The 230686-nt window shown below is 37.5% G+C and carries 221 protein-coding genes, 5 tRNA genes and 8 pseudogenes (1 of these 234 only partly in view); 135 read left to right on the top strand and 99 right to left on the bottom strand.

All coding sequences use genetic code 11. The features are described 5' to 3' along the window. Together AA650_RS24290 and AA650_RS24280 are read left to right on the top strand one after the other, a co-directional pair. Positions 1-276 carry the 3' portion of a DUF1823 family protein gene (locus AA650_RS24290; RefSeq protein WP_053540992.1) on the top strand. The gene continues 102 nt to the left of window position 1, outside the view, so only the last 276 of its 378 coding nucleotides appear in the window; its start codon lies beyond the left edge, outside the window; the stop codon is at positions 274-276. A gap of 1048 nt (positions 277-1324) precedes the next feature. Beyond that, positions 1325-2368, top strand: a complete 1044-nt coding sequence (locus AA650_RS24280) for a 3-deoxy-7-phosphoheptulonate synthase (protein WP_053540990.1) — start codon at positions 1325-1327, stop codon at positions 2366-2368. A 667-nt stretch (positions 2369-3035) separates the two neighbouring features. Here the strand turns inward: AA650_RS24280 and AA650_RS24275 are convergent. Next, positions 3036-3109: transfer RNA gene (locus AA650_RS24275), tRNA-Arg, on the bottom strand. A 33-nt stretch (positions 3110-3142) separates the two neighbouring features. After that, complete coding sequence (locus AA650_RS24270; protein ID WP_027402929.1) at positions 3143-4240, bottom strand: tocopherol cyclase family protein; 1098 nt, start codon at positions 4238-4240, stop codon at positions 3143-3145. A gap of 1285 nt (positions 4241-5525) precedes the next feature. Between AA650_RS24270 and AA650_RS24260 the strand changes: the two genes are divergently transcribed. From AA650_RS24260 to AA650_RS24250, 3 genes are all read left to right on the top strand, one after another. Continuing rightward, the gene (locus AA650_RS24260) at positions 5526-6944 is read left to right on the top strand and encodes a sugar transferase (RefSeq protein WP_081424323.1); all 1419 of its coding nucleotides are present in this window, start codon (positions 5526-5528) and stop codon (positions 6942-6944) included. Continuing rightward, positions 6941-7933: a UDP-glucose 4-epimerase GalE gene (gene galE, locus AA650_RS24255; protein WP_053540988.1), complete on the top strand. Its 993-nt coding sequence runs from the start codon at positions 6941-6943 to the stop codon at positions 7931-7933. Before AA650_RS24260 ends, galE begins: the two co-directional genes overlap by 4 nt. Before the next feature lie 298 nt (positions 7934-8231). After that, positions 8232-10439 (top strand): GumC family protein, encoded by a 2208-nt coding sequence (locus AA650_RS24250; RefSeq protein WP_053540987.1) that lies wholly within the window; start codon positions 8232-8234, stop codon positions 10437-10439. A gap of 343 nt (positions 10440-10782) precedes the next feature. Here the strand turns inward: AA650_RS24250 and AA650_RS28440 are convergent, their stop codons facing one another. Continuing rightward, the gene (locus tag AA650_RS28440; RefSeq protein ID WP_199924344.1) at positions 10783-10932 is read right to left on the bottom strand and encodes a hypothetical protein; all 150 of its coding nucleotides are present in this window, start codon (positions 10930-10932) and stop codon (positions 10783-10785) included. A 324-nt stretch (positions 10933-11256) separates the two neighbouring features. Between AA650_RS28440 and AA650_RS24245 the strand changes: the two genes are divergently transcribed. From AA650_RS24245 to AA650_RS24215, 7 genes are all read left to right on the top strand, one after another. Next, positions 11257-11829, top strand: coding sequence for a Uma2 family endonuclease (locus tag AA650_RS24245; RefSeq protein WP_053540986.1), 573 nt, complete (start codon positions 11257-11259; stop codon positions 11827-11829). A gap of 238 nt (positions 11830-12067) precedes the next feature. Then, a complete protein-coding gene (locus tag AA650_RS24240) occupies positions 12068-13534 on the top strand; it encodes an oligosaccharide flippase family protein (protein WP_053540985.1) in 1467 nt (488 codons plus the stop codon). Positions 13535-13600: 66 nt separating this feature from the next. Continuing rightward, on the top strand, positions 13601-14416 hold the full coding sequence (locus AA650_RS24235) for a DUF268 domain-containing protein (RefSeq protein ID WP_199924343.1): 816 nt from the start codon (positions 13601-13603) through the stop codon (positions 14414-14416). A 765-nt stretch (positions 14417-15181) separates the two neighbouring features. Further along, a complete protein-coding gene (locus AA650_RS24230) occupies positions 15182-16318 on the top strand; it encodes an EpsG family protein (RefSeq protein ID WP_053540984.1) in 1137 nt (378 codons plus the stop codon). 141 nt (positions 16319-16459) lie between these two features. Beyond that, positions 16460-17236 (top strand): hypothetical protein, encoded by a 777-nt coding sequence (locus AA650_RS24225; protein WP_234413253.1) that lies wholly within the window; start codon positions 16460-16462, stop codon positions 17234-17236. Between the two features lie 272 nt (positions 17237-17508). Next, positions 17509-18561, top strand: a complete 1053-nt coding sequence (locus AA650_RS24220) for a glycosyltransferase (protein ID WP_053540982.1) — start codon at positions 17509-17511, stop codon at positions 18559-18561. A gap of 49 nt (positions 18562-18610) precedes the next feature. Then, on the top strand, positions 18611-19669 hold the full coding sequence (locus AA650_RS24215; protein ID WP_053540981.1) for a glycosyltransferase family 2 protein: 1059 nt from the start codon (positions 18611-18613) through the stop codon (positions 19667-19669). Positions 19670-19708: 39 nt separating this feature from the next. Here the strand turns inward: AA650_RS24215 and AA650_RS28435 are convergent, their stop codons facing one another. Then, positions 19709-19861 (bottom strand): hypothetical protein, encoded by a 153-nt coding sequence (locus AA650_RS28435; RefSeq protein ID WP_168635923.1) that lies wholly within the window; start codon positions 19859-19861, stop codon positions 19709-19711. 273 nt (positions 19862-20134) lie between these two features. Here AA650_RS28435 and AA650_RS24210 point away from each other — a divergent pair, with 273 nt between their 5' ends. The 4 genes from AA650_RS24210 (at position 20135) to AA650_RS24195 (ending at position 21856) form a co-directional block, all read left to right on the top strand. Continuing rightward, positions 20135-20356: a hypothetical protein gene (locus AA650_RS24210; protein ID WP_053540980.1), complete on the top strand. Its 222-nt coding sequence runs from the start codon at positions 20135-20137 to the stop codon at positions 20354-20356. Then, entirely contained in the window at positions 20346-20780 is a 435-nt protein-coding gene (locus tag AA650_RS24205) for a putative toxin-antitoxin system toxin component, PIN family (protein ID WP_053540979.1), read from the top strand. The genes AA650_RS24210 and AA650_RS24205 overlap by 11 nt, the downstream gene beginning before the upstream one ends. Positions 20781-21129: 349 nt before the next feature. Then, positions 21130-21456: a nucleotidyltransferase domain-containing protein gene (locus AA650_RS24200; RefSeq protein WP_053540978.1), complete on the top strand. Its 327-nt coding sequence runs from the start codon at positions 21130-21132 to the stop codon at positions 21454-21456. After that, positions 21449-21856, top strand: coding sequence for a HEPN domain-containing protein (locus tag AA650_RS24195; protein WP_053540977.1), 408 nt, complete (start codon positions 21449-21451; stop codon positions 21854-21856). The genes AA650_RS24200 and AA650_RS24195 overlap by 8 nt, the downstream gene beginning before the upstream one ends. A 380-nt stretch (positions 21857-22236) precedes the next feature. Here the strand turns inward: AA650_RS24195 and AA650_RS24190 are convergent. Then, positions 22237-22309, bottom strand: a tRNA-Phe gene (locus tag AA650_RS24190). Positions 22310-22386: 77 nt separating this feature from the next. Next, positions 22387-23220 carry a metal ABC transporter permease gene (locus AA650_RS24185; RefSeq protein ID WP_053540976.1) on the bottom strand — a complete coding sequence of 278 codons (834 nt, stop codon included), beginning with the start codon at positions 23218-23220 and terminating at the stop codon, positions 22387-22389. Positions 23221-23309: 89 nt separating this feature from the next. On the opposite strand from AA650_RS24185, the gene AA650_RS28430 reads away from it, so the two are divergent. Continuing rightward, positions 23310-23561: a hypothetical protein gene (locus tag AA650_RS28430; protein WP_199924342.1), complete on the top strand. Its 252-nt coding sequence runs from the start codon at positions 23310-23312 to the stop codon at positions 23559-23561. Here the strand turns inward: AA650_RS28430 and AA650_RS24180 are convergent. After that, entirely contained in the window at positions 23536-24318 is a 783-nt protein-coding gene (locus tag AA650_RS24180) for a metal ABC transporter ATP-binding protein (RefSeq protein ID WP_053540975.1), read from the bottom strand. The two genes, AA650_RS28430 and AA650_RS24180, sit on opposite strands and share 26 nt — an antisense overlap. Before the next feature lie 483 nt (positions 24319-24801). After that, positions 24802-25791 (bottom strand): metal ABC transporter solute-binding protein, Zn/Mn family, encoded by a 990-nt coding sequence (locus AA650_RS24175; protein ID WP_053541399.1) that lies wholly within the window; start codon positions 25789-25791, stop codon positions 24802-24804. Positions 25792-26070: 279 nt separating this feature from the next. Between AA650_RS24175 and AA650_RS24170 the strand changes: the two genes are divergently transcribed. Further along, positions 26071-27645: an iron uptake porin gene (locus AA650_RS24170; RefSeq protein ID WP_053540974.1), complete on the top strand. Its 1575-nt coding sequence runs from the start codon at positions 26071-26073 to the stop codon at positions 27643-27645. A 985-nt stretch (positions 27646-28630) separates the two neighbouring features. On the opposite strand, the gene AA650_RS24160 is transcribed toward AA650_RS24170, so the two are convergent. The 6 genes from AA650_RS24160 to AA650_RS24135 form a co-directional block, all read right to left on the bottom strand. After that, positions 28631-30379, bottom strand: coding sequence for an Rqc2 family fibronectin-binding protein (locus tag AA650_RS24160; RefSeq protein WP_053540972.1), 1749 nt, complete (start codon positions 30377-30379; stop codon positions 28631-28633). Positions 30380-30794: 415 nt separating this feature from the next. Beyond that, complete coding sequence (locus AA650_RS28925; protein ID WP_039202622.1) at positions 30795-31070, bottom strand: hypothetical protein; 276 nt, start codon at positions 31068-31070, stop codon at positions 30795-30797. A 209-nt stretch (positions 31071-31279) separates the two neighbouring features. After that, complete coding sequence (locus AA650_RS24150; RefSeq protein ID WP_053540971.1) at positions 31280-32548, bottom strand: glycosyltransferase family 4 protein; 1269 nt, start codon at positions 32546-32548, stop codon at positions 31280-31282. 836 nt (positions 32549-33384) lie between these two features. Continuing rightward, entirely contained in the window at positions 33385-33897 is a 513-nt protein-coding gene (locus AA650_RS24145) for an RNA recognition motif domain-containing protein (RefSeq protein ID WP_027402959.1), read from the bottom strand. A gap of 606 nt (positions 33898-34503) precedes the next feature. Beyond that, positions 34504-36630, bottom strand: coding sequence for a zinc metalloprotease HtpX (locus tag AA650_RS24140; RefSeq protein ID WP_053540970.1), 2127 nt, complete (start codon positions 36628-36630; stop codon positions 34504-34506). 241 nt (positions 36631-36871) lie between these two features. Further along, complete coding sequence (locus tag AA650_RS24135; protein ID WP_053540969.1) at positions 36872-38500, bottom strand: peptide chain release factor 3; 1629 nt, start codon at positions 38498-38500, stop codon at positions 36872-36874. Between the two features lie 1629 nt (positions 38501-40129). Here AA650_RS24135 and AA650_RS24130 point away from each other — a divergent pair. From AA650_RS24130 to AA650_RS24110, 5 genes are all read left to right on the top strand, one after another. Continuing rightward, positions 40130-40786 carry a DUF1361 domain-containing protein gene (locus AA650_RS24130; protein ID WP_053540968.1) on the top strand — a complete coding sequence of 219 codons (657 nt, stop codon included), beginning with the start codon at positions 40130-40132 and terminating at the stop codon, positions 40784-40786. Between the two features lie 402 nt (positions 40787-41188). Next, positions 41189-42007: a TlyA family RNA methyltransferase gene (locus AA650_RS24125; RefSeq protein WP_053541398.1), complete on the top strand. Its 819-nt coding sequence runs from the start codon at positions 41189-41191 to the stop codon at positions 42005-42007. 63 nt (positions 42008-42070) lie between these two features. Continuing rightward, a complete protein-coding gene (locus AA650_RS24120; protein WP_053540967.1) occupies positions 42071-42307 on the top strand; it encodes an XRE family transcriptional regulator in 237 nt (78 codons plus the stop codon). 89 nt (positions 42308-42396) lie between these two features. Next, positions 42397-42669, top strand: coding sequence for an AbrB/MazE/SpoVT family DNA-binding domain-containing protein (locus tag AA650_RS24115; RefSeq protein ID WP_027402966.1), 273 nt, complete (start codon positions 42397-42399; stop codon positions 42667-42669). Next, positions 42662-43063, top strand: a complete 402-nt coding sequence (locus AA650_RS24110; protein ID WP_053540966.1) for a PIN domain-containing protein — start codon at positions 42662-42664, stop codon at positions 43061-43063. The genes AA650_RS24115 and AA650_RS24110 overlap by 8 nt, the downstream gene beginning before the upstream one ends. On the opposite strand, the gene AA650_RS24105 is transcribed toward AA650_RS24110, so the two are convergent. Then, entirely contained in the window at positions 43060-43263 is a 204-nt protein-coding gene (locus tag AA650_RS24105; protein ID WP_053540965.1) for a hypothetical protein, read from the bottom strand. The two genes, AA650_RS24110 and AA650_RS24105, sit on opposite strands and share 4 nt — an antisense overlap. Positions 43264-43491: 228 nt before the next feature. Here AA650_RS24105 and AA650_RS24100 point away from each other — a divergent pair, with 228 nt between their 5' ends. Together AA650_RS24100 and AA650_RS24095 are read left to right on the top strand one after the other, a co-directional pair. Then, positions 43492-43758, top strand: a complete 267-nt coding sequence (locus AA650_RS24100; RefSeq protein WP_205748504.1) for a hypothetical protein — start codon at positions 43492-43494, stop codon at positions 43756-43758. Further along, positions 43751-44173 carry a type II toxin-antitoxin system VapC family toxin gene (locus AA650_RS24095; RefSeq protein ID WP_053540963.1) on the top strand — a complete coding sequence of 141 codons (423 nt, stop codon included), beginning with the start codon at positions 43751-43753 and terminating at the stop codon, positions 44171-44173. Before AA650_RS24100 ends, AA650_RS24095 begins: the two co-directional genes overlap by 8 nt. Positions 44174-44306: 133 nt before the next feature. Here AA650_RS24095 and AA650_RS24090 read toward each other — a convergent pair whose 3' ends face one another. After that, positions 44307-44780 (bottom strand): hypothetical protein, encoded by a 474-nt coding sequence (locus AA650_RS24090; protein ID WP_199924341.1) that lies wholly within the window; start codon positions 44778-44780, stop codon positions 44307-44309. 47 nt (positions 44781-44827) lie between these two features. Between AA650_RS24090 and AA650_RS24085 the strand changes: the two genes are divergently transcribed. Continuing rightward, on the top strand, positions 44828-46045 hold the full coding sequence (locus tag AA650_RS24085; RefSeq protein ID WP_053540961.1) for an eIF2A-related protein: 1218 nt from the start codon (positions 44828-44830) through the stop codon (positions 46043-46045). 138 nt (positions 46046-46183) lie between these two features. On the opposite strand, the pseudogene AA650_RS27300 reads toward AA650_RS24085, so the two are convergent. Then, positions 46184-46300: pseudogene (locus tag AA650_RS27300) on the bottom strand (CP12 domain-containing protein); the annotation flags it as partial. Between the two features lie 97 nt (positions 46301-46397). Between AA650_RS27300 and AA650_RS24080 the strand changes: the two are divergent. After that, positions 46398-47597 (top strand): IS4 family transposase, encoded by a 1200-nt coding sequence (locus AA650_RS24080; RefSeq protein WP_053537530.1) that lies wholly within the window; start codon positions 46398-46400, stop codon positions 47595-47597. Positions 47598-47618: 21 nt separating this feature from the next. Here the strand turns inward: AA650_RS24080 and AA650_RS27295 are convergent. Continuing rightward, positions 47619-47765: pseudogene (locus AA650_RS27295) on the bottom strand (CP12 domain-containing protein); the annotation flags it as partial. 263 nt (positions 47766-48028) lie between these two features. On the opposite strand from AA650_RS27295, the gene AA650_RS24075 reads away from it, so the two are divergent. Next, positions 48029-48310, top strand: a complete 282-nt coding sequence (locus AA650_RS24075) for a hypothetical protein (RefSeq protein ID WP_027402973.1) — start codon at positions 48029-48031, stop codon at positions 48308-48310. A gap of 11 nt (positions 48311-48321) precedes the next feature. Next, positions 48322-48714, top strand: a complete 393-nt coding sequence (locus tag AA650_RS24070; protein ID WP_233455459.1) for a type II toxin-antitoxin system PemK/MazF family toxin — start codon at positions 48322-48324, stop codon at positions 48712-48714. A 196-nt stretch (positions 48715-48910) separates the two neighbouring features. Here the strand turns inward: AA650_RS24070 and AA650_RS24065 are convergent, their stop codons facing one another. The 5 genes from AA650_RS24065 to AA650_RS24045 all read right to left on the bottom strand — a co-directional run bounded on the left by AA650_RS24065 (position 48911) and on the right by AA650_RS24045 (position 53208). Beyond that, positions 48911-50269, bottom strand: a complete 1359-nt coding sequence (locus tag AA650_RS24065; protein ID WP_053540959.1) for a GTP-binding protein — start codon at positions 50267-50269, stop codon at positions 48911-48913. A gap of 58 nt (positions 50270-50327) precedes the next feature. Further along, positions 50328-50540, bottom strand: coding sequence for a type II toxin-antitoxin system HicB family antitoxin (locus AA650_RS24060; RefSeq protein ID WP_041458216.1), 213 nt, complete (start codon positions 50538-50540; stop codon positions 50328-50330). Positions 50541-50574: 34 nt separating this feature from the next. Next, a complete protein-coding gene (locus AA650_RS24055) occupies positions 50575-51360 on the bottom strand; it encodes an ABC transporter ATP-binding protein (RefSeq protein ID WP_053540958.1) in 786 nt (261 codons plus the stop codon). 88 nt (positions 51361-51448) lie between these two features. Next, positions 51449-52018: a Uma2 family endonuclease gene (locus AA650_RS24050; protein WP_053541397.1), complete on the bottom strand. Its 570-nt coding sequence runs from the start codon at positions 52016-52018 to the stop codon at positions 51449-51451. Between the two features lie 56 nt (positions 52019-52074). Beyond that, complete coding sequence (locus AA650_RS24045; RefSeq protein ID WP_053540957.1) at positions 52075-53208, bottom strand: branched-chain amino acid ABC transporter permease; 1134 nt, start codon at positions 53206-53208, stop codon at positions 52075-52077. Between the two features lie 182 nt (positions 53209-53390). Here AA650_RS24045 and AA650_RS24040 point away from each other — a divergent pair, with 182 nt between their 5' ends. Together AA650_RS24040 and AA650_RS24035 are read left to right on the top strand one after the other, a co-directional pair. Further along, the gene (locus tag AA650_RS24040) at positions 53391-54977 is read left to right on the top strand and encodes a glucose-6-phosphate isomerase (protein ID WP_053540956.1); all 1587 of its coding nucleotides are present in this window, start codon (positions 53391-53393) and stop codon (positions 54975-54977) included. A gap of 194 nt (positions 54978-55171) precedes the next feature. After that, a complete protein-coding gene (locus AA650_RS24035) occupies positions 55172-55960 on the top strand; it encodes a peptidylprolyl isomerase (RefSeq protein ID WP_053540955.1) in 789 nt (262 codons plus the stop codon). 45 nt (positions 55961-56005) lie between these two features. Here the strand turns inward: AA650_RS24035 and AA650_RS24030 are convergent, their stop codons facing one another. From AA650_RS24030 to AA650_RS23990, 9 genes are all read right to left on the bottom strand, one after another. After that, positions 56006-57088, bottom strand: coding sequence for a T3SS effector HopA1 family protein (locus AA650_RS24030; protein WP_053540954.1), 1083 nt, complete (start codon positions 57086-57088; stop codon positions 56006-56008). A 15-nt stretch (positions 57089-57103) separates the two neighbouring features. Next, positions 57104-58267 (bottom strand): aminoglycoside phosphotransferase family protein, encoded by a 1164-nt coding sequence (locus AA650_RS24025; RefSeq protein ID WP_053540953.1) that lies wholly within the window; start codon positions 58265-58267, stop codon positions 57104-57106. Positions 58268-58343: 76 nt separating this feature from the next. After that, complete coding sequence (locus AA650_RS24020; protein ID WP_053540952.1) at positions 58344-58559, bottom strand: hypothetical protein; 216 nt, start codon at positions 58557-58559, stop codon at positions 58344-58346. Between the two features lie 210 nt (positions 58560-58769). Beyond that, positions 58770-59015, bottom strand: a complete 246-nt coding sequence (locus AA650_RS24015; RefSeq protein WP_053540951.1) for a hypothetical protein — start codon at positions 59013-59015, stop codon at positions 58770-58772. Positions 59016-59201: 186 nt separating this feature from the next. Next, positions 59202-59447, bottom strand: coding sequence for a hypothetical protein (locus AA650_RS24010; RefSeq protein WP_053540951.1), 246 nt, complete (start codon positions 59445-59447; stop codon positions 59202-59204). 200 nt (positions 59448-59647) lie between these two features. Next, entirely contained in the window at positions 59648-59884 is a 237-nt protein-coding gene (locus tag AA650_RS24005; RefSeq protein WP_053540950.1) for a hypothetical protein, read from the bottom strand. A gap of 200 nt (positions 59885-60084) precedes the next feature. After that, positions 60085-60321 carry a hypothetical protein gene (locus AA650_RS24000; RefSeq protein WP_053540949.1) on the bottom strand — a complete coding sequence of 79 codons (237 nt, stop codon included), beginning with the start codon at positions 60319-60321 and terminating at the stop codon, positions 60085-60087. Positions 60322-60747: 426 nt separating this feature from the next. Further along, complete coding sequence (locus tag AA650_RS23995; protein ID WP_053540948.1) at positions 60748-60972, bottom strand: hypothetical protein; 225 nt, start codon at positions 60970-60972, stop codon at positions 60748-60750. A gap of 572 nt (positions 60973-61544) precedes the next feature. Further along, the gene (locus AA650_RS23990; RefSeq protein WP_053540947.1) at positions 61545-62117 is read right to left on the bottom strand and encodes a peroxiredoxin; all 573 of its coding nucleotides are present in this window, start codon (positions 62115-62117) and stop codon (positions 61545-61547) included. A gap of 214 nt (positions 62118-62331) precedes the next feature. Here AA650_RS23990 and AA650_RS23985 point away from each other — a divergent pair, with 214 nt between their 5' ends. From AA650_RS23985 to AA650_RS27290, 7 genes are all read left to right on the top strand, one after another. Next, positions 62332-62757, top strand: a complete 426-nt coding sequence (locus AA650_RS23985; RefSeq protein ID WP_027402988.1) for a Fur family transcriptional regulator — start codon at positions 62332-62334, stop codon at positions 62755-62757. Positions 62758-62792: 35 nt separating this feature from the next. Then, entirely contained in the window at positions 62793-63152 is a 360-nt protein-coding gene (locus tag AA650_RS23980) for a DUF4870 domain-containing protein (RefSeq protein ID WP_053540946.1), read from the top strand. A 406-nt stretch (positions 63153-63558) separates the two neighbouring features. Further along, the gene (hemB, locus tag AA650_RS23975) at positions 63559-64536 is read left to right on the top strand and encodes a porphobilinogen synthase (RefSeq protein WP_053540945.1); all 978 of its coding nucleotides are present in this window, start codon (positions 63559-63561) and stop codon (positions 64534-64536) included. A gap of 38 nt (positions 64537-64574) precedes the next feature. Further along, a complete protein-coding gene (locus AA650_RS23970) occupies positions 64575-65180 on the top strand; it encodes a helix-turn-helix domain-containing protein (protein WP_335337399.1) in 606 nt (201 codons plus the stop codon). 212 nt (positions 65181-65392) lie between these two features. Further along, positions 65393-66853, top strand: a complete 1461-nt coding sequence (locus AA650_RS23965) for an S-layer homology domain-containing protein (protein ID WP_053540944.1) — start codon at positions 65393-65395, stop codon at positions 66851-66853. Between the two features lie 223 nt (positions 66854-67076). Then, positions 67077-67295 carry a hypothetical protein gene (locus AA650_RS28425; RefSeq protein WP_199924340.1) on the top strand — a complete coding sequence of 73 codons (219 nt, stop codon included), beginning with the start codon at positions 67077-67079 and terminating at the stop codon, positions 67293-67295. Positions 67296-67332: 37 nt separating this feature from the next. Next, entirely contained in the window at positions 67333-68892 is a 1560-nt protein-coding gene (locus AA650_RS27290; RefSeq protein ID WP_234413252.1) for a GUN4 domain-containing protein, read from the top strand. A gap of 246 nt (positions 68893-69138) precedes the next feature. On the opposite strand, the pseudogene AA650_RS23955 reads toward AA650_RS27290, so the two are convergent. Continuing rightward, positions 69139-69366: pseudogene (locus AA650_RS23955) on the bottom strand (RtcB family protein); the annotation flags it as partial. A gap of 120 nt (positions 69367-69486) precedes the next feature. On the opposite strand from AA650_RS23955, the gene AA650_RS23950 reads away from it, so the two are divergent. Together AA650_RS23950 and AA650_RS23945 are read left to right on the top strand one after the other, a co-directional pair. Beyond that, complete coding sequence (locus AA650_RS23950) at positions 69487-70215, top strand: HAD family hydrolase (RefSeq protein ID WP_053540942.1); 729 nt, start codon at positions 69487-69489, stop codon at positions 70213-70215. 41 nt (positions 70216-70256) lie between these two features. Further along, positions 70257-70329, top strand: a tRNA-Ala gene (locus tag AA650_RS23945). A gap of 326 nt (positions 70330-70655) precedes the next feature. Here the strand turns inward: AA650_RS23945 and AA650_RS23940 are convergent. Further along, positions 70656-70988 (bottom strand): hypothetical protein, encoded by a 333-nt coding sequence (locus tag AA650_RS23940; protein ID WP_053540941.1) that lies wholly within the window; start codon positions 70986-70988, stop codon positions 70656-70658. A gap of 391 nt (positions 70989-71379) precedes the next feature. Here AA650_RS23940 and AA650_RS27285 point away from each other — a divergent pair, with 391 nt between their 5' ends. From AA650_RS27285 to AA650_RS23905, 9 genes are all read left to right on the top strand, one after another. Then, positions 71380-71544 carry a ribbon-helix-helix domain-containing protein gene (locus AA650_RS27285; protein ID WP_081424321.1) on the top strand — a complete coding sequence of 55 codons (165 nt, stop codon included), beginning with the start codon at positions 71380-71382 and terminating at the stop codon, positions 71542-71544. Positions 71545-71738: 194 nt separating this feature from the next. After that, entirely contained in the window at positions 71739-72284 is a 546-nt protein-coding gene (locus AA650_RS23935; protein ID WP_053540940.1) for a type I restriction-modification system subunit M N-terminal domain-containing protein, read from the top strand. A 7-nt stretch (positions 72285-72291) separates the two neighbouring features. Beyond that, on the top strand, positions 72292-74271 hold the full coding sequence (locus AA650_RS23930; protein WP_053540939.1) for an N-6 DNA methylase: 1980 nt from the start codon (positions 72292-72294) through the stop codon (positions 74269-74271). Between the two features lie 82 nt (positions 74272-74353). After that, the gene (locus AA650_RS27280) at positions 74354-75490 is read left to right on the top strand and encodes a restriction endonuclease subunit S (protein ID WP_081424320.1); all 1137 of its coding nucleotides are present in this window, start codon (positions 74354-74356) and stop codon (positions 75488-75490) included. A gap of 50 nt (positions 75491-75540) precedes the next feature. After that, complete coding sequence (locus tag AA650_RS23920; RefSeq protein ID WP_053540938.1) at positions 75541-75777, top strand: type II toxin-antitoxin system Phd/YefM family antitoxin; 237 nt, start codon at positions 75541-75543, stop codon at positions 75775-75777. After that, entirely contained in the window at positions 75774-76163 is a 390-nt protein-coding gene (locus tag AA650_RS23915; protein ID WP_053541394.1) for a type II toxin-antitoxin system VapC family toxin, read from the top strand. Before AA650_RS23920 ends, AA650_RS23915 begins: the two co-directional genes overlap by 4 nt. Before the next feature lie 55 nt (positions 76164-76218). Next, a complete protein-coding gene (locus AA650_RS28420; protein ID WP_234413441.1) occupies positions 76219-78000 on the top strand; it encodes a type I restriction endonuclease subunit R in 1782 nt (593 codons plus the stop codon). A gap of 3 nt (positions 78001-78003) precedes the next feature. Continuing rightward, a complete protein-coding gene (locus AA650_RS28415) occupies positions 78004-79302 on the top strand; it encodes a type I restriction endonuclease subunit R (RefSeq protein WP_199924338.1) in 1299 nt (432 codons plus the stop codon). A 1-nt stretch (position 79303) separates the two neighbouring features. Beyond that, on the top strand, positions 79304-80008 hold the full coding sequence (locus tag AA650_RS23905; RefSeq protein ID WP_053540937.1) for a M48 family metallopeptidase: 705 nt from the start codon (positions 79304-79306) through the stop codon (positions 80006-80008). 541 nt (positions 80009-80549) lie between these two features. Here the strand turns inward: AA650_RS23905 and AA650_RS23900 are convergent. From AA650_RS23900 to AA650_RS23885, 5 genes are all read right to left on the bottom strand, one after another. After that, positions 80550-81194: a hypothetical protein gene (locus tag AA650_RS23900; RefSeq protein ID WP_053540936.1), complete on the bottom strand. Its 645-nt coding sequence runs from the start codon at positions 81192-81194 to the stop codon at positions 80550-80552. Between the two features lie 279 nt (positions 81195-81473). Then, on the bottom strand, positions 81474-81986 hold the full coding sequence (locus AA650_RS23895) for a TniQ family protein (RefSeq protein ID WP_053540935.1): 513 nt from the start codon (positions 81984-81986) through the stop codon (positions 81474-81476). Positions 81987-82025: 39 nt separating this feature from the next. Further along, positions 82026-82379, bottom strand: coding sequence for a hypothetical protein (locus AA650_RS28410; RefSeq protein WP_168635897.1), 354 nt, complete (start codon positions 82377-82379; stop codon positions 82026-82028). A gap of 168 nt (positions 82380-82547) precedes the next feature. Beyond that, the gene (locus tag AA650_RS28405) at positions 82548-82970 is read right to left on the bottom strand and encodes a hypothetical protein (protein ID WP_168635896.1); all 423 of its coding nucleotides are present in this window, start codon (positions 82968-82970) and stop codon (positions 82548-82550) included. A gap of 5 nt (positions 82971-82975) precedes the next feature. Continuing rightward, entirely contained in the window at positions 82976-84784 is a 1809-nt protein-coding gene (locus AA650_RS23885) for a Mu transposase C-terminal domain-containing protein (protein WP_199924337.1), read from the bottom strand. Between the two features lie 743 nt (positions 84785-85527). Between AA650_RS23885 and AA650_RS23880 the strand changes: the two genes are divergently transcribed. Next, a complete protein-coding gene (locus AA650_RS23880) occupies positions 85528-85791 on the top strand; it encodes a hypothetical protein (RefSeq protein ID WP_053540933.1) in 264 nt (87 codons plus the stop codon). Between the two features lie 520 nt (positions 85792-86311). Here AA650_RS23880 and AA650_RS23875 read toward each other — a convergent pair. Next, entirely contained in the window at positions 86312-87694 is a 1383-nt protein-coding gene (locus AA650_RS23875) for a response regulator (RefSeq protein ID WP_053540932.1), read from the bottom strand. Positions 87695-88238: 544 nt separating this feature from the next. Here AA650_RS23875 and AA650_RS23870 point away from each other — a divergent pair. From AA650_RS23870 to AA650_RS23765, 22 genes and pseudogenes are all read left to right on the top strand, one after another. After that, positions 88239-88913, top strand: coding sequence for a vWA domain-containing protein (locus AA650_RS23870; RefSeq protein WP_039204101.1), 675 nt, complete (start codon positions 88239-88241; stop codon positions 88911-88913). A gap of 52 nt (positions 88914-88965) precedes the next feature. Further along, a complete protein-coding gene (locus tag AA650_RS23865) occupies positions 88966-89748 on the top strand; it encodes a PP2C family serine/threonine-protein phosphatase (protein WP_053540931.1) in 783 nt (260 codons plus the stop codon). 102 nt (positions 89749-89850) lie between these two features. Further along, positions 89851-92046, top strand: coding sequence for a tetratricopeptide repeat protein (locus tag AA650_RS23860; RefSeq protein WP_053540930.1), 2196 nt, complete (start codon positions 89851-89853; stop codon positions 92044-92046). A gap of 908 nt (positions 92047-92954) precedes the next feature. After that, positions 92955-93728: a glucose-1-phosphate cytidylyltransferase gene (gene rfbF / locus AA650_RS23850; RefSeq protein WP_053540928.1), complete on the top strand. Its 774-nt coding sequence runs from the start codon at positions 92955-92957 to the stop codon at positions 93726-93728. 64 nt (positions 93729-93792) lie between these two features. After that, complete coding sequence (gene lhgO / locus AA650_RS23845) at positions 93793-95004, top strand: L-2-hydroxyglutarate oxidase (RefSeq protein WP_053540927.1); 1212 nt, start codon at positions 93793-93795, stop codon at positions 95002-95004. Positions 95005-95135: 131 nt separating this feature from the next. Then, positions 95136-96173 carry an NAD-dependent epimerase/dehydratase family protein gene (locus AA650_RS23840; RefSeq protein WP_027403013.1) on the top strand — a complete coding sequence of 346 codons (1038 nt, stop codon included), beginning with the start codon at positions 95136-95138 and terminating at the stop codon, positions 96171-96173. Positions 96174-96388: 215 nt separating this feature from the next. Beyond that, positions 96389-97357: a glycosyltransferase family 2 protein gene (locus AA650_RS23835; protein WP_053540926.1), complete on the top strand. Its 969-nt coding sequence runs from the start codon at positions 96389-96391 to the stop codon at positions 97355-97357. Positions 97358-97396: 39 nt separating this feature from the next. Continuing rightward, positions 97397-98410 carry a glycosyltransferase family 2 protein gene (locus AA650_RS23830; protein WP_053540925.1) on the top strand — a complete coding sequence of 338 codons (1014 nt, stop codon included), beginning with the start codon at positions 97397-97399 and terminating at the stop codon, positions 98408-98410. A 50-nt stretch (positions 98411-98460) separates the two neighbouring features. Beyond that, a complete protein-coding gene (locus AA650_RS23825) occupies positions 98461-98646 on the top strand; it encodes a hypothetical protein (protein ID WP_039204092.1) in 186 nt (61 codons plus the stop codon). A gap of 167 nt (positions 98647-98813) precedes the next feature. Further along, positions 98814-98936 (top strand): annotated as a pseudogene (locus tag AA650_RS28920) (phytanoyl-CoA dioxygenase); the annotation flags it as partial. A gap of 26 nt (positions 98937-98962) precedes the next feature. After that, positions 98963-99787 (top strand): phytanoyl-CoA dioxygenase, encoded by an 825-nt coding sequence (locus AA650_RS23820; protein WP_053540924.1) that lies wholly within the window; start codon positions 98963-98965, stop codon positions 99785-99787. A gap of 279 nt (positions 99788-100066) precedes the next feature. Beyond that, complete coding sequence (gene rfbC, locus AA650_RS23815) at positions 100067-100612, top strand: dTDP-4-dehydrorhamnose 3,5-epimerase (RefSeq protein WP_039204310.1); 546 nt, start codon at positions 100067-100069, stop codon at positions 100610-100612. Between the two features lie 2 nt (positions 100613-100614). Continuing rightward, positions 100615-101928, top strand: coding sequence for an NAD(P)H-dependent oxidoreductase (locus AA650_RS23810; protein ID WP_053540923.1), 1314 nt, complete (start codon positions 100615-100617; stop codon positions 101926-101928). Between the two features lie 256 nt (positions 101929-102184). Further along, positions 102185-103282, top strand: a complete 1098-nt coding sequence (locus tag AA650_RS23805; RefSeq protein WP_053540922.1) for a glycosyltransferase — start codon at positions 102185-102187, stop codon at positions 103280-103282. A 388-nt stretch (positions 103283-103670) separates the two neighbouring features. Further along, positions 103671-105899, top strand: a complete 2229-nt coding sequence (locus tag AA650_RS23800) for a GumC family protein (RefSeq protein ID WP_053540921.1) — start codon at positions 103671-103673, stop codon at positions 105897-105899. Positions 105900-107067: 1168 nt separating this feature from the next. Continuing rightward, the gene (hepC, locus tag AA650_RS23795; RefSeq protein ID WP_053540920.1) at positions 107068-107787 is read left to right on the top strand and encodes a heterocyst development glycosyltransferase HepC; all 720 of its coding nucleotides are present in this window, start codon (positions 107068-107070) and stop codon (positions 107785-107787) included. A gap of 145 nt (positions 107788-107932) precedes the next feature. After that, positions 107933-108877: a hypothetical protein gene (locus tag AA650_RS23790; RefSeq protein ID WP_053540919.1), complete on the top strand. Its 945-nt coding sequence runs from the start codon at positions 107933-107935 to the stop codon at positions 108875-108877. Between the two features lie 66 nt (positions 108878-108943). Continuing rightward, positions 108944-110773 (top strand): heterocyst formation ABC transporter subunit HepA, encoded by a 1830-nt coding sequence (gene hepA, locus AA650_RS23785; protein ID WP_053540918.1) that lies wholly within the window; start codon positions 108944-108946, stop codon positions 110771-110773. Positions 110774-110819: 46 nt separating this feature from the next. Continuing rightward, positions 110820-111806 carry a glycosyltransferase family 2 protein gene (locus AA650_RS23780; RefSeq protein WP_053540917.1) on the top strand — a complete coding sequence of 329 codons (987 nt, stop codon included), beginning with the start codon at positions 110820-110822 and terminating at the stop codon, positions 111804-111806. Between the two features lie 192 nt (positions 111807-111998). Then, entirely contained in the window at positions 111999-113201 is a 1203-nt protein-coding gene (locus tag AA650_RS23775) for a glycosyltransferase family 4 protein (RefSeq protein WP_053540916.1), read from the top strand. Continuing rightward, positions 113119-114063, top strand: coding sequence for a glycosyltransferase family 2 protein (locus tag AA650_RS23770; RefSeq protein ID WP_053540915.1), 945 nt, complete (start codon positions 113119-113121; stop codon positions 114061-114063). The genes AA650_RS23775 and AA650_RS23770 overlap by 83 nt, the downstream gene beginning before the upstream one ends. A gap of 91 nt (positions 114064-114154) precedes the next feature. Further along, positions 114155-115579 (top strand): O-antigen ligase family protein, encoded by a 1425-nt coding sequence (locus AA650_RS23765; RefSeq protein WP_053540914.1) that lies wholly within the window; start codon positions 114155-114157, stop codon positions 115577-115579. A gap of 501 nt (positions 115580-116080) precedes the next feature. Here AA650_RS23765 and AA650_RS23760 read toward each other — a convergent pair. Continuing rightward, positions 116081-116614, bottom strand: a complete 534-nt coding sequence (locus AA650_RS23760) for a hypothetical protein (protein WP_053540913.1) — start codon at positions 116612-116614, stop codon at positions 116081-116083. A 315-nt stretch (positions 116615-116929) separates the two neighbouring features. On the opposite strand from AA650_RS23760, the gene AA650_RS23755 reads away from it, so the two are divergent. Continuing rightward, entirely contained in the window at positions 116930-117301 is a 372-nt protein-coding gene (locus tag AA650_RS23755; protein ID WP_053540912.1) for a zinc ribbon domain-containing protein, read from the top strand. Positions 117302-117324: 23 nt separating this feature from the next. Here the strand turns inward: AA650_RS23755 and nblS are convergent, their stop codons facing one another. Further along, positions 117325-119337, bottom strand: coding sequence for a two-component system sensor histidine kinase NblS (gene nblS / locus AA650_RS23750; protein ID WP_233455458.1), 2013 nt, complete (start codon positions 119335-119337; stop codon positions 117325-117327). Between the two features lie 320 nt (positions 119338-119657). Here nblS and AA650_RS23745 point away from each other — a divergent pair, with 320 nt between their 5' ends. Together AA650_RS23745 and AA650_RS23740 are read left to right on the top strand one after the other, a co-directional pair. Then, positions 119658-120251 carry a cytochrome b/b6 domain-containing protein gene (locus AA650_RS23745; protein ID WP_053540911.1) on the top strand — a complete coding sequence of 198 codons (594 nt, stop codon included), beginning with the start codon at positions 119658-119660 and terminating at the stop codon, positions 120249-120251. Positions 120252-120276: 25 nt separating this feature from the next. Then, positions 120277-120984 carry a molybdopterin-dependent oxidoreductase gene (locus AA650_RS23740; RefSeq protein WP_053540910.1) on the top strand — a complete coding sequence of 236 codons (708 nt, stop codon included), beginning with the start codon at positions 120277-120279 and terminating at the stop codon, positions 120982-120984. A gap of 47 nt (positions 120985-121031) precedes the next feature. Here the strand turns inward: AA650_RS23740 and AA650_RS23735 are convergent, their stop codons facing one another. Continuing rightward, positions 121032-122273, bottom strand: a complete 1242-nt coding sequence (locus AA650_RS23735) for a hypothetical protein (protein WP_053540909.1) — start codon at positions 122271-122273, stop codon at positions 121032-121034. An 84-nt stretch (positions 122274-122357) separates the two neighbouring features. Continuing rightward, a complete protein-coding gene (locus AA650_RS23730; RefSeq protein ID WP_053540908.1) occupies positions 122358-123206 on the bottom strand; it encodes a hypothetical protein in 849 nt (282 codons plus the stop codon). A gap of 295 nt (positions 123207-123501) precedes the next feature. On the opposite strand from AA650_RS23730, the gene AA650_RS23725 reads away from it, so the two are divergent. Further along, positions 123502-124245, top strand: coding sequence for a DUF561 domain-containing protein (locus tag AA650_RS23725; RefSeq protein WP_053540907.1), 744 nt, complete (start codon positions 123502-123504; stop codon positions 124243-124245). A 189-nt stretch (positions 124246-124434) separates the two neighbouring features. Here AA650_RS23725 and AA650_RS23720 read toward each other — a convergent pair whose 3' ends face one another. After that, positions 124435-125583 carry a DegT/DnrJ/EryC1/StrS family aminotransferase gene (locus tag AA650_RS23720; RefSeq protein WP_053540906.1) on the bottom strand — a complete coding sequence of 383 codons (1149 nt, stop codon included), beginning with the start codon at positions 125581-125583 and terminating at the stop codon, positions 124435-124437. Between the two features lie 149 nt (positions 125584-125732). Between AA650_RS23720 and AA650_RS23715 the strand changes: the two genes are divergently transcribed. The 4 genes from AA650_RS23715 to AA650_RS23700 all read left to right on the top strand — a co-directional run bounded on the left by AA650_RS23715 (position 125733) and on the right by AA650_RS23700 (position 128918). Then, complete coding sequence (locus AA650_RS23715; RefSeq protein ID WP_027403049.1) at positions 125733-126509, top strand: ABC transporter permease; 777 nt, start codon at positions 125733-125735, stop codon at positions 126507-126509. A 609-nt stretch (positions 126510-127118) separates the two neighbouring features. Next, positions 127119-127601: a hypothetical protein gene (locus AA650_RS23710; protein ID WP_053540905.1), complete on the top strand. Its 483-nt coding sequence runs from the start codon at positions 127119-127121 to the stop codon at positions 127599-127601. An 8-nt stretch (positions 127602-127609) separates the two neighbouring features. Next, entirely contained in the window at positions 127610-128011 is a 402-nt protein-coding gene (locus AA650_RS23705) for a DUF423 domain-containing protein (protein WP_053540904.1), read from the top strand. 166 nt (positions 128012-128177) lie between these two features. Next, positions 128178-128918, top strand: a complete 741-nt coding sequence (locus tag AA650_RS23700) for a 2-phosphosulfolactate phosphatase family protein (protein ID WP_053540903.1) — start codon at positions 128178-128180, stop codon at positions 128916-128918. A gap of 160 nt (positions 128919-129078) precedes the next feature. Here the strand turns inward: AA650_RS23700 and AA650_RS23695 are convergent, their stop codons facing one another. Then, the gene (locus AA650_RS23695; protein ID WP_053540902.1) at positions 129079-130845 is read right to left on the bottom strand and encodes a M61 family metallopeptidase; all 1767 of its coding nucleotides are present in this window, start codon (positions 130843-130845) and stop codon (positions 129079-129081) included. Positions 130846-130889: 44 nt separating this feature from the next. Between AA650_RS23695 and AA650_RS23690 the strand changes: the two genes are divergently transcribed. From AA650_RS23690 to AA650_RS23665, 6 genes are all read left to right on the top strand, one after another. Next, positions 130890-131420, top strand: coding sequence for a DUF29 domain-containing protein (locus AA650_RS23690; RefSeq protein WP_234413251.1), 531 nt, complete (start codon positions 130890-130892; stop codon positions 131418-131420). A gap of 382 nt (positions 131421-131802) precedes the next feature. Beyond that, the gene (locus AA650_RS23685) at positions 131803-132015 is read left to right on the top strand and encodes a hypothetical protein (RefSeq protein WP_039200714.1); all 213 of its coding nucleotides are present in this window, start codon (positions 131803-131805) and stop codon (positions 132013-132015) included. Between the two features lie 755 nt (positions 132016-132770). Beyond that, positions 132771-134018 (top strand): GNAT family N-acetyltransferase, encoded by a 1248-nt coding sequence (locus AA650_RS23680; RefSeq protein WP_053540901.1) that lies wholly within the window; start codon positions 132771-132773, stop codon positions 134016-134018. After that, entirely contained in the window at positions 134005-134496 is a 492-nt protein-coding gene (ruvX, locus tag AA650_RS23675) for a Holliday junction resolvase RuvX (RefSeq protein WP_053540900.1), read from the top strand. Before AA650_RS23680 ends, ruvX begins: the two co-directional genes overlap by 14 nt. Before the next feature lie 127 nt (positions 134497-134623). Then, the gene (locus tag AA650_RS23670) at positions 134624-135196 is read left to right on the top strand and encodes a DUF3727 domain-containing protein (protein ID WP_027403039.1); all 573 of its coding nucleotides are present in this window, start codon (positions 134624-134626) and stop codon (positions 135194-135196) included. Positions 135197-135369: 173 nt separating this feature from the next. Further along, positions 135370-135903 (top strand): YqeG family HAD IIIA-type phosphatase, encoded by a 534-nt coding sequence (locus tag AA650_RS23665; RefSeq protein ID WP_053540899.1) that lies wholly within the window; start codon positions 135370-135372, stop codon positions 135901-135903. A gap of 280 nt (positions 135904-136183) precedes the next feature. Here AA650_RS23665 and AA650_RS23660 read toward each other — a convergent pair whose 3' ends face one another. After that, positions 136184-137977: a WD40 repeat domain-containing protein gene (locus AA650_RS23660; RefSeq protein ID WP_053541391.1), complete on the bottom strand. Its 1794-nt coding sequence runs from the start codon at positions 137975-137977 to the stop codon at positions 136184-136186. Positions 137978-138867: 890 nt separating this feature from the next. Here AA650_RS23660 and AA650_RS23655 point away from each other — a divergent pair. Both AA650_RS23655 and AA650_RS23650 read left to right on the top strand, forming a co-directional pair. Beyond that, positions 138868-139650, top strand: a complete 783-nt coding sequence (locus tag AA650_RS23655) for a PIG-L deacetylase family protein (protein WP_053540898.1) — start codon at positions 138868-138870, stop codon at positions 139648-139650. Positions 139651-139713: 63 nt separating this feature from the next. Continuing rightward, positions 139714-140823 carry a glycosyltransferase family 4 protein gene (locus AA650_RS23650; RefSeq protein WP_053540897.1) on the top strand — a complete coding sequence of 370 codons (1110 nt, stop codon included), beginning with the start codon at positions 139714-139716 and terminating at the stop codon, positions 140821-140823. Here the strand turns inward: AA650_RS23650 and AA650_RS23645 are convergent. Together AA650_RS23645 and AA650_RS23640 are read right to left on the bottom strand one after the other, a co-directional pair. Further along, entirely contained in the window at positions 140806-141687 is an 882-nt protein-coding gene (locus AA650_RS23645; protein WP_053540896.1) for an aspartoacylase, read from the bottom strand. The two genes, AA650_RS23650 and AA650_RS23645, sit on opposite strands and share 18 nt — an antisense overlap. A 133-nt stretch (positions 141688-141820) precedes the next feature. Next, positions 141821-143167 (bottom strand): nSTAND1 domain-containing NTPase, encoded by a 1347-nt coding sequence (locus tag AA650_RS23640; RefSeq protein ID WP_053540895.1) that lies wholly within the window; start codon positions 143165-143167, stop codon positions 141821-141823. Between the two features lie 197 nt (positions 143168-143364). On the opposite strand from AA650_RS23640, the gene AA650_RS23635 reads away from it, so the two are divergent. Beyond that, positions 143365-144849, top strand: coding sequence for a DNA methyltransferase (locus AA650_RS23635; protein WP_053540894.1), 1485 nt, complete (start codon positions 143365-143367; stop codon positions 144847-144849). Positions 144850-145198: 349 nt separating this feature from the next. Here AA650_RS23635 and AA650_RS23630 read toward each other — a convergent pair whose 3' ends face one another. The 4 genes from AA650_RS23630 to AA650_RS23615 all read right to left on the bottom strand — a co-directional run bounded on the left by AA650_RS23630 (position 145199) and on the right by AA650_RS23615 (position 147519). Continuing rightward, entirely contained in the window at positions 145199-145408 is a 210-nt protein-coding gene (locus AA650_RS23630) for a hypothetical protein (RefSeq protein ID WP_199924336.1), read from the bottom strand. Further along, positions 145398-145646, bottom strand: a complete 249-nt coding sequence (locus tag AA650_RS23625) for a type II toxin-antitoxin system RelN family antitoxin (protein ID WP_053540893.1) — start codon at positions 145644-145646, stop codon at positions 145398-145400. The genes AA650_RS23630 and AA650_RS23625 overlap by 11 nt, the downstream gene beginning before the upstream one ends. A gap of 322 nt (positions 145647-145968) precedes the next feature. After that, positions 145969-146274, bottom strand: coding sequence for a hypothetical protein (locus AA650_RS23620; RefSeq protein WP_199924335.1), 306 nt, complete (start codon positions 146272-146274; stop codon positions 145969-145971). A 357-nt stretch (positions 146275-146631) separates the two neighbouring features. After that, positions 146632-147519 carry an alpha/beta fold hydrolase gene (locus AA650_RS23615; RefSeq protein WP_053540891.1) on the bottom strand — a complete coding sequence of 296 codons (888 nt, stop codon included), beginning with the start codon at positions 147517-147519 and terminating at the stop codon, positions 146632-146634. 143 nt (positions 147520-147662) lie between these two features. On the opposite strand from AA650_RS23615, the gene AA650_RS23610 reads away from it, so the two are divergent. From AA650_RS23610 to AA650_RS23565, 10 genes are all read left to right on the top strand, one after another. Beyond that, positions 147663-147974 (top strand): carbon dioxide-concentrating mechanism protein CcmK, encoded by a 312-nt coding sequence (locus tag AA650_RS23610; protein ID WP_053540890.1) that lies wholly within the window; start codon positions 147663-147665, stop codon positions 147972-147974. Positions 147975-148061: 87 nt separating this feature from the next. Then, on the top strand, positions 148062-148409 hold the full coding sequence (locus tag AA650_RS23605; RefSeq protein ID WP_039199651.1) for a carbon dioxide-concentrating mechanism protein CcmK: 348 nt from the start codon (positions 148062-148064) through the stop codon (positions 148407-148409). A 699-nt stretch (positions 148410-149108) separates the two neighbouring features. Beyond that, positions 149109-150242, top strand: coding sequence for a HetZ-related protein 2 (locus AA650_RS23600; protein ID WP_053540889.1), 1134 nt, complete (start codon positions 149109-149111; stop codon positions 150240-150242). 774 nt (positions 150243-151016) lie between these two features. After that, positions 151017-152312, top strand: coding sequence for an RNA-guided endonuclease IscB (gene iscB, locus AA650_RS23595; protein ID WP_053540888.1), 1296 nt, complete (start codon positions 151017-151019; stop codon positions 152310-152312). A 130-nt stretch (positions 152313-152442) separates the two neighbouring features. Continuing rightward, a complete protein-coding gene (locus AA650_RS23590) occupies positions 152443-153126 on the top strand; it encodes a Crp/Fnr family transcriptional regulator (protein WP_053540887.1) in 684 nt (227 codons plus the stop codon). Between the two features lie 111 nt (positions 153127-153237). Continuing rightward, positions 153238-154158, top strand: a complete 921-nt coding sequence (locus AA650_RS23585; RefSeq protein WP_053540886.1) for a class I SAM-dependent methyltransferase — start codon at positions 153238-153240, stop codon at positions 154156-154158. Beyond that, the gene (locus AA650_RS23580) at positions 154151-155128 is read left to right on the top strand and encodes a PrsW family intramembrane metalloprotease (RefSeq protein WP_053540885.1); all 978 of its coding nucleotides are present in this window, start codon (positions 154151-154153) and stop codon (positions 155126-155128) included. Before AA650_RS23585 ends, AA650_RS23580 begins: the two co-directional genes overlap by 8 nt. Before the next feature lie 32 nt (positions 155129-155160). Then, complete coding sequence (locus AA650_RS23575; protein WP_053540884.1) at positions 155161-155391, top strand: type II toxin-antitoxin system VapB family antitoxin; 231 nt, start codon at positions 155161-155163, stop codon at positions 155389-155391. Positions 155392-155527: 136 nt separating this feature from the next. After that, on the top strand, positions 155528-155755 hold the full coding sequence (locus AA650_RS23570; RefSeq protein WP_053540883.1) for a hypothetical protein: 228 nt from the start codon (positions 155528-155530) through the stop codon (positions 155753-155755). Between the two features lie 4 nt (positions 155756-155759). After that, positions 155760-156113, top strand: a complete 354-nt coding sequence (locus AA650_RS23565; protein WP_199924334.1) for a type II toxin-antitoxin system VapC family toxin — start codon at positions 155760-155762, stop codon at positions 156111-156113. A gap of 145 nt (positions 156114-156258) precedes the next feature. Here AA650_RS23565 and AA650_RS23560 read toward each other — a convergent pair whose 3' ends face one another. Together AA650_RS23560 and AA650_RS23555 are read right to left on the bottom strand one after the other, a co-directional pair. Continuing rightward, a complete protein-coding gene (locus AA650_RS23560) occupies positions 156259-157638 on the bottom strand; it encodes a hypothetical protein (protein WP_053540881.1) in 1380 nt (459 codons plus the stop codon). A gap of 100 nt (positions 157639-157738) precedes the next feature. Continuing rightward, positions 157739-159007: a 6-carboxytetrahydropterin synthase gene (locus AA650_RS23555; protein WP_053540880.1), complete on the bottom strand. Its 1269-nt coding sequence runs from the start codon at positions 159005-159007 to the stop codon at positions 157739-157741. 239 nt (positions 159008-159246) lie between these two features. On the opposite strand from AA650_RS23555, the gene AA650_RS23550 reads away from it, so the two are divergent. Next, the gene (locus tag AA650_RS23550) at positions 159247-160065 is read left to right on the top strand and encodes a TrmH family RNA methyltransferase (RefSeq protein ID WP_053540879.1); all 819 of its coding nucleotides are present in this window, start codon (positions 159247-159249) and stop codon (positions 160063-160065) included. 97 nt (positions 160066-160162) lie between these two features. Here AA650_RS23550 and AA650_RS23545 read toward each other — a convergent pair whose 3' ends face one another. Further along, complete coding sequence (locus AA650_RS23545) at positions 160163-160378, bottom strand: hypothetical protein (RefSeq protein ID WP_039199664.1); 216 nt, start codon at positions 160376-160378, stop codon at positions 160163-160165. A 74-nt stretch (positions 160379-160452) separates the two neighbouring features. On the opposite strand from AA650_RS23545, the gene AA650_RS23540 reads away from it, so the two are divergent. Then, positions 160453-161028 (top strand): thermonuclease family protein, encoded by a 576-nt coding sequence (locus AA650_RS23540; RefSeq protein WP_039199637.1) that lies wholly within the window; start codon positions 160453-160455, stop codon positions 161026-161028. Between the two features lie 300 nt (positions 161029-161328). Here the strand turns inward: AA650_RS23540 and AA650_RS23535 are convergent, their stop codons facing one another. The 9 genes and pseudogenes from AA650_RS23535 to AA650_RS23500 form a co-directional block, all read right to left on the bottom strand. Next, a complete protein-coding gene (locus AA650_RS23535; RefSeq protein ID WP_053540878.1) occupies positions 161329-162804 on the bottom strand; it encodes an ABC transporter permease subunit in 1476 nt (491 codons plus the stop codon). A 126-nt stretch (positions 162805-162930) separates the two neighbouring features. Next, a pseudogene (locus tag AA650_RS28910) lies at positions 162931-163120 on the bottom strand (hypothetical protein). A gap of 115 nt (positions 163121-163235) precedes the next feature. After that, entirely contained in the window at positions 163236-163787 is a 552-nt protein-coding gene (locus AA650_RS28400) for a hypothetical protein (RefSeq protein ID WP_051155249.1), read from the bottom strand. Then, complete coding sequence (locus tag AA650_RS23525) at positions 163784-165373, bottom strand: hypothetical protein (protein WP_053540877.1); 1590 nt, start codon at positions 165371-165373, stop codon at positions 163784-163786. Before AA650_RS23525 ends, AA650_RS28400 begins: the two co-directional genes overlap by 4 nt. A 156-nt stretch (positions 165374-165529) precedes the next feature. Beyond that, positions 165530-166126 (bottom strand): hypothetical protein, encoded by a 597-nt coding sequence (locus AA650_RS23520; RefSeq protein WP_199924333.1) that lies wholly within the window; start codon positions 166124-166126, stop codon positions 165530-165532. A gap of 226 nt (positions 166127-166352) precedes the next feature. Continuing rightward, a pseudogene (locus AA650_RS23515) lies at positions 166353-166808 on the bottom strand (transposase); the annotation flags it as partial. 73 nt (positions 166809-166881) lie between these two features. Next, complete coding sequence (locus AA650_RS23510; RefSeq protein ID WP_053537527.1) at positions 166882-167901, bottom strand: transposase; 1020 nt, start codon at positions 167899-167901, stop codon at positions 166882-166884. A 76-nt stretch (positions 167902-167977) separates the two neighbouring features. Beyond that, on the bottom strand, positions 167978-168556 hold the full coding sequence (locus AA650_RS23505) for a transposase (protein ID WP_199924331.1): 579 nt from the start codon (positions 168554-168556) through the stop codon (positions 167978-167980). A gap of 76 nt (positions 168557-168632) precedes the next feature. Next, positions 168633-168947, bottom strand: a complete 315-nt coding sequence (locus tag AA650_RS23500; RefSeq protein ID WP_053540876.1) for a hypothetical protein — start codon at positions 168945-168947, stop codon at positions 168633-168635. A 154-nt stretch (positions 168948-169101) separates the two neighbouring features. Here AA650_RS23500 and AA650_RS23495 point away from each other — a divergent pair, with 154 nt between their 5' ends. The 9 genes from AA650_RS23495 to AA650_RS23455 all read left to right on the top strand — a co-directional run bounded on the left by AA650_RS23495 (position 169102) and on the right by AA650_RS23455 (position 176889). After that, entirely contained in the window at positions 169102-170283 is a 1182-nt protein-coding gene (locus AA650_RS23495; RefSeq protein WP_053540875.1) for a class I SAM-dependent methyltransferase, read from the top strand. A gap of 125 nt (positions 170284-170408) precedes the next feature. Next, complete coding sequence (locus AA650_RS23490; RefSeq protein ID WP_172891155.1) at positions 170409-170894, top strand: ATP synthase subunit I; 486 nt, start codon at positions 170409-170411, stop codon at positions 170892-170894. Between the two features lie 97 nt (positions 170895-170991). Continuing rightward, positions 170992-171747, top strand: a complete 756-nt coding sequence (gene atpB, locus AA650_RS23485) for a F0F1 ATP synthase subunit A (RefSeq protein ID WP_027403078.1) — start codon at positions 170992-170994, stop codon at positions 171745-171747. Between the two features lie 145 nt (positions 171748-171892). After that, complete coding sequence (gene atpE / locus AA650_RS23480; RefSeq protein ID WP_013192016.1) at positions 171893-172138, top strand: ATP synthase F0 subunit C; 246 nt, start codon at positions 171893-171895, stop codon at positions 172136-172138. Between the two features lie 375 nt (positions 172139-172513). Then, complete coding sequence (locus AA650_RS23475) at positions 172514-172945, top strand: F0F1 ATP synthase subunit B' (RefSeq protein ID WP_053540874.1); 432 nt, start codon at positions 172514-172516, stop codon at positions 172943-172945. Positions 172946-173098: 153 nt separating this feature from the next. After that, positions 173099-173665 (top strand): F0F1 ATP synthase subunit B, encoded by a 567-nt coding sequence (locus AA650_RS23470; protein WP_053540873.1) that lies wholly within the window; start codon positions 173099-173101, stop codon positions 173663-173665. Beyond that, positions 173662-174216 (top strand): ATP synthase F1 subunit delta, encoded by a 555-nt coding sequence (gene atpH / locus AA650_RS23465; protein WP_053540872.1) that lies wholly within the window; start codon positions 173662-173664, stop codon positions 174214-174216. Before AA650_RS23470 ends, atpH begins: the two co-directional genes overlap by 4 nt. A gap of 101 nt (positions 174217-174317) precedes the next feature. After that, entirely contained in the window at positions 174318-175838 is a 1521-nt protein-coding gene (gene atpA, locus AA650_RS23460) for a F0F1 ATP synthase subunit alpha (protein WP_039200455.1), read from the top strand. 103 nt (positions 175839-175941) lie between these two features. Then, the gene (locus tag AA650_RS23455) at positions 175942-176889 is read left to right on the top strand and encodes a F0F1 ATP synthase subunit gamma (protein WP_053540871.1); all 948 of its coding nucleotides are present in this window, start codon (positions 175942-175944) and stop codon (positions 176887-176889) included. 148 nt (positions 176890-177037) lie between these two features. Here the strand turns inward: AA650_RS23455 and AA650_RS23450 are convergent, their stop codons facing one another. The 6 genes and pseudogenes from AA650_RS23450 to AA650_RS23430 form a co-directional block, all read right to left on the bottom strand. Further along, positions 177038-177388: a DUF5615 family PIN-like protein gene (locus AA650_RS23450; protein ID WP_053540870.1), complete on the bottom strand. Its 351-nt coding sequence runs from the start codon at positions 177386-177388 to the stop codon at positions 177038-177040. Beyond that, entirely contained in the window at positions 177389-177700 is a 312-nt protein-coding gene (locus AA650_RS23445) for a DUF433 domain-containing protein (protein ID WP_027403085.1), read from the bottom strand. Positions 177701-177767: 67 nt separating this feature from the next. Beyond that, a complete protein-coding gene (locus tag AA650_RS23440) occupies positions 177768-177974 on the bottom strand; it encodes a hypothetical protein (RefSeq protein ID WP_053540869.1) in 207 nt (68 codons plus the stop codon). A 6-nt stretch (positions 177975-177980) separates the two neighbouring features. After that, positions 177981-178336, bottom strand: a pseudogene (locus AA650_RS23435) (hypothetical protein). Positions 178337-178581: 245 nt separating this feature from the next. After that, positions 178582-178698, bottom strand: a pseudogene (locus tag AA650_RS27250) (type II toxin-antitoxin system HicA family toxin); the annotation flags it as partial. 33 nt (positions 178699-178731) lie between these two features. After that, the gene (locus tag AA650_RS23430; RefSeq protein ID WP_053540868.1) at positions 178732-179700 is read right to left on the bottom strand and encodes a lipase family protein; all 969 of its coding nucleotides are present in this window, start codon (positions 179698-179700) and stop codon (positions 178732-178734) included. A gap of 96 nt (positions 179701-179796) precedes the next feature. Between AA650_RS23430 and AA650_RS23425 the strand changes: the two genes are divergently transcribed. The 7 genes from AA650_RS23425 to AA650_RS23395 all read left to right on the top strand — a co-directional run bounded on the left by AA650_RS23425 (position 179797) and on the right by AA650_RS23395 (position 184327). Continuing rightward, a complete protein-coding gene (locus tag AA650_RS23425; protein WP_053540867.1) occupies positions 179797-180009 on the top strand; it encodes a hypothetical protein in 213 nt (70 codons plus the stop codon). A 58-nt stretch (positions 180010-180067) separates the two neighbouring features. After that, positions 180068-180553, top strand: a complete 486-nt coding sequence (locus tag AA650_RS23420) for a type II toxin-antitoxin system VapC family toxin (protein WP_053540866.1) — start codon at positions 180068-180070, stop codon at positions 180551-180553. Continuing rightward, complete coding sequence (locus AA650_RS23415; protein WP_053540865.1) at positions 180540-180734, top strand: hypothetical protein; 195 nt, start codon at positions 180540-180542, stop codon at positions 180732-180734. The genes AA650_RS23420 and AA650_RS23415 overlap by 14 nt, the downstream gene beginning before the upstream one ends. Before the next feature lie 321 nt (positions 180735-181055). Continuing rightward, positions 181056-181736, top strand: coding sequence for a molecular chaperone DnaJ (locus tag AA650_RS23410; protein WP_053541389.1), 681 nt, complete (start codon positions 181056-181058; stop codon positions 181734-181736). Beyond that, a complete protein-coding gene (locus AA650_RS23405; RefSeq protein WP_053540864.1) occupies positions 181733-182863 on the top strand; it encodes a tetratricopeptide repeat protein in 1131 nt (376 codons plus the stop codon). Before AA650_RS23410 ends, AA650_RS23405 begins: the two co-directional genes overlap by 4 nt. A gap of 12 nt (positions 182864-182875) precedes the next feature. Beyond that, a complete protein-coding gene (locus AA650_RS28905) occupies positions 182876-183691 on the top strand; it encodes a hypothetical protein (RefSeq protein ID WP_234413250.1) in 816 nt (271 codons plus the stop codon). 33 nt (positions 183692-183724) lie between these two features. Beyond that, positions 183725-184327, top strand: a complete 603-nt coding sequence (locus tag AA650_RS23395) for a Uma2 family endonuclease (RefSeq protein ID WP_053540863.1) — start codon at positions 183725-183727, stop codon at positions 184325-184327. A gap of 108 nt (positions 184328-184435) precedes the next feature. On the opposite strand, the gene AA650_RS23390 is transcribed toward AA650_RS23395, so the two are convergent. The 10 genes from AA650_RS23390 to AA650_RS23345 all read right to left on the bottom strand — a co-directional run bounded on the left by AA650_RS23390 (position 184436) and on the right by AA650_RS23345 (position 194312). Continuing rightward, positions 184436-184507 (bottom strand) — tRNA-Thr (locus AA650_RS23390). Between the two features lie 79 nt (positions 184508-184586). Beyond that, a tRNA-Tyr gene (locus tag AA650_RS23385) sits at positions 184587-184669 on the bottom strand. Between the two features lie 497 nt (positions 184670-185166). Next, positions 185167-185943, bottom strand: coding sequence for a DUF6816 family protein (locus AA650_RS23380; protein WP_053540862.1), 777 nt, complete (start codon positions 185941-185943; stop codon positions 185167-185169). Positions 185944-186191: 248 nt separating this feature from the next. Beyond that, entirely contained in the window at positions 186192-186599 is a 408-nt protein-coding gene (locus AA650_RS23375) for a ChuX/HutX family heme-like substrate-binding protein (RefSeq protein WP_053540861.1), read from the bottom strand. Positions 186600-186699: 100 nt separating this feature from the next. Next, entirely contained in the window at positions 186700-187653 is a 954-nt protein-coding gene (locus AA650_RS23370; RefSeq protein WP_053540860.1) for a PhoH family protein, read from the bottom strand. A 335-nt stretch (positions 187654-187988) separates the two neighbouring features. After that, the gene (locus AA650_RS23365) at positions 187989-188375 is read right to left on the bottom strand and encodes a KH domain-containing protein (protein WP_053541388.1); all 387 of its coding nucleotides are present in this window, start codon (positions 188373-188375) and stop codon (positions 187989-187991) included. Positions 188376-188382: 7 nt separating this feature from the next. Beyond that, entirely contained in the window at positions 188383-188643 is a 261-nt protein-coding gene (gene rpsP, locus AA650_RS23360; protein ID WP_027403099.1) for a 30S ribosomal protein S16, read from the bottom strand. A 467-nt stretch (positions 188644-189110) separates the two neighbouring features. Further along, positions 189111-189863 carry a Uma2 family endonuclease gene (locus AA650_RS23355; RefSeq protein ID WP_053540859.1) on the bottom strand — a complete coding sequence of 251 codons (753 nt, stop codon included), beginning with the start codon at positions 189861-189863 and terminating at the stop codon, positions 189111-189113. Between the two features lie 172 nt (positions 189864-190035). Beyond that, the gene (gene ffh, locus AA650_RS23350; RefSeq protein WP_053540858.1) at positions 190036-191484 is read right to left on the bottom strand and encodes a signal recognition particle protein; all 1449 of its coding nucleotides are present in this window, start codon (positions 191482-191484) and stop codon (positions 190036-190038) included. A 290-nt stretch (positions 191485-191774) separates the two neighbouring features. After that, complete coding sequence (locus tag AA650_RS23345; RefSeq protein ID WP_053540857.1) at positions 191775-194312, bottom strand: dynamin family protein; 2538 nt, start codon at positions 194310-194312, stop codon at positions 191775-191777. Between the two features lie 124 nt (positions 194313-194436). Between AA650_RS23345 and AA650_RS23340 the strand changes: the two genes are divergently transcribed. Then, entirely contained in the window at positions 194437-195834 is a 1398-nt protein-coding gene (locus AA650_RS23340) for a hypothetical protein (RefSeq protein ID WP_234413249.1), read from the top strand. Between the two features lie 23 nt (positions 195835-195857). Here the strand turns inward: AA650_RS23340 and AA650_RS23335 are convergent, their stop codons facing one another. Next, positions 195858-196877 (bottom strand): transposase, encoded by a 1020-nt coding sequence (locus tag AA650_RS23335; RefSeq protein WP_053537527.1) that lies wholly within the window; start codon positions 196875-196877, stop codon positions 195858-195860. A gap of 45 nt (positions 196878-196922) precedes the next feature. Here AA650_RS23335 and AA650_RS23330 point away from each other — a divergent pair, with 45 nt between their 5' ends. After that, the gene (locus AA650_RS23330) at positions 196923-197363 is read left to right on the top strand and encodes a hypothetical protein (RefSeq protein ID WP_053540856.1); all 441 of its coding nucleotides are present in this window, start codon (positions 196923-196925) and stop codon (positions 197361-197363) included. A 185-nt stretch (positions 197364-197548) separates the two neighbouring features. Here AA650_RS23330 and AA650_RS23325 read toward each other — a convergent pair whose 3' ends face one another. Continuing rightward, entirely contained in the window at positions 197549-199408 is a 1860-nt protein-coding gene (locus AA650_RS23325) for a protein kinase domain-containing protein (RefSeq protein WP_053540855.1), read from the bottom strand. A gap of 269 nt (positions 199409-199677) precedes the next feature. On the opposite strand from AA650_RS23325, the gene AA650_RS23320 reads away from it, so the two are divergent. Continuing rightward, positions 199678-200172 carry a hypothetical protein gene (locus AA650_RS23320; RefSeq protein ID WP_053540854.1) on the top strand — a complete coding sequence of 165 codons (495 nt, stop codon included), beginning with the start codon at positions 199678-199680 and terminating at the stop codon, positions 200170-200172. Between the two features lie 275 nt (positions 200173-200447). Then, positions 200448-202031 carry a metallophosphoesterase family protein gene (locus AA650_RS23315; RefSeq protein ID WP_053540853.1) on the top strand — a complete coding sequence of 528 codons (1584 nt, stop codon included), beginning with the start codon at positions 200448-200450 and terminating at the stop codon, positions 202029-202031. 99 nt (positions 202032-202130) lie between these two features. Here AA650_RS23315 and asnS read toward each other — a convergent pair whose 3' ends face one another. Together asnS and AA650_RS23305 are read right to left on the bottom strand one after the other, a co-directional pair. Then, positions 202131-203522, bottom strand: a complete 1392-nt coding sequence (gene asnS, locus AA650_RS23310) for an asparagine--tRNA ligase (RefSeq protein ID WP_053540852.1) — start codon at positions 203520-203522, stop codon at positions 202131-202133. 88 nt (positions 203523-203610) lie between these two features. Next, the gene (locus tag AA650_RS23305; protein WP_053540851.1) at positions 203611-203955 is read right to left on the bottom strand and encodes a hypothetical protein; all 345 of its coding nucleotides are present in this window, start codon (positions 203953-203955) and stop codon (positions 203611-203613) included. Between the two features lie 66 nt (positions 203956-204021). Between AA650_RS23305 and AA650_RS23300 the strand changes: the two genes are divergently transcribed. Then, positions 204022-204300, top strand: a complete 279-nt coding sequence (locus tag AA650_RS23300) for a DUF6439 family protein (RefSeq protein ID WP_039204523.1) — start codon at positions 204022-204024, stop codon at positions 204298-204300. Positions 204301-204406: 106 nt separating this feature from the next. Here AA650_RS23300 and AA650_RS23295 read toward each other — a convergent pair whose 3' ends face one another. Further along, positions 204407-204856 carry an ATP-binding protein gene (locus AA650_RS23295; protein ID WP_027403110.1) on the bottom strand — a complete coding sequence of 150 codons (450 nt, stop codon included), beginning with the start codon at positions 204854-204856 and terminating at the stop codon, positions 204407-204409. Between the two features lie 410 nt (positions 204857-205266). After that, on the bottom strand, positions 205267-206649 hold the full coding sequence (gene rlmD, locus AA650_RS23290) for a 23S rRNA (uracil(1939)-C(5))-methyltransferase RlmD (protein WP_053540850.1): 1383 nt from the start codon (positions 206647-206649) through the stop codon (positions 205267-205269). Positions 206650-207504: 855 nt separating this feature from the next. On the opposite strand from rlmD, the gene AA650_RS23285 reads away from it, so the two are divergent. From AA650_RS23285 to AA650_RS23270, 4 genes are all read left to right on the top strand, one after another. Further along, positions 207505-207990 carry an allophycocyanin subunit alpha-B gene (locus tag AA650_RS23285; protein ID WP_053540849.1) on the top strand — a complete coding sequence of 162 codons (486 nt, stop codon included), beginning with the start codon at positions 207505-207507 and terminating at the stop codon, positions 207988-207990. A gap of 703 nt (positions 207991-208693) precedes the next feature. Then, positions 208694-209677: an ABC transporter ATP-binding protein gene (locus AA650_RS23280; RefSeq protein ID WP_039202059.1), complete on the top strand. Its 984-nt coding sequence runs from the start codon at positions 208694-208696 to the stop codon at positions 209675-209677. Positions 209678-209682: 5 nt separating this feature from the next. After that, positions 209683-210471: an ABC transporter permease gene (locus AA650_RS23275; protein ID WP_053540848.1), complete on the top strand. Its 789-nt coding sequence runs from the start codon at positions 209683-209685 to the stop codon at positions 210469-210471. Between the two features lie 207 nt (positions 210472-210678). Beyond that, on the top strand, positions 210679-211596 hold the full coding sequence (locus AA650_RS23270; protein WP_081424317.1) for a M23 family metallopeptidase: 918 nt from the start codon (positions 210679-210681) through the stop codon (positions 211594-211596). Positions 211597-211964: 368 nt separating this feature from the next. Here AA650_RS23270 and ureC read toward each other — a convergent pair whose 3' ends face one another. Genes ureC through AA650_RS23240 form a run of 6 tightly spaced genes read right to left on the bottom strand, consistent with a single transcriptional unit; the run spans position 211965 to position 217111 of the window. Beyond that, complete coding sequence (gene ureC / locus AA650_RS23265; protein ID WP_053540847.1) at positions 211965-213671, bottom strand: urease subunit alpha; 1707 nt, start codon at positions 213669-213671, stop codon at positions 211965-211967. Between the two features lie 51 nt (positions 213672-213722). Beyond that, a complete protein-coding gene (locus AA650_RS23260; protein ID WP_199924330.1) occupies positions 213723-214028 on the bottom strand; it encodes an urease subunit beta in 306 nt (101 codons plus the stop codon). A 14-nt stretch (positions 214029-214042) separates the two neighbouring features. Next, the gene (locus tag AA650_RS23255; protein WP_053540845.1) at positions 214043-214699 is read right to left on the bottom strand and encodes a DUF4276 family protein; all 657 of its coding nucleotides are present in this window, start codon (positions 214697-214699) and stop codon (positions 214043-214045) included. After that, the gene (locus AA650_RS23250) at positions 214696-215886 is read right to left on the bottom strand and encodes an AAA family ATPase (RefSeq protein ID WP_053540844.1); all 1191 of its coding nucleotides are present in this window, start codon (positions 215884-215886) and stop codon (positions 214696-214698) included. Before AA650_RS23250 ends, AA650_RS23255 begins: the two co-directional genes overlap by 4 nt. A gap of 43 nt (positions 215887-215929) precedes the next feature. Next, positions 215930-216232 (bottom strand): urease subunit gamma, encoded by a 303-nt coding sequence (gene ureA / locus AA650_RS23245; protein ID WP_027403120.1) that lies wholly within the window; start codon positions 216230-216232, stop codon positions 215930-215932. A 39-nt stretch (positions 216233-216271) separates the two neighbouring features. Beyond that, the gene (locus AA650_RS23240; protein ID WP_053540843.1) at positions 216272-217111 is read right to left on the bottom strand and encodes an urease accessory protein UreD; all 840 of its coding nucleotides are present in this window, start codon (positions 217109-217111) and stop codon (positions 216272-216274) included. A 62-nt stretch (positions 217112-217173) separates the two neighbouring features. Between AA650_RS23240 and AA650_RS23235 the strand changes: the two genes are divergently transcribed. Next, on the top strand, positions 217174-217914 hold the full coding sequence (locus tag AA650_RS23235; protein WP_053540842.1) for a sulfite exporter TauE/SafE family protein: 741 nt from the start codon (positions 217174-217176) through the stop codon (positions 217912-217914). Between the two features lie 236 nt (positions 217915-218150). Then, the gene (locus tag AA650_RS23230) at positions 218151-218726 is read left to right on the top strand and encodes a Uma2 family endonuclease (protein ID WP_053540841.1); all 576 of its coding nucleotides are present in this window, start codon (positions 218151-218153) and stop codon (positions 218724-218726) included. Between the two features lie 84 nt (positions 218727-218810). Here AA650_RS23230 and AA650_RS23225 read toward each other — a convergent pair whose 3' ends face one another. Next, complete coding sequence (locus tag AA650_RS23225) at positions 218811-219488, bottom strand: response regulator transcription factor (protein ID WP_027403124.1); 678 nt, start codon at positions 219486-219488, stop codon at positions 218811-218813. Between the two features lie 1041 nt (positions 219489-220529). Between AA650_RS23225 and groES the strand changes: the two genes are divergently transcribed. Beyond that, positions 220530-220841, top strand: coding sequence for a co-chaperone GroES (groES, locus tag AA650_RS23220; RefSeq protein WP_027403125.1), 312 nt, complete (start codon positions 220530-220532; stop codon positions 220839-220841). Positions 220842-220943: 102 nt separating this feature from the next. Further along, a complete protein-coding gene (groL, locus tag AA650_RS23215; protein ID WP_053540840.1) occupies positions 220944-222578 on the top strand; it encodes a chaperonin GroEL in 1635 nt (544 codons plus the stop codon). Between the two features lie 111 nt (positions 222579-222689). Here groL and AA650_RS23210 read toward each other — a convergent pair whose 3' ends face one another. Both AA650_RS23210 and AA650_RS27245 read right to left on the bottom strand, forming a co-directional pair. Then, positions 222690-223211, bottom strand: a complete 522-nt coding sequence (locus tag AA650_RS23210; RefSeq protein WP_053540839.1) for a hypothetical protein — start codon at positions 223209-223211, stop codon at positions 222690-222692. Between the two features lie 19 nt (positions 223212-223230). Then, on the bottom strand, positions 223231-223680 hold the full coding sequence (locus tag AA650_RS27245) for a hypothetical protein (protein WP_081424316.1): 450 nt from the start codon (positions 223678-223680) through the stop codon (positions 223231-223233). A gap of 39 nt (positions 223681-223719) precedes the next feature. On the opposite strand from AA650_RS27245, the gene AA650_RS29200 reads away from it, so the two are divergent. Both AA650_RS29200 and AA650_RS23200 read left to right on the top strand, forming a co-directional pair. Next, positions 223720-223848: a hypothetical protein gene (locus AA650_RS29200; protein WP_257720886.1), complete on the top strand. Its 129-nt coding sequence runs from the start codon at positions 223720-223722 to the stop codon at positions 223846-223848. Next, positions 223835-224140 (top strand): helix-turn-helix domain-containing protein, encoded by a 306-nt coding sequence (locus tag AA650_RS23200; protein WP_053540838.1) that lies wholly within the window; start codon positions 223835-223837, stop codon positions 224138-224140. Before AA650_RS29200 ends, AA650_RS23200 begins: the two co-directional genes overlap by 14 nt. Before the next feature lie 147 nt (positions 224141-224287). On the opposite strand, the gene AA650_RS23195 is transcribed toward AA650_RS23200, so the two are convergent. The 3 genes from AA650_RS23195 to AA650_RS23185 form a co-directional block, all read right to left on the bottom strand. Further along, a complete protein-coding gene (locus tag AA650_RS23195) occupies positions 224288-224731 on the bottom strand; it encodes a putative toxin-antitoxin system toxin component, PIN family (RefSeq protein ID WP_053540837.1) in 444 nt (147 codons plus the stop codon). After that, positions 224731-225006 (bottom strand): hypothetical protein, encoded by a 276-nt coding sequence (locus AA650_RS23190; protein WP_053540836.1) that lies wholly within the window; start codon positions 225004-225006, stop codon positions 224731-224733. Before AA650_RS23190 ends, AA650_RS23195 begins: the two co-directional genes overlap by 1 nt. Before the next feature lie 119 nt (positions 225007-225125). Then, on the bottom strand, positions 225126-226358 hold the full coding sequence (locus tag AA650_RS23185) for a WG repeat-containing protein (protein ID WP_053540835.1): 1233 nt from the start codon (positions 226356-226358) through the stop codon (positions 225126-225128). A gap of 192 nt (positions 226359-226550) precedes the next feature. On the opposite strand from AA650_RS23185, the gene AA650_RS23180 reads away from it, so the two are divergent. From AA650_RS23180 to AA650_RS23170, 3 genes are all read left to right on the top strand, one after another. Next, entirely contained in the window at positions 226551-227915 is a 1365-nt protein-coding gene (locus tag AA650_RS23180) for an AAA family ATPase (protein WP_053540834.1), read from the top strand. 157 nt (positions 227916-228072) lie between these two features. Continuing rightward, on the top strand, positions 228073-228993 hold the full coding sequence (locus AA650_RS23175) for an SPL family radical SAM protein (RefSeq protein WP_053540833.1): 921 nt from the start codon (positions 228073-228075) through the stop codon (positions 228991-228993). Continuing rightward, positions 228986-230269: a photosystem II assembly protein gene (locus AA650_RS23170; RefSeq protein ID WP_053540832.1), complete on the top strand. Its 1284-nt coding sequence runs from the start codon at positions 228986-228988 to the stop codon at positions 230267-230269. The genes AA650_RS23175 and AA650_RS23170 overlap by 8 nt, the downstream gene beginning before the upstream one ends. Positions 230270-230686: the final 417 nt, after the last annotated feature.

Raw genomic sequence — 230686 nt, 5'->3', positions numbered from 1 at the left:
TATCGTTATGATGCGATTACAGAAACTTGGGATAATAGTCAAGTATCATCAACATGGCGAGATGAATATTCACAACCACCGGATTTTATTGCTTCTCGTCCAGCAATTATGAAATTAACTCGTTCTATTCCCCAGGAAAATAAACAGATACTCAAGGGAAGACTCGGTTTTAAAGGCTACAAAATTGGTGAATTTGGTCCTCGACAAACTCGCAGAGCCACATCAGCAAATTGGTTATTAAGTTATATGTTAATAACCACTGGTACAATTGAGTAAAATTACTATAAGTAGTGAGACAGAATTAATTACACAATGTCATTGCGTTAGCAAAGCGTGGCGTTAGCCATATGGAACGAAGTGAAATGAAGCAATTCCAAGGGTTGTGATTGCTTCCCTTCGCTCGCAATGACTGTAAATATTTTTGTCCAATTACTTATCTAGCAATTACTTAAAATATCCCCAACTTCTCTAAGTAGTTAGGGATATAAGCTTTGCGTCCGATTTGCAAAATTAAATTATTCTTTTATAAGGGATCACCAAAAAATAAATTACCCAATTTTGTGGGATGGGCATCCTGCCTGTCCTTGGTAATTAGCGGGCAAGACTTGTACTGAGCTTGCGATGCCCTGAGCCTGTCGAAGGGTCGAAGTATGCCCGCACCACAAGAAACTTTTGGGGATTTTTTTAATTGGAAGTCCCTAAGAGGTTGTTTGAAAAGTATTAGATGAAACCGATAATCTCCAAAAACCTAACCCCCCTGCCCCCTTCCCTCGTAGGGAAGGGGGGTTTCAAAGCCTCTCCCCGCTTCGGAGAGAGGTTTGGAGAGGGGTTTGTTTATACATTAAAAACTTTTCAAACATCCTCTAAGGAAAATGCCGAAAACCCTTGAAGATGTTGCTGACTCAGGAAGCCACATCTGTTCTTTAGACAAGGGATGAAGGCTAGTAGTCTGTCAACCCGAAAATGACGGGTGAAGGCAAGCAGGGGGAGAAGAGAGGCAGGGGGGCAGGGGGGTCAGGGGGGAGTGGGGGGAGTTGGGGGAGTTGGGGGAGTTGGGGGAACATTACCCGTCAAAATAAATTTGACGAACTACTAGAGGCAGGATTTATGTCTAAATGTTATGGAAATAACACGGACATATCTTGTATTTTTTTACAAAACTGTGTATATTAATATATTCTACCCTTGCATATAGTAATCTTAGCTAATTTGTGCAACTTGTTGTTCTAACTAACTACTTTAGGGCTAACAAGAATCAAAAACGGTTTCACAAATAATTTAGATAGGATTACTGCTGTATAACACAAATAAAGAGATTTCTGCTATGATCAACAAATTAATTAATACTAACATTAAGAGTTCTCATGTTTTACCAACTCCTAATGAGGTTAAGGCAAAATTACCTTTAACTAAAACTGCTGAAAATACAATTTTAAAATTCAGACAAGAAATAGAAAATATTTTAGATTTTCAAGATCGACGTAAATTCATTGTAGTCGGTCCTTGTTCAATTCATGATCCAAAAGCGGCGATAGAATATGGAGAAAAGTTGCTAGGCTTGGCAGAAAAAGTTCAGGATAAATTACTGTTAATCATGCGGGTTTATTTTGAAAAACCCAGAACTACTGTAGGCTGGAAAGGATTAATTAATGATCCGAAAATGGATGATTCTTTTCATGTAGAAGAAGGAATTTTAATTGCCAGAAACTTACTATTAAAGTTAACAGATTTAGGATTACCCACTGCTACAGAAGCACTTGATCCAATCATACCTCAATATATAAGTGAACTGGTTTCCTGGTCTGCAATTGGTGCAAGGACAACCGAATCGCAAACACACCGAGAAATGGCTAGTGGTTTATCTATGCCAGTAGGTTTTAAAAATGGTACTGACGGTAATATTCAAGTTGCTGTAAATGCCCTCAAATCAGCAAAGACTCCCCATAATTTCCTGGGTATTAATCAAAAGGGACAAGTGAGTGTATTTCAAACTAGGGGAAATGCTCATGGTCATGTAATTTTGCGTGGTGGAAATCAGCCTAATTTTGATGCCGAGAATATTCAGTTAGTAGAGGAACAATTAAAAGCAGCTAACTTATCACCAAGAATAGTTGTTGATTGTAGTCATGGTAATACTAATAAAGATTACAGATTACAATCTATGGTGTTTGAGAATATTATCCAGCAAGTATTAGATGGTACTAATTCCATTGTAGGAATGATGCTAGAATCGAATTTGTATGAAGGTAGTCAAGTAATTACAGGGAATCGTGAAGATTTAAAATATGGTGTTTCCGTAACTGATAAATGTATCAATTGGCAAGAAACCGAAAGAATTATTTTGGCTGCTTACAGTAAATTACAATAAACTTACAGCAGTTTTTATGTATTTACACCACATGAATTATGGTTCTACCGCTCCCCTTATGGAATAAAATATTAATTTAATTTTTGTAGGTTGGGTTGAACAAACTGAAACCCAACATTAGCGAGAAGATAGTAGGAGGTGTTGGGTTTCGTCCCTCAACCCAACCTACAATAAATATTGTTTTACATAAAGGGAACGGTAGAGCCTGAATTATTTTAATTCTTCTCTTTGTATGAGATTTAAAAATGTGGTTCATTTACCTGAAAAAAAGCTGTTTTGTAGTTGTGCTTTAGTCCAAAGTGCAATGCTTAGTTTCTGCTTCTTTTTCCACGATTCGACTTCACTCAGTCTCTCAAAGACTTTGGGTAATTTTCTCTTGGCTTCTTTTCATTGCTTCTAAATGTCAATTAGTCCAAACTCAAGTAAATAAGTAGTGAGACAGAATTAATTACACAATGTCATTGCGTAAGCGTTGCGTGGCGTTGGCCATATGGAACGAAGTGAAATGAAGCAATTCCAAGGGTTGTGATTGCTTCCCTTCGCTCGCAATGACTGTAAATATTTTTGTCCAAATATGGAACGAAGTGAAATGAAGCAATTCCAAGGGTTGTGATTGCTTCCCTTCCCTCGCAATGACTGTAAATATTTTTGTCCAATTACTTAAAAGTGGGATTGGTGCGGATCGAACGCACGGCCTAGCGCTTAGGAGGCGCTCGCTCTATCCAACTGAGCTACAACCCCAAGGATGACGTAAATATCATAATAGCAGCATTTTTATTGCGATCGCCAACAATAATCCCAATCATCACCACCGACTTCTAACCCGCAAAGATTACTACTTGCAGTCAGGATAACTTGAGATTTGCCGCTATTAAGTTCTCGCAATTCTAAAGTGATTTCCCCTTGCATGGTATCTCGACAACAAAAAGTTAAACCATTAGTTGTAGGTGCGCGGAGGGGTGTACCGGGAAGATGGGTAGTCCCTGTCAGTTCAATTTCGTAATTGAGGTTTTTGGCTTGCATTTGCCATCTACCCCAGGGTTGAATTTGCCATGTTACCTCTGAATTCCAGGGAACAAATTCATAAAATTTGCCTTGGTGGTGAATACCAATCATGGCGACTGATTCCATCCACCATAATACACCACGTTTGCCGCCACCGGCTGTTAAAGCTAAGTCTGGTTGATTGATAAAGGCATTACAATTTAGCCAAAACCATTTTTGGGGAAAAGCACCACCCCAATTTTTTTCTGCGTATGCTGGAGCATTTGTGAATTCATAAATTTTACCATGCCAATCTATCCAACCGCTGGCTAAACCATGAGCCATTAAAATTTGCCAACCAGGTTCAAATATCTGAGAAAATGATAACCAACCGGCGGTTGATTGCTGGGGACTATTTTGATTTCCCCATGCGTACATGGGTTGAATTGCATACTCCCATCGGCAATAATTACCAGTGGTAGGATCTGTAATTATGCCTTGGTTTAAGGTAGCTGTGGCTTGATAGCCTTCTTGAATATGGTGTGCAAATTCACGAGGAATAAGATACAGAGGTGAAACTTGTAAGTTGGTTTTTCCCCAATGTCCTAATCCCAAAATATCCCGACTTGCCCAAAATTTGTTGATATCAGGAAAAGTGCGACAAAGGTATTCATCATTTATACCCAGTATTTGGGCTGCTCCGCCGCTGTAGGGCTGATTGCCTCTTGGGTCTTCGATGGAGTACATGAAGGCGATAGTTTGCCGAATTTCGGTCAGTGTGACGCGGTAATACCAGCCCTCAAAAAAACGGCGATCGCTCCCATCCCAATGATAACCGCTATGGGGAGTTTGGGTGAAATCAAAGAAATTTTTGGGAATATTCAGCATGGATTGTGTTTTATTGTACTTCGTAAGGTTAAAATTTGAGCTTTTACTTAAAGGGAATATATGGATGTAAAAATGCAAGTTATTACCTTCTCAAGTATATTTATTTTTTGGTATTGGCAATGTGGAAACTTTGGACTAAAATGGGGTATCGGCTCAATAAATAGGGGCAACTGCCTAATTCGGGAAAAATTTTACGCCATTTGAGGGTTGTCATTGAACGATTTACCCCGGATTATTGAGCGGATACAAAATGGGGCATCCACTGAATTTCACTACATATTCCGTATTTTAAGCTTCATCATCTGTAATTATTGAACAAGAAATGTAAACCAAAAATAAAAGTTAGCTCTTCTTACACATCACAAAAAGACATTTTACCAACCATCAACAGTCCACATTCTCCGATGATAAGTAGGTTAGCATTGAAAATCGTCGTTATGGCAAGGCAAGAGGCACTCATGCAAGAGGCAAGAGTGAAGAGGGTTTGGGCGATTTTACTTTTCTTTACACAAATTGGTTTTATTGTGTTCACCTACTTACTTAATCCCATTTTCCAGACAGCGTTTAGGTTGATGCAGCATATTATAGATTAATGAGGTACAGGATCTTAATTCAAAGCCAAACAGCAATCTAGCTTTACAAAAGAAGGGAACAGGGAACAGATAAGAAACTAAAGTTTCACCAGTTTAGAGCTTCAGTCAAAAAAAGATGTTTTTAAAAGATGCGTAGCACGAAAAAACAGTGTCATTATTTCAATCTCATGTTTTTAAACATGAGTTTTTCCTGTTCCCTGTTGCTTCTTCCTCTGAATACTGACTCCTCAATTCTGATGTAAGTAGGTGAACAGAAAAAATTAAAGGTATATGAAGAAGAGCAAAGCAAACTCAAACTCTTTCCCCCTGCGCCCTGCCCCCTGCTCCCCTGCCTTCCCCCAACGACAATTTTTAACGCTCACCTACTTAAGTATCTGACTAACTCAATCTGATGCTGTTCCGCTTTCTATCACTGAGTCTAAACCCCAGTGGCTAGGAACTTGACAATTTGGTATGGGTTGTGATTAAGTAAGTATTTGATACCAATTAGATGTATTTAAGATTCACTTACTAGTTGTAAAATCTCGCAGTGTAGTAAAGTGTGTTCATTCGGGAAGATTTGTGAAGTACAGGGTTTGTTATTACACAATTGCATATCATCTGGATTAATCTCTTTTCTTACCTTAAATGCAAAAAAGGTATTGATTCACAAATTCATGTTTTTACAAGCCAAGCTCTAAAAAAAAATACTTATGCTAGAGATAGGATTTGAGACTAATAGGGGCAGTATTCAGTTAGTCAAACTCCCACGCTTTATCTCTCTATTTCTGATAATGGGAGACATTTTTGGCCTATTTGTCTGTTTAGGAATTAGTTCTTACGGGACTCTGGATCATCCATTGATAGGATTTGATCTATTTGTATATGGATTTATACTACTGACTTTAACAGGAATGTATTTGTTAAATACATACCATCCAGAGAAAGAAATTGCTGGGTTACAAGCTCCGACTCGCATCCTGATCAGCAGTCTAATAGTTGCCATCATAACTTCCGTGTTAATTAATCTGTCGGGAAACTGGGAAGGTAATTCAGTAGGGATGCGGGGTATATTATTAGTTAACCTGGGAATTTTTACTATCTGGGCAATGATCTTAAGAATATGGGCATTTAATTGGTGGCGATCGCAAGCTCAACAAAGTCGGTGGTTAATGCTAGGAGCCAACAATCATGCCATAAAATTTGCCCAAATGTTCTTAACCCAAAATCCATTGGGGCGATTAGTGATCCTGACGGAAACTGGTCAACATATCCCTGAGTTAGCAGAAATCGAACCCCAATTAAGTCATGAAGGATCTCTCAATGACTTATCTTATTGGAGTCATCAACCCTTATCGGGAGTAGTAGTAGGAACTCAAATAGGTCTCTCTGATCAACAAGTGCAGAGTCTCATGCAACTCCGACTGAAAGGGATTCCCGTTTACCGTCTACCTGATATTTGGGAAACCCTATGCTACAAACTTCCCTCATCTCTACTCGAAGATGAGTGGTTTGCTTTCAGTAGTGGTTTTAACTTGGTATTTTGTGGTGGCAGTCTCAAAATCAAAGAGATTATGGATATAATCGTCACTGGTCTGTTGTCTCTGCTGGTGTCGCCACTCATGATATTTGTAGGACTAATCATCAAATTAGATAGTCCAGGACCAATTTTTTATAGCCAATTACGAACAGGACTGTATGGTAAACCATTTCGGGTTTACAAATTCCGTTCCATGTATCAAGACGCGGAAAAGAGGGGCGCACAATGGGCAAGTCAACGTGACCCCCGCATTACCAGAGTAGGATATTGGCTACGAGTTCTGCGAATTGATGAACTCCCCCAAATTTGGAATGTGTTGTGTGGAGAAATGAGTCTGATTGGTCCACGTCCAGAAAGGCCAGAGTTTGATGTCAAGCTCAAAGAAGCAATTCCTTATTACGAAATGCGCTATTTAGTCAAACCAGGAATTACTGGTTGGGCGCAGGTGCTTTATCCCTACGGATCTTCTCTAGAAGATGCCTATGAAAAGCTATCTTACGACCTTTACTACATCAAAAACTATTCATTATGGTTGGACATAGTGATAGTCTTGAAAACCATCAGAGTTGTTTTATTAGGTAAAGGCAGATGAATCAGAAAGTCTTGGTGACAGGGGGTGCCGGCTATATTGGTTCTCATGTGGTGCGTCAACTAGGTGAGGCTGGCTATGATGTAGTTGTATATGATAATTGTTCTACAGGAGTAGCACAAGCTGTACTTTATGGTCAGCTAATTATTGGCGACTTAGGAGATATAGACCGCCTTTACCAAGTCTTTGGCAAACATCAATTTAGTGCGGTATTGCACTTCGCTGCCAGTCTAGTTGTACCAGAATCCGTTGCCCAGCCCCTTGATTACTACGCTAACAACACCCGGAATACCCTGAATTTACTGCGGTGCTGTAGTATCATGGGTGTTGACCAATTGATCTTTTCTAGCACAGCGGCAGTTTACGGCGAACCTAGAGAAAATCCCGTCACAGAGTTTACTCCGACTTTACCGATTAACCCCTACGGTCGCTCCAAACTGATGAGCGAATGGATGATTCAAGACTACGGACTGGCATCTCGTCTGCGGTATGTAATTCTCCGCTATTTCAACGTCGCAGGAGCCGACCCCGGTGGCAGAATTGGACAAAACTTAACCAGTGCAACTCATTTGATTGCCAATGCTTGTAATGCAGCCCTCAAACGCCAAGCAGAATTCAAGATATTTGGCAATGATTTCCCCACCCCAGATGGGACAGGAATTAGAGACTATATCCATGTCGAAGATCTAGCCACAGCCCATGTTGATGGGTTACGCTATCTAGAAAGGGGTGGAGAAAGTCAAATTCTCAACTGTGGTTATGGCAAAGGTTATAGTGTTAGACAAGTTGTGGAAAGGGTTAAAGACATTTCTGGGGTAGATTTTCCCGTAATTGAAGTGGCGCGTCGTCCCGGAGATCCAGCCTGTGTGACGGCTGATGCAGAAAAAATTCAGCAGGTATTGAATTGGCAGCCCAAGTATAATAACTTAGATAATATCATCTCCAGCTTTCTTGCTTGGGAAAAAGGTAAGCTGTTACAAAGCTATAAGTAGGTGGGCGTTAAAAATTGTCGTTGGGGCAAGGGAACAGGGAACTCTTAACAGGGAACAGGAAGAGAGTTTTGAGTGATTTTACTCTTGTAGGGTGCGTCAGACCCAATAATTTGGTAAAAAACAGATTTCCTCTGTCTGACGCACCCTACTCAATACGACAATCAAACTGCGTAACAAATAATCGCTATTTTACAAATGTTAAATGCCAAAAGCCGGGGATGAGTGATTTTTGTTCAAACAGATGATCTACAACTTGTACAGCGCTTCCTACACTTAGTATATTTTCTTAAATTAATTTATGTCCATTAACCAAGAAGACCAAGATTCCCCTATTGATATTCAACAGTACTGGTTAATATTCAAAAGACGTTGGCCTGTGGCATCAGTCGTATTTGCTTTTGTCTTCGGAGTCACAGCCCTTGTCACTTACTCAACAAAACCAGTTTACGAGTCAGAAGGGAAATTGGTTTTCACTAAAAAAAGTGGGGCTTCATCACTCTCAAGTCTCTCTCAACAGATGGGAGAATTGGGCGCACTGACAAACCTTAGCAACCCAGTAGATACTGAATCTGAGATCATCCGCTCCTATCCCATCGTTATAAAAACTATTACCACACTAAAGTTGACAGATAATCAAGGCAAACAGCTTTCTTTGGAAGTTTTTCTCAAAAAACTGAAGCTGAAGACTGTCCGAGGAACAGATGTGATGCAGCTTTCTTACAGAAGTACAAATCCCCAGGAAGCAGCAGATGTGGTGAATTCCCTGATGAAATATTACTTAGAGAGTAATGTTCGCACTAACCGTACCGAAGCTAGGTCAGCGCGAGAATTTTTATCCAAGGAATTACCAGAAGTTGAACACCGAGTTACGAAAGCAGAAATGAACTTACGCCGGTTTAAGGAGAACAACCGAGTGGTAGCTCTGGATGTAGAAGCGAAAACTGGTTTGGAATCTCTGGGAAAGCTGAATGAAGCAATTACCCAGAGCCAAGGGGAATTGGCGGCGGCCTTGACTCGTTCCGTAGCTTTACAGAATGAAATGAAACTGGGTACACAACAGGCTGTGGATCTCAGTACCTTAAGTCAATCACCCGGTGTACAACAAGTCCTCACAGAATACCAAAAAACCCAATCTGAACTAGCAGTGGCGCGAAGTCTTTATACTGGTGATAATCCAAAGGTCGTGGATTTAGTCATGAAAGAGGCATCTCTGAAAAACGTACTAGAACAGCGAGTCAGCCAGACCGTTGGTAGTTCCGAGTTCCTATCCAAACAGAATTTGCAGATAGGAGAACTTAAACAGGCATTAACTCAAGACCTTGTCAAATCAGAAGTAGAAAGGTTAGCATTAACAAAACAAATAGAGGAATTGCAAAGGGTATTTATAGTTAACAGAAGACGTTTGGATAGCTTACCTCGACTGGAACAACAACAACAACAGCTACAGCGACAGTTAACTGTTGCACAAATCACCTACCAAGAATTTCTGAAGCAATTCCAGTTGGTTCAGGTTTTAGAGAATCAGAATGTAGGTAATTCGCGGATCATTTCTGGAGCTTTAGTTCCTGAACGTCCCATTTCTCCTAAGATTCCCCTCAACCTCGCACTAGGCGGATTTTTGGGAGTTATTTTAGGCGCAGGAACGGCACTGGTGTTGGAATCCATGAATCAATCCCTCAAAAATATTGAAGAAGCCAATCGGCTGTTGGGCTTTCCTTTGCTGGGGACGATTCCCCAATATGGGGAAAAAAATCCGAAAAATCGGCAGGAAGGTCGGCAAGAGTTGCCATTATTGGATGACCCCTATTCACCAGTCAGTACGTCTTTTGAAATGCTCCAGACTAACCTGGGGTTCACTTGCTCTGACAAAGAATTGCGGGTGATTTTGGTGACTAGTGCAACCCCTGGAGAGGGTAAATCTTTTGTGGCGGCAAATCTGGCTCTAGCAGCAGCTTATGTAGGAAGACGAGTCCTGTTAGTGGATGCTGATATGCGTCTTCCCCGTCAGCACCGGGTTTGGGAAATACACAATTTGCTGGGATTAAGCAATATCTTAGCCGGTCAGGCGCAGTTAGAAAATGCTGTCCAGGAAGTATCCCCTCTGGTGAATATGTTACCAGCAGGAAAAATTCCGCCTAACCCAGTGGCACTGTTAGATTCCCAGCGCATGGCTGCCTTGGTTGAAGAGGCTAGTAAGGATTATGATTTCGTAATTATTGACACACCTCCCTTAACGGCTGTTACTGATCCCCTGATTGTTGGCAAGTATGTGGATGGGTTATTGCTGGTTGTCCGTCCCGGTGCAGTGGAGTATTCAGCGGTAACTGCGGCGAAGTCATTACTTGAGCAGGCGAGAGTGCCTATTTTGGGCATGGTTGTGAATGGTATTGGTAAGGAAAGTGGTTATGGTGGATATTACTATGCCAGTGGTTATTACGGAGGTAAAGAAGACAAGAAGAAGTCTTCGGAGGCTAATGTGCGGTCAGGGTTTTTTGGTCGGGTGTAATTTGTCTTCACACTCTGACGAGATTAATTAAATTGTCTGTGTTTTAGGAGTTGAGCTTTGATGGTCTTTTGATCTCGGTTCCTCCCTCGCAACCTGCTCGTAACTGAGAAGGCCGGAGCAGGGGAAAGCTATGTCTAATTAAGGTATAGACTCTCGAAACAATGTCTGCGATCCTGATGATTTAAGTATTCTAGTATTTTTGTGCGATCGCCAACCAATACTAATGGAAAAAACCGATATTCTGCCTGCATTGGCAGGAGTAGAGTTAAAATTAACTGTTGATAATGTATTTAGCTGGTTAAAAATGGCTTAACTAAGCAATACATTGGATAAGATAAGAGTCTTAGAGACTTCCAATAAAAAAATATCCCAAAATTCCTTGTGGTGCAGGCATCTTGCCTGCTAATAATACAAGCAGTTCATCTTTTTTGTGGAGTTCTCTTAGAGAATTCCAATTAAAAAAATACCCAAAAATCCCTTGTGGTGCAGGCATCTTGCCTGTTACCATCAAGGACAGGCAGGATGCCTATCCCACAAAATTGGGTAATTTATTTTTTGGTGTTCCCTAAGAGGAGAGGGTTAGTGAGAGGTGCGGAGAGAGGCTTTGACCCCCCATTCCCTCGTAGGGAAGAATTTATACGTTTCGCAAGTTCTGATCTATAGGATATAATTATCTCAGAGGATGTTTGAAAAGTTTCCGGCGATTATAAAGATGCCTCCGGCTCCCGTCAGGGATACGCGACTACACAAACCAAGTCCACCTATTCCTACATTCCCTTAAACGATTTCCACAGTCGGCTACCCCAATCATAAATATATGACCATCAGTGCCGTAAAAAATATTACAAAAGATATTACATTAGAAAAGTTCTTAATGATGCCGGAGACCAAGCCTGCGTCAGAGTTCTTGGATGGAGATATTATTCAAAAACCCATGCCTAAAGGAAGACACAGCCGACTGCAAGGGAAACTTAGCAGCGAAATTAATTTGGTGAGTGAATCTGAAAAAATTGCCTATGCTTTTCCTGAACTCAGGTGTAGCTTTGGTAGTAGGTCAATTGTTCCCGATATAGCAGTTTTTACATGGGAACATATTCCTTTCCTTAGCAGTGGAGAAGTCCCAGATAGATTTGAACAGTCTCCAGATTGGGTAATTGAGATTCTCTCTCCTGAACAGAAATCAAATAAAGTGATTGGCAATATCTTGTATTGTATGGAGCATGGATGTAAATTAGGATGGTTTCTTGATCCTGATGATTTAAGTATTCTAGTATTTTTATGCGATCGCCAACCAATACTGATGGAAAAAACCGATATTCTGCCTGTATTGGCAGGAGTAGATTTAAAATTAACTGTTGATGATGTATTTGGCTGGTTGAAAATGGCTTAACTAAGCAATACATTGGATAAGATAAGAGTCTTACTAACCCAGTCACACTGTTGGATTCCCAGGGCATGGCTGACTTGGTTGAAGAGGCTAGTCAGGATCATGAATGGTCGGAGTAGGGGACAGCTACGGCTAATTATGGGATAAAACAAAAGATTAGATTGGTTTTTAATCCACATTAATTGCGGCTCAGAAAATAAATAATCAACCGGAACTTTTCTATCAAATGGCAATGCTTTAGGTGAATAACAATTTTTTAAAGAATGGATTATATAATGCCGCTGGTGGAATTATCCGAATTGGATTGGCTATCCTGACAATTCCCTTACTAATTCGCCTGATTGGCGTTGAAGAATACGGTTTGTGGACACTTTCTTGCACTGTAATTACAATTGTTGCTTTAGCTGAGGCTGGTCTTGCTACAGCAACTACTGTGTTTGTTTCCCAGGACTTAAGAAAGGAAGATGTCAATGGGTTATCGCAAACTTTAACCATTACCATCGGGGGTATGCTTATACTAGCTACACTCGCGGCGATCGCTCTTTTCTTTGGTGCTGATGGTATTATTGATCTGTTTCCTAAAGTAGGAAAAATACAACATTCAGTAGTTGTACAAGCGTTACAGATTGGTGGACTCGTTATCTGGGCAAAATTATTTCAACAAGTTTTAATAGGTATAGAGCAAGCTTACCAGCGTTATAGTTTACTAAATATCTTGAATACGATGCAGCATTTTTTGCTGAGTTTTGGGCTGTTTGGTGTAGCCTGGTTTGGTGGTCGGACGGTAGCACTCATGCAGTGGCAAGCTTTGACTACAATAGTAACATTATTAAGTCATATTTGGGTGGTACTATCTCTAATTCGTGGTGTCAGCCTAAAGCCTATTTGGAAAACAGAAAAGGTTATGGCAATTGCTAACTACAGCTTAACTATCTGGTTAATGTCATTAGGGACTGCTGTATTCAGTAGGGGGGATCGGCTGATTGTTGGTTATTTTTTGGGTTCTGAAACCTTGGGAATGTATGCTGGAATTACTGATGCAACATCGGCAATTAATTCATTTTCAGCATTACCTGTTCAGCCTCTTGTCCCAGTTCTGAGTAATTACTCAGAAAACGATAGTATGGGTCATCCAGAGTTTACCCAAAAGATAAAACAGGCTCTGGAAGTGAACGCTCTCTTTGCCCTTGTTTCTGCTGGTTGGCTGTTTATGTTTGCCCCATTAGTCATGCATTTAATGTTTGCAGGTGCAGCTACTAAAAGCACTATAATAGCTTTTAGGATTGCGACATTAATTTATGGACTTTTTTCACTGAATGCTGTGGGATTCTTCATCCTCCTGAGTATTGCCCCCAGGCTAGTGATGAGCATTCAGTTGATAAGTGGGTGCTTTTCATTAACACTGATTGCTATTGGGGCAAGCAAATTCGGTTTTTTAGGCGCTGTGGCAGGTAATATTGGATTTCTTTTAACTTGGCTGATGATTTTCTCAGGACTTAAACTGTTAAATTTACCTAAATGGTTTTGGCTAAAATCTTTAATATTTCCTTTAATTTGGTTTCTGATATGTATACTAATTGGATTATTAGTTTCTCAACTTGAGTTTATGGTTATTATTTCTACAATCCATGTAATGATCTTAATTGGTTGGTTTATCAATATTTATAAGCAAACAATTATTGTTATGCTAAGTAAAATAAGTTTTTAGTAACTCACCAATAAAATAGAGATAATTGTCCTATTATTCATCTTCAAAACAAACATGAACAAAAATATGAGCCAATCATTGATACCTAGAATACGTTATAATCTTAAGATAGTTTATCATGTTATTTCTGAATTAGGATTTACTCCTCTTAATACGATTTCATTTTTCAGAGGAGTTCCTATTTATATTTCTCAATTCCTAAAATTTTATTTGGAAAGTCAGAAATCCAATCGAGCTATTGCTATAGGAAATCTATTTCCATGTATGATAGACAGATATGAAGGGGCTGGTCATATCACTAAACATTATTTTCACCAAGACCTATGGGCAGCACGCAAGATTTATCAAAATAATCCAGAGCATCACATAGATGTTGGCTCAAGAATTGATGGTTTTGTATCCCATGTGCTGACTTTCCGTGATATTGAAATTCTCGATGTTAGACCTATGGCTTCAAATGTTTCCGGTATGACTTTTCGTCAAGCTGATTTGATGCAATCGGAAAGCGTACCAGTCAACATTTGTGATTCTCTTTCTTGTTTACATGCATTAGAGCATTTTGGACTGGGGCGATATGGAGATCCAATTGATCCCGAAGGGCATATTAAAGGTTTGACTTCTTTAACAAAGTTATTAAAACCAGGTGGAACTTTATTGTTATCAGTTCCTATTGGTTTTGAGAGAGTTGAATTTAATGGACATCGTGTGTTCTCTGTTGAAACTATTCTCTCCCTTACTAAGGCAGATTATGATCTGATTTCTTTTTCTTACATTGATGATAAGGATGATTTTTACGAAAATGCTAACACCGCAAAAGTTCCAGATATAATTTATGGCTGTGGTTTATTTTATCTTAGAAAATTATCAACTGATAAATTGTGAAAATGTAGGCGTTGTTGAATGATAGCGTAATTTTAAAAGAAGTTTATCTAGTTTTAGTCTATATAGCAGTTTTTACTGTTAACAAGTACAGTAACAAGAAGAATAAACTAGTTTCTTAAATACGGAAGATTGATTAACTGTACCTCATAACATTTTTCTAAGTCTTAAAGTTCTTACTTAGCAGGGTTTGGGAGTGATTTATCCTATAGCTCAAATTCCATAAGAAATACCCAAAAGACAATTGGCAGCCCACTGTAGCATTTTTGAGTATTAAGTAGTGAGACAGAATTAATTACACAATGTCATTGCGTTAGCGCAGCGTGGCGTTAGCCATATAGAACAAAGTGAAATGAAGCAATTCCAAGGGTTGTGATTGCTTCCCTTCGCTCGCAATGACTGTAAATATTTTTGTCCAATTACTTAACAATTAACTGGAAAAAACCAAATCTAGACTAAATTTAGTTGGTTCTTCCGTACCTTTTATGCCAAATATGAGTTTATTTACCCCACAACCCATATAAATAAAGGATTTTATTGTTTTTGATACCAAATTTGTCAAAATAACCAATAAATTAATGTAAAATCCTTATATAACAAGGATCTTGGGATTTAAAAAAAATAATTTAGCATAACAAGTACCGAAGAGCCATTTAGTTTTAGTAGTGAGTTCGTGGATTGTCATGTTGTCTATTTTTTTGTATCCCTAAACGGTTAAACTTTCACTCACTTTTATCTCTAGTCAATTTTAGATACCTAAAATAAAAAATGGCAGACATTATTGGAATTTTTCCTACGTTATACTTTATAATTATTTTGTTTCTATACTTTTTAATTAATATTATCAAATTCAATAAAATACAAATTTTGTGGTCATTATTTTTCTTGTATTTTGGGTGGTCTTTGTTTCTTGGTTTTAGAAATATATATGATGATCCAAATCTAGACCCAAATATTTTTCATCAGCAAGCAAAGACTCTATCTCTAGAAGAACTATGGAGTATTAATTTTCCAAAAATTGATATTTTACTACAGCTAATAATGAAGTTTTATTTTGTAATCACTGGCAATGACACACTACTACTGGTTTTAACTGAATTTACAATAATAAGTCTAATTTTTATTGGTGTTTCATTCTTGACTAGCTTTAGCCCTAATTCACTCTTGCTCACTATATCATTCATGGTATTTACAAATACAGGGATACTAATGACAGCAAATTTTTTGAGGCAAGGACTAGCTATAGCAATTTTCTTGAATATTATTTCCATTTCACAATTTCTCTTTAGCAATGCCAATAAGATAAAATCAAATCTCTATAATAGATTCTATGTTATTTATTTCGTTATATTTCAGTTTTTTGCTCATATGTCAAGCTTATATCTATTAATATGCTTGTTTTTTGTTAATATTTTCCAAATCAGAAGATTATCGAAACCCTCATCTTTTCTTTCATTATTATTGTTTGTATCTATAATTTTTATCTTTGGTCAATCTTTTTTTAATACTTCTCAAGAAATATACTCAGGATATGACATAGTTAATGATGAAGGAGTAGAAAAATTAACTTATAAAATGATAATGGATGCTTTTTTAATTATTATGATAATTCTTTTAAAGAAAACCTTTTTTCAGTATCACAACATTACATTTAATTTACTCATAAAAATTTGTTTTATCCTATTTTGTTCTTGTTTGTTATACTCTTACTCTCCAATTATTGCATTGCGTTTGGAATATTATTTAAATTTTTTAATCATAATAGCGTTAGCTTTATTATTCTCAAATAAAGACATAGGTAGAAAAGTAGTTAACATAAGTATGTTTTTAGCAATTTCTTTAATGTATTTTTATTCATTTTTCGTTTATAATCATCCTTCAATAACCCGAGTATTAGTTTTTTAGGTTGATGGGTATTATAATTCAAGCTATTGATTTTCAATCAATTAATATTCATGATTGCAGTCTTTAAATTTTAGAACACCCTCTAACCAGCATATGCAAAAGCTCTCAATTCTTATTTGTTCATCAGATAAATACAAATCCTTGTGGACTCTAAACTTTGATTTTCTCGAAAAATATTGGTCTGATTGCCCATATCCAGTCTATTTAGGAACAGACTCTTTGCTTTCTGAAAGGAGTAAAACTCTTGTAAATAGAAAGGGTCAATATCTAAGTTGGTCTTCGTGCTTATTAGAATGGATTAATCAGATTGATACTGAGTACGTCCTGTTAACACTAGATGATTTTATTATCCGCAAAAAAATAAATCAACTGCAAATAGAGAATTGTCTAGAATTTATCATCAGGAAAAATATTGACTCTCTTAGACTTGTCCGTCGTCCAAAACCTTTTTATCCAGAAAATGAAGATAGTTTATTTGGTAGATACGATATGATGATGCCATATCTAGCATCTCTTCAAGCTTCTATATGGAAAAAATCTTCACTTTTATCTTTGATTAAAGAGGGTGAGAGTATATGGGAGTTTGAAAATTCTGGTAGTTCCAGAGCGCGTGAGCAAGGAGGACTGAGTTTTTATGGTGTCTATGAAACTGTATTTGATTATGGAGAACACATTATTGATGGTGGTAAATTGTTAAGAACATCAACTTACAATCTTCCTATTGATAAGTATAAATTAGATTTTACACCCAACTCATTTCCGTCAGAAATAAATATCTTATTAAAGAGATTGCTGCACTTTTGTATTCACAATACACCCACTTATTTAAGACTGAAATTGATCAATTTTTTATATTCAAAATACAAAAGTAATACAGTTGAGCAGAAAACCATAGCATCTCATAACAAAGAAATGTAATCTAATCACATTATCACTTTAGTTTAAATACAATAGACATCTCCGATAATGAATGTAAGGATATTCCAGAAAACATCCCTACAAGGTTTTTAGTCCACATATATTTAATTTTCGGAAATGTCTATTTGTTGTAGTGTGATTTAGTTATTTATCTCTTGCTTTGCTCATAATTATAGGATAATAATCATTTTTTATAGCAAGTAAAATTTGTTTTCCTATCTCAAATTACTACATCACTAAAAACCATTTGGATTATTATCATCAATAAACCCATGCAGTACATATATATTGTCAACCCCAAAAATCCTAACCTAAAGCCTTTTTCTGACTCATATTATGCAGTTTTAAAAAATAATAGATATGTTGATAGTAGTAATTATAATGTTAATTATCTATCTGTTTTTAAGAATAAAACAATTGTATCTGTGGGAAAAAAATTAGCAAGCTTAGAGGCAGATAATAGTATTGCACTGTTTTTGTTTGCACTTCAATTTGATTATTTAGTTTTATCAAGCATACTAAGAATCATAAGTAAATTATTTTCTAAAAATTTGAAAATAATTTATTTAATGCATGAACCTAAGTATGAACCAGGAAGAATTAATCCTATTAAAGCATTGCTAGTCTATTATTGTAATTTATTATTTGCCAAATTATCGGATAAGGTTTTAATACCAAGTGATGAAGCATTAACTAGAGCTAAAGAATTTGTTGAAATCCAAAAAATTATTAAGGTTAATTTGACATTTTCATCTGAGTTAGAGACAAACTTGCAAAAAAACTTATTACAGTTGAAGCTTACTTGGGATAATTACAAAGTTTTCTCATTGCTTGGTACGATAGCAAAAGATAAAAATCCTCAAGGTTTTATATCACTTGTCAATTCTATCAGTAAGAATTACCCAGGTAAGGCTCGATTTATTCGTGGCGGTCGTGACATAGGTATAGATGTAAATTACGACGAAGAATTAATAATTAAATTTCCTGGCTACATGACAAATTCTGGCAAGATTTTTTTGTTACATACAACACATTTTGTAGTAGTTCCTTACTTTTTTTCAACGCAAAGTGCTGTCATACCAGAAGCGTTAAAATTTGGGAAGATACTAATCGTAAATGATATTCCTGCCTTCGCTTATTTAAAAGAATTAAAATCTGTATTTATGGTTAACTTTAATGATGAGTCGGCACTGTTACAGTGCATTAACCATTTGTTTAGCATGAATGTAAGCGAATACGAATTTCTTTACTGGGAATCGGTAAAATATTTCCAAAAACATCACTCGGATGATTATCTCTCAAAGATTATGAACAAAATTGTATGATTCTCTTAAGATAATTACGAGTGCTTTCTCAAAGGAATAATAAGAAATTATGTTAGATAATTTACCCACCATTTCTCTTGCCATTCCCACCTACAACGAATCAGCTAATATAGAACGAGTAATCAAAGGTTTCTTAGCAACAGAATATCAGAATTTAATTGAAGTCATAATCGCTGATGGTGGGAGTAATGACAACACTCAAGAGATAGTAAAAAGATTATCTACACAAGATTCCCGAATTAAACTCATACATAACCCTTTAAAGGTTCAATCTGCTGGACTAAATCTCATATTACAGGAATGCACGGGTGATATTTTCCTTAGAGCCGATGCTCATTCAGACTACGCTCCTGACTATATAGAAAAATGTGTCGAAGCATTACTAGAATCCAAAGCTCTAAATGTTGGTGGAGCGCAACGTTTTGCGGCTAACACACTTTTTCAAGCGGGAATAGCTCTAAGTTCCAAGAGTATTTTAGGCAGTGGAGGAGCAAAATATAGAGACCCAAATTATAACGGTTATGCAGAAACTGTTTATTTAGGATGTTTTTGGAAGAAGGCTTTGACAGAAGTATCAGGTTATTCAACAGAAGCAACTGCTAATGAAGATGCGGAACTCAACCAAAAACTACTTAAAAAAGACCAAAATGCAATCTACATCAGTTCCAAAATCCGTGTTTGGTACTATCCCCGAAAAACATTCAAGTCTCTCTATATTCAATATTTTAAATACGGTCGAGGTCGTTATTTAACCAGCATTAAACACTCTATTAAGTCCCAAATAAGAGGCATAGTACCATTTTTGGTAATATCATCAATAACTTTATTGTTGTTAATTGATTTACTGTTTCCTCGACTGGGGCTACCTATGGTAATATTAGTTATCTTAGGGCTGTTATTACCATTTTTAGAAAGTCTGCGAGTCACATTAAAATCAAGAACTAGTTTCGAGTCAGAAATTTGGCGAGGTGATAAAGGTAAAATACCATCCTTTTTAAGTCGCTGGTTTTTATGTGGAATCGTTTTATTAACAATGCCGATTGCTCATTCTTTAGGTTATGCTTATCAATTAATTAGGCATAAGATTTTAAGAGTTAGTGCCTGGTAGAGTTCGCTTCTATTGTGATATTACGTTTGATAATCACCTCTAGGCGGGGAGCGGAAAATGTCTTTGGAAATTTACGCCGTATTGTACTAGAGCGATCGCTAAAACCAGCCATACTAATCTATACTTACCTTTTCTAAAAATACTACTCATAGCGATCGCGTCAGCAGTTCGCCATTGAAATCTCACTAACAACTGCTCACGAGATAAATTACCTTACCTATCCTCAAACTTTCTTTTCCTGTGCTAAAGTCAAAACCTGCACATACAGCCGGTCTGAAATTCTCATTTCCTATGCTTGCATCTCATCTAAAACATCCTTAACACTAGCCAACACACCCTATAGTGTACAAATTGTATAGGTTAACAGAAGAGGAGATTAAGATAATTCAGGATAGGTAATACTGTAAAACAGAAATAGCTGGCGATCGCTATAATAAAACTAGACTAATGAACTTGTAACTTATCATGGAAAACATTACCATTCAAGTTGAGCCAGAAATTGCCAAAGCGTACCGAGAAGCAGAACCAGAAAAACAGCAAAAAATCCAAATATTTCTCAACATAATGCTGCAAAAAGCAGTCAGTCAAAAACCACTCTTAGATATCATGGAAGAAGCGAGTCAACAAGCCATTGCTAACGGAATGACCCCAGAAATTTTAGAATCTATTCTCAACGATGAAAACTAACCGTATCGTAATTGATACAAATGTAATTGTCAGTGCATTAATCTTCTCTAAATCTACCACAATGCAAGCTCTTAGAGAAGCCAAACAAAACAGAGTAATCTTAATTTCTGTGGAGATTTTATCAGAATTAATTGATGTACTCAGTCGTCCAAAATTTGACCGCTATCTATCGAGAGAAATTCGTGAAGACTTTTTAGCCAGTTTAGCCAGAGAAACAGAATTAATCACAATTAATGAAACAATTGATATTTGTCGAGATCCTAAAGATAATAAATTCTTAGAATTAGCCATTTCTGGAAATGCCACTCATATTATCACAGGAGACAAAGACTTATTAGAACTGCATCCTTTTCGAGATATCTTGATTGTTACACCGAGTCAGTTTTTAGATAGTTTATCTTCAGACCCGCATCAGAGATTCTGACTTGTCACCGGCTGAAGGTACAGCAAGAGGTGTAACCACAATCCCTTGACTACTAAGGACAATAGTAGCGAACTGCTTGCAGCAGCGCTTACGCTATCCTCACAGAAATTATAGTAGATAAGCCAAGGGCGATCGCTAAAACCAGCCATACTAATCTATACTTACCTTTTCTAAAAATACTACTCATAGCGATCGCGTCAGCGCTGCTGCAAGGAATTCTCTAAAACCAGCCTAATCTATACTAATATTAATCATAGCGATCGCTTTGGTTGTTCAAAATTTTGCAAAAGTTCATTGCCCCATCGTGTTTAGTGTATTTTAAAGAAAGTATTAGAATAAGTTAAATTTTATGGCTGCCAAGCATTTAAGCACTCAGTTTCTAAATGAAATTACTAACCGACTGGTGAGCGCGCTCGAACCAGAACAGATTTTTTTGTTCGGCTCTTATGCTTACGGTGAACCGACCGAGGATAGCGATATTGACTTATTAGTGATTATCTCAAAATCAGATGAACCACGCTATCGTCGAGCGCGTCAGGCATACAAAGCTTTGCGTGGTATTGGTATTCCAAAAGATATTCTGGTGATGACCCGCTCAGAAGTTGAACTCAAGGCTAGTGTAGCCAACTCACTAGTCAATCAAGTAATAAGTCAGGGTAAACTCCTGTATGGATAACGCAAAATTTGCAGAAACTAGACAGTGGTTAATCAAGAGCCAGCGAGATTTAAAGGCTGCGTATGTGTTACTTAATAATGAAGAATCTCTGTTGGATGCTGTTGTTTACCATTGTCAACAGGCTGCCGAAAAAGCATTAAAGGCTTATTTGACATATCAAGAGCAGGTAGTCAAAAAAACCCATGATTTGGATGTTTTGTTAGATATCTGTTCATTGTTTGAACCTGGGTTTCATGATTTAAAAGATATAGCGGATACTTTGACCCCTTATGCAACGGAATTTCGATATCCAGGGGATGTAATTGAGCCGGAAAGATCCGAAGCTGAGGAGGCATTGGAGATGGCTACTTTAGTTCTAGACTTCGTTATTCAAAAATTGCCAAGTGAATTTGACCATTAGTAAGATACTTCTGCTATTATTATACAGATAGTATTTCACCCAAGTAGAATCACTACGTAACACGAAAATTGCTTGAGGTACGGGAGTTTGGTCAAAAGCGATCGCGTCAGTGCTGCTGCAAGGAATTCTCTAAAACCAGCCTAATCTATACTAATATTAATTATAGCGATCGCTAGTTCAGATCACAGCAATTCTCATCTTAAGGTTTCATGACATTTTAATCCTTACATTCTTATGGTTTTACAATTCTTAACGAATCCGGCGATGTGCCTCCGACAAAGTCAGAATCGCGGATTATAGGGATTAAAAGATTGGGCGGATTAGGTTGTTTGCTATGATAAAAGTTACTAAAATTATCAGTAGGTAATCCAGTTATATAATGCCAGGAACGAGACTTGAACTCGTGACACGAGGATTTTCAGTCCTCTGCTCTACCAACTGAGCTATCCCGGCGTGGGCTGTTTTATTCACCACCGCCACTAAATCTAGCATGATAAAAAAGATTAGTCAAGGGGTTATTCAAAAGAATTTTAGCCGACCTTCATTGTCAACTTCACCCAGCTAAACACAGTCACAAATACCAGAAATTGCACAAAAACAATACTTGGTCCAGATGCTAGGTTAAACAAACCAGAAACCATCATTCCCGCGATACTACTGCTACAGCCGACAACCACCGATAGAATCAGAAACCGGCTGAAATGGTGACTCATAAGTTTGGCTGTAGCAGCCGGAATTACCAAAAACGCATTTACTAATAAAACACCAACGGCTTTAATTGCTACAGCTACGGCAAGAGAAAGCAAAACAACGAATCCATAGCGATATAACTGTACAGGTATGCCTTGCACTTGAGCAACGTCGGGGTTAAGAGTTAACAAAATCTGTTGCGGCAGAGTTGATAATAAAAAAACGCTACTACCAACAAGTACCAATAGCGTCAAAATTAAATCTGTGTTATCTATAGCCAAAATATCGCCAAATAGTACCCCCATTAAGTTACCGCGATATCCTTTAATAAAACTGGTGAGAATTACACCAATTGCTAACGCCCCAGATAGCACTATACTGAGAACGCTATCACTAGCCAAATCAGTCTTATCAATTAGGTAGAGAACAACAACCCCAAAGATTAAGGTAAACGGGAGTAACATCCAAGTAGGATTAGTGTTGAGTAACACGCCTAATGCCACACCTACCAAGGCTGCATGACCAACGGCATGACTAAAAAAGGATAATTGTCGTAAGGTAACGAAACTGCCCAATAAACCACCTAAAATGCCCATTAACACAGCACCCATAATGGCACGCTGCATAAAGGGAAATTGTAATAAATTCACCAAGTCATGATAGTTAATGGTCATACTGAGAGGAGTTAGGAGTTCAGGAGTATGGCTAACGCCACGCTGCGCTATCAGGAGTATGGCTAACGCCACGCTGCGCTATCAGGAGTATGGCTAACGCCACGCTGCGCTATCAGGAGTTCAGGAGAAAGAAGTTCAGGAGAAAGAAGTTCAGGAGAAAGAAGTTCAGGAGAAAGAAGTTCAGGAGAAAGAAGTTCAGGAGAAAGAAGGAAGAAATTTCTCCCCTACTCCCCCTACTCCCCCTACTCCCCCTACTCCCCCTACTCCCCCTACTCCCCCTACTCCCCCTACTCCCTGCCCCCTGTTCCCTGTTCCCTAATGATGATGTTCATAGCGACTAAAACCAGGACCATAAGTAGCCAGCAGATTTTGTGGTGAAAGGGCTATTTCCGGTTTACCGGAACAGACAAGAGTTTGATTGAGACAGATGACGCGATCGCAATGACGGCTTACCATATCAATATCGTGAGAAACTTGCAACACCGTCCAATTCTCTTCTCGTTTTAATTCATTTAATAAAGCATAAAAATCCGTTGTTCCTTGGACATCTACCCCCGCAAAAGCTTCATCCAATACTAACAATTTTCGCGGTGTTACCAAACAATAAGCCAATAATACCCGCTTCAATTGACCACCGCTCAGAGTGCCAATAGCCTGATTTCGCAACCTATAAGCATCTGTACGGTGTAAAGCTGTGGTAACTGCTGCTGATATTTCCCGTTTTTGTTGCCAAAATTTCGAGAAAAATGAATGTTTTTTATTCCCTATTCCTAAAGCTACCAATTCACTAACCGAAATGGGAAAACTGCGATCAAAAATAAAGTTTTGTGGCATATATCCCAACTGATTCCGCAAATTTCCTAGTCTAGAAATTGGGCGACCAAAAACTTCAATTGTTCCGGCACTGCGGGGAATTAAATCTAAAATAGCTTTAATTAAGGTACTTTTCCCAGCCCCATTTGGACCAACTATGGCTGTATCTGTTCCTGCTAACAATTCAAAGGAAACATCTCGCACAGCTAGATAGCTGCTTTGGTAGACTGTTAACCCAGAAACTTTTAATATTGGTAATGTAAATTCTGCTTGTTTGTCAGTCATGGAAGTTAGGATTTGAGATGCCAATAATTTATAGTGATATAGCAAGAGTCAGAAGTCCGAAAAAAAGAAGGATTCAGGAGTCGTAGTATTGATAGGGGTAAAGCAAGAGCTTCATTGGTGTCAACTTAAGCTACGGATGGCTTATTTGTTTGGCTGGGCTGACAGACCCGCCTGAAAATGAATTTCCGGGCTAATAGCTAAAGTTTACTAAGTAGGTGGACGTGAAATAACCAAAATGTGTAACGATATGTAAATTCACCTCGATGGGTTATTGTCGTTGGGTTTTAGCCATTTCAAAAAACGAAATATATTTTGATTTTCCTCCGCCCACCTACTTAAAGTAAACTAAACAAGTTCAAAAATTTTCTAGTTCTTTTAGTCATCTTCAGATGACTTCTGCTATAAGACTGGGAATGAATTCCCAGTTGGGTTATGGGTTTTACGTTAGGTTGACACCAATGAAGCTCTTGCTTTACCCCTACGTCACTTGCACCCAGCGACTAAACTCTCCAAATTAGCTTTCATTGCTTTAAAATAATACTCTGGATTGGTATCACCCGTTTCTAAAGAATCCAAAGTCCGCACAGTTAACCCCAAATCTTGAGAAATACTTGTCAGTAATTTGTTATCTAACCCTGGTTCGCTAAATAAGGCTTTAACTTGGTATTTTTTGACTGTATTCACCACTTTTTGGACATCTGTTGGGGAAAGTTGCTTTTCAGGAATTTCTACTACCGCTAATTGTTTAATATTATAACGTTTGGCAAGATAGGGAAAAGCATCATGGAAGGTGACGAAGGTGCAGTTTGGAGTTTTTTTAATAGTCTGTTGAAATTCATTATTTAAATTATCTAATTTCTGAATATATGCCGCTGCATTGGTCTGATAGTTGGCTTTATTGACCGGATCTGCGATAATTAAACCATCTCGAATATTAATAATTTGCTGTTTTGCTAAAACTGGATCTAACCAAACATGAGGATTTCCCAATTGGTGTTCATGATTATGATCATGTTCTCCCGTTGCTGTTTTATCTATGGGGGAAGTTTTATTAATAGCTGGAATACCTTTACTAGCATCAATTTCCATTAGTTGGGAATTTCCAGCATTTTTAATTGTATCTGCTAAAAACTCCTCTAGGCCTAAACCATTTTTGACTAATACCTTAGCCGTAGCGATCGCTTTTATATTAGCTGGTGTCCCTTGATATTCGTGTATCTCTGTACCAGGCTTAACTAAAATCTCTACATCTGCAATATCCCCAGTTACCGCTTTAGTAAACAAATAAACTGGTAAAAATGTGGTAACTACTTTAGTCTTTGGTGATTTTTGGACTGGGGCTGGTTCTGTTTTTACAACCTCCCTACTGTTAGGATTGTTACATCCATAAACTATTGACAATATTATTAAGGTAATCAGAGGTAAGAAATTTCTGGTTTTTCTATCTATTTTAACTTCTCTAGAACTTCTCATGGTTTGAGGTTGACAATAAAACTTCATTGGCATTATATCTTATAATGAGATCCATTCTCATATAAGTCATCAAAAAATGCTACTGTATCAAGAATTACAGAATATTTGGAAATCTCAGGTAATACTGCTGTATACTGAGAATATTTCCAGTTCATAAAGATTTCTTAACTTTTTATTGTGAAAAAATTACTGAGAACTGTATTATATTGATAGTAATTATTAATAGCTTTACTAACTTCAGTATCGCATTATCAACTTTAAACACAGGTGTGAGGAAAAATGCAGAAATTTTGGACGTATTTAATTACCAGTTCTAGTGTGATCAGTTCCATGCTATGTATGAGTTCTGGTGCATGGGCAGAAACATTACCAACCAATAATTCAGAACAACAAGTTAATAATATCCAGGAACAGGAAGTATCTCAAGTTACCTCCGTATCTCAATTATCTGATGTTCAACCTAATGATTGGGCATTTCAGGCTTTACAATCATTGGTAGAACGCTATGGATGTATTGCAGGTTATCCCAACGGGACTTTTCGGGGTAATCGGGCGTTGTCAAGATACGAGTTTGCAGCCGGTTTGAATGCTTGTTTAGATCGAGTCAATGAACTAATTGCTACTGCTACCGCTGATTTGACGACAAAACAAGACTTAGCAACAATCCAAAAATTGCAAGAGCAATTTTCCACAGAATTAGCCACCCTCCGGGGGCGTGTAGACACAGTAGAAGCCAAAACTGCTGAATTGGAAGCTAATCAATTTTCTACCACCACTAAGCTACAAGGGCAAGTTGTAGCAGTTGTTAGTGATGTGTTGACAAACAAAACGGTTAATAATGCAGATATTCCTGGGAAAAATACCACTTTAGGTGCGAGAACAAGAGTAAAGTTTGTTAGCAGTTTTACAGGACAAGATACACTTCTTACTATACTGGAAAGTAATAATATTAATAGTCCCAATATTAATACTCCAGAAGGAAACTTGTTTTTTGCTAGTAGCGATCCTGGTAACAATTTTTCCATAGCAACTCTATCATATACCTTTCCTGTTAGCAAGAATACACAAGTAAAACTAATTGCTACTGGTGGTGCAGCAGACGATGTTACCAGTACAGTTAACCTCTTTGATGGTGATGGTGCTTTTGGGGCTGTGTCTACTTTTGGGACAAGAAACCCGATTTATGGACAACTGGGTGATAAAGGCATAGCAGTTAACCACCAGCTTGGCGATAAAATAGGCCTAAGTTTAGGCTACTTAAGTAGTACAGCTAATAACCCCACTCCTGGAAACGGGTTATTTGATGGGAATTATGGTGCTTTAGCGCAGTTAACCGTCAAGCCCAGCGATCGCATTTCCCTTGGTTTAACTTACATCAATTCCTATAACAAGTCACTGGCTACAGGTAGTAATAACGCCACATTTACCAATCCCAATTTTGCCTCTGGTACAAACTTTTCCAGTAATTCCTACGGTGTGGAAGCATCTTTAGGTATTACGAAGAAGCTTGTTTTAGGTGGTTGGGCTGGATATACCAATAGTCAAGTTTTGACTGGTACCAAAGGAAAAGCGGAAATTTGGAACTATGCTGTTACTTTAGGTTTACCAGATTTGGGTAAAAAAGGTAACTTAGCTGGTATTATATTTGGTATGGAACCAAAGGTCACGAATTCTACTGTTACTGGAATTACTAAAGATCCAAATACCTCTTATCACGTTGAGGGATTTTATCAATACAAGGTCAGCGACAATATCACCATTACCCCCGCTGTAATTTGGCTAACAGCCCCAAATCACGATGATAGCAGTAGTAATTTAGTGATTGGTGCTTTGAGAACTACTTTCAGTTTTTAATCATAGCAAGTTAGATAAAATTTCGCAAATCAGATTCCCGACTTCTCTAAGAAATCGGGAATTTTATTGTTTATAACCAATTTAGGATTGCTATGGTTCAGATCATTGGTGTCAACTTAAGGTAAAACCTCTATCCCGCAAAGAACTCAAGTCATCTCATTCCCAGTCTCTGACTGGGAATGAATTCTAGGAGGCTCTGCCTTCAATAATATTAGAGGCAGAGCCTCATCAACTGCATTCCTAGTCAGAGACTAGGAACGAGATGTGGTAGGGATTTGAGCTTAAGTTGACACCAATGGGTTCAGATGTTGTTTCTGTTTCCTGGGAAAGATGTCTGAGGATAACAAAAAGACCAACCCCTCCCACAGGGCTGGTCTATAAAAAAACGTTGTTCGAGTTGTCTTCTCAGTAGAGTCAAAACCAAATTGCGCGTTCCCAAAATTCAACGGGCAACTTTTCTTAACAAGATTGTAACAGCCAGTACAGTTTTTTCATGAAAATATCTCAAAAAATATCTGTCTTCGGGTGAGTAACTTTTCTATTTGAGGTAAGAGGCAAGAGGGAACAGGGAGTTGGGGGAGTTGGGGGAGTTGGGGGAGTTGGGGGAGTTGGGGGAGTTGGGGGAGTTGGGGGAGTTGGGGGAGTTGGGGGAGTTGGGGGAGTTGGGGGAGTTGGGGGAGTTGGGGGAGTTGGGGGAGTTGGGGGAGTTGGGGGAGTTGGGGGAGTTGGGGGAGTTGGGGGAGTTGGGGAGTTGGGGAGTTGGGGGAGTTGGGGGAGTTGGGGAAGTAGGGGAAGTAGGGGGGGAGAAAGAATTTTCCGGCGTTGCTGAATTGAGGTATGAAATTGAAAAATCAAAAAAATGAAACTCTTACTCTCTGCGCCTCTGCGTGTTCGCGCAGCGTGCCGTAGGCATAATAAAATCATACTCTTAATCAGCAACGCCAATTTTCCCAATGACAACTGACAACTGACCACTGACCACTGACTAATGACAACTGACAACTGACAACTGACCACTGACCAATTGCGGTTTTCCCCAAATAATCGTTTCTTGTTTATAAACCACAAGTCCTGGTTTAGTGCCTTTGGGTTTGTAGACGTGCTTGGGTTGGGTGTAAACTACTGGTACTTGGTCACTTTGACGGGCGCGACTGAAATAACCTGCTAGATTGGCTGTAAATTGTAAATCAGCTTCTTCTGCCACTGTACCCGGTTCTAGACGCAGGAGGACATGACTCCCCGGAATTTCTTGGGCGTGAAACCACAAATCATAGTCTCCAGCAACACGGAATGTCAGTTGATCATTTTGGATGTTATTACGACCAATGAGGACTTCAAAGCCACTCGGACTGCGGTAACGATGAAAATTAGTGCCGGGGGTGTCGTTGCTGCTACGGCTGCGATATTCTAGGTCTTCTAGATATTTTTGCCCAATTAGTTCATCCCGGATTTCCTCTAAGGCTTGTAAATCTTCTGGATTTTGGTATTTGTCTATTTGCGAAATTGCGGCTTCTACTTGTTCGAGATAGTCAATTTCTGCTTGAACTGCAAATAGTAGCGGTTCAACAGCCGCACGGGCGCGTTTGAGTTTTTGGTGCTGTTTATAAAGCTTTTGGGCATTTTGGACGGCGTTTTTATCGGGCAAAAGAGCGATCGCTATTGGCTGTTCGGTTTCAAAATCTGGTAGAATTATTTCCTGCATCCCTGGTTGCCAATGGTGCAGGTTGGCCATTAATAGGTCGGCTTTTTGACGATATTCTTCAGCCTGATCTGATTGTTGCAGGCGATCGCTAAAAGTTTTCGCTTTAGTGCGTAATTTCCCCAAAATATTCAACAATTTCTGACTTAACTGATGACGCAGTTGTCCAAATAACTGTTCATTCAGTTGATCAGAATAATAACGGTAAAGTAACTCTTGAATATTCTTTGTTGGTGCAATTCCACCCCAACCCATCACCGTATATCCGGTTTCTGTCCAAGCAGGTTGAAATTTACCTGAATCTAAAGCCTGTAACCATTCTTGCCAACGTTGAAATAAATTTTGCCAATCTTGGGGAGTAAGTTCGTCAGTATTCGTATCTGGGATGATATCTGCCGCTAACAGCATCGTGTCTAGCAAAGCCGAACTTAAACCACTATAACTTTTGAGTAACTGACGTTTAATACCTCCGGGGACTAAACTTACCCGTTCTTGCCAGCGTTCGATAGATTCGCTTAAATTGGGGACTTTTCCCGTCAGTTTCGGTGGTGTTTCGTAATTTTGTCCAGTTTGAATCGGACGAACACTAGATTGTTGGTGACTAACTTGATGGGCAGCAGTGATAATTTCATTACTAGCATCAGTTAAAATCACATTACTATATTTGCCCATCACTTCCGCATAAAGGTGATACAGGGCTGTTTCTTCAGGACGACGGGCAAATTGTAAATCAATTACCCGTTCCCAAGGGGAAATCGCTTCAATTCCTACTAAGGCCAACCCACCCAATTGGTGTTTTAACTGTTGACTAAAAGTAAAAGTATCTGGGGCGCGTGGTGGTGGTTCACTAATACAAATATGGGCGGCTTGAGGATGCCAGGAAATATCCAGCCAACCCCGTTGATTCAAGGTTCGTAAAGCAATGGCAATGGTAAAGCGATCGCGCTGATATACCTGTTCTATGCGTGCAGGCAACCAATTAGTGCGGATTTCGCCACAAGCGGCGGTTAAAGCGGTAAAGTCCAGGGGTTGCAAAACAATTACCCCTTTTTCACGACAAAATTACTTTTTTCTGGATTATTTTCTTGGTTCATCTTGTTTTCTGCGAGATACCCCATCCTCAGCGCAAGCAGGATGGGGAGGGATAGCGCGTTTAATTTAATGGCTCAACGCCGTCAGTTAAAACACAAAAATCTTGTCCTCTAAATTCAGGACGCGGTAGATGTTTAGTTGTTGATACCATCTATCTACCATTTTTATATGCTGACGGGTCAAATTGAATGGTTAGTTTTTGGTCACGGATACTTCGGAACTTAGCAATCCTTAGTCCTGCTTGAGGATGCGGTTTTTTGTCTTCAGGGTGGGGTTATTGACTAAATAAATATTTTTCAGTTTACGTAACACCCAGATCCCCGACTTCTCAAAGAAGTCAGGGATCTAATCTATTAAATCATCCTTGCCAGGGTGAAGGGATAGGTGTAGTGGAAACCACCTTTTCTGCCATCAGTCTTACGGCAGTTTTCCCACAACTTGGGCATTCTACCTCTAAATACTGTGAAGATGATACATCTACCTCACATAATATCCCTTGTTTGCAGTGCCAACATTCACAAATTACCCTGCATACTGGTTCGTTGCAGTCAAGGATCTTGACGTGCTGAAAATTTTGGGATTCGCTGTCTGGTTTCCTGGGCTTCGGGAATTTTTTGATTTCTTGAACTTCCATCATTTCACCGTCTAACTGCAACTATGTTTAGAGCTTACTTGATGCTTTCCTATCTTACAACTATGCAGGAATAGTCAGTGGTCAGTGGTCAGTTGTTAGTGGTCAGTGGTCAGTTGTCAGTTGTCAGTTGTCAGTTGTCAGTTGTCATTGGGAAAATTCTTTCCCCAACTTCCCCAACTTCCCCAACTCCCCCAACTCCCCCAACTTCCCTATTTAATCGCTAATGCGGGTTCTTTAACAGATTGTTGCAACAGTTGGGTATATAGTTCATCTAACTGAGCAGCTACACCATGCCAGCTAAATTTATTAATAACACGCTTTTTAGCAGCTTTTCCTAATTCTTGCTGCCATGCAGGATTGCCCAGAATCCGATCAATAGCGTGGTTAAAAGCTGGGACATTTTGTGGCGGTACTAATAAACCAGTTTCTTCATTGACAACAGTAAATTGCAGTCCACCGACATCACTAGCGACTACAGGTGTACCGCAGGCCATAGCCTCGATAGCTACCAATCCAAAGGGTTCATAGTGGCTAGGAACAACACAAATATCCGCAGCGGCGTAATAAGCTGGCAATATCTCCCGACTCAAACAACCGGGAAAAGAGGTACATTCATTCATCCCTAATTCGTTGACAATTCCGGTAAGGCGATCGCGTTCTTTTTCATCACTATTCCCCGGTGTACAGCCACCACCAATAATCAACTGCAATTGTTTGGATTCGTAAAACTTAGATTCCCGCATTGCCCTGATCAAGGTTTCTATGCCTTTGCGGGGGTCAAATCTACCTACATATAGCACCACTTTAGCTTCTGGATCAATTCCTAAAGTAGCTCTGGCAGCTTGTCTTTCCACTGAACCAAACTGCTGAATATCTGTTCCACAGGGAATAATATCAATTTTGCCTTTTTGGGAAACAAGCGATCGCATATGTTCCAGTTCTTGGGGACTGGTGGCAACAATTCTTTCCGCTGTTTCCAATACTTGTTTTTCTACTATTAAACGTTGACTTGCCACCAGAGGAATATTTTCTATGGTCTTGTATTTGATCACCCCTAAAGAATGGTAAGTATGAACCTGTTTAGTTCCTTGTCTTTTCTTGAGTTCCATTCCTACCCAGCTAGATAACCAATAATTAGTATGCACTAAATCATAATGAATCCCAGCTTCTTTTTGAAATTCTAGTAACTGAAAGACGAAATCTGGCAAATATTGAAAACCCTGATCTCTTGGCACAAATTCCACCGGACCTGCGGTTAACCGAATAGTCCGACAATTAGGGTTATGTTGCACTATCCTTTCTTGATCAGCACTGACCCTCCGGCTAAACATATCTACCTGCCATCCTAGCTGTGCCAGGGCTTCACCCACTTGGCGGACATAAACATTTTGTCCTCCTGCCTCTTCTCTGCCTATTTCAATCGCTGGATCACCATGAACTGAAATTAAAGCAATGTGTTTTTTAGTGGTAGCTTTCATAGATTTTTTCTGTTTCCGATTTCAACAATATGGGAGTGAATTTTCAACTTGCGCTTATTAAACTGAAATCTGTGTTTTTGCGGGGAATTTTGAATAATTAATATTTATTATATTTTAACTATTGCCCAAATGTTGGTTAATTTTCCCCACTTTCTATATTTATATTTAATACCCTTGATAGATATTGTTGCCTATCTTTTGATATAGACAAACAAATATTATCTATCATGATATATTAGTTAATCCATGATAAAACCTACCTGAAGTAGCAACGCCACATCATAAGTTAGATATTTACAGTTGATTATTTACAAGGTTCAAGCAATCAAAATAATTTTCCTTAAAGTCAATACATCAAAATCAAATCGCCGAAAATATCACCTTAATTACCATTACTTTCAAAACCCTTGATTTAATTAAGCTAATTGTATTAGCTTATACTATTCCTACATTGTGAAAATTTTTGTTAATTTAGATACAGTTTTCCTAAAAAATCACAAATTTTGTGTAATCATACCGTCACACGATTTTAGATTGACGTTAGCGCAGCGAGTATTTTTCCGTTTTTCAGGACGAGGCTTGTACCAAATTTTTTTCATCTATAGCAACGGTCAAGGTGGTTAGGACATAAATTAATCATGAAACTCCGACCACAACAGGTTTTTACTCCTAACTCCTGACTGGGCCTGCGCCCCTACCTCCTGACTCCTGCTATAAAATCTAAAATTTTTCGGTCAAACTACAAAAATCGCCAAAACAAGTAGTGCAGATAACCTGATATGGCTACCTGCACTGCTTGTTGATTAAATTCGGACTTTCGTGGCTAAACAGACAATTTAGTTGGTAGTTTGTGCTGACAGCATTTGTTTTAGCTTTTCTAAATCCGCTGCCCAACGGGGATCTGGACGAAAAGCTTCGTTATCAACGCTAGTAGCAGTCTCACGCGCACTACCACCACCGCTACCGCGCCGAGATTTCTTACTTCTATCCCGACGATTACCTTCTTTATTGCCGCTAGGACTAGGGGCGCTACTACCTTGGATAATTGGTTTGGGAACTTGTTGTTGTGGTTGTTGTTCTTCACCTTCCTCACCTTTAGTCCGTGGTAAAGCTTTTTCTAGCTTAATGGGTGTATCTTTGAACATTTGACCATTATATTTTTCAATAATTTGATCTGCTTGTTCGTCATTATTCACTGTTAAAAACCCGAAACCCCGGCATTTGCCTGTTTTCCGGTCTTTAATTAGTTTGGTGGTGACAGCATCGCCTTCTTCTGCAAATACAGCTTGCAAATCTTGACGATCTATTTCTTCTTTGGGCAAATTTCCTATATATAGGCGAATGGACATGGAACATACCTCCGAATTGGGATTAAACAGGGCAAGACAAAAACAATAAATTGGCTTTGGTTTTTGAATAGATACTATGGACTAAAACTGCCACAAACCAATTTCTGCAATCCGATATTGTAGCGTGGCGTGAGTCATGCTATCAACTTATAGAATACAGTTTTTTTGTTGGGATCAAGCTTATTCGCCACGAAAGCAATTATGCAATCGTGGGCTAATATCACTTTAATTTTAGGAATTGTTAATTTAATAGCCAACTATCCACCACAGTAAATTCATTCTTCTTAATTCTTGCCCGCAGAACAAAATACCATTCCTTAACATTATCATGGTATTTTCTACGTAGCTAGTTCAGCAGAAACTTTTCCGCCAATAGCCAATAGTATTGCTTCATCGTAACATAAAACACATTTTTAAGGCAAGGGGCAAAAGATAAGGGACTTCCAATTAAAAAAATACCCAAAAATTTCTTGTGGTGCGGTACGAATTGCCCGCTAATCATCAAGGACGGGCAGGATGCCCATCCCACAAAATTGGGCAATTTATTTTTTGGTGTTCCCTAAGAGGCAGGGGACAGGGGGAATATTTCTTCCCAATGACCAATGACTAAGACCCTGTAAGCATAATATAAGCACCCCAAGCTTGGGCAACGACTGCGACGACAGTAGACCAAGCAGGATGAGGGCTATGAATTTTTTTGCCACTTTGGGTTTCTAGGGTTTGGATATCAATCCAGGGAGTTGTCCCACGTCGTAACCAACCTGTGACAGTGATTTGTCTACCAATCAAGTCTTGAGGATTGAATGACTTTCCTAACCAGGGAATATGATGTAGTTTCATTAAACCTTGGCTAGTTTGGAGGATTAGGTCTTGTGCTAAACAATTACCAATTCCGGGACGGCCTAACAGCTTACCAGTAAAACGGATTTTAGTGCTATCAATTGGTAAAATTGCTGGATCTGCTAATAAGTTGATCAAGTTTTCGTCTTTTTGAACATTTGCAGGGATAATTTCGGGAAATAAAGCATTTATTCGCATGACTGTGCCAATGCTAAAACCAATTAACATACAACCTGTAACAAAAGACCAATTATCATAAATCCATTTTAAGTTTAACAAATGTAAGGTGTATGCCGTTTGCCAAACTAACCAAATCAGACAGGCGAAGAGAAGACCAAGGGGGATTCCCAACCAAGGGGCAATTTGTAAACAGAAGGTTTGGGGCTTAATGAGGATGGGTTGTGATGGGGTTGTTTGATATAATTCGGTGTCTAAATGCCAATGGCGGGCTATTTCACAAAGACGTTCGATGCGATCGCCTATTGCTGGATGACAACTGTTGATTGTTAACCATTGACGGTAGGGATGAAAATTTTCCCATTTTAAAAATGATTCAAAAGGTAGATGACCAGCGGTGCTACCCAAAACTATGCTGTGCTGGTATGCTATGGGTGAAAGCAGATTTAGGCTTTCTAACTGCCAGCAGGTCTGTTCTTTTAACCCGACATCATGGGCTACACCAATGGATATTTTCAATAGGGCGCGAATTAGTCCATTGGGATTACCAGTAATTTCTGCGGACAGGCGATCGCTATGGTAAAGTCGCAACCGAGAATTAAGTAAAGCTGTGCCTGTGAACAGACACCAAATTCCATAGTTAATGGCTGCTAAGGCTGTACCTAGCCAACGCCAAATTTTACTGTGATGTTGATTTTCCCAAACTGACACTTGCTGATATATGCCATAAAATGGCATAGTTACGAGTAACACTAGGGACATCACTGCAAAGTCCCAACGCCCAATTTGCCCCAGGGATAAAGCATAAATAGCAGCTATTTCATCATCTGCCAGTTGTTCTAATAAGCCTTGACTAACAGTTATTCTGGCTGTGCGGGGCAGATTGCCATAACTGATGATCATGGGGGCAGTAATTGGTAGTATCCTCAGTTGGGGGGTATTCCAGTGTCGCTGTTGACAAGCCCTTTGTAATACCCTTACTGTTTCCCGACTGTAGGAGTTTAATTTTTCTTTGGGCAACTCTTCTTGACCAGAAAATCTCGTTAGCGCCCAGTCGAGTAACCAAGGGGACGATACCATTAAGATTATAAATAACCCTAGAATCAAGTCGGTAGGATCACGATATAAAATCTGGATGGGTTCTAAGTATGGCAGTTGATATAGAATTTGATTAACTGAACCTAATACAAATTTCAGCGCTTCTCGGCACGTCCAGAATAGTGCCATGAATGTGAAGAGGGCAAGTAGTCGGGAGGGAATAATATTAGGCTTGCGTAGAGGTTGCCACACTTTAGCACGTCTAGCATTTCGCCAGTAAATGCTAACGGGTTGAATATTAGTATTACCATCAGCCCCAACATAAGCGGTTTTTAGCTGTTGTGGGGGGGTATTTAAACCGGAAATAATTCCAGTCTTCGGTTTGCGGGATTTTTTCTGCTGGTTTTTGCGTTTATGCAGGTGTTCAAGAGCAAGTTTTGACCACTCTTGAACTTGGGGACTACTATTAGCGATCAAATTTTGGCACAGGACGATCGCTTTGGAGATTTCGCCAGTGCGGGCATAGGACATAACTAACCCCACTTGTGCCTGTAAACAAATCTTTTCTTCGGTTTGATTTTTGGCTAGTGGTTCAAGGTTAGCGATCGCTGTATAGTAATTCCCCTGCTTGAGGGCAGCTAAACCAGCCTCTAAACATGATTCAGCATAGGAAGGCATACAAACTTTGGTACTCCAATCTGTTCTCGGTGACAAATAGCACGCTCGTTGATATACCCTGATAATTAGGAACAGGGAATAGGGAACAGGGAATAGGGAACAGGGAATAGGGAACAGGGAATAGGGAACAGGGAACAGGGAACAGGGAACAGGAAATTATTGCCTCTTGCCCCTTGCCTCTTGCCTCCTGCCTCTTGCCTCTTGCCTCTTGCCTCCTGCCTCTTGCCTTTTGCCTCTTCCTCTAACCTTCTACTGATTGTTGATGGGAAAAGACGGGTGCGATCGCACTTAACTTCAATCCTGGATGATCACCTTCTAACTGTTGACAGTTCCATTCATTGCGGAATAACAACACAGGTCGTCCCATGCTATCTTTAACAGTGGTGGTATTGAATAAACGTCCTACCTGTTTTAAGGCTTCCCAACCACCCAAAACCCAACGGGCAACACTGTAGGGTAATAAATCAAGAATGGTTTCTACACCATATTCATTTTGTAAGCGGAACTGGACTACCTCAAATTGCAACTGACCAACCGCTGCTAAAATTGGCTCACGCTTGGCTTCATCAGTTGAATACATAATTTGTACAGCACCTTCTTCTCGCAATTCAGAAACACCTTTTTGAAACTGCTTAAATTTCGACGGGTTGGGGTTTCTCAAAGTAGCAAAAAGTTCCGGTGAGAAATAAGGAATTCCCTCATATTCTAGTTTTTGTCCTGTATAAATAGTATCGCCAATTGCGAAAACACCCGGATTATTTAAACCAATCACGTCCCCTGGATAAGCGACATCAATAGATTCTCTTTCTTGGGCAAATAGTTTTTGCGGACGAGATAGACGGACAACTTTACCAGTTCGAGCATGATTTACTGTCATATCTTTTTCAAACTTGCCTGTGCAAACCCGGACAAAAGCTACTCTATCGCGGTGTTTCGGGTCCATGTTGGCTTGCAGTTTGAAAATAAATCCGGTAAATTCTGGATAAGTGGGGGGAATATCGCCGACGCTGCTGCTATGTGTACCTGGTTTGAGGGCAAAGTCGAGGAAGTTTTCCAGGAATAATTCCACCCCAAAGTTGGTCATGGCGCTACCAAAAAATACTGGGGTCATTTTGCCAGCGTGTACCAGGTCTAAATCTAGTTCTGGACAAACTCCTTCTAAGAGTTCTAATTCGTCTTTTAATTGGTGGTAAAGTTCTTTTTCTAGTAAGGTTTCTAGTTGGGGATCGCCTATATCAAGAACAGTTTCCCTTGCTTCCTTACTACCATGAAAACTCCGTTCAAATAAATGAATTTGCTGTTGTTGGCGGTCAAATACGCCTTTAAAGCGATCGCCCATGCCAATAGGCCAATTCACTGCATAGGTCTGTAATCCCAGTTCTTTCTCAATTTCATCCAACAAATCTATAGGTTCTCTACCTGGACGGTCAAGTTTATTCACAAAGGTGAAAATGGGAATCCCCCGCATTTTACAGACTTCAAACAATTTCCGAGTTTGCGGCTCTAAACCTTTAGCCGCATCAATCAGCATGACCGCATTATCTGCCGCTGCCAAAGTCCGATAGGTGTCTTCACTAAAATCTTGGTGTCCAGGAGTGTCAAGTAAATTAATTTGACAGTTGCGATAGGCAAATTGTAACACCGTTGAAGTGACGGAAATTCCCCGTTGTTGTTCCATTGCCATCCAGTCAGAAGTCACTTTTCGCTGGTCTCTACGGGCTTTGACTGCTCCAGCTTCGTGGATAGCACCTCCGTATAATAATAGTTTTTCGGTTAAGGTAGTTTTACCAGCATCAGGGTGAGAAATAATCGCAAAGTTGCGACGCTGTTCCACCGCTTGACCTAGTTCTGTTTGCAGTTCAATGGACATATTGGTTATTTGTTTTTAACTTCATTAAATGTAATCTTTTTTAGGAGCAGGGAACAGGGAATAGGGAATAGGGAACAGGGAACAGGGAACAGGGAACAGGGAACAGATAATTGGTGAAAACTATTCCTCTTTCTTCTTCCTCCTGAACTCCTGATAGCGAAGCGCTGCTGCAAGCAGTTCGCCACCTAAGATTTCGACAATTTTGTATCAAAATTATCATCAAAGGTATTCAAAAATCCGAAATTACCGATTGTGACACTGGGGGGTGCGGAATGTGGGGTAAAAAGAAAAATTATTTGCTGTCCAACTCAGGTTACTTAACATAAATGTAGCAAATTACACTTTTTATTAAGATTATAGTATATCAGATTTCGTGTATACTGAATAAAGTAAATGGTAATACTTAATATCCATAGATATAGCAGGAATCAGGAGTCACCGAGTCAGGAGTAAAACTGGCTTTTTGTACAGATTTGAATTTAGATTTTGTACCTCCTAACTACGCAACCTGATGTATGAATAAGAAAATTAATTATGGAGATACAGTGGCTCTAGGGGAAGTATTACATACAGGCTTAATTGTTTATTAACTGCGATCGCTATTATACTAAACACGGGTGAGATTTAAACTTTTGCCAAATGACAAAGAACCCAGATGTGTAGGGGTTTAGCTCATGCTTTACCCCCACGTTTAGAATCAAACAATCAAGCCGTTTTGAGTATATTTTGTTTTGGCAGTATATACTGATTTCATAAGAGACTTCATAAGTTAATATTCGACGGAATCCAAGTGGATCAAGTTAGGGGATAAGGAAAAAATTTTGGAAAAATTACCCAACTGCACGACAATTTTAGTAGTTGATGACAATCTTGTAAATTTAAAACTTCTAAATCATACCTTAGAGGATGTTTTAAAAGTTTTTAATGTATAAACCAACCCCTCTGGTAAAACTCTCCAGTATTAAATGTTATTCCTTTTCCCTCTCCCCTTGTGAAGGGGAGGGAACTAATTTTTCCGGTTTCCCCCCTTGATAAGGGGGGTAATTTAACTTGTGTGTACACCGTAGCCTATTAGGAGAGGGTTAGGAAGAGGCTTTGAAACGGGAGCATCCCCATTTTGCAGAAATAAACTGGCGATTAGAAAGATGCCTTCGCCTTTCGTCAGGGATACACGGCTATACAAACAGAATTTACCTAAGCGCAATACTTCTCGGTCAAGCCTGAAAAGTCATTATATGGTAGGTTAGGTTGTGGAACGTAAATGTTCGCGGAGCAATGGAACGTTTACGTATCCCTGACGGGAGGCGTTAGCCATAGTGTGGCGAAGCCATAACCCAACCTACATTTCCTTAACTAACAAGTATTGCCTGTAGATCTCAATTTATGGAAAGCCCTGAAAAAATCACCATAATTCCTCTAATCAACCTTGCCACATCAAGGTTTAGTTATGATAAATCCTCAATCACCGTAAAAAATACGTAAAAGCCAAAATTTTGAAAAACAACTATTTTATGCAACTGTGATCTAAAATAGAGTCTTACACACAATGTTTTTAGAGTTATCAAAACTCCACAACTGCAAATATTGTGTCAAGAAAAAAATAACATTTATTCTATACATTTCAATTCTATGAAAGCAGAAGTGATTGAATTAATAACAACGGTTTTCCATGTTTTACGAGTTAATCTGCGGTGGATGACTTGGAATCTATTTTTGGCTTTCATCCCTTTGGCTTTAAGTGTTTGGCTATTTCGCAAAAAACGCGGAGGTTCATGGATTTGGTGGCTAGGATTTCTGAGTTTCTATGCTTTTTTACCAAATGCGCCTTATTTATTAACTGATGTTATTCATTTAATAGATGATATCCGGCGAGTTCAGTCAGTATGGATGATTACATTAGTGTTAATGCCTGTGTATTTTGTGGTCATTTTTGGCGGATTTGAGGCTTATGTCATATCTTTGATAAATTTAGGTTACTATTTACACCGAACGGGTAAAAGCAAATGGATTTTTTCTGTTGAATTAATGACTCATGCTCTTTCTGCTGTTGGTATTTATTGGGGAAGATTTTTACGGTTTAACAGTTGGGACTTTATTACTCAACCAGATGCAATAATCACGAAAGGTGTAGAGGAAATACTTGGTAAACAGCCGTTGGTAATTATTACGATTACTTTTGTAATTCTTTGGGTTTTGTATTGGTTTATGAAACGAATTACTTTGGGTTTTGTTAACAATGGTGCTACTTCACAACTAAAGGATCATCATATTCACAATATTAACTAATGACATAAGTAGGTGAACACAATAAAACCCAGAAGTGTAAAGAAAAGTAAAATCGCCCAAACCCTCTTCACTCTTGCCTCTTGCCTTGCCATAACGACGATTTTCAATGCTAACCTACTTACAGCAGAATTCAGGAGTCAGGAGTGAAATTGGTTTGCTGTTCCAATACTTGTCAGTTAAGCTCAAAAAATAGAATTACGTAGGTTGGGTTGAGGAACGAAACCCAACATTTACCAGTATTTGTTGGGTTGCTGTCCGACTTTGGATTTAGATTCTGTAACTTATTAATCTACTGTAAATTTAATATCCCTGATTTCTTAAAGAAGTTGGGGATATCAACAAAAAAATTCCTATTTAGATTTAAAATAGAAAAGCAAATATAAAAAACTATAAAAAGTGAACTTGGTGAAACAGCGATTAGATACATTATTAGTAGATTTGGGATTATGTCCCTCCCGTCAGCAAGCACAACGGCTAATTCAAGCTGGAGAAGTGACTGTAAATCAACAAATGGTTGATAAAGTCGGGACTGAAGTTGATATTACCGCAGAAATTCAAGTTAAAGAACGTCCTCCTTTTGTTTCTCGTGGTGGTGAAAAACTGGTCAAAGCTTTAGAATGTTTTGGAATTTCTGTAACTGACAGAATTTGTTTAGACGGGGGAATTTCTACAGGTGGATTTACAGATTGTTTATTACAAGCCGGCGCAAAACAAGTTTATGGTGTAGATGTTGGTTATGGACAAGTGGATTGGAAAATTAGAACTGATGAACGAGTAATTTTAAAAGAACGGACGAATTTACGCCAACTACAACCAGCAGAATTATATGCTGAAAATGCCATATTTCCTGATTTGATAGTTGTGGATGTTTCCTTTATTTCTTTAACTAAAATTTTGCCGGCGGTATGGCAATTAACACAAGCCCCCAGAGAGGCTGTATTGCTGGTAAAACCACAATTTGAGGTTGGCAAGTCTCGCATCGGCAAAAAAGGCGTTGTCCGCGATTCTGATGATCAAGCTGAGGCAATTTTTAATGTGATGAAAGGGGCGTTAGAGTTAGGATGGAAATATAAAGGTTTAACTTGGTCGCCAATCACAGGACCTGCGGGAAATATTGAATATCTTTTATGGTTGGGAATGGAAAGGGAAATCATACCCCCAACATTAGCAGCAATTCAAGAAATTACTAAACAAGTCATGCAGGAGTTTGGGAAAAAATGATGAATAATCAAGATTTTAGTTGGTGTTTTGGGTTGGCACTTACTTCGCCTCTAATCTTGTCAAATAGCATTATGTGAATTACGCCAATCTTTAAAAATATCTCAAGCTCAATTAGCTGAGAAGTTGCAAATTAAACAACCTGCTATTTCTAGATTAGAAAATCGCACTGATATGTATGTTAGTCATCTGCGAGAAGTTATTGAAGCTATGGGAGGAGAATTGAAAATAACGACAAAATTCCCTGATGTTGAAGTAACAATTACTAATTTTGAAAATTTGGCAATGGATATTGATGAGTAGGAGTTGAAGATAGGGAAAAAATTGAGATTTTTTAATTTTTAGAGTTTTGCTAAAATGTAAATGGCTATAAACCAAGGAAATATTCAGCTATGACACTTGCTAATTTATCAATTCCTCAACAATATACACTTGATATTGAACCAGAAGGACGTTTAACTTTACCCCAAGAAATCCAAGAAATACTTAATTTAGAATCTGGAGACAGATTAATTTTAACTCTTGAAGATAATGGCAAAATCCAATTAGTCAGCCTCAAACAACAAGTTAAAAAATTAAGAGGTTTATTAAAAGATAAATCACCTGATAGAAATTTGGTAAATGAACTTATTACCGAACGCAGACAGGAGTATTTAAGTGAATAAATCTGTGTTAGATGCTTCTGCATTTTTAGCTTATCTTAGAGATGAACCAGGAGCAGAAATTGTAGAAAATGCGTTGATTGATGGGTGCTATATCAGTATTATTAATTGGGTAGAGGTATTGTCAAAAGTTGTTGATTTAGGAGAATCACCAGAGGAAATTATTAAACGATTGAGAGATGAAGGATTATTAGAAAATAGTCTAGAAATTATTGCTTGCAATGAGCAAGATGCTATAACTATAGCTAAATTTCGACCTTTAACCAAAAGTACAGGATTATCATTAGGAGATCGTGCTTGTCTTGCTTTAGGTAAACGCTTGAATTTACCTGTATTAACAGCAGATAAAGTCTGGACTAGTTTATCTCTGGGAATTACAATTAATTTGATTCGTTAAAGTTCAAACTCATTTATACTTTCGGTAAATTTCGCTAACGCTTCTGCTGCTAATGCTTCGAACTTACTATCTGCAATATCACGTTCTATCTGCTCATCCCAAAGTTCATAATCTAGGTTTAAAAACCATTGTCTCAGTTTCTCAAAATCATGAGATGGAAGTGAGAGAATTGCAGTTTCAATTTGTTCAAGCTGTGACATAAATAGTTTTACCTCTTTATTCTTGAGAAAATTATAGCTTTATTTTGTCCTAGAGTTTAATCCTTGATCTCAGTGTATTTATTTTACTATACTATTAATAATTCTATTTGCACATTTATGACAACTACTAAATTTCCTGAGTATCATTGTATGATTATCCCACCCCCCAATTCCCAAAGAGCGATACATTTGCTAAAATTGCAATCATCATAACACCAATTAATCACTATGTACTCCACCAATCCACACCAAGAACTCTTACAAGCGATCTCCAACCTTAGCGATCAACAAATCCCACTTGTCTTGCAATTTATCTCATCCCTAGAAACACCTGTTAACAATTATCCAACTTCAGCTAAAACAGTTTTAGAACGAATGGGTGGTTATCCCAAATTTTTACTAGAAGGATCAGGAGATTTTTCAGATAGAGATGTACGCAAAAAAGCGATCGCTGACAGAATTCAGGCAAAACATCAGACAAGAACTCATGAATAATTATCCCCTGATTTTAATTGATACTGGAATTCTTGTTGCCTTCTATGACCGTAAAGACAAGTATCACCAACAAGTTGTTAACTTTTTTAGCACCTGTACCAGTCAACTCATCACAACAATTGCCTGTGTTACAGAAGTGATGTGGTTACTTGCCCCAAATACAAAAGTGCAGAACGAATTCTTATCTGCCTTATCAATAAGAGTTTTCTTATGCGAACATTTACTACCATCAGACTATCAAAGAATCCAAGAACTTAACACAATTTATCAAGATTTACCCGCAGATTTTACCGATTTATCGCTTATTGCCATTTCCGAAAGATTAAACATTTCTGCTATTGCCACTCTAGATAAAGACTTTAATATTTATCGCCGCTATCGCAAGCAACCATTTAATCGCATATTTTTACCTTAATTAGACGAGCAAAATTAAACTTGTATTGCTTTGAGATAAAGGAGATAAAGGGCGATAGGGCGATCGCTGACTTGTCAATTCATTTTTTGATTTGTGATAACGGAGTGCGCCATTTCCAATTATTTTACCTCTACTATACCGAAATTATCTCAACCAAAATCTGATTCATAATTTGCTGTTTCAACGAATCCGCCGCAACTGAAGCAATCATTTCCCAATCGTTTTCTGTCAACATTACCCCAAGCAATTCGCGCAACACCTGATGATTAGAAATAAACTCCTCACCAAAAAGTTCATCCCTCTGCAACACAGCTTGAATATGTTCTTTAACAGTAGATGTAGGTAGCCTGAATCTTTCCAGCAACTTCTCTCTGGCGGTAGCAGATGCTATAGAAGTCGCAGTTCCTAAATTCCAATCTTTAAGCAACAAACGCACTTCTCGATTCAAAGAAATCCGCAAAGTTTTTAAACGATAAAACAATTCAGGATTAAGTAATAATTGATCAAAACTAGAACCCCAATCTAAACCAGCACCAATATTACCTCCTACTTCTTCCTCAGCTTGAATGCTTTTTCTCAACCATTCTTTGTTAAGTAATAAATCCATCGGGTTTGCTAATTCTTGGTTAGAGGTGAACGGAATATAATTGTCGGTTGGCTTTAGAAAAACAGGATTTGAGTGAGACAGTTATACCTGATGTAAATTTTGGTTTGGCTAGTTTGTCTAATGTCAACCTGACGGGAGCAAATTTAACAGATGCTTTTTTTGCTAAGGCATTAGGATCAGTTTATTCCCTTGCTTATAGTCCAGATGGGAAATACCTGGCTACAGGAGACAGTCATGGTAGAGTTCAAATTTGGAATGCTGTAACAGGACGGGAAATATTGGCACTTTTAGGTCATAGCGGTTCGGTTTACTCAGTAGCCTGGAGTGGAGATGGTCTGACCTTGGCTAGTGGTAGTCGTGATCATACGGTGAAACTGTGGAATGTCCAGACTGGGGACTGTGTGCGAACCCTAGAGGGTCATAGCGGTTCGGTTTACTCAGTAGCCTGGAGTGGAGATGGTCTGACCTTGGCTAGTGGTAGTCGTGATCATACGGTGAAACTGTGGAATGTCCAGACTGGGGACTGTGTGCGAACCCTAGAGGGTCATAGCGGTTCGGTTTACTCAGTAGCCTGGAGTGGAGATGGTCTGACCTTGGCTAGTGGTAGTCGTGATCATACGGTGAAACTGTGGAATGTCCAGACTGGGGACTGTGTGCGAACCCTAGAGGGTCATAGCGGTTCGGTTTACTCAGTAGCCTGGAGTGGAGATAGTCAGACCTTGGCTAGTGGTAGTGATGATAATACGGTGAAACTGTGGGATGTCCAGACTGGGGACTGTGTGCGAACCCTAGAGGGTCATAGCAGTGTGGTTATGTCAGTAGCCTGGAGTGGAGATGGTCAGACCTTGGCTAGTGGTAGTGATGATAATACGGTGAAACTGTGGGATGTCCAGACTGGGGACTGTGTGCGAACCCTAGAGGGTCATAGCAGTGTGGTTATGTCAGTAGCCTGGAGTGGAGATGGTCAGACCTTGGCTAGTGGTAGTGATGATAAAACGGTGAAACTGTGGGATGTCCAGACTGGGGACTGTGTGCGAACCCTAGAGGGTCATAGCAGTGTGGTTATGTCAGTAGCCTGGAGTGGAGATGGTCAGACCTTGGCTAGTGGTAGTGATGATAAAACGGTGAAACTGTGGGATGTCCAGACTGGGGACTGTATCGCTACCTTTAACCATCAGTTATATGCAGGGTTGAAGATTCAGGGGGTGAAGGGGTTAAGCCGGGCGGAAATCTTAACTTTGAAGGCGTTGGGGGCTGTAGAATAGGGGGTTTTATATATGTACTTGAATCTCTTACTTTTACTCTTGACTAAATATCTGGTGAAAATTAAATATGTGTGATCTCAAACCAATGTAGAGACGTTCCATGGAACATCTCTACATTCTTCTTGATCTCAATCTAAATCAAAGATCGTAAATCAAACACTCCAACGCATCTGGATACATTTCGCAATAGGTTTCTAAGGCTGTTTTGCGGTGTTTTGCTTGTTTTTGATGGGCTTTTTCTGCTTGCAATTCTTCTTAACGGGTGACAAGGCGGTTGAAGATGAGATGTGGCAATAATTTGAGAAAATAAGGGAGTAAAAAAATAGGGACAAAGAAGCCCCCGAAGCAAAAAATGTTACCACAATCATATCAAACAATTTTCCGAAAGCATTTGAGTGAACAGCAGTATTTGACACTAGAGATATTGTTGTTATTAATACAGGCTCATCGCCAAGTAAAACTGTCAAAATTGGCCAGCTTGTTTCCCCAACCAATTAAATATGAAAGCAGGAAACGTAATCTACAAAGATTTTTAGGAATAGGTAAACTCTGCGTAAAATTATTATGGTTTCCATTGATAAAATATTGGATTAGACAATCGTTAACACCAAAACAACTGAATCGAGAACAGCGCCGTTATTTTCATAAAAAACAGTATCAAAAATATGGTTATTGGATGGTAGCACTGGATAGAACACAGTGGAAGGGGCGAAATATATTTATGGTGACATTGGTATGGGGTACTCATGCCCTACCACTATATTGGGAAACATTAAATCATGTCGGAAATAGTAATTTACAAACACAGAAAAGATTAATAAAGACAGCAATAAAGTTGTTAAAAAAATGTCGAATTGTGGTGTTAGCAGACAGAGAATTTCATAGTCCAAAACTGGCTAAATGGCTTGATGAGCAAGGAGTTTACTTCGCTTTACGCCAGAAGAAAAACCTTTATTTTCAAGAAAAACCTGAACAAGAATATCAAGTTCTTAAAAATCAAGGATTTAAGCCAGGAATGTCGAGATTTTATGAAAAAGTTAAATGTGGTAAAGGGGATGAATTAGGCTTATTTAATATCGCTGTTTATTGGAAGAGAAAATATCGGAACTCTGGACCAAAAGAACCTTGGTATATCTTGACGAATCTACCAACTCTCCAACAAACTTTATGCCTCTATAGATGTCGATGGGGAATTGAGCAATTCTTTAAGGATTGTAAAACTGGTGGTTATAATTTAGAGGATACTAAAGTAAATGAAACTCGCTTTTTAGCTTTAGTATTATTGATTGTCATTGCTTATAGTTTAGCCACTATGCACGGTCAACGGATGAAAAAATTAGGTATAGAGACTTATGCCGGACGTATTCAACAACATCAGGACAAGTACCCACGTCAAAGTGATTTTAGCTTTGCTCTCTACGGACAACTATGGATTTATGGTATGGAATTATGGGCTGATTTAGCTCTGAATTTAATCAATCTCAAGCCTCATAAACGCCTCTTTTTTCAACGGGGCTTTCAGGCTCTATCCCTTATGAAACAAGCTCTTTAGCCGCCTTGTCACCCGTTAAGGCAATTCTTCGACAATATCCCATGCTACTGCACAATTAGCGGAATTATTGCCATTTTCTGTACAGGTTGTCCGCGCTTCTGTAATGGCTTCAAGAATTGCTTCTTCAATGGGTTTTTTACCATTGATAACTTCGTTTAGGGAGACCATAATAATGTTACCTTTTTTGAGGGAGATAAAGGTTAATTAGGAATTTTAAGGATTGCTAATGAAGAGAATTACTCATAATTGGTAAACTCTTTTTCAGACTAACAATTCAAATAATTATTTTTAGTTAATTTATATACTTTTTGATTCTATGATGGTATAATCATGACTTAATTATTCACTAATGGAGTTTTAGCAATGCTAAATTATTAAATAATCCAAGTATTTTAGTTATAATTTAAACAGAGTATCTGTAACTTATAATTATGCGTGAATTAGCACTTCAATCTCAATCTTTACGTGAAGCCTGGGAACAAGGGTTACAAGAAGGTTTAACTCAAGTTGCACTCAATATGCTACAAGAAGGTATTGATTTATCTCTAGTAGCTAAACTAACTAATCTACCACTTGAAAAGATTCAAAATTTGCAAGTTAGTAATGTAGATGATTTGGAAATTTTAGTAAAAGATTTTCTTGAGTTAAGTGAATCATCACTCAATAAAGTTTGGCTTGAACCAGAAGAAGACGAAGCTTGGAAGGATTTATAGAATTTATGCTTATGGAAAAATTTGCTAAAGGTGACGTTATCTCTGTACCTTTTCCATTTTCTGACGCATCTGCTACTAAAAGAAGACCTGCCTTGATTATAGCAGAATCAGATAGTAATAATATTATTCTCTGTCCTATTACCAGTAAACCAGGTAGAGAATATGAAATTAAGTTAGAAGACCAGGATTTTATGTTTGGTAAACTTAATTTAAGTCCCTGTTATATTCGTCCTAACATCATTGCAACAGTTGACAAAAGTAATGTTATTAGGAATATCGGAAAATTAAGGGATGAAAAAATAAATCAAGTTATTGCTACCATTATTGAAATTTTACAAAAGCCTTGTGAACCTACACTTCCAGCATCAAAAGCATGGAAAAGAGGTAAAAATCCCAAATCATAAAGTTTGTGATGTTTACTTAGAGGTTGTTTGAAAAGTATCAGATGAAACCCATAATCTCCAAAAACCTAACCCCCCTGCCCCCCTTCCCTACCAGGGAATGGGGTTTTCAAAGCCTCTCCCCGCGTCGGGGAGAGGTTTGGAGAGGGGTCAATTTATACATTCAAAACTTTTCAAACACCCCCTTAGATTCAATCTCTCAAAACTCACCAAAAGTACCGCCTAATTCTTGCTGTAAGCGATACAAAATAGTGTTTTTATCAACTTGTGACAAAATTTCCTGAATGACAGTATTAGCGCCCAATTGACCCCAGGTACAGCCTTTTTCTAGATATAACTGGGCGGCTTTACCGACTGTATAAGCACCATAACCAGCAATTCCACCTTGGGTAATGGCACTCCCGAAAAAAGTAGTAATATTAAAGGGATTATCACCACTAGCTATGGCTGCGGCACTTTTACCTAAACCTAATATAAAACTGCTGCCAATTTCACTTAATAATAAACCACCAGAACTAAATAAAATTGTTTTTAATAATTCACTAGCTTCATAGCCAGTCATGGGTAAACCATACAATTTAGCTAATGCCCGAATTAAAGCTAAATCGGTAATTAAACCACCTATTATATCTAAAAAAGCAATAGGATTTAAACCAATAGCCAAGGCTTTATATTGGCTAAACCTCCAAATTATATCTTCTGCTTCTTTCTCGCGGATATGAACGGTTTTTTGGGCGATATTTTCTTCGGATTCTCTAGCTTGAATGAGTGCATTTAAAGCTAAAAGAGATCGTCCTTCTCGATTTAATATATTTAAGATTGTTTGCTTTAATTCATCTACTTGCGGTGGCGGTGTTTCCCATTCAGAAGTAACGCTTCCATCTGCATATTCTACTCTCACTTCCATTGGTGCAGGTTCAGCCGCTATCATGACAATTTCATCGGGTAACAATGGCTGATTTTGGGTATTTCCTGCCCCTAATTGTTGAAGATTTTTATAAATTGCATTTTTATCTGTATCGGGATATAAATCAATTTTATTAAATACCAAAATTAAAGGTTTTTGTGCTTGACGTAATTCTAATAATCCCTGATATTCAGTTCTCGTAATATCCCCAGAAACCACAAACAAGATTAAATCAGCTTGACGCGCTACGTCTCGTGCCATTTGCGCCCGTGAATCTCCGGCAATTTCATCTAAACCGGGAGTATCAATTAATTCAACTAATACCTTATCTCCTGGTTTCCAAGGTACAGAACGTGGCGATTGAGTGACACCATTTAGGGGTCCGGTTTGCAGAATTTTTTCTCCTAATAAAGAGTTTAAGACTGCTGATTTTCCCCGACTGACTAAACCAAAAGCGGCAATTCTGATAACATTGGCATCTAATTTATTGAGTGTGGCATTTAAGGTTTCTATTTCTGGTTTTAGCAAACTTGCTAATTCTGGATTTGCTGCCATTTGTCCCGATTTACGGAGATATCCATACCAAGATAATGCTTGTCTAAGACTAGCACGGGCGCGGTTTAAATGAGTTTCTTGTAGGTTACGAGTCATAGGATTTTGGATTCTGTATTTTCAGATCCCCGACTTCTTTAAGAAGTCGGGGATCTAATTAATTAATGCCGATAATTTGCGGTTCGGGTATTGGTTGTCCGTCTTCTAAATAAGATGAAATCAGCATTTCTAAAACTTCTTGGGCATTTTTTAAAGCCTCTTCATAAGTGTCTCCATGAGTACAAGGCTGCATAATATCTGTAAAATCTGGTAATGAGACTACATAACATTTATCTTCATTTGACCATTGAATAACAATTGTATATTTCAGTTCTCTAATTTTTTTGGGCATATCTAATATAATATCATTGTCCTAAATATGCTTCTAAAACTTTGGTATTATTTTGGATTTCTGTAGGGCTACCAACGGCTAGATTTTGTCCTTCAGCTAATACCCAAACTCGATCACATAAGGACATAATTACGTCCATGTTATGTTCAATAATCAAAAATGTCATGCCGTCGTGACGATTCCAGGCTAAAATGCGATCGCATATGTCATCAATTAATCTGGGATTTACGCCAGCAGCAGGTTCATCTAGCAATATTAACTTAGGATTAGTCATCAATGCCCGACCGATTTCTAAAAGTTTCCGCTGTCCCCCAGATAAACCACCGGCATAATCAGCGGCTTTTTTTTCTAACCCTACTGACTCTAATAAAAACATTGCCCGTTCTTTTAGTTGCTTTTCTTCCTTAGCAACAATGTGGGGTTGAAATTGTACTTGCCAAAAGTTCTCACCAGTTTGTTTTTGCGCTCCCAAAAGCATATTTTCTAATACTGATAACTTTGATAAAGCCCGGGCAACTTGAAAGGTTCTCACTAATCCCTGTTGGGCAATTTGGTATGGTTGCAACTGATGAATAGGTTCACTATCAAAAATCACTCTACCTTTATCGGGACGAATAAAATTAGAGAGTAAATTAAATAAAGTAGTTTTCCCAGCCCCATTTGGACCAATTAACCCAGTAATGCTACCTTTGATAACTGCAATATTCGCTTCTTGAACTGCTTTAATGCCGCCAAAACTTTTACAAAGTCCGGTAGCGGCTAAAAGAGGTAATTGGGGTGATTCGATATTATTTACCATTATAATTTTCTTCTCAACTTCATTTTTAGGTTTTTTGTTGGTTTTTAATTATTGTTATGAAATAAAAATTGTCGGAGTTCATCAAATTTTATCCCTGGAAAACCTCAGCCACAGTTAACTTTACATCACTAAATAGAGGCGAACAAATCATATCATCTCCCCTATAAACCTGCTCCTCATAAAAACCCTCCACCCATTCTAAAACCGTCACTTTTTGCCCAATTGGATCAACAATCCAATACTCAGTAATTCCCCGCGCCGCATACTCAGAACGCTTATAACGATAATCACGATTTTCCTGATTTGGACTCACTACCTCAACCACCAGCAAAGGCAGCGGCATATCCATTAAAATCAGCGAGCGTGTAGCCCCCTGCATCACTTGAGCTAATTCTTCAGAAAACACCGTCAAATCAGGAACACGCACCCCCACCTGGCGACTATTCACAGCAATTTCTGTTTTCATACTCAAGCGGTAATAGGGAATACCCAATTGCAGAAAATAGGCAACTAAAAACATTGCTATGCGCCGATTTAGCTCACTTTCTAAAGGCATAGGAATTAATTCTCCGTTCTCAAATTCATATAAATTATCTGTCCCATCGTCATAATTAAGAAATTCCTCAAAAGTCATCTTGTTAGCAGTTGCAACTATCATGGCTATTCCTCCCATAAACGGCTTGTATCAACTATTTTAACATCACAAATTTCTAATTATTTACCAAGAGTCAGTTCCTCCTTTTTCCCTAAAATACCTTGAGGTCGCCAAATCATCAACACCATTAAAAGTAAGCCAATAAACATGATCCGAAATGCACCAATCCGTTCTACATCTAAAGGGACAATTTTGGGTAAAAATTCCCTAGTGAGGGCATCATAGGTAAAGAAAATGACTGCACCTAAAATAGTTCCCAGATTGTTGCCAGAACCACCTAAAATTACCATAATCCAGGCATCAAAGGTAAGTTGGGGTTGGAAGTTATCGGGGTAAATTGCGCCTAGTTGCCAGGCAAAAAATGCTCCAGCAATCCCCGCAATTCCCCCACCTAACATTAATGATTGTAGTTTATAGGAGAAAACGTTTTTGCCTAAGGCTTTGGGAATTTCTTCATCTTCACGAATAGATTTTAGCACTCTTCCCCAAGGCGATCGCACTAAAATTTCCAACCGCCAAAAAACAAAAGCTAAAATTAATAATATGAACAACATTAACCCGGCTTTGGGATTATAATTATACAGTCCAATAACACCAGAAATATAAATTGCAGCAGTTAATAACCCTAAAGCAATTCCGACTATTAACCGAGAGGTAAATTCTTGTTGAATACTACTATTTCTAACTATATTATTACTTGCAGAAATTTGAGCAGTTCGCACCCAACGCCATAGAGAAAATAATGTGATTCCTGCTAATAAAGTTAATACTCCAATCATTACCAACCGGAAAAATAAATTGGGAGTTGTTGATAAAGGGATAACATAACTTTGCACACCGAAAGATCCCGATATCCACGTATTACCTACAGGTAAATCTTGGTTATTGACTATTAATCGAATTAATTCACCTGTACCAATGGTGACAATTGAAAGATAGTCTTCGCGTAACCGCAAAGTTGCAAAGCCAATTACTAAACCAAGCATTGCGGCAACAACTGCTCCGATTCCCGCCGATAGCAGTAACGGTACGCCCTTGAGACTTAATAAAACCGTCGTATACGCACCCAAAGTCATGAAAGCAATATGACCAAAGTTAATTAAACCGGTAAAACCCCATTGGAGATTGAGTCCTAGTCCGAACAGGGCGAAGGTGGCGGTAGAAATAGCGAGAAAAATCAGGTATTCGATCATAATTTAGTTACTTGTCATTTGTCATGTTTGAGTTGTCAGTTATCAGCCGTTAATGTAACGCAATGTAAACTGAAACCCCTCTATATCCGTTATTCTATTAAAAACTGTATAAGACAAAGCAGGGATCGCCAAAAGCATACATTAAACTTGTGTTTGACCAACACTTTATTTGAGATTTCCCTATGGATTCTAGGGTACTTTGGCAACGATACCAGGACTGGTTGTATTTTCATCCAGGATTAGGACTATATCTAGATATTAGTCGAATGCGGTTTGATGATGGGTTTGTGGCATCATTGCAGCCTAAGTTTGACAAAGCGTTTGCGGATATGGTGGAATTAGAAAAAGGGGCGATCGCCAATCCCGACGAAAACCGCATGGTAGGACATTACTGGTTGCGGAATCCAGATTTAGCCCCCACCCCCGAACTCACCCAAGAAATAGTTCAAACCTTAGAACAAATCGAAGCTTTTGCCGACCAGGTACACACCGGGGCAATTCATCCCCCCAAGGAATGCCGCTTTACAGATATCATTTCCATTGGTATTGGTGGTTCAGCCTTGGGTCCCCAATTTGTCACCCAAGCCCTATCCCCCGACCTACCACCCCTACAAATTCACTTTATAGACAATTCCGACCCCACCGGAATTGATCGGGTTCTTGCCCAACTTGGCGATAAACTAGCCACAACTTTGGTATTAGTCATTTCCAAATCTGGAGGCACACCCGAACCTCGCAACGGCATGATTGAGGTTAAACAAGCCTACACAGCCAAAAAATTAGACTTTGCTAAATATGCAGTCGCTATTACCGGACAAGATAGCAACCTGGATCAAGTCGCCAAAGCTGAAAATTGGTTAGCCCGGTTTTCCATGTACGATTGGGTAGGTGGACGTACCTCAGAAATGTCCGCTGTAGGGCTAGTACCTGCGGCATTACAGGGCATTGATATCCGTGCCATGCTAGATGGTGCAAAAGAAATGGATGATGCCACCCGCGTCCCCAATCTCAAAAACAACCCAGCCGCTTTATTAGCCCTTGCTTGGTATTTCTCTGGAAATGGCAAAGGTGAAAAAGATATGGTAGTCCTCCCTTACAAAGACAGCCTGTTGCTATTTAGTCGCTATTTGCAACAACTGATCATGGAATCTTTGGGTAAAGAAAAAGATTTAGATGGGAAAACTGTATTTCAAGGGATTGCAGTTTATGGTAACAAAGGTTCAACCGATCAACACGCTTATGTGCAACAATTGCGCGAAGGTGTCCCCAACTTCTTTGCAACCTTGATTGAAGTTTTGGAAGATCGTCAAGGAAAATCCGTAGAAGTTGATCCTGGTGTGACTACTGGTGATTATCTCTGTGGTTTCTTGTTGGGAACTCGTCAAGCATTGCATGAGAATCACCGCGATTCGATTACAGTCAGCATTCCTCAAGTTAATGCTCGCACAGTTGGCGCGTTAATTGCATTGTATGAACGGGCTGTAGGTTTATATGCCAGTTTAGTAAATGTCAATGCTTATCATCAACCAGGTGTGGAAGCTGGTAAAAAAGCCGCTGCTGTGATTCTGGATTTACAAAAACGAGTTTTAGAAGTGTTGCAAACCCAGAAAAAAGCACTTTCTATTTCTGAACTTGCAGATATGTCCGGCGCTGCTGAAGAAGTGGAAGCAATTTACAAAATTCTCCGTCATTTACACACTAATAATCGGGGTGTGGTGTTAACTGGTGATTTAGCTAAACCTGGAAGTTTAACTGTTTCTCTCGGTTAAAAATTTAGATCCCCGACTTCTTTAAGAAGTCGGGGATCTTGTTTTGTGGCTATAAATTATCAAAAATATTAAAAGTATCATTAGATAGAGATAAAAAAATAACATATTAGGTAAATATGATAGATACGCTAATAACTTATTTAAGCAAGAAAAAAGAATTTTTAATAAATTCAGTAAATTCAGGAGATTAAATTATGTCCAATATTGTAAAAATATCCAAAGAAGATATTATTTATCACCTCAAAATATCTTGTCAAATTCCTAGTTTATTAGAAGCGATCGCCACCAGAACAATTATTACAGAAACTGCCCAAAAAGAAGGCATTACCATCGAAATAGCAGAATTACAACAAACCGCAGATAGTTTACGATTAGTTAACAACCTGATTAAAGCAGAAGACACCTGGGAATGGTTACAAAAACATCATCTTACCTTAGATAACTTTGAAGAAATCGCCAACATTAATCTCCTATCGGCAAAATTAGCTCATCATTTATTTGCCGAGAAAGTTGAACCATTCTTTTATGCTCACCAACTTGATTATAGCGGAGTAGTCACCTATGAAGTCATATTAGATGATGAAGATCTAGCTTTAGAAATATTTTATGCCCTCCAAGAAGGAGAAATTAGTTTTCAAGAAGTGGCTCGTCAATATATCGAAAATCCCGAAATTCGTCGCGCTGGAGGATATCAAGGTATCCGCAAACGCAGTGATTTTCGACCAGAAATCGCTGCCGCAGTTTTTGCAGCTAATCCCCCAGAAATTATTAAACCAGTCGTTACACCCAAAGGAGTCCATATCATTATAGTTGAAGAAATCATTGCCCCCGAATTGAATGAACAAATGCGCGTAGCTATTCTCGGAGATTTATTTACTAATTGGTTAAAAGAGCAAATTAATAAATTAGAAATTGTCGCCACATTAGGAGATCAAATAAATTCTCCTCCTTCCCCAATAGAAATATTTAGTGAAGCTAGTTAAAATTTTAGATCCCCGACTTCTCTAAGAAGTCGGGGATCTTGGATCTTAGTAATTCAAGGGAGTATAAATATCTTCTGAGTGGGCATTAAGATAAGGATATTCTAGCTTAATTTTGTGTAATGCAAATTGTTCAAAAATAGCTTTCATACGACTTTCAGGATGATTATTCCCCCCTTGCCAAGCAGCAATTAAACCATTAGCAATCATTTGACAACGATTAGTACCAAAACTTTCCTTTTCACCAAATTTATCTTCTGGTTCTTCAGCACAACTTAATCCCGGTGCCAGTGGCTTAGTAAACAAAGGTACTTCTTGAGAAAAACTGTCTCGATTTTCTAAATATATCTTTTGCAGTATAGGATGAATAGTTTTATAGTGATGCTTACTGAAATAAAGCACTGCTGAATCATAACGTTTATATTCATCAGGATTATATAGAGCTTTAAAAGAGAACGCAACTTGCATATTATTGAACTCTCTAGTCACATTATCCATCACTGATGCTGCTCCTTCTGGTGATACATTAAAGTAGATTCTGACAATATCTTGATTGTCTTGAGTTCCTAAATTAGACACTGCCATATAAAATCCATTTTGAACTAGATTTTTAGGCATTTTGATGGACACTAAGTTACCAAGAGTAGCATATTTATCAATCTGTGATAAATATAAATCACGCTCAATATGCAAAGTCAAACCATTTTTATGAACCGCCAAAGATCCATCAGTTTCTTCATTAACTACCAGCCAATTTTTACTCCAATAGCCTGTGCCTTTATTACTTGTATGTAGTCGTTCATAGAAAGCTAAATCTATGCCAAATAAGCTATTATTACTTAAATTATTATCCTGGGAATCGGCATTGCTAGAGTCATGCCAAGAACCATTATAATAAGCACTGTAGAGAAAATTACGTAATTGGATACTTAAATGTTTATTTTGAATATCCAATGGTAAATTTTGAAAGCGAGAAATAACTGATTCTGGTAATGCTAATAAGTTATATTCTGGGTGCTTAATAGCATAAAATGATTCAATTTCCAGATAATTAGCAATATTTTGCAGAGATGTTTGTAATTCCTGTGGTAGTTGAAAAAGTTGACTATCTAGAGAATCTAATACTTGCATATAGGGTTTCCTTATTTAAGCAAGAGATAAATTTTTAGAGATTATTTCTGAAAATTCCATTCCTAAAATTGTGGAAATAGATGCTTGGGGACGACATAATAAACTCTTAGCAACTTGAAGAATACAGATACCTGAATTACCGAAAGTTTTCTCATATTGCAGTTTAGCTTGAATAGCTCTAATTAAGGCTAAACCGCTAAACTGCATCACTAATGGCAAGAAGTTTGGACGAACTTCTAAAATTTCTGGAAAGTTAGCTAAATAACCAGTAACTAATGCTGATAAAGAAGGTTGAATCATTGATAACGGAATAGCCGCTAAACGCAAACATTCTTCAATAGGTATAGTTTTACTAGCGATTATGCTATATAACCAAATTTGCAGATAACTGGCGATTATTGTTCCTAAATCATTAGCAGGATCTCCCCAATCACCTCTTTCCCAATCAATCAGTCTGAGAATATTTTTATTTCCAGGTAATTTCTCTTCAATTTCTGTTTCCCAATTCAAAGATAAAAGAATATTATTGAGTTTAAGATCATTATGAGTTAGACAACAAGGCATAAAAGCCTGATTTAATTCTGCAATTGCTTTTCCTAAATTATCGTAACGTTGATAGAGAGCAAAAAATTTCAATCCATCAGCAGGAAGATTACCGAATATTTGTGGTGTAATTCTATCTAATCCTTTGCTCAAATTTGCACCCTCTAGAGAATTTTTAAAGAACTTTTGATAATTTTTATTTTCTATCGTTGAACGATGAACTTTTGCCAGCATCGTACCAAGTAACTGAGCAATTTCAGGAGAAAATACCTGATCTTTGGCATAAAATTCTGCCAAATCTTGATATTCATTTAGATAGTTAAACACCATAATGGAGTTTTCTAAATCAAAATGAATTGCTTCTGATAAATATGAACGTAAGTGATTTATTTCTGGGAATTTTTGACAAAAATCATGAATTCTCCATTCTTCTTTAAATTCACCTAAAGTCTTACCATCTCGATCATGACGCTCTTGCTTAACTAAGATTTGACGTTCCTGTGGTAAACTGACTAATAAATTAAAGTTTTTAGCTGGTTTTAACTCAATTTTGCTTAATGATTCATCTTGTGGGGGACAAATTCCCCGATTAACCAAGTAGTCAAAAACGTTGGTAGAACTTATGAGAAGTGGCATAGCTTTACATGAAAGATTAGTTAACAATGGGTTGGCGAATTAACAAAATATAGGCTGATTGCATAGAAGATGAGGTTTAATAATTGCTATTAAATGAACTTCCTAAATAGGAAATAGAATCTATAGCATAGGCTAATAAAATGAACTCCATAGACTTAATTCCGAACTTGACTAATTCATGAAAATTACCCCTATTTCCCCCAACTATAGAAACAGATTCTATACTACTAATTTCATGAATTAATAATTTTTCTTGGGTTGTGTTTAAATCGGAAATTGTAATTCTTGCCATTTGCTTAATACCCACTAATTATAAAATTGTCATAGCCGTAAAGTGTAAGCAAACACCAGATATTAATTGATTATTTAATCTGGTTTCGTCAGTTATCTAAGATCCTTATCCCCTGTTATTTAATGGAAATTAGGATGATAAAATCTTAAATTAACCAGATTTTTATGGGATGAATAAGTAATTTCATATTGCTTATTCATCTCAGGTATTTTAATGACTATAGTGATTGCTGTGGCTAAATGATTTAGCCAGAGATACAACGTTATCAATAGCAAAGCCTAACAAAATAAACTCCTGACCTTTAATACTGTAGTATACTAAATCATGAATTCCAGAACCGCTACCACCTTGAATAGAAATGGTATCTACATCATTCATTTCGTTTAAAAAGCTTTCGGAATCTTGGAACAATTCAGAACCGTTACCTTGTAATTGAGAAAGTTTGATACTAGCCATGATTTCTTTCCTCCTAGATTAATCATCAGTCAATTGATATTCTGCGAAAGTCAGTTAAGCTTGTTTTTTTATCAGTAATCCTAATTCCCCTAAAAAATAGAGGAATTAGGGTGATAAATTCTTAACTGAACCAGATTTTTATGGGATGAATAAGTAATTTCATATTGCTTATTCATCTCAGGTATTTTAATGACTATAGTGATTGCTGTGGCTAAATGATTTAGCCAGAGATACAACGTTATCAATAGCAAAGCCTAACAAAATAAACTCCTGACCTTTAATACTGTAGTATACTAAATCATGAATTCCAGAACCGCTACCACCTTGAATAGAAATGGTATCTACATCATTCATTTCGTTTAAAAAGCTTTCGGAATCTTGGAACAATTCAGAACCGTTACCTTGTAATTGAGAAAGTTTGATACTAGCCATGATTTCTTTCCTCCTAGATTAATCATCAGTCAATTGATGCTTTGCGAAAAGCAGTTAAGCTTGTTTTTTTATCGGTAATCCTAATTCCCCTGAAAAAATAGAGGAATTAGGGCGATAAATCCTTAACTTAACCAGATTTTTATGGGATGAATAAGTAATATAAAATTACTTATTCATCTCAGGTATTTTAATGACTATAGTTAGTGATTGCTGTAGCTAAATGATTTAGCCAGAGATACAGCACTATCAATAGCAAAGCCTAACAAAACAAACTCCTTACCTTTAATACTGTAGTGTACTAAATCATGGATTCCAGAACCGCTACCACCTTGAATAGAAATGGTATCTACATCATTCATTTCGTTTAAAAAGCTTTCGGAATCTTGGAACAATTCAGAACCGTTACCTTGTAATTGAGAAAGTTTGATACTAGCCATGATTTCTTTCCTCCTAGATTAATCATCAGTCAATTGATGCTTTGCGAAAAGCAGTTAAGCTTGTTTTTTTATCGGTAATCCTAATTCCCCTGAAAAAATAGAGGAATTAGGGCGATAAATCCTTAACTTAACCAGATTTTTATGGGATGAATAAGTAATATAAAATTACTTATTCATCTCAGGTATTTTAATGACTATAGTTAGTGATTGCTGTAGCTAAATGATTTAGCTAGAGATACAACGTTATCAATAGCAAAGCCTAACAAAACAAACTCCTTACCTTTAATACTGTAGTGTACTAAATCATGGATTCCAGAACCGCTACCACCTTGAATAGAAATGGTATCTACATCATTCATTTCGTTTAAAAAGCTTTCGGAATCTTGGAACAATTCAGAACCGTTACCTTGTAATCGAGAAAGTTTGATACTAGCCATGATTTCTTTCCTCCTAGATTAATCATCAATCAATTGATGCTTTGCGAAAAGCAGTTAAGCTGGGTTTGTGCCTTCTCTTAACTGCTGATTTAATTTTTATTCATAAAATTAGTGAAAATCAAGGCTTAAACCTAGTTAAAAAAGACATAATTAAATGAGTTGAGTCTGTTTATTAATAAAATAAGTAGTCGGACAAAATTAAATTCACTCGTTGAGAGAGGGAACAGGGAACAGGGAACAGAAAAATCAATTGTGTAATTAATTCTGTCCCATTACTTATTAGGTATAGATTCAAAGACAAAAGTATCTTCTCTTTTCCTGAAGATGGTATTTTTAATTTAAATCATAGAAAAAATCGTGTGTTAGCTGTTCATAAGCATGAAAACACACGATTTTTAGGAAAATGTTCAATTATTGCTATGTTTCTTAAGTATCGAATCGTTGTCTGAGATCATCCATCATTGTATTGAGTTCTGTCCTCCAGTCTTGAAGTTGAGTATCTATGTTAAGAGGTAATGGGGTTTCTGTAGACCGATAATTTCCGCGTCGGCTTCTGTAACCACCTATAATATTCGTCAATTCCTCAATGCTGAGATCATTGAAAATCTGTTCCCTACCCAGAGGATATATATCAGAGACGGTTATCGGCATAATTGGTTCTCCTTTCCCAATCTAAGCTGGGATAAAATAAAGCTATAAATTTAACATTCCCTCTCTTGTATTTTCGTTTTTTATAGGCTAAATTCAAGTTCTTATATCTGATTTAATGGACAGAATTACCAACTTTTTGTCTATCAAAACAAAAAAGCAAAAGAAGTTTCATAACAGTAACTTCTCTTGCCTTAGATGAATTAAAAACTATCAACCTCTATCAAAAGGTGGAAGTTTCTTTCTGTTCCCTCCCCAAAGCATCGGGGAGGGTTAGGGTGGGGTAATTTGAGAAATAATGGTGATTCGATAACTTGTGTGTACACCGTAGCTCCCAAAAGGAGAGGGAAGCAGAAAAACTTTTTTTAGCTGGAAGGGTGGTTTCAAAGCATCTCCCCGCACCTCTCCCTAACCCTCTCCTAAAAGGAGAGGGAAAAGGAATAACATTTAATACTGGAGAGGTTTACCAGAGGGGTTTGTTTATACATTAAAAACCTTTCAAACATCCTCTTACTCTTGCCTATTGCCTATTGCCTTGCTATAACGACAATTTTCAACGCCAACCTGCTTAGTAATTAACCAACAAATGCTAAACGGGGTGCGATCGCAGCAGGACGTTCTACACCTTTGAGGTAAGCAAGAACGGTATCAGCATCAGATACTTCAAAGGGGTCATCACCAGCGTTGTCTTGAAAACCAGGTTCAATGAACATTTTTTCAATTTCGCAGTTATTAACAACCATTGCATAACGCCAAGAACGCATACCAAAACCGATGTTAGATTTATCAACTAACATTCCCATTTTGCGGCTAAATTCTCCGCTACCATCTGGTAACAAGAAAACATTTTTAGCGCCTTGTTGTTTACCCCATTGGAACATTACAAATGCGTCATTAACTGACAAACAAATGATTTGATCAACACCTTGCGCTTTGAATTCCTCAAATAGTTCTTCATAGCGAGGTAAATGTGTAGAAGAACAGGTAGGAGTGAAAGCACCGGGGAGAGCGAATAATACTACTTTCTTACCGGCAAAAATTTCTTGTGTGGTTAAATCTTTCCAAGTGTAAGGATTGGGTCCACCTATAGATTCATCCCGTACACGAGTCTTGAATACTACATTTGGAACGTGAGTAATAACAGTCATAAATACCTCTTTCTTAGATGGAAGATTTTAACTCGTGCTGCTGCTTTTGCTTAGCGCATCAGTAGCTTATCTCGTAAATCAGAATAATTCTGATTTAGGAATTAGTCAATAGTTATAAATACTTATTTTATAATGTATTTTTTAAAAAAGTTTAGTTCTTAAAAAGGAAAAGTTATAATAAGGGCTTATATCTTTATATAACTAAGTAAATCCTATGCAGCCAAAAGCTAATGATATTATCAAAACCCTGAAAAATAGAGGGTTGCGAGTCACCCCCCAAAGATTTGGCGTTTATGCCAACCTATTAGCCAGAGAAGATCACCCGACAGTTGATCAAATTCTGAGGGACTTGAATCAAGAAGCACCCACTTCCTCTCAAGCTACCGTATATGCGGCACTCCAGGCACTGCGAGAGGCGGGTTTGGTGCGAGAAGTGCTATTAGAGGAAGGTGTATCTCGTTATGATGCTAACGTTGCCCCCCACCATCATTTCCGCTGTAACTGCTGTGGCGCGATTGAAGATATCAACTGGAATACTTTCCCGAATATTGATGTTAGTCAACTGCGACAGGGGTTAAAAGTAGAACGGTATGAAGTGACAGTTGAGGGAATGTGCGATGCTTGCGGCACTCATGTTTGATATAATAATTAACTAGAATTGAATAGGAGCAAACAATGTACGACAGCGATAAACGTAAATTATTATCAGCATTATGTCATGGAGCAATTTTTTTTAGCACCACCATTGTCTCCATTGGTTTACCTATAGCCATACTATTTGTATCAGATGATCCTGTTGTTAAAGACAATGCCAAGGAATCTATCAATTTCCATTTTAACGTTTGGTTATATGGAGCAATTCTGGGGGCATTGTTTTTTCTGATTGGTTGGTTGATTGTACCATTATTCATCTTGTTTCCACTCGCAGGTTTAGGTTATATCCTCCACTGGGGATTGACAATTTGGGCGCTAATTGGTGTTTTTAGCAATCCTGATCAACCTTGTCGTTATCCGTTTATTTTTCGAGTTCTTTAGATCAAATCAGGGAAAATATGGTAATTTAATTAATCATAGACTTTTGATTAAACAACTTACCAAAATTAATTGCATGATTTTTTAAGATTGTTTTTTGCAAATTTGTTATAAGCAAATGTCTATCAAGTTGTAAAATATAAAATTGCCCCACAGCTTCATCAACAGCAGGGCAAAAGACAGTTAAAGCACTGCTTGTAGTTTGTCTGAATAGAGCCAGCTACAAACTTGCTTTTGTGACGCTTTATTCTGTGTCCATCTTATTGTTTTTTGTTACATTCAGTGAAAAAACAGTTTGCCTACGGCACACTATTCGCGTTTAGAAAGGAATTTAAACTCCTTTTTATTTACGAATACAATCCTTCATTCCGTGAAATCATTAAATCCGTCAAATCAGTGATAAAAATTTATGTTTCCTATACATCGTCCTCGTCGTCTGCGTAGCCATACCCAATTACGCCGTATGGTACGTGAAACCGTTTTAACTACTAACGATTTGATTTATCCATTGTTTGCCGTACCAGGAGAAGGTATTGCCAAGGAAGTTAAATCTATGCCCGGTGTTTATCAACTTTCAGTAGATAAGATTGTTGAAGAAGCTAAAGAGGTTTATGACTTAGGAATTCCCGCAATTATCTTATTTGGAATTCCGGCAGATAAAGACATAGATGCTACCGGGGCGTGGCATGATTGTGGCATTGTTCAAAAGGCAGCAACCGCAGTTAAAAATGCCCTTCCTGATTTAATTGTCATGACTGATACTTGTTTATGTGAATATACAAGTCATGGACATTGTGGTTATTTACAAGTTGGTGATTTAACAGGTAGAGTATTAAATGACCCAACTTTAGAATTATTAAAGAAAACCGCAGTTTCTCAAGCTCAAGCAGGTGCAGATATTATCGCACCTTCGGGGATGATGGATGGTTTTGTTCAAGCAATTCGCGCAGGTTTGGATGAGGCGGGATTTGAAGATATCCCCATTATGTCTTATGCTGCTAAATATGCTTCGGCTTATTATGGACCATTTAGAGATGCAGCGGACTCAACACCACAATTTGGCGATAGACGCACTTACCAAATGGACCCCGGTAACGCCCGCGAAGCCCTGAAAGAAATTGAGTTGGATATTGCTGAAGGTGCTGATATGCTGATGGTAAAACCAGCTTTAGCATATATGGATATTATCTGGCGCGTCAAAGAAGCTACTAATTTACCTGTGGCGGCTTACAATGTCTCTGGTGAATATGCAATGGTGAAGGCTGCGGCTTTAAATGGTTGGATTGATGAGCAGCGTGTGGTTATGGAAACTTTGACTGGCTTTAAACGGGCTGGTGCTGATTTGATTTTGACTTACCACGCTAAGGATGCGGCTCGGTGGTTGTAGTAAGATAATGTCTCACGCAAAGGCGCAAAGGCGCAAAGATGATTTTGAGTGGCTTTGTGTTTGGGCGTGAGATTTTTGGTATTTTGGATGTGATATTACTACGGTACGAATTATATTTCGCGCAAAGGCGCAAAGACGCAAAGTTTAAGATTTTGATAGCTTGCGTGGCCATGCTATTAATAAAAGCATCACCGGCTGTAACGGGTGTTAAGGTAAAAATTATGATTAAGACCTCAGATAAAGCGCCAAGCTACATTAAATTATTACAAACTTTCCCTCCTAGACCTATCAAATCTGATGAGGAACTGCTTGCTACTCAAAATGTAATTGATTCTCTGTTAGACCATACTCCATTAACACCAGATGAGCAAGACTATCTTGATTTACTTGGTACTTTAGTGTACGAATACGAGCAAACAAAAGAACCAGTTCCTGATATTTATGGAATAGAATTGCTCAAAGCTCTTATGGAAGAATATGGCTTTCATCAAAAAGATTTGATTCCTGTATTTAAGACAGAATCTATGGTGTTAGATATCCTAACAGAAAAAAGCCAACTCACTGTCAGTCATATCCAAGAGTTAGCAGAGTTTTTTCATCTTTCACCTGCTGTTTTTCTACCGTTACCTACGCAAAATCCATAAAATTAAACTGTGTTAATAATTACATTTATTTTGTAAATTCTGCCGTGTATAACAGCTTGTTCACATTGAGACTGGTAATGGGTAATTGTCTCCTTTTTGCTTCTTTGACAAAAGTAATATAAAATGCCCTGTGTTACCAGTACGGTTCACTAGCATTAGAAATTTTTGATCTAGAGAACATTAGTCCATTGGCCAGGTGCGAGATAAAATATATGAATCCCATTAATTTAAGTTGGAGTAAGCTGGTTGTTGCAACCGTTTCTGTTGTCGCATTATCGCCAATATTTTCTGCATTAGCAGTATCAAGACTTTCTTCCCCAGTTGCATCAAAATTAGGGAATTCTCCACAAATGCAACTTTTAGTGGGACAATCTGAGGGTGAAGCAATTGATATTCCCGTGAATACGAGTTTTTCACCAGAGAAGAAATCAGCATTCACGCTTTATATATGGCAACCTGGGGGAACAATCAAAGAAGTAATTGCCCGGATTTCTATCAAGAGTAAATATGGTAATAAATATCGGCAAGAAAGGTTTTTAGGTGATTATAAATATAAGATTAAGCAAAAGGCTAAGTTTGTTAAAGGGTTTAAATTAGGCGATCGCATCGTCATCCGCTTGTATGATACCAGTAATCGCTTTATTGGTTACAGTGAATTTGTTTGTTTGCCGGAAAATACGGCGGTTAACCTGATTTTATCTGCTAATCCCACAGAAAACAAAGTAGTCCGCACCTTTTATGGTTTTGATGCCAATAATGATAGCATTGTTGATAATACCAATGCCTATGACTACTTCACGGAAGTTAATAACCAAAAAGTTACTTTCCTGAATAGTTCGGAAAAGATCAATATTGTCCAATATCAAGCCGCAGGATTTGCTAAAGTTGCCACCACTGGCGTTTATCCTACCTCCTTTAGCGAAGGTGATTTTGCTGTAGCAGGTAAATCTGTCAATGCCTTTGATTCTAACTTAGCAAAAGCCTTAACTGCTAATCCTAGTAGTTTGGTAAAGTTGACTCCAATTCAGGACAACTCCAGTTTTGAACTGGGCAAATTATTAAGTGAATATCGGACAATAGGTGTAGGTAAGGGTATTCAAGTCTCATTTTCTGATATCTCTAAAAACTATTGGGCTAAAGAATATATTTCTGAATTGGCTGCAATGGAAGTAATTGGCGGATTTCCTGATGATTCTTTTCGTCCAAATGCACCAGTAACTCGTGCCGAATTAGCAGCATTATTGCAAAAAGTTTTTATTAAAAGTAAAGTTCGAGAAGCAATTAATTTTAAAGATGTTCCTAAGCGATATTGGGCTTATGATGCCATTCGAGAAGCTTATGAAATGGGCTTTTTTACTATTCTCAACAGCAAAAACTTTAACCCCACACAAAAGCTGAATCGCCTAGATGTTTTAATAACTTTAGCCAAAGGATTGAATTATAAATTTACTGGTTCAACAGAAAATATTCTTTCAGTTTATAGTGATGCTTCTAGTATTAGAAACGAACATCGGAATTTTATCGCCGCTTTAACAGAAAATAATGTAATTACTAATTATCCCAATAAGAAATTGCTAAATTCTAAAAAAGTTGCCACTAGAGCCGATGTTTGTGCTTTACTTTATCGGGCAATGGTGAGCGCTGGGGAAGTGGCAGATTTACCTGGAAAATAAATTGGACAAACAATATCTTGTCAATTTTCTGCTTTGTTGGGTTAAGCGACAGCGCAACCCAACAAATGCGTTGGGTTTCATGCTAATTGCTTCGCGAACGTTCACGTTCCACAACCCAACCTACAAATCAAGGCTATGGGTTTTACGTTAAGTTTAATTTAAAGATGCGTCCATTTTGGGTATAATTACAAGTAAACGTAATTTTACAAGGTTGTGGAATATCGTGATTACAAAAAATAAACAAATCCCGGCACAGAAATCCGTAATCAACAGAAAACAGGCTGTAGTATTCCCAAGTATTTTGCAGAAAACGCTGCTGGAAGAACTGCGTTGCGGTTATGGAAGTTGCTCCTATAGTGGCTGTTATTGTCAAAAATATGAAGGTAATGCCAGCACTTGTCAAAATTCAGGCTGTGGACACAGCTATGATCAACACTGGTAATACTTGACCCTTTATCACCACACAGGTTACAAATTTTATGCCTATCATCAGAGATTATTGTGCCGGCATGGATGTGGCTATGGGCTACAATCCCCTCACAGGTGAGATTTACGATACCTATGTGGATTATGGAGACTTAGTTGCCGCTGGTGGGCAGACTGGACAAACAGCCGATTTGTTATTCAAACGAGTCACATCTAGTGCTGAACTGAGTAGCGTCTTAGGAATTGATTTTGAGGCAAATCTGAACGCTTCCTGGTTTCAGGGAAGTGGTTCTGTGAAAGCCAAAGCTGTGAGTGAATTGAGCCAAAAATCTAACGAATATTCTACCTTTTCCGTGCTATATGTCAAAGTCCGCGACATTGAGAAAAACTTGAAGATTGTTGATTTGAGTCCCAGAATAATTAAGTTTATCAATCAAAATGGAATAGATGAATTTTATCGGCGGGCGGGTTATGAATATATCTCTGGAATAATTACAGGTGGTGAATTTGTTAGTACCATTGAGATTATTTCTAGTGATAGGGAAACTAAGGAAAAAATGGATGCGGAACTGAGCGCCCAAATTTCCTATAGCAATGTTGTTTCTATTGATGCTAAAGCTGAAATAAAGTCTAGATTTGCCAACCTAGCAAAATATAGCAATGTGCGAATTGAAGCTCGTTGTTATCGCACAGGTGGTGCTGGGGCGCTGGTGACAACTCCCACAGATGCTCTAGAATGTGCAGTCAATTTTCCGGATTCGGTGCGAAAATCGGCGAGTATTTTGCAGGTACTTTGCAAACCTTATCACGATTTGCTATCTTTTCCTACGGCAATGCAAGCGATCGATATGATGACTTTGCAAAAGAAAACACGGGTATTGCAAGGTCTTTGGGAGCGCTCACAGCAGATTTCTAAACAAATTGCTGATGTGGAATATATTCTTCTAAATCCACAGCAATTTGCTCAGGTAAATGAGGCTGTTTTAAGAACAGGAAAAGCCCAGTTAGAAGATCAGTTAGAAGAAGTTAATGATCAAGCAATCCAGTTTACTAAAAACTCCATAAAATCAGTTAATGTTGTTGACTTTCCCCCCATTCCTTTGGCTTTACCAATGCGCGGGATAGAACTCAAGTCAGCAGTAGGACAGGATTATACTAAATTACAAGATTTACTCTTTGCAAAGAACTGGAAAGGAGCGGATGCGGAAACACTACGAGTAATGTCAGCGGTAGTGAACCGAGAAGAAGAAGGTTATTTAGATTGTGAAAATATTAGTAATTTTCCCTGTGAAGACCTTCGTACAATTGACCAGTTGTGGGTAAAATACAGTGATGGTAAATTTGGTTTTTCTGTTCAGAAACGCATTTATCAAAGTCTCGGTGGAACAAAAAAAAATAAACGTAACCCAGACATCTGGGACAGGTTCGGAGACAAGGTAGGATGGAGAAAAGGAGGGGACTGGTTGTACTACACAGATATTACTTCTGACAAGAAATCACCAGAAGGCAACCTCCCCGTCCTTAACTGCTCGTCCCTTCTGCTTCTAAGTTTTAGATTTGATGTGACCTCTGTGTATTATCTCGCGTCGAGACTTGTAGAGTGTAACATTTAAGGGGTACAGAAAATTATTAAGGATTGTAAACAGGTAATTTTCCACGATCATACCTGGTACTCGGTTTTCTGGCTTTTCAGAAAAAAACCTGTAGTACAATACAGGCTTAATCACATACTAAACACGAAAATTCATATCCCGTACATCCTTAAATCCTAGATATCCTGATTCAGACAAATAAAAGCCTATACAATACAGGCTGAATCATGTACATCCTTAAATCCTGGATATCCTGATTCTGACAAATTACCCTTTGACACAAAGAACTTGTTTCAAAGTTGCCACAATTTCCACCAAATCAGATTGGTTTTCCATTACCTGTTCAATGGGTTTATAAGCAGCAGGAATTTCATCTAAAACTCCCGTATCTTTACGACATTCTACCCCCTGTGTTTGCTCGATTAAATCATCAAGAGTATAGACATTTTTTGCCTTACTTCTTGACATTAAGCGCCCTGCACCGTGGGAACAAGATCCCCGACTTCTTCAAGAAGTCGGGGATCTGACTCTTGTATATCTTCAAAAATGGGTTAATCTTAAATGTATTCCGGTAATTTACTCTGATAATCTGGAGGATTGTTTCCAGTTTGCACTATGAGTTTAAAGGCAGTTTTATTTGATTTTAATGGTGTCATTATTAAAGATGGATCAATTCATATCCAATTGATAGATGAGATTCTTGTACAGGAAAATCTTCAACCTCAACGGGTAAAAGAACGTGAAAACTTTTTAGGGATAGGCTCTCGCGCGTATCTGCAAAATCTGTTAAAAAGTCGTGGTAGGGTGGTGACGGAAGCTTATATGATGCAGTTACTTACCCGCAAAGCTCAAGCTTATGTGCTGGAATTGGAGAAGCTGGAAGAATTGCCTTTGTATTCGGGAATTGAAGATGTGATTTTTCAGATTCGTTCCCGTCATCTCAAAATGGCGTTAGTTAGTGATGCTTTATCCTCGGAAATAGAATTTGTATTAACATCTGCTAAATTAGCTGAATACTTTTCTGTGATTGTGTCGGGGGATGATATCAGCAGCAATAAACCTAACCCGGAAGGCTATTTGCTGGCGGTTTATCGCTTAAATCAGGCATATCCAGAATTAAATTTACAACCTGATGAATGTTTAGTGCTTGAAAATACTCCCGCAGGTATTCAAGCTGCTAAATGCGCCCAAATGCAAGTGGTGGGAGTAGCAAATACTTATCCCTTCCAGATGCTACACCGTCAAGCTAATTGGACGATTGATTATCTGATTGATTTGGATTTGCAGCAGGTACAGGAAGTTTTTTTGGAAAAAGATGTGAAATCTGTCCTTCCTGAGTGTTAAGATATATGGTGTGCTAAAGTTTTTGACTTAAGCACGACTAAGGGGAATTAGCTCAGTTGGTAGAGTGCTGCGATCGCACCGCAGAGGCCAGGGGTTCGAGTCTCCTATTCTCCATTTGTCCATTAAATAATTATGTTCAACAACCGCCACTAAAGTAAATCTTCTTTTAACCCACCACCTATGGATAGGACGGTTGAAACACTAGAAGTTCAACATCACTTTTGAGTATATTATTGAGAAAGTATTCTTTACCTTCTTTCTGCCTTATTCGTTTTTTATATAAAGTAAGCCATGAAGAATAAACGGTTCTTCGGTTATTTTTATGGAAAACCTGGTTCAAAATCATTGAAAGCCTTATTCTGTAGGCATTTCATTGAAAATATGGAAATAATTGTTTATAACCCTTGTCCCGTAAGGGTTTTGTTATCATCAATCCTCAATCACCATAAAAGAGACGCAAGAGCCGAATAAACTTCTTGCACAAAAGAGTCTGCTGATGAGCGAAAACGACCTGACTGTTTTTCTAAATCTGAATCTTTTGTTAGAGATTTACGTAATTCTGTAATTTCTTTTTTGCTGATTTCTCCAGTTTCTTTCTTGGTGTCAAATTCAGGTTGTTCACTTACATCCTCCAATAATTGGACAATCAAAGGAGTATTTTTTTGAGTCATTTCTTCCCATACTTGACGAAGTACATCTTCTTTAGCATTGAGATGGCATCTTATAGTTCTGATGATGGGATTCGTCGAATTTTTCTTATTATTGCGGCTCATATTGACAAAATCTCCACAAAATCAATGAGTTGTTATTTTGTGTAATTACAATTAATTACTTATTTGTCTTTGTCAGATAACGATCGCACCTTGAAGCGATCGCTCTCCAAAAATTTCAGCAATGTCGCACTGTAGGGAAAATCTGCTGGTATCTTTGTGAACACAGTAATTTATCAAAATCAATACAAGCTAATACCGTCATATCGCTCAAATCGTTCATAGCATGGACTTTCCAGAGAATAAATATATACAACATTGCCACACATTAATTTAATGTTTGGCAATGTTTTTAATTTACCATAAAACATTGTCAAACATTGTTAAACATTATTTAGCCTTAGAACAAGGTTGTGGAGGTATGATAGTTTAGCGATAAATTCTTTTAGAGTTAATGAATCAGAGCGATCGCGTACAAACTTCGATATACTTTCCTAAAGATATCCATGAGGCTTTAGTCAGATGGGCGCAGGAAGAAGACCGTCCCATAAGTAATCTTGTGGTGAGGATTGTTAGTAAGGCTGTTGAGGAGCGAGAGCAGCAGAATCCGCCACAATAGTGTATGAGTGTTACAAATATCAGAATTTAAACTCTTCCGATATAAGATATATCCTCAACCACATATAAGTTGAGGCTTGTGGACGTGGTATGGTATTGGTTCTTTGTAAAATGTAAAAACTGCAAGGTAAGGTGTCAGACATGATCAAGTCCATCTGACAAAGTAGGATTAAGTAGGGGTCAAAACGATACAAAATGGCAATAAAGAAAAGTGAACTATACAGTTCGTTATGGAAAAGCTGTGATGAACTGCGGGGTGGGATGGATGCCTCGCAGTATAAAAATTGTGTATTAGCTTTATTATTTGTTAAATATGTATCTGACAAATACGCAGGTGTGGCAGATGCCCTGATTGAAGTGCCGACTGGGGGCAGCTTTCAAGATATTGTTGCCCTCAAGGGTGATAAAGAAATCGGCGACAAAATCAATAAAATCATCGCTAAACTTGCCGAAGCTAACGATTTAGGCGGTATCTTTAATGATGCTGATTTTAATGATGCGGACAAACTGGGTAAAGGCCAGGAAATGAAAGACCGGCTTTCTAACCTGGTGGGGATTTTTGAGAACTCAGCACTGAACTTTAGTAAAAACCGCGCTGATGGTGATGATATTTTAGGAGACTTCCAAGAAATAAATTATCCTAAGAAACGAACCACAGAGGCACAGAGTACACAGAGAGAGAATTTCTGCATCAGTTTTGGGACATTTTTTTATTTGGAAGTCTCTAGGGGATGCTTATGAGTATCTGATGCGGAACTTTGCCACCCAGTCAGGTAAAAGCAAAGGACAATTTTACACCCCGGCAGAAGTTTCTCGCGTGATTGCTAAAGTGATTGGTGTTAATTCCACTACCAGTCAAGAACAGACCATTTATGATCCCACCTGTGGTAGTGGTTCATTGTTACTAAAAGCTGCGGACGAAGCAGAACAGGGCTTAACCATCTATGGACAAGAGATGGATAACGCTACCTACGCCTTAGCACGGATGAATATGATCCTACATGGACATCCTACTGCGGAGATTTGGCAAGATAATACTTTATCAACTCCCTACTTTAAAAACCCGGATGGGGGACTGAAAACCTTCGATTTTGCTGTGGCTAATCCGCCCTTTTCCTCAAAGGCTTGGAGTACAGGCTTTAACCCGATTAAGGATGAATTTGAACGTTTTCAAGACTATAGCATCCCCCCAGCTAAAAATGGCGACTATGCTTTTTTGCTGCATATCGTTCGCTCCCTGAAAAGCAACGGTAAAGGAGCGATTATTTTGCCTCATGGGGTGCTGTTTCGGGGTAATGTCGAGGGTGAAATTCGCAAAAAACTGATTGGCAAAGGCATTATTAAAGGGATTATTGGGCTACCACCAAACCTATTTTATGGGACGGGAATACCTGCCTGTATTATTGTTTTAGATAAAGAAAATGCGGAAAATCGCCAAGGCATTTTTATGATTGATGCCAGCAAGGGATTTGTTAAAGATGGCAATAAAAACCGCTTGCAGGAGCAGGATATTCATAAAATTGTTGATGTTTTCAACAAACAGCTTGAGGTGGCGAAATATTCGCGGATGGTTTCTTTGCAGGAAATTAAAGACAATGAGTATAACTTGAATATTCCCCGTTATATTGATAGTCAGGAAGAGGAAGATATTCAGGATATTGAAGCGCATTTGTTGGGAGGGATACCCCAGCGCGATATTGAGGCATTAGGGGAATTTTGGCAAGTTTATCCGAACTTACAACAAGAATTATTTGCACCAACGAAAAACCCAGCATATCAACAGCTAAAAGTTGCTGCCAATGATGTCAAAAATTGTATTTTTCATCATCCTGAATTTATAAAATATAGTCAGGAAATTGAGCAGGTTTTTACAACTTGGAAAAATCAACATACATCATTATTAAAAGCTGTTCAACAGGGAGATAAACCCAAGGAAATTATATATAAGTTAGGTGAGAATTTACTAGCAGCATTTACAGGAAAAAAGTTAATAGATAAATATGATGTTTATCAACATCTGCTTACTTATTGGTTGGAAGTAATGCGGGATGATGTGTATATCATAGTTGAGGATGGTTGGCAAGCGGAACTCACACCCATAACTAATAAAAAAGGCGTAATTATAGATTATGTCTGTGAACTGATACCGGAAGAATTGATCATTAATCGCTATTTTCCATCTGAACAGGCAGAAATTGAAAAACTGGAAGCTCAAAAGGATGAAATTATCCGACAGCAGGAAGAAATGCAGGAAGAATATGGAGGTGAAGAAGGTTTGTTAGAAGAGGTGACTAATGATAGTGGGAAAATTACCAAAACTAATATAAATATTCGGATTAAAGAACTGAAAAAAAATCCTCTTTTTGCTGATGCTGATGAATTAGATGAATTACAAGTATTGACATCCTACCTAAAATTAATAGATGCAGCAGCAGATATTGATAAAAAAATTAAAGACGCTACCCAATCTTTACACAATCAGGTGTTAAAGAAATATAAGAAATTAACAGAGGATGAAATTAAAACTCTGGTGGTTGATGATAAGTGGATGACGATGTTGAAACAGGCAATTAATTCTGAGATGGATCGGATTTCGCAACGGTTGACGCAAAGGATTCAGGAGTTAGGTGAACGTTATGATACTCCTTTGTTTGAGTTGACTAATGAGGTGGATAGGTTGACAAGTTTGGTTGAGGGACATTTGCAAAAAATGGGGATGGTTTGGTGATGTCTATTAAAAAGATGGAACGCAGATAAACGCAGATAGACGCAGATAGATTTTACATTTTGTTTAATTTTTGGTGATGTTTATGAGTGTTCCAGATGGTTTTAAGGTTTCTGAGTTGGGGGTTATTCCTGAAGATTGGGATGTGCAACCAGTTGGTGAAGCTTTTGAGATTTGTAATAACCTTCGTTATCCAATTAGTGAAGAAGTTAGAAAAAAGAAAGTAGGAGATTATCCATATTATGGACCAACAAAAATACAGGGTTATATAGATGAATATAGAATTGAAGGAAAATATGCGTTAATTGGAGAAGATGGAGATCACTTTCTCAAATGGCGTGATTTACCAATGACATTATTAGTATCAGGAAAATTTAATGTTAATAATCATGCTCATTTAGTCAAAGGCACAAAAAATTTAACTGAGTGGTTTTATTATTACTTTTATCGTAAAGAAATTACAAGACATTTAACGCGCCAAGGTGCTGGAAGATATAAATTAACCAAAAATACGTTAGTTCAAATTTTATGTGCTATTCCCCCGCTTCCTGAACAAAAAGCGATCGCACAATCTCTAAGTGATTTTGATACCCTAATTACAGCATTGGATCAAGTCATCACCAAAAAGCGCAACATCAAGCAAAGCACGATGCAGCAAATCCTCACGGGTAAGAAACGCCTACCGGGTTTTAGTGATGAGTGGGATGTGAAGAAGTTAGGGGACGTATTAAAAGTCCGACATGGAAAAAGTCAGCATCATGTGGTAGACCAAAATGGAGAATTTCCAATTTTAGCTACAGGAGGAGAAATTGGCAGGGCAAAAACCTACTTATATAACAAACCATCAGTATTAATTGGACGAAAGGGAACTATTGATATTCCACAATATATGGATAGTCCATTTTGGACGATAGACACTTTGTTTTATACAGACATATTAAATAACGCATTTCCAAAATTTATTTTTTATAGGTTTAATTTAATTAATTGGTATTCCTATAATGAGGCTTCTGGAGTTCCCAGTTTAAATGCTAAAACGATTGAAAATATTGAAATTAAGTTGTCCTCAGTTGAAGAACAAAAAGCGATCGCTCAAGTCCTCAGCGACATGGATGCAGAAATTGAAGCATTAGAAAAAAAGCGCGATAAATACAAAGCCATAAAACAGGGGATGATGCAAGAACTTCTCACCGGAAAAACGAGACTAATTAGTAGTTCTTAATCAACGCCAAGGTTATAAAATAGAAGCAAGAACAAGAGCTAAACTATACTATGGAACACATTACTACCAGTGAATTACCCAAAACACTCCAACAAATATTTGCAGAAATACAACGCACCAAAACACCCTTAACCGTCACCCATGACGGAGAACCCTTAGTGATTATTTATCCTGCCACTCTTCAACCCCAACGCCCAGCATTTGGAGCAATGAAGGGTAGCGGTGAAATATTGGGAGACGTGATTGCTCCAGTCATCCCTGCTACCACATGGGAAGCACTCCAGTGAAGCTATTACTTGATACCCACATCTGGCTTTGGTATTTGCTTGGTAACGAACGTTTATCTACTCAACTGCAAACCACCATTCCAGCAGCAACAACCGAACTTTGGCTCAGTCCAATTAGTATCTGGGAAACTCTACTTTTAGCAGAAAAAGGACGAATATCTTTACAGCCTAATCCAGTTGCATGGGTTGATTTAGCCTTAAATACCTTAGAAATTCGTGAAGCTTCACTTAACCACCACATCGCCATTTTAAGCCGACAGATTGAGCTACCACACCAAGATCCAGGCGATCGCTTTATTGCAGCTACCGCAGTTTACTACCAATTAACATTAGCTACAGTTGATACCAATCTTACAGGTAGTTCCTGGTTACAAACATTAAGCTAGACAGAAAATTCACAGTTGAGATAAGTTAAAAATGACAAAGGGGTAAGATGTGAGTATGAACCAAGTCGGACAACGTGAACGCCAAACCCAAAACCGCGTGGTGCAGTTATTCCAGCACCAGCTAAATTACCGCTACTTGGGAAATTGGCAACACCGACTTAATAACGGCAACATCGAAACCGAAATTGTTACCACCTTCCTCCGTGACAAACAAGGCTACAACGACACCCTAATTAACAAAGCTTTATATGAACTCAATAAAGTCGCAGGTGATCAAAGTAAAAACCTCTACGACATCAACAAAGAGATTTATAGCTTGTTGCGCTATGGTGTCAACGTCAAAGAAGAAGCAGGAGAAAAGAACCAAACCGTTTGGCTGATCAACTGGAAAGAACCCCTAGAAAATGACTTTGCCATTGCCGAAGAAGTCACCGTCAAAGGAGAAAACGATAAACGCCCGGATATAGTTCTATACATCAATGGCATCGCCCTCGGTGTTTTAGAACTAAAACGCAGTACCATCTCCGTCTCCGAAGGTATCCGCCAAAACCTCGATAATCAAAAATCTCTATTTATCAAATCCTTTTTTAACACCATGCAGTTAGTCATGGCAGGCAACGACACCGAAGGACTACGTTATGGAACTATCGAAACCTCAGAAAAATATTACCTGAGCTGGAAAGAAGACACCTATAGCGACATCGAGAACCCCTTAGATAAACACCTATTGCAACTTTGTGAAAAAACCCACCTTCTCGAACTGATCCACAATTTTGTAGTTTTTGACTGTGGGATCAAAAAACTCTGTCGTCATAATCAGTATTTTGGTGTCAAAGCAGCCCAAGATTATATTTCCCGTAACGAAGGGGGCATTATCTGGCATACCCAAGGCAGTGGTAAAAGCCTAACTATGGTTTGGCTGACAAAATGGATTCGGGAATATAACCCTCATGCTCGCGTGTTAATTATGACAGATAGGGAAGAACTAGACGAGCAAATTGAAGGCGTGTTTTTTGGTGTTAACGAAAACATCTATCGCACAAAAAGCGGTCAAGACTTGATCACCCAACTGAATAATACTACTCCTTGGTTACTCTGCTCCTTAATCCATAAATTTGGCAGAAAAGACAGTAGTGCAGAACAACGTGGTTACGACAATTACATAACCCAACTTAAAAGCAGTTTACCCCAAAACTTCCAAGTCAAAGGTGATATTTATGTCTTTGTTGATGAATGTCACCGCTCCCACTCCCAAACAGGTAAATTGCATAAAGCTATGAAGGAAATTTTGCCTCATGCTTTGTTTATTGGCTTTACTGGTACACCCATACTCAAAAAAGACGAACGGAATAGTATAGAACTTTTTGGGAACTATATTCACACATACAAATTTGATGAAGCTGTCAAAGATCAGGTAGTTTTAGACTTACGCTATGAAGCTCGGAAAGTAGAACAAAATATAACATCCCAAGCCAAAATTGATCAATGGTTTGAAGCTAAAACCAGAGGCTTAACTGAACAAGCGAAAACATTACTTAAACAACGCTGGGGAACAATGCAAAAAGTCCTCAGTTCTAAATCACGCTTGAGTAAAATTGTCGGTGATATTATGTTAGATTTTGTCACCAAAGATAGACTACAAAGTGGCAGAGGTAACGCCATTCTCGTAGCAGATGGTATTCCCCAAGCTTGTAAATATTATGAGTTATTCCAAGCAGCAGATTTTACAAAATGCGCCATTATCACCTCCTATGATGCCTCAGCCAAAAGCATTAAAGGCGAAAGCATTGGAGACGATGAACGCACGGAAAAGATACAGCAATATGAAATTTATTAAAAAATGCTGAATGGGCAAACCCCAGAAAAATTTGAGGAAGAAGTTAAAGAGAAATTTATCAAATCACCTGCCCAAATGAAGCTCTTGATAGTAGTTAATAAATTGCTCACAGGTTTTGATGCGCCTCCTGCTACGTATCTCTACATTGATAAAACCATGCGAGATCATACACTTTTTCAAGCTGTTTGTCGTGTCAATCGTTTAGATGGTGAAGATAAAGAATATGGTTATATTGTTGACTACAAAGATTTATTTAAAAGCCTAGAAAAATCAGTGAAGGACTACACTTCAGAAGCCTTTGAAGATTATGATGCAGACGACGTTGCTGGCTTATTAAGTGACAGATTAGAAAAAGGCAGAGAACGCCTAGAAGAGTCTAGAGAAGCCATTAAAGCCCTTTGTGACCCTGTAGAACCACCCCAAGATACTCCTGCCTATATCCGCTATTTCTGCGGTGCTAATGACAAACCAGACACCCTTGAAGAGAACCAGCAAAAGCGTATAGCTCTTTATAAATATACATCCGCTTTCGTTCGTGCTTACGCCAACCTTGCTAATGACATGATAGAAGCTGGTTACACTCCAGCAGAAATCGAGATTATTAAACAAGAAGTTAAGCATTATGAACAGGTACGGGGTGAGGTAAAACTTGCCAGTGGCGATTATATTGATTTAAAAGCCTACGAACCCGCCATGCGTCACTTGATAGATAGTTATATTGGTGCAGAAGAAAGCGAAGCGATCGCCACCTTTGAGGATATGACGCTGGTGCAATTGATAGTCCAAAGGGGTGCTGATGCTGTGAACGCATTACCCCAAGGTATCAAAAAGAATAAAACAGCAGTAGCAGAAACCATTGAAAACAATTTACGCAAAGTGATCATTGATCAGCAACCAACCAACCCGAAATATTTTGAGAAAATGTCCACATTGCTGGACGAATTGATCCAAACTAGAAAAACAGCATCCCAAGAATATCAAGACTATTTACGGAAAATTGTGGAGTTAAGTAAACAAGTTGCACAACCCAGCAGTTCCTCAGTGTATCCTCAATCATTGAACTCTCCCGCCAAAATAGCTTTATACGATAACCTCAATCAAAATGAAGCCCTAGCACTATCCATAGATGCAGCAATTTGTCAAACTAAAAAAGATGGATGGCGAGGAAAAACAATCAAAGAACGGGAAGTTAAAAACGCAATTAAGAGACATTTAGAGTTGCAAGAAGATTGCGATAGCGAAACGCTACTGCGAAACGCAGAACGCATCTTTGAGATAGTAAAAAGCCAAAGTGAGTATTAAGATGCAGCAAATAACAGTTGGTGAACTGGTGATAGATGTCGTCAGAAAGAATATTAAAAACCTACATCTGGCGGTTTACCCCCCAGATGGTCGAGTGCGTATAGCTACACCATTAAACCTTGATGATGAATCTGTGCGTTTATTCGCCATTTCCAAACTAGCCTGGATCAAAAAACATCAAAAAAACTTTCAATCCCAAGAACGCCAGTCACCCAGAGAATTTGTATCTGGTGAAAGCCATTATTTTCAAGGTAAACGCTATTTACTTAATGTTATCTATTATCTAGGAACTCCCAAAGTAGAAGTTAGAAATAATACTTATATTGACCTTTATGTAAGAGAAGGAAGTAATGAAGCTCAAAGACAACAGGTGATGATGTCTTGGTATAGACAGCAGTTAAAACAGGAGATTCCCCCATTGATCGCCAAATGGGAAAAGAACATAGGCGTTACTGTCAATGAATGGGGGGTAAAACTGATGAAAACCAAATGGGGTACTTGCAATATAGAAGCCAAACGCATCTGGCTAAATCTTGAACTGGCGAAAAAGGATAAGCAATGTTTAGAGTATGTAGTGGTGCATGAGATTGTACACCTCCTAGAACGCAATCATGGCGATCGCTTTGAGGCTTTGATGAATAAATTTTTACCCAATTGGAAATTATATAAGGATGAGTTGAACCGTTCTCCCTTGGGAAGTTATTGAGTGAGATTGCTGTTGATATTTTTAGATGAAGCGCGATCGCACAACACATAATATTTAAGTTTGCTGTCTGAGTGTCCTAATTGCGGGGCGTAGGTTTAAAGTTACTGCGTTGTGGGTTGATGGTTAGTGTCATCGGTGTTTTACGCCTTTTGGGGAGATGTTGCAGTGGCAAAAAAAGATTTAGGATATGCGGAGCGATTTCTCTAGTATCATAATTACAGATAGGAGTTAATCCCTTATTATCACCTCAATTATAGGTCTTAAAAGGAAGCTTTTCATGATATCATGAACTTACAGGTACAAATGTACTTGTAAATTGTAAATATTTAGACTCCTGACTCGCAGTTTGTAGAGGAGGTGAATAATTTGATGCTTGAAAAAGTTAGGAAATGTAAATACTGTGGTAGGGACATGATGAATGTTTCCCAATCTTCATGGTTAGAAAATCCCTACTGTAAGCATTGCTTCAATCAAAGAATAACAGAAGCATCAAATATGATGCCTCCTCGAAATTGGCATCTAGAAGGACGTTATATTGTCTTTAAGCCAAAGATAAAGACGTAAAGGTATTCTCTAAATGAGTTTCAGCATGAGAACGAGTAAGACCTTGTTTACAATGCTGTGATTTTTTTCTTCTATTACCTTGATTTTCTGTAAAAACATTTACATTCCACAAGTTTTCTACACCTTTGACTAGTTCAACAACTAAATCTGATTTTTGTTTTCCTTGACTAGCTTTCCAAAAAATCTCTCCATTGGGAGAAAATTGAGTATTCCAATCTAAAGGAATTGTTACTCTCGCTAGTGCATCTGCAAGCTCGATTGCAGATGAATAGCGTTTTTTAGATATTGTTGTTAAAGCTGCTACCATACACTCGATTCCTTTTTTTCCTAAACCCTCAAGAATTACACCTTCAATCCTTGCCCTTTTAAGTAAAGAGTCTTTATTAGCTGTTTTAAAAGAACTAGGCTCAGGAAGACGAATTGCAGCAAACTGAGGCTGATATTCTTCAATAATAGTCAACAAACGCTCTCTATACCAAACAAGTTGGGAAGACTCTTTATCATAACTATTGGGTGGACTCATTTTATCCTGGAAAATAAGGATAGGTTGTTGTTTTGTTCCTTCAACAACAGCATAATTAACAGTCTGAGGTTCAACCCTGAATCCAATTGCTCTTACCATAAACTCTATTTTAATTAACTTTTGAATTATTCTAAGTTTTTCTTAATTGATCTAAATTGTAGTTTTTCCTCTAACCTCTGATAAATAACATTTAACCATACGGGAATCACAGCCTTACCTTCATCGAGGAATGCGATCCGTAGGAATCGCTATCCTAGTAACTTGCTAATCCCTGATAAATAATATTTAACCACACAGGAATCACAGGCTTACCTTCATCTAGGGAAGTGATCCCACTTCAGCATACCTTACAGCGATAAAAAATACTAAAATTATTACTTAGTAAGATTTCTGTCGCTTTTTCATACTTTTAAAAGGCGCATGACACTTGTTACATTCTCCATGTTCCCACAGTGCTGGAATAGCAAACCGTTCTCCACAAAAGGGACACTCTGAAAGCAAACGCAGCTTATGGCGATCGCACCCCACAGTGGATTGAAACTGCCACTCCAATCTATGATATGGCTGTTCTGCATAACACGCAGCACATAACCGTATTGGCTCTAATTTCATTTTCTCACCCTTGGGTGGGAGCATTTGAGTAATTCGGTTTGTATCTAAGCCAATTAATTTACTAATTGCCTCCAATTCCTTTTGACTAGGAAATGGATTAAATCGAAATTTCTCCCACCTTGCTAACACTGGTCCAATACCTGCGGCTTTACTTAAACTCCCAGGAGAAGATACGCTGATTGCTTCATTTCGCCTAAATCTACCAAAGTAGTGGCTAATACTCTCCCCTACGTAGGGTTCAATATACCAAGGTGGATGTTGTACTGTTTCCTGCTCCATAAATTATATTTCAAGTGAACTTAAAGCCAATAAACTTCCTTAGCCTTTTCTTTTAAATTTAACTTTTGGTTCTTTACGTCTACCGAATTTCTTAGTCAAATTATATTGATCAAGTTCAAAATGCGGCTCATCTATTTTCAGTATGGCAATTTTCCGAAGTAAATCATACAAAGGCTCAATCAGTCCTCCAGATTTTAGCCGTAAATAAGAAACTACGCTCTCAATCTGTGTGATATTTAATCGGCGATTTTCTCGAAGAAATTTTGCTTCCCAGTCGTCCACAACTTCAATTATTTCTTCTTCAGTTAAATTCGGAAACTCATAAGACTCCAAAAATGAGTCATGAACGCGCACATAAGGTAGACTTTTCCGTTCCAGAATATTATCACTCAAATAGTAAGTCCCAACCAAGATAACGGGAATTCGTAGTTTTGCGAAAACATCAATTAGTTCGTTAAATCCTTCTAATGTTATGTAATCCGCATTACCGATAACGAGTAATTTTACACCATAACCTTTAATAGTTCCCCATGCCCGCGAACTGACAAGTCAGCGCTTGCGCTATCGCAAATCTCTTAGTGCGCCAACATTAGCAAGTGGATGCCCAATTTCTTCCAAAATGGAACAATACAAATCTGTTGGGCCACCATGCTGTTCAATTTCTGCATAGAGAACAGTTGCAGGGATTTCTAACAGTGTCCCTCTTCGTTTTACATATTGGGTTCTGTAAAGTTGACAGGCTTTTAATAAGCCAGAACCAGTAGCAGATGTAACATAACCACAGAGTTTTGCATCACGCTGATCATCAAGCCAGTCAAACAATTCCGTATCGCGGTCTAGGGGAAGGTAAGTGTTAGCTTTACCAATCCGTTCAACTTCAGCCTGGAATTCTGGCGATCGCCGTAATTCCTCAGCCGGTTGCAAACTTGGATTAGACTGCTGCTTAAATTCTAGATCAGCATGGGCTAAGTTCGTTTCTGACATTGCACTCACCAATTATCCCTCATAAATTGATTCCAATCTTTTGTACCAACTCTAGGTCTTCGTTTAGCTTTAGCTGTTTGATTGGTTTGATTGGTATCCCGTTGACTTTGTTCAACTTGCTTATCTATTGAATTTACAATGTTTTGTGAAACAGTGTCAATTGGAGATATTAAATTTTCTTGTGCAGTTTTTATTTCTTCTGGAGGTTCTATTGTTTCTGGTATTTCATTTTCAGGAAACAACTCCACTACTTTTGATTTATTAGTTTTAACCTCGTGTTTTTGTTGTGCTTCTTTACGCCGTCGTCTACGTCTCTCCTTACGGTTTTGTTCAACATCTTCAAATATAGATAACCGCTCATTCAAAATAGACGATTTATCAACTTCTTTACCTTCATTACGCAATTTTTTCTTGATATAATTTAATTCAGCCAGAGACATCCTTTCTCTTTTAAAATCTCTAGCTTGTATAAAGCCAAGAAACTCTCCTGGTTCACCATTAATAGGACGAGTATAAGCAATAACTGTTGTAATATTACGCTTGTCATATCTTAAAGAAACTTGCTTCCTTTCATAATCTAACAAGCAGTCTCCCTGATATATCCAACCAAGAAAGTTAACAGAACCATATTTTTCTACATTGCGATATGCAATTTTCATTAAACAAATATCTAGTTCACGTTCATCAATAAGCTCAGGTTCTTCCAGTAAACAACTTGATTTCCATCGCTCAATACGTTTTTGATTTTTTGCTCTGGGATAATCATGACGATTGTAGTGGTCTACAAAATATTTCACTAATATTTGCTCTAGTTTATCAAGCGTCAAACAGGCAGTTCTTTCTGCCTCTGGAGGGCGTTCCTCAATATTTGAACCAGTATATCCACCATATAATGACAAAGTTTCCTTATTAATCTTGTCAAAAATAGACTCAATTAAACCACCAGCCTGGGGAAAAGCACGTAAACGCCTTATAAAACCTAACTGTAGTGAAACTTGTTTTAAATGTTCGGACTTAAATTCCTTTGCACGATCTGTCATTATATATTCAGGTATTCCACAAATCTCCCATCTTTCTTGAAGTTGGTACTCTGTTTCGTAGTGCTTTGGTAAAATTGCATGACGCAGAGCTAAACCAACTTCATGAGAGCCAGCAGGTTCAAAACCTAGATAAAAACCTGTGACACAACCAGAATAACTATCCATTACCAACGTAATGTATGGACGACCGATAACTTTCTTATCTTCTTCGTGAATCAACAAAATATCTAATCTAGTATGGTCTATTTGCCAAATCTGGTTACTGTGGGTTATTTCTAAAATCCCTTCAGTTGTTTGCAGAATTTGTCCTTCTATCGGTGAACCGGGATGGCGAACTTTATTATGTTTTTCTTCTAAATAGGAATTAATGACTTTATAAACAGTGACATGAGAAGGATACTTTCCTGTTATTAAATCCTCCCGCACCTGAGAGTATCCCTTAAATTTTTCATCATATTTCTTCTCTTGCAGTTTCTCTCCTTGACTACCTAAAGCCTTTAAATACCCAGAAATCTGATTGTGATTGATCCGAGAACCTTCTCTATTACCCCATTTATGAAGGCTGACAATAAAATCATGCCACTCCTTGGAAATACGATATTGTCCTTTATCCTTACGTCCAACAGCTAGAGTGGCTACCCCTACCTGCTCAACTTTCTCTATCATGCGCTTAATAGTTCTAGTGCTTTTACCCAGAGCTTTCGCTGCATCTGCGATCGCATTCCTACGAGCTATCTTGTCAGGCGCTTGAAGGATGGCATCAATTAATTCCACCTTTCTGAGATACTCTGGAGAATCTTCGTTAACAAGCAGGTTTTTGTCTTCCACCCCATCCTCCTCTTGAGTCTCGAATCCTGGAAAGGCTTTATTTATAGGCTTTTTGGGCATAAGCTAACCCCCTAAGAATTATGTCATCATTTACTTTAAAATTTTACAACATTTATGACATCATTTGCTTTAAAAATAAGGATAAGAGAAAATTAAAACTAAAATCGCCAAAACACTTACTCGTCAATGATTTTGGCTACTATAGCTGTTGATTGCAAATATGACAAGAATTCTTTAAAATGGACAATAATTATTTAATGGACAGAAGGTGTTCCTGATTGTGAAACCGAAAGTTAGATAATTGGGTAATTGGTAATTGGTGATTGGTGATTGGTAATTGGTAATTGTAAAATAATCCAAAATCTACCGCCGCCCTGTTTAGAGTATAAAATCAAACAGGGTGGATTTTTATTGTCCCCTTGGCAATATAGTAAATTCGTACTACAATATCAAAATAGTCTTCAAACCTGGAAAGACTTATGGAATAGGGATTTTAGCTCTTATAACAGGTCGTTCGCGCCAGCGTGCCGGAGGCATCTGGCTAACATTACCCCAGAAATGGGAGTTGGTTTCCAGATTCCAATCAAAAATCTGGTTTCAATTTTAATATCCACAGCGGTTAAAACCGCTCGTGTCGTTTTCCTCTCAGGTCTAAAGACGCGCTCGTTTCCCACTTACCGGGTATTCTTATGATGAAGCATTATATTCTCAATCTTAACCCCACCGCCAAGCATGAATGGGATCGTTGTATTATCCGTGATCCTTTAACGGCAAAACGTCCAGATATAGCTAAAATAATTTCTGAAGCGGTAGGTGCAGATACAGGTAGTTATTTAGTCAGTGTAAATATTGAAGTAACGGTATTACAGGAAGCACCATCACCATCACCCGAACAGCTTTCCCTACCGTTTCCAGAAATCTCTGTACCCACCCCATTGAGAGAAGCAGCATAGAAATTGCAACTTATCCGCTTTAACTAATTTCATAGTAGGTTGGGTTGACACAAGGAAACCCAACAGCATACAAACTTGTAGCTAAGTCAAAAAACCAAAACAGCACAAGCAGATCATATCCATAATAATAGCACAAAAAGTCAAGGGTATTTATCAATCCTGTAAAAACGTATTTGCGTTAACTTATTGACAATATTATCAATAAAGTTGAGAATACAGACTATCTATTCTCAATAAATATCAACTTTACCAAATTTACGAAAATGTCTATTTAAAAAACTTATATTTCTCAAGTAACCGTAGTGGTTCGTCAAATTTATTTTGACGGGTAATGATCGGAAAAAACTTCTGTTCTTCCCTCCCCTGCTCCCGGTGCCTCTCTTCTCCCCCTGCTTGCCTTCACCCGTCATTTTCGGGTTGACAGACTAGTAGGTTGGATTGACGTAAAAACACCCAACAGTTTCAAAACTCCACTGCTAATTGCTGACTGGGCGCAAGCCCTGCGCCCCTACGTTTCGAGTTATGCCAAGTGCATAAAGATCATTTTCAGCAACTCAGCGCGGGTGAAAGGCTTGGTTAAGTATCCAGACGCACCGACAAATCTCGCTTTTACTTTATCTATAATTCCCTTATTGCTAGTCACAAAAATAATGGGAATAGTTTTAAACAGGGAATTATTGCGGATAATTTTACACAGTTCATAACCGTCAATTCCTGCCATATTTAAATCCAGTAAAATTAGATCCGGCTTATGTCTAATAATTGACATTACTGCCTTCACAGGTTCATTAATAGTCACCAAAGTAAAATTCTCATCTTCCAAATAACGACTGATTTCTTTGAGAATTGTAGGACTATCATCTACAGAAATAATTTTGTAAGTCTTTTGGGTGATTTTCGTATTGATTTTTACTTTTTGTGAATCAACTTCTATGTTACTATTAACAGCTTCAGGTGAAAAATCCTCTGGAGGTAAATCAGCAACATCTGGTACTAGCTGTTGAACCGCCAGATGATTCCGCGAAATGATTGGAGTTTCTGAAGAAGCATCTTGACTGGGTGCTACATCCGCAACAAATAATTTACCCCTAATTAACTCTGTGCTATCTTCAGAAAATAGTAATGAACTTCCACAAGTTTTTGGTAACTTATCAAATGGGGGATCTGGTTCATGTAATACTATCGAACCCTTAACAATATAGGGGTATAAACTTAAAGCTAGTTGCAACTCATCCTGATTCATAATAATCGCTAGATGACGCAAGCTAAAACCCTTCATCCAATTGGTGATATTTTCTTTCAGTGGTGGTAATCTTTTATCCTGAAACTTGCTACTAACTAACAAATACGGACGCTGATAGGGAGAAGATATGTATCTACCAAGATACCGCCAATTTTGTAACTGGTTTTGGCATTTTTCGATGATATCATCAATATCTAATTTACAAATTTCGGTAAAATTTTCTAGTGGTTCTGTTAGTTCAAAATCACCTGTTTTAATGAGGAGAAATGATTCAATTACCTCTTTAACTAATTCTTGAATCAGTAATGTTGCGTGATCAAGAAGGAGATATTGTTCATTAACCAGCCAATTAATCGCTTCATATTCGGGAATTTGGTTAGGTAAATGATGATTATCTTCAGGTTCAAATATCAAGCGCATTTGTACACGCACTTCATTATCAACTAAAGGAATTTGTGGATGGAGACGACGCATTTGTCGTTCTAATCTATCAAAGGGTTCTACTGAATGAGTCCCATAGATAATTTTTCCTTGTTCTATATATATCAACCAAGATACAGAGTTACTATGTGCTTGCAAACGGGTAGTTTCATAACAATTGCTTAATTGTCTTAATAAACCTTGGGGTGATAATTTGGTAAATGTGCCAGTATTCTTCATGTTTTTACAATTTTTTGGGCGGATACATCAACATAGTATGGGAAAAGATTTAATATTAGGCTGCAATATGATATCACCTGGAAATATGGTTATGATCACAAGTTGTTAAATTATGAATATCAATGAAAAACATCTTTTAAGCATTATCCTCCTCCGTTGAATGTAACAGTTTTTATAGTTTTTTATGTTGATTTTTTATCATTGGTCTGGATAAAAATCTCTGTTTTGTCATATTTTGTCGCTATTTCATCTTGATTAACTATATAGTGATACTATTGAGTATGCTGAGACTTTTTTGGTAATTTAAATCCATCAATTTTCAGCCGGATCTGCTTACTTTTCCTGGATTTAACAGTAATGAATTGATTTACCCAAGGACAGACTTAAATCCCACATAGAATCTTTAAAAATTTATGGAGGTAAATGTATATATTGATTATTACAGCAGATTGCAACTCAACAAACTGGAGAATCTGCACCAGAAACTATATACTTTGAGTAAAAGGAAAATAAGACTTTGGACTATAACATAACACAAAAAGTTATGATTGATACATTCAATCTTGACGAAGTTGTAGAATTTGCAGAAAACCCCGAACCCCGTTGTCCATGCGTGTTATTGCTAGATACTTCTGGTTCAATGCAAGGAGAACGAATCGAAGCCTTAAATCAAGGTTTGTTGAGTTTAAAGGATGAACTGGTTAAAAATTCCTTAGCATCCAGAAGGGTAGAAGTGGCAATTATTACATTTGATAGTAATGTTAATGTTGTTCAGGACTTTGTAACTGCTGATCAATTTAACCCGCCGATTCTCACAGCCCAGGGGTTAACAATTATGGGTTCGGCTATTCATAAAGCCTTGGATATTATTCAAGAGCGCAAATCCCAATATCGCACGAATGGTATTGCTTATTATCGTCCTTGGGTGTTTATGATTACTGATGGTGAACCCCAGGGTGAACTAGATCATGTTGTTGAACAAGCTGCCCAAAGACTGCAAGGGGATGAGTCTAATAAGCGGGTGGCGTTTTTTACGGTGGGTGTAGAGAATGCGAATATGAGCCGATTAAGTCAAATCGCTGTACGAAGTCCCCTGAAATTAAAGGGATTAAATTTCATTGAGATGTTTGTTTGGCTGTCTGCTAGTATGTCAGCGGTGTCTCATTCTCAGGTAGATGAACAGGTAGCACTACCACCAATTGGGTGGGGATCTGTTTAATGAAAATTGCAGCTTGTTGTTTAAACTGAACTAGCTGTGGAAAACAAATTATATGAATACATCAAAACAGATTTCTCAATGGCGGGTAGTGGCTGCTTCTGTATGTGGGACTAGTCATTCAAAAAACCAGCAACTTTGTCAGGATGCTCACCATTGGCAGCTATTGGCTAATAATGTGTTGGTGATAGCAGCGGCGGATGGTGCGGGTTCTGCTAAACTAGGAAAGGTGGGATCAATGATTGCGGTGGAAACGGCAATAGATCATCTTTCTCGCCAAGAGATAACGAGTGATTCTCTGGCTAATGATGGTGTTTTGCGTTATTTGCTCAGTGACGCTATGTTAGTAGCCCGCAAAGCTATAGAAATTGAGGCGGATGTTTGTAATCATCAACCTCATGATTTAGCAACTACCTTGATTCTGATGATTGCTACACCAGAAATTGTGGCTGTAGGGCAGGTTGGGGATGGTTTGGCTGTGGCTAAAAATAGTATGGGTAATCTGATAGCGTTAACCATTCCTAGCAATGGCGAATATATCAATCAAACAACTTTTCTTACGTCTCCTGGCGCTTTGGAGACAGCACAATTTGAAATATGTCGGGAAGAGATTGTTAATGTGGGTGTTTTGACTGATGGGTTACAAATGTTAGCTTTGAATATGATTGTTGGTGAACCTCACAAACCTTTCTTTTTTCCTTTATTTCAGTTTGTAGCGAATGCTGAAGATAAAATATTAGCAAAAGAACATTTAATGCGGTTTTTAAGTTCTGATAAGATTACTCAGCGGACTGATGATGATTTAACTTTAATTTTGGCTGCATTTATTAACTCATAATTTATAGTCATTAGGGATTAAAGACAGTATGGTATTAGCCATACTCTTGAGTGTCTGAACTTTTGACGGATTCTAATCACCTCATATAACCTTTATTCTGCCATGCAGGTACTACGTCATCTTCCTAACCCGGAAATTCTCAACCTCTCTGTCAGTGTGGGACATGGTGGTGAAGCTTGTATCTATGCAGTTCCATCGGATGAGAATTTGGTAGCGAAAGTATATCATAAACCAACTGTCTCTTATGCCCAAAAACTGCGGGCGATGCTTGCTAATCCTCCTGTGAATCCGACGGATAATTTAGGGCATATTTCTATTGCTTGGCCACAGGAATTATTGCAAGCGGCGGATGGTAGCGGTAAGGTCGTTGGTTTTGTGATGCCCAGGATTCGGGGAATGCGACCAATTATGGATTTTTATAATCCAGGGATTCGCCGACAACATTGCCCTTTGTTTAATTATCAATATTTATTGCGAACTGCCCGGAATCTGGCTGCGGCTTTTTCGGCTTTGCACGCCAGCCGATACTGTGTTGGTGATGTGAATGAGTCGAATATTTTGGTGAGTGATACGGCTTTGGTGACGTTGGTGGATACGGACTCGTTTCAAGTGACCGAACCGTTGCAGAATGTTGTTTATCGTTGTTCTGTGGGTAAGCCTGAATATACACCTCCAGAATTACAGAATAAAACTTTTGCGGACTATGATCGAGAAATTCATCATGATTTGTTTGGGTTGGCTGTGCTGATTTTTCAGTTGTTAATGGAAGGAACTCACCCATTTTCTGGGATATTTCAAGGGGCGGTAGATCCTCCAACCTACCAAGGGAGGATTCTTTCTGGACATTTTACCTATAGTCAAAAGAAACAAGTTCCCTATCTACCAACGCCTATTTCTCCTAGCTGGAATCTGCTTCATCCTAGTTTGCGGGATTTATTTGTGCGTTGTTTTGAGGATGGTCATGATCAACCTTTGTTACGCCCTAATGCTCAAACTTGGTTGTCGGCTTTAACGGCGGTGGAGGAGAGTCTGATGATTTGTCAGGTGAATCTTCAGCATCTTTATCATAATCATTTGGATAAGTGTCCTTGGTGTGAGCGGACTAAAAGATTGGGTGGGAGAGATCCATTTCCGTCATTGCTGGCGATCGCTTCTAAACAACATCTACAACCACGCGCCCAACCTAAGTCTAAACGTCGCTATATTCCTACTCCCCGCATCACTCAGCCATTAACACCAAATTCTCCGGTATATCATTGGCAACCTATAGCTAATCAGCAATTTTATCATCCTCCTGCTGGTAAAAAATTAAATCGGAAGGTATATGGTGTGATTTGTGGGGTGATGGGATTGGGTCTTTTGGGCTATTTGGATGTAATGATTAAATTTACCCGTCCTTTTGTTTCCCAAAATCCTTACACTCAACAAAGTTTGATGTCTCGTACATCTAATCAAACTGCTGATTTGCCAAGTCTTTCTTTTGCGGATTACTACCAGCGCGGTGATACTGCTTATCATCAAAAAGATTATGAAGAAGCAGTTGCCAACTTCACCGAAGCTACTAAAAAGAATCCCCAATCTGCCAAAGGGTATATAAATTTGGGTAATGCCCAATATAATTTAAATAATTATGAGGCGGCATTAGCTAATTATAACCAAGCTTTGAAGTTGAATCCTCAAGAGGTTAAAGCCTATATAAATCGCGGTAATGCTTACTATATGCTGGCTGACTATAGTAGTGATCCTGATAAGGAATACAAACAAGCGATCGCTGATTTTAATGCCGCCATCAATATAGATAAAACTGATGCGGAAGCTTATGTCAGACGGGGTATTGTCAGATTTGAAATTACTAAATACATCAATAATTCTTTTCCAGAATACCAAAGGTCAATTGCTGATTTTACTGAAGCCATTAAACTCAATTCAGCTAAAATAGATGCTTACTTTCAACGGGGTTTGGTTCGTTATCAAATGGCGCAATACAGTAGTAATTATGCAACAGAATATAAACAGGCGATCGCTGATTTTACTGAAGCATTAAAACTTAATCCCCGATTGGCTAAAGGTTATCTAAAACGTGGGATGGCTTACTATGAATTAGCACAATATAGAGAAGGTATAGCTGACAAAAATCATGTTCAAGCAGTTGCGGATTTAGAAACAGCCGCTAAAGTTTCTTTGGAGCAAAATGATATGGATAATTATCAACAGTCTTTGAGTAGTATTTGTATCGTTGTTGCTAATAAATGTGATAGTTTATTATCTAACACAATTCTCACTGGACAAAGTAATTGATTTAGGAGTTCAGGAGTCAGGAGTATGGCTAACGCCACGCTGCGCTATCAGGAGTCAGGAGTCAGGAGTTCAGGAGTATGGCTAACGCCACGCTGCGCTATCAGGAGTTCAGGAGTCAGGAGTCAGGAGTTCAGGAGTTCAGGAGTATGGCTAACGCCACGCTGCGCTATCAGGAGTAAGAAGAAGGAAGAAGAAGGAAGAGGAAAGAAGAGGAAAGAGGGAATAAGAAATAAGGAATTAAAATCATCTAAAATGTGAATAATCGGTTAAAAATAATAGTTAAAATTCACTCCTGACTTCATTAAGAAATTAGGGGTTTTATTTTTGTGATTAAAATTACTAGTACAAAACGGCGTAAATAAACCAACCATTCTAAATCCTCCAAAAGCCTATACTGTCTTCATTTTGACTTTTGACTTTTGACTTTTGACTTCCGCCTTGCGGTACTAGGGAGCATCCTAATTTTGCAAAAATAAGCTGGCGATTAGAAAGATGCCTCCGGCTCCCGTCAGGGATACACGGCTATACAAACAAAGTCCGCCTACGCGGACTAGGGAAATTTAAAACCCACCTGCGTGGGTTTTGCCTGTGTAGCCGTGACTTCCAGTCGCCTGAATTCTTATAGTGAAATGTGGCTTGAATGAGACACAAAATTCACGAAAAAAGACAAACGCCAAAAGACTTTTATTCCTGCTTTTTCTCCTGAACTCCTACTATAAATATTTTACAGATAAAATATCTTAATTTACTTATTCTTTATGATTTTCTAGAAAATAACAGTTAAATTATGTTTATCTACCTAATAAAGAGAAAGAAAAAATTATTTAATTTCTTTACCATCATTGTGCATTCTCTTCATTTCCATTAGTTGAAATTATCGTCCACCTGCAAATCTTTGAGGTAACTACATGAAAGCAGTAATTTTAGCAGGAGGTCTGGGTACAAGGTTAAGTGAAGAAACCAGTATCAGACCCAAACCAATGGTTGAAGTTGGTGGTAAGCCAATTCTTTGGCACATAATGAAAACTTACTCTGCTCATGGTATTAATGATTTCATCATTTGTTGCGGTTACAAAGGTTATGTCATTAAAGAATACTTTGCTAACTATTTTTTACATATGTCAGATGTGACATTTGATATGCGATTTAATCAAATGAATGTCCATTCTGGATATGCTGAACCCTGGCGCGTCACCTTAGTAAATACAGGTGATAATACAATGACAGGCGGACGTTTAAAGCAAGTTCGTGAACATATTGGGAATGAAACCTTTTGCTTTACCTATGGTGATGGTGTAAGTAATATCAATATTACAGAATTAATTAAATTCCATCGAGAGCAAAAGACATTAGCAACACTCAGCGCAGTGCAACCAGCAGGAAGATTTGGAGCAATTTCTCTAGGACAGGAACAAACTAAAATAACTAGTTTTAAAGAAAAACCTGAAGGTGATGGTGCTTGGATTAATGGGGGCTATTTTGTTCTCGAACCCCAAGTAATTGATTTTATTGCTGATACCTCAACTGTGTGGGAGAAAGAACCATTAGAAAAGTTAGCTGATTTAGAACAGTTAGCGGCTTACAAACATGATGGTTTTTGGCAACCAATGGACACATTAAGAGATAAAAACTATCTAGAGGAGCTATGGAAAAGTGGTAAAGCTCCTTGGCAAGTTTGGTAATAGCAATTTTGATTTTGGATTTGAGAGTTGAGATTTTAAATATTGGATTGGGGAAAGATTACTAATGTACGATTTTGCGATTATTGGTGGGGGAATAGTTGGACTTTCCACTGCAATGGCTTTAGGAGAGCGTTATCCTCATGCTAAAATATTAGTGTTAGAAAAGGAGAGCGAATGGGCATTTCATCAAACTGGTAATAATAGCGGTGTCATTCATTCCGGTATTTACTATAAACCGGGAAGCTTTAAGGCTCAATTTTCCCGTGATGGTAGCCGTTCAATGGTAGAATTTTGCCAGAAATATGATATTGATCATGAAGTTTGTGGTAAAGTAATTGTTGCTAGTAATCAACAAGAATTACCTCGCTTAGAAAATCTCTACACACGCGGGTTAGAAAACGGTATTCCTGTTAAAAGAATTAGCCCAGAAGAAGTTAAAGAAATTGAACCTCATGTTAGTTGCGTTGGTGGAGTTCAGGTATTCAGCACAGGAATTGTTAATTACAAACAGGTTTGTTTAAAATATGCGGAATTAATTCGCAATCAAGGGGGAGATTTACGTCTCAATACCCAAGTTTTAAAAATTGTCCGCAGTGGTAGAAATCAGGTATTAGAAACTAACAATGGCAGGTTTGAAACTCGATTTGTGATCAATTGTGCCGGATTGCATAGCGATCGCATTGCAAAATTAGGTAAAGCTAATCCTGAAGCTAAGATCGTTCCCTTTCGCGGTGAATATTACGAACTTACCCCCGAAAAACGCTATTTGGTGAAAACTCTCATTTACCCAGTTCCTAACCCAGATTTCCCCTTCCTCGGCGTGCATTTCACCCGGATGATTGATAACACTGTCCATGCAGGACCCAATGCAGTTTTAAGTCTGAAACGTGAAGGTTACAAAAAAACCGACTTTGACTTCAGAGATTTTGCCGAAGTTATCACCTATCCTGGCTTTTGGAAACTAGCAGCAAAACACGCCGACGAAGGAATTCAAGAAATCATTCGTTCCTTTAGTAAAGCAGCCTTTGTCAAAAGTTTGCAAAAACTCATCCCCGAAATTCAAGCCGCAGATGTAATTCCCACCCATGCAGGAGTTCGCGCTCAAGCATTAATGAATAATGGTTCTCTGGTAGATGACTTTTTAATCATTGCAGGTGAGAATTCCATTCATGTTTGCAATGCACCTTCACCCGCTGCAACTTCTTCCTTAGAAATTGGTAAAGCTATAGTTAAGCAAATACCAGAACCTACTCATTTGCACAGTTTAGTAAGTTAGTAGGGTGCGTCAGATACTAAAAATCTGTTAACTTTACTAACAAATCAAGTCTGACGCACCCTACAAGAGAATTTTATCTGCGGATTTTTCAAGCAACAACATATTTTTCCACATCAAAAGTTTTAACAATCATGAAAGTTTTAGTAACTGGCACAGAAGGTTATCTTGGTTCTTTATTGCCTTCTTTATTAATGCAAAAAGGACATGAAGTTATTGGTGTTGATACTGGTTTTTATAAAGTTGGTTGGCTATATAATGGAACTAACGTCACAGCTAAAACCCTAAATAAAGATATTCGTGATATCAATCCCGAAGATTTAGAAGGTGTGGAAGCTATTGTTCACATGGCGGAATTATCTAATGATCCTACTGGACAATTATCTCCTACCATTACTTATGATATTAATCATTTAGGTTCAGTTCGTCTAGCTAATTTGGCAAAATCAGTAGGTGTCCGCCGTTTTGTTTATATGTCCTCCTGTAGTGTTTACGGTGTGGCTAGTGAAGGTGATATTACAGAATCATCACCAGTTAATCCACAAACAGCTTACGCAGAATGTAAAACATTAGTAGAAAGAGATGTTCAACCATTAGCTGATGATGACTTTTCTCCTACTTTCATGCGGAATGCGACTGCTTTTGGTGCTTCCCCCAGAATGCGTTTTGATATTGTTTTAAACAATTTGGCTGGCTTGGCTTGGACTACAAAAGAAATTAAAATGACCAGTGATGGTACACCTTGGCGGCCATTAGTTCACGCTTTAGATATTTGTAAAGCCATTGTTTGTGCCTTGGAAGCACCCAGAGATATTATTCACAATCAAATCTTTAATGTTGGCGATACAGCAAATAATTATCGAGTTAAAGAAATAGCGGAAATCGTTGCTGATGTTTTCCCCGGTTGTCAATTATCTTTTGGAACTAATGGTTCAGATAATCGCAGCTATCGAGTATCTTTTGAAAAAATTAACACAATTCTACCTGGATTTAAGTGTGATTGGAATGCTCAACTTGGTGCTGGACAATTATTTAGTTTGTTTAAGCAAATTGATATGAATGAAGATACTTTCTTGTCTAGAGGATTCACCCGCTTAAAACAATTAGAGTATCTAATTCGCACAGAACAAATTGACAAAGATTTCTTCTGGAACAAACAGGAAAACTATTAATTTATTCGGAAAATATTGTAGGTTGGGTTGAGCGACAGCAAAACCCAACATGATTAATAATTTTGTTGGGTTTCCTTGCGTCAACCCAACCTACATTTCTACATTTCCTTAACCAAACATTATTGCATCAAGGTGGATTAAATTGAATTTTCTTAATTCAAGATATTCGATTTAAAAGCCTATTTTAAATTTATACCAAGTTAAATTAACAGATAATGCAAAAGTTACTAACCATTGCTATTCCTACATACAATCGCGCTGCTTTACTAGATAAACAACTGGCTTGGTTAGCAACAGCAATCAAAGGTTTTGAATCAGAATGTGAAATTATTATTTCTGATAATTGCTCAACAGATAATACACCGGGAGTTGTGAAAAAATGGCAAACTGCTTTTAGTAATACTGTATTTATAGCGAATAGAAATCGGGAAAATATAGGGTTAATGCCAAACATTGCTTTTTGTCTTCAAGCTGCTGGTAGTAAATATGTTTGGACTGTGGGTGATGACGATCCAATTCAGGAAAGGACTCTAGGTTATGTCATCAATAAAATTAAAGAAAATCCCAGTTTGTCACTGATGTTTCTCAACTGTTGTGGACGAGACAAAAATACAAATAAAGTTTTGGTAGAACACTGGTTTCCTAGTGATAGTGATGAAATCATTGTTGATAGTAAACCTGTATTTCAAAGGTATTTACAGGGTAGTTTTGGGGGTGTACTATTCATGACAGCTACCATTTATAATACCGAACTTGTGCAACAAGCTTTGCAAAACTGGACTACTTCATGTAAAAATTTAGCATCCCAAGCATATTGGACTGGATTTTGTGCGGCTTATGGAAATATCATTGTTACTCAAGATAATTATTTGGAATGTACAATGCACGCTAGTTCCCTAGAAGAAAATCCTCGATGGTCACTAATGATGCGATATGTCTACATCCCGGAGATTTATCTGAAATTATTAAGTTTAGGATATTCTGCTAAATTTTGTCAACGAATGATTCTAGAAAATATTTTCAACCTGAGTGATTGGAAAATATTATTGGGTGCTTTAAGAAGATGGCCAGTTCTAGCCACCAATATTATAATTACCTACTTGCAATTAGTAGGTAGATTCATCTATCAAATGAATTTTAATCAAAAAAAATCAGCAATAAATATCTCACGAATAAGTAATTAAATAAAAGATAAAATCCTTCTCTATTAACCATCAAAAACCATGAATAAACTACTAACTATTGCTATTCCTACTTACAATCGAGCCGAGTTACTAGATAAACAATTAACTTGGTTATCCCAAGCTATTCAAGGATTTGAATCAGAGTGTGAAATTTTAGTTTCTGATAACTGTTCTACAGATCATACTCAATCTATTATTAGTAAATGGCAAAATATTCTCACAAACATCACATTTAAATCCAATAAAAATCCTGAAAACATAGGCGTAATGCGAAATATTTTTCATTGCCTAAGTTCTGCCACAACCAAGTATGTTTGGACAATTGGTGATGATGATCCAATTCAGGAAAGAGCAGTTGCCTATGTGATGGATAAAATTAAAAATATTGATGATTTATCATTATTGTTTCTGAATTTTTCTGGTCGAAACAAAATTACTGGTGAACCAGTACATCCACCAAAAATAGTTGGTAATCGCTGGTTTGATGCCGATACAGAAGATGGTGAAGGTGATGGTAAAGCAATATTTGAACATTGTTTTACTAAAAGTGTAGGAGCAGTAATTTTTCTAACTGCTACAGTATATCGTGCTGATTTAATTAAACGCGCTCTCCAAATTTGGCCAACTGCTAGTAATAATTGGATATCTTTAGCATATTTAGCCGGTTATTGTGCTGCTAATGGCAGAGTAATTGTGACTAAAGATATCTATTTAGAATGTATTGTTGGTGTTAGTTATTGGCAAAAAGAACCGAAATCTGCACTTTTAATGCAATACCAACATATACCTGAAGTTATTTTAAAACTTGAGCAAGTTGGTTATTCTAAAGCATATTGTTGTCGGATGCTTTTACAAAACTACCATGAAGTAGACCTGAAAGTTTTTTTAGGAGCGATGAGAAGATGGCCTGTATCGGCTATTAAGACAGTAATTCCTTTTTTAGGTTTAGCTAGTGTGGCAGCATTGGAATTAATACCAATGAGAGAATTTAAAGTAGCAGAATCAGAAATGGATAGAACAACGACTTCGGAAGTCAGAAACTATAAGGGATAAGTCAGCAATTGTTTGGAAAAAATAACTTTTGATTGGGAGGTGTTTGAATTGTGATTAATAAAGTTGCAGAAAAAATATCAGTCTTAAAAGATGAGTTAGCTTATCAAGTGAAACTTTGGCAGCATCAGGGTAATTTGCCTGTCTTAACAGGAAATGATGCTATAGCGGTTATCGCTAGGATGCAATACAGTCTAGGGCGCAGACCCTGCGCCCCTACAGGCTTTACAATTAGCTGACTGTATTTCGCTCAAGTGCATACCGCTATATCATTGCCAATTCTCTTAAAAATGAAGGAATTTGCATAACAACTCTTGAGTCCTTAGGATGAATGCTGCTCATAGTTTTTTACCAAATATGGGTAGGTCTAATTATCATCCTTCATACCAAAATCCACCAGAAATTTACACAGTTACGATCAACACTATTTTTTGTTTACACAGCTAACCCACCAAAACGACCGGGACTTTGTACTCAATATTGGGATGATACTTTTCCCAAACCGGAGTTATCTAAACAAGTTAATTAGGTTTACATAGGAAGGGAATTCCTGTCATGCTGAACAAAATTTCAACTATAAGTTCTGAGTTGAATTATCGAGTATCACTTTGGCATCATGGTAAAAATTTACCTGCTATTAGTGCAAAAGATCAATTGATTGTTGATACCCTAAAAACATCAGGTGTTTATATCACATCTTTGGAAGATTTAGGTTTTTCATCTACGGCTACAATGTTAGCTACTGCTAATAGTTGTACTGATAGAATGGTAAATCCTAGAGATATTCATGCAGGATACAAATTACCACAAATTTATACCGTTACAGATTTACCAGAATTTTTTAATTGGGGAATGGAATCCCGCTTACAAAATATCATTGAGCATTATATAGGTTTACCTATCGCTTTTCATGGTGTTCATGTACGGAAAGACTTTCCTAATGAAAAACAATTGGAAACTTTACTATGGCATAAAGATTCTGAAGATAGACGCATGATTAAAGTCATTATCTATCTAAATGATGTGACTGAAGAACATGGACCATTTGAATATATTCGACTACCGACTAATGCTTTAGAGCAAGTTAAAAATTATCAAGTTGATTATGAGTTGTGGCGGGTTAATTTTTTGGGAATTAACGATGATAAAATGATGAAAGTCATTCCTAAATCAGCTTGGAAATCATGTCCTGGTAAAGCTGGAACTGTGATTTTTGCAGATGTGAGAAATATTTTACATCATGGGACTGTGAGAACCCAAGAACGATCAACTATATTTTTCACATACACGGCTAAATCTCCTAAACGACCTGAACTTTGTACACAATATCATGATGATACCTTTCCCAAAATAAATCCCCAATTAGGATTAAAGGTATAAACCTAAAATGCAGAAATTCAGGAGTCAGAATAAGTAGTGAGACAGAATTAATTACACAATGTCATTGCGTTAGCGTTGCGTGGCGTTAGCCATATGGAACGAAGTGAAATGAAGCAATCGCAAGGGTTGTGATTGCTTCCCTTCGCTCGCAATGACTGTAAATATTTTTGTCCAATTACTTAATTGGTATCAATCATGATCATGCCAGTTTTATTTCCTGAATTTTGCTATCTAAAATCAAAACCATTCTATTATCTTCAAAAAACTTCCGAAATAACCATGATTTTTACCTCTACTAAACTCGCTGGTGCTTTTATTATTGACTTAGAAGAAAAGCCTGATTCTCGTGGTTTTTTTGCTCGGACTTTTTGCGCTGATGAATTTCTCGCTCATGGGTTAAAACCAACAGTTGCCCAATGTAACCTTTCTTTTAATCATAAAAAAGGCACATTACGAGGAATGCACTATCAAACTCTCCCCGCAGCGGAAACAAAATTAATTCGCTGTACTCAAGGAGCTATTTATGATGTGATTGTGGATATGCGTCCTGAATCTCCTACTTATCTAGCGCATATTGGTGTAGAACTGAGTGCAGAAAATCGCCGCGCTCTTTATGTTCCTGAAATGTTTGCTCATGGTTATCAAGCTTTAACAGATGGTGCAGAAGTTGTATATCAAGTGGGTGAATTTTACACTCCTGGATATGAACGGGGTTTACGTTATGATGATCCAATTTTAGAAATTTCTTGGCCATTGAGTGCTACAGAAATGTCTGATAAAGATCGCAATTGGCCTTTACTAGAATCTATTTTGATAGGAGTTTAATCATGATTATTGTTGATAAAGCTTTACAAGCACGAGCGGATTTAGGTAAACCAGTTAAGGTGGCAATGATTGGTGCTGGTTTTATGGGTCGAGGAATTGCTAATCAAATTATCAATTCTGTGCCAGGAATGGAGTTGGTGGCTATTTCTAATCGTCACATTGATAACGCTAAACGAGCTTATTTAGAAGCAGGAATTGAAGATATCAAAATTGTTACTAATTTAGCTGATTTAGAAGAAGCGATCGCTCAAAATGAATATGCAATCACCGAAGATGCCATGCTCCTGTGTGAAGCTGATGGCATAGATGCAATCATTGAAGTCACCGGGACAATTGAATACGCGGCTCATTTGGTGATGTGTGCGATCGCTCATCACAAGCATATCATCCTCATGAATGCCGAACTAGATGGCACAATTGGACCGATACTCAAAGTCCATGCAGACCGCGCTGGAGTCATCCTGAGCGCCTGTGACGGCGACCAACCAGGGGTAGAAATGAACTTGTACCGCTTTGTCAAAAGCATCGGTTTAAAACCCCTCCTGTGCGGCAACATCAAAGGCTTACAAGACCCCTACCGCAACCCCACCACCCAAGCCGGTTTTGCTCAACGCTGGGGTCAAAATCCTGCTATGGTGACAAGCTTTGCCGATGGTACAAAAATATCCTTTGAGCAAGCCATAGTCGCCAACGGCACAGGTATGAAAGTAGCCAAGCGGGGAATGTTGGGATATGACTACACAGGTCATGTTGATGAAATGACCAAAATGTACGACATTGACCAACTTCAAGAACTAGGCGGTATCGTTGATTACGTCGTTGGCACCAAACCCGGTCCAGGAGTATTCGTATTTGCCACCCACGAAGACCCCAAACAACGTCATTACCTCAACCTATATAAACTCGGTGAAGGACCTCTCTACAGCTTCTACACCCCCTATCACCTGTGCCATTTTGAAGTTCCCCTCTCCGTAGCCCGTGCTGTCCTCTTCCATGATGCGGTGCTTGCACCAATCGCCGGTCCCGTTGTTGATGTCGTCACCACCGCCAAAATTGACCTCCAAGCCGGAGCAACCCTTGATGGTATTGGTTATTACATGACCTATGGACAATGCGAAAATTCCCCAATTGTGCAACAACAAAACCTACTGCCAATGGGTCTAGCGGAAGGATGTCGCTTAAAGCGCGATATTCCTAAAGATCAAGTCCTCACTTATGATGACGTGGAACTACCAGAAGGTAGACTTTGTGATCAATTACGCGCTGAACAAGCAGTTTACTTTGCTCCTGTGAAAACTTTAGCACTAACAAAATAGTTTTCCAATTAGCATCAAGATAATTCAGAGGTTTCCTGATATTTTCATTTAACCTCTGAATTCACATATATACAATAAATGACAGAGATTATTTTGATAATCTTGCGAGGTTTCCCATGATTCAACTCCTTATTAAACAACATAAAATAATTGATACAAAACAACTGATACAACTTAGTAATGCAACATTAAAAATTCAATTACTAGAGAATAAATATTAAAACCAATCATCACTTACCAAATTATCAAGAAAAAGATGAAAATAGCTCTCGTCCATGATTACTTAACCCAACGCGGTGGAGCAGAGCGCGTATTTGAATTATTGTGTAAACGGTATCCCGACGCTGACATTTTCACCTCATTATACGACCCGCAAAAAAGTATTGATTTAGGTGAGAGAATTATCAACACCACATTTTTACAAAAAATTCCTGGTGCAACCAAATATTTTCGGATGTTAGCCCCCTTATATTTTCCCGCATTTCGTTCCTTGGATCTTCAAGATTATGACCTAATTATCAGCAGTAGCACCAGTTTTGCCAAAGCAGTACGGAAAAATCCCCAAGCAAAACATATTTGTTTTTGTCATAATGTTACCCGCTTTTTATGGGATACAGAAACATATTTACGGGAGTACGGAGACTATAGATACTTTGCACCTCTCATCGAAAAAATCTTTCAAATGATGAGAGATGTAGACCTGAAATATGCTCAAGAACCCGATCTCTACATCGCTAACTCTACCATTGTTGCCCAACGAATTCAAAAGATTTATCACAAACAAGCGATCGCCATTAACTATCCAATTGATACTAGCAACTTTGTTTTTTCCGATACTAAAGAAGAATACTACTTGGCATCGGCGCGGATGATCAGTTATAAACGTCTTGATATAATAGTCGAAGCTTTTAATTGGTTAGGCTGGAACTTATTAATATCAGGTGATGGACCAGAACAAGAAAGATTAAAAGCCCAGGCATTACCCAACATCCAATTTCTAGGTCATGTCAGTGATAGAGAACGTAAAGACTTATTTTCTAAAGCCAAATCAATTATTGTTGCGGCTTTAGAAGATTATGGATTAGTTCCAGTCGAGGCAAACGCCAGTGGTACACCAGTTATTGCCTATGGAGCCGGAGGAGTCTTAGACACTCAAATACCAGGTAAAACAGGTGTATTTTTCAAAAGACAAGCACCATGCTCTTTACAAGCAGCTTTACTAGAAGCTGGAGGAATATCTTGGGATTACGAAACTATCCGTAATCATGCCGTTAGCAATTTCTCAGAACAGTCATTTTTTAGTAAAGTTGAGCAAGTTATTGATCAAGCTAGTAGTTCGTCAAATTTATTTTGACGGGTAATGATCGGAAAAAACTTCTGTTCTTCCCTCCCCTACCTCCCCTACCCCCCCTACCTCCCCTACCCCCCCTACCTCCCCTACCTCCCCTACCCCCCCTACCTCCCCTACCCCCCCCTACCCCCCCTACCTCCCCTACCCCCCCCTACCTCCCCTACCCCCCCTACCTCCCCTACCCCCCCGCTTGCCTTCATCCGTCATTTTCGGGTTGACAGACTACTAGTGCAGCATGGCAAAAATAACTCATCATTAAAAGTTCCTAGAAAGCTTATATAATTTGCTTTTTTAATTTTTAATTCTGCCTTGCAGCATTGGAGTTGTGCATCACTAATTCATTTAATTTTTTAGGTGTTTGCGTAGTGTATCGCAGATAAGGATAATAAAAGTGGTTCAAACTAGTCTAAATCCCAATATAAATTCAGCATCAGAAACAGAACCAGGTTATGGACAAATGTTTGCAGTAATTCTGCGAAGATTTCCCTGGTTATTATTAGTATTGCTCAGTTCTACGGCTATTGCTGGCATCATTACATTAAAAACTCCACCCAGCTTCAAAAGCACCATGCAATTGTTAGTAGAGCCTAACTATCAAGGCAAGAAAGAAACAGATAACACTGAAAGTCAATTTACTGATGCTAATGTGGAGGTAGATACAGCTACTCAATTAAACTTGATGCAGAGTTCTGGACTGATTAAAAAAGCAGTTGATAGACTTAAAACTGAATATCCAGACTTAACTGTAATGGATTTAAAAAAATCCTTAGTCCTCACTCAAATTAAGACTCCAGAGGATAATATTGCTACTAAAATATTTCAAGTTGATTACACCGATAGCGATCCAGGAAAAACTCAGAAAGTCCTCAAAACAATTCAGCAGGTTTATTTAGAATACAATAAACAACAACAAGATTCACGCCTACAAAAAGGTTTACAAGTTATCAGAGATCAATTAAGAAAAGCGACTGATGAAGTAACCGCTTCCGAAGCAAATTTACAAAGATTTCGCAGAAGTCAAAATTTAATTGATCCAGATGCTCAAGCTAAAACCGTAGAGATAGCTTTAAATACTGTCCAACAGGAACGACAAACAACTCGTTCCCAGTATGAAGAAGCCTTAGCAAAGCAAAAATCTTTGCAAACACAACTGAACCGTTCTCCACAAAATGCCTTAGTTTCTTCTCGTCTGAGTCAGTCTACCCGCTACCAAGGCTTACTCAATGAAATCCAAAAAACAGAACTGGCTTTAGCACAAGAACGTTTACGTTTCACAGATGATACTCCCAGCGTTCAAAAATTATATGAACAACTGCAAAGTCAAAAGCAACTTTTACAAAAAGAAGTTAGCAGAACTTTAGGAGAAAAAACCAACTCTACCTTTAATTCTGGAGACAATCTTTTAGAACAAGGACAACTAGGACAAATTGATCTTAATCTCACAGGTCAATTAGTAGAAACCCAAACAACCATCGTTGCATTAACCGCCCGCGATCAAACCTTAGCAGCCAAAGAGAAAGAATTACAAGCCGACCTCAAGCGGTTTCCTTCTCTATTGGCTTATTATAATCGCATCCTGCCTCAACTACAATTTAGTAGAGAAAGATTAGAACAATTATTAAGAGCAGAACAAAAATTACGCCAAGAACTTTCTAAAGGTGGATTTAATTGGGAGGTAGTAGAAGAACCCCAAGAAGGTCTTCATACTGGTCCTAACATGAGACAAAATCTCTTATTAGGAGGAGTAATTGGGTTAATGTTAGGAGGACTTGCTGCCTTTATTCGTGAAGCATCTGATGACGCTGTACATACCACTGCGGAATTAGAAAAACAAGCTGCTCTCCCATTATTAGGAACAACTCCTAAATTGCCACCTCCCAAACCCAGAGAATCCATGATAAAATTGCCATTTGGCAAACCAGAAGTTCTCGCACCTTGGACAATTCAAGTATTACAATCTTCTCCCCGTTGGGAATCACTTGATCTCATTTACAAAAATATTGAACTGCTTAATAAAGTCTCAGATTTAAGATCATTAATGGTGACATCAGCATTACCAGATGATGGTAAATCGGCTTTGGCATTAGGTCTAGCCATGAGTGCGGCTCGCCTACATAAAAAAGTCTTACTAATTGATGCCAATTTACGCGATCCTAATCTGCACAAACAGTTAAATCTTCCTAATGAACAAGGACTTTCTAGTTTATTAGAAAGTGAAGTTAATCTACCTAATCAGATCAGTGTTCCTTACTCTGGGTCGTCTTACATTGATATTTTAACAGCCGGACCAACTCCGACCGATCCTGCTCATCTTTTGAGTTCTCCCCGGATGATTCAATTAATAGCTGCATTTGAAGAAAATTATGATTTGGTAATCATAGATGCCCCTTCCGTTCTTGGGTTAGTAGATGCTATGCTCACGGCATCATCCTGTCGTAGTGTGGTGATGATGGCAAGTATTGGTAAAGTGACCCGCACCCAACTTAATCAAGCCACAGGGATGTTGAGTAGGTTAAATCTGATTGGGGTTGTAGCCAATGGCGTATCTCCATCTGATAGCACCTATGTACCTTATGTAAAAGCAAAACAATTAGTTTTACAACCAGCAATGGAAGAATAAAGCAAAATATTTGCTGACTATTTAACCCACAAAAATATATTGACCCCTGCATTAGACAGGGGTTTTTGTGTTGACTATTCAAGATCAATTAAGTAGTGCCCCCCTTTCCCCTTATGAAGGGGGGTAACAATGTGATGAAAATTACGAGATAAGTAATGGGACAGAATTAATTACACAATTGATTTTTCTGTTCCCTGTTCCCAGTTAAGAGTTCCCTCTCTCAACGAGTGAATTTAATTTTGTCCGACTACTTACCACCTTTAAAACAGTCTCTAAGGGACTTCCAATTAAAAAAATACCCAAAAATTTCTTGTGGTGCGGGACGAATTGCCCGCTAATCATCAAGGACGGGCAGGATGCCCATCCCACAAAATTGGGTAATTTATTTTTTGGTGTTCCCTAAGAGGAGAGGGAAAAGGAATAATATTTAATACTAGAGAGGCTTAAAACTCTGATTTTATGCTGCTAAAAACAAACCAATATGCCCCTCTCCAACGCGGAGAGGGATTGGGGTGAGGTTCAATAACTCCTACGTCGTCACGCTACGCTATCGAATTCACGTCTAATTAGGGTTAGATACTTGTTGGTTAAATGTATTGAGTTTTGTTTATAAATCTCTGCTAAAAAAATGATATTATTTGCTTTTTCAATTTTCAATTTATTACTGTAGTATGTTGGCAAATGACCATTCACTATACAAAATATTTTTGTTGTATTACTAATACAATTCACATTTATTTTTATTTACCTAATAAGTAATTTATGATATACTTTGCAAGTATAAAACAAGGTTTATTTTTATTTAGTTACGATTAATTCATTTCACCATATCTTAATATTATAGAGAAGAAAGTAATATTTATTTAAAGAGTGAATAAAGAAGTTGTTTCTTGATGATTTATTTATCGAGAGTCTTATATTCTAGAGATTGAAACCCATCATCAAAATCTCCAGGACGAAACCGAAGTAATTTTATCAGGGTTGCAAAAAGTTAGTATCTTCTCTGAGATGACTACTCTTGATCATAAATCCAAGTGTCCCTAATTTTCTGTTGTCATATTTAATCATTGCTATAGGACTCCTATACAATACTGTTCGGTCAAGAAAATATTAATTTTCTAATGGTAAATATTCAGTCAATCTTTTACTAATTTATCGCTGTTAATATATGCCAATTTCAGTCATTTCTAGTCTAAATAGTAACTCTATTGTCCCCCAGCAATCTGAAAATTTTAACTTCCTATCATGCTCATTAAAATGGCGCAGAGGAAAATTATTAGTAAAAGCCTCTGAAAAATTCTCACAACCCCATTTAGCTGCACTAGAAAATGAAGAATCTTTAATAGAATGTTTAAAACATTCTCCAGTTAGTTTAGTCAGCATAGATCCCAAAATCGGTGATTCTTTATTAAAAGTTTGGGCAAATGCTTGTCAAAAAGCTAATAAGCCCATATTTATAAACATTTCTGGGCATCAAAAATTGCCAAAGAAAGGTAATCAAATTTTCAGAACTTTACAAATAATAATTGATTGGACTTGGGCTTTACTTTTGCTGTTATTTATGAGTCCAGTCATTCTCGGAGGATTAATAACTATGCAAATATATTCCCCCAAATTGCTGTTTAATTATGAGTGGTATGTCGGAGAAAATGGGCAACTTTTTCAGATTATTAAGTTTAGTTCTATGGCTAAACAGGAAATGACAGATTTGAACATTATTTTAGGTACATTCATTTTGAATAATTTATCTAATGTATTGAATATATTGCAGGGAAAATTTTGTCTAATCAATAATCGTTGTTTATCTTTGGAAAGTGCAGTTAAATTAAGTTTAGAATCACAAAATAACAAATTAAACAAGCAAAATAAATTTAGCGGTGTATCGTAAATAGATGGGAAGGATAAACTGCCTATAGTTGAGAATAAATCTATTGGCTCTGTGTTTTCAAGCATTTTTATCTAATTGATGAATACTTCCTGTTCTCATATTGATGACTATGAATTATGTAGCTAATTAAAAAATAAGAAATATCATGCAAACAGCGATTTGTACCGTATTTGAAAAAGACTACCATTATGGTGTGGGGGCTTTAGTAAATTCCCTGTATTATCATGGTTTTCGAGGCATAATTTGGGCTGGTTATCGTGGAAATACACCCGATTGGGCTAAGGAGCTAAAAACAGAAACTGGTTATCAAGAGTTTTCTGTAGATGAAGGTTGTGCAATCCGATTTGTCAAACTAACAACTCCAAAACATTTAGGCTTTTATAAACCTGATTTTATGTCCCAATTGTGGGAAAATTATTGCCCAGATATTGATGCTTTATTTTACTTTGATCCTGATATTGTCAATAAATGTAACTGGGATTTTTATGAAAATTGGGTAAGTCGAGGAATTGCTCTTTGTGGTGATTCTTGGTATCTTGTGCCGGCGAATCATCCGAGACGGTTAGCATGGAAAGAATTTGCTGAAAATAATGGTTTTGCTTGTGAGCGCGAGTTAGATTATCACTACAATAGTGGCTTCATTGGAGTTCATAAAAACTACAAATCTATCTTGAAAGTTTGGCAGAAATTAGAAGAATTGGGTGAAATGGCAGGATATGCCAATTTAAAGGATCTTTATAACGGTAATACCTTTAATCATTATCCATATCTGTATGGAGATCAGACTTATTTAAACTTAGCATTGATGCTAACTAATTATCCTTTGAGTACCGTTGGACCAGACGGTATGGATTTTGTTCCTGGTGGTACTATTATGTCTCACGCCACAGTCCCACATATTAAACCTTGGCGCAAAAAATTACTTCTCAGTGCTTTAGAAGGTAGTTCTCCCACCATAACTGATAAATTATATTGGCGACATAGCCAAACACCTATTCAATTATATTCAATACCAAAAATACTATGGCAAAAATTTGAAATTCTCTGTGGTTCTGCTCTTGGTCGTTTTATCCGTCGCGCTCCTATGTAAGCATATTAATTTTCTTGAGATTGGTGCTTCTATACTTAATTATCAAAATTATCGGTCAAAATTTTTATGGATTCCAAATTTCTACCGTCAACTATGAAAATATTGCAAGCTACAAGTTGGTGGCAAAATAATCGGGTAATATTACGAGAATTTAAACACTTTCGAGTTGTGGCTATTTTAGCTATCGTATTTTCGGCTTTAGCTGCAAGTTTTGAAGGGTTTGGTTTAGGATTTTTGCTGGTGTTCCTGCAAAGCCTAACTACTCCTGGTTCTGAACCTGTGAAAACAGGGATAGAGTGGTTTGATATTTTGATTTTAGGAATTAATGGTTCAGCAACGGAGCGATTATATCGAATATCTGCTTTAATTGTTGTTACAACCTGTATGCGGGCATCCTTTAATTATATAGGACAGATTTGCATCCAGTTTAGTGAAATCAGTTTAGTAGATAATCTGCGTAAACGAATTTTTCAACAGTTAGAGGCTCAAACTCTCAATTATTTTAGTCATAAGAAATCCGGGGAATTAGTTAATATTCTTACCAGTGAAATGGAGAGAATTAGACAAATTTTTGGTGGACTAGCTTTTTTAATCACTAGAAGTTTTACGCTGATTGTCTATTCTATTTCTTTGTTTATACTTTCCTGGAAACTGACTATAGTTTCTATTTTACTATTTAGTCTTTTGGCGGTAGCATTATCTACCTTAAATAAACAAATTAGAGAACGTAGTTTTGCGATTACTTCCGCTAATGATAATTTTACTGCTAGGGTGCTAGAGTTTATCGAAGGTATTCGCACAATTCATGCTTTTTCTACTCAAGAATTTGAGCGAAACCGCTATTATCAAGCCAGTGAAAAAATTGTTAATACTTGGAAAAGTGTTTATTGGATTTCTTTGATAGTTAAGCCTTTGGCTGAGAGTATATCTACGCTAATTCTGATTAGTATGATTATTGTGGCTTTAGCCACAGGATTAATGAAAGTTTCGGCTTTGTTAACTTTCTTTTTTGTCCTGTTCCGCATTATCCCTATGACTCAGGATTTGAATGGGGTAGTGGCTTTTTTAAGTACCCAAGCGGGAGCAGTGGAAAATATCAAGGATTTGTTGAAACCTGATGATAAAATCTATTTTCAAAATGGCGCATTAAGATTTCCTGGTTTTAGAAGATCAATTGATTTGGTGTCTGTAGATTTTGATTATAGTCTTAATCAACGAGTTTTACATAATATTACTCTCTCAATTAAACAAGGGGAAATGACGGCTTTAATTGGTTCATCTGGGGCTGGTAAAACCACACTTGCAGATTTAATTCCTCGCTTTCATGATGCTACTGACGGCTATATTTATATAGATGAAGTTGATATTCGCAAATTTGACATTAACTCTCTGCGTTCTAAGATAGCAGTTGTGAGTCAGAATACTTTTATTTTCAATACTTCTGTTTGGAATAATATTGCTTACGGGACACCAACAGCTACAGAAGCAGAAATTAAAGAAGCTGCACGATTAGCAAATGCTTTAGAATTTATTTTAGAAATGCCGGAGGGTTTTGATACGCAATTAGGAGATAGAGGTGTGCGGTTATCAGGTGGACAAAGACAAAGAATTGCGATCGCTCGCGCATTGCTGAAAAACCCCGAAATCCTGATTCTAGATGAAGCTACAAGTGCCTTAGATTCAGTGTCTGAGCGGTTAATTCAAGAATCCTTAGAAAAGCTATCTGTTGGGCGCACAGTCATTGCGATCGCTCACCGTCTTTCTACTATAGCTAAAGCAGATAAAGTTGTAGTTTTAGAACAAGGAAAAATCGTAGAACAGGGAGCATATCAAGAGCTACTTCAACAACGTGGCAAATTTTGGCAATATTATCAAATTCAAAATGAAGTGAGATAAACAATAATTCAATTTTCCCATAGTTTATTTTCTCATCCTCCAATCAATGTTAAATATTAACTCCTCCGAACCTTTGGTGAGCGTCATTATCCCCACCTATAATCGCCCAGAATACCTGAAACAAGCCATTAATAGTGCTGTTAACCAAACTTATCAAAATCTAGAAATTATTGTTTCTGATAATTGTAGTTCTGAAAATCCTCAAGCACTAATTGAATCATTTCAAGACTCACGGATCAAATTTTGGCGACATGAGCAAAATATTGGGATGTTAGCTAACCAGTTTCATGGTTTTAAAATTGCTACAGGTAAATATGTGGCTAGTCTCCATGATGATGATATATGGAATGAGGATTTTTTATCTAAACTTGTCCCCAATTTAGAAGCAAATCCCGATTTAATTTTGGCATTTTGTGACCAATATATTATAGATGGTGATAGTAAAATTAATGTAGCTGCCACTGAAAACAATACCCGCAGTTATAAACGTGATCAAATCACTCCCGGAGTTCATAAAAATTTTACTCAAATTGGCTTAATTGATAAAAGTATTCCCACTGCGGCTGCTTGTGTAATTAGAAATGGAGTGCTTAATTGGGATAATATTCCTTCAGAGGTTGACGGAATGTGGGATTTATATTTAACATATCTTTGTTGTATTTCTGGCTATGGAGTTTACTATGTTCCCGAAAAATTAACCCAATATCGAGAGCATGAACAAACTGATACTATGCTCAGTGGTAGTCGCAATGTTCAAGCAAAAATCCGTAAAGGTAAAAGTGAGATATTCTGTTATCAAACTTTTATGGAAGATCAACGGTTAGAGGAATTTAAGTCCTACTTTAAAACCAAATGGCTAGAAGCTAATACAACTTTAGGAATTGGCTTATTACGAGATCAAAAAATTACAGATGCCCGCCGTTATTTCTGGCAAACTTTAAGTGAACAAAAATTCAATTTACGAACTTTAGTGGCTTTAATTATTAGTTTTATTCCTACCAATCTAACGAATAAAATTTGGAAAATTTCCTAATTTATTCAGAGGGAACAAGGAACAGAAAAAACTGGCGTTGCTGAATCGAGGTATGAAATTCCCAAATTGAATCTTTAAAACTCAAACCTCAGTGCGTCTTTGCGCCTTTGCGTGAGACTAAAATTCATACCCTTAATCAGCAACGCCTCTATTCCCTGTTCCCTTTTTTTTGTAAATCACAAGAGGTTATCAGTGAAAATTTGTATTGTTACCCACAAAATCAGAAAAGGTGATGGTCAAGGTAGAGTTAATTATGAAGTAGTTCAAGAAGCCATTCGTCGTGGTCATGATCTGACATTATTAGCTAGTGAAATTGCCCCAGAGTTAGCAGAAAATAGTGCTGTTAATTGTATTTATATTCCAGTAGAAGGGTATCCTACGGAATTTATTCGCAATTTCATCTTTGCTCAAGAAAGTGCCGATTGGTTGCGTAAAAATAGAGCCAATTTAGATTTGATTAAGGTCAATGGCGCGATTACTATGGGGGCAAGTGATGTGAATGCCGTGCATTTTGTACATGGTTCTTGGTTGAAATCGCCTGTGCATATTTCCCATAAACGTAAAGATTTGTACGGGTTATATCAATGGTTATTTACTGCGGCTAATGCTTATTGGGAAAAACAAGCTTTTCGGAAATCTAAAATTATTATTGCTGTCTCAGAAAAAGTTGCCCAAGAATTAGTAAATATTGATGTACCTCGTTCACAAATTCGGGTTGTTGTTAATGGTGTAGACTTACAAGAATTTGCTCCTGGTGTCAGTTCTCGGACGGAATTGGGATTGCCTGAGAATGTTAATTTGGCATTATTTGCAGGTGATATTCGCATTTCTCGTAAGAACTTAGATACTGTACTTCATGCCTTAGTAAAAGTTCCTGAATTACATTTAGCAGTTGTCGGTGGTACTCAAGATAGCCCTTATCCGGCAATGGCAAAGGCATTAAATATTAGTAAAAGAGTGCATTTTTTAGGTTATCGCCGTGATATGCCCCAAATTCAACGGGCATCAGATTTATTTGTATTTCCATCCCGTTATGAACCTTTTGGACTTGTAGTGATTGAAGCGATGGCTTCAGGTTTGCCCGTGATTACCGCCACTACTACTGGTGCGGCTGATTTAGTTAATCCCGACTGTGGCATCGTTTTAGACGATTGTGATGACGTTAATGCTTTAGCCGATGCGCTTGGGTTGTTAAATAGCGATCGCTCACTGCGTCAAAAAATGGGTAAAGTTGCCCGGACTATTGCCGAACAACATAGCTGGTCAACAATGGCACAAACCTATCTAAATATATTTGAGGAGTTAATCACCCATGAGAAACACAGTTCTCATTCCCACCTATCGCCGTCCTCAAGACCTAGCCCGCTGTCTGAAAGCACTGCAACAGCAAACTAAATCAGTTGATCAGGCGATCGTTGTTGTCAGAGATACAGACACAGAAACTCAGCAATTTCTCCAACAATTTCCGCCCCACCTCCTCCCCTTACAGATTGTCACCGTCACTCAGCCGGGAGTCGTCTCCGCCCTCAACGCCGGACTGGCACAAGTACAGGGAGACATTCTTTCCATCACCGATGATGATGCCGCCCCCCACCCGGATTGGTTAGCAAAAATTAATACTCACTTTAGCGTTAATTATGCCGTTGGTGGCGTTGGTGGTCGTGATTGGGTGTATCAAGGAGACAAACTCGAAAATGGTTCTCGTCCCATAGTTGGTAAATTGCAATGGTGGGGGCGCGTCATTGGCAACCACCACTTAGGAATAGGCGCACCCCGTGAAGTTGATGTTCTCAAAGGTGTGAATATGAGCTTTCGTACCCAAGCGATCGGTAAACTGCGATTTGATGACAGAATGCAAGGAACAGGCGCACAAGTACATTTTGAAATGTCCTTTGCCCTCACCCTCAAACGTACTGGATGGAAAATAATTTATGATCCCAGCATTGGAGTAGATCACTATCCCGCCCAACGATTTGACGAAGATCAACGCCACAACTTTAACGACACCGCATTAATTAACCTAGTCCACAACGAAACCTTAATTTTATTAGAACATCTTTCCCCCCTGCGTCAAATTATATTTTTATCCTGGTCAATTTTAGTTGGTACAAGAGAAAGTTTAGGAATATGTCAATGGCTGAGACTATTTCCCCAACAAAAAGAAATCGCCAGTAAAAAATTGCGAGCATCCTTACGAGGAAGATGGTTAGGATATCAAAAATATAGAAAAATAGGAAATCACCATCTTAGTTATTAATTACCCCAACCGACAACCGAGATCCCCGACTTCTTCAAGAAGTCGGGGATCTATCTCCTAACTAAACTTTTTATAGAATATTCAGATCAAAATGATTTCCAAACCAACACTTTTCAATACAGTTTTAAAAGAACAATTTTCTCCCCAAGATCGATCAGCCCAAAGTTGGATTATCATTCTTGCTTTTATCCTCCTGATCACAGCTTGCTACTTTACCAGTACGGGTAGTTTACGCCTCGTTTTTCCCGCCACTGCTTTTCTAGTAGCGGCGTTTTTATACTTACGGCATCCCATCCACTATATCGGCTTCACCTGGTGGATATGGTTTCTCACCCCCTTAATCACTCGTTTAGTTGACTATAAAATTGGCTGGGACCCCACCCGACAAATGTTAATTGCACCTTATTTAGTCGTATTCCTGACCATATTCACCTTTTCAAAACATCTACCTAGCAGTCTTCGTCAAGGGGGACTGCCATTTCTTTTAGCAGCCATAGGAGTTTGTTATGGATGTTTAATAGGTTTAATTTACAATCAACCACTCCCTGTAGTTCGGAGTTTTTTAGATTGGTTAAGTCCCATAATTTTTGCTTTTCATTTATTTTCTAATTGGCGAGATTATCCCAGTTATCGTCAGCACCTGCAAAGAACATTTATTTGGTGTGTACTCATCCTGGGAGCTTACGGTGTCTATCAATTTGTTGTCGCTCCTGAATGGGATAGATATTGGCTAATCCAATCGAAAATGTTTACCAGTGCTGGACACCCAATTCCTTTTGGAATGCGCGTTTGGAGTACATTACACTCACCTGGTCCATTCGGAACTGTCATGCAAGCTGGTTTACTATTATTATTTACCAGCACTGGTCCGTTAATTTTCCCCGCTTCTGCTGTGGGTTATTTATCATTCTTACTTTCCCAAGTGCGGACAAGTTGGGGCGGCTGGTTATTAGGAATAATTATGATTTTTGGTTCAGTAAAACCCAAAATTCAAATGCGATTAATTACCATAATTTTAGTAATGTCAATCTGCGTTATTCCCTTGGTGACTATCGAACCGCTTTCTAAAGTTATTACCACTCGATTTGAAAGTTTTTCCAATCTCGAACAAGATGGTAGTTTTAGAGATAGATCCGCAACTTATGACAGAAACCTGAATTTAGCTCTTTCTAATGTTGTCGGTAACGGCTTTGGAAATATCTGGAAAGTGAATGAAAAAACTGGACAAATAGAAGTCATTGTTATTGATAGCGGCATTTTAGATATGTTTTTTACCTTGGGTTGGATTGGTGCTATACCCTATATTAGTGGGTTAGTATTAATGCTAATTACCGTTAGTAATTATACAGAAGGTCGTTTTGATAGTTTTCTTAGTGCTGCCCGCGCTATTGGTATCAGTTCTTGCGCCCAATTAATTATTTATAGCGGGATGCTGAGTATTGCAGGGATGATTATGTGGGGATTTTTAGCAATGGCTATGGCAGGTCATAAATACTACAGCAGACCACAGAGTTAAATTAAAACCCCTTCCTTAGCAATCTTGAGATCCCCCTAAATCCCCCTTTCCAAGGGGGACTTTGACTCTAGTTCCCCCTTTTTTAAGGCTACGGTGTACACACAAGTGGTATCTGCAAGGGTTTCAGGCGTTATAGACCCCTGAAATTGTCATTACGAGCGCAAGTGATCACATAATCCCGTGGTTTTTGCGATTCCTAGGTCGCGCTAGTTCCCTCCGGGACGCAATGCGTTCGCTATCGCTTCGTTATTCCTCCTCTGTGGGAAACGCTATGGGAAGGCAATGAAAGACTTCCAGAGCGATTCCTAGGTCGCGCTAGTTCCCTCCGGGACGCAATGCGTTCGCTATCGCACAGCCTAAAATTAGATAACGAAACCAAGTCATAGGTGGAATTTTAAGACTTGTGTGTACACCGTAGTTGTAAAGGGGAGGGTTAGGGAGGGGTAAAATATTTGATACAGCAATCATGACTTTTCAAACACCCTCTTATTCATCCTGACTTCAATCATATAACCAAGTATTTTGAGAAAAATCTTCACTATCTTGATTGGGCTTTTCTTGCAGTCGTTCTACTGATCTATGAGATTTTTTGTATTGGATGGATTTGGAAATTTGACTAGCTTGTTGACTCATCTGTGGATAAGATGGTTGAGTAGGTTGTTTTAAAACCTTGATTTCTTCTAGCAACTGAGAGTTAGAATCTGCTAATTGTAATGCGGTTTGTTTTGTCTCGTAAAGTTCCCTCGTTAAACGTTCTACCAATGCTTCTTTTTCTGAAAAAGCTGTTTGTAAATCGCTAATTTGTTTGATTAAAGTGGATTCTTTTTGTTTTAATGTAGAAACTGTTTTTTGCAATTCTTTAATACTGGCTTCTAGTTCTAACTGATTATTGATGGGAATAACAGGAGTATTATCTGTTGGTACTTGGGTTTCCAATACTGCTTCAGCCGAAACTTCAATTACAGGTTCACCTTGTAGGGGTGTAAATTTTGTGGTTTCTTCTTGTATTAAGTTAGAGAGATTTTTTTTAAGCATTACTTTATGAACTCCAATTACGCCGTCATTATTTAATTATACGTCTTGAAGTGACAACAAAATCTCAAATTCCCAATTTCTTGGAAAAATTGACTAAGTAGGTGAACACAATAAAACCAAACTGTGTAAAGAAATGTAAAATCGCCCAAAGCTTCTTCACTCTTGCCTCTTGCCTTTTGCCTTGCCATAACGACAATTTCCAACGCCAATCTACTTAGACACTAAGCCAGTTTTACTCCTGACTCCTGACTCCTGCTCTATTAGTCCAGATAATAGGTAAAATTAAGATGTTTACTTATCTATCCTTTTTCTGTTTTGGCTACTATACCTTGTCCTCGTTGTCATCAAATTATTGATAGTCAAGCAATTACTTGTCCTCAATGTCGCTTATTGCTGAAAGCTTACGGACATCCTGGTATTCCCTTGCACCACGCTCAAGGAAATGATTATTTATGCGACAGTTGTAGTTATCATTTTGATCATACCTGTAATTTTCCCCAATATCCCTATGCTCAAGATTGTCCTCTCTATCAAAATATGGAAGAAAGTACATTAGAATTGCAAAAGCAAAATTCTCGTTATAGCTTGAGTATCAGGGTTAATAATTGGATAAAACGCCATCAAACTCTGTTATTAATACTAGCTTTGTTATTAGTTTGTTTATTAATAACCTTGTTTAATGCTTGATTCTGATGGTATTAGCTGTCTCCTTAAACTTGGTTTAATTCTAAGGTTTCTGGCATAGTTTCCACAGTTGATAAAATCTCTTCCTCAAATATTTCTAAATCAAACCAAAAAGTAGTACCGATACCAACTTCACTCACCAAATTTACTTGACTATGATGCCTGTCCATAATGTTTCTAACAATTGATAAACCTAAACCTGTTCCTTCTAGAGTATGAACTCTATTTTCTACACGAAAGAATCGGTCGAAAATTGCTTGTTGATCTTCTGGTGCGATACCAATTCCTGTATCACTAATTTCAATTCTCACTTTACCAGCATGATGCTGAGAATAAGAATTAGCATCTAGTTGATAGGCACGAATAACTACCTTACCACCGGCTAGAGTAAATTTAAGAGAATTACCAATTAAGTTGCCAAATACTTGCAGCAATAAATCATAATTGCCGAGAACAAAAGGTAAATCAGGATTAAGTTCTTGGTATATTTCAATGCCTTTATCTTTGGCATTAAGCTGATAGGTACGTAATGTCTGTTCTATTGCTTGTGGTAAATCTACTTTATCAAAAGTGTAATTTCGACCTGATTCAAGTTTTGATAAATCTAAAACGTCATTAACTAAACGGGTGAGTCTATCAGTTTCATTATTAACTGTTTGTAGAAATTCTTTGCGTTCATCAATTCCTAAATCTTCACCATAATCATGCAGGGTTTCAATATAGGTTTTAATGTTAAATAAAGGTGTGCGTAATTCGTGGGAAATGTTGCTGATAAATTGGCTTTTTGCTTCATTTAGTTCTACTTCCCGGCTAATATCTTGAACGGTGATAGCTATGCCTTTAATACTTTCTCGTTGCAGGTTGAGAACTGTGGTTAAAACAATGCGAATTGTGCGTTGAGTTGGTTGTTTTAGGAGGATACGAAATTCGGCACTTTCACATTCACCGGCTGCCATTTCATACAAAGTCCGGGATATTTCCATTTGGACACTATGGGGTAATTGATGCAGTATATTACTACCAACAACATCCACTCCTTCCCAAGCAAAAATCCGTCTGGCGGTGGGATTGACTAATATTACTTGCATATTATTATCAATCAAGACTGCACCATCAGCAATGGTGGAGACTAAGGTTTCTAATTTAGCTTTTTCGGCAGTTAATTCTTCAATATTTTGTTCTTCATAACGTTCTAGCCGTTCTGCCATTTCATTAAAGCTGAAAATTAGTTCTCCTAGTTCACCACCTAGAGGTATATCTATCCGTTGTTTAAAATTTCCAGCCGCAATTTGTTTAACACCTACTAGTAATTCTTTAATAGGTTTAGTAATAGTTAAAGCATTAATTACTCCTGCTAAAATTACCATGACCCAAATTGTGATAAAAACGGCAATGGTAACATCACGGGTGAAATTAGTGGATATGACTGCGGTTTGATTAGGGTTAATACCAACTGCTAACACACCTAAGTATTTTTTATCTACTATTAAAGGCACAAATACATCTGTAACTGCGCCATCGGGGGTGTTATGCTGCCTAACCATTGGCTGGTCTTCATTGCCAGGATAATCTTCTGGTAGTTGGATATGGCGCTTAATAGTGAGGGAGTTTTCTACCTCTGGTTCCCAAAAAGGAAGACCAAAAAAGATTTGCCCAGTTTCATCGGCGTATAACATATAACGCACGCTAGAAGTGGCACTGAAAAAACGTTGAGAAAATTGGGCAACTTCAGTTAAATTGTGATCGGCAATGAAAGGGGCTACATTTGCCCCCAGGAGTAATCCTAGATCTCGACCAAAGCGGGTATCATTGAGACGTGCATCTTGCTGAATTGTGTTTATAGCCCAGAAGGTTAAACCACTCATGACTAAGGAAACCATGAGGGTGGCGACGGCTAGGAGTTTGGTCTGAAGGGTGAATTCTGACCACCAATTGGCGATACTTGCTGCAAGGGATGCGTTGCCTTTTGCCAGCGCAGCGATCGCTTTTGACGCGCCAGAGACACATTCATCTCGGAAATTTCTGAAAATAGCCAGCATCTTAAAATATAAGTGTTAGTAAGTAGTTGGACAAAATTAAATTCAATCGGGTCGTTAGGGAAAAGGGAACAGAAAGACAATGTGTGTAATTAATTTTGTCCGATTACCCCTTCTTTCCTAATTTAACTATGTTTTTGCAGTAATGGTGAAAACTAAGTTGAAACAGAGGTTATGTGATGTGACTATTACAATGTAAAATCAGTAATAATCTCAGGTTCAACATCAAGAATATTTTGACTTTCCCAGTTGGACTCACATTCTAACTCAGTAAATTATTTCCCAAATACTTGTAACCGAATTAAAATTTTTCTATCCTATTTATGACTTCTCCTGAAATACCCCGCAAATCACCCAGTCAAGCGATCGCTGCCAGAATTTTTCACGCTGGCAATGTCATCAGTTTATTTATTATGATCACCAGCGGCTTGCAAATTTACAATGCAAATCCTGTCTTTGGTGGGCGTGGTGGATTAAGTATTTTTCCCCTCTTTACTTTAGGTGGTTGGTTGGCTGGAGGCAGACATTGGCATTTTGCAGCCATGTGGCTATTTTCTATAAATCTGTTTTGCTATGGAATTTATATTTTTGTTACCCAACGCTGGAAAAAAAGATTTGTTAGCGACAAAGATATCAAGGCATTACAAAAAACTCAGAATCACCAACGTTTAAACTATGCTTGGCATCGAATTATTTATACAGCCATCATTCCTATTTTATTACTAGCAATATTTACAGGTATAGGAATGTATAAACCTGCTCAATTTTCTTGGATAGTTGATATTTTTGGCAGTTGGCAAGCATTAAGAATTGTCCACTTTGCTTCTGTACCGATAGTGGTAGTATTTGTCTGGTTTCATTGGCGGTTAGGGCAGAATGTAGGCGGCAATGCCTTAACAAAATCTATGTTTTGGTAAAAACTAGCAGCATTGAGGAATTAAAATGAATAATCATGAATTTGCACGGAGAAAGTTTTTACAAATTTCCGGTTTTTCGAGTATGAGTTTATTACTGGGTGGTTGTGGTACACCCATGTTTGCAGATTTTGTAGGTAAACTTTCTGAACCTCTCAATCAGAAATTTGAAGAGTTAATATTTCAACCTCAAAAGCCAGTTCCAGAATTTTTACCTAGTCAAATTGAACCAAGTCAATTAATAATTAATAGCTTTAAATCTACACCAATTATTGATTTAGAAAAATATCGTTTAATTATAGATGGTGAAGTAAATCATCCTCTGAGTTTGAGTATGGCAGATATTCAAGCCTTACCTCTCACTTCCATGATTATTCGTCATGTTTGTGTAGAAGGTTGGGCAGCAATTGTGCAATGGGGTGGCATTCGTTTGCGGGAAATTATCGCCCTTTCTCAACCTAAATCCCAGGTTAAATATGCCTATTTTAAATCAGCAGATGGTTATTATGAAAGTTGGGATATCGCTTCAGCTTTACACCCACAAACCCTATTAGCTTATCAAAAAAATGGTGCAGCTTTGCCTGTGGAAAATGGTGCGCCTTTGCGATTAGCCTCACCCATTAAACTTGGCTATAAACAAAGTAAATGGGTAACAAGAGTTACCCTCACCAGTAAATTATCAAATGCTAAAGGTTATTGGGAAGATATGGGTTATGAATGGTTCGCTGGATTGTAAGTGTAATCTTCAGATCCCCGACTTCTTTGAGAAGTCGGGGATCTATATCACTTTTTCACTAAAATATAGGCATTTGTATATTCAGGTAATTTTTGAATATATTGTTCAAAATCTTTTTCACTAGCAAAAGTTCCTGCTAAGAAATCAAGTTGATAAAGGTTGGGTAAAAATGCCCCACCTGTATCGGCAATTACACCCATTTTTAACCGTTTTTGATTGTCTTCAGTGACAATTATTCTGCCTAAACCAATGTTTAGCACATCTCCTGCAAATGTTACTCCTGGTTTGATGGATATTTTAGCATCTATTTTATATCCATAACCTTTAATTGCATCAACTTCTTGAAAATACCAATAACGCTTTTGTGCAGTGGCTTTTAGACCTCGAATATAGGACATTCCATTATTTTTGTCTACGTTTAAAAACTCTTTAGTTCCATCAGTAAAATTAACTAAAACAGTTCCCTGCATTAGTGCTGCCTCTAAACCATTGCGAGTTAAATAAGCAATAGGTTTAACTTTGCCAAATTCCTTACCTCCAGGTTCATAAATACCTGATAGAACATCTTGTTTTGTATATTGAGTGTAAAATTTATTTTGACTTACTTCTTCGTTAATAGCATAAATTGGTGTATTGTATTTAGAAGTTTTTTGTCGAGAACCGGGATGAATAAAAGCTGCATATTTAGTAATTCTTAATTTTTTCTGTTGGAGATTTTCTGGGTTATGGGCAGACCATTTAATTACGCGAAAATTGGCGTTAATAAAGTTAGGATCTTGTAACCGAGTTGTCCGCTTATTAGAAATATCTTCTTCTAAGACGACAATCATAAAATCTAATGTTTTTAGAATATCTTTAACGGTAACTCCTTGAGTTACTAAGATACCTGTGCGTTGAATATCGGGATCTTCTTGAGAGTATTGTTGAAAGTATTTTCTAGTATTGGTGAGTACGGTTAATAAGTCAGCCTGATTGAAATTTATGGGATTATTTGGTAATTTTCCTGCTGTCAATACTTGATTAGAATTAATACTATATTGATATTTTTGCCATTCATTAATAACTGAATAAAATGTGGACTTTTCATTATTTTTGGCATTTATATTAGATGGTTTTGGCGTAGGTAAATTATCAGAAGATACTTGAATTGGAGGATTTCCTATTTGGGATAATGATACATTTTTAACAATTTGTTGCTGTTGAATTGGTTGCTTGTTAGTGAAGACAATTACTAATAAAGCAGCAATAAATACTGTAATTTTGAATTTTTGATTAAATAGAATACGCATAATTCATGAAGACCAACAACGATTATGCCCCATTTTAGCATTCTCAGAAATGTTGACAATGGGTAATATGCCTAATTATGATGATTAATCATTCATTTCCTTTAAGGTAGCTAATGCTGAAGGTGATAAACGACTAAGATAGCGGAATATCCAATATTTAACTATAGTGTCTAAAATTACAGGAAATGTGGCAATAAACATAAAGATATAATTCCTATTTGCTGGTAAACCTAAGTGTTCTGTAAATCCTTCCAGAATTACTTCCCAACCATGGGGTGAGTGAAAGCCGACAAATACATCTGTAGATAGGATAATTAAAAAAGCTTTAGCACTATCGCTTAAGCCATAAACAACTTGATCTATAAAGTGTTGAAGAGAAATAATATCTTTTGCACTAAAAACAATAACCAATGCAAAAGCAATTAAGGCTATAATATCAGCAAAGATATTACTAATGGCATTGGTACTTTTATGTTGAAATTCTGCTGCTAGTTCTATGGCTTTGGCTTTAATCTTGGATTCTCGATTTTCTGGAGAAATTTTAGTTTCTGAATCCAGTAAACTTTCAAACTTTAATTTTGCTGTAAATATTTTTAATTCATGAAAGGCTTTTTCTTCCATTTCTTGATTAAGAAAAATTTGCCCGGAGTGATCGTTTCTCAGATTTTCTACTATGGGAAGAATAAACAGCCGTTTGGATAGGTGATGAGTTAGCAGGGGAATTATTATCAATAATAATAAGAATTTGACGGCTATAGTTGTCCTCTGTCTGGATATTTGATATTTTTTAATAAATTCTTGATCTGCATTTGGAGATATATCACTGAGAATTTTCTGGAATGTTTTCCCGATTGATTTGGGAAATATGCCCGTTTTTAAGAATATAAATGGTTGAGAGGAAACATCTTGATTAGATCGTGATGATTTTTTCATAGTTAGGATAAATCAGAGGTTAGATGTAGCCATGATCAATGCCTACAACTATAACAATTAAAAAGGTTGATGTTCAACTATAAAATAAATACCATTTTATTGTAGTGTATTACCAGTTTGATCTAATTTAACTGAGAGGGTGGTTGAAAATTTAGAACAATTGTAAAAACACCTCTCAGTATAGGCTAAAGGCGTGATTTGTCAAAAAATCTTAATATATTTTCCTAATTGAAGTAGGATGGTTATATTTAGTGTAAAAATATTCCTACTGAAAACTTGCTGCAAAAGAAAAATTATGACTATGTATCCTAACCTCAACCGGGCATTTTCTCATCCTGTGCTAAAAGTAATTAGCGGTTTGAATAACTTCAATGCTGCTAGTGTGGCTGCGACTGTAAAAGCGGCTGATTTGGGTGGTGCTACTTTTGTGGATATTGCTGCTGATGTGGATTTGGTAAGATTGGCGAAAAACTTGACTAAGTTACCTATTTGTGTATCTGCGGTTGAACCGGAGAAGTTTGTCACTGCTGTGGCTGCTGGCGCTGATTTGATTGAAATTGGTAATTTTGATTCTTTCTATGCCCAAGGACGCAGATTTGAAGCTGCTGAGGTTTTGGAACTAACTCGCCAAACCCGTGCCTTGCTGCCAGAAATTACCCTATCTGTAACTGTTCCCCATATTCTTACCTTAGACCAACAGGTACAATTGGCTGAAGATTTGGTGAAAGCGGGTGCTGATATTATTCAAACTGAAGGTGGTACTAGCAGCAATCCCATTCACTCCGGTACTTTGGGTTTAATTGAAAAGGCTGCTCCTACTTTAGCCGCTGCTTATGAAATTGCTCGTGCGGTTTCTGTGCCTGTACTGTGTGCTTCTGGTATTTCTAGTGTTACTGCACCTCTAGCGATCGCCTCTGGTGCATCTGGTGTTGGTGTCGGTTCTGCTATTAACCAACTCAATAGCGAAATCGCCATGATTGCTGCTGTGCGTAGTTTAGTAGAAGCTTTAGCAACTGCAAATACTCGCACATTTGCTTAAGAAGTAAAAGGCAAGAGGCAAGAGGCAAGAGGCAAGAGGCAAGAGGCAAGAGGCAAGAGGCAAGAGGCAAGAGTAAAGAGGCAAGAGGCAAGAGGCAAGAGGCAAGAGGCAAGAGGCAAGAGGCAAGAGTAAAGAGTAAAGATATTCTCCGCTGCCCCCCTGCCCCCTGCTTCTTCTCACCCCGACAATTCAAGATAAACAATTTTTCAACGTATCAATGACTTTATCTTGTTGTTCTTGCTCCAATTCGGGGAACATGGGTAAAGATAAAACCTCTTGACTTGCTTGCTCTGCTGCTGGTAATTGTCCTAGTTGATAACCTAAATTTTTATACACTGGCTGCAAATGTAAGGGTAAGGGATAGTAAATCATGGAATTAACCCCCTGTTCCTGCATTTGATTTTTTACGGAATCTCGATATTTACCACTGGCACCATTGCGTCTTTCTCCAGAAATCCGAATAGTGTATTGATTCCAAACACCAACTCCCCCAGGAAATTCTTGGGGGACAATAATATCAGAAACTTGGCTGAGGTGTTGGTAATAATAATCAGCGATTTGCTTACGTCTAGAGTTCCAAAGATCAAGATAGCGCAGTTTAATTTGCAGAATTACGGCTTGAATGGCATCTAAACGACTGTTGACACCGATTTCCTCATGAATATATCTTACTTTACTCCCATGTTCTCGCAAAACTCGTAGTTGAGTAGCGATCGCTGGATCATTCGTGGTAATTGCCCCACCATCACCGCAACCACCAAGATTTTTGGTAGGGTAGAAACTAAAACAACCAATATGTCCAATACTCCCAACTTTTTGATTTTCCCAACTTGCACCGGTAGCCTGAGCGCAATCTTCAATTACTCTTAAATTATGAGCTTTGGCAATCTCCATTAATCCTGTCATATCCACAGGGAGTCCAAATAAATGCACTGGCATAATTGCCTTGGTTTTTGATGTAATCGCTGCTGCTACTTTTTCTACATCTAAATTAAATGTAGTCGCATCAATATCTACAAATACTGGTATTGCCCCGACAGCGCTGATAACTTCCGTTGTCGCAAAAAAAGTAAAGGGTGTGGTAATAACTTCATCACCTGCCCCAATTCCTAAAGCGCGTAATGCTAAAAATAGAGCATCAGTACCAGAGTTACAAGCTACGCATTCACTGACACCATGATAATCTGCAAATTGTTGTTCAAAATCTGTAACTGCTGGACCACCAATATAACGCCCAGAAGCCAGAACCGCCAAGACAGCAGCACTTACCTCAGTTTCAATGGTGGCATATTGTTGTTTAATATCAAAGGCGGGAATCGAATTTACACTTTTAATCATGAGTTTTTATTTGTAAAGGAGTCAGGAGTAAGAAGTCAGGAGTCAGGAGTCAGAAAGAAGATTTTTCCCTTCCCTCTCCTGCGACAACCCGATTTAATTTTTTCAACTACTTATGCTAAAGTTTTCAATCGTTAAGAGGTAGATAAATTATGCCAGAGCTAATCAAGTTAGATATGGTAGATTTGGCTTTAGCGATGGGTTTAATGGCGATCGCCATTGGCATATCGGCATGGGAGAAATTAGGACTAGAATTAAATTTAAGCGTAGCTACTGGTAGAACTATCCTCCAACTACTTGTACTAGGATACATTTTCGACTTCATTTTTGCCGTTAACAATGTTTGGGCGGTAGTGGGAATTTTAGCAATAATTCTGACAATTACTGCAATTATTACTCGCAACCGCATCAGTCAAAAAATTCCACAAGTCTTACCTTTAGCTGGAAGTGCGATTTTTGTCAGCACCTCCTTAACATTGCTTTACACCAATTTTTTGATTATTCAACCAGAAAGATGGTATGAACCACGTTATATCATTCCTTTAGCTGGTATATTGCTGAGTAATGCCATGAATGCAGCCGCAATAGCCGGAGAACGTTTAGTTAGTAGTATCAACCAATTTCCCACAGAAATAGAAACCCATTTAAGTCTGGGTGCAACACCTGAACAGGCAATTAAGCCATACCGCAAAGAAGCGATTCGTGCTGCAATTATGCCGACTTTGAATCAAATGATGTTGATCGGTATGGTGACAATACCAACCTTCACCAATGGACAATTATTAGCCGGTATCACACCGCTAGAGGCTGTATCCTATGAGATTTTAATTATTTTTATGGTAGCTGTCACCAATTTGTTAACAACTATTTTAATTACCAAGGGTTTATGTCGGCAGTTTTTTAATTCTGCCATGCAGTTGGTTAGGTAATGGGTGATTGGCGAATAATTCTTGGTCAACAATTCGCAATATTACTGGAAGCTGAAGGTAAGTAAGGTTAAAATTACAAGCAATGTCTAAATCTGAAGTAGAACTGTCAACCACCCATCACTTCCCTTCGGGTAAGTGAGGGCTTGTAAAAGCCTAGTTGACCAGACTCAGTTCTTAACTGAACTACGTTAGAGGTAAGAGTTAAAGACCTACCAGGGGATGCGTAGCTAGTTCCCTGCTCTAGAACTTAAAAGTTAAACAGGCTTAAGGGTTAAACCAGTGCTTTTAAGATAGTTACCGACCTCTAACATTGTCAAAGCTAACATTACCCCAGAAATGGGAGGCTCTTCGGAGCAAAATATTCTGTCCAAAGTATTTGTTTTAGACACTGAAAAAAGACCACTCTTTCCTAATTAATCCAGTAAATCAATTCACAAAGACAGTTACGAATCGAATATGGAAAATCAAAGATTTGTTAATTGCTCAACTGTCCCTTTCATTGTTTGTGTTGGCGCACAAAATTACTCAAGGGACGTTTCACAATTAACCCTCCATTCCTCCCATCACCAAACTGAGTACAGTTTTGGTGGGGGTCTCCTGGAGGTTTAGATGAAGACGGCTGAAAAACTGGCTGCTGGTTGGCTACTCACACTTGGATTCATGTTTTTGGCAATATCAGTTTCAGAAATCATAGATAAATCAGCGCAATCAGGAGTAATAGTATATCCGGTGGAGGGGGAACAGGTATTTTCTGCTCCCAATGCGGTTCAGAATAGCAAAGATACTATTGTAGGCGGAATAATTTTTGGTGTTCCTAGCGCGATATTGGGGAGTTGGTTAGCATTAGGTTTGTATAAACAAAGTCAACAAGAGAAAAAAGCCTTAAAACAAGAAAACAGTGAACAATTGCAAGCCCAATTTTATCAAATGCTACTACAAAATCAAGGAAGAGTAACTTTGTTAAATTTTGCCATGCAGTCCCAATTACCGGCAGCGGAAGCTAAACAATATTTAGATAAGAAAGCTAAAGAATTTAATGCGAATTTTCAAGTAACTGAAGAAGGGGCTGTATCATATCATTTTGATGTTTAATAGGTCAGATGACACAGTTTTTCTTAACTATAGCCGCCATTTTTGGCGGTTTATCTGTTGCTGGTGGTGCCTTTGGCGCTCATGCTTTGCGGGAAAAAATTAGCGATGCCTTCGGCGAGCGCAGCTATCGCTCTTTAGAAATATTTGACACTGGCGCTCGTTATCAAATGTATCACGCTCTGGCGCTTTTGTTAGTCGCCATCCTCATGAGTCGTTTAGAAAGTCCCCCGACGACGCTTTTAGTTAGTGGTTGGTTATTTATAATTGGTGTGGTAATTTTTTCCGGCAGCTTATATGCTATCAGTTTAACGGGTATTAAGTCTTTAGGCGCAGTTGCCCCATTAGGAGGATTGGCATTAATGCTGGGTTGGGCTGCTTTAGCTGTGGCTGGTGCAACTATCAAGTTTTAATCCGTAATAAATGGGAAATGGAGTCTAAATTATCACTCAAATTACCCCAATTTCTCCTGCCCGTTACCTTTTCTATCTTAATAGATTGAAAAATAGTATCGTCAGTTGGTGACATCAAGTAGGTAAAATATTACCGCAGTCTTAATAAAAAAGGTGTAGCCAGCACGTGAAGATATTTGTATATCACACTCCCGAATTGACCCCAACTGATACAGTTCCAGAATGTGCGATCGCCGTTGATGTTCTGCGAGCAACTAGTACAATGGCTACGGTTTTAGCCGCTGGGGGCGAAGCTGTGCAGGTTTTCAGTGATTTAAATCAACTCATGGAAGTAAGTGAAAAATGGCCTCCAGAAAAGCGACTCAGGGCTGGAGAACGGGGTGGAGCTAAAGTAGCTGGTTTTGAGTTGGGTAACTCACCCTTAGATTGCACACCAGAATTAGTCGCTGGGAAAAGGTTATTTATTAGTACCACCAATGGGACAAGGGCTTTACAACGAATCCAAAATGCCCCCATTGTCCTGGCAGCAGCTTTGATTAATCGGGCAGCCGTAGTTAAATTTCTCTTAGAAAAGCAACCGGAAACTGTCTGGATTGTGGGTTCTGGTTGGGAGGGAAGTTATTCCTTAGAGGATACAGTATGTGCAGGGGCGATCGCTCATAGTATTTGCCAACAAACTAATTGTTCCCTCGCAGAAATCGGTGGTAATGATGAGACGATTAGTGCGATCGCTCTTTACTCCCAATGGCAAAATGACCTATTAGGACTACTGCATCAAGCTAGTCATGGTCAACGCTTATTACGTTTAGAATGTTTAGAAGATCTGAAATATTGTTCCCAAACTGATACTTTAGATATTTTACCGATTCAGCAAGAACCAGGAGTATTAAAAAGTCAAAACAACTAACAAGTCAGGAGGTAGGGGCGCAGGGCCTGCGCCCAGTCAGGATTCAGGAGAAAGAAAGGAGAAAATTTCTTCCCCTCTCTCTTCTTTGGCAAATCAAACATAATAATCAGAAATTTTCATCCTGATAATCCTGAAATCCTGGACATCCTGATTCAGACAATTAATCCTGAAATCCTGGACATCCTGATTCAGACAAAGACACACCCAACCACCCGGCAAAATTCTCCATTTGTGTGAAAGAAGGATTTTCTACAACTTTAAGTTGATACTTGCCAGGAATTGATGCAGCTAGAGTAACAGAATAAGTCCGCAATTCATCTTGATGAAAAACAGTAACTTGAATAGAATCATCCGCTCGATAATCCTTCAAGCGTTCATTTAACTGATTTCCCACCCTAATACTATCAATCGCTAATAATTCATCTCCAGCATCAATTCCCGCAAATTGTGCCGGTGAACCCGCTTCCACAAACTTAATTATCTCCCGTCCATTTTCAGTATTTATCCTCACACCCAAATAAGGTTCTTCATTCTTTTCCTCAACTAATTGCAAACCAAAAGGTTGCAAATATTGATTAAAAGGTAAATCGTCCAAACCATGAAGATAGCGTTGAAAGAAATCTCTTAAATCCATACCCGCTACAGACTCAATCACACCCTCTAATTGTTCGGGAGTATAACCAACTTCATCCTTTCCAAACTCCTCCCACATTTGCCGCATCACATCATCCAAAGAACGCTGATTCCCATGATGAACGCGAATTAATAAATCTAATAACAGTGATACCATTTCCCCTTTGATATAATAGGAGATTTGGGAATTACCACTATTAGCATCTGGACGATAAAGTTTAATCCAAGCATCGAAACTTGACTCCGCCAAAGGTTGTACCTTGCGTCCTGGAGTCATTAAATATTTAGTAATTTCCTTACTCAAATAATTCAAATATGCCTTGGTATTATAAATACCTGCCCGTAAAGGAATAATTAAATCATAATAACTGGTTGTTCCCTCGCAAAACCACAAAGATGGTGTATAATTTTCCTGATCATAATCAAACACTTCCAAACCCAAAGGCCGAATTCTTTTAACATTCCATAAATGAAAGAATTCATGGGCTACCAATTGCAAAAACGGCTCATACTTATCCAGATTCTGAAATCCAAACCTTTGATAAATTAAAGAACAAGAATTTTTATGTTCTAAACCACCAAAACCCTGTTGAAGCAAATGCAGCAAAAATACATATCTATCATAAGGTAAACCACCAAACATTTGTGATTCTACCTCAATAATTTTTTGGCAATCAGCAATCATTTGCTGTGGTTGAAAATTTCCTTTTCCCCAAACTGCTAATTCATGAGGTTTTCCCAAAACTTCAAAATTGTATAATTGATGAAAACCAATTTCAAAAGGACAATCAACTAAAGTATCAAAATCAGCCGCGACAAAAGTATTTTTTGTTTCTGCAAATATTGGTAAACCAGTAGTTATTTGCCATTGAGGGTTAGCTGGAATCACCCGGATATATATGGGTAAACTTTCACAACCAGGGATTCTGAAAAATAACGCCGCCCCATTAAAATAACCGTGAGTAGCATCTAAATGATTTGTTCTGACTGTTAATTCATTAGCAAATACCCGATAATGAATAGTTACTTCCGAACTATCACCTTTTTCTACTTGCCAATGATTTTTACTAACTTTATGCCAAGACAAGGGTTTATGATCAGCAAAAGCTGCAAAATCTTGTAAATGTCTCTCATATTCCCGTACTAAATATGAACCAGGAGTCCACACAGGCATTTTTAAATCAAGAACTGCCGATGGATAGTTGACAATGTGTAAAGTCACCTCAAACAGATGGGTTTCTGGCTGAGACATTCCCACCAAGTAATGAATTTGTGGAGAGAGTTCTGAAATCATTTTGTGTGTTGAGTTTTGAGTTACTTATCCATAATCAACAGTCTATGGTTCATCGTCAAGTCCAGGCATATAAAATTAATAATATGATGTATTTATATGCAAGATTTGGGAAAAAACAAGCCAAGGAGTTACCAATTATGACAGTACCTTATGACGAACTGGTTTTTCAATCACCATATTTAGCTGTAGTGAAAGCAAAAAAACTGCTAGAGGAGGGGAAAATTAAAGAAGTTGATAATATTTTAGAGAGTTTAGCCGAGTCTATGGGGCGATCAGAAAAAAGAGCAGTAATTAATCAATTAACTCGATTGATACTGCATATAATTAAGTGGAAATGTCAACCGGAAAAACGTAGTGCTAGTTGGGTAATTTCTATTCGTTCAGCTAGGGCAGAAATTACTGCCAGTCAAGAAGAAATGCCAGGTCTCAATCGAGATTTTTTGGAATCAATTTGGGATAAGTGTTTTCTAGCTGCAAAACAGGATGCTAGAGATGAAATGGGCAAAAAACCAGATATTATTGCTTTAAGTTGGGATGAAGTTTTTAACGAAACTTATACACTTTGGGAAGATTAGAAAATTTCTATTTGGTAAAAAATCAGGTTATTTACAGCAGCTATCAGTAGTAAAACAGCCTCACTGCAAGGTTTTGTGATTAAAGGTTGTACCTCATTTACCCACAATATGCTGTATCTTGATTCTTGGCTGTTCCCTCTTTCCCAATCATTACACTTCATTGCGAAATAGGCAGTTAAGTAAAAAATATGATAACTTCTGATCTAGTCTAGTAGTCTGTCAACCCGAAAATGACAGGTGAAGGCAAGCAGGGGGAGAAGAGAGGCAGGGGGGCAGGGGAGGGAAGAAAAGAAGTTTTTTCCGATCATTACCCGTCAAAATAAATTTGACGAACTTCTAGTAAAGCAATTACAACTAATTCATCAAGGAGAACTCAGTGGCAATGGAATCAAATGTATTAACGGGCGCAACTGTAGATAACCAAGATATAAGCGAATACGTTGCTCATCTACAACTGCACATGACACTACAAGCTCGCAACTTGGTTCCCAACTTAGTTCCCAACTTCAAACAGACAATTCAAGATAGTCGTCAACAATTACTGCATCAAACCCAAGCGGAATTTGAAAAATTTGCTTCTCGCCAAGGTCTATAGATGTGAACTACCACACACTGACTTCGGTACAGTGTGGGCTTCCCAATTCATCGGGAGTTAGAGATAGGACGTAATTTACCATGACATACTAGACATAGCCAGACATTCGTGGTATGATAGGACAAGCAACAAACTTAGTTCTATCAGATGACAGACCCAAATCTTTCTCTGGTAACACTTACCTATCAGCTTGGTTTTCGCTTACGGTATTGGTGGTCAATAGCCTACGATTTTACCACAAAATTTTGGGGATTAGAACTGTTTAATCACAAGCGACGGAGCAGGGAACTGGCAACGCATTCGGTGGGTGTCGTGACTCAAATAACGGCTACCATGAGAGTAAACTCAGGGTGGTCTGGTCAGTACGGCTTGCTTGATTACTCTTGCAAGCCCAGTCACTTTAGGGCTGGGTTACTGACCCATCTAAATAGGGCTTGCTGATAGCGTAGCGTGGCGTTAGCCATACTCCTGGTAGCGCAGCGTGGCGTTAGCCATGCTCCTGAACTTCTGAACTCCTGAACTTACGGTGAATAGTTAAGAGTATTTTTAGTAGAATTACCATAGAATAGAAGCAGACATTGTGGTTTTCACCCCAAAGGTATACTCACAATTTCTGCTTTTTATATTTTTTTACTCATTTAGTTAAGAAAATCACTCTTGGGAAGCAAGACCTAAGAGCAAAAAGCCATTAAAATGATTGCAGTATTAGATCACCAATCATATTTTGTAAAGGTTAAATGGCGGCTTGAATCAAAATGACTTCACTACTCCCTCGAAACCTCAGCGTTGTTATCCGACCAGTCCAGCATAGGGATTTGGAAGGAATTGATCGCTTAACTCAAGAATCATTGTCCCATCTTTCTTCCCAAGAAACTGATGCGGCGATGCGGCAAATGCAATGGTTAAAACACTGGTATGGGTTACTCAAATTCTTAAGTTGGTTTCCTAATCCTTTACAGTACCGTTTCTGGGTCTATGTTGCCGAACAGGGAAGGATACTACTGGGAATGATTCAAGTCTCGCCTTTTAACCGAACTCGCAGCACTTGGCGAATTGATCGGGTGATGTTAGCGGGAACTGGCGATCGCCTGGGAGTAGGTTCACAACTACTGCGCCATTGCTTTGAATCTATTTTAGAAGCACGGACGTGGATATTAGAAGTTAATATTAATGACGTTGATGCCTTAGCACTGTATCGCCACAATGGATTTCAACGGCTGGCAGAAATGACATACTGGGAAATTAGTCCCCAGTTATTAGCAGAATTAATTCAAACCGAGCCAGATTTACCCAACCTCTTACCAGTCAGTAATGCTGATGCTCCCTTACTATATCAACTAGATACAGCATCAATGCCACCCCTGGTACGGCAAGTATTTGACCGGCACACCCACGATTTTAAAACCACTTTGTTTGGTGCTATTGGTGATGCCCTCAAGCAGTGGATGACAAAAACCGAAGTTGTTAGTGGTTACGTCTTTGAACCCCAGCGGAAAGCAGCCATTGGTTATTTTCAGGTGCAACTTGATCGCACAGGGACAAAACCCCATATCGCCACACTGACAGTTCATCCTGCCTATACTTGGTTGTATCCTGAACTATTATCTCAATTAGCCCGTATCGCCCAAGATTTCCCCCAACAGGGATTACAATTAGCTTCCTCCGACTATCAACCAGAAAGAGAAGAATATTTAGAGCGAATTGGGGCTAAACGCCAAGAACATACCCTAATCATGTCTCGTTCCGTCTGGCATAAACTACGAGAATCGAAATTTGTCTCCCTAGAAGGGATTCAGTGGCAGGAAATGTTACAAGGACTGCAACCAACCCGGAAGCCTATTCCTGGGGGGATGTCATGGATGCCGCAACCACAGCAGGTACAGCCAGAAAGAGCTACACCAGTTCAGTCGGAAATTGTAGCTTTCAATCATCAAAACCCTAATATGATAGACACACCTTGTCCATCAGATTCAGCTACAGATGAACCCTATGAGCAACAATAGCGTGATCTCCCAACAGCCATCAAAATCATTTATTTCCGCGTTGGGTGTGGATGTTGGTAGTAAACGCATTGGTTTAGCTGGGTGTGATGGCACAGGATTAATTGCTACGGGTATAACCACAATTGAGCGTAAGTCTTTTGTCGAAGATGTCGAGAAAATTCAGCAAATAGTCAATGAGCGACAAGTACAAATTCTCATTGTTGGTTTACCTTATTCAATGGATGGTTCTATCGGTTTTCAAGCCCGTCATGTCCAAAAATTTGCGGCTAGATTAGCAGAAGCACTGAAACTTCCTTTGGAATATATGGATGAAAGATTAACTTCTTATCAAGCAGAACAACTGCTAATAGCTGAAAATCGCTCTCCATCAAGAAATAAGGGTTTAATTGACCGTAAGGCTGCTGCATTGATTTTACAACAGTGGCTAGATGCTAGACGTAGTTCAGCAATGCGATCGGTAACATTTGCTGATGAGTGATCCCTTTTAACATGGTATTCTAAAAACTATTACTTCTATCTCTGAATTTATGGTTGACATCGGCTGTCATTTAGCGGTTCAATGATTTCCATATATAAGAGTATTGTTACAGTTACATAATTCAGCTATGTATTCATCTCCACTTCCTGAAGACAATGATCACGATTCCGAAAGTTCTCTGATTTTAACAGATGAGCTAAAACGAACACTAGAATGTTACATCGAGCATACCCTCGATGTAGAGGGAGAAAAATATGTTCTCCTTCTTCCTGTAGATTCACCAATAGAAATTTTTGCTTGGCAAGCCGATGGCGACGAAGAAGAAGCCGTTTTGGTGGAAGATGATGAAATCATAGACCAAATTTTCGGCACTGCTCAAGCTGTGCTTTCCGAGCAAAATCTAATTCTCAAGAATACTGCTTATGCTTTGACTGTAGCAGGTGAGTTACCTCCTGAAGATGAATCGAAATTCTTTACTTTAGAAATCGAAGATGAAGAAAATGGTTTAGAACCAGAGCAACTAATGGAAATTGCCACTTTTTATCATGATGAACAGGAGTATGCAATTTATACTCCCCTCGACCCCTTGCTCTTTTTTGCCAGAATTACGAAAACAGGTGAACCAGAATTACTTTCTCCTGAAGAGTTCCGTAAATTTCAACCCCTCTTAGAAGAACATCTTTTTAACGAAGTTGAGTAATTGGTAATTGGTAATTGGTAATTGGTAATTTAATTACTCTTGCCTTTTGCCTTTTGCCTTATTCAAAAATCTAAATTTAATTAGGGTTTGCTTAATAAATCTAAACCTCAAATTTTTTTTCTTCCTTTCTGACTCCTGAATCCTGACTGGGCGCAAGCCCTTCACAAAAAATTATGACTCGCAACCATCTATTAGAGCCTAACTTGATTTTAGCAGGTTCAGTTTTGACGCTGACACCAGATGTTATCCGACAATATGGGCTGAAAGGGCTAGTATTAGATGTGGATGAAACTTTAGTACCGATGACAACAAGTTCTACTTTCCCAGAATTGCAAGCATGGATAGAAGAAATTCGGGTTTGTACGACATTGTGGTTAGTTAGTAATAATTTAAGTGAAGCGCGAATTGGTGGCATTGCCCGTTCTCTTAATTTACCTTATTATTTGGGTGCGGCTAAACCTTCCCGACGGAAAATTCGGGCGGCGTTGCAGGAGATGAATTTACCTGTACATCAAGTGGGGATGGTAGGCGATCGCTTGTTTACAGATGTTTTAGCTGGTAATCGCTTGGGAATGTTTACAATTTTAGTTGAACCAATTATCCATCCCGATTTTACAGCCCTCCGTTCCCATCCTATCCGTAATATTGAAGTTTGGATATCAGAGATATTGGGTGCATCTATTACAGGTAAAGCTATTAAACATTAAAAATTGGGCGTTGCATAATTGAAGTATGAATTTATCCTCACGCAAAGGCGCAAAGGCGCAAAGGTAAGAGGTTTAAAAACATCTTTTTTTTGACTGAAGCTCTAAACTCAGCAACTTTTGTTTCTTATCTGTTCCCTTCTTTTATAACTTACCAGTTCCGTAACTGTACTCGTACTCAATTAAAATCACGAAAATAGCAGCCAGTCAAGCAGTTATTCATAAAAAATTTGTACCAGTTTTGTAAGTGGCACAAACTTGTAGAGACGACCGCCGTTTTTATCTAACTCCGCTGCCAAATTTTAATTGTTTTGTCCAAACTCCCACTGACTAACATTTCTCCAGAAGCAGTAAAGGATAAAGCTGTGACTGTATTAGCATGACCGGCAAATGTCCCTAATAATTCCCCAGATTGTAAATGCCACAATTTGATAGTTTTATCAGCACTACCACTAGCAATAATTTGTTCATCAGGACTTAAAGCAACTGTATTCACACTATCTCGATGTCCTTTGAGAGTGTGAACTAATTCCCCAGTAGCTAAATTCCAAACTCGAATAGTTTGATCTTGACTACCACTGACTAAAAATTTAGCATCAGCACTCATGGCTAGGGAACTAACAATATGAGAATGACCCATCAGGGTGTATATTGGTTGTGTATCTGGCAAATTTTTCTGATTGAGTGTTGAGGATGTTTCCCAAACTTTGATCTTCCGATAGCTACCTGTAATCAAAATTTTCCCATCTTGACTTAACACCATTGAATGGGCTGCTGTATCGTCTAAAGATAGAGTATTTTCGACTTGGCGATCGCGCAAGTTCCAAAACAAAATCTGGCGATCATGACCACCAGTTGCTAACATCTTACCATCAGGTGTAAACGCCACACAACGGACATCTCCATGATGTTTATGGAGAATATCAATTAGATCCAACGCCCCAGTATGCCAAATTTTAACGGTGGAATCTGCACCTACACTTACTAATGTTTGTCCATCGGTGCTAAAAGCCAGGGAATTAACCTCATCTACGTTGGCAGAAATAACCCAAGGATATTCTGATAATGTCTCGATTAATTCACCTTTTGATAAGTCCCATAATTTTGTTTCTCCCCTGCTACCACTAGCTAACATCGGGATTGTTTTCACATTTTTAGTTCCGGCATCTTGGACTACTAAAGTTTTGATAGCATAGGCTAAACAGTTAATACCTTTGGTATGTCCTTTTAATGTTTGCCAGCATTCCCAATCACCAACAATCTTCTTTTTGGGATGTTCTGGTGGTAAGGTTTGAATGGTTTCTACCATCATTTTCTCATCATTTATTGGCACATCATCTGGTTTACCACCCAGAGACTGTAAATACCAATTTAATCCTCCTGCATACAATAGGCTACTGGGAGTTAGATAAGTCTTTGAGTCTGAAAAATCTAGTTGATTTGTCGGTAAAAAACCAGTAATCACTGTTTGTTTGTGGTATCCTGACTGGGTATTTCCTGGATAAAACAAACACAAGAAAATCAATACTTGGTGGTTATTGATATCTTCTTGACTAACAGACCAACGAATTTTATCTTTTTTAATGCCATTAAAACTTTCTCCATCTGCTACGTGAATTTGAATACTTACTTTTGGGTTATTTGCTAACAAATAAGTAAACTTACTTTCACCGCGTAAATTTCCCTCATCATCCAAACCCATATTTTCTAAAGTGTCTTGTGGCACTTTTCTCACTAATTTTCCTAACCGTTCCGTAATCATCCAATCAACAATTTGTTCACGGACAAGATAATCTTCTGCTTGGCGTTGAAAATAAGTCGGAAAGGGAATGATCCAATCAGGATATTCCGGATATTCAGGTGGTATCGGTGGAGGGTTTTTGGCGAGGATTTCAGCTTGCTGACGAGAACATTCAAGAATTTTCGTTAATGAATCCCCCGCAAATGCCATTACCTCACTGTGATAACCTTTAACTCGACTTTCTAAAAGAGAAAGATCCGCCGTTTTCGGTTTTTTCACCCGGTTTAAGAAGTCAGTTTGTTGCGCTTTTAGTAAACTAATCCAATTCATCTGCATGATAGTGGCACACCATTGCATACCCAAGATAACTTATACTAATGCAATAATTACTCAATTTATAACTTCAGCCAAAATTTAGTAATCATTACAGTCTGATGGAATACAAAAACTAGCTAAATTTAATGGTAAACATTAAGCCCTACTGTGATTAAGCACTGCTTAACTTTATATAGCAGTTATTTTTAGGATGCAATACAATCGAGGACGGGAAAACCACGTCCCTACAGGCTTAACGATTTGCTGACTGGATCTCACAAAGAGTGCATACCGCTATATGGTAGGTTATGGGGATTTCGATGATTTCCATAAATTCTAACTAATCTAACTGATAATTTACTGTTTCTATAGAAACACTTCTGGCTAGAAAAATATTCAGAGGGAACAGGAAGCAATAGGGAACAGAAAAAACTCATGTTTAAAAACATGAGATTGAAATAATGACAAGTGGTATCCCGTAATTTTCATCACATTTTTACCCCCCTTTCCCTTTGTAAAGAGGGGTGACAATAAAAATCTAGTACAAAACGGCGTAAATAAACCAACCATTCTAAATCCTCCAAAAGCCTATACTGTCTTCATTTTGACTTTTGACTTTTGACTTCCGCCTTGCGGTACTAGTTCCCTCCCCTTTATAAGGGGAGGGTTAGGGAGGGGTAAAATATTCGATACAGCAATCATGACTTTTTAAACAGACTCTGAGAGAGTTTTTTGGCATCTATCTGATTTTTAAACACTTTCTTATTGATATGTTCAGCATAACTTTATTAAAAAAATAAATACTCTTGTCTATGGTTTGACTATTATAAAAATAGTTATTTTAATTATGGGAAGCATCAATATTTATTATCTACAAAACTTGAATTTTGTCTGGAATCAATTTTAAATTTATGAATCATAAAAAAAACCTAATCTCTTTAGAAAAAATCATCCCTAATAAATTGTTAAATCAGATACAATATATTCATTGTAGTTTAATTTCCTGGTGGATTTTGCATTGGGGAAGTCAGCCCTTGAAATTTTCTGAAAAATCAGCACTGGTTTTTTCTCCTCATCAAGACGATGAAACCTTTGGTTGTGGAGGGATGATTGCCCGTAAAAGAGAACAAGGAATACAAGTAGGTATAACTTTTTTAACTGACGGTAGAGGTTCTCATGGCTTAGATCCACTTATGCAAAATCAAGTTATCCAGATTCGTCAAAAAGAATCTTTGATGGCGTTAAATATTTTGGGAGTAAACCCTTCAGAGATTCATTTTTTAAATCACCAAGATGGCAGTTTAGCTTCTTTGAATATAGAGAAAAGACAACAGATAATTACTGAAATTTCAGAACTACTAAATTTATATCAACCGGGAGAGGTTTATGTGCCTCACCGTAAAGACTGTCATCAAGATCATGAAGCTACTTATAATTTAGTGAAAGAGGCAATTATCCAATCGCAAATTCATACAGAAATACTTCAATATCCTATTTGGGTATTTTGGCGATCGCCATTATTTATTCTGTTGAAGTTACAAGACATTGCAGCGGCTTATCGCTTATCAGTAACATCAGTAAAAGAGAAAAAACAAAAAGCTATTGCTGCCTATTCTTCACAGATTGAGATGTTACCTCGGGGATTTATTAACCGATTTTTATATTCGGAAGAAATATTTTTTAAATCCGAGTAAGGTAGGGACAGGGAAAACGCATCTGAAGATTTGCTATAAATAATTACAGTGGAGAAAATTTAAATGCGGATTCTACATATTACTAATCATGTTCAAAAAATCGGTAATGGAATTGTTAATGTTGCTGTAGATTTAGCTTGTTTACAAGCAGAAAGTGGTCTGGATATTGCTGTAGCTTCTGCTGGTGGAGAATATGAAAAATTATTAGCAGATCACGGTGTTGAACATTTTCATTTAAATCAATGTCGGACACCATTAAATCTGATTAAAGCTGCTTGGCATTATCGCCAAATTATTAAAGATTTTCAACCGGATATTGTTCATGTACACATGATGACAGGAGCGATTTTAGCAGGTATTTTTCGCAAGAATCGAGAATATCATTTAGTTTCTACTGTCCATAATGAGTTTCAACATAGTGCTATCCTCATGGGGTTAGCTGATCAGGTAATTGCAGTTAGTAAAGCAGTAGCTAATTCAATGATTAAACGGGGTATTCCACCTCAAAAATTGCGCGTGGTTAGTAATGGAACTTTAGGAAGTCCTCGACATAAAAAACTGGCAGATTATCAACCAGTAGAAATGCCACATCCATCTATAACTACTGTGGCTGGGATGTATACCCGCAAAGGTATTTATGAGTTAATTGAGGCATTTAAAATAGTTTCCTCAGACTTTCCGCAAGCACATTTGTATTTGGTAGGAGATGGTCCAGATCGTTCGATATTTGAGGCAATGGTGCAAAATACAGGTGTTAGTAATCGCATTCATTTTGAAGGATTTCAGGCAGAACCGCAACGCTATATGTTAGGAACAGATATCTTTGTTCTGGCTTCACATTGCGAATCTTTTGGCTTAGTGCTAACGGAAGCGCGGGAAGCTGGTTGTGCGATTATAGCCAGTGATGTAGATGGTATTCCTGAGACTTTAGATTATAGTCAAGCGGGGATTTTAGTGCCACCCAAGGATATTCCAGCCTTAGCTAATACTTTGACACAATTATTGAGCGATCGCCAACTTTTAAATCAGTGGAAATTCCGCGCCCAACAAAATCTAGAAAGATTTAGTGCAGCACGAGTGAATGAAGAAACACTAAGTGTATATCGTGAATTAATGAGAAAAGACAATATCATCAGAGTCATGGAAACCAGAGAATTAGCCAATCTTAATTAACTGCTGTTCGCTAATGTGCATCGCAATTCCTTTCTCGTAATAGGCAGCTTCATTAATAAAGATCGGATAAACAGTAGAATTTCCTTGATAGAAAATTTCTTCTCCTGTGAAAGTCATAAAAATAGGATCACCAGGATGCAAAGGTTCATAATCTTGGAACTGAAGTTGGGGATGAATCATCGCCTGAATTTCCCCTACTTCATTTCTCGGATAATCAATCACACCAATTGATTTATAAACTGTGAGTGTGTTATTTTTTGGTAAATCTTTTCCTTGATTATAGTCTTCAAAATAATCTAAAACACTATAAATAAGTTGTTCAGTTTGTTGAAATAATTCCGCATTTAAAATTCCTTGGGGTACAGCACCAACTTCAATCGCAAAACCTAAATCACACAAAGAACGTAGAAAACCACTACCTTGAGGTTGTTCATGAATATAAACCTTCACAGAAGGATTAACTGCACTCAAAACAGCAGCTAATTTCAGCAGAAAAGGATGCCAATTTCCCAGAATAATACATAATCCCATATTGGCAGTAGTTGTATGTACATCAATAATTGTATCTACAGATTCTTGATTTTCTGGTTGTAATATTTGTTGAATTTCTCTTGCCCTTAATTCTTCGTAACTTGAAATTTTTGAATTTGATAATTTATCTTGATTAAAGCAACGATTCAGATCTGTATCAATATATCTTGTCCGTGCAGCAATAGCTTTAGGATTACCAAGTAATGATAAAGTTTCAAAACTGCCTCGATGAATTAAATGGGGATATTGCTGAAACTTTTTCACCAAGTAAACTCCCGTTAACTCATTACCGTGATTTCCGCCGACAATCGCCACCCGATGAATTTGATTCATAAATACCTCATTTATAAGCAACTTAGCTATGAAAGTGAACACATTCTATCAGTCCATAGCCTTTTGTGCTGAGATGCTGCATAAATAATTTTCTCATAGTCCAGATGCCAATAGCAAGAGGAAGGGAGTATAATTAATGATGATAAATTCTGAGATATTCTTTAAAAACGGCAGAAAGAGTATATAGTTTTTGATCATTTTCTAATTTGGATACTAAAAATCTTCTTGTTAATGATTGTAACCCGTTAATTATATCCATTGATGACAATGATAAAAGTTGTTTTATCTCATCTCTAGATATAGGTTGATCATTTTGACTAATTTTCAATAATATCTCTTTTTCAACTTCAGATAATCTCATCCATATTAAATCAAACAGAGATTTAAAATCTTCTGTTAAAATTAAACTATTTTCTTTGATAAATTCGGCAACTTCACTCTGAAAGACATCTTTAATTAAAATACTGATATATTGTAAATATTTAGGATGACTTTCATATAAGTTAATTAAGTTTAACCAAGTTTCCTCATTTTTTAATCCTTGATTTTTTAATATCTCTGTAGCTGCATTATTTAAACCTGATAATTCTAAACAATGAATCGGATAAAGTTCACTATCTAAAGAAATCATTTCTTGGCATTTTTCCTGACTAATGAGAATTAAACAACTTTGATGTTCAATTTCTGTGATCATTTGGAGGAAGGTTTTATAATCTTGATATTCAGGTTTATATTGTCCTGCAAATTGACAATTAACAAAGATATTTTCTAAATCATCTAAAACAACTAAGCATTTTTTATTTTTAAAGATATTAAATAATTGTTTTAATTTATCATCTATGGTTGCTTTAGCTTCTTGTTGACAAACATTCAATAAATCATCAATAAGTAAATCTAGGGATTTAGGAAATTTTAAACTTCTCCAGATAATAACTTCAAATTGTTGGAGATTTAGATCAACAGATCTTTTCACAAGGGTAGTTTTACCAATTCCAGATAATCCTAACACAGAGATTAAATGAGTGTGTTGATTTAATATCCCATTAGATAAATAATCTAAATCTTTTTTTCTTCCGTAAAAACGAGTAATTTTAGGGGATAGCGTTAAATCATGGTAAGAGGATTTAGATTGTTCTATATTATTATTCTGTTGATAATGATTTGATGTTTGATTATTAGAACACCAATTAATATTATTTTTTTCAAAATTAATAATTCTAGATTTTGTAACTCTTTCTATAGTCCAACAAAAATTAGATTTATTAACATTTTGACCTAAACTTTCAGATAATATTTTAAATAGATTCCTACTTTCATCACCGATATAACCCTCATCATAATCATAAATATTGGCAATTTGTCTATAAGTTTTACCCTGAAATAGTTCCTCAATAATCTTTTTTTGCAGATCATCTAAATGTTTATCAGTCTTAGTAAATACTAAATTATCCACAAATTGTAAAATTTCTGTAACAGTCATAAAACTTAGATGAGTTAATCTTTGTAGCCATTATAACTCAATCTGTTTCCAGATTATCAGGGTTTTTCAGGTATTTTCTTAAAATTTCTTAATAAAACATCAGAGAATATCTCATATTTTCTGGTATGACAAAAAAGTAATTAGGTATAAGAATGATTAATCAGGGTTAATTTAAGCAAAATAATTGCACGAAAACAATGGTTAATCAACTTTATTATGGGGACAATTTAGAAGTTTTAAGACGTTACATAAAAGATGAGTCTGTTGACTTATGTTATATTGATCCTCCTTTTAATTCTAAACGCAACTACAATCAAATTTATAATAATATTGGTGCAGAAGATAAAGCACAAGCTCAAGCATTTATTGATACTTGGGAATGGGATGATCACGCTATTCGGGGAATAGATGAAATTATTACTAATTATCATGGTTTATTTACTCAACAATGTATTGGTTTAATTTCAGGTTTAAGTAATGTCTTAGGAAAGGGAAGTTTACTCGCTTATTTGGTGAGTATGACTTTAAGAATAACAGGAATTCATCGAGTTTTGAAACCTACAGGTAGTTTTTATCTACATTGTGATCCTACGTCTAGTCACTATTTAAAGTTAATATTAGATGCTGTTTTTTGTTCTCAGGGTGGAGATTTTTTGAATGAACTTATTTGGTGTTATCGTGGTGGAGGTTCTCCTAAAAAGGATTTTGGTAGACGACATGATGTAATTTTTAGATATTCAAAAACAAAAGATTACATTTTCAATGCAGATAAAATTAGGATGCCCTATCAAGCGGAAGGAATTGGACGAACTGATGATGCAATGTGGGGAAAACATAAAGGTACTAATAAAGTCTATAAACCTCATCCTCTTGGTAAAATACCTGAAGACTGGTGGTTAATTAATATATTAAATGCTAATGATCCAGAACGTTTAGGTTATCCAACACAGAAACCAGAATCATTACTAGAAAGAATAATTAAAGCCAGTTCTAATGAAAATGATATAATATTAGATGCTTATTGTGGATGTGGTACAACTGTTGCAGTTTGCCAAAAATTAGACCGACAATGGATAGGAATTGATATTACTTATCAAAGTATTAGTTTAATTTTAAAAAGATTAGAAGACAGCTTTGGTAAAGATTTTGTAGATACCATCAAACTTCATGGTATTCCTAAAGATATAGAAAGTGCAATAGCATTAGCAAATAAAGCAGATGATCGCACTCGTAAAGAATTTGAAAAATGGGCAATTTTAACTTATACTAATAATCGAGCCATAATTAACACTAAAAAAGGAGCAGATAAAGGAGTAGATGGAACTGTTTTATTTTATGGTGATAAAGGTGAACTAGAGAAAGTAATTTTTCAAGTTAAATCTGGTAAAGTTAAATCAGGAGATATCCGGGATTTACTAGGAACAATGACGCTAGAAAATGCCAGTATAGCTATATTTATAACCTTAGAAAATCCTACAAAAGATATGTTAAAAACCGCCAAATCCGCTGGCTTTTATCAAAATAAATTCATGACTCATAGTTGTGATAAAGTTCAGATTATTACAATTCAAGATATTATTGAAAACAAACAAAAGTTAAATATTCCCTTAATTAATGAAGTTCTTAAAAGTGCAGAAAAACACAAAGAAGTGAAAGTTAATCAAATAGAATTAGATATTTGATAACTTTTAGTAGGTTGGGTTGACGCAAGGAAACCCAACATTTATTATCTTTATCTTATTGGCGTTTTTTATTCATCTCTATAAAACTCCTCTTAAATAGAATTAATCTCATAATCTGTAATATCTTCTTGTTCAGATTTACTGTAAATGGTTAACAATAAAATGCTGGTTTCTGATTCAAGTAAATAAATTACCCGATAACCAGCACTTTTACCTTTTTGAAGATTAAGTAGGTAAACAGAAAAATTTAAAGGTATATAACGGTATGTAAAGTTGTCTCAATGCGAGATTCTGATTGAGTTTCAGCCATTTTAAAAAATGCAATACCCCTCATTTTTATTTTGTTTACCTACTTACTATTTTTGACTCTAGCTTTATAAATATAAACATCTTCATTAAAACCAGTTAATCTATCTCCTAATAAATTTCCTTTTTGCAATTGTGTAATGAAAGATTGAGTATCAGAACGAATATTTCGGTATTTTTTGGCTAAATGTTTTAAATTTCTCTGATATTCAGGAGTTAAATCAATATTAATTAAAAAAGAATCATTCTGCATCAATTCCTTCCCACATTTTTTCTAAAGGGATTCTTTTTCCTGCTTTTGCTTCTTGTAATGCTGTTTTTAAACTCTCTTTTATTTCCTGAATTGGAGTGTCATCAGGATCAGATTCAATGTCATCTGCTTCTGGTAGGAGAATAATTACCTTAACAATATTAAAACCATCAACTTCTAAAGGATAATCTAAGGTTAATTGTCCCTGTTGAATTTTTCCAGTAACTTCTAAGGCTTTCATAGTTTCTAGCTGCTTTTTGTTTAACTAATTTTGATGAAGAAAATATTTCTATTACATCAATACCTTGTGCATTTCCTGTAGGTTGGGTTAAGCGACAGCGCAACCCAACGCATTTGTTGGGTTTCATGCTAATTGCTCCGCGAACGTTCACGTTCCACAACCCAACCTACAAATCAAGGCTTTTTCTAATTTGGACAAGGTATTGTTACATTTTATCATATTTCCTAGAATTATTTTTAATATATCATGCTATAATCAGATTAGAAATTCAAGTCTCTTCCTTTGGCAATTGCCATAATTGAATTAGTTTCTAAATAAATAATCATAATAATTCTAACTCCTCTGTTGTACCATCAAACAAAAGAGTAAATAAGCCAATTTCCTTCATCTCCTCAATGTAAGGAGGGGTTTGACTTTTCCAATGATAAGCTAAATCTCTTAACCATGATTGAGTTAAAGTTATTAAAGTAGATTGATAGATGATTCCTTCGATGCTTTTTGGATTATAATGTTCTAAAACCTTTTTCGTGTCCAATCTTGCTACTTCTGTAAAAGTCGGACTCTTAAAGATTCTCATGACATTAGAATTAACAAACATTAAAAAAGGAATATGCTGGTATTGTTCCATTTTTAAGATATTAATATCTGGGGAAGAATACATTTCTGCAGATGAAATTTTGCCGAATCTAGGTAATTGGTTTATTGATATCTGTTTTGGAAAAACTTAACTTAACTTTTCATTTCAACTAAACACTTGATAATTTCAAATAGACATACTTCTCACTCGGCTACTTTTTTCTGAGTGTAGACTTTTCATGTGCTTTTTATGCCCTAAACTCAGCAACCGCAATATTTCCTCTAATCATGATTATTTTTATTTCTAGAATGACCATAAATTATTTTTTGGGACAATTTATTTCTTGGTAGTCCCTTAAATCTCACCCGTGTTTAGTATACCTTTTGCTTTTGTTGTCTAATTATGAAATTAATTCCGAAATTCTAATATATGTTGAGCGACAATTTGCGGTTGTTCCAAATGAGGAATATGTCCACAATCTTTAATCCAAATTAGCTTACTTTGGGGAATAGCTTTGGCAAACTTGGGAGCATCCCCAGTTCCCAAAATTTTATCACTATCGCCCCATAAAATTAAAGTTGGTTGCTCAATTTGGGCAAGTTGGGGAAATTTAAAAGCGCCATAACCGCCACTTTTGGTAAAAGCAATTAAGGCTTGAGTCCAATTAGGCATTTGTAAGTGTAATTCTCCGCAACACAAAGCATCCTCAGAGATGAGATCAGGGTTTTTGTATGCAGTTCGACAAATACTTTTACGCACTTTGGGATTCCGCAAAAATTCCGTTGCCCAATAGTCCAAAGGTGGAAATATATATTTGCTTAATGGGGAATTACCTTTTAATCCCGCACTATCTATTAATACCAGTTGTTTTACTGCTTCTGGATAGGTGAGGGTAAAATCTATAGCCGCAGCCCCACCCATTGATGCACCCACCAAAATCACAGGTTGGTTAATCAGGGTTTGCCAAAACGAGTGGAGATGGGTTTTAATGGCGATCGCACTGTAAGCAATCCCCGGTAATCTATCTGTAAAGCCAAATCCCAACAAATCTACAGCCCAAACTGCGTTTTTTTCTGCCAGTAACGGCAAAAGTCGGCGGTATTCTAACACCGAACTATCAAAACCATGAATTAATAAAATCGGTGTACCACCGTGACCCTGTTGGATATAAGTGGTATTAATGGATTCATTAGATAGAAACGTACTAATCGCCTGACTTTGGATATTTTGAGCCAAAGCGATGGATGTTGGTTCTGTGAGTTGACCAACGGCGGCAGGAAGAAAACTTGGAAACATAAATTCCAGTGTACATCAGTGCGTACCACCATGACCAATACCCAGTGATCAACTAAAAATTTTTAGGTTTTAATTCCGGGGCTTTGGCGCCCATTTTCTTGTAAAATAAGAATCGGTTATCCCAAACGTAGGAGATTCAAGCCATGCCAATGGCAGTTGGCGTAATTGAAACATTAGGTTTTCCTGCGGTTTTAGCATCAGCAGACGCAATGGTTAAAGCCGCTGGTGTCACCATTGTCTATTACGGTATCGCCGAAAGTGGTCGTATGATAGTTGCTGTCAGAGGCCACGTTGCGGAAGTGCAAACAGCCGTAGCCGCTGGAATTACTGCTGGTGAAGAAGTTTATGGTGGTGAGGTTATTACCCACTACATTATTCCCAACCCCCCGGAAAATGTGGAAACAGTTTTACCTATCCACTTCACCTCCAAATCCGAACCTTTCCGTATTTTCTAAGAGAGTTAGCTATCAAAAATTGAAGTATTCCTTCATAAAAATAATTTGTAGCAACCGATAACTTTATATTCATAACAGGAGATTAAAATGTCACTACAAGCTGTTGGATCATTAGAAACCAAGGGTTTTCCCGCCGTTCTCGCAGCAGCAGACGCAATGGTAAAAGCCGGTCGAGTTACCCTCGTTGGTTATATCAGAGTTGGTAGCGCTCGCTTTACCGTCAATATTCGTGGTGATGTTTCTGAAGTCAAAGCCGCTATGGCAGCCGGTGTGGATGCTGTAGAAAAAGTTTATGGTGGTACTCTCGAATCTTGGGTAATTATTCCCCGTCCCCACGAAAACGTAGAAGCTGTATTGCCAATTGCTTACACAGCAGACGTTCAACAGTATCGAGATTCTGTGGAAAATCCCATCATTGGTGCAGCTAGAGGCTAATTTGTATATTCGGCTGGTAATGGTTAATAGGTAATGGGTAATGGGTAATGACCGGGAATTTTAGATTTTAGATTTTAGATTACAAAAATTTGGTATAATTACCCGTACTTGAGGACGGAAAAATACTCGCTGCGCTGCGTACGCTTCGCTAACGTTAATTCCAAATTTTCAACCTCTACACTGGTTTGGTGGCATCAATCCAAAATCAAGTGACCTCCTATTCCCTCTTTCCCTAACTAGCAGAATACGGCGTAAGTAAGCCCACCATTCTCAATCGTTCAAAAGCCTATAAGTAGGTGAACACAATAAAACCAAAGTGTGTAAATAAAAGTAAAATCGCCCAAAGCTTCTTCACTTTTGCCTTTTGCCTTTTGCCTTTTACCTTTTGCCTCTTAGGGAACACCAAAAAATAAATTATCCAATTTTGTGGGATGGGCATCCTGCCCGTCCCTGATAATTAGCGGGCTTTTCGTCCCGCACCACAAGAAATTTTTGGGTATTTTTTTATTGGAAGTCCCTTACCCCTTGCCTATTACCCCTTGCCTATTGCCTCTTGCCTCTTGCCTCTTGCCTTCCCATAACGACAATTTTCAATGCTAACCTACTTAATTTGGTATTGCAGTCTATTGAACGAATTAAATAGGAGTTATTACCTGCTACTAAATCGCTAAATCTAATTTCGAGGAGTGCAATATTGCTATGACAAAAGATGGGGCAAATCTAGCTCAATATTGGCAACAGCGACTAAGTACAGAATGTCCAGAACAAAGTCAGACTACTAGAGAAAGTATTCTTAACTGGCTTTTGGGAGTAGATTTAGAAAGGTTTAATTTACTTAACCCAAAAGAACTAGAAATTGCTAAACAAGCAATGGAATATCGGTGGCGAATTCTGCACAAACGTTATTTAGGTATAGGCAGAGAGAAGGCTTATCGTCAACTGATTAGCCGATTGGGTAGTGTAGTGGCAGTCAGAAACAAAATTCAAACTTGGATATCTCTCAGCCGCGATCGCCAACGGAGCGTTATTGATGTCCTGCAAGAAGTCCTCCAAGACCTGATACAAAGTGACTCATATATCCAACAACAAATGACTCACATTGCCGCATTAACAACGGACAAAAGATTGCGGGACACATTACTATTTGCCAGCATCGAAGAATATTGTTTACGTCCAGTTCGGAATCAACCAATCCTAATATACCGCTTTGTTAACTACCTGCGAAGGATTCAGCGGGGAGGCTTAACACAAGTACCTAGCAGCGAATTAGTGAAACTTGTTTCCGAGGAAATTCTCGCCGAAAACAACGACAATCCAGTGAACTTAGTTGATAATCAGGCGATCGCTCAATATCAAGAAACCCAACACCTAGAAGAACAAATAGTCAACCGTCAACTCGTACAGGAAAAATTTGAACAATACCTGTTAGAAAATATTGGACAACACGCAGTACATTGGTTGCGCTTATATCTGCAAGGCACATCCCAAGAAGAAATTGCCAAACAACTCCATAAACCCATCAAAGAAGTATATCGTCTGCGGGAAAAACTCAGTTATCATGCCGTCCGCGTTTTTGCCATCAAAGGTCAACCAGAACTGATTGATAACTGGCTGTCCACTTCCCTAGAAGAACATAATCTAGGGCTAACAGAAACCCAATGGCAACAACTTCCAGAAAAAATCACCCCTCTAGGACAACAAATCCTCAACCTCCGCAAAGCAGGTAACTCCATAGAAACTATAGCCCAACAACTACAACTTAAAAATCATCAAGTTCTAGGTGAATGGACAAAAATTTATCTTGCCGCCCAAACTCTGAGAATTCAGAATTAACATATAGGAATCCGGTTTGATTCTGTGAATTTACTTGTGTGGTCAGGGAACAGGGAACTCTTAACTGGGAACAGGAAAGACAGAATTGATACCTACTGAGTCTTGTATGGCTACGCCACGCAGGCTATCAAAAATCAAATAGGAGTCCTATAGGTATACTCAAAACGGTTGGGACATGGACTTTTGTAAAATCACGAAAACCCTAGATTTGTAGGGGTTTAGCTCTTGCTTTACCCCTACCCGGAGAATCAAATAATTAAGCCGTGTTGGGTATAATTGATAATTGGTAATGAAAAAATTCCTATTCATTGCCCCCTGATCTCTAGTTACAACCGACCTTCCGCACCCTAAACTGTCACACAACGAAAAATGGTCGTTTGGGGATTTGAGATCGGCGATCGCCACCTAAGATTTCGACGATTTTGTATCAAAATTATCATCAAAGGTATTCAAAAATCCGAAATTACCGATTGTGACACTGGGGGGTGCGGAATGTGGGTTACAATCCTTCCTTAGATATATTCGTCAACCACCCATCACTTCCCTTCGGGTAAGTGAGGGCTTGTAAAAGCCTAGTTGGACTCAGTTCTTAACCGAACTACGTTAGAGGTAAGAGTTAAAGACCTACCAGGGGATGCGTAGCTAGTTCCCTGCTCTAGAACTTCAAAGTTAAACAGGCTTAAGGGTTAAACCAGTGCTTTTAAGATAGTTACCGACCTCTAACATTGTCAAAGCTAACATTACCCGCAAGGAGGCTCTTCGGAGCAAAATATTATGTCCAAAGTATTTGTTTTAGACACTAAAAAAAGACCACTAGACCCAATTAATCCAGCACAGGCTAGACAGTTATTGAGAAACAAAAAAGCAGCAATATTTAGACAGTTTCCATTCACAATTATTCTCAAAAAATCCTGTCCTGACTCCCCAGTATCGTCCCTAAGACTAAAGATTGATCCTGGTGCAAAATTCACGGGAATGGCATTAATTAATGATTCAACTGGCGAAGTTGTATTTGCTGCTGAATTAAAACATAGAGGCTTTGCAATTAGAGATGCTTTAACTTCTAGAAGTCAATTAAGACGTTCTAGACGTGCCAGAAAAACTCGTTACAGACAACCAAGGTTCTTGAATAGAACCCGTCCAGAAAGATGGTTAGCTCCGAGCTTACAAAGTCGGGTTGAGAATATTAAAACTTGGGTTGAAAGATTGCGTAAACTCGCACCAATTGAGGATATTAGTCAAGAATTAGTCAGGTTTGATATGCAGTTAATGGCTAATCCTGATATTCAAGGTAAGGAATATCAACAGGGAACTTTAGCTGGTTACGAAAGCAGAGAATACTTACTAGAAAAGTGGGGTAGACAATGTGCCTACTGTGGAGTGAAAGACGTTCCTTTTCAAGTAGAGCATATTCATCCACGAGCCAAGGGTGGTAGTAATTCAATTACAAATCTCACTTTAAGTTGTGAAAAATGTAACACTAAAAAAGGCACGAAAGACATCAAAGATTTCCTCAAAAAAGACCCTTTAAAGTTAGAAAAAATCTTGAAGCAAGCTAAAAGACCACTGGCTGATGCAGCAGCAGTAAACACAACTCGCCTGGCATTACTATTCGTTGTCAAAGCAACCGGATTACCTGTAGAAACAGGTTCAGGAGGGTTAACAAAGTTCAATAGAAGTCAGCAAAATTTAGAGAAAATGCACTGGATTGATGCAGCTTGTGTTGGTCAGTCAACTCCAATTCTCAATATCAAAGGCGTTAAGCCATTGCTAATTACAGCTAATGGTCACGGCACCAGACAATCTTGCCGAACTGACAAGTACGGTTTTCCTTCTAGATATGTCCCCCGGTTCAAATTTGTTAATGGTTTTCAAACCGGAGACATTGTGAAAGCTGTTGTCACAAAAGGTAAAAAGATTGGGGCATATATCGGACGAGTAGCGGTGAGGACTAGCGGTAGTTTCAATATCTCAACAATATCTGGACTGATTCAAGGTATCTCTTACAAATGCTGTAAATCAATTCACAAAAAGGACGGTTACGAATATGGAAAATCAAAGATTTGTTAATTGCTCAACTGTCCCTTTCATTGTTTGTGCTGGCGCACAAAATTACTCAAGGGACATTTCACAATTAACCCTCCATTCCTCCCATCACCAAACTGAGTACAGTTTTGGTGGGGGTCTCTTGGAGGTTTAGATGAAAAAAGATATTATTATTGATACTTTTCCACTCCTAAGTACATCAAGTCTAGAAACCAGAGAATGGCTGCTGAATATAGCAACTGAACATGATTACCCATCAGGACGGGCTGTTTTAATGGAAGATGCCTGGGGTAATGCAGTTTACTTTATTGTTTCCGGTTGGGTGAAAGTTCGCCGCACCCATGGAGAAGAATCCTTCACCATAGCAATTTTAGGACCAGGTGATTTCTTTGGAGAAATGGCTGTTTTAGATGAATTCCCCAGGTCAACGGACGTTGTTTCCCTTTCCAAAGTAAAACTACTAAGTGTTTCTAGAGAGAATTTTATTCACATCCTGTTTCAAGACTCACATTTACATCATAGAATGCTGCAACTGATGGTAGGCAGAATTCGTCAAATTAATCTGCGGCTACAAATGCGCTTGTCACCATCTGCGGTTAAACTTGCCCATACCTTAGTAAGTTTAACCGATAGTTATAGTCAAGAATCAGAACAAGTCCAGAAAATTTTTAACATTCCCCTGAAAGATTTGGCAGAGGTGACAGAAATCACCTTGGAAGAAACAACCAAAATCATGGAAAAACTCTCTGAAAAGGAATGGATTAAAATTGATACTGCTAACAACACCATTAATCTGATTAACTATACACAACTCGCGGTTTTAGCCAGCAAGATCTAATCTTTCGGCAGAGTAAAAATACTTGAGAAAATACTAAATTTAGCCAGATATAGACTCAAATACAGCCAATATGTCATAAGTTAAAAAGAGTGTTCCAGAGAAAATTGATTTATGACTACTACCATCAAGACCGAACCTGATTTAGCATCCCGTTTCGTCAATAGCATCTTAGCCATTAAACCCGTAGCTAATCTTGCTAAACACCGAGCTAGACAAATGATGATTAAACGGGCTGAAAAAATTGGTGTATTTTGGACAAAGGAAGTAGAGAAACTGCAAACCCGTGATTGGGGAAGCGATTTAGCGCAAGTCCAAAATCCGCAGCTAAACTACCCAGATTACTACGTCACCTCATTCCACGCCTATGAAACCGGAAATCTCAGTTGGCAAGCTGCTTTTGAAGTAGAATCTGCGGCTCATGCTGTCCACTCTAGGATTTGGCAGAAACCGGAAAATCAAGGTGACGCAAAACTTCGCCAAAGCTTTCACGATATCCTCAAAAATTCTATTTCTGAGCAGCCACAAGATCTTATAGACTTAGGGTGTAGCGTCGGCATGAGTACCTTTGCCCTACAGGCAGTTTATCCCCACGCCAAAATTACCGGTTTAGACTTATCCCCTTACTTCCTAGCTGTGGCTAACTATCGTAGCCAAGAACGTCAAACCCAAATTAACTGGGTACATAGTCAAGCAGAATCTACAGGCATAGCAGATGCTTCCTTTGATTTAGCTTCGATTTTTTTGATGTGTCATGAATTACCTCAATCAGCAACTCACCAGATTTTTGCTGAAGCTAGACGTATTTTGCGTCCCGGTGGACACCTAGCAATTATGGACATGAATCCCAAATCGGAAATTTACAAAAAAATGCCAACTTATATTTTGACGTTGCTTAAAAGTACCGAACCTTATTTAGATGAATATTTCAGTTTGGATATTGAACAAGCCTTAATTGGGGCAGGTTTCCAACCTCCTACTATTACTAGCAATAGTCTTCGTCACCGTACTATCATTTCTCAGGTGAGTGGCTAATTTATATTTAGTGTTGTGGGCAGTTATCCCCCCCCTGCTATTTTTGTGGTTTTATTACCGCAGAACTCCTGCTGCCCCACCTTGGTTAAATTTATGGGTTTTGTTCATTATTGGCGCTATCTCTGGTTTTGCTGCTCTGGGCTTAGAATGGGCTATGGAAAATGTGGCTAACCGGGTTTTAGACTGGCAACAGATCCAGCGTCATTTTTCTGGGGTGGTATTCCGGCAAATATTAGCGATCGCTCCCATTGAAGAAGGTTGTAAATTAGTAGCAGTTATTCTGCCCATTTCCTATCTACAACGTCAGTATCATCTCCGAGCTACCACAGTTTTTTTGTTTACCATAGCCGTAGCTTTAGGTTTCACAGCGGAAGAAACCTGGATTTATTTATATCACGGCACATCTTCCATTCTCGACCGTAGCATTGGTACACCAGTCCATGCCATGTTTTCTGCTCCTTGGGGATATGCTTTAGCAATATACATTTCTGCCAGTAAAAGGTTTAATCGCCATCGGCATTTAATTTTTATTGCTTGGTTAAATTCTGTTTTCTTTCATGCTTTAGTCAATATTTTATCTATTTCTGTGAGGTTTTCACGACCCACAAATTTACTCATTTATTGTTTATTTCCTGTACTATTATGGATGTTTTGGCGGTTAGAACAACTACTGCGAAAACTCCAGAAAAAACATCCTTTAGAGTTAATTTCTGGACGTACATCCTCAGTCCGCACTTGGCAAAGATGTTTAGTATTGTCAATCCTATCACTAGGCGGAAATTCTCTATTTGGATTATTGATTCTCTCCAGAAAAATTAGTCCTTTGCGGTGGGAACTTTGGTTTGATCCGAAAATTTTCTGGTTTATAGTCCAAGAACTATTATTCAATTTTGGGTTAGGACTTTTAGCTTGGTTAATTTATCGCTATTTACGCAGTTTAGCCGGTCGTCGGTATTTGTTTAACCGATAATTAGCATTATGAAAAGAACGGAGAATAAAACAATGACCATGATCACAATAGATGATGAATTAATTAATGAAATTATCGCAGTCAGTCACTATGAAAATGCACAGGAAGCAGTCATCAACATATTATCCAACTACTTGCAGCAACAAAAAAAGGAACTGCCTTTATTTGAGCGATTACGTTTTATAGATGAGGGATTTGCCGAAGATGATATCGCCTCATTGTTTGAACGTGATCAAGACACAGGCAGAAATTTTGAACTATGACCTATCTAATTGATACCTGTGTAATGTCTGAGTTTGTTAAAAAAGCTCCCAACCCCAAGTTAGTCAATGGTTTAATCAGCAACCAATGGAACAGCTATTTTTAAGTAGTATAACATAGGAAGAAAAGGAGGATTTTATGCAAGTTAAAATCGAGTTACCTGATGAGTTGGGTAATCAACTTTTGGAAATGCCTGATATGCAGCTATTAGTACAGAAAGCAGTCGAAAAAATGTTGTTAGAGGAGCGACAAAAACAATCATCTCAATTATTAGTTGATCTACTTAATGATTTGCCTGAATTTCCAACTTTTAAAAATCAAGATCCATTAAAGTTACAAAGAGCATTACGCGATGAATGGGATTAAGTATTTGTTAGATACAAATATAGTGATTGGTCTGCTGCAACGCGATTCAATAGTGTTGGAGATATTAAAAGACAAGCAAATTCAAATTGGTGAATGTGCTTATAGTGCAATAACTCGTATGGAGTTATTGAGTTTTCCGTCTATAACACCAACAGAAAAAGAATCTGTTGTATTTTTATTAAGTCGTATGACATATTTAACGATCACACCAGCAATTGAAAATGAGACTATCAGCTTTAGATATACTCACAAAACAAAATTGCCTGATTCTATTATTGCTGCAACTACCAAGCATCATGGACTTGAGTTAGTGACGTTAGATAAAAAATTAGCAAATAAGCTTAAATTAGATGACTGACAGCATTCTGTCACAACTTTTTTCCTGTGGCTGAGATGCGATGGGCGCAGACTTAGTTAGAACTATTTAACCTTTACTGGTTAGTATAAAGGTTAGGTTATTAATATGGGTGATGTGACAAGTCGGTGTAGACATTGATTATGCACTATGTAGTTTTAAATTCATCTATTTTCTTTTTCATAGCAATATAAGCTTCCTCTTTAGTTGAGAAGAATTCTCCTAAAAGAATGGAATTATAACTGCCTTTACTATTCTCGAACTGAAATTCTGAAATGCTATAACAAAGCTTTTGAATTGTTATAGAACTCCAATCTTGATCAATTGAGTCAAGAGACACTATGACACTCCAACCTTTATAATGTGCCATGTGATTATTATGGATATGTCCTATTTGTCCACCAAACTCTATTAAATCATCTTCTTCCCAAATTTCAGGCTCTAGTTCTTTGTAGTTTTGTTCTTTTAACGATTTTTTGAATTCTTGCAAATGATCTGCGGAAGTAATAGTGGTACAACTTCTTTGAAGCAAGAAATTATTAGGTAGATAAGATAGATAATTACCTGTTTTTGGATCATAATTATGTAGGGCAACTTCTCGATTTTCAAAAATTTTTAGATCCAGAGGATTTTCAGCGAAAGGGTTTATAAGTATATGTAAGCCATCAGCAATTGTTTCTTTATAATTTGGACTTTCTTCTACAAATTGATACAGTCCGACTTGCTGATCTGATTGGAATGCTCTAGAGCCACTAAATATTACTGGATATTTATCAGTCTTAGCTAAAGCACGCACCTTACACCAAGTAGCTCTATTGTTAAATATTACTGCACTTACGTGCTTTAATTTAGAATTAGTAAATAATCCAACATTTACATTAAAACCTGGTTTCTTTTGAACTCTATAGTTATAAGAATCTCCAATGATAGTCAAATTTCCATCTGTATCTCTTCTTGAAAGAACTTCTTCATATCCGTAAAGAACTCTGACAATTGCTAGAGAATCTTGCAAGAAAAAGAAGGGTTGTTCAAAGGGAGCAACGCATATTACAAATGGTTTATTTTTAACATGAGGAAGCTTAGAATAATTTGTACGATATTTTCTAGACTTTTTATCTATAGAGAATTCAAGCCTAATTGCAGATAATCTTAGTATTTCTTTATGTTTTGTTTTTTCTAACAGTTCATGATCTTTTTCCCATTCTGGTCTAAATCCTTCAGGATGGCTTGTTATTGCTGCTTCGGCAATGAAATCACCATAGGATGAACTTACTAGAAAATCAGGAGTTTCATGTGAAGTATCTACGGTACATCCGAGTTCTTTTAAACAGGCAAATAAATATAGCTCCCAAAATGCAGAATTAAACTTTGTTTGGAATTCTTGTACCAGTTGTCCATTGCGATCTATAAATCCATTAGCCCAACTTTTAATAACCTCAATCTCTGGTTCACAAAATCCTGGTTCGGTCATATAGAGAAAGTGATTATGTTGCTTCTCTTTAGGGACAATGGGGGTAAATAAATCCATAGTGGTAAAAAAGGTTATTACTAGGTTTGTTTTGGAAAATATTTAAGAGTTAGGAATATAGATCCCCGACTTCTTTGAGAAGTCGGGGATCTGGATAGGTTTAAACTATTGCCAATACTGGTTGACTTACTGCTGCATTAACAGATATTGATTCAGAATCAGCCGCATAGATTTCGCAAGCGTTATTGGGACTTTCCACCAGTTTAACTTTGTAAAGAGTTGCACCTAACTCTTGAATAGGCGATCGCAAAGTATTACTAATATAAAGAGCAATATTTTCCGCAGTCGGCACAACTTGATTAAAGAAAGCAACATCCTTATTTAAGAAAGTATGATCAAATGGCTCAATCACGTAATCTGTAATTATCTGATTTAAAGCCCCTAAATCAATAACCATCCCCGTAGAGGAGTCAATTTCCCCTTTTATAGTTACTTCCAATTGATAATTATGTCCATGTCCATTTACACGGGCGCATTTACCATAAATTTCCGTGTTTTTGGCCAAACTTAAATCAGGGTGTGCCAATCTATGAGCAGAGCTAAAATGAGTGCTAATACTCAAATACCCCTCCATATCCTGACCCGAATAATTTGCCCACAGTTGATGACTTTCAAACAGTTTAACGTTGGATAGCTTCACCCCTAATCCATCAATGGGCGATTCTAAAAGACCATGAATGTAACGGGAAATATTCTCTGTCGTGGGGACAATATCGGCAAAATAAGGAATATCCTCATTTACACAAGAGTGATCAAATATTTTCACCACATAATCTTCCACCACTCGATTTAAAGCAGCTACATCCACAATCATGCCCGTACGGGAGTCTATTTCCCCTGCCACAGTCATCTCTAGATGATAATTATGTCCGTGAGTCTGAGTACATCTACCATATTTATCAGCACTGAGGTTGGGCGCTAGGCGGTGAGCAGCACTAAAATGAGTTCTGATAGTTAAATTAGCTTGTTTTCCCTCTCCCTGATAATCTGCCCAAAGTTGAGGATGTTCAAATAACTGGACGCGCACCAAAGGTAAATGGGGTGCTAACCGTTCCCAAATCACTCGCGCCATATTTTCCGTCGTGGGGAGAGTTTGTTGAAATTCTGTCCACACATCATTGAGATAGGAAAAATCTAGTTGACCGGTAACTTCCTCTTTGATGACGTGCTTCACATCGGACAGATTTAGTACCATCCCATACTCATCTAATTCCCCAATCATAGAGATGAACAAGACATAGTTATGTCCATGTCCAGGAAATTTCGAGTAAGCACCAAATTTTTCTAAATTCTCGATTTCACTCAGTTCGGGGAACCAATACCGACCAACTGCTGAAAACTGATCGCGGCGATTAACAATACATTGCATGAGTATACTGGGAAGAGAATTTAATATTTCTTAAACTTTGACTATTTACAGCATAAACCAATTTGTTACCTAGCGATCGCTGAATTTTCCGGTTGCTCAATTTTCCGAAAATACTTGGCAGTTGAGTAAATACAAGTAACGCTATAATCAGAGGTTGAGATTAACGAACGGGTTCAAGTCCGGGGTTCCGCATATCAATTTTGGATTAATCTCAAATCCGAAATTTAAAATCTAAGATTGTGATCACAAGTTTACAAAATTCTTTAGTTAAACAAATCCGCAAGTTGCACTCCACAAAGGAGAGAAATAAGCAACAACTATTTTTATTGGAAGGAACGCATTTGCTGGAGGAAGCTTGTGCGGTTTCCTATCCCTTAGATGCGGTATGTTGTACTTCGCAATGGCATGATACACATTACCAACTATGGGAAGTGATTTGTAGTCAGTGCTATCGGGTGGAAATTGTCAGTCCAGAAGTTCTAGCAGCAATGGCTACAACTGTCAATCCTGATGGTATAGTAGCTATCGCTCAACGAGAGGCACAACCAAGACAAATTCCTTTCACTGGCTTAGTTCTGGCCTTAGAAACTGTCCAAGATCCTGGTAACTTAGGAACTATGATTCGCACAGCCGCAGCCGCAGGTGCATCAGGTTTGTGGTTAAGTGAAGATAGTGTAGATTTAGATAATCCCAAGGTTTTACGAGCTTCTGCTGGACAATGGTTTCGCTTAAACATGGCTGTAAGTGCAGATTTGAAAACCACAGTTCGGCAAAGTCAGCAAGCAGGAATGCAAGTAATAGCTACCTTACCTAATGCCGATTCAACCTATTGGCAAGTAGATTGGCGTAAACCTAGTTTAATATTATTGGGTAACGAAGGGGCAGGATTATCAGCGGATTTAGCCGCATTAGCGGATATCCAGGTGAAAATTCCCCTCAGTCCTGGAGTAGAATCTTTGAATGTAGGGATCACTGCTGCTTTAATGTTATATGAAGCTCAAAGGCAGAAAATGCTGGATAAGCCGAAAACCTTAGTAAATCAAGAGTTTTCGGGTTGAAAAGGTGAATTAGGTGTAAGAAATCAGCTTTGAAACCGTTCATTTATCGGTTACTTTTCCAGATTTAATATTATTTCTTCCTCCTGAGTCCTGATTCCTATTTGTTTTTTTGCTCTAAATACTGTTCAATATCAGCAATTGCATCTTCCCAAGCGGCTAGATCAAAAGTATGAGTATTCTCACTGCTTTCTTGGTTTGTAGAATTACTTGTATCTGATATGGAATGATTTAGAACAATATCTTCTAACTGATTGAGGAATTCCTCAATATCTTGATCAACAGAATTGCTTTGAGAGTCTTTAATAGGCTTCATAATCTTCATAAGAGAATCATGATTGATGTATGTAATGATGAGTTGCAGTGACTAATCCAACCTTCTGTATGAAGATGAATAAATTTGTAAAACAAGGGTTAATTTGGCTGGGTACAGCTACCATTGCCTTGAGTTTAATGGCGTGCGATAACTTGTTTGCCCCTCAAGGTAATCTGGTTGAGAGAGTCAGTGATGGTGACACATTAGTGTTGAAAAATGCTGATGGTCAAAAGTTCACAGTGCGGTTTGCTTGTATTGATGCTCCAGAAATACCCCATTCTCAGAAAGAAAAAAAGAGTAAAATTACTAAAGATGTAAGTCAGTTTGTTTGGGGGATGAAAGCAAAAATACGGATAGAGGAACTGATCAAGCAAACAGATAATCGTGTACAGTTAAATATCACAGACAGCGATAGCTATGGCAGAAAAATTGCAGAGGTGCGTTTAAAAGATGGCACTTTTTTACAGCAAGTTTTGCTAAGAGAAGGATTGGCTAAAGTATATCGTTCTTATTTAAGTAAATGTCCGAGCAAGGACATAGTACAACAAGCCGAAGCACAAGCGCAACAGCAAAAAATTGGGGTTTGGAGTGATAAAAAATTTGTTGACCCTTGGGATTATCGGAAAATAAAAAGACAAATTAGAGATTAGTGGAATGTCACTCGATTTTGGATTGACTCTACCCTCAAGTGTATAAGTAGGTTAATACAATAAAACCAAACTGTGTAAAGAAACGTAAAATCGCAGCAATTCTCATTTTGAAACGAGTTTGCGCCATTTCGGCGAACTGCTTGCAGCAGCGCTTCGCTATCCCCGGATTTGTTAAGAATTGTAAAACCCTATGAATTTAAGGGTTTAAATGTCATGAAACCTTAAAATGAGAATTGCTGGTAAAATCGCTGAAAACTTCTTTACTATTGCCTTGCTATAGTGAGAATTTTTAACGCCAAGCTACTTACTTGGATTCATCCATATTTCTAATCGGCTAAAAAGTTGGGAAGAAATCAGAGTTAAACACAAATAAATTACAGCCACAGCCGCATAAACTTCAAAAGCGCGATAATTTTCTGAAACAATTAATTGTCCTTTTCTAAATAATTCCTCAAACCCAATTACAGCAACTAAACTAGTATCTTTCAATAAACTAATAAACTCATTACCTAAAGGTGGTATCATGCGGCGTAATGCTTGAGGAAAAATCACATAAGTCATAGTTTGCACAGAATTTAAACCGAGTGATTTGGCTGCTTCTGATTGTCCAATTTCAATAGATTGAATTCCTCCACGCACAATTTCCGCAATATAAGCTGCACTATTTAAACTTAACGCAATTACTCCAGCCGCAAGACGATTTAAAGTCAAAGTAAAACCCATCTCTTGAGAAATTGCTGGTAAGCCAAAGTAAATCATAAATATCTGTACCAATAACGGCGTTCCTCGGAAAAAATCTATATAAGCCCTGGCTAAAAACCGCAAAGGTTTAATATGAGAAAGCCGAATTATCCCAATTAGAGAACCGCTAGTTAAACCACATAAACCTGATATAAATGCTAATTGTAATGTTACCAATACACCCGTTAATAAAGTTGGCAAAGATTGCCAAAATACAATAAAAGAATTTAATCTAGTTGTGTTGTTTTTTATGAATGGTAATGTTTCTGGTAATATTGGCGGTGTAGATTTAAACCATTTTTGGTAAATTTGCTCATAGTTACCGTTTTGTAATACCTTTGTTAAACCTTGATTAATTAAAGATAAATAAGGAGAATTTTTAGCAGTTGCAATTCCATAAAATTCCTCAGTTAGTAATTGTTCTATAACTTTGATTCCTTGCAAATTACCTGTATTAATAGCATATAAAGTTACAGGTGCATCATTAATAACTGCATCTACATTGCCATTTTGTAATTCTTGGAGGGCTAATGGTGCAGAGTCAAAACTGCGAACTTCCGCCCCAATCACACTTTTAGCCTTTTCTGCGCCGGTTGTGCCAATTTGAACAGCAATTTTTTTATTTTGGAGACTGTCAAAGCCTGTAATATTTTGATTATCTGCACGAATAGCTATGGCCAAACCTGCTTTAAAATAGGGACGAGAAAAAGCCACTGTCTTCGCCCTCTCTGGGGTAATAGTAATGGAACTAATCGCCCCATCTATAGTTTTAGCTTGCAGTGCGGGAATAATGCCATCAAAAGGTATACTCTGAAATTCTACCCGAAAATTAGCAGCAGTCGCTATTGCTCTCATTAAATCAATTGAAAACCCTGCTAACTCTCCACCTTTACTTTGAAACTCAAAAGGCGGAAATGCTGGTTCAGTAGCTACTCGGAGAATGTAATTTCCGCGATAATTTCCACTACAACCAGCCAATAAACCACAAATTAAGACAATAAGCACACACAACCGACTAAAATCAAATCTTACCATCTCCCCCTCGGTCGCATCATCTGCACTTAGAGTAGTTCATTCACAAGACTACAACAAAGTCATAGATTATATGAACTAAAAGAGAATGAAGAAAGTTAAGATATGTATCTTCTCTGTTTTGAATTTTTATAAAAATTCACGCAAGAACTCAAAAGGATTATCCTCCCAACAGGGTTCGGGTACTAACCAAACCAATTTGCTTTTAATCTCGTCTTCAATTTCATCGCTATCGTCTCTATCAAATAGTGAAGTTAAAAGTTAAAGCTTCCCAATCGCGTTCTCTTAAGGAGTTCAAAGAGCAATGAGTTGTGTAAATGCGGGATAAGTTAAAGCATTTTCAAAATTGGTAACTGGTTCTGCTGTTTGCATCAAGCAATTTTATATTAAAATTGCCAGTAAATTATGAAAAGTATATTGCCAAGTTAATATATTCAGTATAAGTGAGGTATTTCTTTTACCACATCTAATATTTCCTGAATTGTGAAATAAATATAGTAAAATACTGGTTCTCCATTAATTTCTATAGTACCGTATTTTCGATGTGGACGGCCTTGCACGTCTTTATCGGAAAAATCGTTAGGCTTAGGATCATAACCACGATAATCTTTCCGAAAACTTACCAACTTAATTGGAGTGCATTCTTCATCAAAAGTGATACTCCATTTTATTTTTAATTTTAATTTACCATCAGAATCTCGTTCTAAGTCATGAAAGAAGTTTTTATAAAAATAGTTTATTTCAATTCTTTTGGAATCTTGAAAATCTTTTTCTGTAATAAGTTTTGAATACGGTAATTGAGTTCTATTAATAACAGCAGGATTGATTTTTTCGATTTTCTTGAAAAATTTATCCGCTTGCCAAATTATGTAATTTTCTACAGCCTTCTTTTGCTTCTGGTTAGCAAAAGATATAAAAGGAATATAAAGACTCTCAAAGGCTGTATCTGTAGATCGGATTCCAATTATATCTGACTCAAAATTCATAGATTATCTTCTAAATAAATATTTTGTATTAAAGAGAAATTTGCCCTAAAAATTACTATACCATTTAGGTTTAGTTTTTGTTCCAATTCACCTAATGGATTAGATGGTTCTACATTATAGTAATAAGGAATAAAAAACTCACTTGCAGAAACCTCGTGTGTTTGCTGGAGAGCATATTCGTATGTAAGTTGCTTGATGATATCTAAATGATATTTGTTCGCTGATTTTGGAGCTAGTTTTTTATTTTTATAAAACTTTAATGGTACATCTTTATAATCAATTATTTTGATGAAATTACCCTCTATAACATTATTGTCAATTTTTTTAGTATTCGATTCTATAATTAAATCAGGACGGATAAAACGACGTAATGCTTGACTTCTATTTCGTTTTTCAAACTTATTATACTTGGGTTGTTGGTAAACTAATGTTCCATCATTTAAATCAAATTCAATGCAAAACAGTTCATCCCATTGAAATTTTTCGGCTACTTTTCCTGAAGATTTAGAAATATTGGAATTTGTGCAGTAAACCCATTGATTCCAACGTGCAGATCCACCATTAGCTTTGCGGTTTCCAACTCGATGTTTATCTTCCTCTTCTCTTTGTGGGTTATCATAATCTTTCAGAGGTATATCTGTGTCCGCATAGCAAATTTCGTTGCGGTGTTTCTTAAAGAAATAGCTATGACACATATCCTCCCAAATTAGAGAAAACCCATATATTCCCCAAAATTCACCATCACCTTTCTCAGGATTTAGATCACCGTAAAGGAATGTTTCAATAGCTTCATAAATTCCCCAATAATCAGTATCTTTGTAATAGGTATTCTTATCTATATTATCTAGTGATTCTTTAAGAACATTAATAGTCTCCTCAAAAGTATCCTGGTCAAAAATAGACTGGTTACTAGTTAAATAATCCTCCTTGAAGCCTTGAGCAAGAAAATGAATTTCTTGACTTCGGGCTTTAATATTATCTGGTACATCACCATTTAACTGCTCAACAATCTCATCGAGAATATAACAATACAGATTTACAATATCGGTGCTTTGATAGCGTATCGTCAAACAAGGTAGATCCATCATCTCAACATAAATTACATCATTATTTATATTTAGATCATCTTTTAAATAGATAGCACGATCTAGATATTTATGAAGTTGAGAATAGTCGATATCTTCACTACGTCTAACTTTCTTTTGGATGGAGTTGATTGCTAAGTCATCGTAAGCTTCTAGAACTCGCTCAATCATTTTAATCTTACTGTAGAGTACACAAATATCTCCTTCCTCTGTTTGTATCTTGACTCCACCAGATGAAATAGTCGTCTGATCCTGTTCTCGCTGAAAGTCAGGTTGATTTATGTTGAATCGGTTGGAGTCTAAATTATCGCGTTCAAACTTGCGAAAGGTGCGATACATCTTAAAAAATAAATCTCGTACTGCGTTGAAGTCATCCTCTGGAAAATTCTCAAAGCCATTTGGCAGACAAAACTCGAAATTATCTCCAACTTTAGATTTACGAATACCAATAAAAAAATCCTTAGAACCTTTAACTAGATTAAAACTGGAAAAATCAAACATAGAAATTAAAAATGTAGGCTAATATTTCCACTTTACAGCACTTCCCGGTGTTATGAGGTACATATCTAGCGGGCAAGATGCCCGCACTACAAGAGTTTCATGATTCAACTTTGTACCTCATAAGAGCGGAAACCGCTGTATATACGAATAGTGCAGTTAGTTCTTGAAATTGATTATATTTTTAACAAAAGTATTATGTAGTTTAGTGAAATCTCCAAAAGTTACCAGGTCATCTTTTTTTACTTTTAGAAGTTCTAATAGTGGCTTTTTATCACGATTAAAAACGCTGTCCCATAAGAAAAACATTAGTTTATTCTGTATTTGTTCAGCAGTAACTGAATCTTTGATGAAGTAATACCCAATTTGTTTGTCTTCAATTCCCCTAATTGAGTCATGGTATTTTTTGATGAAGGTGTTAAGTTTTGTAATAAGATTTCTCCATTCTTGTTCGTTTAAAACTCCATCTTTTCCATAGGTAGCCTTAAGAGGCTTGCTATGATCCCAGTTTACAAACTCCCAATCCCAACGACGCTTAAAGGCACTGTCCATGAAATAAATCGAATTATCAGAAGTGTTCATAGTCGCCAGAATAGAAAGATTAGGTGGAATTTTAATGCTTCTGTTTACCAAATCAAAATTTAAAAATTCAATTTTCTTTTGTAATGTTTCTAATTTAGCTACTTCTTCATAAGGTTGTAGCTTATAACTATTGATATTTCCTCTTTCATCATAACCAAATTTAGTTCCTACCAATTCTAATAGCTTGAAAAATTCGATAGTAGTTATATTAATTCCATAACTTGACCAACCATCTTTATCTCTATCTAAAAGTTGAAAAACAGTACCAAATATCGCGGAAGAATTACCCCGATTTATTTCATCAATAACAAGAGCAACATTTTTGGGTTGGTTCAGAAATGTTGAATAGCGTAATAAAACTTTACATATTGAAATAAACTTAGCCTATAAGTGCTATTTTTCATCTTATCCAAATAAGTTTTCTAAACCAATGAACATAACTTATTTCCTGACACATATAGGACTGAAGATAACGGAGTTTATCTAATAAAGTTTTGCCAAATTCTTGCGGTATTTCTATTAGTTGCAATATCAAATAAGCGATTAAACAGCACATTATCTGAATTCTAATTCCATTCTCATTCTTTGTCATAAGTCTGTCTAACTTGAGGTGCATTTTTAAGAATTTCCATAACAATTCAATTTGCCATCTTTGTATGTAAATTTCCATAATCTCTTGATTACTAACTTGCTCTTCTCCTTCATTTAATAAGTTTGTTGCTAAACGAAATTCACTCTTAGTTTCTATATCACAAAATGCTACTACTCTAATTTCCACTTCTCTTTCATCTTTGCCAACTTTACAATTACCATTTTCTAGCATTTCTAAAGTGACATTATTTTTAATTCTTAAGACAAAAGCCAGAAATGTTGAATAGCGTAATAAAACTTTACATATTGAAATAAACTTAGCCTATAAGTGCTATTTTTCATCTTATCCAAATAAGTTTTCTAAACCAATGAACATAACTTATTTCCTGACACATATAGGACTGAAGATAACGGAGTTTATCTAATAAAGTTTTGCCAAATTCTTGCGGTATTTCTATTAGTTGCAATATCAAATAAGCGATTAAACAGCACATTATCTGAATTCTAATTCCATTCTCATTCTTTGTCATAAGTCTGTCTAACTTGAGGTGCATTTTTAAGAATTTCCATAACAATTCAATTTGCCATCTTTGTATGTAAATTTCCATAATCTCTTGATTACTAACTTGCTCTTCTCCTTCATTTAATAAGTTTGTTGCTAAACGAAATTCACTCTTAGTTTCTATATCACAAAATGCTACTACTCTAATTTCCACTTCTCTTTCATCTTTGCCAACTTTACAATTACCATTTTCTAGCATTTCTAAAGTGACATTATTTTTAATTCTTAAGACAAAAGCTTTATTTTTTTGTTGTTTTAATTCAGATATTCTTTCGGAGGATGCAAATCCTCTATCCATTATCCCTACTCCTTTTGACGGAATTGCTTCTACTGTTTCTTGTCCATATTTATGGTCATGTCCTTGCCCAAAATGAATCACCATTCCACCAACTTCTGATGTCAAACTATCTAACCCACAAAATAGTTTTACTTGATGATATCCTTGACTCCATAATAATTTACTTGTTAATGTAATAATTGTTGAATCTATAGGAAATAATGCTTGGGTTTCTTCCTTTCCTTTTTTCTTTCTCAGTTGATTGTTTAATTCAGTTATTATCTCCAAAAATACTTGAGTATCTCTCTTTTTACTTGCCTTGGAAAAATTTGATATTTTTAAATCTATCCCTTGATTATTTAGTCTTTGAAATAAATCTCTCATACTCACTATACTTTTATCCATGACATACTGTAACCACACTGATACAAATGAAAATGTGTCCAGAACTGGATAATCTTTTTTGGGCAATGGTTTCAATATTGTTTTGACCACTTCTGGGAAATTCTTTAAGCGCATAATTTGATAATTCTTTATCTAGATTTTTTTAGATTGTATCAAATTATGGTACTTTTTTTTAATCTTTTCCTAACATTCAACACTTCTGGACAAAAGCTTTATTTTTTTGTTGTTTTAATTCAGATATTCTTTCGGAGGATGCAAATCCTCTATCCATTATCCCTACTCCTTTTGACGGAATTGCTTCTACTGTTTCTTGTCCATATTTATGGTCATGTCCTTGCCCAAAATGAATCACCATTCCACCAACTTCTGATGTCAAACTATCTAACCCACAAAATAGTTTTACTTGATGATATCCTTGACTCCATAATAATTTACTTGTTAATGTAATAATTGTTGAATCTATAGGAAATAATGCTTGGGTTTCTTCCTTTCCTTTTTTCTTTCTCAGTTGATTGTTTAATTCAGTTATTATCTCCAAAAATACTTGAGTATCTCTCTTTTTACTTGCCTTGGAAAAATTTGATATTTTTAAATCTATCCCTTGATTATTTAGTCTTTGAAATAAATCTCTCATACTCACTATACTTTTATCCATGACATACTGTAACCACACTGATACAAATGAAAATGTGTCCAGAACTGGATAATCTTTTTTGGGCAATGGTTTCAATATTGTTTTGACCACTTCTGGGAAATTCTTTAAGCGCATAATTTGATAATTCTTTATCTAGATTTTTTTAGATTGTATCAAATTATGGTACTTTTTTTTAATCTTTTCCTAACATTCAACACTTCTGGGGTTGGTTGATTTGTTTACCTTCTTTATCGTAGGCATCTTTTATATTTTTATAAGCTTGAGATAGGGCTTTTAGAAAATGTCCTTCATAATAGTTGTACTCTACTTTACCAGACTTGGTAATTGGCACTAACTTACCCATGAAATCCCCATAAGTATATTCTGGATGAAAAACTGTCTTAATGATGTTTTCTGGATTTTCTTTACCTATATCTAAATCATTAGGGATAATCTCGGTAACAATTCTGTAACTTTTGCCAGTTCCAGGGCTACCGAAGATAATTTTTTGAATGGGTTGATTCATGATTGCGGACACCTGATAAGCAACTATTAAAACTCAATGCAAACATTATACATTAATACTTGGTATGTCAACTAGCTATATGTAAGCTGTAAAACTTTTTTACTCTCATCACCCCCTATCCGGTAAACTCAAAGATGCTGCGTTAATCCTGAATATGTCCGACTCCCAAGTAAGTGCTGCTGTTGCGAAACTCTACGATACCTACCCTTTCCCCCCCGAACCTATCCTCGACGAACCACCACCAGGATATAATTGGCGTTGGAATTGGTTAGCTGCTTATAGCTTCTGCACAGGTAGAAAACCGCAAAGGCAAGATATCCGCATTTTAGATGCTGGTTGTGGTTCAGGAGTCGGCACAGAATATTTAGTACATCTCAACCCGCAAGCGCAGGTAGTGGGAATAGATTTAAGTGCTGGTACATTAGAAGTAGCAAAAAAACGCTGTCAAAGTTCCGGTGCTGACCGTCTGGAATTTCATCACCTAAGCATCTATGATGTGGAACAAATTCCAGGACAATTTGATTTAATAAATTGTGTTGGGGTGCTTCATCATCTACCAGATCCCATTCGTGGTATCCAAGCATTAGCGAAAAAACTCACTCCAGGTGGAATAATGCACATTTTTGTGTATGGAGAACTGGGAAGATGGGAAATACAACTCATGCAAAAGGCGATCGCTCTTCTTCAAGGTAACAAACGCGGTGACTATCGTGATGGCGTTCAAGTCGGAAGAAAAATCTTTGCTTCTCTACCAGAAAATAACCGCATTGTCAAGCGTGAAAAAGAAAGATGGTCAATGGAAAACCAGCGGGATGAATGCTTTGCTGATATGTACGTCCATCCCCAGGAAACAGACTACAATATTGATACATTGTTTAAATTCATAGATGCTTCCGAATTAGACTTTGTAGGTTTTTCCAATCCCGGATTTTGGCAACTAGAAAAGCTTCTAGAAAAAGCACCAGAACTAATTGAAAGAGCCGCCGAACTCACAGAACGTCAACGTTATCGGTTGATAGAATTACTGAATCCTGAAGTAGCACATTACGAATTTTTCCTCAGTCGTCCCCCCCTACCCAAAACCGACTGGTCAGCAGATAAGACTTTATTAACTGCAATCCCCGAACTTAACCCTTGCATAGATGGGTTTCCCAGTCAATGTTTATTTAACTATGATTACCAAATTGTTAATTTATCAACAGCCGAATTTGAGTTTATGCAAAAATGTGGTAATAATGCCACAGTGGCTGAAATTTTAGCCCAAGTCAAGCTAGACTTAGACGGAGTAAGAAACCTCCTCAAACAACAACTACTCTTACTAACCCCCGCTTCATGAAAAAAATCAGTAACTAGGCGATTATCTTGCCACTGACAACTGACCAATAACAACTGACAAAAAATAAGTTAATTGTTTTTTTCTAAAGTAGTGTTACCGGATCGTGATATGATTCAACTGACTGAATGTGCAGTCATCTCATATTAGCTGTACTGGTTTCAAGTCTCGTGAGCTTGTCAGAAGAATCAATTGCACCGACTCAGACAACACAACAAGATGAGAAATCTGGTTTTGCTCAAACAGAACCAGTAAGCTCTTCCATGCAAGAGTTCTATCAACTCTATCAGAAGTTGCTGGTAATCACACTTGTGTTGACGGGGATTATTTTTATCTCTGTGTGGATTTTTTATTCCTTAAACATAGCCCTAAATTATTTGATTGGGGCGTGTACAGGTGTGGTTTACTTAAAAATGCTGGCTAACGATGTCGAGAGACTTGGTGGTGAAAAACAAAGTTTGAGTAAAAATCGTTTTGCTCTGATCATGATACCGATTATATTGGCGAGTCAATGGCATCAGCTACATATTCTGCCTATATTCTTGGGATTTCTCACCTACAAAGCTACCCTCCTCATCTATATGGTGCAAACTGCATTCATTCCTGAAGCTTAAAGGGTGTAGGGGTCTAGCAGTGCTAAACATAAACCTCTACAGACTACAGACAATCCTCCAATCCTCGATTTTTGGGGAAAACCCTTGAAGAACGCCCATGCTTAGTGTATTAAACGCTTTTAACGCTTTTCCCCTCGCCGAATTAGAAGTAGGTCATCACTTCTTGTGGCAACTGGGCAGTCTCAAAATACATGGGCAAGTATTTCTCACCTCATGGTTTGTGATTGCTATCCTAGTAATAGCATCACTAGCTGCCACCAGAAACGTCCAAAAAATTCCTCGTGGCATCCAAAATTTGATGGAATATGCCCTAGAATTTATTCGGGATCTAGCTAAAAACCAACTCGGAGAGAAAGAGTATCGCCCCTGGGTACCATTTATTGGTACGCTATTCTTGTTTATCTTCGTATCAAATTGGTCAGGAGCATTAATTCCCTGGAAGCTAATCCACTTGCCTTCTGGTGAACTAGCAGCACCTACCAACGACATAAATACAACAGTCGCATTGGCATTGCTAACCTCCTTGGCGTATTTTTACGCTGGATTTAGCAAACGAGGTTTAGGCTACTTTAAAAAATATATCGAGCCAACACCGATTCTATTGCCAATTGCCATTCTCGAAGATTTTACCAAGCCCCTCTCCCTAAGCTTCCGTTTATTTGGAAATATATTGGCGGATGAATTGGTAGTGGCGGTATTGGTATTGCTCGTGCCTCTCTTTGTGCCTTTGCCAGTAATGGCTTTGGGTTTGTTTACTAGTGCTATTCAAGCCCTAGTATTTGCGACCCTAGCCGGAGCGTATATTCATGAGGCTTTAGAGGGACACGGCGAAGAAGGACATGAGGAGCATTAACGCCCTCAGTTGATAGCCCAGTTTAGACGAGCAAACTTGCTCAAAACATCGCCACAGCGATTTGAAAACCTAGTGCAGTGTGAAAACACACATCTAGTTGTTACGTACATTTGTAATTTTTGTAGTTAAAGCAAGGAAAATCGTCATGGATCCATTAGTACAAGCTGCCTCAGTTCTAGCTGCTGCTCTCGCTATCGGTTTAGCTGCAATTGGACCTGGTATTGGTCAAGGTAATGCAGCAGGTCAAGCAGTAGAAGGTATTGCCCGTCAGCCCGAAGCAGAAGGCAAAATTCGCGGCACACTACTTTTAACCTTAGCCTTCATGGAATCCTTGACAATTTACGGTTTGGTAATTGCCTTGGTATTGCTATTCGCTAACCCTTTTGCCTAAGACCGAAAAAGTTTTGTTAGTGTAGAGACGTGAAAGATGTCACTAGATTTTGGATTTTGGATTGACGATTTTGGATTGACTCCACCAAACAAGTGTAGAGATTGAAGATTTGGGATTGACGTTAGCGAAGCGTACGCAGCGCAGCGAGTATTTTTCCGTCTTGAAGGACGGGGATTATACCAAATTTTTTGAATCTAAAATCTAAAATCTAAAATCTAAAATTCCCGGTGACAGATAGCGAAAAGCTGGATATCTACACGCCTCTATAAACTAGCAACTTATTGATAATTAGTCAGAACGGGATTCGTAAAATTATCAAAGGCTAGATCATATCACTAGCCAAGAAAATTAGTATTCCAGCCAAAGAGGAGAGAAATGTTTGATTTCGATGCTACCTTGCCATTGATGGCATTGCAATTCCTGTTGTTGGCAGCTTTGTTGAATGCAATTTTCTACAAGCCTATGACTAAGGTATTGGATGACCGGGATAACTATGTCCGTACCAATATCCTTGATGCTCGTGAGCGCTTGGCTAAAGCTGAAACCTTAGCAAAAGAGTATGAGCAGCAACTGTCATCTGCGCGTAAGCAGTCTCAATTGACTATAGAAGCTGCCCAGAATGAAGCTAAGAAAATTACGGCACAAAAAATAGCCGAAGCCCAACAGGAAGCCCAAGCCCAACGCGAACAAGCTGCTCAGGAAATAGAGCAGCAAAAGCAAGCAGCTATGGCTACCCTAGAAGGACAAGTTGATGCCCTCAGCAACCAGATTCTAGAAAAACTATTAGGACCAGCTTTGGCGAAGTAGTTCCGACTATATGACCAAATTGGTGCTACGAAAGCATAAACACATTAGGGTGTATGCCCAAAAATGTGGCGAAATTTAAGTGTCCAAAAAATTGGCACTTTTTTCCCTGTCGGGAAAAATTAACGAATTACCAAGCGAGCAGCGCACTTGTAGATGGGTAACATGGGCAATATTTTATTACTTGCCGCAGAAGCTGTTCACTCTGAAATGGCAGAAGGCGCAGCAGAAGGCGGTTTTGGTCTAAACCTAGACATCCTGGAAACCAATCTAATTAACTTAGTAATTCTGATTGGCATACTATTCTACTTTGGACGCAAAGTTTTAACTAATATCTTGACTGAAAGACGCTCCGGTATTGAAAGCGTTATTCAAGATGCAGAAGGACGCTTGCGGGAAGCACAAACTTCTTTGGCTAAAGCCCAAGGACAGTTAACCCAAGCACAGCAAGAGGCACAGAGAATCACTCAAGTAGCTGAACAAAATGCTCAGGCTGCTAAAGAGGCTATTTTAGCTAAAGCAAATTTAGATGTAGCCCGGTTAAAAGAAACCGCAGCATCTGATTTGAATGCAGAACTAGAGAAAGCTATCTCCCAACTTCGACAAAAAGTAGTGCAGCAAGCACTACAAAAAGTAGAAGGACAACTCAAGGGTGGTATTAGCGCAGATGCTCAACAAATTTTAATTGATCGTAGCATCGCACAACTGGGAGGCGAGATATGAAAAGTGATGCAGCTACCGCTGAAATATCTCAGCCTTATGCACAGGCATTGTTATCCATTGCTCAATCTCAAAACTTAACAGAAGAAGTTGGGGGAGATGCACGGACTTTCTTGAGCTTATTAACAGGGAGTCAAGAACTCACAGGCTTTTTGAGCAATCCCTTTGTGAAGCCAGAAAACAAGAAAAATGTCCTCAGACAATTACTTGGCGAAGGTGTAAACCCCTGCCTCCGTAACTTTTTACTGCTGTTAGTTGACAGAAGACGGATTGCTTTTTTAGAACCGATTTTACAGCAGTATTTGGCGTTATTACGCCAGCTAAATCAAACTGTATTGGCTGAAATTACTTCTGCGGTTCCCCTCACAGAAACCCAACAGCAAGCAATTACAGAAAAGGTAATTACTCTGACCAAAGCTCGTCAAGTGGAATTAGCCACCAAAATAGACAGCGATTTAATTGGTGGTGTAATTATCAAAGTTGGTTCTCAAGTAATTGACGCTAGTTTGCGTGGTCAACTACGTCGTCTTTCCCTACGTTTAAGCAGTAACTAGAAAGTTCTGAATAAATGTCAATAGTCATTGGTCAATAGCTCATAAAAAACAACTGACAACTGACAACGGACAACTAACAACTAACAACTGACAACTGACAAATGAGTATTTCCATTAGACCTGACGAAATCAGCAGCATCATCCAACAACAAATCGAGCAATATGACCAAGAGGTTAAAGTTGCTAACGTTGGTACAGTGCTACAAGTTGGTGACGGTATTGCCCGGATTTATGGCTTGGAAAAAGCTATGGCTGGGGAACTCCTGGAATTTGAAGATGGTACAATTGGTATCGCCCAAAACTTAGAAGAAGATAACGTTGGTGCGGTACTGATGGGCGAAGGTCGGAGTATTCAAGAAGGTAGCTCTGTAACCGCTACTGGTAGAATTGCCCAAGTAGGCGTAGGTGACGCTCTCATTGGTCGCGTTGTTGATGCTTTGGGTCGTCCTATTGATGGTAAAGGTGATCCCAAAACTACTGAAACTCGGTTAATTGAATCCCCAGCCCCTGGGATTATTGCCCGTCGGTCTGTACATGAACCGATGCAAACAGGGATTACCGCTATTGACTCCATGATTCCTGTAGGCCGTGGTCAACGGGAATTAATTATTGGTGACCGTCAAACTGGTAAGACAGCGATCGCTATTGACACCATCATTAACCAAAAAGGTGAAGATGTCGTTTGCGTTTACGTAGCTATCGGTCAAAAAGCTTCCACCGTTGCTAACGTAGTCCAAACCTTACAAGAAAAAGGCGCGATGGACTATACAGTAGTTGTCGCAGCTAACGCCAGTGACCCAGCTACCCTGCAATTCCTCGCTCCCTACACAGGTGCTAGTATTGCTGAGTATTTCATGTACAAAGGCAAAGCGACCTTAATCATCTATGATGACCTTTCCAAGCAAGCCCAGGCTTATCGCCAAATGTCCTTGCTCCTCCGTCGTCCACCCGGTCGGGAAGCCTATCCTGGAGACGTATTCTACATTCACTCTCGCTTGTTGGAACGTGCTGCTAAACTCAGCGATGAATTAGGTAAAGGTAGCATGACTGCATTACCTATCATTGAAACCCAAGCTGGTGACGTATCTGCATACATTCCTACCAACGTAATTTCTATTACCGACGGTCAGATTTTCTTGTCTTCTGACTTGTTTAACTCTGGTATCCGTCCCGCTGTAAACCCCGGTATCTCTGTATCCCGTGTAGGTTCTGCGGCTCAAACCAAGGCAATGAAGAAAGTTGCCGGTAAGATTAAACTAGAATTGGCGCAATTTGACGACTTACAAGCTTTCGCTCAATTCGCTTCTGATTTAGACAAAGCCACCCAAGATCAGTTGGCGCGTGGTGTGCGTTTACGGGAACTCTTAAAACAGCCCCAAAACGATCCTCTCTCCGTAGCTGAACAAGTAGCAGTTCTTTACGCTGGTATTAACGGTTATTTAGATGACATTGCAGTTAATAAAGTAACTACCTTTGCTAAGGGTTTACGTGATTATCTGAAAAATGTTAACACTGCCTATTACCAAGGCGTACAAGGTAGCAAAGCCCTTGGTGATACAGAAGAAGTAGCTTTGAAAGCCGCTCTCACTGAGTTCAAAAAGACCTTCCAAGCAGCAGCGTAACAGGTAACAGGTAATAGGTAGTGGGTAATAGGTAATAGCAATAACTTTTACCCAATTACCAATTACCAATTACCAATTACCAATTACCAATGACCTAAAAATTATGGCTAATCTCAAATCAATACGCGATCGCATTCAGTCGGTCAAAAACACCAAAAAAATTACCGAAGCCATGCGGCTGGTAGCTGCGGCGCGTGTCCGTCGCGCTCAAGAACAGGTAATTGCCACCCGTCCCTTTGCAGACCGTTTAGCTCAAGTATTATTTGGCTTGCAAACCAGACTGCGGTTTGAAGATGTTAACCTACCCCTACTGAAAAAACGCGAAGTTAAAACAGTAGGTTTGTTGGTAATTTCCGGCGATCGGGGTTTATGTGGTGGTTACAACGGTAACGTGATCCGTCGTGCCGAAAATCGTGCTAAGGAACTCCAAGCTGAAGGCGTAAACTATACTTATGTATTGGTTGGACGCAAAGCTACTCAATACTTCCAACGGCGGAATCAACCTATTGATGCTACCTACAGCGGTTTAGAACAAATTCCTACCGCCGCAGAAGCTACAAATATTGCTGATGAACTACTTTCTCTCTTCCTTTCGGAAAAAGTAGACCGGATTGAGCTAGTTTATACAAAATTTGTCTCCTTAGTTAGTTCCCGTCCCGTCATCCAAACCCTTCTACCTTTGGATACCCAAGGTTTAGAAGCAGCGGATGATGAAGTTTTCCGTTTAACTACTCGTGGTGGTCAATTCCAAGTGGAACGGGAAAAGGTAGCTAGTACAGTGACGGCTTTACCTAGTGACATGATTTTTGAACAAGATCCAGTGCAAATTCTGGATTCTTTGTTGCCATTATATCTGAGCAATCAGCTATTAAGAGCATTACAAGAATCAGCAGCTAGTGAACTAGCCGCACGGATGACAGCAATGAGTAACGCCAGCGAAAACGCCGGTGAGTTGATTAAAAGTCTATCTTTGTCTTACAACAAAGCTCGTCAAGCCGCAATTACCCAGGAACTTCTGGAAGTTGTCGGTGGTGCGGAAGCGCTTACTTAATTTGGTGATTGGTGATTGGAGGTAGTTGTAAAATGAACTATGGCCAATCATCAATTATTAATAATTATTGAACTTCAATTTATACTCTATTTTTATTGGTAAAGTTAATGATGATGTGATAATTCATGATATTTTTCTTCATATTAGATTATTTGAAAGGAACATATTCAACTACATTCATCCATTCGTCAATTTCAGAAGCCTGAGCAATAAATTCTAAATCTTTAACAAATTGACCAATTGTGCCACCTAATTGATGTCCAAAAATTAATCCTGAAAATTGTTTTCCTTCTATTTGCCAAGTTTCAGCTAATACGCGAAAACGGATATCTTGAGTAAACAGGACTCGTTTTAGTTCAGTCACTCTTTCTAATAATTTATCATCAGGAAGTTCTTGGGTTTCATCATCAAAGGCAGTTAATGCATCTACACCACGACGGCACAATTGTGATGTAATAGCTTGAGGCACATGAACATCCATATATAAAGCAATAGGCATTTACAACAGTCCTTTCGCTTTCATTCTGCTGTAAAAAGGGGATGGTACTGATTCCTTAATACTTTCCTGTACTTGTTCCCATTCTTGTTTAATTTCTTGGTCAATCTCTTCTTGGTGGTCGAAGTAATAACCCATAGTAGCATGAGCTTCACTATATGTTAAATAAGGATGTTGACGGCACATTTCCTCTACTGACCAACCATAAGCCAGATAATCCATGACAATTTGCGCTACTCTAATTCTCGGTAAACGCTGTAGTCTTGCTGACTGATGATCGTTTTTAACGATATGTGGGTAATTGAGGGTTAACATATTATTTTATCTAGCTAGGTTGCTATATGTTTATATTATGATAGAATCAGCAGTTATAGTCAGCCAGTCATGGGTACAAATTTTGATCAATTAATGATTTACGCGATCGCATTCTGCTTGAAGTATTAAACATCAATAACCGTGATGTAGCTTGACCAATATCAGTAATACCAATAATTTCGGCATTTTTTAGAATTAAACAATATTCACAACGTCCTTGAGCGCGTTCAATGACTAATTGACGTAGACTAAAAGAAGTGGCATTATTTGTCATTTTTAATTATGCTTTAAGTAACATCATTAATTGATCTAGCTGTTCATAAATATCTAATTCGCTATTTTCTGCTTTAGAAATTGTACCTATGCGGTTTTTTTCTAATAAGTCTTCTAACCTTTTTTGTGCTTGGGTTGAAACTTTAAATTTAGCTATTTGTTCCAGTGTTGGTTGTTTAATCAAAAAGTCTAAAACCTCAGTATAAGTGTTAGCAGTATCACTAGAATTAGTGAATTCTAATGTTTCTGGTGTATGTGTTTCTAACAGTTGTAAAAGCAATTCTGGAAGACGATGTAATAATGTAATATGGGTTGTAAGCGGTTTGCTAGTTCGTCCGGTACTTGAATTGTTAGTTGTGCCATTTTCGTTAGGGATGGTATGTTTATTTATAGGTTAGCGTGAAAAGTTATCAACCACGGCAAAAAACGTATGGTGGGATAGGGATGGTGCGTTACATTTCATTAACTCACCCTACAAGATCAGCGATCGCACTATACAGAAGAACGTCATTAATGGTTAGATCAGGTAACAATGGACGAAATACTAGCGGATATTAAGAGACATTAAGAAACAGTAGTTCCTTTTTCAATTACTACTGGATAACGCATTATTCTTCCTCCAATTGTGCTTGTCTCCAAATACTTTTTAGCATACCAATGGGTACATCAATATTAGGTTTACCAGAAACTGTAACTGTACCAAGTTTATCAGGATGTTTAAACTGTCGGTGACTTCCTCATCTTTTATAATTTCTATTTTACTCCTCATCATCATGCAAATTAGAAATATAAGATGGAAGTTTCCCAAAATTGATTCTTTCTATATATTTAATGGCGTGATGTTCTTCTAATGATGTTTTAATTAAGGTGTTTATTAACAACCGAAATTTATTAACATCTGCTTGAGATGGTGATTTTAATTGTGAAGCTAATAAACTGGAAATTTGCAAAATCAATTTAAGATTAGGTAAGTTAGCTTCGGTTTGTTCAATCAGTTCATATTTTTTATTAAGACAATATTCATTACCCACATGAGAATAATCAGCCAGTGTTTTTAATAGTTCTGGTTTCCAATTAATAATTACTTGTTTGATTCCTGGGATTTTATTTAATAAAACAGTGATGATTTTCGGTAAATCAGGAATGAAATCACCCATATTTCTAAATCTATAGATGGGAGTATCCAGAATTAATTCGATTGTACTAACTGGTGGTGCGCCAAATGTATAGGTTTCTAATGTATAAGGTGCAATTGGTTTTAATTCGCTTTCACTAATTCGTTTAGTAATTAATGTAGCCGCAGCACCGCCTAAACTATGTCCAGTTACGAAAATATTTTTGTTGGCGTTTTCTTCTCTTTGGATAAAGTCTTGTAATTGTTGCCAAAAACTTTTAACATAAAGATTAAAACCGGAGTGAATTGCTTCTGAATTGGGGAATGCTAGTAAGTTAAAGAAGTAATCATCTAATCTTTCTGTACCTCTAATAGCAATGACAATATCATTTTCTGTGGATAGGAGTAAACCACAACAAACTAATTCATCGGTATCACTTAAAGGACGTGGTGCTGAGATAAATTCTATGGTTTGATATGGTTGTAAAAAGGATGGAGTACCTGTTTTTAGGATATCGCTAACTATATCATTTCCTTGTTTATAGGCGACGTAAGCGAGTTGAGAAATACAAGCCATTTCTAGGGTGCGTTGTCTGTCGGTGGATGTTTTCATGTTGGTTAAAGAAGTAAATGTTTGATTTTATTTGTGCAAAATAGATATGGTAGCTCAATCTATTGTATAATCAACTATGTAGTTCGCTGATAAAATATGCAAGATACCCTAACCATTACTATTACTCCAGAACTGAAAGCAGCACTTTTAGAAATTACTCAAACTGAAGGTATATCTGCTGATAGTTTAGTCGGTAAAGCTATTGAGGACTACATCTTTACCCACAAATTCCGTGCATTGCGTTCTGACTTGATGCAAAAGAATGAAACAGTTTACACAGATGAGGAAATTTTTGAGATAATTTCATGAAGCTAGTTATAGATACTAATAATTAATAATAACATTTGTAACACTATGTTCTAAAAATATGAATAAACAATATAGAATATATTTAGATGTTTGTTGCCTTAATCGTCCTTTTGACGACCAAACTCAATGGCGAATTAGGCTAGAAACTGAAGCAATTTTAGAAATTATCAATCATTGTCTATCTGGAAAATGGCAATTAGTCAGTAGCACAGCTTTAGAATTAGAAATCGCCAGAACTCCAGATATAAACAGGAGAGAACAAGTACAGAAAGTCTTAACAATAGCTCATGATAAGATTTTAGTCACAGAAGAAATTACTCGACGAGCAATAGAATTAACAACCTTTAACATTAAAAAATTTGATGCTTTTCATCTGGCTTGTGCTGAAAATAACGCTGATATTTTCTTGACCACTGATAGTCGTCTATTGTCAAAATCATTAAGCTATAAGGATAATATAAATATAATAGTTGCTAATCCAATGATCTGGTTGGCAGAAGCTACTAATAATATTGTACAAGGAGGAGAAAATGACCCCAATTGAACTATATAGAAAAGGATTTAAAGCTCTTGTAGATGCTTTAGGATATGTTGACGCTATCAGATTTATTCGTCAATTTGATAATGGTAGTGGAGACTATACAGAAGAACGTCATCAATGGTTAGATAATGTAACAATGGATGAAATACTAGCCGATATTAAGAAACATCAAGAAAATATCTAGGGGAAAAAATAAATAGGTTTAGAAAGAGATTTATCGGCTGAAGAAATACAAGCCATTTCTAGGGTGCGTTGCCTGTCGGTTAATGTTTTTATGTTGGTTAAAGAAGTAAATTTTTGACTTTATTTGTGCAAAATAGATATGGTAGCCAGATATATTGTATAATTAACTATGTAGCTCGCTGATAAAATATGCAAGATACCCTAACTATTGCCATTACTCCAGAACTGAAAGCAGCACTTTTAGAAATTACTCGAACTGAAGGTATAATATCTCTAATCTATAGCTCTTTAGGGTAAATATATGGAAATAGAAGGTCGGATAATGCGTACACTTGCCCCCGAAGAAGAGGAACTAGAAAAGAAGAAGACGGAGTTAACTGGACTCGAAACAGAATTAGCACAGCGTGAGTTAGATTTAACTACCCTCCAAGCTGAGTTACACGCCTTTGAACGAGAATATTTTCGAGTGATTGGTATCCGTTATACTGAACTGGATCGCATTGAGGATCAAATTGCCGAATATATGGCATCTTTAGAAGCAGTAAAGGCTTTTAAACAGTCTCAAAGTCTTAAACAATTGTATCGAGATGTGGCGAAATGTATTCACCCAGACTTAGCAACAGATGAAAAGGAACGGTTACGCCGACAAGAATTAATGGCTCAAGTGAATCAAGCTTATGAAAATGGAGATGAGGAAAAAATCAGAGAAATTTTACAATCTTGGGAAAATAGTCCTGAATCTATCAGAGGTGAGGGAGTTGCGGCTGAATTGGTTCGTACAATTCGTAAAATTGCTCAAGGTAAACAACGTTTAAATACAATTTTCATGGAAATTGATTTATTAGAGAAAACTGAATTATATCAGTTGAAATCATCTGTTAACATGGCTGAAAAGTCAGGACGCAATTTATTATCAGAAATGGCTAATCAGTTAGATGAACAGATTTTGATTGCCCAACATAAGTTAGATGAATTAAAAACTCAATTAGGATTATATAAATGACCAACGATCATCAACAAAATAACCAAAACAAGATTGTATCTAGTAATCAAAAGCTCACTAGATATTCATCTGAATTATTAAAAAGAGGATTAGATTTAGCTAAGTCAATTGAGCAAGAAACAATTACTCCTGATGATTGGAGGTTAAAAGGTAATGATTTATTTAGGAATGGGGCTTATGAAGAAGCACTTATTTGTTATGAGAAAGCATTAGAACTAAATCCAAATTACTCTTTAGCTTGGAATAATCGAGGTAGTGTTTTTGGTATGTTAAAACGCTACGAAGAAGCTCTTCTTCCTTATGATAAAGCATTGGAAATTCAGCCAAATAACGATATGGTTTGGAAAAATAAAGCAAAAATTCTAGGTAGTAATTTAAATCGCTATGAAGAAGCAATTTATAGTTATGAACAAGTTTTAAAAATTAACCCAAACGATGCCGAATCTTGGTGGTTAAAAGGTGCTGATTTAGCAGAAATAGGTCATTATGAGGATGCTATCAAAAGTTATGACAAAGCTTTAGAAATCAACCCTGATTCCTGTGAGGTATGGCTAATTCGCGGAAATCAGCTAAATGATCTGGGTAGATATGAAGAGGCACTTACAAGCTATGGTAAAATATTAGAAATTCAGCCTAATGAAAAACATGAATTTGTTGCTTGTGCTTGGCAAATGCGAGGTGTAATATTAGATGAATTAGATCGTCATGAAGAAGCACTTTTTAATTATGAAAAAGCTCTTAACTTCAGACCTAATGAATATATTCTTTGGTTTGCGTGTGGAAATAAATTATATGCTTTAGGTCGTCATGAAGAAGCACTTAGCTCCTATGATAAAGCATTAGAAATTAAGCCAGATCATGGAATATCATGGTATAACAAAGGACAAATACTAATTGAAATAGAACTGTATGAAGATGCAATTGATTGTTATGATCAAGCTTTACTATTTACAACTGATAATCCAATGATTTGGAATAACAGAGGTTATATACTAGAGAAGTTGGGGCATTTTGAAGAAGCACTCAATAGCTATGACAAAGCTTTAGAAATTGAATCTAACTTTGAGTTGTCTATTAATAATCGTAAAAGGCTTTTAAATAAGGATAGAGAATCCGTAATATCTTAACTAAGTTTTGGTTTGTATGATTTTTTTTATATTGCTTGTGCGGTTTTAATTAGAGCCTATGGTTTATTTGTTCAAGCTATAAACCGTTTATGTTCTGCTATGCAATTACAAGATATTAGCCGCAGAAATGCAGAAATTGACGCTGCTAGAGGTATGTTATTTGAGGCTTTAGCAGATTATACTAATCCCCATTTATTAGCAGAAACCTGTGCGCCTGGACAACTGCGCCGATTAGAATGTTCTTGGGCTATTGAACAAGCTATTATTACCACTTATCAAGTCCAAAATGAAGTTTCCGCAGTAAGCGATCGCCTATCGCAACTCCAAACTAAAATATGTGAAGATGCCCATACTGTAATTAATCAATGTGAATCACACGACGAACTTGATTTTCTCTTTCCTGAACTTACCCGCATTCATAATCATGATTTAGTGATCATCGAATCATGGCAAAATCATGTAGATTGGGTAAAATCTCTACCTCCAGCAGAATTAAAACTTTTAAATAGTGCTGATTTCAACAGTAATTTAAATCCAGAAGCTACCCAAACTATAATTAATCTAGAAATACCACCAGAACAAATAAGCTACGAAAACATCGCCGAAAAATCTCATTTTTATTCTTTACGTGATCAATTATTATTTATGTTTGCGCCAGAATTACGCCGGGAATATGAAAATTATGTCAGTCAACAAGCCGCAAATTCTGGATATAGAACCTTAGTTACATCTAATTTACAACTAGCATCAGATTTAACAGTTGCTAATCTTTTTCACTACTTTAATATTAGAGATGAATCACAGGCAGATGAGTCAAAAGTTAGTTAAAATAAACCCAACATCACAAGACAATCTAAAATTATGACCTATACCCCAGTAAAACCACTCACCTTTGAGCAATTTTTAATTGAATATGGGGACAATACCCGCTATGAACTAATTGACGGAGAACTCAGAGATATGGAACCAACAGGACCCCATGAAGAAGTTGCTGGAAATATTGCCGGGAGAATTTATACAGAGATTATTCATAATAAATTAAACTGGTTGATTCCTAAAAATTGCTTAATTAAACCCTTCGCTGCTGAAGCTACAGCACTTCGTCCAGATGTAATTGTCTTAGACAAAGCAAAACTTAATCAAGAACCACTTTGGCAAAAAGAACCAATAATTTGTCATGGAAATACTATTAAATTAGTTGCTGAAGTTGTGAGTACAAATTGGCAAGATGATTATGCCAGAAAAATAGAAGAATATGCTTTTTTAGAAATACCAGAATATTGGATTGTAGACTTTCGGGCATTAGGTGGAATCCAATTTATTGGTAATCCTAAACAACCTACATTAACAATTGGTCAATTAATTAATGGTGTCTATCAACAAGAAAAATATCGTTTAGGAGATAGTATAGTTTCTCCTCTATTTCCAGATTTGAAACTTAAATTAGATGACATAATGCCATAGAATCGTAGGTTGGATAGAAAAAAGATTAAACCCAACAGACTCCATGTTTTCGTGTTGCTTAAGGAGTTGGTTTATAAAACAAAATTGATAATTTTCGTCATTTTAAAAAGCCCGTGACGAGGATTGAACTCGTGACCTCACCCTTACCAAGGGTGTGCTCTACCACTGAGCCACACGGGCGAAAGCCGAAACAAAATTAAGGCTTATAATGCTGTACACTTATGGTACAGCATTTATAATTCTTAATCTTTGTAGGATATGGGCCGAGCTGGATTTGAACCAGCGTAGGCGTAAACCAACGGATTTACAGTCCGTCTCCATTAACCACTCGGACATCGACCCGTTTGTTTCCCACTGCTTAACTATAATAGCAGCACTCTCTGGATTTAGCAAGGGGTTAGAGAAAATATTTTTTGATAACGTCTAAATCCTTTACTCCCAGCTAGTTTCAGAAGTTTACGCCATTAGGGACTTCCAAGAAATAAATTATCCTGATTAACGAACCACAGAGGCGCAGAGGACACAGAGGAATAAGGGTTTGAGAGATTTTTGCGTTAGGTGGTTGAGTATTTTTTTATTTGGAAGTCCCTTAGTTCGTACCCATTGGTGTCAACTTAACGTAAAACCGATAGCCCGCCTGGGAATGATAGCGTAGCGTGGCGTTAGCCATATTCCCAGTCTAATAGCAAAAGTTGTCTGTTGATGACTAAAAATCCCCAGTTTACTTTAGTAAACTTTACTTATTAGCCCGGAAATTCATTTTTGGGTGGGTGTGGAAGCCAACAAATAAGCCATCTGTAGCCTAAGTTGACACCATTAGTTCGTACCATTTACGAGGTTCAGCTTGCGGGGACAAATTCTAGGCGATACCGATATAATGCCACTGGTCGAGAACCTGCGGTAAAATAATCGGGATCTTGGGGTGAAAGGTAGACGGCGGTTACTTGATCTGCGGTAATGGCTGGAGAGGGTGTGGAGAGTTTTTGATAGGCTGTGGTTGACTCTACAGTATTCAAATATGGACGAGAACTGCCTTTAAATAATTGTTGGAAAACTTCTGTGGTGATGAATTGATTATCTGCTGTTATTTCGGTGGCGCGATCGCTGATAATGGAAATTAATTGCCGTTCACCCCGCAAAAATGTAATTTGCCGATTGGGAGATTGAGGATCTACTTTGGATGATAGTACAGCCTCATCGCCTAAATAAGCTCTGGATAAATTTAAACTATTAAATTCTCTATCTGCTACTAATATTGATGCTTGATTTTGAAAGTTACCAAAAATTTTAAACCCAGAATTAGTTGGTTTAACTTTAATGAATTTCACTAAAAAACTAATTGGTTGATTTAATTGACTGCGATTACCTTCAAAGCCTGGTGTCACTATATCCGGTGCTAAAGGTGCGGCTAAATCTACTAATGTGCTGGTAACTTTCCAAGTCCCAGCTATCCAGTCAGGGTAAACTAAATCTCCTTTGGCTGGTTTGACTGATGTTAATTTTTCCCATTGGGGGAATTTGGCTAAATGTTCTGCTAATTCTCCAGCTTGTGCTTCGTTATTTCCTAACAATAATAAAAGCATTAAGCAAAAACTAACAATTATTTTCATCAACATATTCAACAATTAAAAGTTAAATTTATTTAAAAGGATGTTTTAAAAGTGGTATTCCGTAATTTTCATCACATTGCTACCCCCCTTTACAAGGGGAAAGGGGGGAAACAATAAAAATCCAGTTCCCTCCCCTTTACAAGGGGAGGTTTAGGGAGGGGTAAAAAATATTTGATACATCAACCATAACTTTTCAAACACCCTCTAAAGATCCCCGACTTCTTTGAGAAGTCGGGGATCTGAATCTTAGGAAGTTACAAGGCTTCTAGTGCTAAAGGTTGCCAGGTTTCTCCATATTTTTCCTTTAAAAGTTGCCAAGCTTCTACTTGTCCTGGTTCGTATTCTCCGGGTTTACCCCATTGTAAAAAGAGGCTTAATGCAGGTTTTTCTTCTGGATCTAAAAACCGAATCGCATAGGTTGTAAAATTTCCTCTTTTGGCTTCACCTGTTTCAAATTTCACTTTTTGAATCATATCCATATTCAAATGAAATTCAAAGCCTTCGGTGTGCATATTCGCATATTTACCTTTTGGTAATTCGGCGTAAAATAGCTTTTCTATTTTTCCTCTAGCTTCTAAAACAGCGGCGCTACTGGTGACAATTAAGCGCAAAGTTCCCAAGGTTTCACAAGCTTCCAAAAATTCTTTCAATGTTGTACTCATATGTGTTGATTTTTTAGTTGTTAGTGTTCAATTTCAGATTTATAGCGTTTTTTTGGATGTAATACAATCCAGAAGGCAAGAGGGCGCAGACCCTGCGCCCCTACGTTTCGTATTTTTCATAGGCAGCAACAATCCGCTGCACTAAGGGATGACGAACAACGTCTTTTTGAGAAAATTCGCAAATGGCGATTCCTTCCACATTTCTGAGAATCTGTAAGGCTACATCTAAACCTGATTTTTGATGGGGTGGTAAATCGGTTTGGGTGATGTCACCTGTGATTACCATGCGGGAGTTAAAACCCAATCGGGTTAAAACCATTTTCATTTGCGCCGGTGTGGTATTCTGGGCTTCGTCAACGATGATAAAGGCGTTATTTAATGTCCGTCCCCGCATATAAGCTAGTGGTGCGACTTCGATGATTTCCCGTTCGATTAGGTTGGGGACTTTTTCGGGGTCTATGAATTCATTAATGGCATCATAAAGAGGACGTAAATAGGGGTTGACTTTTTGCTGTAGGTCTCCTGGTAAAAAGCCGAGTTTTTCTCCTGCTTCGACTGCGGGACGGGTTAAAATCAGCCGTTCAAATTGATTACTGAGTAGGGCTTGGACTGCCATAACTACAGCGAGATAGGTTTTCCCTGTTCCCGCAGGACCAATACAAAAGGTTAAATCACGTCTACGAAGTGCGTCTATATATTGGCGTTGGTGAAAGGTTTTAGCGCGAATTTCAAAACCCCGGCGAGTTTTGGCGAGGATATCCCGTTGTAGGTCTTGGAGTTGGTCTTCTGTATTTGTATCGAGGGCTTGACGGGCTGTGAGAATATCGGCGCTAGAGATATTATTACCTTTACTCCACAAATTTTCGAGCGATCGCACTAATCGCTTTGCTAATTCTACCTGTTTGGGTGTTCCCGAAATTAATAATTCTTGCCCCCGGAGGACTAAGTTAGCCCCTGTTTGTTGTGATAAAAACTTGATATTTGCCTCACCATAACCAGCTAGAGCGATCGCACTGGACATACTAGGCAGTTGAATTATGGAATCATCTGCCATATTATTGCTGAATTGGGTAAAAGGTGGTTTTTAACAAAATTAATATTTTCCTATTAAATGTAAATTGAAAATTCTATAATTTTCTGTCAATTAAGGCTTATTAAATAAAACTAAAACTCGAACAATTTATCAGGTTCTATACTATTCTTCCTTTCTTTCTCCTGACTCCTCTTAAAATATTGGAAAATAGGCTGACAACATTTGTTAATTCTTGGCTGGTAAATCCGCAGTGAACACGGAAATATTCGCCAAGACTTGACAATTTTGTTGTCCCCTTTCTCCATCTTTCCCAGAAAATAATCTGTAATCAACCATTTAAACTGACCAGTTATGATCTAGCGTAAACGTGGTTTAACAACAGGTTTGGGAATATTGCTCTCTCTTTCTTTCGACTTGGGTGGTAGTATCCGCTCTTCCTGGTCTTCATCAAAAGACATACTATCTCGACTGTGGGAACTGCCGCCGTAAATATCCAGGTATACTGATTGCCCAGCTAGTTCTGCTGCTGCGGAAATTACAGTGCGAATTGCCTGGATATTTCGTCCCCCCCGACCAAACACTTTTTCTTTATCTATGCTGTTAAAAGCAATGCGAACCCAAGCCCGCTTGAGGGTTTGAGACATTTCACAATCAACGCTTAAAGATTCTGGAGATTCTAAAAACGGTTGCACAAGAAACTTCACCAGCCCCACATAATTGGGATTGGTTGTTAGGGATTTAATCTCAAGACTATGATGCGGCTGTTGCACTGACCTGTTCAAAAACGTTAGCTTTTACGAGGATACGACGAACTGTATCGGTAGGTTGAGCGCCTTGTTGCAGTCGCTTAACAATACCAGGAATATCTAATTTTACTTCATCAGTTCTGGGGTTATAAAATCCTAGTTCTTCTAGGGGGCGACCGTCACGACGGGCAAGATTGTTAATAGCAACAATCCGGTAACTTGCTTCGCGCTTTTTGCCAAATCTTTTTAAACGCAATTTGATCATGTTGAGAACTGTTTCTCCTGTTCCTAGTGAGTGAGTTTGTAACTGATTGATAGGGAAGTGATGGGGATATTATACCCGCCTTCACAACTTCCAACACTGAAATGCTAATTTTAGCACTTTCTAGCCGTGAATGGCTATTAGTTTAGTTGTCAGTTGGAAAGATATTCTCTTCATTCCCTGTTCCCGTCGTTTCGGGATAAAACAGTTGTAGTACCTCAATCTTTCCTCCATTACCTGCACTAACTCATTATAAACAATTTTGATAAATTATTGATCAGAGCATAGACTACGTGCTTATTTCCGCACAGACCAAGAGCGAACTTGACCTAAAATCACAGGAATTCTGTCACTAACATCAATAGTAAACAAAAACACCTTTTTAGACGGTCCTAAAGCTCAGTTAATGTCTTCATAGAAGAGTCGCGCTCGTTGCCCACACTCACCTGAAAGGGAGTGTGTGGAGTATGTCACAGATTATTGATATCAATACCTTTAGCTGCTAATTTTGCTAATAGGTCTTGATAATTTTTGTATTCTTGTTCAGCACGTTGTTTTTCTTGGTCAGCACGTTGTTTTTCTTGGTCGGCACGTTGTTGTTCCTGGTCGGCACGTTGTTGTTCTTGTTCGACACGTTGATTTAATTCCACAGATGTGAGAAACTTAGCGCCATGAGGATAATAAATTTCTAAGTTATCTGCTGTGAGTTTAAAACGTATGTCTAAACGCGGGCTGACCCAATTATTAATATCCTCAATTGCCTCTAAACATTCTTGTTCAAGAATAAATCCTGTTAATTCAATTGTGTCTGGATTGTATATATAATACTCTTCTACCCCATAACGCTGATAAAAGAGGATTTTTTTGGCCATTTCTTTGGTGCTATTTCCCGGAGATAGGATTTCAAATACCACTTGGGGAGGAATATTATTTTCTTGCCATTGTTTATAAGAACCTCTATCACCTTTGGGTCTTCCAAACACTACCATGACATCAGGTGCTTGTCGGGTTTTTACACTTCCTTCTACAGGATACCAAAGTAAATCACCAGCTATAAATACATCATTGTTTGGGGCGAATAATATTTCTAAATTTTCCTTAATTTTAACAATCCATTCATATTGTTTAGTATTATCAGACATAGGGTTGCCATCACTATCAGGGTAGATGATTTCTGGTTTGATTTCTGGTTTGATTTCTGGTGGTATAAGTTGCTGTACCATATCTGAATCTCCATTTTACCAAAGGTAAATAAAGTTTTGAACACAAGCAGTGGCACTGATGAATATATTAACAATTATAGTGATTTGCGATAGACCCTGAACAAACACCATAATTATTGCATTTGGCAAATCCCGAATTTATGGGAGAAATTCGGGATTTTGTGCTTAAATTCTAAAGAGTCCCAAAACCTTTTTTCTTTTTCTCTTTCTTTTTCTTCGCTGGTGGTGCGCCACCGGGGTAGCCACGCCAGCCGGCTGAGGGGCGATTACCACCTGCGGCTAAGGGATTACCACCACCAAACATTCCTGGCATTCCTGGTATACCACCTTGTCCCATTTGCTGCATGAGCGATCGCATTTTTTGGAAGTCCGCTACCAGTTTGCTTACATCCGCTTCTCTGTACCCAGAACCAGAAGCTATGCGGCGGCGACGACTGGGAGAACTCGATAATAAATCTGGGTCACGGCGTTCTTTACCCGTCATGGAATTAATCATGGCTTCACAGCGTTTTAGCTGGGTTTCTCCATGCTTTAACTGGTCATCAGAAAGCTTGTTCATGCCCGGAATCATCTTCATAATTCCGCCCAAAGAACCCATGTTTTTCAACAACCGCATTTGCTTGAGAAAGTCAGTAAAATCAAATTTCGCTGACAGGATTTTCTCCTGCATTTGCTCCGCATCTGCCAAATCTATCTCTTCTTGGGCTTTTTCAACTAAGGTGAGAACATCCCCCATGCCCAAAATCCGCGAAGCCATCCGGTCAGGATAAAACGGTTGTAGAGCCTCGACTTTTTCCCCTACACCCACAAATTTAATCGGCGCACCGGAAATTTGCCGCACAGATAACGCCGCGCCACCTCGGCTATCCCCATCCATTTTGGTCAGGATTGCCCCAGTAATACCGATTTTATCATGGAAGGTGCGCGTGAGATTTGCCGCCTCTTGCCCGGTCATTGCATCCACAACTAACAGGGTTTCATCGGGCTGGACTATTTCTTTGATGCGGGCTAATTCCGCCATCATATCTTCGTCAATTTGTAAGCGTCCGGCAGTATCAATAATTACTGTATTTATGCCTTCGGTTCTGGCACGTTCCACACCTTGACGGGCTATTTCTACGGGGTCTGCTTCAATTCCCAGTTCAAATACTGGGACATCAATTTGCTTACCAAGAGTAATTAACTGGTCAATAGCTGCGGGACGATATATATCTGTAGCCACTAATAAACAACTACGATCTTGTTTTCGTAAATGCAAGGCTAATTTAGCGGTGGCTGTGGTTTTACCTGTACCTTGTAAACCAGCCATTAAGACAACGGTGGTTTTACCTGTAACTTCTGCCAGGGGAACATTTTCTTCCCCCATCACCTGCACTAATTCATCATGAACAATTTTGATGAATTGTTGGTCAGGACGTACACCAGCGATAACTTCAGCCCCTTGTGCCTTGGTTTCAACTTCGCTAATAAAATCTTTGACTACCTGGAGATTAACATCTGCTTCCAACAAAGCCCGACGCACTTCCCGTAAAGCGTCTTGTATATTGGATTGGGAGATTTTATCCTGTCCTCGCAGTTTTTTCCAGGCGGATTCTAAACGGTCAGATAGTGCATCAAACATATTTCAGTTACAACGTAGTTCGTCTGTTGGGAATATTTGGTAAGTTTTTAACTCTCTTCTTTACCAGCTTATCTGACTCTAGCAACTGATTGATCTGGTAAACCGTAATTTTGAAGGTGTCCTCAGTCATGGACAAACGTTCGCGGAGCGTGGCGTTAGCCATACCACAGAGAACACAGAGGACACGGAGAAATGAGAGTTAACGATGATTTATAGGTAAGTTTGACAAAAAACGAATAATTTCCCATTTTATGGGTTGTTCAATTTATTTAATTTTCTGTGTCTCAAAATCATTCACTTTGAACGATTTTCAAGCGTAATTCTTGTAAATCTTGTCTGTTTTGACTAATCCAACTGAGACTTGTTTCACTAGATTTTAATGTTTGTGTATGAGCTAATTCATGTTGTTCAATTAACTGCTCTGAAATAGCTATTGATTGTTCAATAATTTCACTAGCAACTTCTAATCTATCTTGAAAAATTGAGATAACTTTCTCACATACTTGATCATAAATATCTTGTGCAGATTCATTAAATTTTTCTAAACCTTTTTCTAATACTTTTGGTTTGGGATCATCATTTCCAAAAAAGCTCCCAATTATCCCTCCTAAAGCCATATTAATCAAAATTCCACCCGGTATTAATGCTGCTAACAATCCTGCTACTATAGCTCCTCCCATAAAACCACCAAACCAATCTTTTCCTTCACTGTCTTGTGGAGATAATGATAAATTCAATTTAATATCTTGTTTAACGTTAGCTATAGATAAACTAAATTCATTAACAAGATTTGAACCACGCTCTAAATCTATAGATTCAAGATTACTTTTAATTGCCTCTACATGAAAACTGATTTCATTATCTAATAAAGAAATATAATCTTGCAAATATTCAGATATCATTTTAGATTCAAAATCTTTCTGAAAATCTTTAGCAAAATCTCTAACAAACATTTGAGCATAATCATTCATTATTTTTTCTTTATCCTCTTGGCTAGAAATCCATTTTTCACTTTTTTTAGTTAAACGTTCTTCTAAATTTTCTACCCATTTCTTCCAAGATTGTGAAATTTTTTCCATAGTTTCTTCCACAAGACTGTCAAACAAAAGACGTATTTTAAAATCTCGTCCAGTTGCTTCACCAATACAATCAAATATTTGTTGCTTATCCTGTTCTGAAAGTGTTATTTTACCAGAAATGATTTTCTCAAATTGTTCAAATTCTGAACTACAACCAGTTATTAAATTATTGAGTAATTGAGTCGCTTTTTTTAGTTTAAGTAAACCTTTTTCATTAATCAAAAAACTTTCAACAGATTGAGTGAAAAATTGAAAAGATTTAAGGTAATCATTTTCAGTATTTTCTAAAATAGCATCAACAGCACATTGGGCAGAAATAAAATGAACACGGTTATTACCTGTTATAATTGGTTCTTGTCCAAATACAAATTTTTCTACTCTTTGCTGAACACCTTGACGATCTTGTTCTTTGCGTAGTAAATCTATAAAATTAACGACAACAAAAATATTATTAGCAGGTTCATTTTTATTACCGTTATTAACTTGTAATCTTAATTCTTGTAATAATTGTCTTTCTCCCTGTGTTAAAAGACGTGAAGCATTAGTTAGGAAAATAATTGCATCAGTATCTTGAATTAGTTGCTGAGTAATAGCACTTCTGTTAGGATGTTCATTTAATCCAGGAGAATCAACAATTTCTACTCCATTTTTACATAAAATTAAACCAGGATGTTCTAAAATAATTTCGGTAATTTCTGAGTGAGCTAATTCTTCTGCTAAACTATCAATAGCAGCATCTTCTGAAATACTGGCTTTTTCTTGATATTGTTCAAACGGAATTTCTTCTTCTTGTCCATCTCTATAACGACAAATTACTCGTTTTTGAGTTCCATATTTTAAAACAGTAATTGTACCACTACAAGGAATTGCTCTTACAGGTTGAATCTCTTCCGCTAACCAAGCATTAAGTAAAGTTGATTTACCTTGACTAAATTCACCAATTACAGCAATTCTAAAACGTTGAGATTGTAATTGTCGTAAAATTTCTTTGATTTCTTCTATCAAGTATTCTGAAATAATATTTAGATTAAATCCTTCTTCTAATAATTGTAGTAAATTGTTACAGTAATTTTCTAATTGTTGACACTGTTGTTTAAATAACTCAAAACCTGAATAAGCTGGTTGTAAATGATGATTTTCCTGATCATTATGGTGTTTATTGGGAAAATATTCTAAACAGTGATTAGCCGCTTTTATGAACAAATTATCAAGGGAAGACAATTTTACAGGATCAAGTAAATCTCTGATTTGATTTAAGTCTTGTTCATTTACAATAGTTTTATCTGCAAAAACTGCCTCTAATGTATGCAAATAGTTATTTGGAATTTGTAGGTTTTTACCAATATTTTGTAAATATTTTTTCTCTTTAACATCAATTACTCCATCAGCCATAGACATTTGATACCCTAAACATATTAGTAATATTTTTTCTGCTTCTGTTAAAGATGCAGCTAATATCAATAAATCGTTTACATTTTGATATAATTTATCTTGAATGATTTTTTTATGAATAATCTGTAAGAATTGACGAAATTTATTTTGTTGAGGAACTAATATATTAATAATATTATTGAAATATTCCTTTTCTTTACTAGATACTTCGTTATCAATATGAATAACCCCTATTATTAAAAATAATACAGCCGTCATAAAAACAATAGGAGGTGTGAGGTGTTTTTTCGCTAATTTTTGACCAGTGAGACGGGATAATAGTTCAACTGCTTCAGTTTGGATTAGTGAGGTATCCATAAAATTCCTTTATCATTAAGATCGTTAATTACTTAATTTATTATGACTTATTTAGGCAAAAATTTACCTGATTAATGGGATAATAGCAAGAGATACGTTAAGTCTAGCCAAGGAAGTGTTAACTATGCTATTTCAGTTTCCTCCAATGATTGAAGCGGGTATTGCAGCAGGCCAATACTTGCAGGTCTTTTCTTCTACAGGAGTACCTCTGAGCATAGCTAGAGATACTACTACAGGTCAGTTTGTAGGTAATGCTATAGGATTGTTAGATCAAAGTGGACTTCCTTTTCATCCTATAGCAGTACCTTTAGATTTGGCTACCAGTGGATTAGAAATGTATCAAATGCACAAAGGTTTTCAATCTGTACTAACAAATATAGGTATTTTACAATCAACTACATCTGTTATAGGTATGGGTGTTGCTACGGGTGTCGCTCTTTCTGCTGTTAATTTATATCAAACTATAAAACTGAGAAAAGCGGTAGAACGTTTAGAAATTAAGGTAGAAAATGGTTTTATTGATTTAAAACAGGCTTTGAAAAATCAAGGTTCGGAAATTATCCAACATATTGATCAAGTTGCTAAAGATATTAAATTTGAACAACATCGTTTAATTTTAGTTAGAGCTTATGGCTTATTTACGCAAGCAATTAATCGCCTTAATTCTGCAATGAAAATACAGGATATTAGCCGAAAAAATACTGAAATTGATTTAGCACGATCAATGTTATTTGAATCTTTAGCTGACTATCGCAATCCTCAATTATTTGAAGAAACTTGTGCATCAGGAAGTGTAAGAAGATTAGAATGTTCTTGGTTAATTGAACAGATGATTGTTGGTACTTATCAGGTACAACATGAGTTAGTAGCAGCAAGTGATCGTCTTGTAAATTTACAACAACAAATGCGGGAAGATTCAGTTAATGTTATTATGAGTTGTGATTCAGAGGAAGAACTTGATTTTTTATTTCCTGAAATTAACAGATTACATGATCAAGATTTAATTGTATTAGCATCATGGCAAAATAATCTTGATTGGATGCAATCACTTCCTCCTTCTGAACTAAAATTATTAGCAAGTTCTGACTTTAATCAATCTCAAACGGTTGTTAATTCCAATAAAAAACAATTTAATGATATTATTCAACAACCTGAATTAGAACTCTATGAAATTTTAAAACAAAAATCTCATTTCTCTTCTCTCAGAGACCAGCTTGTATTTATGATGAAACCTGAATTAAGAGAAGAGTACGAAAATTATATTAGTGAAGAGTCCAAAAAATATGATCATAAAGTTTTTATTCCTTCAAATTTAAAACAGATTTCTAATTTTACTTTATCTAATCTTTTTTGGTATTTTTATATTCGGGATGAGTCTCAGCATCAAGAAGAACAAAATGAACCTGAACACATTAATGATGCTCAATACAATGCACAGATTAAATGTCCTTCTTGCAATAGATTAAACTATGTGAAAGCAGAAATGTTGAATAGCGTAATAAAACTTTACATATTGAAATAAACTTAGCCTATAAGTGCTATTTTTCATCTTATCCAAATAAGTTTTCTAAACCAATGAACATAACTTATTTCCTGACACATATAGGACTGAAGATAACGGAGTTTATCTAATAAAGTTTTGCCAAATTCTTGCGGTATTTCTATTAGTTGCAATATCAAATAAGCGATTAAACAGCACATTATCTGAATTCTAATTCCATTCTCATTCTTTGTCATAAGTCTGTCTAACTTGAGGTGCATTTTTAAGAATTTCCATAACAATTCAATTTGCCATCTTTGTATGTAAATTTCCATAATCTCTTGATTACTAACTTGCTCTTCTCCTTCATTTAATAAGTTTGTTGCTAAACGAAATTCACTCTTAGTTTCTATATCACAAAATGCTACTACTCTAATTTCCACTTCTCTTTCATCTTTGCCAACTTTACAATTACCATTTTCTAGCATTTCTAAAGTGACATTATTTTTAATTCTTAAGACAAAAGCTTTATTTTTTTGTTGTTTTAATTCAGATATTCTTTCGGAGGATGCAAATCCTCTATCCATTATCCCTACTCCTTTTGACGGAATTGCTTCTACTGTTTCTTGTCCATATTTATGGTCATGTCCTTGCCCAAAATGAATCACCATTCCACCAACTTCTGATGTCAAACTATCTAACCCACAAAATAGTTTTACTTGATGATATCCTTGACTCCATAATAATTTACTTGTTAATGTAATAATTGTTGAATCTATAGGAAATAATGCTTGGGTTTCTTCCTTTCCTTTTTTCTTTCTCAGTTGATTGTTTAATTCAGTTATTATCTCCAAAAATACTTGAGTATCTCTCTTTTTACTTGCCTTGGAAAAATTTGATATTTTTAAATCTATCCCTTGATTATTTAGTCTTTGAAATAAATCTCTCATACTCACTATACTTTTATCCATGACATACTGTAACCACACTGATACAAATGAAAATGTGTCCAGAACTGGATAATCTTTTTTGGGCAATGGTTTCAATATTGTTTTGACCACTTCTGGGAAATTCTTTAAGCGCATAATTTGATAATTCTTTATCTAGATTTTTTTAGATTGTATCAAATTATGGTACTTTTTTTTAATCTTTTCCTAACATTCAACACTTCTGGTGTAGTCATACTAATCATCCCAATCATAGCTTATATCTTTTTTGCCATTGCTTCTGTTATGTCCAGACTAGCACTAGGAGGGGTTGGAATTGGTGATAATTACACTAACTATAATAGCCAATTTGAACTCACTCCCAGCGATGGTATAGGCTATACTCTTACGACAGCCATAACATCTATTGTTCGCTTTATCTTTAACCTAATTCTTGTACTACCACTCAAATTCTTTATTGGTAGTCACACCGATATGTCAATGGAAACCCCCCTAGCTGAACTTCCTGGCTATATATTAGAAAGTATTAGCTATTTACGTCCTCCAAATCGCTTCAGCTTTTACTGTGGTATCATCAGCTTTCCATTGATGGCCGGACTATATTTTTACTTAATCAAAACCTGAAATTCTTGATGGGTTAATTGATTAAAAGAATATAATTTATCTTTATAAATCATCACATTGATTAATAGAGCGATCGCAATCAATGATCACTCTCAATTTTTCCAGTTTATCAAAGTTTGCTGGACACAAGTTGTAAAATTAAACAAGCTTCGATTACTTAGAAAATTACTAAATAATCTAGTGTTTTAAACCCCATCTTTTGGTGTTGTGGAAGGAGTTGGTTTATTTTCCTGGGGTAATGCTTGTTTAGCAACATTATCAGCAGCTTGTTTAAACATTGGTTCTAATTTATCACGCCAGTATTTAATATTCGGGAGCTTTTCTGGATGATCTCGATAAGCTAAAACTTCATCCCATTGACCATTATCAATAGCTTTATTAATATCTTTAGCTAACGCTTCTGCTTTTGCCCAATCACTCTGCCATTGATTCACAGTATCAACGGTTTCTTTAATACTAGAAACAGCATTTCCTGAAGTTGATTTTAACAGAGAAATTGCTCCTTGTAAATCTCCTGATTCAAACTTTTGTCGAGCTTTTGCCACCGTTTTTGTCTTATCTTCGATGGCTGGTGGGGATGATTCAGGAGTGGGAGTTTCTACCACAGATTTGGCGGAAACTTGGGGAACTGGACGAGATGCAATTAAAGAACTATCATCTACAGTTTGAATAGCCAAACCTTTATCTCGACGGCAAGAAATCCATGTTTCGTTATTAGCAATAATATCAGAATGCGCCCATGCTAAACGTCCAGATGACAGTTTAATTTCTACCCAACCTCGATTTGTGCGTTTACCTGTCACCTCAAATTCACTAGCTGTACCCAAGGTTTTCAAAATATTATCAGAATTGATGGCACTGGGTTCAGACCGGATATTAGAATTAGCTGCAACTACAGCCATACAGTTATTTGTTAATTTGGTTTTTTCTCCCGTTGGATTACCAGTTAAACTCTTAAAATTGGGATATACATTTGTAAATAAAGCGGCTACACTACCAACTAATAATATGCCAATTAATAAAGGTAAAGGATCTGGTTTATTAGATTCTTGGGGAATATATTGTTGAGGTGCAGGTTGAACAGGAACATGATTAGCGGGCGAAACCGCCATTGTTTTCTGTGTAAATCTTGAAGCTAGATTTTGCGGAGACTGATAAATAATTTGAGGAGATACGGAAGGTTGGGCAAGTTCGGGGGTGATATTTACCAACTCTTGACAAGCTTGTAAAGCTTCCGTTGCTGTTTGATAACGTTCTTTGAAATGGTAACGTACCATTTTCGTTAAAATTGCGACTAGACCAGGATTCACAGGAATTAAATGTTGCCAGTTAATTTCCCCTGTATCTGGATCTTCTTGTAATTGACTAGCTGGGACTCCTGTTAATGCCTGAATGGCGATAATCCCTAAAGCGTAAATATCACTATTAGGACGGGGTTTACCTTGTCCCTGTTCTGTCGGCATATAGCCAGGTGTGCCAATGGCTACTGTAGCTGTTTGCTGTCCGCCGACCATAACCAAGGGCGATGCCTGCGGCGGGCAAGGCCAACGCAATTGTTTAACTGCACCAAAATCTACTAAAACTAATTTATAATCAGCCGCACGGCGAATAATATTATCTGGCTTAATGTCGCGGTGAATCACACCTTCCTGGTGAACAAACTCTAAAATACTCAAGATTTCCAGCAGCATTTGCATGACTTGGGCTTCACTCCAAGGCTGTCCAGGGATAAGTTCTTCATTGAGAGTATGACCGTCAATAAATTCTTGAACTAGAAAGAATTCCTTATTTTCGTCAAAATAGGCAAGAAGTCTGGGTATTTGGTCATGGTTACTCAATTTTTCTAACGTTTCTGCTTCGCTATTAAACAGGCGTTTAGCAGTAACAAAGATGTTAGGGTCAGAATTAGCTGGTTTCAGGTGTTTAACCACGCAGATGGGATTGCCTGGCCGTCTGGTATCTTGGGCAATATAGGTTTGACCAAATCCCCCTGTCGCCAAGACGCGAATGACTTGGTAGCGATGATCTAGTAATTTGCCTATCATAATTTCCCTCCCCAGCTTTACAGCTTAATTTTCCCGCTAGTAGTCAATATCTCCAAATTTCTCTTTCTAAAATCAGGTATCTTGAGAAAAGATTTAAATTATGTCAGCAGTCAGGAGTAAAGAGGAAAGAAAACAGAAGAAAAATTCCCTCGTCTCAACCAGCAATTTAAATGCCTGACAGCTTAACTACTTTGGCGATCGCTATGAAGTATAGTTTTTTTATTGAACCAAATTGTTAATTTTACGATCAGTATCCCTATTGACTAGCTATGCCACCTAAGATAACTAATTCTACCTCATGGCAACAAGCTGAAATCTTGATGCAACCTGCGTTCATTCGTGTGATTGATAATCTTCGCAAGCAGTTGGATATATCTGATTGGCAAGGCACTTATCAAGATGTATTAACTTGGCCTGCTAATACCCCTGATGAAACCAAAGCCTTGGTAACTCAGTTGGTACAAGAAATAGAAACCGCAACACCCATACAAGCGGAGGAAATTAGAAAAACTCTGGCGAGTTTACCTATGCCCCATGCAGGATATCATTTGCTTTTACAACGTAATGGACAACAAGTCAATCTAGATTTGTGGGATTTGTGTTATCAATTATGTTTTCTGAATTATAGTCCAGAGAATACAGCAGTTAATATTGATACTAGCTTAATTGATGAATATGGGGATGTGGATTGGCAACAATTAGAAAATAAAACTCAGCAATTGGTGAAACAGGTTTTCGCTAGTTTATCAATATTAGGCGACTAGAAGTCGCAGCTACACAAACAAAGTCCGCCTACGCGGACTAATTTAAACCGGGCGTTGCTGATTAAGGGTATGAATTTTAGTCTCACGCAAAGGCGCAATCACGCTTCGTGATCTCGAAGAGTAGACGCACTGAGGTTTGAGTTTTAAAGGTTCAATTTGGGAATTTAATACCTCGATTCAGCAACGCCTTTAAACCGTAATCCTGTTAATCCTTAAATCCTGGATATCCTGATAGCGTAGCGTGGCGTTAGCCATTTCTGACAATATTATTTCCTATGAAATTGATTTCTGAACCACCGATTTCTGTCAAAATTCAAAAGATGAAACAACGGGTGCGCTGGCAGCATTCGAGTATTTTACAGCAGGGAATTGACCAAACCTGCATGGTGATAGATGATGGCAACTCAGAAAGTCCAGATTTTTCGTTTATGGTGATGGGTGATACTGGCACTAAGTCCTATTCTGGACACCATCCCCAACGGGAAGTTGCCAAAATGATGGTAAATCATGGTAATGATTGCCGCTTTGTGCTGCACACTGGTGATGTGATTTATATGGTGGGTTCTCGTGAATATTACCCAGCTAATTTTATTGAACCTTATCGGGAATTTTTGGTTGGTGGTCATCAGCCTCAAAATATTGCTTATGATCAGATGGTATTTAAGTTGCCGATTTTACCAGTGCTGGGGAATCATGATTACTATGATGTGCCTTTACTCTATCGGTTGTTAACTGGTCCAACTTTGCCTTTGCGGCGGATGTTGCGTTATAAAGATATTGAGATTGGTTGGTATGGTTCAAATCAAGGTGATGCTTATGCTAGGGCATTTTTAGATTATTTGGCGGCAGTTTCTCCAAGTGACTTAGAAGGATATTTAAAACAGCATTACAACGCTCAAACTGGTACTGGTAAATGTTTGCGTTATCAGCCAGGAAATTTTACTCGTTTACCCAATCGGTATTATAATTTTTGTTACGGTGGTATTGACTTTTTTGCCTTAGATTCTAATACTTTCAATACTCCAGATCCTTTACCTCATAACCAAGCTGGGGATGATTTCCGTCGGGAATTAGGGCAACGTCGTCAGGAAATTGACAAGGAAGAATTACGGATTTTGACGGAATGTGACAAACTCAATCCTGAAAAGTCTGATGACGCGGAATTATTGGCTGAACTTGGGGCAAAATTAGACCAAATCAATGAAGTGAAAATTGATATTGAAAAGCAATTAGATTCTCATACAAATACTAATGTTGATTTTGAACAATTGACTTGGTTAAAAGAAAAGTTAATTGCATCTTGGCAGAATGACGCAGTTAGAGGACGGGTAATATTTTTCCATCATCCACCTTATGTGACGGAAGGTAGTAAATGGAATCAAAGGCAAACTTTAGCGGTTCGTCATCGGTTACGGGATGTTTTTGATGAGGTGGCGACAAGTTTAGGTAATATAACTCAGAAACGCCCAATAGTAGATATAATATTCAGCGGACACGCACATTGTTTTGAGCATTTGCAAACTGTTAATACAGGACACGCAGATTCTTATATTAATTATATTATTGCCGGTGGTAGTGGTCGTCGTCTTCGTCGTCAACGTCAAGAAGGAGGAGAATTGCTGGAAACTTTCAATAATAATGGGGATCTTGCCATTCGTAAGGTTGCTGATTCGCTGTTGTATGTGGGACGGAGTGGGAGTGGTTTTGAGAGTAAACAGCCTTATTCTTGTGTGCGAGTGGATGTATTGGGGGGTTTTCCAGCTAAATTTATGATTACACCTTTAGTGACAGAGTTAGTTGCGGGTAAATGGTGCGATCGCCAATTAAAACCTTGGATAATTTATAATCCAGGAGGATAGAAAATAGATAGCCAAAAATTTGCTAAAAACAAACCAATATGCCCCTCTCCGCGTCGGAGAGGGGTTGGGGTGAGGTTCAATGAATTCACGTTAAAATAATTAAAAATCCGCGCTTTGTGGTGTGCGAGGAAAGGGAATCACATCCCGAATATTTCCCATACCCGTCATAAATTGCACCAATCTTTCAAACCCCAAACCGAAACCAGCGTGGGGAACAGTACCATAACGACGTAAATCTAAATACCACCACAAATCCTCTGGTTTCATACCCTGTGCTAATACCCGTTTTTCTAAAACATCAAGTCTTTCTTCCCGTTGTGAACCACCAATAATTTCGCCTATTTTCGGTGCGAGAATATCCATAGCCCGGACGGTTTTTTCATCATCACTCAACCGCATATAAAAAGCTTTAATTTGGGCAGGATAATCTGTAACAATGACCGGCTTTTTGAACAATTGTTCAGCTAAATAGCGTTCATGTTCTGATTGTAAATCTGCACCCCAACTCACAGGGTAATCAAACTTAACATCAGCTTTTTCTAAAAGTTTGACTGCTTCTGTATAAGTCAATCGTGCAAACTGATTGTTAATAATATTATTGGCAGTTTCTAAAACAGTATTATCAATCCGTTCATTAAAAAATTCCATGTCTTCGGGACAGGTTTCCATCACATATTTAAAAATGTGTTTGAGAAACTCCTCAGCTACATCCATATCACCTTCTAAATCACAAAAAGCCATTTCTGGTTCAACCATCCAAAATTCGGCTAAGTGACGAGAAGTATTAGAATTTTCAGCCCGGAATGTGGGACCAAAAGTATAGACATTAGTAAAAGCCATTGCCATAATTTCGGCTTCTAATTGGCCACTGACTGTTAAATATGCAGGTTTACTAAAGAAGTCTTGGCTATAATCAATTTCTTGGTTTTCTGTTTTAGGAACATTCTTTAAATTGAAATTGGTCACACTAAATAATTCACCCGCACCTTCACAATCACTCGCGGTAATAATGGGAGTATGTACCCATAAAAAACCCCGTTGTTGAAAAAATTGGTGAATAGCGATCGCGCAAGCATTTCTGACTCGAAATACTGCACCAAAGGAGTTAGTTCGCGGACGTAAATGGGCTATGGTTCGGAGAAACTCAAAGGAATGGCGTTTCTTTTGCAGAGGATAAGTATCAGGATCAGCATCTCCGTATACTTTCACTGTATCTGCTTTTAATTCTATTCTTTGTCCTTTACCCTGAGAAGCTACTAGGACTCCTGATACTTCTATAGAACCACCTGTATTGATCTGTTTTAATATTCCTTGATAGTCTGGTAAATCTTGATTAATGACAATTTGTAAATTACCTAAAGATGAACCATCATTAACTTCCAAAAATGCAAATCCTTTTAATTCGCGTTTTGTTCTTACCCAACCTTGGACTACCAAAGTTTGTTCTGGTTTACCACTTCTTAATATTTCTGCAATACGAGGATTTAGCATTTTCTACAATTTGTATTTTTTAAAGAATTTCAGATCCCCGACTTCTCAAAGAAGTCGGGGATCTTAAAGAAGTCGGGGATCTTTTAAATCAACCAACCCAAGATTTTAATAACCAACCTATAATAACACCTAAACCGCCAAAACGAATAGCTTGCCAAAAAGGTCTTTTCAGACTTACCCAAGAAAACAACTGGCTTTCTAGGTTGATTTCTAATACTTCTAATTGTTTTTGAAGGCGATTTAACTCGGCTTTAATTTCTGGAGTCTGCTTTCTATTTTCCTTTAAATTTTTTAATTCTTGTTGCCATTGTGCCTTTTGTTGTTGATCTTTTTGCACTTGAGCATATCTATCTTTCAAGAATTGGAGTTCAGCCTCTATTTCCTCTAATTCCTGTGCAAAATCTGGCTGGGAATTTTCCTCTAAATTAGTCATTGGTGATTAATCATTAGCTATGATGGTTAAATCATAACTTTTACTCTTAACTCGGCACTTAGTCTTATGTCACAAACTAATCAACTAAATGAAATCAGCACTCTAGAACTAGCACAGGCACTCATGGAACGGTTGAGTATCTCTCCCGATGATTGGCATCGCCTCAAGTCTAATCGCAATGCTCGCGCTAGTGAACAGGCAGCCGCCGCAATGGTGTTTTTGGTCAAAAATGAACCCCAAGAAGCACAGGCTAGGCTAGAACAGGCTGTAGGCTGGCTAGATAAGTCAATCTCCGCCCCTCCTTGCCCCACGCACGGACATCAGCGCGAGGTAATAAAGAAATAGCTCTCACCTGTTCCCTGTCCCCGTGGCGTAGCACCTGTCCCCGTGGCGTAGCACCTGTTCCCTGTCACCTGTTCCCTGTTCCCTGTTCCCTGCCCCCTGCCCCCTCTTATCTTCGCAAAGATAGTAAACGACGGCTTTCTACTTGCTTACAAAGGGTAAGTTCTGTCCCTTTGCCATTCCATTTTACTTGATCAAAAATCTGATGCAGTAAGGACATACCCCGCCCACTTTCTGCTTCGTCTGGTGGTAAATAGTCATCGGGATCACTATGATCTTCGAGGGAGGGTGTGAAACCGCTGCCCTGATCTGAGATAATCCACCAATACTGATTATTTATTAATGAGAACTGAACTACGACTAATTTGCCGGGATCAAGATTATTCCCATGTTTAGCGGCATTTACTAGGGCTTCTTGGAGTCCTAGTCGTAGTTCCGATTGTAATTTTACGGGAATATCGTTCAAGAGTAAATCTAGGATTGGACAAAGATAGAGGGTGGAGGCAAAACTAATTGTCCCCCAATAACGCCCAACTGGACGAAGAGAAATGGTAATCACAAGAGAAACCCCGTAGCTTTTATTTAGCTAGACATCAGGAAAGCTTTTTCAGGCATTCTGATAAAAATTAGGTAGCCATGCTGCCTTCAAACTTGAGTCTGTAAAACTAAATTTATAAAAATGCTCTTGGCCGATAACTGGGAATGAGAATTCATATTGTTGATGTACAACTTGCTAAAGTCAATCCGTTCATTTGCTAGATGAATAAGAATTGCTATTTTTAAACAGAATGGGCAGGACGCTCTGATTAGCTGCTAGTTTGTATTTAACACAATTTAATCTCTTCCTTCAGATTCTATACAGCTTCGATTTCTTTAAAACAAAATGAGTTTCTATTTTTATGTAATTCCATTTTACCATTATGAGTATCCACTAGAGTACAAATTTCTGATTTTTATTTTTAGAAAGAATTAACTATTCTGATCATTTTCCGACAGGACTAGAAAAGCGGCTGCTTCTACATGGGCAGTTTGAGGAAAAAAGTCGGCAGGTTGCACTCTTGTGAGTTTATATAGCCCATCTTCGCAAAGTAATCTGAGGTCACGGGCGAGGGTGGCTACTTTACAACTGACGTAAACAATTCGAGATGGTTTCAGGTTTCTTAATGTTTTAATAACGTTAGCTTCACATCCTTTGCGGGGCGGATCAAGTAAGACGACATCTGGGATAATTTCCAAATTCTGGAGAATCTTTTCTACTGCGCCTACTTGGAATGTGACATTATTGATTCCATTTTCTTTGGCATTGATAGTTGCTTGTTGTACTGCTGTGGATTGCAATTCTAACCCTGTGACGTGCCGTGCTTGTTTGGCTAGGGGTAAAGTTAATGTTCCTATACCACAATAGGCATCAATGAGGATTTCATCTCCTTGTAGGTTCAGTTCTGACTGAATTACTGCTAGGAGTGCTTCGGCTGTTTCTGTGTACACTTGGAAAAATGTATCTGGTCCGATTTGAAAATCTAGTCCGGCGAATTTTTCTTGGAGGTGGGGGGTTCCAGCTAGACAACGGGTTTCTGATCCAAATATAGCATTTGTGCGATCGCTATTGCGGTTAAGTGACACACCAACTAACTCAGGATAACGCTGTAACCATTGCTGTGCTTGGGTTTCAATTCCTGGTAAATTCCAATCTTTGACGACCAAAGTTAGCAGCATTTCTCCTGTGCGACGACCAATGCGTAAACCCAAATGGCGAATTAAGCCTTTATGTCGGGTTTCGTCATAAATTGACCAACCTTGCTTTTCAATATCCAATTTTACTTCAGCTAATAGGGGATTTAATCGCTGGTCTTGGACGGGGCATTGATTCAAGTTGATTAATTTATGAGTACCTTTGTGATAATATCCAGCTTGGACATGACCTGTGGCTGACCTACCGATAGGATAGGTGACTTTGTTGCGATAGCCGAAGGATGCAGCAGTTACTAAGACGGGATCTATCTGTGGATTCACAAAACCGCCAATTCTTTCTAAAGCTTGAGTTACTTGATTGTGTTTGGCGATTAATTGGTAGTCATAATTAATATGTTGCCACTGACAACCACCACATTTATCAGCGACAATACAACTGGGACGCACCCGTTGAGGCGAGGCTTGCAATAATTCTTGCACCTGACCATAGGCATATTTTGGCTTAACATTGAATAGTTTAACAAGTAGGCGATCGCCCAGAACAGTATCAGGAACAAAAACCACCCTCTGTTCAAAGCGTCCCACACCATCCCCAGTGTCGCTTAAATCAGTAATTTCCAGTTCAATAATTTCATCTTGTCGCCACATTATATTAGTCATTAGTCAGTTGCTAGAGAACAGGGAACTTTCTCACTAGGAAGCGGAAGTTGCCCAATGTGAAATTTTGACACTCCCCGGTCTCAAGACACGGGGATTCTTGGTTCGACGAGACCACTTAAACTAGATTCCTTGCGTTGTCTAACCCAGAGGTGGGACTCTCCCCAAGCGTTAACTTTCGGTCTGCCCGACCGTAGTTGCATTACTGCAAGTCCTGTTTAACTTGAAACGAGAAAGTTTCAAAATTCTGATTTGTCTAGTGGTCTGTCAAATTTATTTTGACGGGTAATGATCGGAAAAAACTTCTGTTCTTCCCTCCCCTGCCCCCCCTGCCCCTCTTCTCCCCCTGCTTGCCTTCACCCGTCATTTTCGGGTTGACAGACTACTAGTCCCTATAAATCTTTTAACTACTGCTAGGAAGAAGCTAGAACAATGCAGTAGAAACGCATAGATCTAATTGTCAAGGTACAAATTACCGTTAGGTAGTTAGGTTTTTATACAGGTTGATTACCTTTCCTGTTACAAATAGTGTAACACCATAAGTCACTAGGGGATAAATCCCCCACACGGCTTTCATTTCCGGATTAAAAAACATTAGAATTTAAGAGTATTTAGGATTTTTACAGCGATTTCCAATCATATAAGGTACATCTTAACCCCCTCATCGCTTGCGGGGAGGGGGTTGGGGGTGGGGTTCTTTTTCCGGGTTTGATGACAATTTGCTGTAGGTTTTAATTTCGGGGCTTTTAGCCCATTTTTTTGTAAATTAATTTATCTCTATCTTCCCATACACTTCACGAATGTCCCTTTAAGTCGGTAAACTAGCAGATATAAATATTTCAGTTCATTTAGATAATCATGACTGTAATTAGCCAAGTTATTCTCCAAGCTGACGACGAACTGCGTTACCCCAGCAGTGGCGAACTCAAAAACATCAAAGCATTTTTGGAAACAGGTGTGCAGCGCACAAGAATCGCCGCCACCCTTTCCGAAAACGAGAAAAAGATCGTTCAAGAAGCCACCAAAAAACTTTGGCAAAAACGCCCTGACTTTATCGCCCCCGGTGGTAATGCTTACGGTGAAAAACAACGGGCTTTGTGTATTCGGGACTTTGGCTGGTACTTACGCCTCATTACTTACGGTGTACTTGCTGGTGACAAAGAACCTATTGAAAAAATTGGTTTGGTTGGTGTGCGGGAAATGTACAACTCTCTAGGCGTTCCTGTACCTGGAATGGTAGAAGCGATCGCCTCTCTCAAACAAGCGTCCTTGGATTTATTAAATGCAGAAGACGCTGGGGAAACTGCACCTTACTTTGATTACATCATTCAAGCGATGTCATAATCAAAACCCTGTTTAAAAGTCTTGAATTCCCTAAAGTTGGTAGTAGCTATGGCAAATATTTGTCAGGTTATTAACTAGTACACTGCGGCGTAAATAGCATGACTATTAAAAGCTCTGAAAATTTGATTAGACATCTCCAAAAAAGATTGTAGAGAAGTTCCATATAACGTCTCTACAGGTTTTTCAGTCCAAGTATCTTTAATTTCTGGAGATGTCTATTGATTACAAGGCTTAAAAATGGTTGCTTTATTTACGCCATGATGTACTAGTTGTGGGGATATGTTATACTTATCACAAGTTATGATATTAGCAAACAACAAAAAATGACAGACTGATAGTAGGCTGTCATAGATGACTGCCTAGAGTTCAGTTAATGTCAATCATCCCAACATATTGACACTCTCAGCGGCTTTAGCCACTGAGCTTTACGCTTACCGGATATTCCTGTAATTTCTCTGAGATTATGTTAATCATATATATCTGTGACTTCTATCACCTTATAGAAATAGGAGTCAGGAGTCCAGGAGTCAGGACGAAGAATTAAAGAGAAGTAAGAATAGATTAACTAGAAAATAATCAGGAATTAGAAAATTTAGAAAAAAATGATCCTCCTCCTCAAGACCGACTTTTTCTGGCAATTTGTGTGATTATTATTTAGAGGGAAGAAACTCAACGTTATCAGGCAGAAGGAAATAAATTTTTCATGTCAATGATTATAGCAGAAAAACTCAATAAATTCTATCCTGTATCCACAAAACAACCAGGTATTCAGGGAACAATTAACCATTTTTTCCGTCGCACCTATCGCTCAATTCCTGCCGTTCAGGATATCACTTTCACCATTGAAACCGGAGAAATAGTGGGATTTTTAGGTCCTAATGGTGCTGGCAAAACTACCACCCTAAAAATGCTAACAGGATTAATTCATCCTTCTGAAGGTACGGTTAAAGTCGGTGGATTTATTCCCTTTAATCGTCAAGAAGCATTTTTGCAAAAAATCACCTTAGTGATGGGACAAAAACAGCAATTAATTTGGGATTTACCGGCATTAGATTCTCTCAGAATTAACGCCGCAGTTTATAATATTTCTGATAAAGAATTTCAACGTCGAGTTGGAGAACTAACAGAAATGCTGGCTTTAGAAGGTAAATTAACCCAACCCGTCCGCAAATTATCATTAGGTGAACGGATGAAAGCTGAACTGTTAGCAGCACTTTTACACCGTCCCCAAGTTTTATTTCTAGATGAACCAACTTTAGGATTAGATGTTAATGCTCAAGTAGGAGTGCGTAACTTTTTAAAAGAATATAATCAGCTATATCGAGCCACAATATTATTAACAAGTCATTACATGGCTGATATTACAGCTTTGTGTGAACGGGTGTTATTAATTCATCAAGGAAAACTCATGTACGATGGTAGATTAGATGGATTATTAGAAAATTTTGCTCCTTATCGAGAAATTTATGTCGAATTAGCTCAAGAATTACCACTAGAAAAACTTATGTCCTATGGTGATGTGCAAATGCTAGAAGGAAGAGCAGTGAGATTTATTGTCCAACAAGAAACCATGACTCGCACTGTTTCTCAGATTTTAGCCGATTTAGAAGTGATAGATTTAACAGTTACAGAACCACCAATAGAAGAGGTAATTGGTAGGGTTTTTCAAAGAGGATTTAACCATTGATAACTATGAAAAAAATTGTTAAAAAATCCTTAACTTTGCTATCAGTATATTATGCTAATCTGCTGGAATATAGATCCGAATTAATCTTCTGGGTTTTAGCTGGTTCTTTACCAATTATCATGATGGGTATTTGGATACAAGCTGCTGATAGTGGTAAATTTGCTTTTAAATCTGTAGACTTCGCTCGATATTTTTTCGCAGTTTTTCTGGCTAGGCAAATCACCGTTGTCTGGGTAATTTATGATTTTGAAAAAGAAGTATTGGAAGGTAAACTTTCACCAAAATTATTACAGCCTTTAGATCCGGTTTGGCACCATGTTGCCAACCATCTGGCTGAAAGAGTCGCTAGAATGCCTTTTGTATTGCTTTTAGCAGCACTCTTTTTTGTTCTCTATCCTCAAGCCTTTTGGTTGCCAAGTATAACTAACTTATTTCTATTTATCTTAGCAGTAATTATGGTTTTTGCTTTAAGATTTATCATTCAATATACCTTTGCTATGTTTGCATTTTGGACAGAAAGAGCCGCAGCTTTGGAAAATTTATGGTTGTTGTTTTTTGTATTTTTATCAGGTTTGATAGCACCTTTAGATGTTTTTCCAGAAAACATTAGAAACATAGTTATGTTCACACCTTTTCCTTATATGATTAATTTTCCAGCTAGTATTTTAGTAGGACTACCTGTAGATTTAACCAGAGGATTTCTATCAATCTCAGGCTGGTTTCTTATATTTTTTGGTGCCAATCGTTTTTTATGGCGCAGAGGACTGAAAAAATATTCAGGTATGGGAGCTTAATAATTCATAATTTAATTTCCAGTTTATACCGTAATTATAACTCACTGAGGACACAAAAATCTCTATATTCCTGATCTGTTACCTATTTCCTCTCCAAATATACAATTTATTTTGCCAGACTACTTATTTATTAACTTTGCGGCGAAACATTAACTACAATAAATTAGTCTGTTAATTAACAGCCGCAAAAAATTTGTTGATCAGCCTATGACTATCATGCGTAACCCTATTAATCCAGAGAATAAATTGTCAGGTTTTAGTATTATCAATCCTGCCAAAATGTTTATAGGCATAATTGCTGCCTTTCCCATTGCTTTAAGCTCATCAGCAAAGGCTTTAGAAGTACAAGTATTACCTAAAAATCCTCAATTGGGAGATACAATTTCCGTTGTCATTGAGGCAAATACCCCAGAAAAAACCAGCAATCCTACTGTAACAGTGGGGGAAAAAATATATCCAGCCTTTGAAATTGCACCTCGTAAATATCGTTCTTTTGTGCCTACAACTCCCTTAGAAAAGGCTGGAGTGAGAACCATTAAAGTTTCCGAAAATGGACAAGAACAAAATTTATCAGTAAAGGTGCGCGATCGCCAATTTCCCGTTCAACGGATTACCCTACCACCTGGAAAAGCTGGAGTTAATGCTACCGAGTACGAACTCAAGCGCGTAAAAGAATTAAAAGCCCTACAGACACCAGAAAAATATTGGAATGGTGCTTTTCTTACCCCCAATGCTGGGAGAACATCCACTAAATATGGAGTCCGTCGTTACTACAATGGTGAATTTGCCAAAGACTACTACCATCGTGGACAAGACTACGCAGGTGCAGTGGGTTCAACCGTAATTACCCCAGCGGCTGGACGAGTTGCTTTAGTGGGTAAAGTATCCCAAGGATTCCGGGTTCATGGTAATGTAGTAGGCATTGATCACGGTCAGGGAGTTATCAGCATTTTCATGCACCTAAGTCGTATAGATGTCAAGGAAGGTGATTTTGTGCAAGCAGGGCAAAAAATTGGTGCAGTCGGTTCAACTGGTGCATCTACTGGACCGCACTTACACTGGGGTTTGTATGTGAACGGACAATCTGTTGATCCATTACCGTGGAAATCTCGGACAATTGATTAAGTTGCGAACCTGATGACTTTCTCAACCCAAAATACCTATTGACACTCTCAGGGAAATATTGTCTGTTTTCGGAATCTTAAACAAGCCACTGATAAGGCGATCGCCCTATTCTCAAATAAGGACACTCTCAGCGGCTTTAGCCACTGAGCTTTATGCTTACCGAATATTCCCGTAAAACCCGCCTGGGAATGATAGCGTGGCGTTTCTGGGCGGGGCTGTCAGCCAAACAAATAACCTATCTATCTGTAGCTTAAGTTGACACCAATTTTTATTGTGTTCACCTACTTAGATTATCAGCGGTGATATCTTAAATGTTGATTAGGAACTCAAAATTTGGGAAATAAAATAATTCTCAATCTGGAGGGTTTCTAAAACAGAAAGTATCTTTGTGCCATTGGTAAAATGGTTGCTGGTTCACAAGTTAATAATTCACCATCTGCGCGAACTTCGTAGGTTTCTGGATCTACTTCAATTTCGGGTAAAGCATCATTTAATTTCATATCTCGCTTAGTGATTTGACGAGTTCCTGAAACTGCGATCGCTAATTTCCCTAGTTTTAATTGTTGAGGAATTTCTCTGGACAAAGCAGCTTGAGACACAAAAGTTAATGATGTCGCATTTCTAGCACCCGCAAAACTGCCAAACATCGGTCGCATATATACAGGTTGGGGTGTGGGAATACTAGCATTAGCGTCACCCATCTGTGACCAAGCAATCATGCCACCTTTAATCACAATTTCCGGTTTGACACCAAAAAAAGCAGGTTTCCACAAACACAAATCGGCTAATTTTCCCGCTTCTACTGACCCCACATATTCAGAAATACCATGAGTGATTGCCGGATTAATTGTATATTTAGCAACATAACGTTTGGCTCGTAAATTATCGGCATGACTATCACCAGCAAGTCTTCCCCTTTGCACCTTCATTTTATGTGCCGTTTGCCAAGTCCGAATGATTACCTCACCGACACGCCCCATTGCTTGGGAGTCGGAAGCAATCATACTAAACGCGCCTAAATCGTGAAGAATGTCTTCCGCAGCGATCGTTTCTCGACGGATACGGGATTCAGCAAAAGATACATCTTCAGGAATAGCTGCATCTAAGTGATGACATACCATCAACATATCTAAATGTTCATCTAGAGTATTGACAGTGTAAGGACGGGTAGGATTAGTAGAAGATGGCAAAACGTTACTTTGTCCACAAACCTTAATAATATCTGGTGCGTGTCCTCCTCCAGCCCCTTCTGTATGGTAGGTGTGAATAGCACGATGCTTAAAAGCGGCAATTGTATCTTCCACAAAGCCGGCTTCGTTTAGAGTATCAGTATGAATTGCTACTTGCACATCATATTCATCAGCAACGGTTAAACAAGTATCAATTGTGGCTGGATTTGTTCCCCAATCTTCATGGAGTTTCAATCCCATTGCCCCGGCTTCGATTTGTTCTATCAGTCCTTGGGGTTGACTGGTGTTACCTTTGCCCAGAAATCCTAAGTTAACAGGGAAAGCGTCAGCAGCTTGCAACATTCGGTACATATTCCAGGGTCCAGGGGTACAAGTTGTGGCATTTGTTCCCGTAGCTGGGCCTGTCCCACCACCAATCATGGTAGTAATACCGGAAGCAATAGCGACTTCAATTTGTTGGGGACAGATAAAATGGATGTGGGTATCTATTCCCCCCGCAGTGAGAATCATTCCTTCACCGGCTAAAGCTTCTGTTCCCGGTCCAATAATAATATCTATATTGTCTTGAATATAGGGATTGCCGGCTTTACCAATTTTATAAATTTTGCCGTCTTTAATGCCAATATCTGCTTTGACAATTCCCCACCAATCGAGAATTAAAGCATTAGTAATAACTAAATCTACTGCACCATCATGATTAGAAATTGGGGATTGTCCCATCCCATCTCTAATGACTTTTCCCCCACCAAATTTCACTTCGTCACCGTAGGTTGTAAAGTCTCTTTCTACTTCTATAAATAGTTCTGTGTCGGCTAATCTAATTCTGTCTCCTACTGTTGGTCCGAAGGTATCGGCGTAGGCTTGGCGGTTCATTTTGTAGGGCATATTTTTATCCTTTTTTTATCACGCTTTAGACGCAGAGGGAAAGAGAGAATTTTAGAGGTTTCCGTCAATTTTGTTGTTGAAGCCGTAAATTTGGCCTGTACCAACGAGAGGAACTAGAGTAACTTCTTTTTCGTCTCCTGGTTCAAATCTGACGGCTGTGCCGGCGGGAATATCTAATCGCATTCCTCGTGTTTTTTCTCTATGGAAGTTTAACGCGTTATTGACTTCGTAAAAGTGAAAGTGTGATCCTATTTGAATTGGTCTGTCTCCTGTATTTGCCACTATTATTTTGGTAGTTGGACGACCTGCATTCAGTTCTATTTCACCTATGGGGGTAATAATTTCTCCAGGGATCATAATTTTTTCCTACTTTAAAGGTTTTCTAAAAACTCTACAAACGGTCTGAAAGCTTGAGGGCATAGTTCGGCTATATCTTGATATCTTGCACTTTCTAATATTCTGCGTGCATCCACAGAACCTTTATATTTTTTACCACATTCTCGAAAAATTTTTTCTACAATATCTTTCGGGGGAATATTGTGATTTTGTTCCTCAACTGGTTTTGTCCATGTTACAGAAAGAGAGTTCACGCCCAGTACAGTTATTAATTGGGATTCAGCAGCTAAAATTAAGGATTCTAAATCATGTTTAAAGCAAAAAACTCGAAAACGCTCTTTTAAGCGATTATCATTAATTCCTTTAGACTCTAATACCTGATTGAACGTATTTGAAATCCCATTTTCTAGTTCTTCAATTGTTTCATGTTCAAAGCCTTTATTTTTGGGATATAGGTCTGGCATAATTACCACAATTGAATCTGGCTGATTGCAGATAATATTGACTGCTTTAGTTGGTGTCTTTGTTAATAAATCTTTCTTAGCATCTCCTCCTTTATCATTATCATTTCCCTTAACTGCAAAAAATTTGATACTAATACCTTGCTGTAATTTCTGGTCAATTAAAGGTGCTAATAGTGCCTCCATTGCATATTTATCAGATGTCCCCTCTACATAAATTTCAACTCTCATGGAAGTCTCTCTAATTCATCGCTACGGTGTAATTGTTCTAATTCATCTGCACCAAAATCATCAAGCATATCAATTAATACCGGAGAATTTCCAGGTTTAATAAATTTTGCTTCCCCTTTTTCTTTTCTGAGTACGGCAATTTGCGAAATAGCAAATTGTGTGAGAAAATAAGACGAATGCGTTGCTAATAAAATTTGAGTGCGTTCAGAGGCTTTTTCAAATAAAGCAGCTAAAACAGGTAATGTCCGAGGATGAACACCTTGGTCTGGTTCATCAATACAAATTAAAGATGGTGGATTTGGTTGTACACATAGACAAATCCAACAAATTAACCGCAAAATTCCATCTGATAAGTCAGCAAGACTTAACTCATCATCAACACCTGATTCTTGCCAAAAAGCGATCACTTCTCCTGGTCCACCACGTGCTTTTACTGTTAAACCTTTAAAACCAGGAATTACAGAACGTAAATGTTGTTGTAATTCATCAAATGCTGGACGATGTTCAGTCATTAAGGAAAAAAGAACTGAACTTAAATTACCTGCATTTTCATGTAAAATCGGTTCTTGTTCAATGGGAACTGATTGACGAATTTTCTGACTTGCTATATTGAAGGAACTATAAAATCTCCAATCACGAATATATTCACGTAAGTTATATAATGCTTCCAGTGATGGATTTGTCATTGCATTTAGCGTCAGTTGATTAGAACGCTTTAAAGCAATATCCTGTGTTAATTTATCTGATGTTAATGTTGTAAATCCTGTTTCTCCAGGTTCTCTAATTACACCTTTATTACCTTGAATATCCATATATATGTATGGACTACTGTATCTATCACTAAAAGGTTGAGATGATTCTACTCTTTCGTAGGAAACTTGAGTTCGACCAACCGGACCCATAAGTTCTCCTAGATATCTAATACCAGTTGGAAGACCTGTATCAATTTCAATGTCCCATTGGAACTTAGCTAGTCCTGGAATATGAAAAATCTGCTGACCAATAGAACCAGAAATAATTTCTGGAGGGATATCTTGATAAAGACTATCTCGCAAAAATTTGAGAAATTCAAACAAACTTGATTTACCAGCACCATTAGCACCAACAATAATTTCTAGTGGTTGTAACTGTGCTTCAAAATTTCTAAAAGGACGATAACCTTGAATATTAACTGATTTTAATCTCATATTGTTTTTCCTAGATTTGTACCTTCTCCTATTTTAATCTTTTCTAACGAATCGGATTATGTACAGTTACCAACTTTGTACCATCAGGAAATGTGGCTTCTACTTGAACATCATGAATCATTTCTGGTACACCTTCCATGACATCATCACGAGTTAATAAAGTCGTGCCATAACTCATTAAATCTGCCACAGTTTGACCATCTCTTGCACCTTCCAAAATAGCAGCAGAAATAAAAGCGACTGCTTCAGGATAATTCAATTTTAAACCTCTATTTTTCCTTCTCTCCGCTACTAAAGCAGCAGTAAAAATTAATAATTTATCTTTTTCTTGGGGTGTAAGCTGCATTGTTCTCTCCTCTGCGTTCTCTGCGTCTCTGTGGTTCGTTTAAATTTGCCAGACTCTAGGAATACAATTACCACGATTTAGACAAGATACTCGTAACATTTGCCAAATATTTGTAAACCAACTCCTGACTTCAGATGTAGAATTACCACGATATCGGCACAAAAATCCATGTTGTAAGCGAGTTACCCCAGCATCAGAGTTTTGAATAATTAAAGAACGTGCTTGGTTGATGATTTCTGGAGATAGAGGAAAACCAACACAAATAAAACTACCAACAACGGGATGTTCTCTTAAACCATGAGGACTGTGAAATACTTTTTCGTTACCGGGAACGATTTGTCTATCAATCCATAAGGGAATATCATTTTGCCAGATTTCCGTGTGCGATCGCATCTCTCCCTCTAAAAACTTTTCGCCCCTAGCACTTCTACCAAATCTCGTAATTTCCCAGCCTAAATAACTCGCACCTGGAGCTAATTCTACCCGCAAATCTTGGCGGTAAATTGCTCCATTAAATAAAATTGTTTCTTGGGGCAAATATTCTAAACAAGCATGAGCATCAACTTGGATATTTACGGTTTGTCTTGCTTGTAAGCCATTACTGCGATATATTTTACCAGCAGCGGCTGTAGTAATCAAGGCGTTTGTATAGGGTTGGAGGTGAATATGAGAGGATAGGCGATCGCCCCCCACAATGCCCCCAGCAGTGTGTAAAATCACACTATGGCAAATTCCTTGTCCTTCCGGGTAAAAGGGGCGTTGTACCTTTAATGGGGCTTGATGGTGGTTATAAATTAACTGAGTGGAATCTTGGCGATTACCATAAACTAAGTTAAGTTGACCATGCCAACCCTGTATCGTCTGAGACTTGTCAATCATTTATAAGGTAGAGTAAAAACTAAGCGCCTGATTTATTCGGTTTAACATATTATTCAATATTTATGACAATATTTTGGTTAGCATTAGCTGGAATTGTAGGATGGTTTGTCAGTTTACTAGCAGGTGGTGGAAGTGCATTAATCCTTATGCCCATTGTCAGTATATTTCTAGGGGCTGTAGCTATTGCTCCCGTAATTACTATTAGTGGGCTATTTGGAAACAGTGAACGAGTATTTGTGTATTGGCAAAAAATTAATTGGGATGTCGTTAAATGGGAGTTACCCGGAGCAATTTTTGGCGGAATTTTGGGAGCTTTTACACTGACAAAACTTAAATTAGATTGGTTAAGTATTTTAGTTGCTATATTTCTGATTTTTTCGGCTGCTAGTTACTTTTTTAAAAATGAAGAAAAATCTTTTTCAGTCAAAGCTTGGTACTTTTTACCAGCAGGTTTTGCCTATGCTTTTTTCTCTGGATTAATAGGGAGTATGGGTCCTGTATTAGCTCCACTTTATATTAACTATGGCTTACAAAAAGAAGAATTACTAGCAACTCAGGCAACAAATCGAGTGATTGTTCATATTGTCAAGATTTTTGTCTATAGTTTTTTGGGTGCTTTCAAATTGCCATATATTGGTTATGGAATTGTCCTTGGTTTGGCTGCTATACCTGGAAACTGGTTGGGACATTTAGTTTTGCAAAAAATCAGTGAAAAACAATTCCGGCGACTGGTTATCTCCTTTGTTTTGTTCAGTGGAATGCTAATTTTATGGCAGCAACGAGAACTATTAGTTTTTTGGTAAAACCACTTTCAATTTAATTTTGCAACTTGATTTGATTAAACTAATTTTTTAGTTCTATAATTTATTGTAGATGCCTAACTTAGCATCAATATGGCGGTATGCACTCGAATGAGATACAGTCAGTAAATCGAAAACCCTGTAGGGGCGCAGGGACTGCGCCCTCGATTGTATTTCATCCAACCAATAACTGCTATAGCAAGTGTTAAGCCTACATCTTAATTTGTGAGGTTTTAAATATGGTTGCTTCTCCCCAAATCTACATCACTCCAGAAGAATATTTAGAATTAGAAGAAAACAGCCCCGTCAAGCATGAATATATTGATGGATATATTTACGCAATGGCTGGCGCATTAGACGCTCATGTTACCATTGCTGGAAACTTGTTTGCACTACTGCGTAATCATGTGCGTGGTTCTGGTTGTCGAGTATATATTTCTGATATGAAAGCCAGAATTGAATCTTTAAATAGATTTTTTTATCCTGATATTATGGTAACTTGCGATAACCGTGATCAAGAAACACTAGGATATAAAAGATTTCCTTGTTTAATAATCGAAGTTTTATCTGATTCTACCGAAAGATTTGATCGAGGTGACAAATTCGCTGATTATCAAACTATAGAAACTTTACAAGAATATATTTTAATTAATACGAAAAAACCGAGAGTTGAATGTTTCCGCCGCAATGAAGATGGATTTTGGGTATTACAGTTTTATGTGGGACAAGAAACTTCATTTCAATTACACAGCATTAACTTTGCAGGAACAATGAGGCAACTTTATGAAGATGTAGATTTTCCGCCTCCAGCGTAATTTTCCCCAATCCAAAATCAGAAATTTTGGACTTTAGACCTTAGATAAATCATCCAAAATCCAAAATCCAAAATCTAAAATTGTTTAAGCCATTTGATTTTCAATCGCCCAACGTGCTAATTCAGTACGGTTGTGGAGATTGGTTTTGCCCAACATATTGGACACATGGCTTTCAACAGTTCGCTGACTGACATTTAATTCTTCAGCGATTTCGCGGTTTGCTAAACCCCTAGCGACAAACTGGACTACTTTCAGTTCCGTTGGGGTTAACTGGACATCGAAAGGAACTTGGATGCGAGAACCGCTATCCCCACCCTTGGTTTGATGTTCTTTCCAACGCACAGTTTGCTTGAGTGAGGATTCTACTTGTGCTACGAGTTCTTCAGGTTCAAAGGGCTTGATCATATATACGTCAGCACCTTTATTTAACCCCTTAACTCGGTCTGCACTTTGACCTTTAGCTGAGAGGAAAAGAACGGGAATCCAACTAGTTCGTTCAGTCTTGCGGACTTCTTCGACAAAAGTGTATCCGTCCATTTCCGGCATCATCACGTCACAGATGATCATATCTGGAACTTCGGTTTCTAGAAGATCCAGAGCTTCTCTGCCATTTGCAGCCGTGATGACTTCGTAGCCCCGAAACTCTAAGTAATCCTTCACCAGCAAGATGAGGTTAGGGTCATCATCAATAAGTAGAAGTCGTTTGTGGTCTTTCATGCTGGGTTCTTTCATAACAGTGGCACTTCTCGCGCTTCGATCCATTAAGGTATTGATATAGTTATCCCGTATGTTGGATGACTTCGGATGTTGTCTTTTTTCCCACTTAACTTACTTTAACTCCCCGAAGTCTTAAAAGTGTTAGTTACTTTCAACAGACTTGCAAGTGAATGGAAAAAGTCTAGTAAGGATACGTATAGCAGTAGTCTTTATAATGCGCTATTATAGATCCATTTGAAAGTTGCAGGCTGAAAACCCTGATAAAATTATTGTCCTTGTGAATAATCACAGGTCAGTATTTTTTCAAGATGACCCTAGCTCAAAACTCGCCCGCGCTTTCATTGGTATACTGCTGCTTTACTTATCCTTCGGATGTGAAGCCTCTATTTAGAGGTTCAAAATCAACCGGGGAATCTTTTGGACAAGTATGGGTTAAAAATATAAATTTCTTCACCATACTCGTTGCCAATCTACTGGTCTTGGATGACCTACTCTAATGACTTCTGGATTTAATTGGCGATACCAGACCCCATCTAGGTAAACTACTATTATCGTTCTAGAACAACAAACACGCAAGTTTTTGACTTGGGCTGTGAAGATGCCTATGGAATAACTATGTGTTAACTGATGGGTTGATCGCTCTCCCAGTCCTTGTTAACAACATTACCAAGTTCTAGACTAGCCGATTTATAACAGAATTGAGCATTTATCTGTTTTGGGTAATGGGTAATGGGTAATGGGTAATTGGTAATGTTCCCTGTTCCCTGTTCCCTGTTCCCTGTTCCCTAGTAGTTTTAGGGATGAAAAAACTGTTTGTGGATCATTGTGATGTTACTCATTGAGTAGATCCCTGATTACAGTTCTATAACAATTTTCCAAGTTTGCAAATAAAGTTGTCCATATCAAAATATTCATTACTTACGCAACAAACCCTGACAACTAAAATAATTGGATATTTGCACTTAAGTATCGCCACCCTAATCTTAGTTCGGAAACCCGTACACAAGCCATGATTGCTATTGGGTCATAGATAAAGCTAGATTAGCACTCATGAGTCGAGAGTGCTAATTTAGCAAGAAATTTTGTATGGCAGCTGTATCTCTAAGCGTTTCCACCGTTAAGCCCCTGGGCGATCGCGTTTTCATCAAAGTGAGCGCCCCCCAAGAAAAAACCGCAGGCGGTTTGTATTTGCCCGATAATGCCCAGGAAAAACCCCAAGTAGGCGAAATCGCCGCTGTTGGTCCTGGCAAGCGCAATGACGACGGTACTCGTCAAACAATGGATATTAATGTTGGCGATAAAGTGTTGTACTCCAAGTACGCTGGCACTGATATCAAGCTGGGTACAGATGAGTATGTACTCCTTTCAGAAAAAGACATTTTAGCGATCGTTAACTAATTGGGACTGGGTGATGGGTAAGGAGTTTTCCTAATTACCTGCTCACCATTCACCAATTCTTCGCAAAATTTAATTAATTTACCACCGGGATTTAGACTTATTATGGCAAAGCGCATTATTTACAACGAAAACGCCCGTCGCGCTCTAGAGCGTGGTATTGATATTCTCGCTGAAGCTGTAGCTGTTACCCTTGGTCCAAAGGGTCGTAACGTGGTTCTAGAGAAGAAATTCGGCGCACCACAAATCGTGAATGATGGTGTCACCATCGCTAAAGAAATTGAATTAGAAGACCACATCGAAAATACTGGTGTAGCTCTAATTCGTCAAGCTGCTTCTAAAACCAATGACGCTGCTGGTGATGGTACAACCACAGCTACCGTTTTGGCTCACGCTATCGTTAAAGAAGGCTTGCGGAACGTTGCGGCTGGTGCTAATGCAATTTTATTGAAGCGCGGTATTGATAAAGCATCTGCGTTTTTAGTCGAAAAAATTGCTGAACACGCTCGCCCTGTAGAAGATTCTAAGGCGATCGCTCAAGTTGCGGCAATTTCTGCTGGTAACGACGAAGAAGTCGGTAGCATGATTGCTCAAGCTATGGACAAGGTGGGTAAAGAAGGCGTAATTTCCCTAGAAGAAGGGAAGTCTATGACCACCGAATTGGAAATCACCGAAGGTATGCGCTTTGATAAGGGTTATATTTCCCCTTACTTCGCTACCGATGCAGAACGGATGGAAACCGTTTTTGATGAGCCTTATATCTTGTTAACTGACAAGAAAATTGCTTTGGTACAAGATTTAGTTCCTGTACTCGAACAAGTAGCTCGTTCCGGTCGTCCTTTGGTAATTATTGCTGAAGACATTGAAAAAGAAGCTTTGGCGACTTTGGTAGTTAACCGTTTACGCGGTGTCCTTAACGTGGCTGCTGTGAAAGCTCCTGGTTTTGGCGATCGCCGTAAAGCTATGCTAGAAGATATCGCTGTCTTAACTGGTGGTCAACTTGTCACCGAAGACGCTGGATTGAAACTAGATACAACCAAACTAGAAAGCTTAGGTAAAGCTCGTCGCATCACCATTACCAAAGACAGCACCACAATTGTTGCTGAAGGTAATGAAGCTGCTGTGAAGGCTCGTTGCGAACAAATCCGTCGTCAGATGGATGAAACCGAATCTTCCTACGACAAAGAAAAACTGCAAGAACGTTTGGCTAAATTGTCCGGTGGTGTCGCTGTAGTTAAAGTTGGTGCAGCTACCGAAACCGAAATGAAGGACAAGAAGCTGCGCTTGGAAGATGCTATCAACGCTACCAAGGCTGCTGTAGAAGAAGGTATTGTTCCCGGTGGTGGTACAACCTTGGCTCACCTCGCTCCTCAATTGGAAGTTTGGGCGCACAGCCACCTCAAAGATGAAGAGTTGACAGGTGCTTTAATCGTCGTTCGTGCTTTACCTGCTCCTCTGAAGAGAATTGCAGAAAACGCTGGTCAAAACGGTGCCGTAATTGCGGAAAGAGTGAAAGAGAAGGATTTCAACATTGGTTTCAATGCTTCTACCAACGAATTCGTTGATATGTTGGAAGCTGGTATTGTTGACCCCGCTAAGGTAACTCGTTCTGCTTTGCAAAACGCTGCTTCTATCGCTGGTATGGTGTTGACAACTGAATGTATCATTGTTGACAAGCCCGAACCTAAAGATGGCGCTCCTGCTGCTGGCGCTGGTATGGGTGGAGATTACGATTACTAAAATCTTTTAGTAGTTTTCCTAGTTTGAATAATGGCCGCTTCCGTAAGGGGGCGGCTGTTTTTTTGTCTCACGCAGAGGCGCAGAGGCACGGAGAGAATATTGAGTTTTAATTCAACTTATAGATAAAATTTCATCAAGTTTACTTTTTAAGTCCGGGGATACCATTAATGGATTGTAAACTTCTCCCTGATAAGGTTGCCAAACATAACTAGAACCAAATGCTTGGAAAATTGGTAATGTTTCTACTTCCTGCTCAATTGTTTTGGCTAAAACTAATCCTGGAATAGATAAATTAGGCAAATCTTCAATCAGTTCACTATAGGTTCTAAATTCATCAACTTCTACACCAACTAAAGCATAACGAAACGGAGGAGAAGACAGTAGATTTCTATAGAGTGTTAGACCTAAATTTGTCATTGAGAAAGCACTTTCGGTGTTGTTTATTCCTACTTTACTAAGATGATTTAGGTAAACCCGACACCACCAATTTTTTTCACTATCTTGAAAAGTGTCTGCACAATATGGCCATGGGTTAGAGAACATACATGGTTTCGCCGTAAAATATTGAGCAAATTCCTTAGCACTGCTTTCATCAGAGCCACACTCTGCTGATAAACTAAATATCCATGCCATACCTACCTCCTATTTAGTTCTAATCAATTCTTTCCCAATAATCTTGGGTGTTTGCCAAGGCTAATTCGTACCTTTCTAGTAACATTGTAATTCTTGGCGAAATGCTAACGTGGGTTGGGCTATCCTGAACAGCTTGTAAATCTCCAGTGATGTTACTATCATCAATTTGCCATAGGGGATCTTTTCCATATCCACCAAATTTAGCAGGTTTGCGAGGTGCTGGTAAAGCTTCAATGGAAAGGGAAACGGACATTCCCCCTGTATTTACAATGGCAACATCAATAAGCTCACCTTGAAACTCACGCTCTGACTCTGGTAATAAATAGCCTTGCTCATCTAGACTATCTACGGGCATTCGCTTAATATTTATATCAATATCACCCAGTCTAACTCCTAATTGTCTGGCACTTCGACCAATTTTGGGCTTACCATTTTCGTCTGTCATGCCCCGATAGTAGAATTTTACCATTAACTAATATTACTATATTCGGACAGAATGAATATTATTATGTCATTTCAGAGATTTTTCACCATTTTACTGAAAGAATTACCAAAAAACCAGAAAGAAAAAGCTATCAACTATATGAATGATTATATTAAACGTAACCAAAAAGGAGGATATTATGAAGAAAATTGAACAACTATCAACTCTTGATAGAATGATGCAAAACCCCGATTTTAAAGATAAATTTACATCAGGATATCAGGAATTTTTACTATCTGAGTTGTTAATCTCTATTATGGAGAATGATCATATATCCATTGCTCAATTAGCCGAAGAAGTTAATATTTCTCCTGCTGTTATTCAAGATATTTGTTCTGGTCAGCAAAAAGATATGAACATTAGTAATTTTTTACAGATAGTTCAATCTTGTGGTTATCGTCTTATTCTTGAAAAAGGAGAAGAGCGTATTTCTTTAGTTGCGTAAAATTTAACTTCTTTAATGATTTGACTCCAGAGCAAATGCAAATTTTTGATAAATCTGTAAAACGAGGTTAAATGGGTTATTTATTAGATACTAATATTATTCAAAATGCTCTTGATAAAATTTTACACAACATACAATATACTGATTTTATTTATCTAATATCCTGATAAATAAATCTGGTGATAAAATTTGTGTTCCGTGATAATGTTTTAATGGCAGAATATGTTTTTTATCAAGAGAAACTAAATAATCAGCACTAACTTCATAAGCTGCGGCTAAAAACATATTATCATTAGGATCAATATTATCCAAGATTGTCGCTTGATAAGTACCTTGAATTTTAATTGCCGTATAAAAAATGGCTGTTAAAATATCTTTAATATCAGTCTTATCAATATTTTTTGCTAATAATTTTTCAACTAATTCCTCTAATAGTTGTGGAGAAATTACTAGGTTAAATCTACCTTCTCGCCAGTATATAATAATTTTACAAGGCGCACTATTTGGGTTTTTACTCAATAAAGCTGAGATGAAAACAGATGTATCTACAATAACTAAAGGTAGTGGTGAATCAAATTTTTGAAAAGACATTATAATAAATCCGATTCATTTAACTTTGCCGATATTCTTCCACTGGCTGCATAAAATTTTTGCCAAACTTCCTCTTCGCAGTCGTTGGATAAAGCTAAAACTTCACTGATAGTTTCTGCAATAATGTCTTTTGCTTGTTGTTGATAATTTACTGGTGGTTTTTCTTGATGATTTAATCCCAGTTGTTGAATTAACTGTTGTAATAACCATTGTTTATCTTCAATGGAGTAAGTTTGTAATATTTGTTCAAGTTCAATAATCTTAGGTGATGGCATAAGATTTGCTATAATAGAAGTTTAGTTAGTTTTATCATAGCAAATCGTTGGGTAAAACGGAATCAATATCATGGGATTTTTAATGATATGTAGAGCCATTTTATCCAACATACCTACAACTAATATTTTTGTAGAGGATTACGAATATAACCCCATTTACCATTAACTTGTACTGCTGCTAATCCTTCGTTAAATCTATCAGCATAATCAAATTGAGGACTAATAACTTCCTTATCCTGTTTATTTATATAGCGATATTTATCACCAATTCTTACAGGAGCCAAACCTTCTTTAAAAGTAGCAGCAAAATCAAACTTAGGAGAAATAATAAATCGTCCCACTTTATCTATAAAACCCCATTTACCATTAATTTGAACTGGTGCTAATCCTTCTCTAAAAACAATAATATTCTCAAATTGAGGAGGAATAAGCAATGTTCCTTGATGATTAATAAAGCCCCATTTCCAATTAACTAATACTCCTGCTAGTCCCTCGAAAAATACCTGATTAACTCCTGCTATCATCCTTTCATCAAATTGGTATGGAATAATGAGTTTACCTTCCTTATTAAGAAACCCAATTTTACCACCAAGACCAAATGGATCTAAGAAAGTACCATCTGTTTTTTGTTCAATAACTGAAGCTAAACCTTCATAAAAAGAAGTAGTTTGACCAAATTCAATTGGAATAATTTGTTTGCCTTGCCTATCAATAAAACCCCATTTACCACCTACATTTGGTCCCGGACTAAAACCTGATGTAGCTCCAATATTGACCGCCGCAAGTCCTTCGTTAAAAGGAAGTACACGATCAAAATTTGCTGGAATGATTTGTTTACCTTCTTTGCTAATAAAACCCCATTTATCACCTATCTTTACTCTACCCATTTCTTCAGTAAAGCTTGAAGCATGATCAAATTGTATAGGAATAACTACTTCACCTTGTTTATTAATATAACCCCATTTACCTACACCCGGTATACAACCATTATTTTCAATGCTAAATGTTCCTCCCATGTTGACTGCTGCAAGTCCTTCTGAAAATTCGTTTCCACAATCAAATTTAGCAGGTATAACTTGCTTACCTTGTTTGTCAACATAACCTATTTTTCCATTGATCAATACTACTGCTAATCCATCAGAAAAATTGTTAGCACTATCAAATTTAGGAGGAACAACCCATAGATTAATACTCGGAAGGAAACTTGGATTTTTGATGAGTGTTTCTGCTAGTGAGATTAACTGTCCATTTTTAAACATAGGGGAGCTAGTTAACACCATTAAGAAAATTAAAAAAATAGTTAAGAAAAAAGAAAATAAAAATGGTCGCCGACCTTTGAGTATTTTTTTCATAGTGGTATTACAATGATTTTTTAAGTAAATAAACTGTTTTAGAATTGTTTGCTTGTATTTAATATTTTACAATAGTGCCTGACTTTTTTTTACACTAAAGTAGGATTTAGTACACAATTTAGACAAAATTTAACACAAATATAGTAGAATTTAGTATAATATAGTATTTCAAATATCATGAGGTAACTACAGATGAATAATATTGAGGATATTTTACAATACGCTGATAATTTAATTTTTGAGACGACTAGTGAAAATCTGACTCCTGTAGAGGAAGCAATTCTCAAAGGTGTTTGGCAAGGTCAGAAATATTGGCAAATAGCTGTAGGATTTAATAATTGCAGTGAATCTCATATCAAAAAAGAAGCGGCTAAATTATGGAAAAAACTAGGACAATCATTAGGAGAAGACCTGAATAAGGATAATTTTCGTTCTAGAGTAGAAAAGAAATATCGTGTTTCTCAAAGGGATAATTTTGATGTGCAAGTTAATGCTCAAGGAAATATTAATATTTGTGATAAGTCTTTACCAATTATAAATAATAAACAAGAGCATTTTAAACCTCCTCAACCCAAATATCAAACCCCAATAATTGACTTAACAAAAGCACCGGAATTAAACTATAATTATGGACGCACTTCAGAAATTGCTACCCTAAAAGAATGGATATTAGAAAATAAAACTAGACTAATAACAATTTATGGATTAAGTGGAATTGGTAAAACCGCTTTAACTCTGAAATTAATATCAGAAATTAAAACAGAATTTGATTATATTATTTATCGCAGTCTTGATAATCTGCCTCAACTGATAACTCTTAAAAATGAACTTAAACAATTTTTTTCTCAATCACAAAACCCATTACCTGAAATCATAGATTATTTTAGTTCATCTCGTTGTTTAGTAATCATTGATGATGTGGATAATATTTTTCAATTTGGTAACTTAGCAGGTCAATATTTAACAGAATACAAGGATTATAGTAAATTTTTTCAACAAATTGCCACATCATCTCATCAAAGTTGTTTAATTTTAATTAGTTCAGCAAAACCCCCAGATATAGAAACTTTAGAAATTCAAAACAAACACACAAAAACATTATATCTTCAAAGATTAGGAGAAGATGCTAAAGCAATATTGAGAGAGAAAGGCTTAAAAGATGAAGATAAATGGGACGAATTAATAAGAATTTATCAAGGTCATCCTGGTTGGTTAAATATCATTATATTAACTATAAGAGAATTTTTTAATGGTAAAGTATCCCTATTTTTAAGAGATAATGATGATCTATTTTTAGGAGATATAGAAGCACTTTTAGAAAATCATTTAGAACGTTTATCAGAATTAGAAAATAAGGTTATCAACTGGTTAGCAACACAAAATGAACCTATAGATATTTTCCAAAAACCTGCTAATATTGAATTATCAAATGCTAGATTCTTGCAAATTATACAATCTTTAACACGACGGTGTTTAGTAGAAAAAGTGTTAGGGGAAGAGGGAGTAAAATTTCAGTTAAATTCTTTATTTAAAGCATACTTAAACATAAAACTATGAGTTTTAGATAACATTCCTAATTTTAAATTACTATTTTCTCTATGTTTAGAAAAAAACGGAAAAATACGTGAATATACGTTTGTGTATCAGCAGTGCTTATATTTAAATGTATTCAATAGCATTTTTAGGATCTATCAAGTAAATAACATATTAAAATATGGCGAAACCAAGGTATGAAGGTTATAGCGACGAAACTCCTACAAAATGCGTGCGCGAAAAATTTGGAGATACTACAGTTTACGCTCAAAATGCTAAATCACTGCTAACAAAAGCCACTGGGTTTATTGCTGCTTATGACTTTACCCTCAATCCTTATCGGGGTTGTCAATATGGCTGTAGTTATTGCTATGCTGCTGCATTTAGCCCTAATTCTCAAATGCGCCAAGACTGGGGTAAATGGGTAATTTATAAAGAAAATGCTGCGGAAATTTTAGCAAAAGAATTAGAAACTTGGTATCGGAAAAATCCCAAGCAACCTCCCAGAATTTACATGAGTAGTGTCACAGATCCTTATCAACCTTTGGAGTCTAAACATCAATTAACTCGCAGTTTATTAGAAGTAATGCTTGATTATCGGCCAAATTTAGTAATTCAAACTCGCAGTCCCATTATTACTAGAGATATTGATTATTTACAAAGGTTTCAACGATTGCGAATTAATATGAGCATTCCCACAGGTAGCGAAGCTGTAAGAAGAGACTTTGAACCCCGTTCTCCTAGTATTAAAGCCAGATTAAATGCTATTACTAAAATTAGACGAAGTATTGATATTTTTAAAGGTTTTATTCCTAAAATTTCTATTACAATTACACCTTTATTACCAACATTAGTAATAGATGAAGATGCTTTTATTGAAAAATTAGCTATTGCAGATAGAGTAGTAATTCAAGATTTTCATCCTCACAATAATCGTTCTCTTGTCGCCGGAACTCGTCAAGAAGCTGAAGAAATTAAACAAAAGTATGCTTGGTGGTATAATTCTGAGAGGTTTAGTTATCAGAGATTTAAAGAAAAGTTAGTCTCTCAGCTTCCGGGTGTAGAAATAAAAGAAGGAAAAGACGGGTTTGGTTATGAGTAATTTTATTATTAATTGGTGGAGAAGTCAGCAATTTAAATCAGCATTACAGCGTGGTGATACCCGAAGTGCTGTACAAATTTTGCAAGAGATTCAAAAATCGGGAGCAAGTTTTTCATGGTTAGAGAAACTATTTAGGGATAAACTGCAACTTGAACGAAATTTACAGGAAAATAAACACGAAACTGCAAATTTAAGAAACCAAATAACAGCAGCAAAAGAATCAAAATCTCATCTGTTATTAAATCCAAATGCAGAATTTATTAAGTTTATATATCAAGCTTTTAAATTAGTGGATCATGATGAATATAAACTCCAAGCAACAGGAATTGATGAGAGTATATTTGATAATTTTGAAGTTAAACTAGTGGAATATCTTCAAGAAGAATTTAGTAAAATTTCTGATCAACAATTAGCAATTAAATTAGAAGACGCTGTTGAGGATATTACTAGCTTAAAAATGGGACAAGATCCAGACTACCGTTTTAGTCTGACTCCTCATGTCTATTTTATGAAATATTTTTTAGAAAATGTCTATTGTCTCTATTTAGCCTGGTTTTTAATTTACCAAGATGGGTTGTTACCAACTAAATTGAATATTCTTGATATCGCTGCTGGACCGGGAACAACAGCTTATGGTTTGGCTTTATTTCTCCAAAGTTGTAGCAGCTTTTTTGATATTCCCCAAATGCACATATCTTACTATTCTTTAGAAAAACAAGCCGCTTTCCAGTATCGAGGACTTCAATTTTGGCGTAAATATATCGAGTCGCAACTAAATCCTCTAAATAATTACTTTCGTTTTGTTAGTTCTGACATCTTTTTATGGGATGCGAAATCTAGGAATATTCCCAAAAACTTTTTTGATTTCATCGTTATTTCTCATTGTTTTTTCGCAGATAATACCAAAAGAATTCAAGCTAATAATATATATAAAGAAATATTTTCTGAAAGCTTAAATAATCAGGGGTATGTACTCTTAATTATCCAAGACAAGAAGCTATTCAAGGCTTACAATATTTATCAAGTTGAAGATAAAGAACAGGAAAAAAATATAGTATATAAGTTTGTAGAAGAACTTGGATTAGAATTAGTTTGGTATAAATATATAAATGCAACGGGTTTAAGAAAACCTTTAGCTATTTCTGAGTTTGCCAAATTTGCTCAAGATGAATTACCTAAGCAACTATATATGACTCGGTTACTTAAAAAGTATTTCAGTCAAAAGTATGAATCACACTATGTATTAGATGATTATGTCATATTAGCCAAGAAATAGAGAATTATTTTTACTCAACAAAGCCGAGATGAAAACAGATGTAAGTAGGTGAACACAATAAAACCAAACTGTGTAAAGAAACGTAAAATCGCCCAAACCCTCTTCACTCTTGCCTCTTGCCTTTTGCCTTGCCATAAGGACAATTTTCAACGCCAACCTACTTATCTACAATTACTAAAAGTATTGATGAATCAAATTTTTGATCAGACATTATAAGAAATCCGATTCATTTAATTTTTTCGATATTCTTCCACTTACAACCTAAAATTCTTGCCAAACTTGCTTTTTACGTTTCGTTTAGAAATCAACCGACATCAAAAAACCTCTATAATCGCCAGTAAATAGAGGTTTGTAAGCTAAACGGCTCATTTTTATATTTGGTTTGGGTGTATTTTATGACATCATAAAAAGTTGACC

Source organism: Anabaena sp. WA102, from assembly GCF_001277295.1.
Lineage (GTDB): Bacteria > Cyanobacteriota > Cyanobacteriia > Cyanobacteriales > Nostocaceae > Dolichospermum > Dolichospermum heterosporum.
The sequence above is the reverse complement of the archived record's forward strand: the minus strand, read 5'-3'. Positions and strand labels throughout refer to the sequence as shown.

Bases quoted from the DNA above. Each gene is read 5' to 3' on its own strand.
- AA650_RS23840 (WP_027403013.1), top strand. From the start codon at position 95,136: ATGAAAGTTTTAGTAACTGGCACAGAAGGTTATCTTGGTTCTTTATTG.
- AA650_RS23280 (WP_039202059.1), top strand. From the start codon at position 208,694: ATGTCAATGATTATAGCAGAAAAACTCAATAAATTCTATCCTGTATCC.
- rpsP (WP_027403099.1), bottom strand. From the start codon at position 188,643: ATGATCAAATTGCGTTTAAAAAGATTTGGCAAAAAGCGCGAAGCAAGT.
- AA650_RS23895 (WP_053540935.1), bottom strand. From the start codon at position 81,986: ATGGAGCAGGAAACAGTACAACATCCACCTTGGTATATTGAACCCTAC.
- AA650_RS24185 (WP_053540976.1), bottom strand. From the start codon at position 23,220: ATGACCATTAACTATCATGACTTGGTGAATTTATTACAATTTCCCTTT.
- AA650_RS23640 (WP_053540895.1), bottom strand. From the start codon at position 143,167: ATGACTGTTACAGAAATTTTACAATTTGTGGATAATTTAGTATTTACT.
- atpE (WP_013192016.1), top strand. From the start codon at position 171,893: ATGGATCCATTAGTACAAGCTGCCTCAGTTCTAGCTGCTGCTCTCGCT.
- AA650_RS23340 (WP_234413249.1), top strand. From the start codon at position 194,437: ATGCTATTTCAGTTTCCTCCAATGATTGAAGCGGGTATTGCAGCAGGC.
- AA650_RS27245 (WP_081424316.1), bottom strand. From the start codon at position 223,680: ATGGTAAAATTCTACTATCGGGGCATGACAGACGAAAATGGTAAGCCC.
- rlmD (WP_053540850.1), bottom strand. From the start codon at position 206,649: ATGACTAATATAATGTGGCGACAAGATGAAATTATTGAACTGGAAATT.
- AA650_RS24215 (WP_053540981.1), top strand. From the start codon at position 18,611: ATGTTAGATAATTTACCCACCATTTCTCTTGCCATTCCCACCTACAAC.
- AA650_RS23430 (WP_053540868.1), bottom strand. From the start codon at position 179,700: ATGAAAACATCCACCGACAGACAACGCACCCTAGAAATGGCTTGTATT.
- AA650_RS23285 (WP_053540849.1), top strand. From the start codon at position 207,505: ATGACTGTAATTAGCCAAGTTATTCTCCAAGCTGACGACGAACTGCGT.
- AA650_RS23425 (WP_053540867.1), top strand. From the start codon at position 179,797: ATGCAAGATACCCTAACCATTACTATTACTCCAGAACTGAAAGCAGCA.
- AA650_RS27280 (WP_081424320.1), top strand. From the start codon at position 74,354: ATGAGTGTTCCAGATGGTTTTAAGGTTTCTGAGTTGGGGGTTATTCCT.
- AA650_RS24210 (WP_053540980.1), top strand. From the start codon at position 20,135: ATGGAAAACATTACCATTCAAGTTGAGCCAGAAATTGCCAAAGCGTAC.
- AA650_RS23655 (WP_053540898.1), top strand. From the start codon at position 138,868: ATGAATCATAAAAAAAACCTAATCTCTTTAGAAAAAATCATCCCTAAT.
- AA650_RS23740 (WP_053540910.1), top strand. From the start codon at position 120,277: ATGAATAATCATGAATTTGCACGGAGAAAGTTTTTACAAATTTCCGGT.
- AA650_RS23180 (WP_053540834.1), top strand. From the start codon at position 226,551: ATGAATAATATTGAGGATATTTTACAATACGCTGATAATTTAATTTTT.
- AA650_RS23760 (WP_053540913.1), bottom strand. From the start codon at position 116,614: ATGCTTAAAAAAAATCTCTCTAACTTAATACAAGAAGAAACCACAAAA.
- AA650_RS23940 (WP_053540941.1), bottom strand. From the start codon at position 70,988: ATGAGCCGCAATAATAAGAAAAATTCGACGAATCCCATCATCAGAACT.
- AA650_RS23710 (WP_053540905.1), top strand. From the start codon at position 127,119: ATGAAGACGGCTGAAAAACTGGCTGCTGGTTGGCTACTCACACTTGGA.
- AA650_RS23320 (WP_053540854.1), top strand. From the start codon at position 199,678: ATGCCACCTAAGATAACTAATTCTACCTCATGGCAACAAGCTGAAATC.
- AA650_RS23450 (WP_053540870.1), bottom strand. From the start codon at position 177,388: ATGCCTATTGCTTTATATATGGATGTTCATGTGCCTCAAGCTATTACA.
- AA650_RS23820 (WP_053540924.1), top strand. From the start codon at position 98,963: ATGCTGAACAAAATTTCAACTATAAGTTCTGAGTTGAATTATCGAGTA.
- AA650_RS23300 (WP_039204523.1), top strand. From the start codon at position 204,022: ATGTCACAAACTAATCAACTAAATGAAATCAGCACTCTAGAACTAGCA.
- AA650_RS23670 (WP_027403039.1), top strand. From the start codon at position 134,624: ATGTATTCATCTCCACTTCCTGAAGACAATGATCACGATTCCGAAAGT.
- groL (WP_053540840.1), top strand. From the start codon at position 220,944: ATGGCAAAGCGCATTATTTACAACGAAAACGCCCGTCGCGCTCTAGAG.
- AA650_RS24040 (WP_053540956.1), top strand. From the start codon at position 53,391: ATGGATTCTAGGGTACTTTGGCAACGATACCAGGACTGGTTGTATTTT.
- AA650_RS24105 (WP_053540965.1), bottom strand. From the start codon at position 43,263: ATGTCACAGCTTGAACAAATTGAAACTGCAATTCTCTCACTTCCATCT.
- AA650_RS23500 (WP_053540876.1), bottom strand. From the start codon at position 168,947: ATGAATCAACCCATTCAAAAAATTATCTTCGGTAGCCCTGGAACTGGC.
- AA650_RS24035 (WP_053540955.1), top strand. From the start codon at position 55,172: ATGTCCAATATTGTAAAAATATCCAAAGAAGATATTATTTATCACCTC.
- AA650_RS23335 (WP_053537527.1), bottom strand. From the start codon at position 196,877: ATGCGCTTAAAGAATTTCCCAGAAGTGGTCAAAACAATATTGAAACCA.
- AA650_RS23255 (WP_053540845.1), bottom strand. From the start codon at position 214,699: ATGAGAGTTGAAATTTATGTAGAGGGGACATCTGATAAATATGCAATG.
- AA650_RS23965 (WP_053540944.1), top strand. From the start codon at position 65,393: ATGAATCCCATTAATTTAAGTTGGAGTAAGCTGGTTGTTGCAACCGTT.
- AA650_RS24135 (WP_053540969.1), bottom strand. From the start codon at position 38,500: ATGTCCATTGAACTGCAAACAGAACTAGGTCAAGCGGTGGAACAGCGT.
- AA650_RS23330 (WP_053540856.1), top strand. From the start codon at position 196,923: ATGGTACTTTTTTTTAATCTTTTCCTAACATTCAACACTTCTGGTGTA.
- AA650_RS23510 (WP_053537527.1), bottom strand. From the start codon at position 167,901: ATGCGCTTAAAGAATTTCCCAGAAGTGGTCAAAACAATATTGAAACCA.
- AA650_RS23990 (WP_053540947.1), bottom strand. From the start codon at position 62,117: ATGACTGTTATTACTCACGTTCCAAATGTAGTATTCAAGACTCGTGTA.
- AA650_RS23780 (WP_053540917.1), top strand. From the start codon at position 110,820: ATGTTAAATATTAACTCCTCCGAACCTTTGGTGAGCGTCATTATCCCC.
- AA650_RS23995 (WP_053540948.1), bottom strand. From the start codon at position 60,972: ATGCCGATAACCGTCTCTGATATATATCCTCTGGGTAGGGAACAGATT.
- AA650_RS23930 (WP_053540939.1), top strand. From the start codon at position 72,292: ATGCGGAACTTTGCCACCCAGTCAGGTAAAAGCAAAGGACAATTTTAC.
- AA650_RS24130 (WP_053540968.1), top strand. From the start codon at position 40,130: ATGAAAGCAGAAGTGATTGAATTAATAACAACGGTTTTCCATGTTTTA.
- AA650_RS23405 (WP_053540864.1), top strand. From the start codon at position 181,733: ATGACCAACGATCATCAACAAAATAACCAAAACAAGATTGTATCTAGT.
- AA650_RS24235 (WP_199924343.1), top strand. From the start codon at position 13,601: ATGAGCCAATCATTGATACCTAGAATACGTTATAATCTTAAGATAGTT.
- asnS (WP_053540852.1), bottom strand. From the start codon at position 203,522: ATGCTAAATCCTCGTATTGCAGAAATATTAAGAAGTGGTAAACCAGAA.
- AA650_RS23625 (WP_053540893.1), bottom strand. From the start codon at position 145,646: ATGAAAGCCTTAGAAGTTACTGGAAAAATTCAACAGGGACAATTAACC.
- AA650_RS23735 (WP_053540909.1), bottom strand. From the start codon at position 122,273: ATGCGTATTCTATTTAATCAAAAATTCAAAATTACAGTATTTATTGCT.
- AA650_RS23970 (WP_335337399.1), top strand. From the start codon at position 64,575: ATGATTTTGAGTGGCTTTGTGTTTGGGCGTGAGATTTTTGGTATTTTG.
- AA650_RS23445 (WP_027403085.1), bottom strand. From the start codon at position 177,700: ATGTTAACCCTCAATTACCCACATATCGTTAAAAACGATCATCAGTCA.
- AA650_RS23395 (WP_053540863.1), top strand. From the start codon at position 183,725: ATGACCTATACCCCAGTAAAACCACTCACCTTTGAGCAATTTTTAATT.
- AA650_RS23325 (WP_053540855.1), bottom strand. From the start codon at position 199,408: ATGATAGGCAAATTACTAGATCATCGCTACCAAGTCATTCGCGTCTTG.
- AA650_RS23210 (WP_053540839.1), bottom strand. From the start codon at position 223,211: ATGGCATGGATATTTAGTTTATCAGCAGAGTGTGGCTCTGATGAAAGC.
- AA650_RS23555 (WP_053540880.1), bottom strand. From the start codon at position 159,007: ATGCAATGTATTGTTAATCGCCGCGATCAGTTTTCAGCAGTTGGTCGG.
- AA650_RS23475 (WP_053540874.1), top strand. From the start codon at position 172,514: ATGTTTGATTTCGATGCTACCTTGCCATTGATGGCATTGCAATTCCTG.
- AA650_RS24170 (WP_053540974.1), top strand. From the start codon at position 26,071: ATGCAGAAATTTTGGACGTATTTAATTACCAGTTCTAGTGTGATCAGT.
- AA650_RS23495 (WP_053540875.1), top strand. From the start codon at position 169,102: ATGTCCGACTCCCAAGTAAGTGCTGCTGTTGCGAAACTCTACGATACC.
- AA650_RS23715 (WP_027403049.1), top strand. From the start codon at position 125,733: ATGCCAGAGCTAATCAAGTTAGATATGGTAGATTTGGCTTTAGCGATG.
- AA650_RS28405 (WP_168635896.1), bottom strand. From the start codon at position 82,970: ATGTCAGAAACGAACTTAGCCCATGCTGATCTAGAATTTAAGCAGCAG.
- AA650_RS23880 (WP_053540933.1), top strand. From the start codon at position 85,528: ATGATGAAGCATTATATTCTCAATCTTAACCCCACCGCCAAGCATGAA.
- AA650_RS23630 (WP_199924336.1), bottom strand. From the start codon at position 145,408: ATGCAGAATGATTCTTTTTTAATTAATATTGATTTAACTCCTGAATAT.
- AA650_RS24280 (WP_053540990.1), top strand. From the start codon at position 1,325: ATGATCAACAAATTAATTAATACTAACATTAAGAGTTCTCATGTTTTA.
- AA650_RS23525 (WP_053540877.1), bottom strand. From the start codon at position 165,373: ATGTTTGATTTTTCCAGTTTTAATCTAGTTAAAGGTTCTAAGGATTTT.
- AA650_RS23690 (WP_234413251.1), top strand. From the start codon at position 130,890: ATGGTTCATCGTCAAGTCCAGGCATATAAAATTAATAATATGATGTAT.
- AA650_RS23540 (WP_039199637.1), top strand. From the start codon at position 160,453: ATGAATAAATTTGTAAAACAAGGGTTAATTTGGCTGGGTACAGCTACC.
- AA650_RS23570 (WP_053540883.1), top strand. From the start codon at position 155,528: ATGCAAGTTAAAATCGAGTTACCTGATGAGTTGGGTAATCAACTTTTG.
- AA650_RS23765 (WP_053540914.1), top strand. From the start codon at position 114,155: ATGATTTCCAAACCAACACTTTTCAATACAGTTTTAAAAGAACAATTT.
- AA650_RS24010 (WP_053540951.1), bottom strand. From the start codon at position 59,447: ATGGCTAGTATCAAACTTTCTCAATTACAAGGTAACGGTTCTGAATTG.
- AA650_RS23935 (WP_053540940.1), top strand. From the start codon at position 71,739: ATGGCAATAAAGAAAAGTGAACTATACAGTTCGTTATGGAAAAGCTGT.
- AA650_RS23685 (WP_039200714.1), top strand. From the start codon at position 131,803: ATGGAATCAAATGTATTAACGGGCGCAACTGTAGATAACCAAGATATA.
- AA650_RS23860 (WP_053540930.1), top strand. From the start codon at position 89,851: ATGCAGGTACTACGTCATCTTCCTAACCCGGAAATTCTCAACCTCTCT.
- AA650_RS23230 (WP_053540841.1), top strand. From the start codon at position 218,151: ATGGTTGCTTCTCCCCAAATCTACATCACTCCAGAAGAATATTTAGAA.
- AA650_RS23605 (WP_039199651.1), top strand. From the start codon at position 148,062: ATGTCACTACAAGCTGTTGGATCATTAGAAACCAAGGGTTTTCCCGCC.
- AA650_RS23305 (WP_053540851.1), bottom strand. From the start codon at position 203,955: ATGACTAATTTAGAGGAAAATTCCCAGCCAGATTTTGCACAGGAATTA.
- AA650_RS23830 (WP_053540925.1), top strand. From the start codon at position 97,397: ATGAATAAACTACTAACTATTGCTATTCCTACTTACAATCGAGCCGAG.
- AA650_RS24055 (WP_053540958.1), bottom strand. From the start codon at position 51,360: ATGGTAAATAATATCGAATCACCCCAATTACCTCTTTTAGCCGCTACC.
- ureA (WP_027403120.1), bottom strand. From the start codon at position 216,232: ATGCAGCTTACACCCCAAGAAAAAGATAAATTATTAATTTTTACTGCT.
- AA650_RS23600 (WP_053540889.1), top strand. From the start codon at position 149,109: ATGACAAAAGATGGGGCAAATCTAGCTCAATATTGGCAACAGCGACTA.
- AA650_RS23240 (WP_053540843.1), bottom strand. From the start codon at position 217,111: ATGATTGACAAGTCTCAGACGATACAGGGTTGGCATGGTCAACTTAAC.
- AA650_RS23615 (WP_053540891.1), bottom strand. From the start codon at position 147,519: ATGTTTCCAAGTTTTCTTCCTGCCGCCGTTGGTCAACTCACAGAACCA.
- AA650_RS23315 (WP_053540853.1), top strand. From the start codon at position 200,448: ATGAAATTGATTTCTGAACCACCGATTTCTGTCAAAATTCAAAAGATG.
- AA650_RS24070 (WP_233455459.1), top strand. From the start codon at position 48,322: ATGGAAAAATTTGCTAAAGGTGACGTTATCTCTGTACCTTTTCCATTT.
- AA650_RS23235 (WP_053540842.1), top strand. From the start codon at position 217,174: ATGACAATATTTTGGTTAGCATTAGCTGGAATTGTAGGATGGTTTGTC.
- AA650_RS24180 (WP_053540975.1), bottom strand. From the start codon at position 24,318: ATGACTGACAAACAAGCAGAATTTACATTACCAATATTAAAAGTTTCT.
- AA650_RS29200 (WP_257720886.1), top strand. From the start codon at position 223,720: ATGTCATTTCAGAGATTTTTCACCATTTTACTGAAAGAATTACCAAAA.
- AA650_RS23980 (WP_053540946.1), top strand. From the start codon at position 62,793: ATGTACGACAGCGATAAACGTAAATTATTATCAGCATTATGTCATGGA.
- AA650_RS23170 (WP_053540832.1), top strand. From the start codon at position 228,986: ATGAGTAATTTTATTATTAATTGGTGGAGAAGTCAGCAATTTAAATCA.
- AA650_RS23660 (WP_053541391.1), bottom strand. From the start codon at position 137,977: ATGCAGATGAATTGGATTAGTTTACTAAAAGCGCAACAAACTGACTTC.
- AA650_RS24145 (WP_027402959.1), bottom strand. From the start codon at position 33,897: ATGTCCATTCGCCTATATATAGGAAATTTGCCCAAAGAAGAAATAGAT.
- AA650_RS23680 (WP_053540901.1), top strand. From the start codon at position 132,771: ATGACTTCACTACTCCCTCGAAACCTCAGCGTTGTTATCCGACCAGTC.
- hemB (WP_053540945.1), top strand. From the start codon at position 63,559: ATGTTTCCTATACATCGTCCTCGTCGTCTGCGTAGCCATACCCAATTA.
- AA650_RS23470 (WP_053540873.1), top strand. From the start codon at position 173,099: ATGGGTAACATGGGCAATATTTTATTACTTGCCGCAGAAGCTGTTCAC.
- AA650_RS23645 (WP_053540896.1), bottom strand. From the start codon at position 141,687: ATGAATCAAATTCATCGGGTGGCGATTGTCGGCGGAAATCACGGTAAT.
- AA650_RS23175 (WP_053540833.1), top strand. From the start codon at position 228,073: ATGGCGAAACCAAGGTATGAAGGTTATAGCGACGAAACTCCTACAAAA.
- AA650_RS24220 (WP_053540982.1), top strand. From the start codon at position 17,509: ATGCAGTACATATATATTGTCAACCCCAAAAATCCTAACCTAAAGCCT.
- AA650_RS23260 (WP_199924330.1), bottom strand. From the start codon at position 214,028: ATGATCCCTGGAGAAATTATTACCCCCATAGGTGAAATAGAACTGAAT.
- ureC (WP_053540847.1), bottom strand. From the start codon at position 213,671: ATGCCCTACAAAATGAACCGCCAAGCCTACGCCGATACCTTCGGACCA.
- AA650_RS23275 (WP_053540848.1), top strand. From the start codon at position 209,683: ATGAAAAAAATTGTTAAAAAATCCTTAACTTTGCTATCAGTATATTAT.
- AA650_RS24270 (WP_027402929.1), bottom strand. From the start codon at position 4,240: ATGCTGAATATTCCCAAAAATTTCTTTGATTTCACCCAAACTCCCCAT.
- atpA (WP_039200455.1), top strand. From the start codon at position 174,318: ATGAGTATTTCCATTAGACCTGACGAAATCAGCAGCATCATCCAACAA.
- hepA (WP_053540918.1), top strand. From the start codon at position 108,944: ATGGATTCCAAATTTCTACCGTCAACTATGAAAATATTGCAAGCTACA.
- AA650_RS23590 (WP_053540887.1), top strand. From the start codon at position 152,443: ATGAAAAAAGATATTATTATTGATACTTTTCCACTCCTAAGTACATCA.
- AA650_RS23185 (WP_053540835.1), bottom strand. From the start codon at position 226,358: ATGAAAAAAATACTCAAAGGTCGGCGACCATTTTTATTTTCTTTTTTC.
- AA650_RS24075 (WP_027402973.1), top strand. From the start codon at position 48,029: ATGCGTGAATTAGCACTTCAATCTCAATCTTTACGTGAAGCCTGGGAA.
- AA650_RS23270 (WP_081424317.1), top strand. From the start codon at position 210,679: ATGACTATCATGCGTAACCCTATTAATCCAGAGAATAAATTGTCAGGT.
- AA650_RS23695 (WP_053540902.1), bottom strand. From the start codon at position 130,845: ATGATTTCAGAACTCTCTCCACAAATTCATTACTTGGTGGGAATGTCT.
- AA650_RS23950 (WP_053540942.1), top strand. From the start codon at position 69,487: ATGAGTTTAAAGGCAGTTTTATTTGATTTTAATGGTGTCATTATTAAA.
- AA650_RS23585 (WP_053540886.1), top strand. From the start codon at position 153,238: ATGACTACTACCATCAAGACCGAACCTGATTTAGCATCCCGTTTCGTC.
- AA650_RS23920 (WP_053540938.1), top strand. From the start codon at position 75,541: ATGGAACACATTACTACCAGTGAATTACCCAAAACACTCCAACAAATA.
- AA650_RS27285 (WP_081424321.1), top strand. From the start codon at position 71,380: ATGAATCAGAGCGATCGCGTACAAACTTCGATATACTTTCCTAAAGAT.
- AA650_RS23440 (WP_053540869.1), bottom strand. From the start codon at position 177,974: ATGACAAATAATGCCACTTCTTTTAGTCTACGTCAATTAGTCATTGAA.
- AA650_RS23745 (WP_053540911.1), top strand. From the start codon at position 119,658: ATGACTTCTCCTGAAATACCCCGCAAATCACCCAGTCAAGCGATCGCT.
- AA650_RS23665 (WP_053540899.1), top strand. From the start codon at position 135,370: ATGACTCGCAACCATCTATTAGAGCCTAACTTGATTTTAGCAGGTTCA.
- AA650_RS23375 (WP_053540861.1), bottom strand. From the start codon at position 186,599: ATGAGTACAACATTGAAAGAATTTTTGGAAGCTTGTGAAACCTTGGGA.
- AA650_RS23370 (WP_053540860.1), bottom strand. From the start codon at position 187,653: ATGGCAGATGATTCCATAATTCAACTGCCTAGTATGTCCAGTGCGATC.
- AA650_RS23905 (WP_053540937.1), top strand. From the start codon at position 79,304: ATGCAGCAAATAACAGTTGGTGAACTGGTGATAGATGTCGTCAGAAAG.
- rfbF (WP_053540928.1), top strand. From the start codon at position 92,955: ATGAAAGCAGTAATTTTAGCAGGAGGTCTGGGTACAAGGTTAAGTGAA.
- AA650_RS28440 (WP_199924344.1), bottom strand. From the start codon at position 10,932: ATGCCTGCACCACAAGGGATTTTTGGGTATTTTTTTAATTGGAATTCT.
- iscB (WP_053540888.1), top strand. From the start codon at position 151,017: ATGTCCAAAGTATTTGTTTTAGACACTAAAAAAAGACCACTAGACCCA.
- AA650_RS24230 (WP_053540984.1), top strand. From the start codon at position 15,182: ATGGCAGACATTATTGGAATTTTTCCTACGTTATACTTTATAATTATT.
- AA650_RS23870 (WP_039204101.1), top strand. From the start codon at position 88,239: ATGATTGATACATTCAATCTTGACGAAGTTGTAGAATTTGCAGAAAAC.
- AA650_RS28925 (WP_039202622.1), bottom strand. From the start codon at position 31,070: ATGGAAGTTCAAGAAATCAAAAAATTCCCGAAGCCCAGGAAACCAGAC.
- AA650_RS23560 (WP_053540881.1), bottom strand. From the start codon at position 157,638: ATGGATTTATTTACCCCCATTGTCCCTAAAGAGAAGCAACATAATCAC.
- AA650_RS24080 (WP_053537530.1), top strand. From the start codon at position 46,398: ATGTTACCACAATCATATCAAACAATTTTCCGAAAGCATTTGAGTGAA.
- AA650_RS24045 (WP_053540957.1), bottom strand. From the start codon at position 53,208: ATGATCGAATACCTGATTTTTCTCGCTATTTCTACCGCCACCTTCGCC.
- groES (WP_027403125.1), top strand. From the start codon at position 220,530: ATGGCAGCTGTATCTCTAAGCGTTTCCACCGTTAAGCCCCTGGGCGAT.
- atpB (WP_027403078.1), top strand. From the start codon at position 170,992: ATGCTTAGTGTATTAAACGCTTTTAACGCTTTTCCCCTCGCCGAATTA.
- AA650_RS23545 (WP_039199664.1), bottom strand. From the start codon at position 160,378: ATGAAGCCTATTAAAGACTCTCAAAGCAATTCTGTTGATCAAGATATT.
- AA650_RS28420 (WP_234413441.1), top strand. From the start codon at position 76,219: ATGAACCAAGTCGGACAACGTGAACGCCAAACCCAAAACCGCGTGGTG.
- AA650_RS24015 (WP_053540951.1), bottom strand. From the start codon at position 59,015: ATGGCTAGTATCAAACTTTCTCAATTACAAGGTAACGGTTCTGAATTG.
- AA650_RS23455 (WP_053540871.1), top strand. From the start codon at position 175,942: ATGGCTAATCTCAAATCAATACGCGATCGCATTCAGTCGGTCAAAAAC.
- nblS (WP_233455458.1), bottom strand. From the start codon at position 119,337: ATGCTGGCTATTTTCAGAAATTTCCGAGATGAATGTGTCTCTGGCGCG.
- AA650_RS23835 (WP_053540926.1), top strand. From the start codon at position 96,389: ATGCAAAAGTTACTAACCATTGCTATTCCTACATACAATCGCGCTGCT.
- AA650_RS23200 (WP_053540838.1), top strand. From the start codon at position 223,835: ATGAAGAAAATTGAACAACTATCAACTCTTGATAGAATGATGCAAAAC.
- AA650_RS23505 (WP_199924331.1), bottom strand. From the start codon at position 168,556: ATGCGCTTAAAGAATTTCCCAGAAGTGGTCAAAACAATATTGAAACCA.
- AA650_RS23810 (WP_053540923.1), top strand. From the start codon at position 100,615: ATGATTATTGTTGATAAAGCTTTACAAGCACGAGCGGATTTAGGTAAA.
- AA650_RS24175 (WP_053541399.1), bottom strand. From the start codon at position 25,791: ATGAGAAGTTCTAGAGAAGTTAAAATAGATAGAAAAACCAGAAATTTC.
- ruvX (WP_053540900.1), top strand. From the start codon at position 134,005: ATGAGCAACAATAGCGTGATCTCCCAACAGCCATCAAAATCATTTATT.
- AA650_RS24090 (WP_199924341.1), bottom strand. From the start codon at position 44,780: ATGGATTTATTACTTAACAAAGAATGGTTGAGAAAAAGCATTCAAGCT.
- AA650_RS23535 (WP_053540878.1), bottom strand. From the start codon at position 162,804: ATGGTAAGATTTGATTTTAGTCGGTTGTGTGTGCTTATTGTCTTAATT.
- AA650_RS24140 (WP_053540970.1), bottom strand. From the start codon at position 36,630: ATGCCTTCCTATGCTGAATCATGTTTAGAGGCTGGTTTAGCTGCCCTC.
- AA650_RS24245 (WP_053540986.1), top strand. From the start codon at position 11,257: ATGACCATCAGTGCCGTAAAAAATATTACAAAAGATATTACATTAGAA.
- AA650_RS24065 (WP_053540959.1), bottom strand. From the start codon at position 50,269: ATGACTCGTAACCTACAAGAAACTCATTTAAACCGCGCCCGTGCTAGT.
- AA650_RS23380 (WP_053540862.1), bottom strand. From the start codon at position 185,943: ATGTTGATGAAAATAATTGTTAGTTTTTGCTTAATGCTTTTATTATTG.
- AA650_RS23790 (WP_053540919.1), top strand. From the start codon at position 107,933: ATGCAAACAGCGATTTGTACCGTATTTGAAAAAGACTACCATTATGGT.
- AA650_RS24260 (WP_081424323.1), top strand. From the start codon at position 5,526: ATGCTAGAGATAGGATTTGAGACTAATAGGGGCAGTATTCAGTTAGTC.
- AA650_RS23650 (WP_053540897.1), top strand. From the start codon at position 139,714: ATGCGGATTCTACATATTACTAATCATGTTCAAAAAATCGGTAATGGA.
- AA650_RS23250 (WP_053540844.1), bottom strand. From the start codon at position 215,886: ATGAGATTAAAATCAGTTAATATTCAAGGTTATCGTCCTTTTAGAAAT.
- AA650_RS23345 (WP_053540857.1), bottom strand. From the start codon at position 194,312: ATGGATACCTCACTAATCCAAACTGAAGCAGTTGAACTATTATCCCGT.
- AA650_RS24000 (WP_053540949.1), bottom strand. From the start codon at position 60,321: ATGGCTAGTATCAAACTTTCTCGATTACAAGGTAACGGTTCTGAATTG.
- AA650_RS23610 (WP_053540890.1), top strand. From the start codon at position 147,663: ATGCCAATGGCAGTTGGCGTAATTGAAACATTAGGTTTTCCTGCGGTT.
- AA650_RS24150 (WP_053540971.1), bottom strand. From the start codon at position 32,548: ATGAAAGCTACCACTAAAAAACACATTGCTTTAATTTCAGTTCATGGT.
- AA650_RS28415 (WP_199924338.1), top strand. From the start codon at position 78,004: ATGCTGAATGGGCAAACCCCAGAAAAATTTGAGGAAGAAGTTAAAGAG.
- lhgO (WP_053540927.1), top strand. From the start codon at position 93,793: ATGTACGATTTTGCGATTATTGGTGGGGGAATAGTTGGACTTTCCACT.
- AA650_RS24250 (WP_053540987.1), top strand. From the start codon at position 8,232: ATGTCCATTAACCAAGAAGACCAAGATTCCCCTATTGATATTCAACAG.
- AA650_RS23730 (WP_053540908.1), bottom strand. From the start codon at position 123,206: ATGAAAAAATCATCACGATCTAATCAAGATGTTTCCTCTCAACCATTT.
- AA650_RS23620 (WP_199924335.1), bottom strand. From the start codon at position 146,274: ATGGAACAATACCAGCATATTCCTTTTTTAATGTTTGTTAATTCTAAT.
- galE (WP_053540988.1), top strand. From the start codon at position 6,941: ATGAATCAGAAAGTCTTGGTGACAGGGGGTGCCGGCTATATTGGTTCT.
- rfbC (WP_039204310.1), top strand. From the start codon at position 100,067: ATGATTTTTACCTCTACTAAACTCGCTGGTGCTTTTATTATTGACTTA.
- AA650_RS23415 (WP_053540865.1), top strand. From the start codon at position 180,540: ATGACCCCAATTGAACTATATAGAAAAGGATTTAAAGCTCTTGTAGAT.
- AA650_RS24020 (WP_053540952.1), bottom strand. From the start codon at position 58,559: ATGGCAAGAATTACAATTTCCGATTTAAACACAACCCAAGAAAAATTA.
- AA650_RS23985 (WP_027402988.1), top strand. From the start codon at position 62,332: ATGCAGCCAAAAGCTAATGATATTATCAAAACCCTGAAAAATAGAGGG.
- AA650_RS23725 (WP_053540907.1), top strand. From the start codon at position 123,502: ATGACTATGTATCCTAACCTCAACCGGGCATTTTCTCATCCTGTGCTA.
- AA650_RS27290 (WP_234413252.1), top strand. From the start codon at position 67,333: ATGCCTATCATCAGAGATTATTGTGCCGGCATGGATGTGGCTATGGGC.
- AA650_RS28430 (WP_199924342.1), top strand. From the start codon at position 23,310: ATGGCTAACGCCACGCTGCGCTATCAGGAGTTCAGGAGAAAGAAGTTC.
- ffh (WP_053540858.1), bottom strand. From the start codon at position 191,484: ATGTTTGATGCACTATCTGACCGTTTAGAATCCGCCTGGAAAAAACTG.
- AA650_RS24200 (WP_053540978.1), top strand. From the start codon at position 21,130: ATGGCTGCCAAGCATTTAAGCACTCAGTTTCTAAATGAAATTACTAAC.
- AA650_RS23705 (WP_053540904.1), top strand. From the start codon at position 127,610: ATGACACAGTTTTTCTTAACTATAGCCGCCATTTTTGGCGGTTTATCT.
- AA650_RS24205 (WP_053540979.1), top strand. From the start codon at position 20,346: ATGAAAACTAACCGTATCGTAATTGATACAAATGTAATTGTCAGTGCA.
- hepC (WP_053540920.1), top strand. From the start codon at position 107,068: ATGCCAATTTCAGTCATTTCTAGTCTAAATAGTAACTCTATTGTCCCC.
- AA650_RS24115 (WP_027402966.1), top strand. From the start codon at position 42,397: ATGACACTTGCTAATTTATCAATTCCTCAACAATATACACTTGATATT.
- AA650_RS23190 (WP_053540836.1), bottom strand. From the start codon at position 225,006: ATGCCATCACCTAAGATTATTGAACTTGAACAAATATTACAAACTTAC.
- AA650_RS28400 (WP_051155249.1), bottom strand. From the start codon at position 163,787: ATGAATTTTGAGTCAGATATAATTGGAATCCGATCTACAGATACAGCC.
- AA650_RS23195 (WP_053540837.1), bottom strand. From the start codon at position 224,731: ATGTCTTTTCAAAAATTTGATTCACCACTACCTTTAGTTATTGTAGAT.
- AA650_RS23875 (WP_053540932.1), bottom strand. From the start codon at position 87,694: ATGAAGAATACTGGCACATTTACCAAATTATCACCCCAAGGTTTATTA.
- AA650_RS24030 (WP_053540954.1), bottom strand. From the start codon at position 57,088: ATGCAAGTATTAGATTCTCTAGATAGTCAACTTTTTCAACTACCACAG.
- AA650_RS23490 (WP_172891155.1), top strand. From the start codon at position 170,409: ATGTGCAGTCATCTCATATTAGCTGTACTGGTTTCAAGTCTCGTGAGC.
- atpH (WP_053540872.1), top strand. From the start codon at position 173,662: ATGAAAAGTGATGCAGCTACCGCTGAAATATCTCAGCCTTATGCACAG.
- AA650_RS23355 (WP_053540859.1), bottom strand. From the start codon at position 189,863: ATGGTACAGCAACTTATACCACCAGAAATCAAACCAGAAATCAAACCA.
- AA650_RS23225 (WP_027403124.1), bottom strand. From the start codon at position 219,488: ATGGATCGAAGCGCGAGAAGTGCCACTGTTATGAAAGAACCCAGCATG.
- AA650_RS23575 (WP_053540884.1), top strand. From the start codon at position 155,161: ATGACCATGATCACAATAGATGATGAATTAATTAATGAAATTATCGCA.
- AA650_RS23420 (WP_053540866.1), top strand. From the start codon at position 180,068: ATGAATAAACAATATAGAATATATTTAGATGTTTGTTGCCTTAATCGT.
- AA650_RS24025 (WP_053540953.1), bottom strand. From the start codon at position 58,267: ATGCCACTTCTCATAAGTTCTACCAACGTTTTTGACTACTTGGTTAAT.
- AA650_RS23865 (WP_053540931.1), top strand. From the start codon at position 88,966: ATGAATACATCAAAACAGATTTCTCAATGGCGGGTAGTGGCTGCTTCT.
- AA650_RS24195 (WP_053540977.1), top strand. From the start codon at position 21,449: ATGGATAACGCAAAATTTGCAGAAACTAGACAGTGGTTAATCAAGAGC.
- AA650_RS24095 (WP_053540963.1), top strand. From the start codon at position 43,751: ATGAATAATTATCCCCTGATTTTAATTGATACTGGAATTCTTGTTGCC.
- AA650_RS24050 (WP_053541397.1), bottom strand. From the start codon at position 52,018: ATGATAGTTGCAACTGCTAACAAGATGACTTTTGAGGAATTTCTTAAT.
- AA650_RS24005 (WP_053540950.1), bottom strand. From the start codon at position 59,884: ATGGCTAGTATCAAACTTTCTCAATTACAAGGTAACGGTTCTGAATTG.
- AA650_RS23635 (WP_053540894.1), top strand. From the start codon at position 143,365: ATGGTTAATCAACTTTATTATGGGGACAATTTAGAAGTTTTAAGACGT.
- AA650_RS24100 (WP_205748504.1), top strand. From the start codon at position 43,492: ATGTACTCCACCAATCCACACCAAGAACTCTTACAAGCGATCTCCAAC.
- AA650_RS23805 (WP_053540922.1), top strand. From the start codon at position 102,185: ATGAAAATAGCTCTCGTCCATGATTACTTAACCCAACGCGGTGGAGCA.
- AA650_RS23720 (WP_053540906.1), bottom strand. From the start codon at position 125,583: ATGATTAAAAGTGTAAATTCGATTCCCGCCTTTGATATTAAACAACAA.
- AA650_RS23770 (WP_053540915.1), top strand. From the start codon at position 113,119: ATGAGAAACACAGTTCTCATTCCCACCTATCGCCGTCCTCAAGACCTA.
- AA650_RS23900 (WP_053540936.1), bottom strand. From the start codon at position 81,194: ATGGTAAGAGCAATTGGATTCAGGGTTGAACCTCAGACTGTTAATTAT.
- AA650_RS23410 (WP_053541389.1), top strand. From the start codon at position 181,056: ATGCGTACACTTGCCCCCGAAGAAGAGGAACTAGAAAAGAAGAAGACG.